Source organism: Streptomyces sp. NPDC045026, assembly GCF_056432625.1.
The window spans coordinates 340,774-570,687 of record NZ_JBWKIS010000001.1; the positions used below are offsets into that span (position 1 = coordinate 340,774).

At 71.0% G+C, this 229,914-nt stretch carries 193 protein-coding genes, 1 tRNA gene, 2 pseudogenes and 1 riboswitch (2 of these 197 cut by a window edge); of the genes and pseudogenes, 97 read left to right on the forward strand and 99 right to left on the reverse strand.

What is annotated here, in order from left to right; all coding sequences use genetic code 11:
• Positions 1-56 carry the final stretch of a GNAT family N-acetyltransferase gene (locus AC07EJ_RS01540; RefSeq protein ID WP_478883501.1) on the forward strand. It extends 472 nt beyond the left edge of the window, so only the last 56 of its 528 coding nucleotides appear in the window; its start codon lies beyond the left edge, outside the window; it ends in the stop codon at positions 54-56.
• Between the two features lie 57 nt (positions 57-113).
• On the opposite strand, the gene AC07EJ_RS01545 is transcribed toward AC07EJ_RS01540, so the two are convergent.
• The 4 genes from AC07EJ_RS01545 to AC07EJ_RS01560 all read right to left on the reverse strand — a co-directional run bounded on the left by AC07EJ_RS01545 (position 114) and on the right by AC07EJ_RS01560 (position 3,497).
• The gene (locus AC07EJ_RS01545; RefSeq protein ID WP_478883502.1) at positions 114-791 is read right to left on the reverse strand and encodes an AIM24 family protein; all 678 of its coding nucleotides are present in this window, start codon (positions 789-791) and stop codon (positions 114-116) included.
• A gap of 103 nt (positions 792-894) precedes the next feature.
• A complete protein-coding gene (locus AC07EJ_RS01550) occupies positions 895-1,479 on the reverse strand; it encodes a hydrolase (RefSeq protein WP_389478880.1) in 585 nt (194 codons plus the stop codon).
• Between the two features lie 59 nt (positions 1,480-1,538).
• On the reverse strand, positions 1,539-2,003 hold the full coding sequence (locus tag AC07EJ_RS01555) for a MarR family winged helix-turn-helix transcriptional regulator (protein WP_389478881.1): 465 nt from the start codon (positions 2,001-2,003) through the stop codon (positions 1,539-1,541).
• A 78-nt stretch (positions 2,004-2,081) separates the two neighbouring features.
• Positions 2,082-3,497, reverse strand: coding sequence for a S1 family peptidase (locus AC07EJ_RS01560; protein ID WP_478883503.1), 1,416 nt, complete (start codon positions 3,495-3,497; stop codon positions 2,082-2,084).
• A 259-nt stretch (positions 3,498-3,756) separates the two neighbouring features.
• Between AC07EJ_RS01560 and AC07EJ_RS01565 the strand changes: the two genes are divergently transcribed.
• On the forward strand, positions 3,757-4,254 hold the full coding sequence (locus AC07EJ_RS01565; RefSeq protein ID WP_389478884.1) for a peptidylprolyl isomerase: 498 nt from the start codon (positions 3,757-3,759) through the stop codon (positions 4,252-4,254).
• Positions 4,255-4,410: 156 nt separating this feature from the next.
• Here AC07EJ_RS01565 and AC07EJ_RS01570 read toward each other — a convergent pair whose 3' ends face one another.
• The 6 genes from AC07EJ_RS01570 to AC07EJ_RS01595 form a co-directional block, all read right to left on the reverse strand.
• Positions 4,411-6,585 (reverse strand): FUSC family protein, encoded by a 2,175-nt coding sequence (locus AC07EJ_RS01570; RefSeq protein ID WP_478883662.1) that lies wholly within the window; start codon positions 6,583-6,585, stop codon positions 4,411-4,413.
• A 233-nt stretch (positions 6,586-6,818) separates the two neighbouring features.
• A complete protein-coding gene (locus AC07EJ_RS01575) occupies positions 6,819-7,457 on the reverse strand; it encodes a hypothetical protein (RefSeq protein ID WP_478883504.1) in 639 nt (212 codons plus the stop codon).
• A gap of 41 nt (positions 7,458-7,498) precedes the next feature.
• Positions 7,499-8,062 (reverse strand): hypothetical protein, encoded by a 564-nt coding sequence (locus AC07EJ_RS01580; RefSeq protein ID WP_389478886.1) that lies wholly within the window; start codon positions 8,060-8,062, stop codon positions 7,499-7,501.
• Positions 8,063-8,220: 158 nt separating this feature from the next.
• Positions 8,221-9,336, reverse strand: coding sequence for a phosphate ABC transporter substrate-binding protein PstS (pstS, locus tag AC07EJ_RS01585; RefSeq protein ID WP_478883505.1), 1,116 nt, complete (start codon positions 9,334-9,336; stop codon positions 8,221-8,223).
• A gap of 234 nt (positions 9,337-9,570) precedes the next feature.
• A complete protein-coding gene (locus tag AC07EJ_RS01590) occupies positions 9,571-10,359 on the reverse strand; it encodes a class II aldolase/adducin family protein (protein WP_478883506.1) in 789 nt (262 codons plus the stop codon).
• The gene (locus tag AC07EJ_RS01595; RefSeq protein ID WP_389478889.1) at positions 10,356-11,336 is read right to left on the reverse strand and encodes a C-terminal binding protein; all 981 of its coding nucleotides are present in this window, start codon (positions 11,334-11,336) and stop codon (positions 10,356-10,358) included. Before AC07EJ_RS01595 ends, AC07EJ_RS01590 begins: the two co-directional genes overlap by 4 nt.
• Positions 11,337-11,618: 282 nt before the next feature.
• On the opposite strand from AC07EJ_RS01595, the gene AC07EJ_RS01600 reads away from it, so the two are divergent.
• From AC07EJ_RS01600 to AC07EJ_RS01610, 3 genes are all read left to right on the forward strand, one after another.
• Positions 11,619-12,515, forward strand: coding sequence for an Lrp/AsnC family transcriptional regulator (locus AC07EJ_RS01600; RefSeq protein ID WP_389478890.1), 897 nt, complete (start codon positions 11,619-11,621; stop codon positions 12,513-12,515).
• Between the two features lie 163 nt (positions 12,516-12,678).
• Complete coding sequence (locus AC07EJ_RS01605; RefSeq protein ID WP_478883507.1) at positions 12,679-14,334, forward strand: amidohydrolase; 1,656 nt, start codon at positions 12,679-12,681, stop codon at positions 14,332-14,334.
• Between the two features lie 66 nt (positions 14,335-14,400).
• Positions 14,401-15,744, forward strand: a complete 1,344-nt coding sequence (locus AC07EJ_RS01610; protein ID WP_389478892.1) for an MFS transporter — start codon at positions 14,401-14,403, stop codon at positions 15,742-15,744.
• A gap of 37 nt (positions 15,745-15,781) precedes the next feature.
• Here the strand turns inward: AC07EJ_RS01610 and AC07EJ_RS01615 are convergent, their stop codons facing one another.
• The 3 genes from AC07EJ_RS01615 to AC07EJ_RS01625 all read right to left on the reverse strand — a co-directional run bounded on the left by AC07EJ_RS01615 (position 15,782) and on the right by AC07EJ_RS01625 (position 19,111).
• Positions 15,782-16,237: a cyclic nucleotide-binding domain-containing protein gene (locus tag AC07EJ_RS01615; protein WP_389478893.1), complete on the reverse strand. Its 456-nt coding sequence runs from the start codon at positions 16,235-16,237 to the stop codon at positions 15,782-15,784.
• Positions 16,238-16,536: 299 nt separating this feature from the next.
• Positions 16,537-17,193 carry a DUF3105 domain-containing protein gene (locus tag AC07EJ_RS01620; RefSeq protein WP_389478894.1) on the reverse strand — a complete coding sequence of 219 codons (657 nt, stop codon included), beginning with the start codon at positions 17,191-17,193 and terminating at the stop codon, positions 16,537-16,539.
• An 844-nt stretch (positions 17,194-18,037) separates the two neighbouring features.
• Positions 18,038-19,111: a cation diffusion facilitator family transporter gene (locus AC07EJ_RS01625; RefSeq protein WP_478883508.1), complete on the reverse strand. Its 1,074-nt coding sequence runs from the start codon at positions 19,109-19,111 to the stop codon at positions 18,038-18,040.
• Between the two features lie 107 nt (positions 19,112-19,218).
• On the opposite strand from AC07EJ_RS01625, the gene AC07EJ_RS01630 reads away from it, so the two are divergent.
• On the forward strand, positions 19,219-19,560 hold the full coding sequence (locus tag AC07EJ_RS01630; protein WP_389478896.1) for an ArsR/SmtB family transcription factor: 342 nt from the start codon (positions 19,219-19,221) through the stop codon (positions 19,558-19,560).
• A gap of 238 nt (positions 19,561-19,798) precedes the next feature.
• Here the strand turns inward: AC07EJ_RS01630 and AC07EJ_RS01635 are convergent, their stop codons facing one another.
• From AC07EJ_RS01635 to AC07EJ_RS01645, 3 genes are all read right to left on the reverse strand, one after another.
• The gene (locus AC07EJ_RS01635) at positions 19,799-20,320 is read right to left on the reverse strand and encodes a cupin domain-containing protein (RefSeq protein ID WP_389478897.1); all 522 of its coding nucleotides are present in this window, start codon (positions 20,318-20,320) and stop codon (positions 19,799-19,801) included.
• 319 nt (positions 20,321-20,639) lie between these two features.
• Complete coding sequence (locus AC07EJ_RS01640; RefSeq protein ID WP_389478898.1) at positions 20,640-21,182, reverse strand: GNAT family N-acetyltransferase; 543 nt, start codon at positions 21,180-21,182, stop codon at positions 20,640-20,642.
• Positions 21,183-21,217: 35 nt separating this feature from the next.
• Positions 21,218-21,847 (reverse strand): alpha-ketoglutarate-dependent dioxygenase AlkB, encoded by a 630-nt coding sequence (locus AC07EJ_RS01645; RefSeq protein WP_389478899.1) that lies wholly within the window; start codon positions 21,845-21,847, stop codon positions 21,218-21,220.
• 80 nt (positions 21,848-21,927) lie between these two features.
• Between AC07EJ_RS01645 and AC07EJ_RS01650 the strand changes: the two genes are divergently transcribed.
• Positions 21,928-22,587, forward strand: a complete 660-nt coding sequence (locus tag AC07EJ_RS01650; RefSeq protein WP_389478900.1) for a TOPRIM nucleotidyl transferase/hydrolase domain-containing protein — start codon at positions 21,928-21,930, stop codon at positions 22,585-22,587.
• A 186-nt stretch (positions 22,588-22,773) separates the two neighbouring features.
• On the opposite strand, the gene AC07EJ_RS01655 is transcribed toward AC07EJ_RS01650, so the two are convergent.
• Positions 22,774-24,228 (reverse strand): VWA domain-containing protein, encoded by a 1,455-nt coding sequence (locus tag AC07EJ_RS01655; protein ID WP_478883509.1) that lies wholly within the window; start codon positions 24,226-24,228, stop codon positions 22,774-22,776.
• Positions 24,225-25,094 (reverse strand): AAA family ATPase, encoded by an 870-nt coding sequence (locus AC07EJ_RS01660; RefSeq protein WP_393581153.1) that lies wholly within the window; start codon positions 25,092-25,094, stop codon positions 24,225-24,227. Before AC07EJ_RS01660 ends, AC07EJ_RS01655 begins: the two co-directional genes overlap by 4 nt.
• 209 nt (positions 25,095-25,303) lie before the next feature.
• Here AC07EJ_RS01660 and AC07EJ_RS01665 point away from each other — a divergent pair, with 209 nt between their 5' ends.
• From AC07EJ_RS01665 to AC07EJ_RS01675, 3 genes are all read left to right on the forward strand, one after another.
• Entirely contained in the window at positions 25,304-25,801 is a 498-nt protein-coding gene (locus tag AC07EJ_RS01665; protein WP_389478903.1) for a winged helix-turn-helix transcriptional regulator, read from the forward strand.
• 127 nt (positions 25,802-25,928) lie between these two features.
• Complete coding sequence (locus tag AC07EJ_RS01670; RefSeq protein ID WP_389478904.1) at positions 25,929-26,465, forward strand: SRPBCC family protein; 537 nt, start codon at positions 25,929-25,931, stop codon at positions 26,463-26,465.
• On the forward strand, positions 26,465-27,523 hold the full coding sequence (locus tag AC07EJ_RS01675) for an LLM class flavin-dependent oxidoreductase (protein ID WP_478883510.1): 1,059 nt from the start codon (positions 26,465-26,467) through the stop codon (positions 27,521-27,523). Before AC07EJ_RS01670 ends, AC07EJ_RS01675 begins: the two co-directional genes overlap by 1 nt.
• A 97-nt stretch (positions 27,524-27,620) precedes the next feature.
• Here the strand turns inward: AC07EJ_RS01675 and AC07EJ_RS01680 are convergent, their stop codons facing one another.
• Positions 27,621-28,316 (reverse strand): alpha/beta hydrolase, encoded by a 696-nt coding sequence (locus AC07EJ_RS01680; RefSeq protein WP_393581148.1) that lies wholly within the window; start codon positions 28,314-28,316, stop codon positions 27,621-27,623.
• Positions 28,317-28,491: 175 nt separating this feature from the next.
• Between AC07EJ_RS01680 and AC07EJ_RS01685 the strand changes: the two genes are divergently transcribed.
• The gene (locus AC07EJ_RS01685; RefSeq protein ID WP_478883511.1) at positions 28,492-30,144 is read left to right on the forward strand and encodes an IS1182 family transposase; all 1,653 of its coding nucleotides are present in this window, start codon (positions 28,492-28,494) and stop codon (positions 30,142-30,144) included.
• A 327-nt stretch (positions 30,145-30,471) separates the two neighbouring features.
• On the opposite strand, the gene rocD is transcribed toward AC07EJ_RS01685, so the two are convergent.
• From rocD to AC07EJ_RS01705, 4 genes are all read right to left on the reverse strand, one after another.
• Complete coding sequence (gene rocD / locus AC07EJ_RS01690; protein ID WP_393584992.1) at positions 30,472-31,695, reverse strand: ornithine--oxo-acid transaminase; 1,224 nt, start codon at positions 31,693-31,695, stop codon at positions 30,472-30,474.
• Positions 31,692-32,531 (reverse strand): dimethylargininase, encoded by an 840-nt coding sequence (gene ddaH / locus AC07EJ_RS01695; protein WP_478883512.1) that lies wholly within the window; start codon positions 32,529-32,531, stop codon positions 31,692-31,694. Before ddaH ends, rocD begins: the two co-directional genes overlap by 4 nt.
• 96 nt (positions 32,532-32,627) lie before the next feature.
• Complete coding sequence (locus AC07EJ_RS01700) at positions 32,628-33,131, reverse strand: Lrp/AsnC family transcriptional regulator (RefSeq protein ID WP_362900200.1); 504 nt, start codon at positions 33,129-33,131, stop codon at positions 32,628-32,630.
• Positions 33,128-34,327, reverse strand: coding sequence for a PucR family transcriptional regulator (locus tag AC07EJ_RS01705; protein ID WP_389489689.1), 1,200 nt, complete (start codon positions 34,325-34,327; stop codon positions 33,128-33,130). Before AC07EJ_RS01705 ends, AC07EJ_RS01700 begins: the two co-directional genes overlap by 4 nt.
• A 129-nt stretch (positions 34,328-34,456) precedes the next feature.
• On the opposite strand from AC07EJ_RS01705, the gene ureA reads away from it, so the two are divergent.
• From ureA to AC07EJ_RS01735, 6 genes are all read left to right on the forward strand, one after another.
• Complete coding sequence (ureA, locus tag AC07EJ_RS01710; protein WP_478883513.1) at positions 34,457-35,044, forward strand: urease subunit gamma; 588 nt, start codon at positions 34,457-34,459, stop codon at positions 35,042-35,044.
• On the forward strand, positions 35,041-36,726 hold the full coding sequence (locus tag AC07EJ_RS01715; protein WP_478883514.1) for an urease subunit alpha: 1,686 nt from the start codon (positions 35,041-35,043) through the stop codon (positions 36,724-36,726). The genes ureA and AC07EJ_RS01715 overlap by 4 nt, the downstream gene beginning before the upstream one ends.
• Before the next feature lie 16 nt (positions 36,727-36,742).
• Positions 36,743-38,398: an amidohydrolase gene (locus AC07EJ_RS01720; protein WP_389489696.1), complete on the forward strand. Its 1,656-nt coding sequence runs from the start codon at positions 36,743-36,745 to the stop codon at positions 38,396-38,398.
• Positions 38,399-38,489: 91 nt separating this feature from the next.
• The gene (locus tag AC07EJ_RS01725; protein WP_389489699.1) at positions 38,490-39,851 is read left to right on the forward strand and encodes an MFS transporter; all 1,362 of its coding nucleotides are present in this window, start codon (positions 38,490-38,492) and stop codon (positions 39,849-39,851) included.
• Complete coding sequence (locus tag AC07EJ_RS01730) at positions 39,848-41,521, forward strand: thiamine pyrophosphate-dependent enzyme (RefSeq protein WP_478883515.1); 1,674 nt, start codon at positions 39,848-39,850, stop codon at positions 41,519-41,521. The genes AC07EJ_RS01725 and AC07EJ_RS01730 overlap by 4 nt, the downstream gene beginning before the upstream one ends.
• Complete coding sequence (locus AC07EJ_RS01735) at positions 41,514-42,941, forward strand: aminobutyraldehyde dehydrogenase (protein WP_478883516.1); 1,428 nt, start codon at positions 41,514-41,516, stop codon at positions 42,939-42,941. Before AC07EJ_RS01730 ends, AC07EJ_RS01735 begins: the two co-directional genes overlap by 8 nt.
• A 29-nt stretch (positions 42,942-42,970) precedes the next feature.
• Here the strand turns inward: AC07EJ_RS01735 and AC07EJ_RS01740 are convergent, their stop codons facing one another.
• Positions 42,971-43,501, reverse strand: a complete 531-nt coding sequence (locus AC07EJ_RS01740) for a hypothetical protein (RefSeq protein ID WP_478883517.1) — start codon at positions 43,499-43,501, stop codon at positions 42,971-42,973.
• A gap of 245 nt (positions 43,502-43,746) precedes the next feature.
• Here AC07EJ_RS01740 and AC07EJ_RS01745 point away from each other — a divergent pair, with 245 nt between their 5' ends.
• The 5 genes from AC07EJ_RS01745 (at position 43,747) to nhaA (ending at position 52,065) form a co-directional block, all read left to right on the forward strand.
• Positions 43,747-44,430, forward strand: a complete 684-nt coding sequence (locus tag AC07EJ_RS01745; RefSeq protein ID WP_478883518.1) for an HAD family hydrolase — start codon at positions 43,747-43,749, stop codon at positions 44,428-44,430.
• Positions 44,431-44,479: 49 nt separating this feature from the next.
• A complete protein-coding gene (locus tag AC07EJ_RS01750) occupies positions 44,480-45,703 on the forward strand; it encodes an acyl-CoA dehydrogenase family protein (RefSeq protein WP_389489711.1) in 1,224 nt (407 codons plus the stop codon).
• A gap of 211 nt (positions 45,704-45,914) precedes the next feature.
• Positions 45,915-46,592 (forward strand): TetR/AcrR family transcriptional regulator, encoded by a 678-nt coding sequence (locus AC07EJ_RS01755; RefSeq protein ID WP_389489714.1) that lies wholly within the window; start codon positions 45,915-45,917, stop codon positions 46,590-46,592.
• A gap of 255 nt (positions 46,593-46,847) precedes the next feature.
• Positions 46,848-49,997 (forward strand): GH92 family glycosyl hydrolase, encoded by a 3,150-nt coding sequence (locus tag AC07EJ_RS01760; protein WP_478883519.1) that lies wholly within the window; start codon positions 46,848-46,850, stop codon positions 49,995-49,997.
• A gap of 166 nt (positions 49,998-50,163) precedes the next feature.
• Entirely contained in the window at positions 50,164-52,065 is a 1,902-nt protein-coding gene (gene nhaA, locus AC07EJ_RS01765) for a Na+/H+ antiporter NhaA (RefSeq protein ID WP_389489719.1), read from the forward strand.
• On the opposite strand, the gene AC07EJ_RS01770 is transcribed toward nhaA, so the two are convergent.
• From AC07EJ_RS01770 to AC07EJ_RS01795, 6 genes are all read right to left on the reverse strand, one after another.
• Positions 52,059-53,222, reverse strand: a complete 1,164-nt coding sequence (locus AC07EJ_RS01770) for an ADP-ribosylglycohydrolase family protein (RefSeq protein WP_478883520.1) — start codon at positions 53,220-53,222, stop codon at positions 52,059-52,061. The two genes, nhaA and AC07EJ_RS01770, sit on opposite strands and share 7 nt — an antisense overlap.
• A 77-nt stretch (positions 53,223-53,299) precedes the next feature.
• On the reverse strand, positions 53,300-54,433 hold the full coding sequence (locus AC07EJ_RS01775; protein WP_478883521.1) for a serine/threonine-protein kinase: 1,134 nt from the start codon (positions 54,431-54,433) through the stop codon (positions 53,300-53,302).
• Between the two features lie 175 nt (positions 54,434-54,608).
• Positions 54,609-56,588 (reverse strand): potassium channel family protein, encoded by a 1,980-nt coding sequence (locus AC07EJ_RS01780; RefSeq protein WP_478883522.1) that lies wholly within the window; start codon positions 56,586-56,588, stop codon positions 54,609-54,611.
• 96 nt (positions 56,589-56,684) lie between these two features.
• Positions 56,685-57,527, reverse strand: a complete 843-nt coding sequence (gene thiD, locus AC07EJ_RS01785) for a bifunctional hydroxymethylpyrimidine kinase/phosphomethylpyrimidine kinase (protein WP_389489729.1) — start codon at positions 57,525-57,527, stop codon at positions 56,685-56,687.
• Positions 57,524-58,963 (reverse strand): purine-cytosine permease family protein, encoded by a 1,440-nt coding sequence (locus AC07EJ_RS01790; protein WP_393585010.1) that lies wholly within the window; start codon positions 58,961-58,963, stop codon positions 57,524-57,526. Before AC07EJ_RS01790 ends, thiD begins: the two co-directional genes overlap by 4 nt.
• A riboswitch (TPP riboswitch) is annotated at positions 58,956-59,050 on the reverse strand. Its footprint overlaps the gene before it by 8 nt.
• Positions 59,051-59,112: 62 nt before the next feature.
• Entirely contained in the window at positions 59,113-60,330 is a 1,218-nt protein-coding gene (locus AC07EJ_RS01795; protein WP_478883523.1) for a TetR/AcrR family transcriptional regulator, read from the reverse strand.
• A gap of 192 nt (positions 60,331-60,522) precedes the next feature.
• Between AC07EJ_RS01795 and AC07EJ_RS01800 the strand changes: the two genes are divergently transcribed.
• The 3 genes from AC07EJ_RS01800 to AC07EJ_RS01810 all read left to right on the forward strand — a co-directional run bounded on the left by AC07EJ_RS01800 (position 60,523) and on the right by AC07EJ_RS01810 (position 64,491).
• Complete coding sequence (locus AC07EJ_RS01800) at positions 60,523-61,845, forward strand: MFS transporter (protein WP_389489735.1); 1,323 nt, start codon at positions 60,523-60,525, stop codon at positions 61,843-61,845.
• A gap of 142 nt (positions 61,846-61,987) precedes the next feature.
• Entirely contained in the window at positions 61,988-63,145 is a 1,158-nt protein-coding gene (locus tag AC07EJ_RS01805) for an acyl-CoA dehydrogenase family protein (protein ID WP_389489737.1), read from the forward strand.
• 170 nt (positions 63,146-63,315) lie between these two features.
• Positions 63,316-64,491: a CaiB/BaiF CoA transferase family protein gene (locus AC07EJ_RS01810; RefSeq protein ID WP_389489740.1), complete on the forward strand. Its 1,176-nt coding sequence runs from the start codon at positions 63,316-63,318 to the stop codon at positions 64,489-64,491.
• A gap of 95 nt (positions 64,492-64,586) precedes the next feature.
• Here the strand turns inward: AC07EJ_RS01810 and AC07EJ_RS01815 are convergent, their stop codons facing one another.
• On the reverse strand, positions 64,587-65,762 hold the full coding sequence (locus AC07EJ_RS01815; protein ID WP_389489742.1) for a thiolase family protein: 1,176 nt from the start codon (positions 65,760-65,762) through the stop codon (positions 64,587-64,589).
• A gap of 190 nt (positions 65,763-65,952) precedes the next feature.
• Between AC07EJ_RS01815 and AC07EJ_RS01820 the strand changes: the two genes are divergently transcribed.
• The 8 genes from AC07EJ_RS01820 to AC07EJ_RS01855 are packed head-to-tail and all read left to right on the forward strand — an operon-like array spanning position 65,953 to position 75,187.
• A complete protein-coding gene (locus AC07EJ_RS01820) occupies positions 65,953-67,110 on the forward strand; it encodes an acyl-CoA dehydrogenase family protein (protein WP_389489745.1) in 1,158 nt (385 codons plus the stop codon).
• Between the two features lie 57 nt (positions 67,111-67,167).
• Positions 67,168-67,956, forward strand: coding sequence for an SDR family NAD(P)-dependent oxidoreductase (locus tag AC07EJ_RS01825; protein WP_389489747.1), 789 nt, complete (start codon positions 67,168-67,170; stop codon positions 67,954-67,956).
• 35 nt (positions 67,957-67,991) lie between these two features.
• The gene (gene fabG / locus AC07EJ_RS01830) at positions 67,992-68,759 is read left to right on the forward strand and encodes a 3-oxoacyl-ACP reductase FabG (protein WP_389489749.1); all 768 of its coding nucleotides are present in this window, start codon (positions 67,992-67,994) and stop codon (positions 68,757-68,759) included.
• Positions 68,760-68,792: 33 nt separating this feature from the next.
• Complete coding sequence (locus tag AC07EJ_RS01835) at positions 68,793-70,334, forward strand: long-chain-fatty-acid--CoA ligase (protein WP_478883524.1); 1,542 nt, start codon at positions 68,793-68,795, stop codon at positions 70,332-70,334.
• Between the two features lie 28 nt (positions 70,335-70,362).
• Positions 70,363-71,145: an enoyl-CoA hydratase/isomerase family protein gene (locus AC07EJ_RS01840; RefSeq protein WP_389489753.1), complete on the forward strand. Its 783-nt coding sequence runs from the start codon at positions 70,363-70,365 to the stop codon at positions 71,143-71,145.
• Positions 71,146-71,175: 30 nt separating this feature from the next.
• On the forward strand, positions 71,176-72,306 hold the full coding sequence (locus AC07EJ_RS01845) for an acyl-CoA dehydrogenase family protein (RefSeq protein WP_389489755.1): 1,131 nt from the start codon (positions 71,176-71,178) through the stop codon (positions 72,304-72,306).
• A complete protein-coding gene (locus tag AC07EJ_RS01850; protein ID WP_478883525.1) occupies positions 72,303-73,283 on the forward strand; it encodes an acyl-CoA dehydrogenase family protein in 981 nt (326 codons plus the stop codon). The genes AC07EJ_RS01845 and AC07EJ_RS01850 overlap by 4 nt, the downstream gene beginning before the upstream one ends.
• 35 nt (positions 73,284-73,318) lie before the next feature.
• Complete coding sequence (locus AC07EJ_RS01855; protein ID WP_478883526.1) at positions 73,319-75,187, forward strand: alkyl/aryl-sulfatase; 1,869 nt, start codon at positions 73,319-73,321, stop codon at positions 75,185-75,187.
• A gap of 133 nt (positions 75,188-75,320) precedes the next feature.
• Here the strand turns inward: AC07EJ_RS01855 and AC07EJ_RS01860 are convergent, their stop codons facing one another.
• From AC07EJ_RS01860 to AC07EJ_RS01880, 5 genes are all read right to left on the reverse strand, one after another.
• The gene (locus AC07EJ_RS01860; protein WP_478883527.1) at positions 75,321-77,021 is read right to left on the reverse strand and encodes a class I adenylate-forming enzyme family protein; all 1,701 of its coding nucleotides are present in this window, start codon (positions 77,019-77,021) and stop codon (positions 75,321-75,323) included.
• Positions 77,022-77,141: 120 nt separating this feature from the next.
• Positions 77,142-77,906 carry a crotonase/enoyl-CoA hydratase family protein gene (locus tag AC07EJ_RS01865; protein ID WP_389490142.1) on the reverse strand — a complete coding sequence of 255 codons (765 nt, stop codon included), beginning with the start codon at positions 77,904-77,906 and terminating at the stop codon, positions 77,142-77,144.
• Between the two features lie 42 nt (positions 77,907-77,948).
• A complete protein-coding gene (locus tag AC07EJ_RS01870) occupies positions 77,949-78,848 on the reverse strand; it encodes an acyl-CoA thioesterase (protein ID WP_478883528.1) in 900 nt (299 codons plus the stop codon).
• A 12-nt stretch (positions 78,849-78,860) separates the two neighbouring features.
• Complete coding sequence (locus AC07EJ_RS01875; RefSeq protein WP_389490146.1) at positions 78,861-80,027, reverse strand: thiolase family protein; 1,167 nt, start codon at positions 80,025-80,027, stop codon at positions 78,861-78,863.
• 45 nt (positions 80,028-80,072) lie between these two features.
• Positions 80,073-81,230, reverse strand: a complete 1,158-nt coding sequence (locus tag AC07EJ_RS01880) for an acyl-CoA dehydrogenase family protein (RefSeq protein ID WP_389490188.1) — start codon at positions 81,228-81,230, stop codon at positions 80,073-80,075.
• A 267-nt stretch (positions 81,231-81,497) separates the two neighbouring features.
• On the opposite strand from AC07EJ_RS01880, the gene AC07EJ_RS01885 reads away from it, so the two are divergent.
• The 3 genes from AC07EJ_RS01885 to AC07EJ_RS01895 all read left to right on the forward strand — a co-directional run bounded on the left by AC07EJ_RS01885 (position 81,498) and on the right by AC07EJ_RS01895 (position 85,414).
• Positions 81,498-82,967, forward strand: a complete 1,470-nt coding sequence (locus tag AC07EJ_RS01885) for an aldehyde dehydrogenase (protein WP_393585029.1) — start codon at positions 81,498-81,500, stop codon at positions 82,965-82,967.
• A 32-nt stretch (positions 82,968-82,999) separates the two neighbouring features.
• On the forward strand, positions 83,000-84,076 hold the full coding sequence (locus tag AC07EJ_RS01890; RefSeq protein ID WP_393585031.1) for a zinc-binding dehydrogenase: 1,077 nt from the start codon (positions 83,000-83,002) through the stop codon (positions 84,074-84,076).
• 192 nt (positions 84,077-84,268) lie between these two features.
• Complete coding sequence (locus AC07EJ_RS01895; protein ID WP_478883529.1) at positions 84,269-85,414, forward strand: serine hydrolase domain-containing protein; 1,146 nt, start codon at positions 84,269-84,271, stop codon at positions 85,412-85,414.
• Between the two features lie 42 nt (positions 85,415-85,456).
• On the opposite strand, the gene AC07EJ_RS01900 is transcribed toward AC07EJ_RS01895, so the two are convergent.
• Positions 85,457-86,779: an MFS transporter gene (locus AC07EJ_RS01900; protein WP_389490154.1), complete on the reverse strand. Its 1,323-nt coding sequence runs from the start codon at positions 86,777-86,779 to the stop codon at positions 85,457-85,459.
• A gap of 154 nt (positions 86,780-86,933) precedes the next feature.
• On the opposite strand from AC07EJ_RS01900, the gene AC07EJ_RS01905 reads away from it, so the two are divergent.
• The 3 genes from AC07EJ_RS01905 (at position 86,934) to AC07EJ_RS01915 (ending at position 90,483) form a co-directional block, all read left to right on the forward strand.
• Positions 86,934-88,685, forward strand: a complete 1,752-nt coding sequence (locus AC07EJ_RS01905; protein WP_389490156.1) for an IlvD/Edd family dehydratase — start codon at positions 86,934-86,936, stop codon at positions 88,683-88,685.
• A 9-nt stretch (positions 88,686-88,694) separates the two neighbouring features.
• On the forward strand, positions 88,695-89,651 hold the full coding sequence (locus AC07EJ_RS01910; RefSeq protein ID WP_389490158.1) for a dihydrodipicolinate synthase family protein: 957 nt from the start codon (positions 88,695-88,697) through the stop codon (positions 89,649-89,651).
• Between the two features lie 112 nt (positions 89,652-89,763).
• The gene (locus tag AC07EJ_RS01915) at positions 89,764-90,483 is read left to right on the forward strand and encodes a FadR/GntR family transcriptional regulator (protein WP_389490161.1); all 720 of its coding nucleotides are present in this window, start codon (positions 89,764-89,766) and stop codon (positions 90,481-90,483) included.
• 649 nt (positions 90,484-91,132) lie between these two features.
• Here the strand turns inward: AC07EJ_RS01915 and AC07EJ_RS01920 are convergent.
• Positions 91,133-92,098 carry a TauD/TfdA dioxygenase family protein gene (locus AC07EJ_RS01920; RefSeq protein ID WP_389490164.1) on the reverse strand — a complete coding sequence of 322 codons (966 nt, stop codon included), beginning with the start codon at positions 92,096-92,098 and terminating at the stop codon, positions 91,133-91,135.
• Positions 92,099-92,686: 588 nt separating this feature from the next.
• Here AC07EJ_RS01920 and AC07EJ_RS01925 point away from each other — a divergent pair.
• The 7 genes from AC07EJ_RS01925 to AC07EJ_RS01955 all read left to right on the forward strand — a co-directional run bounded on the left by AC07EJ_RS01925 (position 92,687) and on the right by AC07EJ_RS01955 (position 101,963).
• Positions 92,687-93,916, forward strand: a complete 1,230-nt coding sequence (locus AC07EJ_RS01925) for an ROK family protein (RefSeq protein ID WP_478883530.1) — start codon at positions 92,687-92,689, stop codon at positions 93,914-93,916.
• A gap of 76 nt (positions 93,917-93,992) precedes the next feature.
• On the forward strand, positions 93,993-94,064 hold the full coding sequence (locus AC07EJ_RS01930) for a putative leader peptide (RefSeq protein WP_389490190.1): 72 nt from the start codon (positions 93,993-93,995) through the stop codon (positions 94,062-94,064).
• Positions 94,065-94,376: 312 nt separating this feature from the next.
• Complete coding sequence (locus tag AC07EJ_RS01935) at positions 94,377-95,969, forward strand: ABC transporter substrate-binding protein (RefSeq protein WP_478883531.1); 1,593 nt, start codon at positions 94,377-94,379, stop codon at positions 95,967-95,969.
• A gap of 1 nt (position 95,970) precedes the next feature.
• Complete coding sequence (locus tag AC07EJ_RS01940) at positions 95,971-96,915, forward strand: ABC transporter permease (RefSeq protein ID WP_478883532.1); 945 nt, start codon at positions 95,971-95,973, stop codon at positions 96,913-96,915.
• A gap of 5 nt (positions 96,916-96,920) precedes the next feature.
• Positions 96,921-97,775, forward strand: a complete 855-nt coding sequence (locus AC07EJ_RS01945) for an ABC transporter permease (RefSeq protein WP_478883533.1) — start codon at positions 96,921-96,923, stop codon at positions 97,773-97,775.
• On the forward strand, positions 97,772-99,607 hold the full coding sequence (locus AC07EJ_RS01950; RefSeq protein WP_478883534.1) for an ABC transporter ATP-binding protein: 1,836 nt from the start codon (positions 97,772-97,774) through the stop codon (positions 99,605-99,607). Before AC07EJ_RS01945 ends, AC07EJ_RS01950 begins: the two co-directional genes overlap by 4 nt.
• Positions 99,608-99,653: 46 nt before the next feature.
• Positions 99,654-101,963: an arylsulfatase gene (locus AC07EJ_RS01955; RefSeq protein ID WP_389490176.1), complete on the forward strand. Its 2,310-nt coding sequence runs from the start codon at positions 99,654-99,656 to the stop codon at positions 101,961-101,963.
• Positions 101,964-101,979: 16 nt separating this feature from the next.
• On the opposite strand, the gene glgB is transcribed toward AC07EJ_RS01955, so the two are convergent.
• The 5 genes from glgB to AC07EJ_RS01980 form a co-directional block, all read right to left on the reverse strand.
• Positions 101,980-104,205 (reverse strand): 1,4-alpha-glucan branching enzyme, encoded by a 2,226-nt coding sequence (glgB, locus tag AC07EJ_RS01960; RefSeq protein ID WP_478883663.1) that lies wholly within the window; start codon positions 104,203-104,205, stop codon positions 101,980-101,982.
• Positions 104,206-104,309: 104 nt separating this feature from the next.
• Positions 104,310-105,680 (reverse strand): maltokinase N-terminal cap-like domain-containing protein, encoded by a 1,371-nt coding sequence (locus tag AC07EJ_RS01965; RefSeq protein WP_389490178.1) that lies wholly within the window; start codon positions 105,678-105,680, stop codon positions 104,310-104,312.
• 55 nt (positions 105,681-105,735) lie between these two features.
• Positions 105,736-107,448 carry a maltose alpha-D-glucosyltransferase gene (treS, locus tag AC07EJ_RS01970; protein ID WP_393585037.1) on the reverse strand — a complete coding sequence of 571 codons (1,713 nt, stop codon included), beginning with the start codon at positions 107,446-107,448 and terminating at the stop codon, positions 105,736-105,738.
• Positions 107,445-109,454: an alpha-1,4-glucan--maltose-1-phosphate maltosyltransferase gene (locus AC07EJ_RS01975; protein ID WP_478883535.1), complete on the reverse strand. Its 2,010-nt coding sequence runs from the start codon at positions 109,452-109,454 to the stop codon at positions 107,445-107,447. The genes treS and AC07EJ_RS01975 overlap by 4 nt, the downstream gene beginning before the upstream one ends.
• Before the next feature lie 249 nt (positions 109,455-109,703).
• Positions 109,704-109,976: a DUF5133 domain-containing protein gene (locus AC07EJ_RS01980; protein ID WP_389490194.1), complete on the reverse strand. Its 273-nt coding sequence runs from the start codon at positions 109,974-109,976 to the stop codon at positions 109,704-109,706.
• Between the two features lie 304 nt (positions 109,977-110,280).
• Between AC07EJ_RS01980 and AC07EJ_RS01985 the strand changes: the two genes are divergently transcribed.
• On the forward strand, positions 110,281-110,856 hold the full coding sequence (locus AC07EJ_RS01985; RefSeq protein ID WP_478883536.1) for a pep a2: 576 nt from the start codon (positions 110,281-110,283) through the stop codon (positions 110,854-110,856).
• A gap of 172 nt (positions 110,857-111,028) precedes the next feature.
• Positions 111,029-113,158: a glycogen debranching protein GlgX gene (gene glgX / locus AC07EJ_RS01990; protein WP_393585039.1), complete on the forward strand. Its 2,130-nt coding sequence runs from the start codon at positions 111,029-111,031 to the stop codon at positions 113,156-113,158.
• Positions 113,159-113,213: 55 nt separating this feature from the next.
• Here glgX and AC07EJ_RS01995 read toward each other — a convergent pair whose 3' ends face one another.
• The 5 genes and pseudogenes from AC07EJ_RS01995 to AC07EJ_RS02015 all read right to left on the reverse strand — a co-directional run bounded on the left by AC07EJ_RS01995 (position 113,214) and on the right by AC07EJ_RS02015 (position 120,879).
• Positions 113,214-116,228 (reverse strand): alpha-mannosidase, encoded by a 3,015-nt coding sequence (locus AC07EJ_RS01995; protein WP_478883537.1) that lies wholly within the window; start codon positions 116,226-116,228, stop codon positions 113,214-113,216.
• Positions 116,229-116,346: 118 nt separating this feature from the next.
• Positions 116,347-117,618, reverse strand: a complete 1,272-nt coding sequence (locus AC07EJ_RS02000) for a glycoside hydrolase 5 family protein (protein ID WP_389488910.1) — start codon at positions 117,616-117,618, stop codon at positions 116,347-116,349.
• A 62-nt stretch (positions 117,619-117,680) separates the two neighbouring features.
• Positions 117,681-118,601: a carbohydrate ABC transporter permease gene (locus AC07EJ_RS02005; protein ID WP_389488912.1), complete on the reverse strand. Its 921-nt coding sequence runs from the start codon at positions 118,599-118,601 to the stop codon at positions 117,681-117,683.
• Positions 118,598-119,568: pseudogene (locus AC07EJ_RS02010) on the reverse strand (carbohydrate ABC transporter permease). The gene AC07EJ_RS02005 and the pseudogene AC07EJ_RS02010 overlap by 4 nt, the downstream one beginning before the upstream one ends.
• Positions 119,569-119,586: 18 nt before the next feature.
• Entirely contained in the window at positions 119,587-120,879 is a 1,293-nt protein-coding gene (locus tag AC07EJ_RS02015; RefSeq protein ID WP_478883538.1) for an ABC transporter substrate-binding protein, read from the reverse strand.
• A gap of 256 nt (positions 120,880-121,135) precedes the next feature.
• Here AC07EJ_RS02015 and AC07EJ_RS02020 point away from each other — a divergent pair, with 256 nt between their 5' ends.
• Positions 121,136-122,206 carry a LacI family DNA-binding transcriptional regulator gene (locus tag AC07EJ_RS02020; protein ID WP_478883539.1) on the forward strand — a complete coding sequence of 357 codons (1,071 nt, stop codon included), beginning with the start codon at positions 121,136-121,138 and terminating at the stop codon, positions 122,204-122,206.
• A gap of 17 nt (positions 122,207-122,223) precedes the next feature.
• On the opposite strand, the gene AC07EJ_RS02025 is transcribed toward AC07EJ_RS02020, so the two are convergent.
• Positions 122,224-122,610 (reverse strand): luciferase domain-containing protein, encoded by a 387-nt coding sequence (locus AC07EJ_RS02025; RefSeq protein ID WP_478883540.1) that lies wholly within the window; start codon positions 122,608-122,610, stop codon positions 122,224-122,226.
• A gap of 438 nt (positions 122,611-123,048) precedes the next feature.
• Between AC07EJ_RS02025 and AC07EJ_RS02030 the strand changes: the two genes are divergently transcribed.
• On the forward strand, positions 123,049-123,594 hold the full coding sequence (locus AC07EJ_RS02030) for an HAD domain-containing protein (protein WP_389488924.1): 546 nt from the start codon (positions 123,049-123,051) through the stop codon (positions 123,592-123,594).
• 30 nt (positions 123,595-123,624) lie between these two features.
• Here the strand turns inward: AC07EJ_RS02030 and AC07EJ_RS02035 are convergent, their stop codons facing one another.
• Both AC07EJ_RS02035 and AC07EJ_RS02040 read right to left on the reverse strand, forming a co-directional pair.
• Complete coding sequence (locus AC07EJ_RS02035) at positions 123,625-124,524, reverse strand: aminoglycoside phosphotransferase family protein (protein ID WP_478883541.1); 900 nt, start codon at positions 124,522-124,524, stop codon at positions 123,625-123,627.
• A gap of 113 nt (positions 124,525-124,637) precedes the next feature.
• Entirely contained in the window at positions 124,638-125,567 is a 930-nt protein-coding gene (locus AC07EJ_RS02040; protein WP_389488928.1) for a helix-turn-helix domain-containing protein, read from the reverse strand.
• A gap of 96 nt (positions 125,568-125,663) precedes the next feature.
• Between AC07EJ_RS02040 and AC07EJ_RS02045 the strand changes: the two genes are divergently transcribed.
• Complete coding sequence (locus AC07EJ_RS02045) at positions 125,664-127,190, forward strand: alpha/beta hydrolase (protein ID WP_478883542.1); 1,527 nt, start codon at positions 125,664-125,666, stop codon at positions 127,188-127,190.
• Between the two features lie 487 nt (positions 127,191-127,677).
• Here AC07EJ_RS02045 and AC07EJ_RS02050 read toward each other — a convergent pair whose 3' ends face one another.
• Positions 127,678-128,652, reverse strand: coding sequence for an alpha/beta fold hydrolase (locus AC07EJ_RS02050; RefSeq protein ID WP_478883543.1), 975 nt, complete (start codon positions 128,650-128,652; stop codon positions 127,678-127,680).
• Between the two features lie 237 nt (positions 128,653-128,889).
• On the opposite strand from AC07EJ_RS02050, the gene AC07EJ_RS02055 reads away from it, so the two are divergent.
• Positions 128,890-129,618: a glucose 1-dehydrogenase gene (locus AC07EJ_RS02055; RefSeq protein WP_389488935.1), complete on the forward strand. Its 729-nt coding sequence runs from the start codon at positions 128,890-128,892 to the stop codon at positions 129,616-129,618.
• 101 nt (positions 129,619-129,719) lie between these two features.
• Here AC07EJ_RS02055 and AC07EJ_RS02060 read toward each other — a convergent pair whose 3' ends face one another.
• Positions 129,720-130,163 (reverse strand): MarR family winged helix-turn-helix transcriptional regulator, encoded by a 444-nt coding sequence (locus AC07EJ_RS02060; protein ID WP_389489017.1) that lies wholly within the window; start codon positions 130,161-130,163, stop codon positions 129,720-129,722.
• 54 nt (positions 130,164-130,217) lie between these two features.
• Between AC07EJ_RS02060 and AC07EJ_RS02065 the strand changes: the two genes are divergently transcribed.
• The gene (locus AC07EJ_RS02065; RefSeq protein WP_389488937.1) at positions 130,218-130,823 is read left to right on the forward strand and encodes a TIGR03086 family metal-binding protein; all 606 of its coding nucleotides are present in this window, start codon (positions 130,218-130,220) and stop codon (positions 130,821-130,823) included.
• A gap of 75 nt (positions 130,824-130,898) precedes the next feature.
• On the opposite strand, the gene AC07EJ_RS02070 is transcribed toward AC07EJ_RS02065, so the two are convergent.
• The 5 genes from AC07EJ_RS02070 to AC07EJ_RS02090 are packed head-to-tail and all read right to left on the reverse strand — an operon-like array spanning position 130,899 to position 136,204.
• Complete coding sequence (locus tag AC07EJ_RS02070) at positions 130,899-131,555, reverse strand: ABC transporter permease (protein WP_389488939.1); 657 nt, start codon at positions 131,553-131,555, stop codon at positions 130,899-130,901.
• Positions 131,555-132,289, reverse strand: coding sequence for an ABC transporter permease (locus tag AC07EJ_RS02075; protein ID WP_389488942.1), 735 nt, complete (start codon positions 132,287-132,289; stop codon positions 131,555-131,557). The genes AC07EJ_RS02070 and AC07EJ_RS02075 overlap by 1 nt, the downstream gene beginning before the upstream one ends.
• A complete protein-coding gene (locus AC07EJ_RS02080; protein WP_389488945.1) occupies positions 132,286-133,275 on the reverse strand; it encodes an ABC transporter ATP-binding protein in 990 nt (329 codons plus the stop codon). The genes AC07EJ_RS02075 and AC07EJ_RS02080 overlap by 4 nt, the downstream gene beginning before the upstream one ends.
• Before the next feature lie 17 nt (positions 133,276-133,292).
• Positions 133,293-134,189, reverse strand: coding sequence for an ABC transporter substrate-binding protein (locus AC07EJ_RS02085; RefSeq protein ID WP_389488947.1), 897 nt, complete (start codon positions 134,187-134,189; stop codon positions 133,293-133,295).
• A 2-nt stretch (positions 134,190-134,191) separates the two neighbouring features.
• Positions 134,192-136,204, reverse strand: a complete 2,013-nt coding sequence (locus tag AC07EJ_RS02090; protein ID WP_389488949.1) for a CocE/NonD family hydrolase — start codon at positions 136,202-136,204, stop codon at positions 134,192-134,194.
• 176 nt (positions 136,205-136,380) lie between these two features.
• On the opposite strand from AC07EJ_RS02090, the gene AC07EJ_RS02095 reads away from it, so the two are divergent.
• The 3 genes from AC07EJ_RS02095 to AC07EJ_RS02105 all read left to right on the forward strand — a co-directional run bounded on the left by AC07EJ_RS02095 (position 136,381) and on the right by AC07EJ_RS02105 (position 139,133).
• Complete coding sequence (locus tag AC07EJ_RS02095; protein ID WP_478883544.1) at positions 136,381-137,208, forward strand: N-formylglutamate amidohydrolase; 828 nt, start codon at positions 136,381-136,383, stop codon at positions 137,206-137,208.
• Between the two features lie 153 nt (positions 137,209-137,361).
• Complete coding sequence (locus AC07EJ_RS02100) at positions 137,362-138,345, forward strand: alpha/beta fold hydrolase (RefSeq protein ID WP_389488954.1); 984 nt, start codon at positions 137,362-137,364, stop codon at positions 138,343-138,345.
• Positions 138,346-138,485: 140 nt separating this feature from the next.
• Positions 138,486-139,133, forward strand: a complete 648-nt coding sequence (locus tag AC07EJ_RS02105; protein WP_478883545.1) for a dihydrofolate reductase family protein — start codon at positions 138,486-138,488, stop codon at positions 139,131-139,133.
• Between the two features lie 21 nt (positions 139,134-139,154).
• Here AC07EJ_RS02105 and AC07EJ_RS02110 read toward each other — a convergent pair whose 3' ends face one another.
• Positions 139,155-140,222, reverse strand: a complete 1,068-nt coding sequence (locus AC07EJ_RS02110) for a class I SAM-dependent methyltransferase (protein ID WP_389488958.1) — start codon at positions 140,220-140,222, stop codon at positions 139,155-139,157.
• Positions 140,223-140,472: 250 nt separating this feature from the next.
• Between AC07EJ_RS02110 and AC07EJ_RS02115 the strand changes: the two genes are divergently transcribed.
• Entirely contained in the window at positions 140,473-141,294 is an 822-nt protein-coding gene (locus tag AC07EJ_RS02115; protein WP_393585066.1) for a VOC family protein, read from the forward strand.
• A 10-nt stretch (positions 141,295-141,304) separates the two neighbouring features.
• Here the strand turns inward: AC07EJ_RS02115 and AC07EJ_RS02120 are convergent, their stop codons facing one another.
• Positions 141,305-142,072, reverse strand: a complete 768-nt coding sequence (locus AC07EJ_RS02120) for a sulfite exporter TauE/SafE family protein (protein ID WP_478883546.1) — start codon at positions 142,070-142,072, stop codon at positions 141,305-141,307.
• 180 nt (positions 142,073-142,252) lie between these two features.
• Here AC07EJ_RS02120 and AC07EJ_RS02125 point away from each other — a divergent pair, with 180 nt between their 5' ends.
• On the forward strand, positions 142,253-142,984 hold the full coding sequence (locus AC07EJ_RS02125) for a class I SAM-dependent methyltransferase (protein ID WP_389488964.1): 732 nt from the start codon (positions 142,253-142,255) through the stop codon (positions 142,982-142,984).
• On the opposite strand, the gene AC07EJ_RS02130 is transcribed toward AC07EJ_RS02125, so the two are convergent.
• The gene (locus AC07EJ_RS02130; RefSeq protein WP_478883547.1) at positions 142,981-143,787 is read right to left on the reverse strand and encodes an alpha/beta fold hydrolase; all 807 of its coding nucleotides are present in this window, start codon (positions 143,785-143,787) and stop codon (positions 142,981-142,983) included. The two genes, AC07EJ_RS02125 and AC07EJ_RS02130, sit on opposite strands and share 4 nt — an antisense overlap.
• Positions 143,788-143,911: 124 nt before the next feature.
• Positions 143,912-144,103 (reverse strand): hypothetical protein, encoded by a 192-nt coding sequence (locus AC07EJ_RS02135; protein ID WP_389488969.1) that lies wholly within the window; start codon positions 144,101-144,103, stop codon positions 143,912-143,914.
• A 437-nt stretch (positions 144,104-144,540) separates the two neighbouring features.
• Here AC07EJ_RS02135 and AC07EJ_RS02140 point away from each other — a divergent pair, with 437 nt between their 5' ends.
• Together AC07EJ_RS02140 and AC07EJ_RS02145 are read left to right on the forward strand one after the other, a co-directional pair.
• Positions 144,541-146,202, forward strand: coding sequence for an ABC-F family ATP-binding cassette domain-containing protein (locus AC07EJ_RS02140; RefSeq protein WP_393585070.1), 1,662 nt, complete (start codon positions 144,541-144,543; stop codon positions 146,200-146,202).
• Positions 146,203-146,325: 123 nt separating this feature from the next.
• Positions 146,326-147,963, forward strand: a complete 1,638-nt coding sequence (locus tag AC07EJ_RS02145; RefSeq protein WP_389488973.1) for an MFS transporter — start codon at positions 146,326-146,328, stop codon at positions 147,961-147,963.
• 3 nt (positions 147,964-147,966) lie between these two features.
• Here the strand turns inward: AC07EJ_RS02145 and AC07EJ_RS02150 are convergent, their stop codons facing one another.
• Positions 147,967-149,451, reverse strand: a complete 1,485-nt coding sequence (locus tag AC07EJ_RS02150) for an FG-GAP and VCBS repeat-containing protein (protein ID WP_393585073.1) — start codon at positions 149,449-149,451, stop codon at positions 147,967-147,969.
• A 143-nt stretch (positions 149,452-149,594) separates the two neighbouring features.
• Here AC07EJ_RS02150 and AC07EJ_RS02155 point away from each other — a divergent pair, with 143 nt between their 5' ends.
• Entirely contained in the window at positions 149,595-150,218 is a 624-nt protein-coding gene (locus tag AC07EJ_RS02155) for a class I SAM-dependent methyltransferase (RefSeq protein ID WP_389488979.1), read from the forward strand.
• A gap of 14 nt (positions 150,219-150,232) precedes the next feature.
• Here the strand turns inward: AC07EJ_RS02155 and AC07EJ_RS02160 are convergent, their stop codons facing one another.
• Entirely contained in the window at positions 150,233-150,871 is a 639-nt protein-coding gene (locus tag AC07EJ_RS02160) for a LysE family translocator (RefSeq protein WP_389488981.1), read from the reverse strand.
• 139 nt (positions 150,872-151,010) lie between these two features.
• Here AC07EJ_RS02160 and AC07EJ_RS02165 point away from each other — a divergent pair, with 139 nt between their 5' ends.
• Entirely contained in the window at positions 151,011-151,631 is a 621-nt protein-coding gene (locus AC07EJ_RS02165; protein WP_393585075.1) for an L-threonylcarbamoyladenylate synthase, read from the forward strand.
• A 16-nt stretch (positions 151,632-151,647) separates the two neighbouring features.
• Here AC07EJ_RS02165 and AC07EJ_RS02170 read toward each other — a convergent pair whose 3' ends face one another.
• From AC07EJ_RS02170 to AC07EJ_RS02180, 3 genes are read right to left on the reverse strand one after another with little or no spacing between them, the layout of a single operon-like run.
• Complete coding sequence (locus AC07EJ_RS02170) at positions 151,648-152,883, reverse strand: epoxide hydrolase family protein (RefSeq protein ID WP_478883548.1); 1,236 nt, start codon at positions 152,881-152,883, stop codon at positions 151,648-151,650.
• A 9-nt stretch (positions 152,884-152,892) separates the two neighbouring features.
• Entirely contained in the window at positions 152,893-154,299 is a 1,407-nt protein-coding gene (locus AC07EJ_RS02175; RefSeq protein ID WP_389488989.1) for a M1 family metallopeptidase, read from the reverse strand.
• 36 nt (positions 154,300-154,335) lie between these two features.
• A complete protein-coding gene (locus tag AC07EJ_RS02180; protein ID WP_478883549.1) occupies positions 154,336-158,337 on the reverse strand; it encodes a Pls/PosA family non-ribosomal peptide synthetase in 4,002 nt (1,333 codons plus the stop codon).
• Between the two features lie 325 nt (positions 158,338-158,662).
• Between AC07EJ_RS02180 and AC07EJ_RS02185 the strand changes: the two genes are divergently transcribed.
• Positions 158,663-160,306 carry a GMC oxidoreductase gene (locus AC07EJ_RS02185; protein ID WP_478883550.1) on the forward strand — a complete coding sequence of 548 codons (1,644 nt, stop codon included), beginning with the start codon at positions 158,663-158,665 and terminating at the stop codon, positions 160,304-160,306.
• A gap of 45 nt (positions 160,307-160,351) precedes the next feature.
• Here the strand turns inward: AC07EJ_RS02185 and AC07EJ_RS02190 are convergent, their stop codons facing one another.
• On the reverse strand, positions 160,352-160,831 hold the full coding sequence (locus tag AC07EJ_RS02190) for a carboxymuconolactone decarboxylase family protein (protein WP_389488995.1): 480 nt from the start codon (positions 160,829-160,831) through the stop codon (positions 160,352-160,354).
• Positions 160,831-161,916 carry an NAD(P)H-dependent amine dehydrogenase family protein gene (locus AC07EJ_RS02195; RefSeq protein ID WP_478883551.1) on the reverse strand — a complete coding sequence of 362 codons (1,086 nt, stop codon included), beginning with the start codon at positions 161,914-161,916 and terminating at the stop codon, positions 160,831-160,833. Before AC07EJ_RS02195 ends, AC07EJ_RS02190 begins: the two co-directional genes overlap by 1 nt.
• Positions 161,917-162,119: 203 nt before the next feature.
• Here AC07EJ_RS02195 and AC07EJ_RS02200 point away from each other — a divergent pair, with 203 nt between their 5' ends.
• A complete protein-coding gene (locus AC07EJ_RS02200; RefSeq protein WP_393585085.1) occupies positions 162,120-162,572 on the forward strand; it encodes a hypothetical protein in 453 nt (150 codons plus the stop codon).
• A 39-nt stretch (positions 162,573-162,611) separates the two neighbouring features.
• On the opposite strand, the gene AC07EJ_RS02205 is transcribed toward AC07EJ_RS02200, so the two are convergent.
• A complete protein-coding gene (locus AC07EJ_RS02205) occupies positions 162,612-162,917 on the reverse strand; it encodes a cupin domain-containing protein (RefSeq protein ID WP_478883552.1) in 306 nt (101 codons plus the stop codon).
• A 146-nt stretch (positions 162,918-163,063) separates the two neighbouring features.
• On the opposite strand from AC07EJ_RS02205, the gene AC07EJ_RS02210 reads away from it, so the two are divergent.
• Entirely contained in the window at positions 163,064-163,633 is a 570-nt protein-coding gene (locus AC07EJ_RS02210) for an isochorismatase family protein (protein ID WP_478883553.1), read from the forward strand.
• 27 nt (positions 163,634-163,660) lie between these two features.
• Here the strand turns inward: AC07EJ_RS02210 and AC07EJ_RS02215 are convergent, their stop codons facing one another.
• The 4 genes from AC07EJ_RS02215 to AC07EJ_RS02230 form a co-directional block, all read right to left on the reverse strand.
• The gene (locus tag AC07EJ_RS02215; RefSeq protein WP_389489007.1) at positions 163,661-164,011 is read right to left on the reverse strand and encodes a UBP-type zinc finger domain-containing protein; all 351 of its coding nucleotides are present in this window, start codon (positions 164,009-164,011) and stop codon (positions 163,661-163,663) included.
• Positions 164,008-165,477, reverse strand: coding sequence for an ATP-binding protein (locus AC07EJ_RS02220; RefSeq protein ID WP_478883554.1), 1,470 nt, complete (start codon positions 165,475-165,477; stop codon positions 164,008-164,010). Before AC07EJ_RS02220 ends, AC07EJ_RS02215 begins: the two co-directional genes overlap by 4 nt.
• Positions 165,474-167,150, reverse strand: coding sequence for an NAD(P)/FAD-dependent oxidoreductase (locus AC07EJ_RS02225; RefSeq protein WP_389489011.1), 1,677 nt, complete (start codon positions 167,148-167,150; stop codon positions 165,474-165,476). Before AC07EJ_RS02225 ends, AC07EJ_RS02220 begins: the two co-directional genes overlap by 4 nt.
• A gap of 153 nt (positions 167,151-167,303) precedes the next feature.
• Positions 167,304-168,266, reverse strand: a complete 963-nt coding sequence (locus tag AC07EJ_RS02230) for a threonine/serine dehydratase (protein ID WP_393585087.1) — start codon at positions 168,264-168,266, stop codon at positions 167,304-167,306.
• 156 nt (positions 168,267-168,422) lie between these two features.
• On the opposite strand from AC07EJ_RS02230, the gene AC07EJ_RS02235 reads away from it, so the two are divergent.
• Positions 168,423-169,223, forward strand: a complete 801-nt coding sequence (locus AC07EJ_RS02235) for an ABC transporter ATP-binding protein (RefSeq protein ID WP_389489016.1) — start codon at positions 168,423-168,425, stop codon at positions 169,221-169,223.
• Between the two features lie 44 nt (positions 169,224-169,267).
• Here the strand turns inward: AC07EJ_RS02235 and AC07EJ_RS02240 are convergent, their stop codons facing one another.
• On the reverse strand, positions 169,268-169,825 hold the full coding sequence (locus tag AC07EJ_RS02240) for a hypothetical protein (RefSeq protein ID WP_389481547.1): 558 nt from the start codon (positions 169,823-169,825) through the stop codon (positions 169,268-169,270).
• Positions 169,826-169,971: 146 nt separating this feature from the next.
• Here AC07EJ_RS02240 and AC07EJ_RS02245 point away from each other — a divergent pair, with 146 nt between their 5' ends.
• Positions 169,972-170,430 (forward strand): MarR family winged helix-turn-helix transcriptional regulator, encoded by a 459-nt coding sequence (locus tag AC07EJ_RS02245; RefSeq protein WP_389481549.1) that lies wholly within the window; start codon positions 169,972-169,974, stop codon positions 170,428-170,430.
• 169 nt (positions 170,431-170,599) lie between these two features.
• Positions 170,600-171,826, forward strand: a complete 1,227-nt coding sequence (locus AC07EJ_RS02250) for a SpoIIE family protein phosphatase (RefSeq protein ID WP_393585089.1) — start codon at positions 170,600-170,602, stop codon at positions 171,824-171,826.
• A gap of 11 nt (positions 171,827-171,837) precedes the next feature.
• Here AC07EJ_RS02250 and AC07EJ_RS02255 read toward each other — a convergent pair whose 3' ends face one another.
• Both AC07EJ_RS02255 and AC07EJ_RS02260 read right to left on the reverse strand, forming a co-directional pair.
• Positions 171,838-173,049: an FAD-dependent monooxygenase gene (locus tag AC07EJ_RS02255; protein ID WP_478883555.1), complete on the reverse strand. Its 1,212-nt coding sequence runs from the start codon at positions 173,047-173,049 to the stop codon at positions 171,838-171,840.
• A 100-nt stretch (positions 173,050-173,149) separates the two neighbouring features.
• Positions 173,150-173,962, reverse strand: a complete 813-nt coding sequence (locus AC07EJ_RS02260; protein WP_389481554.1) for a helix-turn-helix transcriptional regulator — start codon at positions 173,960-173,962, stop codon at positions 173,150-173,152.
• A gap of 85 nt (positions 173,963-174,047) precedes the next feature.
• Here AC07EJ_RS02260 and AC07EJ_RS02265 point away from each other — a divergent pair, with 85 nt between their 5' ends.
• A complete protein-coding gene (locus tag AC07EJ_RS02265; RefSeq protein WP_393585215.1) occupies positions 174,048-174,515 on the forward strand; it encodes a DUF2000 family protein in 468 nt (155 codons plus the stop codon).
• A gap of 339 nt (positions 174,516-174,854) precedes the next feature.
• Complete coding sequence (fusA, locus tag AC07EJ_RS02270; protein WP_478883556.1) at positions 174,855-176,954, forward strand: elongation factor G; 2,100 nt, start codon at positions 174,855-174,857, stop codon at positions 176,952-176,954.
• Positions 176,955-177,046: 92 nt separating this feature from the next.
• On the opposite strand, the gene AC07EJ_RS02275 is transcribed toward fusA, so the two are convergent.
• Positions 177,047-178,045, reverse strand: a complete 999-nt coding sequence (locus tag AC07EJ_RS02275) for a quinone oxidoreductase family protein (protein WP_393585095.1) — start codon at positions 178,043-178,045, stop codon at positions 177,047-177,049.
• A 213-nt stretch (positions 178,046-178,258) separates the two neighbouring features.
• Between AC07EJ_RS02275 and AC07EJ_RS02280 the strand changes: the two genes are divergently transcribed.
• Both AC07EJ_RS02280 and AC07EJ_RS02285 read left to right on the forward strand, forming a co-directional pair.
• Positions 178,259-179,230, forward strand: a complete 972-nt coding sequence (locus tag AC07EJ_RS02280; RefSeq protein ID WP_389481560.1) for a class I SAM-dependent methyltransferase — start codon at positions 178,259-178,261, stop codon at positions 179,228-179,230.
• Positions 179,227-179,730: a hypothetical protein gene (locus tag AC07EJ_RS02285; RefSeq protein ID WP_478883557.1), complete on the forward strand. Its 504-nt coding sequence runs from the start codon at positions 179,227-179,229 to the stop codon at positions 179,728-179,730. The genes AC07EJ_RS02280 and AC07EJ_RS02285 overlap by 4 nt, the downstream gene beginning before the upstream one ends.
• 25 nt (positions 179,731-179,755) lie before the next feature.
• Here AC07EJ_RS02285 and AC07EJ_RS02290 read toward each other — a convergent pair whose 3' ends face one another.
• The 4 genes from AC07EJ_RS02290 to AC07EJ_RS02305 all read right to left on the reverse strand — a co-directional run bounded on the left by AC07EJ_RS02290 (position 179,756) and on the right by AC07EJ_RS02305 (position 183,488).
• Positions 179,756-181,381 carry an amidohydrolase gene (locus AC07EJ_RS02290; RefSeq protein ID WP_478883558.1) on the reverse strand — a complete coding sequence of 542 codons (1,626 nt, stop codon included), beginning with the start codon at positions 181,379-181,381 and terminating at the stop codon, positions 179,756-179,758.
• A 10-nt stretch (positions 181,382-181,391) separates the two neighbouring features.
• The gene (locus tag AC07EJ_RS02295) at positions 181,392-182,078 is read right to left on the reverse strand and encodes a TetR family transcriptional regulator (protein ID WP_478883559.1); all 687 of its coding nucleotides are present in this window, start codon (positions 182,076-182,078) and stop codon (positions 181,392-181,394) included.
• A 141-nt stretch (positions 182,079-182,219) separates the two neighbouring features.
• Positions 182,220-182,549 carry a deoxyxylulose-5-phosphate synthase gene (locus AC07EJ_RS02300; protein WP_389481568.1) on the reverse strand — a complete coding sequence of 110 codons (330 nt, stop codon included), beginning with the start codon at positions 182,547-182,549 and terminating at the stop codon, positions 182,220-182,222.
• Positions 182,550-182,594: 45 nt separating this feature from the next.
• On the reverse strand, positions 182,595-183,488 hold the full coding sequence (locus AC07EJ_RS02305) for a LysR family transcriptional regulator (protein WP_389481570.1): 894 nt from the start codon (positions 183,486-183,488) through the stop codon (positions 182,595-182,597).
• A 118-nt stretch (positions 183,489-183,606) separates the two neighbouring features.
• Between AC07EJ_RS02305 and AC07EJ_RS02310 the strand changes: the two genes are divergently transcribed.
• On the forward strand, positions 183,607-184,005 hold the full coding sequence (locus AC07EJ_RS02310; protein ID WP_389481573.1) for a tautomerase family protein: 399 nt from the start codon (positions 183,607-183,609) through the stop codon (positions 184,003-184,005).
• A 13-nt stretch (positions 184,006-184,018) separates the two neighbouring features.
• On the opposite strand, the gene AC07EJ_RS02315 is transcribed toward AC07EJ_RS02310, so the two are convergent.
• Both AC07EJ_RS02315 and yczE read right to left on the reverse strand, forming a co-directional pair.
• Positions 184,019-185,749 carry an immunity 49 family protein gene (locus AC07EJ_RS02315; protein ID WP_478883560.1) on the reverse strand — a complete coding sequence of 577 codons (1,731 nt, stop codon included), beginning with the start codon at positions 185,747-185,749 and terminating at the stop codon, positions 184,019-184,021.
• 10 nt (positions 185,750-185,759) lie between these two features.
• Complete coding sequence (gene yczE / locus AC07EJ_RS02320) at positions 185,760-186,566, reverse strand: membrane protein YczE (protein ID WP_478883561.1); 807 nt, start codon at positions 186,564-186,566, stop codon at positions 185,760-185,762.
• 102 nt (positions 186,567-186,668) lie between these two features.
• Here yczE and yczR point away from each other — a divergent pair, with 102 nt between their 5' ends.
• On the forward strand, positions 186,669-188,156 hold the full coding sequence (yczR, locus tag AC07EJ_RS02325) for a MocR-like transcription factor YczR (protein ID WP_393585106.1): 1,488 nt from the start codon (positions 186,669-186,671) through the stop codon (positions 188,154-188,156).
• A 134-nt stretch (positions 188,157-188,290) separates the two neighbouring features.
• Here the strand turns inward: yczR and AC07EJ_RS02330 are convergent, their stop codons facing one another.
• The gene (locus AC07EJ_RS02330; RefSeq protein ID WP_478883562.1) at positions 188,291-189,217 is read right to left on the reverse strand and encodes a helix-turn-helix transcriptional regulator; all 927 of its coding nucleotides are present in this window, start codon (positions 189,215-189,217) and stop codon (positions 188,291-188,293) included.
• Between the two features lie 97 nt (positions 189,218-189,314).
• Here AC07EJ_RS02330 and AC07EJ_RS02335 point away from each other — a divergent pair, with 97 nt between their 5' ends.
• The gene (locus AC07EJ_RS02335; protein ID WP_478883563.1) at positions 189,315-190,109 is read left to right on the forward strand and encodes an NAD(P)H-dependent oxidoreductase; all 795 of its coding nucleotides are present in this window, start codon (positions 189,315-189,317) and stop codon (positions 190,107-190,109) included.
• Positions 190,110-190,195: 86 nt separating this feature from the next.
• Positions 190,196-191,173, forward strand: a complete 978-nt coding sequence (locus tag AC07EJ_RS02340; protein ID WP_478883564.1) for a TIGR01777 family oxidoreductase — start codon at positions 190,196-190,198, stop codon at positions 191,171-191,173.
• A 48-nt stretch (positions 191,174-191,221) separates the two neighbouring features.
• On the opposite strand, the gene AC07EJ_RS02345 is transcribed toward AC07EJ_RS02340, so the two are convergent.
• A complete protein-coding gene (locus AC07EJ_RS02345; protein WP_478883565.1) occupies positions 191,222-191,929 on the reverse strand; it encodes an SDR family NAD(P)-dependent oxidoreductase in 708 nt (235 codons plus the stop codon).
• Between the two features lie 310 nt (positions 191,930-192,239).
• Here AC07EJ_RS02345 and AC07EJ_RS02350 point away from each other — a divergent pair, with 310 nt between their 5' ends.
• Entirely contained in the window at positions 192,240-193,868 is a 1,629-nt protein-coding gene (locus tag AC07EJ_RS02350) for an alpha/beta hydrolase (RefSeq protein WP_478883566.1), read from the forward strand.
• Positions 193,869-194,339: 471 nt separating this feature from the next.
• Positions 194,340-195,563: a cytochrome P450 family protein gene (locus AC07EJ_RS02355; protein WP_478883567.1), complete on the forward strand. Its 1,224-nt coding sequence runs from the start codon at positions 194,340-194,342 to the stop codon at positions 195,561-195,563.
• Positions 195,564-195,691: 128 nt separating this feature from the next.
• Here the strand turns inward: AC07EJ_RS02355 and AC07EJ_RS02360 are convergent.
• Positions 195,692-196,258: pseudogene (locus tag AC07EJ_RS02360) on the reverse strand (cytochrome P450); the annotation flags it as partial.
• A gap of 339 nt (positions 196,259-196,597) precedes the next feature.
• Between AC07EJ_RS02360 and AC07EJ_RS02365 the strand changes: the two are divergent.
• The 4 genes from AC07EJ_RS02365 (at position 196,598) to AC07EJ_RS02380 (ending at position 201,309) form a co-directional block, all read left to right on the forward strand.
• Positions 196,598-197,161 (forward strand): winged helix-turn-helix domain-containing protein, encoded by a 564-nt coding sequence (locus AC07EJ_RS02365; RefSeq protein WP_389481594.1) that lies wholly within the window; start codon positions 196,598-196,600, stop codon positions 197,159-197,161.
• A gap of 114 nt (positions 197,162-197,275) precedes the next feature.
• Complete coding sequence (locus AC07EJ_RS02370) at positions 197,276-198,124, forward strand: oxidoreductase (protein ID WP_389481595.1); 849 nt, start codon at positions 197,276-197,278, stop codon at positions 198,122-198,124.
• A gap of 95 nt (positions 198,125-198,219) precedes the next feature.
• On the forward strand, positions 198,220-199,080 hold the full coding sequence (locus AC07EJ_RS02375; protein ID WP_389481597.1) for an aldo/keto reductase: 861 nt from the start codon (positions 198,220-198,222) through the stop codon (positions 199,078-199,080).
• 228 nt (positions 199,081-199,308) lie between these two features.
• Positions 199,309-201,309, forward strand: a complete 2,001-nt coding sequence (locus AC07EJ_RS02380) for a hypothetical protein (RefSeq protein ID WP_478883568.1) — start codon at positions 199,309-199,311, stop codon at positions 201,307-201,309.
• A gap of 162 nt (positions 201,310-201,471) precedes the next feature.
• Here AC07EJ_RS02380 and AC07EJ_RS02385 read toward each other — a convergent pair whose 3' ends face one another.
• Positions 201,472-201,627: a hypothetical protein gene (locus AC07EJ_RS02385; RefSeq protein WP_389481601.1), complete on the reverse strand. Its 156-nt coding sequence runs from the start codon at positions 201,625-201,627 to the stop codon at positions 201,472-201,474.
• A gap of 46 nt (positions 201,628-201,673) precedes the next feature.
• Between AC07EJ_RS02385 and AC07EJ_RS02390 the strand changes: the two genes are divergently transcribed.
• From AC07EJ_RS02390 to AC07EJ_RS02405, 4 genes are all read left to right on the forward strand, one after another.
• Positions 201,674-202,210 (forward strand): NUDIX hydrolase family protein, encoded by a 537-nt coding sequence (locus tag AC07EJ_RS02390; RefSeq protein ID WP_389481603.1) that lies wholly within the window; start codon positions 201,674-201,676, stop codon positions 202,208-202,210.
• Between the two features lie 142 nt (positions 202,211-202,352).
• A complete protein-coding gene (locus tag AC07EJ_RS02395) occupies positions 202,353-202,706 on the forward strand; it encodes a DUF1330 domain-containing protein (protein ID WP_389481605.1) in 354 nt (117 codons plus the stop codon).
• Positions 202,707-202,865: 159 nt separating this feature from the next.
• Entirely contained in the window at positions 202,866-203,297 is a 432-nt protein-coding gene (locus tag AC07EJ_RS02400) for a PPOX class F420-dependent oxidoreductase (protein WP_389481607.1), read from the forward strand.
• Between the two features lie 124 nt (positions 203,298-203,421).
• Entirely contained in the window at positions 203,422-206,208 is a 2,787-nt protein-coding gene (locus tag AC07EJ_RS02405) for a SpoIIE family protein phosphatase (RefSeq protein ID WP_478883569.1), read from the forward strand.
• Between the two features lie 7 nt (positions 206,209-206,215).
• Here AC07EJ_RS02405 and AC07EJ_RS02410 read toward each other — a convergent pair whose 3' ends face one another.
• From AC07EJ_RS02410 to AC07EJ_RS02420, 3 genes are all read right to left on the reverse strand, one after another.
• Entirely contained in the window at positions 206,216-207,322 is a 1,107-nt protein-coding gene (locus AC07EJ_RS02410) for a DUF6183 family protein (RefSeq protein WP_478883570.1), read from the reverse strand.
• A complete protein-coding gene (locus AC07EJ_RS02415) occupies positions 207,319-207,759 on the reverse strand; it encodes a hypothetical protein (protein WP_393585128.1) in 441 nt (146 codons plus the stop codon). Before AC07EJ_RS02415 ends, AC07EJ_RS02410 begins: the two co-directional genes overlap by 4 nt.
• An 81-nt stretch (positions 207,760-207,840) precedes the next feature.
• Positions 207,841-209,286 carry a hypothetical protein gene (locus tag AC07EJ_RS02420; protein ID WP_478883571.1) on the reverse strand — a complete coding sequence of 482 codons (1,446 nt, stop codon included), beginning with the start codon at positions 209,284-209,286 and terminating at the stop codon, positions 207,841-207,843.
• A 61-nt stretch (positions 209,287-209,347) separates the two neighbouring features.
• On the opposite strand from AC07EJ_RS02420, the gene AC07EJ_RS02425 reads away from it, so the two are divergent.
• Entirely contained in the window at positions 209,348-210,085 is a 738-nt protein-coding gene (locus AC07EJ_RS02425; protein ID WP_478883572.1) for a TetR/AcrR family transcriptional regulator, read from the forward strand.
• 80 nt (positions 210,086-210,165) lie between these two features.
• Entirely contained in the window at positions 210,166-211,224 is a 1,059-nt protein-coding gene (locus AC07EJ_RS02430; protein WP_393585132.1) for a PucR family transcriptional regulator, read from the forward strand.
• 61 nt (positions 211,225-211,285) lie between these two features.
• Here AC07EJ_RS02430 and AC07EJ_RS02435 read toward each other — a convergent pair whose 3' ends face one another.
• Positions 211,286-211,822, reverse strand: a complete 537-nt coding sequence (locus AC07EJ_RS02435; RefSeq protein ID WP_389481623.1) for an RNA polymerase sigma factor — start codon at positions 211,820-211,822, stop codon at positions 211,286-211,288.
• A 169-nt stretch (positions 211,823-211,991) separates the two neighbouring features.
• On the opposite strand from AC07EJ_RS02435, the gene AC07EJ_RS02440 reads away from it, so the two are divergent.
• A complete protein-coding gene (locus AC07EJ_RS02440; RefSeq protein WP_478883573.1) occupies positions 211,992-214,172 on the forward strand; it encodes an acyltransferase family protein in 2,181 nt (726 codons plus the stop codon).
• A gap of 50 nt (positions 214,173-214,222) precedes the next feature.
• On the opposite strand, the gene AC07EJ_RS02445 is transcribed toward AC07EJ_RS02440, so the two are convergent.
• Entirely contained in the window at positions 214,223-215,017 is a 795-nt protein-coding gene (locus AC07EJ_RS02445) for a phytanoyl-CoA dioxygenase family protein (protein WP_389481627.1), read from the reverse strand.
• 35 nt (positions 215,018-215,052) lie between these two features.
• Between AC07EJ_RS02445 and AC07EJ_RS02450 the strand changes: the two genes are divergently transcribed.
• Complete coding sequence (locus AC07EJ_RS02450; RefSeq protein WP_389481630.1) at positions 215,053-215,946, forward strand: helix-turn-helix domain-containing protein; 894 nt, start codon at positions 215,053-215,055, stop codon at positions 215,944-215,946.
• Between the two features lie 32 nt (positions 215,947-215,978).
• Here AC07EJ_RS02450 and AC07EJ_RS02455 read toward each other — a convergent pair whose 3' ends face one another.
• On the reverse strand, positions 215,979-216,833 hold the full coding sequence (locus tag AC07EJ_RS02455) for a helix-turn-helix transcriptional regulator (RefSeq protein ID WP_389481632.1): 855 nt from the start codon (positions 216,831-216,833) through the stop codon (positions 215,979-215,981).
• Positions 216,834-217,037: 204 nt separating this feature from the next.
• Here AC07EJ_RS02455 and AC07EJ_RS02460 point away from each other — a divergent pair, with 204 nt between their 5' ends.
• Positions 217,038-217,532 (forward strand): hypothetical protein, encoded by a 495-nt coding sequence (locus AC07EJ_RS02460; protein WP_389481634.1) that lies wholly within the window; start codon positions 217,038-217,040, stop codon positions 217,530-217,532.
• Here AC07EJ_RS02460 and rox read toward each other — a convergent pair.
• The 4 genes from rox to AC07EJ_RS02480 form a co-directional block, all read right to left on the reverse strand.
• Complete coding sequence (rox, locus tag AC07EJ_RS02465) at positions 217,496-218,923, reverse strand: rifampin monooxygenase (protein WP_478883574.1); 1,428 nt, start codon at positions 218,921-218,923, stop codon at positions 217,496-217,498. The genes AC07EJ_RS02460 and rox overlap by 37 nt on opposite strands.
• A 609-nt stretch (positions 218,924-219,532) precedes the next feature.
• On the reverse strand, positions 219,533-220,033 hold the full coding sequence (locus tag AC07EJ_RS02470; protein WP_389481638.1) for a hypothetical protein: 501 nt from the start codon (positions 220,031-220,033) through the stop codon (positions 219,533-219,535).
• Between the two features lie 234 nt (positions 220,034-220,267).
• Positions 220,268-221,191 carry a 5-dehydro-4-deoxyglucarate dehydratase gene (kdgD, locus tag AC07EJ_RS02475; protein WP_389481640.1) on the reverse strand — a complete coding sequence of 308 codons (924 nt, stop codon included), beginning with the start codon at positions 221,189-221,191 and terminating at the stop codon, positions 220,268-220,270.
• A gap of 199 nt (positions 221,192-221,390) precedes the next feature.
• Positions 221,391-222,572 (reverse strand): L-talarate/galactarate dehydratase, encoded by a 1,182-nt coding sequence (locus tag AC07EJ_RS02480; protein ID WP_478883575.1) that lies wholly within the window; start codon positions 222,570-222,572, stop codon positions 221,391-221,393.
• Positions 222,573-222,778: 206 nt separating this feature from the next.
• On the opposite strand from AC07EJ_RS02480, the gene AC07EJ_RS02485 reads away from it, so the two are divergent.
• Positions 222,779-223,654 carry a LysR family transcriptional regulator gene (locus tag AC07EJ_RS02485; protein ID WP_389481644.1) on the forward strand — a complete coding sequence of 292 codons (876 nt, stop codon included), beginning with the start codon at positions 222,779-222,781 and terminating at the stop codon, positions 223,652-223,654.
• A gap of 31 nt (positions 223,655-223,685) precedes the next feature.
• Here the strand turns inward: AC07EJ_RS02485 and AC07EJ_RS02490 are convergent, their stop codons facing one another.
• Positions 223,686-224,468 (reverse strand): IclR family transcriptional regulator, encoded by a 783-nt coding sequence (locus AC07EJ_RS02490; RefSeq protein WP_478883576.1) that lies wholly within the window; start codon positions 224,466-224,468, stop codon positions 223,686-223,688.
• Positions 224,469-224,597: 129 nt separating this feature from the next.
• Here AC07EJ_RS02490 and AC07EJ_RS02495 point away from each other — a divergent pair, with 129 nt between their 5' ends.
• The 5 genes from AC07EJ_RS02495 to AC07EJ_RS02515 all read left to right on the forward strand — a co-directional run.
• On the forward strand, positions 224,598-225,557 hold the full coding sequence (locus tag AC07EJ_RS02495; protein ID WP_478883577.1) for a 5-dehydro-4-deoxyglucarate dehydratase: 960 nt from the start codon (positions 224,598-224,600) through the stop codon (positions 225,555-225,557).
• Positions 225,558-225,650: 93 nt separating this feature from the next.
• Entirely contained in the window at positions 225,651-226,988 is a 1,338-nt protein-coding gene (locus AC07EJ_RS02500) for a gluconate:H+ symporter (RefSeq protein WP_389481652.1), read from the forward strand.
• 40 nt (positions 226,989-227,028) lie between these two features.
• The gene (locus AC07EJ_RS02505; RefSeq protein WP_389481654.1) at positions 227,029-228,366 is read left to right on the forward strand and encodes an enolase C-terminal domain-like protein; all 1,338 of its coding nucleotides are present in this window, start codon (positions 227,029-227,031) and stop codon (positions 228,364-228,366) included.
• 60 nt (positions 228,367-228,426) lie between these two features.
• Positions 228,427-228,500: transfer RNA gene (locus AC07EJ_RS02510), tRNA-Met, on the forward strand.
• 248 nt (positions 228,501-228,748) lie between these two features.
• A protein-coding gene (locus AC07EJ_RS02515) for a YhgE/Pip domain-containing protein (protein ID WP_478883578.1) crosses the window boundary here: on the forward strand, positions 228,749-229,914 show its 5' portion. It continues 124 nt past the right edge of the window; only the first 1,166 of its 1,290 coding nucleotides appear in the window; the start codon lies at positions 228,749-228,751; its stop codon lies beyond the right edge, outside the window.

The window sequence follows — 229,914 nt, forward strand, 5'->3', positions numbered from 1 at the left end:
CGCCGACGGACCGGATGCAGGACGGCGAAGTCAGGTGGCGGCGCACCGTGAGGTGACGGGCCACCGGATCCCGGGGCCGCCACCTCTCCGTGCGACGCGAGGACGGTACGGCGTCAGTGCTGCTGGGCCTTCTGCGGCGTCGCCTCGCTGGGACGCACGATGACGTACCCCTCGCCCTCCAGCTTCAGCTGGACGGCTTCGCCCGAACCGCCGCGGATCATCGACCCGATGGACTGCGACCGGTGCAGCGAGGTGTGCAGATGGGCGGTCCAGCCCACGAGCGCGTCGGTGTCGACGAACACCGGCTGCTGGGGCCCGACGGGGATGACCAGTGGGTTGCCCTCGCAGACGAGCCCCAGCCGGCCCTGCCCGGTGAAGACGCTGTTGAACAGCCCGCCGCCGGATATGCCCGCGCCCTTCACGGTCTTGATCTCGTACGAGAGCGTGGAGTCGAAGCACAGGACGTTGCGCCCGTTCACCGTGAGGGCCTCACCCGCTTCGACGTCGACGATGAAACAGTTCTGCGCCTCGTGCGCGAACCAGGCCTCGCCCTGTCCGCGCACCGTCATCAGCGGCAGGCCCTCGCCGGTGACCGCGCGCTTGAGCATGCCGCCCATGCCCTGGCCTTTGCGCTCGAACTGCAGGTTCCCGCGGTAGGCGACCATCGCGCCCTGGCGGGCCATCATGTCGCCGTCGACGACGTAGCGGATCGACTTGGCGTTCTGTGCGGTCATTCCCGGCGTGGAGGCGGGCTGTACGACGTGCTCGCTGGAAAAGAGATCACCCTTCATGCGGGCATCCTTTCCCGGACGGATCGGTTCCGCCAAGGTCGGGTGGCGTACCGGCCGGAATCCGACGGGCGGGCGGGGCGCCCGTCGGGGATCGACTCGCTTGTCAGGAGCGGGTCTTCGCCAGGAGTTCGGTGATCTCCTCGGTCGTGCCGCTCTCGCCGAGGCGCGGGAAGATCCGCTCGATGCTGTTGCGGTGGGCCTCGGCGTCCAGGTCCGTCATCGCGTCGGTGGCCAGGGTGACGTGGTAGCCGTGCTCGTGGGCGGCGCGGGCGGTGGACTCGACGCCGATGCTGGTGGCGACGCCGGTCAGCACGACCTGAGTGATGCCGCGCCGGCGCAACTGGAGGTCCAGGTCCGTGCCGAAGAAGGCGCCCCAGTTGCGCTTTGTCACGGTGATGTCCTCGGGGTGGCCCGACAGTTCGTCCGCGATGAGGTCCCAGCCCTCGGGCAGGGCGCCGGTGTATCCCGGAGTCTCGTTGCGCCCGGGTACGGCGTCCGCTCCGTCGGGGGCAACGCTGACGCGCACGAGGACGACCGGCAGGCCGTGAGAGCGGAAGGCATCCGCCAACTCGACCGAGCGGGCGACGACTTCGGGGCCGGTGTACGGGGTGGTGGGTGCGGCGACGATGCCGTTCTGGAGGTCGACGACGACGAGGGCGGTGCGGTCGTCGAGGGTGGTGAGAGCCATGGGGGGCCTTTCTCGGTGGATCGGTGGATCGGTTGTTTGGGTGGTGACGGGCGCTGCGGTCAGGCTTCCGTGAGCCGTTCCAGCAGGGTCAGCGCGTTGACGATGGTCAGGCGCTCCTCTTCCGAGAACTGGTCCTGGAGGGTGCGGGCCAGCCACTCCCCCCGGGCCTGCCGGGTGCCCTCCGCGCTCTCGCGGCCGGTGTCGGTGAGGGTGACCAGCTGGCGGCGGCCGTCCTCGGGGTCGGGCCGGCGCTCGATCAGTCCGCGCTGGTCGAGCGCGGCGAGCGTGGCGGCCATCGACTGCGGCCGGACCCCCTCGGAGGCGGCGAGACCGCTGGCCGTGGCGGCCCCCGCCTTGCTGAGCCGGTTGAGCGCGGAGACCTGGGACGGGGTGAGGTCCTGGCTGTCGGACACCTCCCTCAGACGGCGCCGGAGGCGGCTGAACATCACACGCAGTTCACGCGCGGCGCGGTCCGCGGATTCTGAGATGCCCTCGGCGTTGACGAAGCCCTCGGCGTTGTCCATGAGCCCACGCTAAAACCTTCAGCCCAAACTGTCCAGTCTAGGCTGAAGACCTGAGTCCACCTCAGGGCCCGCCTCACCTCAGACCCCCGAGGGCCAGGCCCCACGTCCCCGCCGTGACGAACGCATGGAGCGCGCCGCCACCAGGGCGATCAGGCTGCCTCCGATGACCAGCAGGCCCGGCCCGACGCTCCGGGTGTTCACGAACCTGGAGATCGCGGCGATCGGACCGGTGCCGGTGCCGGTGGGCCCGCCCATGTTCGTACCCGTACCCGTACCCGTTCCCACCCCCGTACCCGTACCCGTTCCCACCCCCGTACCCGTTCCCGTCCTGCCCCCACCCGGAGCGCCCGCCTCCGGCCCGTCGTCCCCGGACGTGCCGGTCAGGCGGACGCCGAGGGCCGTCATCGCCGCTCCGACGGGCTGGAAGAACGTCGTGCCCCCGGCATCGCAGTTCCCGTTGCCGCCCGACGTCAGGCCCAGCGCGAGCCCGTCCGCGAACAGAGGGCCGCCGCTGTCGCCGGGTTCGGCGCACACAGTCGTCTGGATGAGGCCCGTGACCGTGCCCTCGGGGTAGTTCACCGTCGCGTTCAAGCCGGTCACCCGGCCGGAGTGCAGCCCCGTCGTGCTGCCGCTGCGGAAGACCCGCTGGCCCACCACGGGGTCGGCCGCCCCTGTGATGCGTACGCTGCGGCCGCCGCCGATAGCGACCACGTCACCTTGAGTGCGCGGCGCCCCATCGTCGTAACGCACGAGAGAGAAGTCGTTGCCAGGGAACGTGCCGCTCACCGTGGTGCCCAGTGTCGTGGCGTCGCCCGGCCGCGCGAACCAGGTCGTGCCGGCCGGACCGCAGTGTCCGGCGGTCAGCAGGAACGCGTCCCGGCCGTCGGTCACGTCGAAGCCCGCGGAGCAGCGCCCGCCGCTCGCGAAGATCGGGGAGGCGCCGTCGGCGCGCGTGGTGAACGTGCCCGGGGTCCGCTCCATGCGGACGGACGCGCCGATGGTCTTGGCGACACCGGCCAGCCGCGACCAGGCGGCGGCGGAGACGGTCGCATCGGCGCGCACCACGACCTCGTTCGCGCCGTAGTCCACCGCCCACGCCGTACCGGACACGCGGGGGGCCGCCCGCAGTGTCGCGGCGGCCGAGCGCAGGTCCCGCATGCTGTGGCGCACGACCTCGGCCCGCGCCCCGGCACGGCGCACGTCCGCCGCGGCGTCCGGGTCGGTCACCGCGACCACCGTCCGCCCGTCCGCGCCGAGCCAGCTGCCGGCCGCACGGGAGGTGCCGAGCTGCGCCACCAGCCGGTCGGCCACCGGGACGGGTGGACCGGAAGCACCAAAAGTGCCGGAAGCGCCAAAGGTGCCGGAAGTGCCAAAGGTGCCGGAAGTGCCGGGTTCGCTCGCTATCGCGTGCGTGACCAGCAGGCTTCCGCAGAGCAGGCCGCCGACGGCAGCAAGGCGTGTGATCCGCCGGGCGGTGCGTCGCGCGTGCCTCATCCAGACTCCCCAACGTGCGAAACGGCGTGCGGGCAACAGGTCAACGTCCTTGAGGGGAAAGGGCGTTGAGAGCGCCGGCCGCCCCTTCCCCTCGCTTCACGTACGTACGGGAACGGCACCTCGTTCAGCGGGCGCACGGCCCGTAGCTGAGCGGTGGATGACCCGGAGGCGGGCCGATCGAGTGGACGCGCGGCCCGTGCGACCTGCGAAACCCCGGCCCGAGGGGCGGGCGGGCCATGGGGAGTGCAAGGATGTCGCCATGGCAATCAAGGCATATTTCGACATCACCATCGACGACAAGCCCGCCGGGCGCATCAACTTCAACCTCTTCGACGACGTCGTCCCGAAGACGGTGGAGAACTTCCGTGCCCTGGCCACGGGCGAGAAGGGCTTCGGCTACGCCGGGTCGTCGTTCCACCGGATCATCCCGCAGTTCATGCTCCAGGGCGGCGACTTCACCGCCGGCAACGGCACGGGCGGCAAGAGCATCTACGGCGAGAAGTTCGCCGACGAGAACTTCCAGCTCAAGCACACCAAGCCGGGCCTGCTCTCCATGGCCAACGCGGGCGCGAACACCAACGGCTCGCAGTTCTTCATCACCACCATCGTGACCGACTGGCTCGACGGCAAGCACGTCGTGTTCGGTGAGGTCGCCGACGAGGACAGCATGAAGCTCGTCAAGAAGATCGAGGCCCTCGGCTCCCGCAGTGGCACGCCCTCGGCGAAGGTCACCATCTCCGAGTCCGGCGTTCTCTAGCCTTCGGAACAACGCCTGACCGCCGGCTACTCGAAAGCCGGCGGACAGACACGGTCGAAGCGGGCCGGGGCAGCCGATCAGGCTGCCCCGGCCACCCGCTCCGTACCAGTCACCAGCCTTCTTGAATTACCAGCCCTCTTGAAACCCGTCAGCGGCTCAGCGCCGGCGCCCCGCGACCGGTACATCGAGCGGCCGGGCGAGACCGGCGACTCCCTCGTCGAGTCGCTGCAGATGCCGCAGCACGCGGAAGGTGACCGTTCCCGAGCGCAGCGCTCCCGTCCCGTCCGCCTCCAGCATCGAGGCGATGCTCGCCCCCGCCTCGACCTCCCCGCCGGTCTTCTCGTCCCGCACATGCGCGTCGATCACGCCGATGTTGTGCGCGATACGCACCCCGGCCCGCTCGAGCCGCGGATCCGCCGCGATGGTCTTGCTGTACGGCACCAGCTCGGCCGTCGCCGCCAGAGACCGGGCGTGATAGGCGCAGGTCTCCAGGAGCGCCACCAGATAGCGGGCCGTCTGCCGCCGCACTCGGAGCGGCGTGATCGGGTGCGTCAGCGGTTTTGTGGAGGCGCGCAGATCGTCCAGGGCCGTGTCCAGGTCCCGCGCCTTGTCGAGGAGATCGACCGCGGGCCCGCCGCTGAGCTGCTCCACTGCGGCCGACACGACGTCACCGAGCCTGACGAGGACCGTACTGAGGAGTTCGTCGGTACGGCGGTCCGTGTGCACCGGCAGCACGATCACCGCCGCGACGATGCCGCACGCGGCGCCGAGCGCCGTCTCCTCGATCCGCAGGACGAGCACGTCCAGGCTGTAGGTGTTCAGCAGCGTGTAGAGCAGGCCCAGCATCGCGGTGACGAAGAACGACATCAGGGCGTACGACAGCGGCGCCGTGAAGAACATCGCGAAGATGAAGACCAGGACGAGAGCGAAGGCCGTCCAGGTGTGGTTGCCGACGACGCCCGCGAGCGCGACACCGGCGACCACGCCGAACACGGTCCCGAGGAGCCGGCGGTAACCCTTGACCAGGATCTCGCCCGTGGACGCGGTGTTGAGGAAGACCACCCAGCACGTCAGGACGGCCCAGTACCAGCGCTGACTGGACAGGAACTCGCCGCCGACGATGGCCAGGGACGAGCCCACCGCGACCTGGAACGCGGCCCGCGTCGTGGGCCGCTGGAGCCCGGTGCGGTCGTCCTCTTCGTCCTCGTCCTGTTCGGAGCCGGTGATCGCGAGGTCCTCGGCGTCGAGTTCCTCGCGGGAGCGCGTCGTCGCCGGGGTGTCGTCGGACTCGTCCTGCGGCCCGTCGAGGGCGACCCGCAGGCCCATGACGGCGCGCGCCGCCTCACCGATCCCGCGGAAGACGTCCTGTACGGCGGCGGAGCCGCGCGGCAGGTTGTCCTCGTCGCGGTAGGCGAGCAGCCGGTTGCGTACGTGGGCGAGTGCCGTCCCGCGCTCGCCCGACACGGGGCGGGCGACGAGCAGGTGGAGTGCGCTGAGGTCGCGGCGCAGGGTCGAGGTCGCGTCGTCGTCGGCGTACAGGCGCTTCGACGGCGCAGGCACGGGCGCGTGCGGCAGGTGCATGGTGAGGGTGTCGGCGCGCTCCGCGCTGCGGGAGTTGAGCAGCAGGACGCCGAGCCGTTCGGCCGCGATCTCGGCGTCGGCGACCCTGCGTTGTACGAGGGAGGCCGTGGCCGAGTCCCGGGTGCCCTCCTCGAGCCGGCCCTGGATCATCAGCGCCGTCTCGTGCAGCCGGGCGGTCCCCCGTCGCAGGTCGTCCAGGACCTTCTCCAGCTGATCGGGTTCGGCGTCGAGCAGTTCCGCCTGTGTGTCGACCAGCTGCGCGAGCCGCGCCCTGAACGCGTCACGCAGCCGGCCGAGAACCCGCTCCGGTGTCTCCGGTACGACGGCGAAGCGCACGACCGCGCTGCACGCGAAAGCGATGCCCAGCGTCGCGAACAGCTGTGGCAGCGACGACACCGTCGCGCTCACGAACAGGGAGACGAAGTAGATCTGAAAGCCGATCAGGCCCAGCGCGGTGCCGCGGTCACCGAAGCGGCGGCTGTACACGGCGCCGAAGATCAGCGCGATGAAGAAGAGGTCCCCCGCGACGACCTGGCTGTGCAGCAGCGCGGCCAGCGACACCGCCGCGAGGGCCACGGGCAGGCCGAGGGCGAGGGTGACCGCCTGGCCGCGTACGTCCTTCTCCCTGATCGCGAAGGTGGCCACCATCGCGGCCATGGCGCCGGCGACCATGTGCGTCACATCGGTGTGCAACGCCGCGAGGACGGCAAGGGTGAGCGCGATCGCGCCGACCGTCCGCAGTCCCGCCATCAGCCGCAGCAGCCCCGGATCGGACGCCACGAACCGGTCCCAGGTGCCACCGATCCTCGTCAGCCGTGTCACTGCGCTCACTCCGCCGCACCCTCCTGATCCAGCCATGATCCGCGGACGCCTCAGCATCCCATGCGCGTCAACGGCGGTTCACGGCCGGTCGTAGGAGGTGGGAGGCGGTACAGGACGGTTATCTCGTGTCATCTCGTGTCGTTACGCGTCGTCACGTCTCGTCAGATCGGGAGGCCGATCAGGCCACGGCCGGTCCGGGACGCCTCGGTCACGACCTCGCCCCAGTCGCGGAGCAGCGTCGTGAACTCCTCGAAGTTCGCGATCCAGCGCCCCGGACGCTCCGCGTGAACCGCGTACGGCTCGCGGAGTCCTTCGAGGAGGGGCGCGGCAACGGCCCACGCGCGCGCCAGGTCCGGAACCTGCTCCGGCGTACGGGCGACGAGCAGCTGAGGGCGCCACGCGTCGGGTTCGGCGGGGAAGAGACCGACGACCGGCTCCTCCTCGGTCTCCGTGCCCGTGTCGGCGTCGTCGAGGCCCAGCCAGAACAGCCCTGCCAGGAACGCGTCGAGCGCGGCCCGCAGACCGGGATCGGCGACGTCTCGGACGTCCTCCCACGCCTGGCCGGCCCAGAAGTGCGGCTTGAACGAACCTAGGGTCTGGAAGAACTCGTACCGGGCGCACCACGGCGTATCGGGCCACCTCACCCACCCGTGCTCGACCCGCGCGTCCGCACAGCCACAGCCACCGTCGCAGTCGCAGTCCGGGTATGCGGAGTCCTCCAGCATCTTGAGGCGCTCAGCGGCAGGCGTCCGCCTGAGGTGGTCCCAGTCGACGACCAGAACGGTGATGTCCAGACCCATGGGGAGAGGCTACAGATCGCACATAGGGGAGGGGCAGGCGCTCACCTCAGCGGCCTGCGCGCCCACACCTGCCTGTCGCGCGCTCCGGGTGCGTCGCCGGGGCCCGACGTGCCGAGGTCCAGCCAGCCCCAGGAGCGCAGCAGCGTCGAGCCAGGCGCCTCGGGGCCTGCGGGGTCCGGCAGGTCCACCGCCGCGACGACGAGATCGGATTCGTGACGCGCGAGGAGCAGTGTCCGCAGGTCCGTCGCCACCCCGTGGCGCCGATGAGCGGGCAGCACCATCAGCTCGGCGAGGACGAAGGCCCGGCCGGACGCGGTGAGTTCCTCGAACTCGACCGGCAGGTCGCCCCGGAAGCCGGCCCACCAGTCACCGGTGCGGGCGGCCCGGTAACCGTAGACACAGCCGACGAGTCCGCCCGAGTCGGCCACCACCATGTCGAAGTCGGGACGCTGACCGTGTTTCTCGAACCGGCCCAAGAACCCCTGCCGGTCGCGGTACTCGGCCCCCGCGGCCCCGTGGTACGCCGAGACGTACACGTCGGCGACGGCGTCCCGCTGTTGCTCCGCCTGCCACCGAGACAGCCGCCGCAAGTACACCTGAGCCATACGAGCCTCCCGTCAGGCCGCGGGACATGCCCGGACTCCGCATGGTGACACTCACCGGCGACGAGGGGAACGGGGCATCACGCCCTGCCGCACGAACTCCCCGTGATCTCAGTGTATTTGGGGACCGAAGCGCTTGTTGAGGCGCGGCCCCGAGGCCGTCAGGACAGGGACTGCACGGTCTGCCGCACCTGAGTCGCGACCGTGTCCGGAAGCGGCGCGTAGTGGATGCGGGTCAGCGCCTGCTGCCCCTCGTCGCTCGCGGTGTAGGTGAGGAAGGACTTGAGCGCCGGGAGCGTGGCGGCCCGGTTGCCCTTGTCGCAGACGATCTCGTACGTGACCAGGACGATCGGGTACGCCCCGGGGGCCGAGTGACCGTAGCGGAACTTCAGCGACATGTCCTTGCCCTCGCCGGCGACGCGGGCCGCGGCGATCCCGGCGGACGCGGACTGTGGCGACGGGGCGACGGGCTCCGCCGTGCCCGTGTCGATGCGGACGGTCGGTACGTTGCCGGTCGCCGCGAAGGACAGCTCGAAGTAACCGATCGAACCGTAGGAGGAGTTGACCTCGGAGACGACGCCGCTGGAGCCGTTCGCCGAGCCGCCGCCCTTGCCCTGCCAGGACTTCTCCGCCGAGTAGGGCCAGGTGGCGGGGGCGGCTCCCGCGAGGTAGGCCTGAAGGTTCTGCGTCGTGCCCGAGTCGTCCGAGCGGTGCACCGGGCGGATGCGGGTCGACGGCAGTTCGGCGTCGGGGTTGAGGGCGCGGATCTGAGGGGCGTCCCAGGTGGTGATCCTGGTGTCGAAGATCCCGGCGAGGGTCGCGGCGTCGAGGACGAGGTCGTCGACGCCGCGCAGATTGTAGCCGACCGCGATGGGGCCGCCCGCCATGGGCAGGTTGATGGCCCGGCCGCCGGTGCACGTCTGCTTCGACAGCTCGACCTCTTCGGGCTTCAGCGCGCTGTCCGAGCCGCCGAACGCGGTCGCGCCGCGCAGGAACTGGGCGGCGCCGGCGCCCGATCCGAGCGGGTTGTAGGCGATCTGGACGCCGGGACAGGCGCGCTGGTACTGGTCGATCCAGAACTTCATGACGTTCTGCTGGGCGGTCGAACCCGAGCCGGGCACCTGGCTCTTGCTCGCACAGTCGATGTCGGCGACGGGGGACGCGCCGGCCGAGGGTGCCGAGTCGTCGGTGCCACCAGGGCCGCCCGTTCCGCACCCCGCGAGCAGGAGCGCGGCCGCGACGGATGCCGCGCCGACCGGAACGCTCCGCTTGATCACACGTCTGGCACGGGCGCTCTGCACTGTCGTTCCCCCTGATGAAACCGCGATCGGAAGCACAGATGTTTTCCGACCATGGCGGTCATGGGGTGACGCGAAGGTGAACTGCAGGCGAAGTGCCACCGTACGAAGGGCGAGCGGGGCCCGACGCGAGCCCTGCTGTCCACATCCGGTACCGCTCAGTACTCGTTCAGTCCTCGCTCAGTCCTCGCTCAGTCCTCGCTCAGTCCTCGTTCAGTCCTTGTAGTCCGGCGCGATCCGGTCCAGCAGGCGCAGCATCGCCGCCCACGCAAGGTCGTAGGCGTCCTCGTCCTGGAAGTCCGAGTCGGCCTCAGCCTCGCCCGCGAGCTGCCGGGCGGTGTACTCGCACACCTCAGGCGACGGCACAGTGAGCGGCACGCCGCCGGCCTGCGCGGTGACCTGGATCTCGCAGGCCTTCTCCAGGTAGTACATGCGCAGGAACGCCTGGGCCGCGCTGTCGCCGACCGTGAGCAGGCCGTGGTTGCGCAGGATCAGCGCGGGGTGGCCGCCGATGTCGTCGACGAGGCGCTTCTGCTCGTCCAGGTTGAGTGCCACGCCCTCGTAGTCGTGGTAGCCGACTCGGTTGTGGAATTCCATCGACATCTGGTTCAGCGGCAGCAGGCCGCCCTGCTGCGCGGCGACGGCGCAGCCCGCCTTGGTGTGCGTGTGCAGGACGCAGTGGGCGTCCTCACGTGCGGCGTGGATCGCGCTGTGGATGACGAACCCGGCCGGGTTGACCGGATACGGCGTCGGCTCGACCGGGTTCCCGGACAGGTCGATCTTGACCAGGTTGGAGGCGGTGATCTCCTCGAAGAGCAAGCCGTACGGGTTGATCAGGAAGTGGTGGTCCGGGCCCGGCAGGCGCAGCGAGATGTGCGTGAAGATCAGGTCGGTCATGCGGAAGTGGGCCACGAGCCGGTAGACGGCGGCGAGTTCGCGGCGTAGCCGCAGCTCCGTCGGTGCGGCGTCCTGATCGGCGGCGGGGGTCAGCAGGTCGGTCACGAGACGGCTCCTTCGAGGGTCGGGTCGACCACGGGTGTGAGCGGGCGGCCTGTGCGGTGCCAGGCGATGACGTTCTCGGCGGGCGCGCACACATACGCGCGCTGTGAGGCGTCGGACAGGAACGCGCTGTGGGGGGAGAGCTGGATGCGCGGATGGGTGCGCAACGGGTCGTCGGCGGGCGGCGGTTCGACCGGGAACACATCGAGTGCGGCCCCGGCGAGATGCCCGCTGTCCAGTGCCCGCAGCAGCGCGTCGGCGTCGACGAGTTCACCGCGCGAGACGTTGACGAGGAACGAGCCCGGCCGCATCCGGGCGAGCAGGGCCTCGTCCGCGAGACCGTGGGTCTGGGGGGTGAGCGGGGTGTGCAGGGACAGTACGTCGGCGCCGCTCACCAGCTCGTCGAGGCTGAGCCGGTCGACCTCGGGCGGCCAGCCGGCCGGGTCGGCGTGCGGGTCGAAGGCGGCCACGCGGCCGAAGACGGGCGCCGCCATCCGCGCCACGGCGCGTGCGATGCGGCCGAAGCCGACCAGGCCGAGCGTCAACTCGCTGGCCCTGCGCGGCAGTTCACCGAACTCCGTGTTCCAGCCGCCGGTCCGCACCGTGGTGTCGGCGTGCGGCAGGTGCCGTACGAGGGAGAGGGTGGCGGCGAGCGCGTGCACGGCGACGTCCTCGGTGGCCGCGTGCGGCAGGTTGCTCACCCACAGGCCGCGCCGGCGGGCCTCGGCGGTGTCCACCATGTCGTAGCCGGCGGACATCGTGGCCAGCATGCGCACGGTGGGCAGCCGGTCCAGGAGGCTCGCGTCCACGGGGGCGTAGCCGACGATCAGGGCCTCGGCGTCGTGCGCGGCCGACGCGATCCTGCCGGGGTCGCGGCTCCCCACGACGCGGACCTCGAAGCCTGCGTCGCGCAGCAGGCGCGCGCCCGGCTCGACATCCAGCTCCTCGGGGTCGGTGAAGACCACCACGGGCTGACCCATCCCAATTCTCCCCACACTTGGAGCGACGGACTCGGAGCGACGGACTCAGGGCGATGGACTCAGAGCGTCGAATCTCGGAGCAACGAACCCGGAGCGACGAATGATTCGTCGGTCGCTTCGGTGTTGAAGTTACGTTTCGTCTTCCATAATTGTCCAGTCCGCACGAGACGGGCGTCTGTGACGCGTGTCACGGGTGTCCGGCGCCCGTGTTCCCGTGGTCGACAATGGGCGCCGACCCCGGGTGCGGCCGCACCCGGGCAGCCGAGCTGAGGGGAAGCCCCGGTGGACCTGGACCACATCGACCTCGCCGTCGTCCGCGAGCTGCAGACGGACGGCCGTCTGACGTACGAGACGCTCGCGCAGCGGGTCGGCCTCTCCCGGCCCGCCACCCGGGCCCGCGTCCAGCGGCTGCTCGACGGCGGCGGTGTGCGTGTGGCGGCCGTCGTGCATCCCGCCCTCCGGGGTCTCACCGCATCGGCGCACCTGTCGATCGGTGTCCGCGGACCGGCCGGGCCCGTGGCGCGCGCCATCGCCGCCATGCCCGAGGCCCCGTTCGTCACGCTGACCGCCGGGGGCTACGCGGTCATGGCCGAGCTGCGCACGAAGGGGATCACCGATCTGGACCGGGCGATCGAACGCGTCCGCTCCCTGCCCGGGGTCGACGTGGTGGACCCGCTGATCTCCACCCGTCACCTCAAGGACCCGTATCTGCTCGCGGGGGAGCCGGCCGTCACGGAACTCGACGAGACCGACCAGCTCGTCCTGCGCGAGCTGGAGGCCGACGGCCGCCTCCCGTTCGCCGAGCTCGCCGAGCGGGTCGGTCTGTCGGCGGGGGCGGCCCGCGCGCGCACACTGCGGCTGCTCGACGGCGGCGCCGCGAAGGTCCTCGCGCTGGTGCGCCCCGAACTCCTCGGCCTCGGCATCCTGTGCGGCTTCGCGGTCCGCGTCGAGGCGGAGCGTGACGAGGTGGCCGGGCGCCTCGCGGAGCGCGAGCAGATCTCCTTCCTGTCGTCCTGCATGGGGCGTGCGGACCTGGTCGGCACGATCACGGTGGAATCCATCGCGGCGATCCGGACGGCCGTCGAGGACATGCGGGCCGTGAAGGGCGTGCGCGCGGTGGAGAGCTGGGTGCACCTGGAGCTCATCAAGGAGCGCTACGAGGATCCGTCGGCCGGATGATGCGTAGGCCGCGACCCACTTGCGCTTCCGAAAAATTTCTCAGCGGTACATCTAGTCAAGTCAACGTCGGTTGCTTATCGTCCATGCGAACGAATCAATTGCCGCGCCCTGTCTGTGCGCGGCGGTTCCCCTGGTCGTCCCACGGTCGAAAGCAGGCCCCCTCATGCACCACCCCCTCGATGACGCCGACCGCACGCTGCTGGTGACCGGCGCGGCGGTCGCCGCCGCGGGAACCCCCGTACGCGCCGAGGCCCTCGCCGTACGCGGCGGCCGCGTCGTCCACGTCGGCACCGCCGACGAGGCACGCGCCGCGCTCGGCGGCCGGATCGACGAGAGCCTCGAACTCGACGGCGGCCTCGTCCACCCCGGCTTCGTCGACGCCCACTGCCACCCCGTGATGTACGGACAGGCCCTGGCCTGGGTCGACTGCCGGCCCGAACGCGTCCCCGACATCGAGACCCTCGTCGCCGTCCTCACCGACGCCGCCCGCGAACTCCCCGCCGGAGTCCCCGTGCGCGGCTTCGGCTACGAGCACCGCAGGCTCGCCGAGCGCCGCCACCCCACCTGCCACGACCTCGACCGCGTCGCCACCGACCGCGAGGTGTACGTCATGAACGCCTCCGGCCACGGCGGCGTCGTCAACTCCCACACCCTGCGCACCTGTGGCGTCACCGCGGGCACCCCCGACCCCGAGGGCGGCAGCATCGGCCGTCTGCCCTCCGGCGAACCCGACGGACAGCTCTGGGACGCGGCCTGCGACCTGCTCACCGGGCCCGGTGGCGTGAAGATCGGCAACCACGGACCGAACTTCCACCTCTCCGAACCCGACGCGATCATGGCCGATCACCTGCTGCGCGCCCAGGAGGTCTTCCTCGCGTCGGGCGTCACCACCGTCGGCGACGCCCAGGCATCCCGCCGCGAGATGGAGACCTATCTGCGGGCACGCCAGGACGGCTCCCTCCGTCTGCGTGTCTCCGCCTACCTCACGTCCGCGCTCCTCGACACCGCGCTCGACCTCGGCGTCGTGAACGGTTTCGGAGACGACCACTTCCGCGTCCAGGGCGTGAAGTTCTACGCCGACGGCACTCTCGGCGGCTGGACCGCGTACTTCCCCGACGGATACGCGGCGGACTGCTGCCACCACGGACAGCTCTACCACTCGGCCGAGGAGTACGCCGAGCTCGTCGGCCGCGCCCACCGTGCGGGCCTGCAGACCGCCACCCACGCCCAGTCCCCGTTCGCCATCGGCATGGTGCTCGACGCCGTCGAGAAGGCGCAGGCCGACCGCGAGCGGCCCGGCATCCGCCACCGCATCGAGCACTCCGGTCTGCCCACCGACGAACAGATCGTCCGCATGGGCGAGTTGGGTGTCGTGCCCGTCATGCAGCCCCAGCACCACCTGCGGACCGGCGACGGCACGCTCACCGCCGTTGGCGACCTCGGCCACCGCTACAACCCGGCGGGCACCTGCCTCGCCGCGGGCGTGCCCGTCGTCTTCAGCTCGGACGCGCCCGTCGCGCCGCCCGCCCCGCTGGAGGCCGTCTCCGCGGCGGCCACCCGGCGCACCGTACTCGGCACCGTCCTCGGCGACGCGTCCCTGCGCATGCCCGTTGCGGACGGCCTGCACGCGCACACCGCGGCGGCGGCCGCCGCCCTGCACCGCGAACACGCGGTCGGCGCCTTGGCCCCCGGCATGCTCGCCGACTTCGTGGTCCTCGGCAGCGACCCGTTCACCGCGGACCCGGCCGAACTCGCCTCCATCGGCGTACGCGAGACCTGGATCGGCGGCGCCCGCGCCTGGGCCGCCCCCGGCCGCTGACCCTTCCGCTCCCTCCGCTCCTTCCGCTCTCTCCCCTTCTCCGCCTCTCCTGTCCCCGGAGGCTTCATGCCGACACAGTCCGCCACCACTCGCCAGAGCCCGTACAGAGCCGCCTTCGCGGCCCTCGCCGGCACCTCCATCGAGTGGTACGACTTCTACGCCTTCGCCACCGCGGCGGCGATCGTCTTCGACGACGTGTTCTTCCCACCGGACATGTCGCCCTACCTCAAGACCCTCTCGGCGTTCGCGACCTTCGCCGTCGGCTTCCTGCTGCGCCCGCTCGGCGGCATCGTCTTCGGTCACATAGGCGACCGCGTCGGCCGGAAGAAGACTCTCGTCATCACGCTCATGATGATGGGCGTCGCGTCGTTCGCGATCGGGCTGCTCCCCACCTACTCCCAGGTCGGCGCGCTGGCGCCGGTCCTCCTCATCACGCTGCGCCTCATCCAGGGCATCGCGATCGGCGGTGAGTGGGGAGGCGCCGTACTGATCGCGGTGGAGAACGCCCCGCCGGGAAAGGCCGCGTTCTTCGGCTCGTTCGCCCAACTGGGCTCATCCGTGGGCGCGTTGCTGTCGACCGGCGCCTTCAGCCTCATGAACCTCTTCGGCAACGACGCGTTCATGAGCTGGGGCTGGCGCGTGCCGTTCCTGGCGTCCGCGGTCCTGGTGATCGTCGGCCTCGTCGTACGGGTGAAGCTCGAGGAGTCGCCCGTCATGTCCGAGGTGCGCGAGGCGGAAGCCGCCACCGAACAGAAGCTGCCCGTCGTGGAGGTCTTCCAGAAGGCGTGGCGCACGGTCCTCATCGGCGTCTTCGCCCTGGCCACCGCGACCGGCGGCTACTACGTCGTGACCAGCTTCCTGCTCTCGTACGGTACCGGTGACCTCCACCTGTCCGAGTCGATGCTCCTCAACGGCCTTACCCTGGCCGCCTTCCTGGAACTCCTGGTCACGCCGTGTCTGTCCTGGCTGGCGGACCGGGTCGGCCCGCACAAGGTCGTCATCGCGGGCCTGGCCGGCGTGATCGTCCTGGCCGTTCCGCAGTTCATGGTCCTCGGCACCGGCAGCGTCGTCCTGATCTGGCTGATGATGCTGGCGATGCGTCTGGTGATGTCCGCGTTGTACGGGCCCATCGCCTCGATCCTCGCGGAGGGCTTCGCCCCGCACGTCCGCTACACCGGCATCTCGCTGTCCTACCAGATCTGCAACATGGTCTTCGGCGGCCTCGCACCGCTCGCGGCGATCTCGCTCGCCGCCGTGGCGGGCGGCCACTACTGGCCGACGGCGCTCATGCTCATGGTCATCTCGGCCATCGGCATCTGGTGCACGGCCCGGCTCCGGCGCCTGCGGGTGCCGCAGGCGGGGGAGGTCGCGGGCGCGGTGAAGGAACGGGAGGTGGCGAGCGGGGTCTGAGTGGCGCGGGCGGTGCGCGGTCCGGCTGCGGCCGGTGTCAGATCGGCTGCGTCCGGTGGATGGAGTATTGCTCCATGAGCTTGGCGCGTGTCGCTCCGAGCCGGTACGCGAGGATCTCGGCGACGGTGCGGATCAGGATCATGCCCAGCGCGGGATCGGCGTCGCAGAGCTCGCGCACCGCCTGCGCGTCGAATTCGTAGGCGCGTACGGGGCTGAACGCCACGGCCCCGAAGTCCCACTGGTGCGGCGGGAAAAGCCAGGACCAGCCGAGCAGGTCACCCGAGCCCAGCGAGGCGACGGTCACCCGCCTGTGCCCGGTGACCTGCTGGTCCAGCGAGACAGCGCCCGAGCGCACGACCCAGAAGCGGTCGGCGGTGTGGCCCTCCTCGAAGATCCGCTCGTCCTCGTCGAAGGACACCTCCTTGGCGAGCGTCATCAGCCGCTCGCGGTGCGCGTGAGGGAGGGCGGTCAGCAGTCGCGTCGCGTTCGTCATGGAACAGGCCTCCTCGCCGAGGTTCCCCGTCTTCCATTGGAGCCGCCATGGGCCGATTGAGCACCCCGGGGGCGGCCCCGAATCGCACGGATCACGCAGAGCCACACGCCGGCTTCGTAGCGACAGCGGAAAGCCCTCGACGACATCCGTGGCGCCCTGTTCGCGTTCGCGCGATGTCCAGGGGCAGTGACACAGAGGGGCCGTCCCGGGGTCGACGGGACGGCCCACTCCACGTCACCGCACGGGAGCGGAGCGCCCGGCCGTCTCGCCGGACCTGGCGGTGTCCGCCGATGCTGTCATCAGCTCCCCTCCAGGCCGTTAGTGCAAGCGGCGCCGGGCTCGGGTGTCTGCGCACCCTGCACGTACTTGGTGAAGAACTGCTCGACCCGCGGGTCCGAGGCCTTGTCGACGGTGAGCTGGTGGCCCCACGCGGACAGCATGACCGGACCGGCCTGGTCGTCGACCGGACTCATCAGTGAGTAGGGCGTCTTGGCGACCTTCTCGCCGAGCTTCGCGACATCGCTGTCACCGGCCTTGCCGTTGTACGTCACCCAGACCGCACCGTGTTCGAGGGAGTGCACGGCGTTCTCGTTCGGTATGGCCTTGGTGTAGACGGTGCCGTCGCACGTCATCCAGGCCTGGTTGTGGTCCCCGCCGACGGGCGGATTCATCTTGTACGTGACGGCTTCGGTGACATGGTTGCGGCCGAGCTTCTTCGCGTCCCAGCTCTTCACGCCCCGCACGGGCTTCTTCGCCGCTGCGGTCTGCTGGTCGTCCTTGTCGTTCGCACTGTCGATGGCGTACGCGCCGAAGCCGATGAGCCCGGCGACGATGACCGTGCTGAGCGTGATCGTGATGATGCGGTTGCGCCGGTCGCGGGCCTGCTGGGCGCGGCGCATCTCGTCGATCCGGGTCTTGCGCGCGGTGGCCGCGGCCTTCTTGCTGGTTCTGCTCATGGGTATGACTCCTCGCCGCCGTGCGGTGTCGCGGCGGTTCTGCGGGACGGGTGGGTGATGTCGTGGTGTGCGCGAGCGCGCGTGCGGCGCGGCGAGGCGGGTGACGCCGCGCCGGCCCGACATCGGCCTAGGGTCTTTCGTTTGGATCAGGCAGGGTCAGGGAGCGGGGTCTGGTGCGTGCAGCTGCAAGGCGGAGGAGGGAGTCGACGCGGAGCGTCGGCGAGTGACGACAACGCCGCAGATGTGCGCACCAGACCCCGCGAGCCCGGCATGATCCAAACGAGAGGCCCTAGGTCCGCTGGACTTGGAGCACGTGGAGATCAGGGGCGGTCCCGGAGGGCGGGAGACCCGCGGGGCTCGGAGGCGGCGCATCCGGCATCGCGGCGGCGGGCATCCGGGGCAGCACTGCCGAATGGGGCTGGGCGGGAGAGGAGAGCACCACGCGTACACCCCGGGACACCGGGTCGCAGCACGTGTCCCCGGCCGGGCAGTCGCCCCGGCGCGCGACGGTCTCGCCCACGTGAGGGCACGCGGACTGCACGTGATGCTGAGTCGAGGTGACAGCCGGGACAGAGGTGACCGTGGGAGTGGGAAGGGAGCCTTCCGTCATGCCGTCCGTGCCGTGGGCCGCGGGGCCCAGGCACATCACCAGCGCGGCGAGCAGCATGCTCAGGGCAGGGCAGAGTGCCGCGACCCGCGTGGCCCACCACGCGCCGCGCCTCGCACGCTGCGTCCTGCTTCCGGTCATCACCGGTGATGTTAAGCGGTGCCTGTGAGCGCCCAGTTGGCGAGGGGGCGAAGTACCGCGGTCTCCACGAGGTGTGGTGTCTGCGCCGTGTGGTGTCTACGAGGAGTGGTGGGCGAGTGCCGCGTGGGGATCGGGTACGCCGGGGTCGGGCGCCGGGTCGGCGTGCACCAGTGCGCCGGTGAGTTTGGGGACGGCGTGCAGCAGGGCGTGTTCCGCGGCGACCGCGACCTCGTGGGCGGCGCGCACGCTGAGCGTTCCGTCGACGACGATGGCGACCTCGGCGCGCAGCCGGTGCCCGATCCAGCGCATCCGCAGTTCGCCGACGGCCAGCACTCCGGGTACGTGGCTCAGGGCTTGCTCGGCGCGGTCCACGACGTCCGGGTCGACGGCGTCCATCACCCGGCGGAAGACCTCACGGCAGGCGTCGCGCAGCACGAGAAGGATGGCGGCGGTGATGGCAAGGCCCACGATCGGGTCTGCGAGCCGCCAGCCCAAGGAGGCGCCGCCCGCCCCGATGAGCACGGCGAGCGAGGTGAACCCGTCCGTACGCGCGTGCAGTCCGTCGGCGACCAGCGCCGCGGAACCGATGTCACGGCCGACGCGGATGCGGTAGCGGGCGACCCATTCGTTGCCGAGGAACCCGATCACGGCCGCCGCGGCCACGGCCGGCAGGTACGTGATGTCGCGCGGGTTGACGAGCCGGTCCACGGCCGTCCACGCGGCGAACGCCGCGGAGGCGGCGATGGTCAGGACGATGACGAGCCCGGCGATGTCCTCGGCGCGCCCGTATCCGTACGTGAAGCGGCGGTTGGCGGCCCGCCGGCCCAGGACGAAGGCGACGCCGAGGGGCAGTGCGGTGAGCGCGTCCGCCGCGTTGTGGACGGTGTCGCCGAGCAGCGCGACCGAGCCCGAGAGCACGACGACGACCGCCTGTGCCGCCGCGGTCACCCCCAGCACGGCCAGTGAGGTCCACAGGGCGCGCAGCCCCTGAGCCGAGGCTTCGAGTGCCCGGTCGGTCTTGTCGGCGGTTTCGTGGGAGTGCGGAGTGAGGACGTGCGCGAGCCGGTGCCGCCACCTAGCCGCTTCCGGCGCGGAGCCGTGGCTGTGGTCGTGGTCGCGGCCGTGGTGATGCGTACCGTCGTGGGGCGCGTGTCCGTGCTGAGGGCTCAAGAGTCGGGCCTTCCTGGACGGGGCGGAGGCTGGACGGATCGGATCGGATCCGACAGGAGCTGGACACCGGAAGGTGCCCCGTCCATTATGTGCGTATGAGCGCACGCATGCACCTATCACCTGCGCATGATGCGCACCCGCAAGATCCGAGCGATGAACAACTGACCTACGCCGCCGAACTCCTCGGCCTCCTCGCCGACCGCACGCGTCTCGTTCTGCTGCACACGCTCGGCACGGCCGAGGCCGACGTCACGACGCTCACCGAGGCGTGCGGTGCGGCCCGGCCCGCCGTCAGCCAGCACCTGGCGAAACTCCGCCTCGCGGGCCTCGTGACCGTGCGCAAGGAGGGGCGTCGCATGATCTACGCGCTGCCCGACGGGCATCTGCGACGCCTGGTGAGCGAGGCGCTCAACCTCGCGGACCACGGAAGGCGCGGCTCGGGCTCCTAGGATCCCCGGAGTCTTGTCGCAGCCGGTCACGCTCCGCAGTGCGCGGGCACTTCCACATCGTGCCCAGGCCGCCCGTTCTCCCGCAGGAGCACCGAGGGCCCGAGGGCTTCGCGATGCTTGGCCGACCGGAGAATGAGTGGGTGACGGACGACGAGACGGAGGGGATGGCGCGTGAACTACGGGCTCATCTGTGCCCCGGGCCACCCAGGTGACCGCGGTGGTGACGTGTGACGCGGTGTCAGTTCCCCGCCGGGGGATCCTGGTCGAGTACGTACAGCTCCGGCAGGTTGACGACGATCGCCTCCTGCGTGCTGCGCGCGATCACGACGACCGCCTCCTCGTCCGGGCTCGGGTTCTCCTCGCGGTGCGGGACGTAGGGCGGCACGAAGATGTAGTCGCCGGGTGCCGTGCGCAGCCTGACTTCCTCCGGGGTGCCGGTGGAGTCGTCCAGGAACACGAACTCCGGGTGGCCCTTCACGACGTGGATCGCCGTCTCCGAAGCGCCGTGGTGGTGGTTGGAGGAGGCAGTGCCGGGGGTCACGTGCGTCTGGCCCATCCAGATGCGCTCGGAGCCGACCGTGCTCCCGCTGATCGCCGCGAACCGCCTCATGCCGCCCGTCTGCGCGGTGTCGCCGTCGAGTTCGCCCGCGCGGATGTGGTGGAGCCGGGCGCGCAACGGCAGCGGCGCGTCGTGGTCCGGGAGGTCGGGGTGGAACGCGTCGCGCTCGGGGGAGTCGCCGGCGTGTGAAGGTGTGGCCATGGCAGTCCTGCTCGTCGTGGGCGGGCCGTCGCCGGTGGCTCGGCGCCGAGTGCGGCGGACGCGCGCCGGTGTGGGTGCCGATGACGACGGAGACCAGGGCGTTCCCGGTCCGGTCGGTGCCGTGCCGGAACGCTCAAGATCCACGGCCGACCGTAGAGAGCCGGTCGAACGGATGTCAAGGTTTGTCCGTTGCCGCCGGTTCGGCACCTGATCGCCGTTGGAACCGCGTCCGGCGAGGGTTCGGCGAGGGTTCGGCGAGGGGCAGGCTGGCGCGGTTGATGGCCGCCCCTGACGGTTCGCGCGGTGACCTGATGATTCGTCAGGAGTTCGCTGGATGCGAGCAGTTCATGGATGCCGGGGGCGCGACGTACGCGCGCATCCGGGCGAGTCGGCCGTCGGCGGTCGTCCAGTCGGCGGTGGACGTGCCGACGTGGCGCCAGCCCGCGCGCTCGTAGAGGCCGATGGCGGCGCTCGCGGCCGTCTCGACCTCCAGGACCGCTGTCTGCTCGCGTGCCGCGCCGGTCTCGATCGCCCGGTCGAGCAGGAGGGCGGCCACTCCGCGTCGCCGGGCGCGGGTGCTGACGAAGAGGCGCGCCACCGCCACCAGATGTGCCTCGGGCAGCCCGGCGGCCGATGCCAGGGCAGGCCCCGGCGGGGTGAGCGCCATGTGCCCGACGACGTCGGCGCCCGTCAGGACGACCCAGGCCTCGGTCATGTCGCGAGGAGTCAGCCAGCCCTCCGGATCGGCGGGCCAGTACACCGGATAGCGGTCGGCCGCCTGGACTCCGGCGAGTGCCTCGACGCAGCCGGGCAGGTCGGCGTCGGCGCGAGGGCGCACCGTGAGTTCGTTCGTGCCCGTCACGCCGCGGATTCTCGCATCCGGGCGGCCTCTTGGGATCACTGCACCCCGTGTGGCCGGAACTGGATGCTGATCCGTCCGCCCGCGGCCCGGGTCGTCTTCGGGATGGCGTGTTCCCACGTCCGCTGGCAGGAGCCGCCCATCACGATCAGGTCGCCGTGGCCCAGCGGCCGACGCACCACGTCGCCGCCGCGGCGTGGGCGCAGCAGCAGGTCGCGGGGTGCGCCCACGGACAGGATGGCGACCATCGTGTCCTCGCGGGCGCCGCGCCCGATGCGGTCGCCGTGCCATGCGACGCTGTCGCGCCCGTCGCGGTAGTGGCACAGCCCGGCCGTCGTGAAGGGTTCGCCGAGCTCGGCCGCGTAGTGCTCAGACAGTGTCTGCCGCGCCTCGTCGAGGACGGGGTGGGGGAGCGGCTCGCCCGCGCCGTAGAAGGCGAGCAGGCGCGGCACGTCGACGACCCGCTCGTACATCTGCCTGCGCTCGGCCTTCCACGGCACGTCGGTGGCCAGCCGCTCGAACAGGGAGTCGGCGCCGCTCAGCCAGCCCGGCAGGAGGTCGATCCAGGCCCCCTCGCCGAGCACGGTCCTGCGGACCCCGTCCAGTGGCCGCAGTCGCACGTCGTCGCTCTGGTCGAACAGGGACCCCTGGAGTTGGTGCGTTGCCATGAGGGCAGCGTACTCCTAAATTCGAACGCGTGAGCTAATTAACTGGACGTGTGCACCCCGCTCCCTGCGAAACTGGGCTTGTGGACGAGATGAGGCGGTTCCGTCGGGCGGCCGGAGCGTGGGCGGCGCGTGGAGGTGACGACGGGCCCGTCGCCGAAGCGGCCCGCGCGCTGGCCGTCGCCGCAGGCGTGCGCAAGGTCGTCCTGGTCGAGGGGGAGAGCGATCTGGTCGCCGTCGAGGCGCTCGCCCGGCGGCGCGGACGCAGGCTCGACGAGGAAGGCGTGGTGGTGCTGCCGCTCGGGGGCGCGATGAGCATCGGGAGATTCCTCGCCGTGTGCGGCCCGGACGGGCTCGACGTCACCGTCGCCGGGCTGTGTGACGCGGGGGAGGAGCACTACTTCCGGAGCGTCCTGGAGCGGACCGGACCGCGTCCGCACCTCACCCACGCGGACATGGAGGAGCTCGGCTTCTATGTGTGTGTCGCGGATCTGGAGGACGAGCTGATCCGCGGCCTCGGCGTGGACACCGTGCAGGAAGTCCTGGACGTGGAGGGCGACTTGAGGTCCTTCCGCACCTTCCAGAAGCAGCCGGCACAGCGGGAGCGGGGTGTGGAGCGGCAGTTGCGCCGCTTCATGGGGACGCACAGCGGCCGGAAGGCACAGTACGCGCGCTCACTCGTGGAACGGCTCGACCCCGACCGGGTGCCGCGGCCACTGGACCGGCTGCTCGCCCACCTCTGACTCGGATGCTCACCTCTGACTCCGATGCCCGCCTCTGACTCGGATGCGTGCGTCCGGCTCCGCCCGCACGCCTGGACATTGCCTGGCACGACTGGACCTTGACCGGCACGACTGACCCGGCGCACACTTCCGACCCCCGGCGCGCACGTCCGCCCCAAGAGTCGCGAACGGCTCGATCGGACAGCGTCAGACAGGCAGCAGTCGCGCGATCAGCGCGCTCAGCTGCTGGGCGTTGCGGCACTCGTACATCTCGACGATCTCCGCGTAGGTGTCGGTCGCCGAGTCGCCGGAGTCCCACAGCGCGCGCCGTTCGGGGTTGAGCCAGTACACCTTGCGGGCGCGCGACGCGACGTCCCGCAGCGCCCCCGTGTTCGGGTCGCTCATGTTGGTACGGGCGTCGCCCAGGACGAAGACGGTGCTGCGCGGGCCGACCGCGTCCGCGTACCGCTCGGCGAACTCGCCCAGCGAGGTGCCGTAGTCGCTGCTTCCGTGCCAGCCGGTCACGGCCGCCGCCGAGAGGATGCGGGCACCGAGTCCCTCGGGCCCGGCGGTGCCGCGGCCGATGAGGTCGGTCACCTCGTCGACGCGGTTGACGAAGGCGAACACCCGCACCTTGCTGAACTGGTCGTGCAGCGCCTGCACCAGCAGCATGGTGAAGTTGGCGAACCCCGAGACCGAGCCGGACACGTCGCACAGGAGGACGAGTTCGGGACGGGCGGGGCGGCGGCGACGCAGCACGGGACGCATCGGGACGCCACCCGTCGACAGGGAGCCACGGAGCGTGCGGCGCAGGTCGATCCGCCCGCGCGCCGCCCGGCGTCTGCGTGCGGCGAGGCGGGTCGCCAGCTTCCGGGCCAGCGGCTGAACCGCCCGGCGCAGCTCGTCGAGCTGGGCGCGGCCCGCGATGAGGAAGTCGACACGGTCGGCGGTCGGCGCGATGGCACGGCGGGCGATCTCGTCGGTGCCGCGACGCTCGGCGACCCGGCGCCGCGCCTCGGTGCCCACGCGCTCGCGGAACGCCTGGATGCGGCGGCGGATCTCGTCCGCCTGGAGCCGGTCGGTGAACTCGTCGCCGTCCGTGGCCCCGGCCCGGATCCCGGCGAGGATCCTGGCGAGCAGCGTCTCCGGGCGCAGCCGGGCGAGCGTCTGATGCGAGGACCAGCCGTCCGAGCGGCCCGACCCTCCTCCGGACCCACCCGGTCCGCCCGCCCCGTTCGCTCCTGCCGTGAGGCCGTAGCCGCCGAGGCCGTCCACCGCCTCGGCCGCCAACCGGTCCAGCATTTCCTGGTCGTTGGCGGCGAGTGCGGCGGCGAGCCGCTCGCGCAGGGCGGCCGTGTCGGACTCCTGCCACGGCCGTGCGCTCTCGGTGGCCGGCGCGTGCCGTGTGTCCAGCGGGGCGCCGACGCTCCGGGGAAAATACAGATCGAAGACGGGGTCGAAGACGGCCCGCTGGCCCTCGCTGTGCAGCAGCGCCGCCGCCAGACCCTCCCTCAGGTACTCGCGGTCGGTGAGTCCGAGGGCTTCGACGGCGAGCCCGGCGTCGACGGTCTCGCCGGTGCCGATCCGGACGCCGTGCGACCGCAGTGCCTGCACGAGCGCGGTGAGCCGCTCAGGGACACCGGTCGCCGTCGCCCCGGTCACACGGCGTCCAGATCCAGCTTGGCCGCGGCCTTCAGCACGTCCTCCTGGTGCTTGAGGACGACGCCGAGGGTGTCGCGTACTACGTCCTCGTCGAGTGTTCCGGCACCGAGGGCCAGGAGCGTGCGGGCCCAGTCGATGGTCTCCGCGACCGACGGCACCTTCCGCAGGTCCATCGCGCGGAGCGCGCCGACCACCCGCACCACGGCCTGCGCCAGCGCCTCGTCGAGCCCCGGCACCTTCAGCCGCAGGATCCGGCGCTCCAACTCCTCCTCGGGGAAGCCGATATGGAGGAACAGGCAGCGGCGGCGCAGCGCCTCGGACAGCTCGCGGCTCGCGTTGGACGTGAGGACGGTGAACGGGCGGCGCGTCGCGCTGATCGTGCCGAGCTCGGGCACCGTGACCTGGAAGTCGCTGAGCACCTCCAGGAGCAGGCCCTCCACCTCGACATCGGCCTTGTCGGTCTCGTCGATGAGCAGCACTTTCGGGTCGCTGCCGCGGATCGCCGTCAGCAGCGGGCGCGGGAGCAGGAACTCCTCGCTGAAGATGTCGGTGCGCGTCTCGTCCCACGACTCGTCGCGGCCCGCCGTGATGCGCAGGAGCTGCTTGGCGTGGTTCCACTCGTACAGGGCGCGCGACTCGTCTACGCCCTCGTAGCACTGGAGTCGCACGAGGGTGGCGCCGGCGACCTCGGCGACCGCCTTGGCCAGTTCGGTCTTGCCGACGCCCGCGGGGCCCTCGACCAGGAGCGGCTTGCCGAGGCGGTCGCCGAGGAAGACGGCGGTGGCCACCGCGGGGGACGCCAGGTAGCCCGTCGCGGCGAGCCGCGCGGACACATCGTCGACAGACGTGAAGTACCCGGTCGTCATGCGTGAGCCCCCTCCTCGTGCGGCGCCGCGCGCCGGCTGGTCTCCGGCCACTGGATCAGTTCCGCGACGGGCTCCACAACAGTGACGCGGACTTTGCGTCGTAGGTCACGTGCCACAGTCGTACGGAACGCCCGAACCGGTCGGCTACTGGAGTGTCCTCGCGGCCCGAACTGCTGGGTCTCAATCCGAGACCCTCGTATGCTGACGGCATGAGGCGGACCTCCTTTGCCAACTGGCCCTGCTCCATCGCCCGCACCATGGACCTGCTCGGCGACTGGTGGACGCCGCTGGTCCTGCGCGAGGCGTTCTACGGGATCAAGCGGTTCGACGTGTTCCAGGAGGAGCTCGGCATCGCGCGCAACACCCTGGCCGACCGGCTCAGGCGCCTCGTGGACGAGGGACTCATGGAGAAACGGGCCTATCAGCACGAGCCCGTCCGCTACGACTACGTCCTCACGGACATGGGGCGCGACTTCTTCGGCGTGCTCGCGGCCATGAACCGCTGGGGCGACCGCTGGCTGGCGGAGGAGGCCGGGCCGCCCGTCGTGTTCCACCACGACCGGTGCGGCCACGAGAGCCATGCCGAGGTCGTGTGCAGCGAGTGCAAGGAGCCGATGACGGCCGAGAACACGCGGCCCCGCCTCGGCCCCGGCTATCCGCCCCGCCTCGCGGAACGCCCCGACATCAAGGCCCGTTTCGCGGACTGACTCCCCGTCGTCCCACCCTTCGACGTTGCCTCTTGACGAGTGAGTCTATCTACGCAACTCTCGTGCTCAGGGTCGCTTTTCACGGACCCGCCCAGTGAAATTCCCGCAGACGGAGAGGCAACCGGCAATGGAGTGGACGGGCGCGCGTTACGCCGACAAACCGACGGTCGAGGTCCGCAGAAGGGTCCTGGCGTCGCCGGAGCGGGTGTGGGAGTTCGTCTCCGACATCGACCTGATGCCCACGCTCAGCGCCGAACTCCAGTCGGTCGCCTGGCTGGACGGGGCGGCGGGCCCCACGCTCGGCGGCCGGTTCCTCGGGCGCAGCAAGCACGAGTCGCTGGGGGAGTGGCAGACCACCTCGTACGTCGTCCGGTGCGAGCCGCCACGCGTGTTCGCCTGGGCGGTGGAGGACCCCGAACAGCCCAGCGCTCTGTGGAAGTTCACCCTGACGCACCTCGACGACGGCGGCACCGAGCTGGCCCAGTGGATGCAGCTCGGGCCCGGCCGCTCCGGGCTCTCGTACGCGATCGACGCGATGCCGGAGAAGGAGCAGAAGATCGTGTTCGTGCGGCTGCGGGAGTTCGAGCGGAGCATCACCGCCACGCTCGACGCGATCAAGGACCTGGCCGAGGGCGGCCCGGCTCCGGAAGGGCGGGGCGTGTGATGCGTACGTCTACGACGATCGAGGCCTCGGGCGGCAGCTGGCGTGAGACCGTCGATTTCGTGACCGAGGCCGAGCGGCTCGGGATGGACATCTGCTGGGTGGCCGAGGCGTGGGGCTCGGAGGCCCCCTCGCCGCTGGGGTATCTGGCGGCGCGCACGGAGAGGATGCTGCTCGGCTCCGGGATCATCCAGCTGGCCACCCGCACCCCGGCCGCGATCGCCCGCGCCGCGATCACCCTGTCCAACATCTCCGAAGGCCGCTTCCTGCTCGGACTCGGCCCGTCGGGGCCGCAGGTGATCGAGGGCCTGCACGGCGTCTCCTTCGCGCGGCCGCTGTCCCGTATGCGCGAGACCGTCGAGATCGTCCGGCAGGCCGCGGCAGGCGAGAAACTCAGCTACGAGGGACGGGAGTTCACCCTCCCGCTGCCGGGCGGCGAGGCGAAGCCGATGCGCCTGTCCATGCGGGCCGAGCACGACCTGCCCGTCTATCTGGCCACGCTCTCGCCCAAGATGCTGCGACTGACCGGCGAGATCGCGGACGGCTGGCTCGGCACGAGCTTCGTGCCGGAAGGTGCGCAGGGGGCCTACTTCGACCATCTGGACGCCGGACTCGCTGCGGCCGGGCGCAAGCGGTCCGACCTGGACATCTGTCAGGGCGCCGAGGTGGCGTTCGCCGACGACGAGGACGCGCTGCGCGCGATGGTCGCGGGCCGCAAGAAGGAACTGGCCTTCAGCCTGGGCGGCATGGGCTCCGAGAGCACCAACTACTACAACAACGCCTACAGCAGGCAGGGTTGGGCCGATACGGCGGTCGAGGTCCGTGCACGCTGGCAGTCGGGCGACCGGGAGGGCGCCGCGGACCTGGTCACCGACGAGATGGTCCTGGCCACCACCCTCATCGGCACCGAGCCCATGGTCCGCGAACGCCTGAGGGTCTGGAGCGCCGCGGGCGTCGACACGGTCCGCCTCTACCCGGCCGGCGACACCCTGGAGGCCCGCCTGACCACCCTGGGCAGGGCGCTGGATCTCGTACGGGACGTGGGGCGGGAGGAGCGCTAGGGCCCGTCGTTCGGATCATGCCGGGCTCGCGGGGTCTGGTCAGGCTGGGCTCTCGCGGGATCTGGCATGCGCTCCCCGCGGGGCGCCCGCCCCGCTACTAGCCGGAGAGTTCGTTCGCCGCTTTTTCGATCAGGTCGGCGACCGGGCCCGGCTGCGAGGCCAACGAAGCGTGGCTTGCGGCGAGTTCGACGACGGCGCGCGGGTTCATCCGCTCGGCCATGCGGCGTTCGTTGGCCGGATTGATCATGCGGTCGTCCGTCGACACCTGGTACCACGTCGGTTTGACCCGCCAGGCGGGAGCGGTCACGTTGTCCCCGAACGTCGAGGCCAGGGGTGCCTTTTGAGTGACGGCCATGACGAGGGCCTCGTCCGCGGGCAGGTCCTGGCAGAAGCTCTCGTGGAACTTGTCCTGCTTGATCCACAAGTAGCCGTCGGAGTCGGGTGCGAGGTTCTCGATCGCCGCGGGAGCCAGTTCCTGGCTGATCTGTCCAGGGCTCTCGCCCGCGTCGGGCGCGAACGCGGCGACGTAGACGAGGCCTGTCACGTTCGGCAGGTCGCCCGCCTCCGTGATGACGGCGCCGCCGTACGAGTGCCCCACCAGGAGCACGGGACCGTCCACCTGCTTGACCATCTTGCGGGTGCGTTCGGCGTCGTCCGCCAGGGAGGTCAGGGGGTTCTCCACCGCGTGCAGGGAGCGGAAGCCGCGGTTGTGCAGGTCCACGATGACCTTGGCCCAGTGGGCGGCGCCGCCCCAGAACCCGTGGACCAGAACGACAGTCGGCTTGTCGGCCATGACGACACACACCAATTTCGATCGGGGAGAGCGGCCCTTCCCACGCTAAGCCCGAGGTCACGGCCCGGCCACCGCAGACGGGATGCTGTTGGTTAATCGGCCTTGTGCGTGACGTCGGCCTTCAAGATCCGGTTGTGGTCTTGAAGGCCGACGTTTTCGTGTGGGGTGGGTGCGGATGTCGATGCAGCCGAAGGGGTCTGGGGAAATCCCGGCGGAGACCATGAGGGTGGCGCGAGCTGCGTTTCCGAAAGGATGCCTGGCGATCCGGCTGAGAGACGAGTTGGGGCAGTTGTTCAGCGACGAGCAGTTCGCCGGCCTGTTCCCGGTGCGTGGGAGGCCCGCCTGGTCGCCGGGCCGGCTGGCGATGGTGCTGGTGCTGCAGTTCGTGGAGTCACTGACCGACCGACAGGCCGCGGAGGCGGTCCGGGCTCGCATCGACTGGAAGTACGCACTGGGCTTGGAGCTGGCTGACTGCGGCTTCGACTTCTCGGTGCTCTCGGAGTTCCGTGACCGGCTTGTCGAGGCAGATGAGGGCCGCGGGATCCTGGACACCGTACTGATAGCAGCTCGAGACCGGGGGTTGGTCGCCGCGCGGGGCCGTGCTCGGACCGACTCCACGCATGTGCTGTTGGCGGTGCGCGAGCTGAACCAGCTGGGGCTGGTCGAGGAAACTCTGCGTGCAGCACTGAATGCCGTGGCCCTGGTCGAACCGGGCTGGTTGAGCGAGCACGCCAGGCCGGAGTGGTTCAAGCACTACGCGACCCGAGCAGACGATTCCCGTTTCCCCAGGGAACGCTCCCGTCGAGACCAGGTGTATCGGAGGATCGGCGGCGACGGCATGCACCTGCTGCGGATGATCTGGGCTCAGGAGGCGCCCTCGCTCTTGCGGACCCTGCCGGAGACGGAGGTGCTGCGGCAGGTGTGGGTGCAGCACTTCCACATGGTCGACGGGGAGGTGGCCCGCCGGGGCCCAAAAGACCGGCCACCGGGTGCAACGCGACTGGTGAGCCCCTACGAGCTGGAGGCCCGCAACAGCGTCAAGGGTGACATCCGTTGGGACGGATACAAGGTTCATGTCACGGAGACGTGCGACCCCGACGCTCCGCATCTGGTCACCAGCATGGTGACGACGGTCGCCAGCGTCTCCGACGACCGGATGGCGGCCCCGGTTCATGCAGAATTCGCCCGACGGGGGCTGCTGCCGCGCGAACATTGGGTGGACAGGGGCTATGCCAATGGTGGTGCCCTAGCCGCCGCCCGCCGTGACCACCACGTCGACCTGCACGGTCCGCTGAAGCAGGTGACCGTCCCGCATGCCCGCGGCGATGCCACCTTCGGCCAGGACGCGTTCACCATCGACTGGGACAACCAGCAGGTGACCTGCCCGAACGGCGCGGTCAGCACGCAATGGGCCCAGCGCCGTTCCGAGGAGGGCCTGCCGACCGTGCGAGTCCGGTTCTCCCCGGCCGACTGCCGGCCCTGTCCCCAGCTACGGGAATGCGTCAACTCGGCCAGGCCCCGGCAGCGGGAGATCAACCTAAGGCCCCGCGACGAATACGAGGTGCTCAAGCAGGCGCGCACGCTCCAGGCGACCGATGAGTGGAAGGACCGCTACAAGATCCGTGCTGGCGTCGAAGGCACTGTCTCCCAGGCCGTGCACGCCTGCGATCTCCGCAGATCCCGCTACCGCGGACTGGCCAAGACCAGCCTCCAGCATCAACTCACCGGCGCCGCACTGAACCTCATCCGCATCAACGCCTGGCTCACCGACACACCTCGAGCCCGCACCCGAACCAGCCCCCTGACAGCCCTTCGCCCCGCCGTATAGCGGCGGGGCGAAGGGCATACAACCAGGCCCGCGTTAACCAACAGCATCCCGCAGACGGTGGCCGGGCCGTGACCTGGCGTTCCATGGCTAGGGCCTCTCGTCTGGATCATGCCGGGCTCGCGGGGTCTGGCACCGCACCTCGCTGCGTCGTCGTCGGTCCCCGACTCCCCCAAGCTCTCGGCTTCGCTCGAGCAGGGGGGACCCCCATCGCGTCGACTCCCTCCTCCGCCTTGCGATGCACGCTCCCCCAAGCTCTCGACTGCGCTCGAGCAGGGGGCACCCCCATGCCCCCGCTCCCTGACCCGGCCTGATCCAAAACGAAAGACCCTAGCCCAGCACCCTCCCGAGCGCGTCGAGCGCCGACTCCAGTTCCTCGCGGGTGATGGTCAGGGGCGGGGCCAGCCGGATCGTGGAGCCATGGGTGTCCTTGACCAACACGCCCTCCTCCATGAGGAGTTCGCTGATCCGGCGGCCCGTTCCGATGGCCGGGTCGATGTCGACGCCCGCCCACAGCCCCCGGGCCCGGAAGCCGGTGACGCCCTTGCCGGTGAGTCCTTCGAGCCCGGCGCGCAGCACCTCGCCCAGATCCGCCGCACGGCGCTGGAATTCACCGGTGGCGAGCAGGTCGACGACGGCGGAGCCGACCGCGGCGGAGAGTGGGTTCCCGCCGAACGTGGAACCGTGCTCGCCCGGCCGCAGCACCCCCAGGACGTCCCGCCCCGCGACGACCGCCGACACCGGCACGATGCCGCCGCCGAGCGCCTTGCCCAGGAGCAGCATGTCGGGGCGTACGGCTTCGTGGTCGACGGCGAGGGTGCGGCCGGTGCGGCCGAGCCCCGACTGGATCTCGTCGGCGATGAACAGGCAGCCGGCCCGCCGCGTCAGATCGCGCACCCCGGTGAGATAGCCGTCGTCCGGGATGACCACCCCGGCCTCGCCCTGGATGGGTTCGAGTAGGACGGCCGCCGTCGTCTCGTCGACCGCGGCCTCCAGCGCGGCCAGGTCGTTGTAGGGGACCACGCGGAAGCCCGGCGTGAACGGCCCGAACCCGGCGCGGGCCGACTCGTCGGTGGAGAAGCTGACGATCGTGGTCGTGCGGCCGTGGAAGTTGCCGCCGGCCACGACGATCGTCGCCCGGTCCGCGGGGACGCCCTTGACCTCGTACGCCCACTTGCGGGCGACCTTGACGGCGCTCTCCACGGCCTCGGCGCCCGTGTTCATCGGAAGCACCATGTCGAGCCCGGTCAGCTCCGCGAGGCCCTCGGCGAAGCCTGCCAGCCGGTCGTTGTGGAAGGCGCGTGACGTCAGCGTGAGCTGGTCGAGCTGACGGTGGGCGGCCTCGATGAGGGCGGGGTGGCGGTGGCCGAAGTTGAGGGCCGAGTAACCCGCGAGGAGGTCGAGGTAGCGGCGGCCCTCGACGTCCTCGACCCAGGTGCCCTCGGCGCGGGCGACGACCACAGGCAGCGGGTGGTAGTTGTGCGCGAGCACCGGCGTCTCGGCGCTGATGAGCTCGGCCGACGAACGCGGGGCCTGGACGGGGGCGACGGTCATGAACGGATCTCCTGGGTGCAGCACTTGATGCCTCCGCCGGCCTTGTGGAACTCGGAGAGGTCGACGGGGACGGGGACGTATCCGCGGTGGGCGAGCTGCTCGATGAGCCCGGTGGCCCGCGGGGCGACGAAGACATGGCGGCCGTCGGAGACGGAGTTGAGGCCGAAGGCCATCGCGTCGTCGCGGGTGGCGAGCACGGCGCCCGGGAAGAGGCGCGCGAGCACCTCGCGGCTCCCGGCCGAGAAGGCCTCCGGGTAGTACGCGACGGTGCCGCCGCCGGGATCATCGGGATCGCCGAGGGCGAACAGCGCGGTGTCCAGGTGGTAGAAGTACGGGTCGACCAGGCGGAGCCCGATGACCGGTACGCCAAAGAACTCCTGTGCCTCGTCGTGCGCGGCACGCGTCGTACGGAATCCACTGCCCGCGAGGACATAGCGGCCCGCCGGGACGAGATCGCCCTCGCCCTCGCAGACCGACTCCGGGCGGTGGACGTCGTAGCCCGCCGCCTTGAACCACGTCTCGTACTCCGTGGACTCCGGGCGGCGTTGTTCCGCATGGAAGCGGGAACCGAGGACGCGGCCGGCCACGACGAGCGCCGAGTTCGCGGCGAACACCATGTCGGGCAGGCCCGGGACGGGCGGCACGGTTTCCACCGTGTGCCCGTGCGCGCGGTAGGTCTCGATGAGGTTCTGCCATTGCGCGATGGCGAGCGCGGTGTCGACCCGCACGTCGTCACGCATCCACGGGTTGATGGCGTACTGAACGTCGAAGTATCGAGGCTCGCACACCAGATAGCGCCTGGGCACAGACGGGTACCTCCGCTTCCAGCGGGACAACGATCAGAGGGTGTCTCCACGGTAGGAAGCGGCGGTCACGCTCGACAAGGTCAGTTGAATGCGTGTGACCGCAGTAATGCTGCGTAAAAGGGGATGTCAGCGCAGGTTCGCTGCGTCGTCGGGGGCCGGCTCGCGGGCGCCGGCCTCCGCACTGTCCGGCAGGAGATGGGAAAGGACCATGTAGCTGATGGTCTTACGGACGAACGGCTCGGCCCTGATGCGTTCGAGGACCTCCTCGAAGTGACCGACGTCCGTGGCCCTGACGTGCAGCAATGCGTCGGCGCCGCCCGTCACGGTCATCGCGGAGGTGATCTCCGGATGGTTGCGCACGACTTCGGCCAGGCGCCGCGGCGGGGCCGCGCCGTCGCAGTACACCTCGACGAACGCCTCGGTGCTCCAGCCGAGCGCGGCCGGCCGGACCGTGGCGGTGTACCCGGTGATGACGTCGTTCTCGCGCAGCCGGTCGGCGCGCCGCTTGACCGCGGTGGCGGACAGGCCGATGGCCGCGCCGATCTCCGCGAAGCTCGTCCTGGCGTTGGCGATCAGGGCGGCGACGATCTTGCGGTCGAGGTCGTCGAACGCGACGTGCTTGCTGTTCATGGCCGGTGGTCCTTCTCGTGCTGGTCACGGGCGCGCAGGGCGAGGGCCACCAAGGCGGCGTCCTCGGGGCGCCGCACATCGCGGCCGGTCAGCTCGGCGAACCGGTTGATCCGCTGCTGGATCGTGTTGCGATGGCAGTACAGGGCGGCCGCCGTGTCCGCGACGGACCCGGTCCCGGCCAGGTGCGACCGTACGGTATCGAGGAGGCGCTTCGTCTCGCCGGCGGGCACCGCTTCCGCGTGCAGCCCGCTGAGGACGTCGTCGGCGAGATCCCGCCCGAAGCCCTCCGCGCGCTGCACCAGAACATCGAGCCAGCTGTCCTCGAGCCGCCGTGGACCGGCGGCGTCCACCGGCAGCACGCGCGCCGTGGCCGTCGCAAGGACCACCGCCCGCGGTACGGAGGCAAGCCCCGCCGCGGCGGAGGCGACCCCGCACGGCGTCTCCTGAAGCAGCGCGAGCACGGTGTCCGCCGTGGTGCGCCGGCCCAGCTGCACGGCGAGCACCAGATCCGACGCGACCTCCTGCAACTGGACGGGAGCCTCCGCCGTGCGCAGCGCCGCCGCGGACCTGCGCAGCCCGGCCCCGTGCTGCGGCGGCGCCACCGCGCACAGGAACCGGTCGTCGGCCTGGAAGCCGAGAGCGAGCGCCGCGTCCCGTACCACCGTCGGATTGCGGCCCTCGCTGTCCAGGAGCCGGGCGAACCACATGCGCCGCTCGTCCGCCGCGCGGCGCCCCATGTCCAGGATGGTGCGCTGATACGCCGTCATGATCCCGGTGACGTGCTTCTCCACGGCCTCCCACACGTGGTACGCGGACGTCACCAGCTCGGCCTTGTCCTTCTCGCCCGCCTTGTCGACGAGAGCCGCCCAGACCACGCGGAAGTCGAGGCGCGCCGCCGCGAGGAGGGAGTCCAGGGGGACACCCTGCCGGGCGCGCCTCTCCCCGATCTCTTCGGAGACCGTGGCGAGGTGCGCGGGCAGAGGCAGACAGGCGACCTTGCGCAGCAGGTACTCGAACGCCTGCCAGGCCGTGGCGCGGAAGTCCTCCTCCGAGACGCGGTCCGCGTAGGAGGCACGGACCGGGCGTACGCACTCCACCCAGAGGCCGACGAGGCTGTCGATGTCTTCGAGGCAGCGCCGGGCCAGCTCGGTGACCCGGGGATCCGGAGGCGGGAAGAGGACGGGCTCACTGTTCATGTGCACAATCTTGGCCGTCCCATCGGCGCCAAATCAACGTTGGCTTCGCGCCACACCCCGTGAATTCTTGGAGTGTCCGGCAGGTCGTGGCCGGAATTCCACTGCTTGGAGGGCCGGGTAGCTGTGCATATGACCCCTCGCGAGCTGGAGCGGATCCAGCTGTTCACCGTCGCGGAACTGGCGCGCCGCCGCAGGGCGCGCGGGCGCCGGCTGAACGCGCCGGAGGCGATCGCCCTGATCTGCGACGAGGTTCTCGAAGCCGCCTGGGACGGCCTGAGTCTCGACGAAGTGATCGCGGCGGGCCGCAAGGTCCTCACGGAGGACGACGTCATGGAGGGGGTGCCGCAGATGGTCACCACGATCCAGGTCGAGGCCCTGTTCCCGAGCGGTACGTCCTTGGTGGCGATCGACCACCCGATCCCCACCACGGGCGGGAGTGGCGGCCCCGGGCCGGGAGCGGTCCGCACCGCACCCGACCCGGTCGTGATCAACACCGGCAGGCTCCGCTCCCGCCTGACCGTCCGCAACAACGGTGACCGCACCGTCTACCTGTCCTCGCACTACCCGCTCGCCGAGGCGAACGCGGCCCTGGACCTCGACCGCGAGGCCGCCGCGGGCATGCGGCTCGACATCCCGGCGGGCACCGCTCTGTCCTTCGAACCCGGCGCCGTACGAGAAGTCGACGTGGTGACGGCACACCATGAGGAGGCGTCATGACACAGGTCGACCGCCGCACGTACAACGCTCTCTACGGGCCCACGACCGGCGACCGGATCCGACTCGGCGACACCTGCCTGTGGGTCGAGGTGGAACAGGACGACGGCACACCGGGCGACGAGCTGCTCGGCGGCTGCGGCAAGACGGTGCGCGACGGACTGCTGGCGTCGCCGCGCTCCGCACGTGACTCCGCGCTCGACATGGTGGTCGCGGGAGTGGTCCTGATGGACCCGGTGCTGGGCGTCCGCAAGACCGACATCGGTATCAAGGACGGCCGGATCGTCGCCGTCGGCGGCGTCGGCAACCCGGATGTCATGGACGTCGACTTCGCCATCGACTCCCACACCTCGGTCATCCCGGGCGAGGGCCTGATCGCCACGCCAGGCATCGTGGACAGCCATGTCCACCTCTCCTCGCCCGAGGTGGCGCCCGCCGCGCTCTCCGCCGGAGTCACCACGCTCGTCGGCATGGGCCTCGGCGGCGTGTGGGAGATCGGCTGCAACCCGGCGCACAACCTGCACACCCTGATGGCGTCCTGGCGCGGCACCCCGCTCAACATCGCCTTCCTCGCCCGCGGTTCCTCCACCTCGCGCGCCCTGCTCGACGAATCCGTACTGGCAGGGGCCGGCGGCTTCAAGATCCATGAGGACTTCGGCGCCACCCCGCGCATCATCGAGACGTGCCTGGGCGCCGCGGAACAGGCGGACCTGCCCGTCGCCATGCACACCGACTCCATGAACGAGTCCGGCTATCTGCGCGACACCATCGGCGCCACCCGCGGCCGTACCGTGCACGCCTACCACGTGGAGGGCGGCGGCGGTCACCCCGACCTCCTGGAGATCCTCTCCGAACCCAACGTGCTTCCCTCGTCGACCACCCCGACGGTTCCGTACACCGGCAACACCGTCGGCGAGCTGTTCCCGATGACGATGACCGTCCACCGGCAGAACCACCACTCGCCCAGCGACATCGAGATCTCCAAGGGCCGTATCCGCGGCCACGCCATCGCCGCCGAGAACGCCCTGCACGACCTGGGCGCGATCAGCATCGTCAACTCCGACTCCATGGGCATGGGCCGGATGGCCGAGACCGTACGCAGGACCTGGCAGCTCGCGCATGTGCAGGCCCTCGCGAACGGCGGCGGGGGAGTGGAACACCCGGCCAACGCGCGGGCGTTGCGCTATCTGGCGAAGATCACCCTGAACCCGGCGATCGCGCACGGCCTGGCCCACGAGGTCGGCTCGCTCCAGCCGGGCCGCATGGCCGACCTCGTCCTGTGGCACCCCGCCTGGTTCGGCACCAAGCCCGAACTCGTCGTCAAGGGCGGCTTCGTGGCCTGGGGCAACACCGGATCGGGCTCCGGCTCCACCCGCCTCACCCAGCCCCGCACCTACCGCCCCTACTTCGGAGCACTCGGCGACGCCCCCGCACGCCTGTCCCGGATCTTCGTCGCGCAGGCCGCACTGGAGGACCGAGCCGCCCGCGCCGCGCTCCCGCAAGGTCTGCAGTACGCGCCGATCGCCGGCGCACGCGGCCTGACCCGGGCCGACATGCTGCACAACACCGCCACGCCGCGCGTCCACGTGCCGCGCGAGCCCGCTCCCGTCCTGGTCGACGACGTCCCCACCGGGACCGATGCCGTCACCGAACTGCCCCTCGCCCAACTGCACCACTTCGCCTGAGGGACGTACCCACCCCATGCTCCTCGATCTGCTGGTGCGCAACGCGCGCATCCTCACCCTCGACGACCACCGGCCCACCGCCCGTACCCTGGGCGTCCTGCACGGCAGGATCGCGGGACTCGACGAAGACGTCGAGGCCCTGCCCGCCCGGCGCGTCCTGGACGCGGGCGGCGCCACCCTCGTCCCCGGCTTCAACGACGCCCACTGCCACACCGCGTGGTTCGGCCTCACGCTCTCCCAACTCGACGTGTCCAAGGCCCGGTCGGTGGACGAGGTGTACGCCGCCGTCGCCGACCACGCGGAAGGGCTCGCGCGGGACGCATGGGTCATCGGCGCCGGGCTCGACCACCACAAACTCGGCGGCGTCCAGCCGCACCGCGACGCACTCGACCGCGCCGCGGGCGGCCGCCCGGTGTGGCTCAAGCACACCTCCGGACACGCCTGCGTCGTCAACTCACCTGTCCTGGAGAAGGCCGGAGCGCTGGCCGACGGGTTCGCCGACCCCACCGGCGGCGTCGTCGGCCGGGACGCGGACGGGCGGCCCGACGGACTCCTCGAAGAGACCGCGCAGCAGCTCGTCCAACGCCAGGTGCTGCCGTATCCCGTGGCCACCCTCGCCGACGCCATCGGCGCCGCCACCCGCCACTACCTCGCCGAGGGCATCACCAGCTTCACCGAGGCGGGCATCGGCGGCGGCTGGATCGGGCACAGCCCCGTGGAGCTCGCTGCATACCAACTCGCCCTCGACAGCGGCCAGTTGCACACCCGAGCCCAGGTGATGGCCGCCTCCGACGTGCTGCACCCGCTCACCGCCCACGCCGACGACGCCATCACCCTCGGCCTCGACCTCGGCATGCGCACCGGCTTCGGCGACGACCGGCTCTCGCTGGGCCCCGTAAAGATCTTCCTCGACGGTTCGCTGCTCGGCCGCACCGCCGCCGTCACCGAACCGTTCTGCGGCTGCCCCCACGACACGTCCGCCACCGGCTACTTCCAGGGCGACCCCGAGGCGATGGCCGACACCGTGGTGGCCGCCCACCGGGCCGGCTGGACCGTTGCGGCCCACGCCATCGGCGACCGGGCCGTCGACCTCGCACTCGACACCTTCGCCCGCGCCCAACGGGCCCACCCACGCCCCGACGTGCGGCACCGCATCGAGCACGCCGGAGTCGTACGCCCCGACCAGCTCGCCCGTTTCGCCGAACTGGGCGCCGTACCCGTGCCGCAGCACAACTTCCTGTACGCGTTCGGGGACGCCATGGCGGCGGCACTCGGTCCGCAGCGCACCGAGTGGTCGTACCGGCTGCGTTCCCTGCTCGACCTGGGCATCGTCGTGCCGGGCAGCTCCGACCGGCCGGTCGCTCCCGGCGCCCCGCTGCCCGCGATGCAGTCCATGGTGGAACGCCTCACCGAGACCGGCGCGGCCTATGGCGCGGACGAGAGCGTCACGGCGCTCGCCGCGCTGCGTGCCTGGACCGCCGGCTCCGCGCACGCCACGGGCCACGGCGATCGCAAGGGCGTCCTCCGTCCCGGTCACCTGGCCGACTTCACCGTCCTGGACGCCGACCCCACCCGCATCTCGCCGGACCGCATCGGCGCGATCCGGATCCTGGCCACCTCCGTCGGCGGCACCGCCGCCCACGACCCGCTCGGCATGACCGCCCCCGCCTGACTGCCACTCCGCCTGACCGCCTCCGCCTGAGGCACGCTCCCCGCTCCACCGTCCCCCGACCGCGCAGGCGGTCCCGTCCCCGGGAGATTCCGTGAGCTCCAACAGCACGACGCCACCAACAGGCCGCACCGTTGCCGGCACCGCCGACATCAAGCGCCTCCTGTCCGCCGCGTTCATCGGCACCGCCCTCGAGTGGTACGACTACTTCCTCTACGGCACCGCGGCCGCGCTCGTCTTCAACAAACTGTTCTTCCCCTCGCTCGACGCCACGACGGCGACCATCGCCTCCTTCGTGACCTTCGCCGTCGGCTTCGCGGCCCGGCCCATCGGCGCCGCGGTCTTCGGGCACATCGGCGACCGCTACGGACGCAAGGCCGCGCTGATCATCACGGTCGTCATGATGGGCGTCGCCACCGGCTGCATCGGCCTCCTCCCGTCGTACGACACCATCGGCATCTGGGCCCCGGTCCTGCTGGCCGTACTCCGCTTCGTGCAGGGCATCTCGGTCGGCGGGGAGTGGAGCGGCGCGATGCTCCTGACCCTGGAACACACGCCCAGGGAGAAGCACGGCACCTACTCGGCGGTGCCCCAACTCGGCTCACCCGTCGGCACCTTGCTCTCCAGCGGCGCGTTCGCCCTGGTCGGTCTGCTGCCCGACGACGCCTTCTACGCGTGGGGCTGGCGCATCCCGTTCCTCGCCGCCTTCGGCCTGCTCGTCTTCGCGCTCTACCTGCGCCTGCGCATCGAGGAGTCCCCGGTCTTCCGCGCCATGACCGAGGACGCCGAGAAGAACGGCCCCACGCCCGCACCCCTCATCGAGGCCTTCCGCAAGACCTGGGGCCGCATGATCATCAGCGTGCTCGCGGCCTTCCTCGGCATCGGCGGCTTCTTCCTGCTGACCACGTTCATGATCTCGTACGGCACCGAACAACTGGGCGTCGCGAAGTCCGTGATGCTGAACGCCACGCTCCTTGCCGCCGTGGCCGAGATGGTCGTGATCTACATCGGCGGCCGGATCGCGGACCGCGTCGGCCCGTGGAAGGTGTGCGCCGTCGGCGGTGTGCTGTCCGTCCTGGTCGCCTTCCCGGTCTTCCGGCTCGTCGACACGGGGCAGACCGCCCTCGTCATCCTCGGTGTGACGCTCGGCGTCGCCGTCATCTCCATCCCGTACGCCACCATCGGCGCCGTCGTCACGGGCCTGTTCCCGGAGACGTTCCGCTACAGCGCCGTCGCCATGTCGTACAACCTCTCCGGTGTCCTCGGCGGCTTCGTCCCGCTCATCGCCGCCTGGCTGACCGGCGTCACCGACGGCGCGTCCTGGGGCGTCGCCCTCCTCCTCGTCCTCATCGCCGCCTGCACCGCGGCCGGCTCCTTCCTGGCCGGCCCGCTGCTCGGCGGCCGGTCCGCCACCCCGTCCGAGAACACCTCCGCACCTCAGAAGGCCACCGCATGACCCAGTACCACCCCGCCCGACCCGGCGGACAGGTCCTCGTCGACCAGCTGTCCGCACACGGCGTCGAGACCGTCTACGGCGTGCCCGGCGAGAGCTACCTCGCCGCGCTCGACGCCCTGCACGACGCCCCCGTCCACATGGTCGTCTGCCGCCACGAAGGCGGCGCCGCCTACATGGCGGAGGCGCACGGAAAGCTCACCGGGCGCCCCGGGGTCTGCTTCACGACCCGGGGGCCCGGTGCCACCAACGCGCTGGTCGCCCTGCACACCGCGTACCAGGACGCCACGCCGATGCTCCTCTTCATCGGCCTGGTGCCGCGCGGGCACACCGACCGCGCCTCCTTCCAGGAACTCGACCTGCGCGGCACGTTCGGCGCGAGTGCCAAGCTCGTCGAGACCGTCGACGACGCCGCGCGCATCCCCGAGTACGTCGCCCGCGCCTTCGCCGTCGCGAGCAGCGGCCGGCCGGGCCCCGTGGTCCTCGGCCTGCCGGAGGACATGCTCACGGACGTCGTGCGCGTCGCCGACGCCACCCCGCTGCCCGTACCCGGCGGCGGCGTGACCCCGGCCGAACTCGCCTCCCTGGAAGGGTTGTTGACGGCCGCCGAACGACCCATCCTGCTCCTCGGCGGCGCCCGCTGGACCCCGGACGCCCGCGCCGCCGTACGCGACTGGGCCGAGACGTGGTCCTTGCCCGTGGCGGTGGACTTCCGCTGCCAGGACCTCATCGACAACGAGTCCGAGGTGTACGTCGGCCCGCTCGGCTACGGACGCGACGACGCGCTCGCGCAGCGGGTGCGCGAGGCCGACCTGCTGCTGGCCGTCGGGACCGCGCCGGGTGACGTCGCGACCGACGGATTCACGCTGCTCCCCGCCGACGGCACGGGACCGCGACTCGTCCAGGTGCTGCCCGAACCGCAGCCGCCGGGCGCCCTGTACCCGGCCGCACTCACCCTGCTCGCCGCCCCCGAGGCCTTCGCGGACGCGGTGCGCACCCTGCGCCCCCGCGGGCCCCTGTCCTGGGCCGTGCGGACCAAGCAGGACAGGGCCGCACATCTGGCGTTCCGCACCCCGGTCCCGGAGGAGGACCCGCTCGACCTCGCCACGGTCTTCGCCGCCCTCGACGACCGGCTCCCCGCGGACGCCGTCATCACCTTCGGCGCCGGCAACCACGCCATCTGGGCGCAGCGCTTCCTCACCTACCGCGACGGCAGACGCCAAATCGCCCCGCGCAACGGGTCCATGGGATACGGCGTCCCCGCGGCCGTGACCGCCGCGATCCACGATCCGGACCGCCGGGTCGTCTCCGTCGCGGGCGACGGCTGCTTCCTGATGAACGGTCAGGAACTCGCCACCGCCGTGGCCGAGGGCGCCAAGCCTCTGATCATCGTGCTGAACAACGCCACATACGGCACCATCCGCCAGCACCAGGAACAGACCTACCCGGGGCGGGTCAGCGGCACCGCCCTCGGCAACCCCGACTTCGCCGCGTACGCCCGCGCCTTCGGCGCCCACGGCGAAACCGTCACCGTCACGGACGAGTTCGGGCCCGCGCTCCAGCGGTCCCTCGACAGCGGCAGGGCCGCCCTCATCGAGCTGAAGGTGACCGACGGGCGTCTCGCCCCCGGTGTCACCGTCGCCTCCCTGCGCAAGGAGAGCTGCCATGTCTGACCTGACCTTGCACAACATCGTCGACGGCCGCATTACCGAGGTCGCGGACCGCATGGAGCTGACCGACCCCGCCACCGGAGAGGTCTACGGCACCGCGCCCCGCTCGTCCGCCGCGCACGTGGACGCGGCCGTGGCCGCCGCACGGCGCGCCCTGCCCGCCTGGCGCCGCAGCACCCCGGCGCAGCGGCAGGAGGCCCTCCTGCGCCTCGCCGACCTCGTGACCGCCCACGCGGACGAGCTGGTCGACGCGGAGGTGCGCAGCACCGGCAAGCCGCGCGAGGCGACCCGCACCCTCGAAGTCGGCCGCGGCGCGGACCAGTTGCGCTTCTTCGCGGGCGCTGCCCGTGTTCTGGAGGGCGTCGCCGCGGGCGAGTACGCGCAGGGCCATACCTCGTACGTCCGCCGCGAGGCCGTGGGCGTGGTCGCCCAGGTCACCCCGTGGAACTATCCGCTGATGATGGCCGTGTGGAAGCTCGGCCCCGCGCTCGCCGCGGGCAACACCGTGGTCCTCAAGCCGTCCGACACCACACCCTGGTCGACCGTCCTGCTCGGTGAACTCGCCGCGCGCGTCTTCCCGCCGGGCGTCGTCAACATCGTGTGCGGCGACCGGGACACCGGACGCGCGCTCGTCGCCCACGCGGGCGTGGACATGGTGGCCATCACCGGCAGCACCAGGGCCGGCTCCGAGGTCATGGCCGAGGCGTCCCGCGAGGTCAAGAACGTGCACCTGGAGCTGGGCGGCAAGGCCCCGGCCGTCGTCTTCGCCGACGTCGACCCCGTCCGCACGGCCCGCGCCCTCGCCGACGCAGCCTTCTTCAACGGCGGTCAGGACTGCACCGCTGTCACCCGGATCCTGGTCCAACGCGCGTCCCACGACGCCCTGTTGACGGCGCTCGTCGACGCAGCACGCGACACGGCGACCGGCGCGCCGGACGAGGACGCCTTCTACGGCCCCCTCAACAGCGCCGCCCACGCCGCACGCGTCGAGTCCGTCATCGCGGCGCTCCCCGAGCACGCCCACGTAGAGACAGGGGGCCGGCGCCTCGACCGCCCCGGCTACTTCTTCCCGCCCACCGTCGTCTCCGGCGTCCGGCAGGACGACGACGTGGTGCAGGGCGAGATCTTCGGCCCCGTGGTCACCGTCCAGCCCTTCGACACCGAGGAGGAGGCCGTCGCCCTGGCCAACGGCGTCGACTTCGGCCTCGCCTCCAGCGTCTGGACCGCCGATCTGGGCCGCGCCATGCGGCTGAGCACCGAACTCGACTTCGGCTGCGTCTGGCTCAACTGCCACCAGGTGGTCCTCGCCGAGATGCCCCACGGCGGATACAAGCAGTCGGGCATCGGCCGCGACCTGAGTCGCTACGGCTTCGACGACTACACGCGGATCAAGCACGTCATGGCCGCGCACGCCACGCCCTGACACACACGCCCCTTGCCGCGGCCGGCCGGCTACTTGATCAGCGCGTTGGCCACGACGACGATCAGGCCGAGCAGCGCATCGCCCACGCCGAGGTACAGCGACCGGGCCCATGTCCGGCCGCTGACGCGGGCCGCCGTCAGGCCCCAGGCGAAGAGCAGGGCGACATTGAAGCCGAGGGCGACGTACTCGATCCCCGAGTAGTTCCACCAGCCGAAGCCCGCTCCGAAGAGCATCACGAGCGTCGGCAGGGTGGCGAGGAGCAGCGGCCACTCCTCGGCGAGCGCCCGCACCGCCGTGAACGCCCCGTGGTGGGTCTCGTCCGCGCGCCGGGCGATGAGGTGCGCGTATCCGTGGGCCAGGGCCGAGGCGACCGCGGTGATCAGGAGCCACTTGGCGTCGTACATGCGGTCCGCACGCGACGTGCGCCCGTACTGGGCGAGCGCGGCGACCATGGAACTGGCGAGGACGGCTCCGTAGACGCCGCCGAACAGCACGTTGGGCCGGGCGGCGCCACGGCTGAGGGTGCGGCCGGAGCGGCGGAGGGTGTGGCGGGTGTTCATGACGGGATCCTCGGGGGTATCCGTGGGGCGCCTGTGCTGGGGGAAGGGGGCAAGAGCGAGGGGCGGGTGGTCGGCTGTCCGGTCACCTTCACCCGAGAGGGCCGGTGAGCCGGGGCGACACGCGTGGGATGTCCGGGTTTCGCGCATGCCCTGAGGTGGTCGGGCGCAGAGGGAGTCATTGAAGTTGAGTCCGGGTTCAGGTACGTTGCGCATGCTTCCCGAACCCGCGACCAGGAGGCTGTCTCTTGAGCACCCGAATCAGCGCCGTCCTCTTCGACTTCGGGGGAGTGCTGACCACCAGCGTGTACGAGGCGTTCGAGGCCTTCGGCCGCGCGCTCGGCGTCGATCCACGGCTTCCGCTCCGCCTGCTAGCGAAGGACGAGCGCTCCGGCGCCCTCCTCGTCGACCACGAAGAAGGCCGGATCGGCCAGCGTGACTTCGAGGACGGCTTCGCCGAGCGGCTGCGCGCACACGGAGCCGAAGTCCAGGGGCCTGGACTCCTGTCCCTGATGCAGACCGAACTGCGCCCCGACCGGGCGATGCTCGACCTCGTCGCCGAAGTACGGAACGCGGGACACCGCGTAGGCCTTCTCTCGAACTCTCTGGGCGACGACTGCTACGCGGGCTTCGACCTGGAGTCCATGTTCGACGCCGTGGTGATCTCCGGCGAGATCGGCGTACGCAAACCGTCCCGGCGGGCGTACGCCATCGCGTGCGAGCGACTTGGCACCGAGCCCGCCGAGACCGTCATGGTCGACGACCTCGAACACAACATCGTCGCGGCACGACGCGCCGGCCTCGCCGGCATCGTCCACCGCGAAGCGGCCGCGACCGCCCAGGAGTTGAGGTCGCTGCTGCGTCTCGGCGTGGCGGCACGAGCGACACAGGCAACGCGGTCGGACGCGCAGTCCGACGCCGGGTCCCGTTAGGCCTCGCCGTGCCGGTCCCCGAAATCCATCCCCCCGTAAGGAGCACCACGTGTTCGAGCTGACCGACAGGGCCAAGGAGTACCAGGAGAAGCTGCTCGCCTTCATGGACGAGCGGATCTACCCGGCGGAGTCCGTCTACGAGGCGCAGATGGCCGAGTCCGGCGATCCGCACTTCCACCCGCCCATCCTCGAAGAGCTCAAGGCGGACGCCAAGAAGCGCGGCCTGTGGAACCTCTTCCACCCGCACCCCGAGTGGGGCCCCGGCCTCACCAACCTCGAGTACGCCCCGCTCGCCGAAATCATGGGCCGCAGCGCGCACTTGGCCCCCGAGGCCACCAACTGCAACGCGCCGGACACCGGCAACATGGAGGTGCTCACCCTCTTCGGCACCGACGAGCACAAGGAGAAGTGGCTCAAGCCGCTCCTCGACGGCGAGATAGCCTCCGCCTTCGCGATGACCGAGCCCGCCGTGGCGAGCTCCGACGCCACCAACATCCAGCTCCGCATGGAGCGTGACGGCGACGACTACGTCCTCAACGGACGCAAGTGGTGGACCTCCAACGCCCTGCACAAGAACTGCAAGGTGCTCATCGTGATGGGCAAGACGGAGCCGGAAGCCGCGACGCACCGTCAGCAGAGCATGATGGTCGTGCCGATCGACACCCCCGGTGTCACGGTGCTGCGCAACCTCCCGGTCTTCGGATACAAGGACCGCGAAGGGCACGCCGAGGTCGTCTTCGAGAACGTCCGGGTGCCGGTGACCGCGCTGCTCGCCGGGGAGGGCGACGGCTTCATGATCAGCCAGGCGCGGCTCGGCCCCGGCCGCATCCACCACTGCATGCGCGCGGTCGGCATGGCCGAGCGTGCCCTCGACCTGATGATCGACCGGGCCCAGGCGCGTACGACCTTCGGCGAGCCCGTCGCGAACCGCGCCAACGTGCAGGACTGGATCGCCGAGTCCCGCATCGAGATCGACATGGTCCGGCTGCTCACGCTCAAGGCCGCCCACCTCATGGACACCGTGGGGAACCGGCACGCGCGCACCGAGATCGCCGCGATCAAGGTGGCCGCACCTGAGGTCGCCCTGAAGGTGGTCGACCGGGCCATCCAGGTGCACGGCGGGGGCGGCGTCTCCGACGACTTCCCGCTCGCCAGCATGTACGCGCACCTGCGCACCCTGCGCCTCGCCGACGGCCCCGACGAGGTCCACAAGCGCACCATCGCGATGCGGGAACTGCGCCGCCGGGAACCGCAGTGGGGCCGCACCCGCTGACCGCGCGGCACGGTGCGGCGCCCTGCCGGGCCCAAGGAGAGACGGAGGCGATCGGCGCACGCGGGTGTGCGAAGATCGCCTCGCTCCCGTACCGGCGGGCACCACGGGTGGGCACGCAGGTGTGCGCAGCCGGGCGAGCGGCGCCTGGTGTGCGGCGCCGGCGAGCACTCACGTGAGCAGCACGAGCCAGCACACAGGAAGGCCCCACGATATGACCACGCGTGGCCACGGACCCGACGGGGAGGACATCCCCTCGCTCGCGGACACCTCCGCCCTGCGCGAACCCCCCGCCACCGCGCGCGGCGCCCGGACCCGCGCCGCACTCGTGGCCGCGGCCCGCGTCGTGTTCGAACGGGACGGCTATCTGGACTCGCGCCTCACCGACATCACCGCCGAGGCCGCCTGCTCGACCGGCACCTTCTACACGTACTTCGCCGGCAAGGAGGAGATCTTCCAGGCGGTGCTCGAAGTCGCCCAGGACGACATGCTGCACCCGGGCATGCCGCGCCTCGACCCCGAGGACAGCTCACCCATCGGCGTGATCGAGGCCAGCAACCGGGCCTACTTCGAGGCGTACAAGCGCAACGCGAAGCTCATGCTGATCCTCGATCAGGTCGCGGCCGGCGACGCAGGGTTCCGGGAGGTGCGCCGGCGCCGGAGCCGCGCGTTCGCCGACCGCAACGCGCGCGCCATCAAGGACCTCCAGGACCGCGGGCTCGCGGACCGTGACCTCGACCCCCTCATGGCGGCGCGGGCGCTCTCGGGCATGGTGAGCCGCATGGCCTACTACGCGTACGGGCTCGGTGAGGACGACACCCTCGACGAGCTGGTCGAGACGTCCACCACGCTCTGGGCCAACGCCCTCAAGCTCGACAGGAACGCCAGGTAGCTCGACAGGAACGCCAGGTGGGAGGAGTTCCGGCGGCTCAAGAGGCAATCACCGCACGCCTCTTGACCGAACGGCACCCGCTCCCGGAGTGTGTGGTGGCTGAGCCGCTTTTACTCCACGGAGGCATGTGTGACACGTCCGAGAAGTCGTAGAGTCCGCAGCGCGGTGGCCGCCGCGCTGGCGGCCGGGTTGTTGATGGGGGCGTCGTCGGTGGCCTCGGCTGCTTCGACAACGTTGTCAGCAGCTAGGACAACGTTGTCCACGTCATCCAACTCCCTTGCCACCGCCGCGAAGCCGTCCCTGGTGGACGATCCTGCCTCTTATGTGGACCCGCTCATCGGCACGGGCCGCGGCGGCGAGAGCGTCGGTGAGATCAACAACTTCCCCGGCCCGTCCGCCCCGTTCGGCATGATGCAGTTCTCGCCGGACACGGCGGGCTCGTACGCCGGTTACCAGTACCACAGCGACAAGATCCGCGGCTTCAGCCTCGACCACGCCTCGGTCGGCTGCACCGCCTTCGGCGACGTGCCGATCCTGCCCGTGACCGGAGACGTCGGATCGGCTCCGTGGGACCGGACCGAGTCCTTCTCGCACGACGACGAGACGGCCGAACCCGGCTACTACGCGGTCACGCTGGGGGACTCGAAGGTGCGGGCCGAACTGGCCGCCACCACACGTACGGGACTGGCGCAGTTCACGTTCCCCGAAGGGGCGGACGCGGCCCAGGTGCTGGTGAAGGGCGGCGCCAGCCTCTCCGGCAACAAGCGCGCCGACCTGCGCGTCGTCGGCGACCGGCAGGTCACCGGGTCGGCGACGACCGGCAACTTCTGCGGCAAGGGCAACGAGTACACGGTCCACTACGCGATCACGTTCGACCGCCCCTTCACCGCCCACGGCACCTGGGACGGCAAGACCGTCTCCAAGGAAACCGACACGGTGGACGCCCCCAAGGCGGGCGCCTACCTCACCTTCGGGACGGCCGACTCGCGCACGGTGCGGGCCAAGATCTCCATGTCGTACGTGTCCGTGGACGGCGCCGAGGCCAACATGGCGGCCGAGGTGCCCGGCTGGAGCCTGGACGCCCTGCACAAGCAGACCCGCGACCAGTGGGCCGACACCCTCGGCAAGATCCGCGTCGCCGGACGCGACACCGGTGAACTGAAGACGTTCTACACCGCGCTGTACCACTCGCTGATGCACCCGAACACCTTCAACGACGCCGACGGACGCTACATCGGCTTCGACGACAAGGTGCGCACGCTGCCCGCGGGGCACAACCAGTACGCCAACTTCTCCGACTGGGACACCTACCGCTCGCTGGCACCCCTGCAGGCGATGCTGTGGCCGAAGCAGGCCAGTGACATGGCGCAGTCCCTCGTCAACGACGCGGAACAGGGCGGCTGGTGGCCGCGCTGGCCCCTTGCCAACGACTACACCGGCCAGATGACGGGCGACAACTCCGTCCCCCTCATCGCCAACCTGTACGCCTTCGGCGCCCGCGACTTCGACCTCAAGAAGGCGCTGAAGTACCTGGTCAAGGGCGCCACTTCGGTGGACGACACCCCGGGTGCGTACACGGAGCGGCCCGGGATCGGCGAGTACGTCGAGCGCGGCTACATGCCCAACAACGACGCCTCGCGCGGCGACCATCAGCGCGTGGGCGGCTCGGTCACCCTGGAGTGGGCGATCGACGACTTCGCCATCGCGCAGCTCGCGAAGGCCACGGGTGACAAGGACACCGCCGCCACCTTCACCCGCAGGGGCCAGAACTGGCAGAACATCCTCAACCCCGCCACCGGCTACCTCCAGCCGCGCGGCGAGGACGGCCGCTTCCCGGACGGCCCGGCCTACCAGCCGCCGCCCCCGGGCAAGTTCGGCCAGGACGGCTTCGACGAGGGCAACGCGGCACAGTACAACTGGCTCGTCCCGCAGAACACCGCGGGCCTCATCGCGGCCATGGGCGGGCGCGACGCCGCCGCCGAACGCCTCGACACCTTCTTCACGAAGCTGAACGCGGGTCCGAACGAGCCCTACATGTGGGCCGGCAACGAGGTCAACTTCGGTGTGCCGTGGGTGTACAACCACCTGGGCATGCCGTGGAAGACGCAGAAGGCCGTGCGGGACGTCGCCACCACCCTCTTCAGCCCGACTCCCGACGGCGAGCCCGGCAACGACGACCTCGGAGCCCAGTCCTCCTGGTACGTGTGGGCCGCGCTCGGCCTGTACCCGTCGACACCCGGCACCCCGGATCTCGCCGTGCACAGCCCGCTCTTCGAGCGCGCCGTCCTCGATCTTCCCGGCAAGGGACGGGATCTCGACATCCACGCTCCGCAGGCGTCCGCCGACGCGCCGTACGTGCACGGGCTCGCGCTCGACGGCCGCACCTGGGAGCGCACCTATCTCCCGCAGTCCGCGGTGAAGGACGGCGCGCGCCTCGACTTCACGCTGTCGAACACCCCGGACAAGACCTGGGCGACGTCAGCCAAGGCCGCGCCGCCCTCCTACCGTTCGGGCGAGCGTTCCTTCCTCGCGAGCGCGACGCCCAACGCGGCGTCGGCCGTCCCCGGCGGCGACGCGGCGAAGGTCACCGTCCATGGTCAGCGTCTGGCCGGCCACGACAAGGCGCTGACCGTCACCGCGAAGGCCCCCGAAGGACTGACCGTCTCGCCCGCGGGCGGGCAGCTCGGCCTCGACCCGAAGACCGGCGCGGGCGAGCTCGCCCTGTCCGTGAAGGCCACGGCCGGCACGGCCGAGGGCTACTACGAGATCCCGGTGACGGTCCGTGGGAAGGCGGCGGGGGACAAGCCCCTGCAGCTCTCCGTGTTCGTGCTCGTCGCTCCCGAGGGCGGCCTGGCCACCGCGTACGACAACACCGGTTCCTCCGACGACGCCGACCGAGGCCAGGGCGACTACGACGGCGACGGCAACACCTACTCCCGTCAGGGCCTTGCGGCCGCCGGTCTCAAGGGCGGCACGCGCGTCGAGGTGGCGGGCACGTCCTTCGTGTGGCCCGCCGCGCCCCAGGGGCGCCCCGACAACGTCGTCGCCGCGGGTCAGCGCATCGACCTGGCGGACCGGGCCGAGGACGCCGGGAAGCTGCTGTTCGTGGGCTCGGCGACACACAGCGACCAGCGCGGCAGCGCCACCGTGACCTTCACCGACGGCTCCACCGCCACCGCGGATCTGTCGTTCGGTGACTGGACCCTGCCGGGCGGCGGGACGGATCCCGTCTTCGGCAACACGACCGTGGCCCGCACCGACCACCGCAACCAGTCAGGAGGCACCGGGCCCGCCGCGTACGTCTTCGCCACCAAGCCCTTCGACGTACCGGAGGGGAAGCACATCAAGAGCGTGACGCTGCCCGACAACGGCAACCTGCACGTCTTCGCGGTCGGCCTCGGCTGAGGTCACCCGGACCGTTCGAGTGCCCGCCCTGCTGAGCGGGCACTCGAACATGGTCGCCGTGTCGAACCGCCCGTGCCGCCGCCCGTCCACTACCGTCTCACCGCGCTCGGGCGCTCGCCCGGGGAGCCGCCGGCCAGGTCCGCGCGCGGGCCATCGAGAGACGGGAATGCCGCCGATGAGCTCGGGGTTCGACGAGCAGACGACGAGCGGCGAGGACCTGCGCACGCCGCTGCGCGATTTTCTGCGCACCGAGACCGGCAGCGCCTCCGTGCTGCTCGTCGCGGCGCTCGCGGCACTGGCCTGGGTGAACATCGGCCCCGGCACGTACGAGGATTTCTGGGGGACGCACCTCTCCGTGCGGGTCGGTTCCGCCGGAGTGTCGCTGGAACTGCGGGAATGGGTCAACAGCGGCCTGATGACGATGTTCTTCTTCGTGGTCGGCCTGGAGGCGCGGCGCGAGTTCGACATGGGGGAGCTCCGCGAACGCCGGCGCGTCACCCTGCCCTTCATCGCGGGACTCAGCGGCATGCTCGTCCCCGTCGCCGTCTACCTGGCCGTCAACGCCGGACAGAGCACGGCCCACGGCTGGGGCGCGGCGATGTCGACCGACACGGCGTTCGCCCTCGGCATGCTGGCCCTGCTCGGCAACCGGCTGCCCGACGGGCTGCGCATCTTCATCCTGACCGTGGCCGTCGTCGACGACTTCGTGGCGCTGATCATCATCGCCGTCGCCTACAGCGGCGACATCGACGTCCCCGCCCTGCTGGTGGCACTCGGCCTGTTCGGTGTGATCCTGCTGGTCGGGGCCACCGGCACCCGGCGAGGCTGGGTCTACGCGGTCCTGGCCGTCGCGACCTGGGTGGCGCTGCTGGAGTCGGGGGTGGACCCCGTCGTGACCGGCCTCGCCATGGGGCTGCTGACCTCCGCGTACCCCGCGAGCCGTACCGCTCTGGAGCGGGCGAGCGGACTGTTCCGGCTCTTCCGCGAGCAGCCGACGCCCGATCTGGAGCGGTCGGTCCGTATCGGTCTCGCGTCGGCACTCTCCCCCAACGAGCGGCTGCAGCGCCTCTACCACCCGTGGACCAGCTATGTGATCGTGCCGGTGTTCGCCCTCGCCAACGCGGGCATCGAGATCAACGGCGGCGAACTGGCCCGCGCGTTCACCTCGCCGATCACCCTGGGCATCCTCATCGGCTACGTCCTGGGCAAGCCCCTCGGCATCGTCGGCGCCTCCTGGCTGACGACCCGGCTCAGCCACGGCCGGCTGCGCCCGCCCGTCGGCTGGGGCGCCACCGCGGCCGGGGGAGCCATCGCGGGCGTCGGGTTCACGGTGGCCCTGCTGATCTCCACCCTCGCCTTCGACGGCGACCAGCTGACCGAGGCGAAGATCGGCATCCTCAGCGCGGTGGCCGGCGCGTTCCTGTTGACCTGGCTGGTCTCCTGGGTCATCGCGATCCTGCCCCGCCCCACCCGGATGAGGGCACTCCTCGGAACGGCCGAGGGCGTCATCGATCTGGCCGTGCCGGTCGACCCGGACCGCGACCACGTGCGCGGACCACGCGATGCGCCCGTGACGGTCGTCGAGTACGGCGACTTCGAGTGCCCCTACTGCGGACAGGCCGAACCCGTCGTGCGTGAACTGCTCGCCGGGTTCGGCGACATCCGCTACGTGTGGCGGCACCTGCCCCTCAACGACGTGCACCCGCAGGCCCAGCTCGCCGCGGAGGCGGCCGAGGCGGCGGGAGAGCAGGGCGCGTACTGGGAGATGCACGACCTGCTGTTCACCCACCAGGAAGCCCTGCGGGCCGCCGACCTTCTGAGGTACGCGGGTGAACTCGGCCTGGACACCGACCGGTTCCACAAGGACCTGCGGGCGCACGCCGGAGTCGGGCGGGTAGCCGAGGACGTCGAGTCGGCCGACCTCAGCCAGGTCTCGGGAACACCCACGTTCTTCGTCAACGGACAGCGCCACCACGGGGCGTACGACATCGAAGGGCTGTCGGCCTCGGTGCGCGCGGCCAAGGAGCGGGCGGTGCTGGCCGGCAGGCGTGGGCCTCGGCGTCAGTAGTTCCAGGGACGCTTCTCGCCGGGCCGGATCTCGGCCGCGATGTCGTCGCCGAGCCGTGCGACGGCGGTGCGTCCCTCGATCTCGGTCAGCCAGTGGTGCGGGAGGTGTACGTCGCCGTGCAGCGCGCCGAGGACGTTGCCGCACACGGAGCCCGTGGAGTCGCTGTCGCCCGAGTGGTTGACCGAGAGCAGGAACGCAGCCTCGATGGGTGTGCGCGGCGGCTTCGGGTCGCACACCGTGCCCTCCTTGCCGACGTGGAAGGTCTGCGGCCGGGGGCGGGCCATCGCCGCGTACACCCCGATGGCGAGGGCCTCCTCCGCGACCCATCCGGCGCCGAGCGTCTCCACCCTCTCGGGGGTCGCCTCGCCGTCCTCCTCGGCGAGCGCGACGGCCCGGCTCAGCGCGGCCGTGGTCTCCTCGTGGCCCCGGTAGCCGGAGAGCAGACGCAGGGTCCGCAGCACCGCGCCCTCCAGGGACTCGCCGTCCACGATGTGGCTGATGAGGGCGGCGAACGCACCGGCGGCGAGATAGCCGGTGGGGTGGCCGTGCGTGATCTGGGCGCACTGGGCGGCGAGTTCGAAGGACCGGCGGGCACCGAGACCGGTCAGGCCGAAGGGCGCGGAGCGCATGACGGCGCCGCAGCCCTTGGAGTTCGGGTTCACCGGCCCCGGCTCGCCGGTGGGTGTGCCGTACGGGTCGGGGGTGAACCCCGCTCCGACGCCGCTCAGGCAGGCGTTGCCGGGCGCGCGGCGCGCGTACAGCCAGGGCTCGTGCCGCAGCCACCCGATGCGGTGGCGCAGGTCCTCTTCGGGCAGCGGCCCGGGATGGTTCTGCGTCTCCAGCCACCGCAGGTACGCGTCGTGCACGATGGCCGCCTCCGCGCCGCCGATGCCCCGGTCCCGGGTGCGGCAGTACCCCCGCAGATGCCCCTCGGCGGTGAACAGGGTCATCTGGGTGTCGTCGCTGACCCGGCCCCTCACACCGTCGGCGTCGGACACCAGGCCGGTGACTCCGGCAGCACCGTGCGTGGCGCGGATCGCGTCGAGGGAGAGGAACTCGACGGGGTACCCGAGCGCGTCACCGATCGCGCCGCCGAGGAGACAACCGCGTACGCGGCTGCGGTGGACGGCGAGTTCGGCCCAGGATCGGCTGTGCACGGGAGCTCCATGGTGGTCGGTCGAAGGGTGGCGCACCCCATCATCGTCGCAGCGCGCCCCGCGGTAACGGGCCCCCGTCAGGGCGCGGGCGCGGAGGGCGTGGAGGCGCCCGAAGGTGTGGTCGTGACGCTGTCGTCCGGGGCGAACCACGCCATGCCGATCAGGAGGGACGCGAAGAAGAGAGCGGCCGCGGCGATGGCCGCGATGATTCTCGGTCTGCGTCTCGCCGCCTCCATGACGCCACCGCTCCGGCCCCGCCCCGCCCCGCGGCGCGCCGCCCGCCCGGACGACGGGAGCTGGTAGGTCGTCGCCGTGGTCCGGATCTCCGGGGCGGCGTGAAGGTGCGGAGCGGGCGACGGCGCAGGGGCCACCGGCACCGGCTCCGGGAGGGGTTCGGGGCGGCCCTGCCAGGCCCCCGAACGGAACCAGTCCGCGACCTCCTGGGCCGTCGGCCGGTCCTCCGGCTGCTTGGCCAGCAGGCCGAGCAGATAGTTCTCGAACGACGGAGGCAGCTGGACGCCGAGCCGGCCCGGGGCCACCGGAGCCGCGTCCACATGCTGGTAGAGCAGGCCCGTCGCGGTGTCGGCCTGGAACGGCGGGTTCCCCGTGAGGAGTTGATAGAGCACGCAGCCCAGCGAGTACACGTCGGACGCCGGGCCCGCGTTCTTGCCGAGGGCACGCTCGGGCGCCAGATACAGGCCCGTGCCGACGATCTGCCCGGTGGTGGTGAGCCCGGCGGCGGGATCGTCGAGGAAGCGGGCGATGCCGAAGTCACCCAGCTTGACCGTGCCGTCGGGGGTGCGCAGCAGATTGCCCGGCTTGATGTCCCGGTGCACCACGCCCTGGCGGTGGGCGGCCGCGAGACCGCCTGCCGCGCCTGCCGCGATGTCCGCCACCCGCTCCGGCGTCAGCCGCGCGCCCCCCGCGGTCTCGTGGGCCAGGCTGCCGCCCTCGACGAGTTCCATGACGAGATAGAAACGGTGCTCCCAGGAACCGAAGTCGTAGACACCCACCACGTGCGGATGGCTGAGCGACGCCGAAGTCTGCGCCTCCATACGGAACCTGGCCGCCGCCGACGGATCCGAGTCCTGGGCGATGAGCAGCTTCACGGCCACGGGCCGGCCGAGCATCTCGTCGGTCGCCTGCCACACCTCACCCATGCCGCCGCGGCCTATCGTCTTGTGCAACCGGTACCGATCCGCCAGCAACAACCTGCGCACCACCCTTGAAAGACTGCCCCGTCAATTTGGTTGCCACGGAACGTACTTCGCCCCGCGCGAGCGCGAGGACGAGCGGGAGGGGTGTGGCGGGAACAAGGATAAGGCGCGCGGAGAGCCGATGATCACACTTGGCCGGGCAGCGCGCACGGAAGGCGCGAGGCGGTGATCACACCGAGCCGGACACCTCCTGGGAGCCGGCCCCGCGGGTGCGGGCCAGGGGGCCGTGCCGCAGGAGTTCCGCCAGGCCCTGGCGCGTGGCGGCCACCACCACGCGGTCCTCGGAACGCAGCACGTACCCGGGGTGAAGGTCCCAGACCAGGCCGGTGGGGCGGTCGGGGTCGTCGTCAGCGGGGGACGCGGCCAGATCGGGGCGCCGCTCGCCGGGCTCCGTGGCGTCGAGCGCGATCACCCGCCAGGAACCGGCCCGGAACGAGTCGGCGACGGTCCGGCCGTCCAGCCGCGGATGCCCCGCCACATCGAGGGCGGCGAAGAGCAGGACACTGCGCTCGACGGGGATGGCGCCGAGGATCTGGCGGCCCATCATGGCTCCGGCGAACGCGGGCGCGGCGAGGGTGGAGACGCTTCGGCTGCGGGTCAGGGCCAGGGGGTGCGCCGAGCGGAGCGTGCGGTAGACGGCCGTCGCGAACCCGTCGTCGAACAGGCGCAGCGCCACCCGCAGGTCGGGCTTGACCGAGCGCGCATGCAGCGCGGCTTCGAGGTTGGTGATGTCGCTGCTGGTGAGGGCGAGCAGGGCGTGGGCGCGGTGCACCTTGGCGGCTTCCAGTACGCCTTCCTGCGTGACGTCGCCGATGACGGTCGGTACGCGCAGGCGGCGGGCGAGGGCGACGCCGCGTGCCTCCGGGTCCTCCTCCACGCAGACGACCGGGATGCCGAGTTCACGCAGGCGGGCCAGGACACGGGTGCCGATCTTGCCCAGGCCGAGGAGCACGACGTGGCCGGACAGACCGCGGGGCGGCCGGCGCAGCGCCGACGCCGTGCGGAAGGTGCCGAGGGCTTCTAGGACGGCCGCGAGGAGCACGGGCAGGAGGAGCAGTCCGGCGAGCCCCGTGAGGAGTTGGAGGAGCTGGCGGGCGAGCGGCTCCCCGATCGCGGGGTCGTCGATGGCGAACAGGTCGAGGAGCGTGAGGTATCCGGCGTGCAGCGGATGGTCGCCGGTGGTGGCCCAGGACGCCACGGCCAGGCCGAGGACGCTCGAGACGAGACCGGCGAGGGACCAGCGCAGCCGGCGGGAGAAGAGCGAGCCGAGAGGCATACGGCGGCTGGTCGCACGGCCGTTGGGAGCGGCGACGGCGGGGGAGACGGCTTCCAGGACCACGGTGCCGCGCCCGGTGGCCGCGGCGACCGTACGCTCGTCGGGCAGCAGCAGCGGGCCCTCCGCGCCGCCCATGTCCGAACCCTCGGCGCCTGCCGGGTCGTTCGCGGTCGCGGACAGCAGGGCGAGGGTGCACAGGCCGGGGTCGGCGACCTCGCCCCGGCCCGGCGGGGTGCGCTCCACGGCGCGCAGCAGGAGTCCGTCGGCCTGGACGACCTTGCTGGTACCGGCGACGGCGGTGGCCGCGAGCGCGGGCGCGGCGGTGTCGGCGTCGGACAGGACGGTCGTGGTGGTGTCCAGTGCTTCGGGGTCGACGCCGGGTGCGGAGAGCGCGGCGGCCTGGTCGAGGAGGTGTTCCAGGTGCTGGCCGAGCTTGCGGTTGTAGAGCCGGATGACCAGGCGCAGTTGGGGGTTGAGACGGCGGGCGGCCAAGGCGGCCCGGATGTTCGTCTCGTCGTCGCCGTGTACGAGGGCCAGTGCGGCGGCGTCGGCCACGCCCGCGTCGGCCAGCGCCTGCTCGTCCAGTTCGGGTGCCTCCAGGACGCGCGGCGGCGGAACGCCGTCGTCGGCCACGGCGGACACCGTACGGTTCACGACCGCCTGCATCCGCGAGAGCAGGGCTGCCGCGCGCGCCCGTCCGGCCGGCCCTGATCCCTGTCTCGTGACGCGGACGGAGGGCACGACGACGGTGACCCGTTCGCCGTAGACAGCGCGCAGTTCGGCGGCGAGCCGCTCGGCGAGCGCGTCACCACCGCACACGATCATGTGGCCGGACGGCGGGGCCTGTTGAGGCTGGCGGGGCAGGGTGGTCATGGCAACAGTCAAGTGGACGGCAGGGCGGACACGCACGTCGGGCCCTGAATGTATGCAGGTGGGCGTGTTGCGCCCGGCACGTGGCCCCCGGCGGAGCTACTCCTGTCGCCCGACGTCGGACCGGTCGCCCGGCAGGCGCCACCCGTGGTCGACCGGGCCGATGCCCGACCCCAGCGCGAACCCGGCGGCGATCGCCCCCGTGACGTATTCCTTCGCCCGGCGGACCGACTCCGGCACGGGCAGGCCTTGGGCGAGGCCCACGGCGACGGCCGACGCCAGGGTGCAACCCGTGCCGTGCGTGTGCCGGTTGTCGTGGCGGGGAGCGCGCAGCCAGTGTTCCTGCGTGCCGTCGGTGAGCAGGTCCACGGCCGCCCCCGGCAGATGGCCGCCCTTGACGACCACCCAGCGCGGGCCGAACGACAGGAGCCGTGCCGCGGCCCGGCGCATGCCGGCGTCGTCCGTGACGGCGAGGCCGGTCAGCTGTGCCACCTCGTCCAGATTCGGCGTGGCCACCGTCGCGACCGGCAGCAGCTTCGTGCGTACGGCGTCCAGCGCGTCCTCGGCGAGCAGCGGATCACCGTGCTTGGACACGCTCACCGGGTCCACGACCACGGGGGCGTCCGTGCCGGCGAGCAGTTCGGCCACCGCCTCCACGAGCACCGGCGACGAGAGCATCCCGGTCTTGACCGCCTGGACGCCGATGTCGTCCACGACGCTGCGGTACTGCGCGCGCACCGCGTCGACGGGGAGCTCCCACGCGCCCTGGACCCCGAGGGAGTTCTGTGCGGTGACGGCCGTCAGGACGCTCATGCCGTGGGCGCCGAGCGCCAGCATCGTCTTGAGGTCGGCCTGGATCCCGGCGCCGCCGCCCGAGTCCGATCCGGCGACGGTCAGGACGCGCGGCGGCGCGACACGTCCGCTGCTCGCGGGCACGGTCATGTGCGGGCCTCCTCGTACGGTGCGGTGGGGGCGTCGGTGGCCGGGCGACGCAGCCTCAGGGGCGCGTACACGACGAGCGCGGCGACGAAGGCCACGTAGTACGCGAGGTCGGCGCCGTGCAGGGCCTTCGCGACCGGGCCCACGTACAGGCCGCTGTCCATGAACGGGACCGCCGCGGCGAAGGCGGCGACGAAGGCGAGGAGTCCGGGCCACCAGGGCTGCGGCCTGGCGCTCTCGGCGGCCAGGTCGACCGGCGCGCCGCCCCGGGCCCTGGCGCGGGCGAACCAGTCGACGGCGACGACCGCGACGAAGCCGGGGATCCAGTAGCCGACGAACAGCAGCACGTTCTGGAAGCGGGCCGCGGTGTCGGCGGCGTGCATCCACAGCACCAGCGGGAAGCCGAGCACCGCGGCGAGCGCCGCCGCGAGCGGCCGCGGGATCCGGACGCCGATCGTCTGCAGGGCCAGCGAGCCGCTGTAGTCGTTCATGGCGTTGCTGCACAGGGCCGCCAGCGCCACGGCGAGCAGCCCGAACGAGCCGAGAACGCCCCCGCCGAGGAGCTCGTCGACCCCGCGCGCGGTCTGGTCGGTGAACACGGAGGCGCCCCACAGCCCGAGCGCCTGGACGGCGACGAAGGAGACAGTGACGCCGAGGAGTGTGAACCAGAACATGCGATTACGGGACGTGGCCGCCGGAAGGTAGCGGCTGAAGTCGCTGGCGTAGGGGGCCCAGGACAGGGACAGGCTGAGCGCGATCGTGCTGGTGAGGACGAACGCGCCGGCCTGGTCGGCGCCGTGCGCGGCCCCGTTGGTGACCGGATGGACACCGTCGAGAAGCTTGACGGCGAGGACCACGAAGGCGGCGGCCAGGACGAAGGTCATCAGCTTCTGCAGCCGGTGGACGGCCTCGTAGCCGAGCACGCCCAGCGCGCCCTGCGCCAGCATCATCACGAGCACGCCGACCCAGAACGGCCAGCCGCACAGCCGGGCGAGCGCGTCACCGCCGAACAGGCCGATCAGCGCGTCCCAGGCGACCGACGACAGCCACTGCAGGACGCCGGGCACCGCGACGGCCCGGCCGAACGCGAGCCGCGCCAGCGGGAGCTGCCCCGCGCCGGTCGCGCTGCCCCACGTACCGAGATACGCGGTGGGCACGGCGCCGACGAGGGTGCCGATGACGACGGCGGCCAGCGCGGTGGCGAAGTCCAGGCCGAGTGCGATGCCGACCGTGCCGGTGAAGACGCCGGTCATGGTCAGGTTCGGGGCGAACCACACGGTGAACAGGCGCCCGGCGCCGCCGTAGCGGTGGCTCTCGGGGACCGGCGCGATACCGCGCGCCTCGACCCGCAGGTCACCGGGCGCCGCGGGCATCCGCCCGTCGAAGACGGAGCGCGGTCCGGTGGCCCGGGTGCTGCTCGGGGCATGGGGCAACGACATTGGCTGACATCCCTCCGCCAGTGCTAACTGGTTCAGGTTCGACGGGTGTGATCTCAGCCCTCGTTCGGGGCACCCCGTGTCCGGTACGTCGGCAAGAGTAGCTTCCCTGTCGCGGGAGGCAACCAGGGGGCGGTCTGCCGGCCACGAACCTATGCGGGCGGGTTCTCGCTCAGGAGCAGTGCCGTGCCGAGTTCGGCGAGGCGGTCGGCGAGGTCCGTGCGGTCGCCCGCGGAGCCCGTCCGGGCCGCGTTGTCGATGACTGTCAGCACCGCGGTGACGACGATCCTGGCCTCGGCGGTGTCGAGTCCGGGGCGCACCTCGTCGAGCAGCCGCACCCACAGCGCCAGGTACTCCCGCTGATTCTGCCGGGCCGCCTTGCGCTCCTTCTCGGGGAGCTGGTCCAGTTCGCCGATCAGCAGGCCGATCAAGTGGCTCTGACTCAGGGCGAATTCGATGTACGAGCGCAGCAGCCGGTCGAGGGTCTGACACGGGGTGCCGGGCTTGGCGAGTGCCTGTGCCGTGCCCGCGCGGCGCTGTTCGCCGCCGCGCAGCACGGCGGCCACGAGCAGGTCGGTCTTGGTGGGGAAGTGCTTGTAGATGCTGGGGCCGGTCGCTCCGGCGGCCTCGCCGATGTCGTCGGTGCTCACGGACTGGAAGCCCCGCTCGTCGAAGAGGCGGATCGCCTCGACGAGGATCTCCTCGCGCCGGGAGACCGCGAGGCCTGCGTATCCGCCCGCCGCAGTTCCCGCCTCGGCGCCGGTGTTCGTCCCGAGGGGGCAGTGCGCGGCGGCGTGGGCGAGCCGGTGGAGGAGTTCTTCGAAACGGCGGCGGGGCAGCGAGGTGCGGTGCCATGAGATGGAGCCGAAGACCGACAGGACGGACCAGGCGAGGAGTTGCCGGTCGGGCTCGTCGAGGTCCGGGCGCTCGGTGCCGATCAGGGTGGCGATCCGGTCGGCGACGTCCGTGAGGGCGCGGCGCTGTTCCTTGCGGCGGTCCTCCGGCAGGTGCCTGGCCTCGCGCTGCCACAGGACGGCCGAGCCGCGCCGGTCCATGGTCTCGTTCGCGGACGTGCGGAGATAGGTGTCCAGGTCCGGGGCCGCGGCGAGGGACACCGAGATCGCGCTGACCGTGGCGTCCACGACGTGGAGCAGCAGGTCGGGCTTGCCGCGGAAGTGCCGGTAGAGGGCCGGGGCGGTGATGCCGACCTCGGCCGCGACATCGGCCACCGAGACGTTGTGGTAGCCGCGCTCGCGGAAGAGACCGGACGCGGCGGCGACGATCCGGGCCTTGCGGTCCGGGGGTCTGCGCGCGGTCGTCCGTCCCGACGCTTCCGTCTGCATCCCGGTTCGCCCCTCGCCGTCGTCCATTTCGGCAAAGGTACAACATCCGGGCGACGCCGTGATCAACAAGTGGACCGGACGGTGGAGCGTTAGGCAGAACTTACTGCCGTTCCTCCTACCCCCTTGATGCCAGTGAATCTGCGCTCGATCCATTGCATGACATGGTTAGAGCTGTTTCACTTCCTGCTCACATCAGCCCGTGGATCAGGGAGGGCCGTCATGGCCGTCGATCGACAAGAAGTGCCCGGCCCGCCGTCGGTGACCGCGTCCGGGTCCCGTGCGCCCGCCGTGCAGCGCAGGGCGTGGTACGTCCTGGCCCTGCTCGTCTGCCTGATGCTCGTCAACTTCGCGGACAAGGTCGTCGTGGCCCTGTCCGGCGTGGGTATGAAGAAGGAACTGGGCCTGGACGGCTCCCAGTTCGGCGTTGTCCAGAGCAGCTTCTTCTGGCTCTTCGCCGTCGGTTCCGTGCTCGGCGGCTGGCTCGGGGGCAAGGTGCGGGCGCGCTGGCTGCTGGCCGGTATCGCCGCGGTGTGGGCGCTCAGCCTCGCGCCCATGACCGCCCAGGTCGGCTTCACCACGATCATCGCGTGCCGGGTGCTGCTCGGCTTCGCCGAGGGGCCGACCGTCGCGCTGGCGATGCAGGTGGCGCACTCGTGGTTCCCCGCGCACCGGCGGAGCGTGCCCAGCTCGCTCGTCATCGCCGGCGCCGGGGTCGGCCCGCTGATCGCGGCACCCCTGCTGACCTGGGTCATCGAGACGTACTCCTGGCACGCGGCCTTCGGGGTCCTTGCGGCGTTCGGCGCGGTCTTCGCGGTGCTGTGGCTGCTCGGCGGGGACTCCGGACCCGAGGGTGCGCGGGCCGCCGATCACCGGGCGGCGGCGACGGTGCTCCCCGAGCGGGTGCCGCTGCGACGCCTCTTCTCCACGGGAACGCTGATCGGCATGGCCCTCCTGTTCTTCGTCGCGTACGCCAACACGTCCGTCGGTGTCAGCTGGCTGCCGCTCTATCTGCGCGAGGGCCTCGGCTACGACGCGACCACCGCGGGCCGGCTCGTTGTGTTGCCCTATCTGGGATCCGCGGTCGCCGTCATCCTGGTCGGAGTGCTCTCCGGCGTGCTGACCAAGAGAGGGGTCGGGAACAGGGTCGCCCGCGGCATCCTTCCCGCCGCGATGGTCCTGATTTCCGGGGTGTGCACCGTCGCCTTCTCCTCGCTGGATCGTGGGGTACCGCAGATGACGCTGCTCGTGATCGGCGCGTGCCTGAACTCCGCCGGGTACGGCGTCGCCTTCGCGGGTCTCGCCGATGTCGCGCCGGCGAAACAGCGCTCCACCGTGTTCGGGATCATCGCCGCCGTCTACAGCCTCGGTGGGGTCGTGGCACCGCTGGTGATCGGCAGGCTGGTCGACGCCGGGAAGTCCGCAGCGGCGGGTTACGGGGACGGCTTCCTGGTCCTCGGGATCACGATGATCATCGGGGCCGTGGCCGCGCTCCTTCTCGTCCACCCCGATCGGGACGCGGCGAAGCTGGCCGCGGTGTCGTGACGGCCGACGGAGGCGACGGGGTAGATGGAGCAGGTGAGGCAAACGATACGCATCGAAAACCATCACTCGCACTCATACATACCTTGACATCAGGCAAGACTGGCAAGAAAGTGAATGAGCGATAACTTAGGAGTGACGACATATGAAGCGTACTGTCTACAACGAGGACCATGAGGCGTTCCGGTCCGTCGTCCGGGACTTCATCGCCAAGGAGGTGTCCCCGCACTACGAGGAGTGGGAGAAGGACAACCGCGTCCCGCGCGAGCTGTTCCACAAGCTCGGCGAACTCGGGGTGATGGGCTTCGGCATCCCCGAGGAGTACGACGGCCCGGGCGAGACCAGCTACAAGTACCAGACGGTGATCACCGAGGAGTGCGCGCGAGCCGCCGTCTCCTTCGGCCACTACACCGTCACCACCGGCATCGTCCTGCCGTACCTGCTCAACATCGCCGACGAGGAGCAGAAGAAGCGCTGGCTGCCGGGCATCGCCAGTGGCGCGATCACCCTGTGTATCGCCATGACCGAGCCCGGGACCGGATCCGACCTCGCGGGCATCCGCACGAGGGCCGAACTGTCCGACGACGGCACGCACTACGTCCTCAACGGCGCGAAGACCTTCATCACCGGAGCCCTCAACTCCGAGCTGTGCGTCGTCGTGGCCCGCACCTCCGCTCCTACGGCAGAGGACCGCCGCTCCGGTCTGACCCTGCTCGTCGTGCCGACGGACAGTGAGGGCTTCGCGTACGGCCGCAAGCTGGACAAGATCGGCCTGCGCGCCTCGGACACCTCCGAACTCTCCTTCACCGACGTCAAGGTGCCGGTGGCGAACGTCCTCGGAGAGGTCGGCAAGGGCTTCTCCTACCTGGGCAACAATCTCGCCCGCGAGCGCCTCTCCATCGGCGTCGGCGGCGTCGCCGCCGCGAGCGCCGCGATTCGGTTCGCCACGGCGTACGTCCAGGAACGGCAGGTCTTCGGCAAGCCGGTGGCCGCCTTCCAGAACACCAAGTTCGTGCTCGCCGAGTGCGCCGCCGAGGTCGAGGCCGCCCAGGCCATGGTCGACAAGGGCATCGAACTCGACGACCGGCACGAGCTGTCGCCCGCCGACGCCGCGAAGATCAAGCTGTTCTGCACCGAGGTCGCGGGCCGCGTCATCGACAAGTGCCTCCAGCTGCACGGTGGTTACGGCTACATGCTCGAGTACCCGATCGCCCGCCTGTACGCGGACACCCGCGTCTCCCGCATCTACGGCGGTACCAGCGAGGTCATGAAGACGATCATCGCGAAGGACCTGGGTCTCTAGGTCCGCCCAGACGTGCCCGGCCGCCCGATCACCCCCGGCGGGCCGGCCCGGCGCACTCCGGCCGCCCTGCCCCACCCCTGGCAGGGCGGCCGTGCCGCATCCGTGGTTCCCGATTCCCGATGCTCGCCGCCCGCGTTCCCCGTTCCCGCCGCCCGAGAGAGCCGCCCTCCATGACCATCGCACCCGCCTCCGCCACATCGACCACGTCCACCCCACCCTCCGCGGGCCCGCTGGCCGGTATCCGTGTCGTCGAGCTCGGCGGCATCGGCCCGGGACCCTTCGCCGGCATGCTCCTCGCCGACCAGGGCGCCGAGGTCATCCGCGTCGACCGCCCCGCCGAGGCCGGTGCCGCCTCCAAACACCCGATCCTGCACCGGGGCCGCCGCTCGGTCGCCCTCGACCTCAAGGACCCGGCGGGCGTCGAGGCCGTCCTCGCCGTCGTCGACAGCGCCGACGCGCTCATCGAGGGTTTCCGTCCCGGCGTCGCCGAGCGCCTGGGCCTCGGCCCGGAGGCCTGCCTGGCCCGTAACCCCAAGCTGGTCTACGGCCGCATGACCGGCTGGGGCCAGGACGGGCCGCTGGCCCAGGCCCCCGGTCACGACATCAACTACATCGCTGTGGCAGGGGCGTTGGGCGCGCTCGGCGCCGCCGATGAGAACCCGCCCGTCCCACTGAACCTCTTCGGCGACATGGGCGGCGGCGGGATGCTGCTCGCCCTGGGCATCACGACCGCCCTGGTCAGCGCGGCCCGCACCGGCGAGGGTCAGGTCGTCGACGCCGCCATGACCGACGGCACCGCCGTCCAGCTCGCCCTGATTCACGGCCTGTTGGCGGTCGGTCGCTGGGAGGACGCACGTGGCGTCAATCTCTTCGACGGGGGCGCGCCCTTCTACCGCACCTACCGCACCTCCGACGGCGGGTTCATGGCCGTCGGCAGCGTCGAGCCGCAGTTCTACGCGGTGCTCCGGGAGGTCCTGGGCCTCGCCGACGACCCTCTGTTCGCCGAGCAGCACGACCGGGCCGCCTGGCCCGCGATGGGGGAGCGGCTCGCCCGGGTCTTCGCGGAGCGCACCCGCGAGGAATGGACCAAGGCCTTCGACGGTACGCAGTCCTGCGTCACACCGGTGTGCGGCCTGACGGAGGCCGCGACCCATCCGCACAACGTGGCCCGCGGCACGTACTACACCGACAACGGCCTGCTCCAGCCGGCGCCCGCCCCTCGTTTCCAGGGCACTCCGGCGCCCATGCCGCAGCCCGCGCCGGTCGTCGGCGCACACACGCGTGACGTCCTGAAGGAGGTCGGCCTGGACGCGTCCACGATCGACGCCCTCGCCCCGAAGGGCTGACGGCGGGATCGAGGAAGGGGAGGAGCGGCCCGCAGGCCGCCCCTCCCCTTCCTCTCCTCCGGGTTGCTCTTCTCCGGGCTGAACTCCCGGACGGGTCAGAACAGTTCGAGAATCGTCGCGTTCGCCATGCCGCCCGCCTCGCACATCGCCTGGAGGCCGTAGCGGATGTTGTTGTCACGCATGTGGTGCACCAGCGTCGTCATCAGGCGGGCGCCGGAGCCGCCGAGCGGGTGGCCGATGGCCATGGCGCCGCCGAGCGGGTTCATGAGCGAGTAGTCGGCGCCGGTCTCCTTGAGCCAGGCCAGGGTGACCGGGGCGAACGCCTCGTTGATCTCGAACGCGCCGATGTCGCCGATGGAGAGGCCGGAGCGCTTGAGGGCCTTCGCGGTGGCAGGCGCGGGGCCGAGGGCCATGGTGACCGGGTCGGCGCCGGCGAGTACCGCCGTGTGCACGCGGGCGATGGGGGTCCAGCCGTTCTGCCGCGCGATCTCGCTCGTGGTGATCAGGAGCGCGGCGGCGCCGTCCGAAATCTGCGAGGAGTTGCCCGCGCTGACCACGCCGTCCGCCTTGAACGGCGTCTTGAGGCCCGCGAGCTTCTCCAGGGTCGAGCCGCGCCGGACGCCCTCGTCGGTGTCGAAGACGCGCGTGGTGCCGTCCTCGGCGGTGACCGTGACGGGCGTGATCTGCGTGGTGAAGCGGCCCTCGTCGACGGCGCGGGCGGCGCGCTCGTGCGAGTCCAGGGCGTGCTGGTCGAGCTGGGTCCGGGTGAAGCCGTACTGCTCGGCGATCAGTTCGGCGCCGACCCCCTGGTCGAACTCGCCGTCGCCGCCCGGGAAGTAGCGGTTGAGGACCAGCGGGCCGTACGCCTTGCCGGCCGCCGGGACGCTGCGGGCCGAGCCCATCGGCACCCGGCTCATCGACTCGACGCCACCGGCGACGGCGATGTCGTACTGGCCGGCCGTGACCAGGCCCGCGGCGAAGTGCACGGACTGCTGGGAGGAGCCGCAGGCGCGGGAGACGGAGACGCCGGGCACGGACTCGGGCCAGCCCGCGGCGAGCGCGGCGAACCTGCCGACGACGCCGGCCTGCTCGCCGACCTGGGAGACCGTGCCCCAGACGACGTCGTCGACGGTGGCGGGGTCGAGGCCGTTGCGTTCGGCCAGGGCCGTCAGGACATGGGCGGAGAGGTCGACGGCGTGGATGCCGGAGAGGGAACCGCCGCGCTTGCCGACGGGGGTACGCACGGCGTCGACGATGACTGCGTCACGCATGGGCTGCTCCTGGGGGAGGGGGAGGGGCGGAGAGGGAGGGGGTGGTCGCGAGCAGGCGCGATGTAGCAACAAGTTATTCCAAGCTAACCTCGCTGTCCAGGTGATCCTCACGATCGTCAGTGCCTTGACAGCAGCGGAAACGCGCGTGAAAGTGAAAACTGGCTAACCCGCGATCAAGGGAGAGGCAGTCATGCCGCGCACGGTTTTCAACGAGGAGCACGAGGCGTTCCGGCAGGTGGTCCGGGACTTCCTCGCCAAGGAGGCGGTTCCGCACCTGCAGGACTGGGTGGCCGCGAAGGCCGTGTCGCGCGACTTCTACCGCAAGCTCGGCGAGCTGGGCATCCTCGGCATCGAGGTGCCCGAGGAGTACGGCGGCGGCGCCGAGACCGGCCACCACTTCGGTGCCGTGTTCGCCGAGGAGGTCGCACGCGCCGGAGCCACCGTCGGCACCGCGATGACGCACGCCAACATCATCGTGCCGTACCTGCTGCACTTCGGGACCGAGGAGCAGAAGCGGCGGTGGGTCCCCGGCTGTGCATCCGGCGACATCATGCTGTCGATCGCGATGACCGAGCCCGGTACCGGCTCGGACCTGGCCGGCATCCAGACGAAGGCGGTGCTGTCGGAGGACGGCACGCACTACGTCCTCAATGGCGCCAAGACCTTCATCACCGGTGGCACCCAGTGCGACCTGGTCCTCGTGGTCTGCCGCACCTCACCCGCCCCCGCCGGCAACCGCCGCAAGGGCCTGTCGATCCTGGTCGTGGACGCCACGAGCGAGGGCTTCGCCGTCGGCCGCAGCCTCGACAAGATCGGCCTGCACGCCTCCGACACCGCGGAACTGTCCTTCACCGACGTCAAGGTGCCGGTCGAGAACCTGCTCGGCGAGGAGGGCGAGGGCTTCTCCTGCCTGGGCCGCAACCTGGCCCGCGAGCGCCTCGTCATCGCCGTACAGGCGGCCGCCGCGGCCGACGCCGCCGTGCGGTTCGCCAAGGAGTACACCCAAGGCCGCGAGGTCTTCGGCAAGCCGGTGGCGTCCTTCCAGAACACCAAGTTCGTCCTCGCCGAGTGCGCCACCGAGGTCGAGGCCGCCCGGCTCATGGCGTACGAGGCCCTGGAACGCGACGCGCGGGGCGAGCTGTCCGCGGACTACGCCGCCATGGCCAAGCTCCTGTGCACCGAGACCGCCGGCCGCGTCATCGACAAGTGTCTCCAGCTCCACGGCGGTTACGGCTACATGCTCGAGTACCCGATCGCCCGCCTCTACGCCGACACCCGCGTCATGCGCATCTACGGCGGCACCAGCGAGGTCATGAAGACCATCATCGCCAAGTCCATCGGCCTCTGAACCGCCAAGCCCCACCGAGCCCCTCTCTGCACCCCATCCAGGAACGGAATCCACACCATGCAGATCAACGGAGTCTCTGCCGTCGTCACCGGTGGCGCGTCGGGCCTCGGCCTCGCCACCGCCAAGCGCCTGGTCGAGCAGGGCGCCCACGTCGTCCTGCTCGACCTGCCCACCTCCAACGGCGAGCAGGTCGCCAAGGAGCTCGGCGAGCGCGTCCCCGGCGGCAGCGCCGCCTCATGTCACTTCGTGGCCGGTGACGTGCGCAGTGCCGACGACGCCGCCCGCGCCGTGGCCACCGCCGCCGCACAGGCCCCGCTGCGCATCACCGTCAACTGCGCGGGCCTCGGCAAGGGCGGCCGCACCGTCAAGCGCGACGGAACGCCGTACGCCCTCGAGGACTTCGAGTTCGTCGTCGGCGTCAACCTCATCGGCACGTTCAACGTGCTGCGCCTCGCCGCCGCCGAGATGGCGCGGACCGAGGAGGTCGAAGGGGAGCGCGGCGTCATCATCAACACCGCGTCCGCCGCCGCCTTCGAGGGCCAGATCGGCCAGTGCGCCTACTCCGCGTCCAAGGGCGGCATCGTCGGCATGACCCTGCCCATCGCCCGCGACCTGGCCGCCGCCAAGATCCGCGTGATGACGATCGCGCCGGGCCTCTTCTCCACCCCGCTCCTCAACAAGAAGCCGCAGGAGTTCCTGGACGCCCTCGGCGCTCAGGTGCCCCACCCCTCGCGCCTCGGAAACCCCGACGAGTACGCCCACCTGGCCACGTCCATCATCGAGAACCCCATGCTCAACGGCGAGACGATCCGCCTCGACGGCGCCATCCGCATGGCCCCGAAGTAGACCGTCCCCACCCGCTCTTGACCAGGGAGTCTCCCGTGTCCGCAAACAGCTCCGCCCAGAAGGCCGCCGTCGTCACCGGCGCCGCCCGGGGCATCGGTGCGGCGACCGCCGCACGACTGGCGCGCGACGGTTTCGCCGTCGCCGTGTTCGACCTGGACGAGGCCGCCTGCGCCCGTACCGTCGAAGAGATCGAGAAGGAGGGCGGACGCGCCCTGGCCGTCGGCTGCGACGTCTCGGACCCCGAACAGGTCGAGGCCGGTGTCGCCAGGGTCGCCGCCGAACTCGGCGCCCCCGCCGTGCTGGTGAACAACGCCGGCATCATCCGCGACAACCTCATCTTCCGGATGACCCCGCAGGACTTCGACTCCGTCGTCGGCGTCCACCTGCGCGGCGCCTTCCTGATGGCCAAGGCCTGCCAGACCCACATGGTCGACGCCAAGTGGGGCCGGATCGTCAACATGTCCTCCTCGGCCGCGCTCGGCAACCGCGGCCAGTCCAACTACTCCTCCGCCAAGGCCGGTCTCCAGGCGCTCACCAAGACCCTGGCCATCGAGCTAGGCCCGTTCGGCGTCACGGTCAACTGCGTGGCCCCCGGCTTCATCGCGACCGAGATGACCGAGGCGACCGCCGAGCGGATGGGCATCACCTTCGAGGAGTTCACCGACCGGTACGCCAAGAGCATCCCGGTCCGCAGGGGCGGCCGCCCCGAGGACATCGCCCAGGCGGTCTCCTTCTTCGTACGCGAGGAAGCCGGCTTCGTCTCCGGCCAGATCCTCTACGTCGCCGGCGGCCCCAAGGGCTGACGCACCACCCCAAGATGACGGAGGAACTCCTTCATGGGCCTGCATCTGCCCGACGCCATCCGCCTGCACGCCCGTGAGCGTGGCAGCTCCACAGCGCTCACGTGCGCGGGCGGCACCGTCTCCTACGCCGAACTCGACTCACGCAGCAACCGGATTGCGAGGGCCCTCCTCGCCGATGCCGAGGCCGGGTCCCGCATCGGCTTCCTCGCCCGCACCCGCAACGAAGCGGGCGAGATCCTGGTCGGTGCCGCCAAGGCCGGCCTGGTCGCCGTACCGCTCAACTGGCGCCTCGCCGAAGCCGAGTTGACCGCCGTCGCCCGTGACGCCGAGCTGCGCGTCCTGCTCGTCGAACCCGAGTTCCGGGCCGCGGCCGACGCGGTCAGCGCGGCCTTCCCCGGCCTGCGCGTCGTCGTCATCGGCCCCTCGGACGACCCGGCCGTACCCGCGTACGAGACCTGGTTCGCCGACCAACCCGACGACGACCCCGGCCGCGGCACCACCGCCGACGCGGACGAGGTGTTCCTGCAGATCTACACCTCCGGCACCACCGGCCTGCCCAAGGGCGTCCTGCTCACCCACGGCAACTTCTACGCCGACACGACCGAGCTGGAGGAGTATTTCTGGGAGGCCGGGTCGGTGGCGCTGAACGCCTTGCCGATGTTCCACATCGGTGGCCTCGGCTGGCTGCGCGTGGCCCTCACCGCCGGCGCCAACAGCCTGTTGCTCCCGGAGTTCGCCCCGGACGCGGCGGCAGAAGCCATCGAGCGCGAGGGCGTCACCCACGCCTTCCTCGTCCCCTCGGTGCTCCACATGCTCACGGAACTCCCGGGCGTCGAACGGCGCGACTTCTCCCGTCTCACCCTCATCACCTACGGCTCTGCCCCCATCACGCCCGCACTGCTGCGCCGCTCGATGACTCTCTTCGCCTGTCACTTCATGGGCAAGTACGGGCTGACCGAGGGCGGCGGCACGGTGACTCAGCTGCCGCCCGAGGACCACCAGGCCGACGGGCCGAAGCGGCACCTCCTCAAGTCGGTGGGCAGGCCGCGGCGCGGCGTCGACGTCGTCATCGCCGACACCGCGACCGGCAGGCCCGCCCCGGCGGGCACCGTGGGCGAGATCCGCATCCGCTCCCGCCACAACACACCCGGGTACTGGAACCGCCCCGATGAGACCGCGGCGCTGTACGACGCCGACGGCCTGCTGTGCACCGGCGACGGCGGCTACCTCGACCACGACGGCTACCTGTTCCTCACCGACCGCATCAAGGACATGATCGTCAGCGGCGGCGAGAACGTGTATCCGGCCGAGGTCGAGTCCGCCCTCGCGGACCACCCCGCCGTCTCCGAGGCCGCGGTCGTCGGACTCCCGCACGAGAAGTGGGGCGAGGCCGTCACCGCCGTCGTCGTCCTGCGCCGCGGCGCCGACGCCCCCGGCGAGCAGGAGCTCATCGACTTCACGCGGGAGCGCATCGCCTCGTACAAGAAGCCCCATCGCGTGCACTTCGTCGAGGCGCTGCCCCGCAACCCCAACGGCAAGGTCCTCAAGCGTGAGCTGCGGGCCCGCCTCAAGTAGCGAACATCCACTGAAGAAGGGGACGGCCATGGCCGATCTCGAGTACACGGTCCGCGACAGGATCGCGACCATCCTGCTCAACCGCCCCGAGCGCAAGAACGCCTTCACCATCGACATGGTGCACGCCTGGGCCGACGCCCTGATCGAGGCCCAGCGCGACCCCGAGGTGCGCGTCATCGTCCTCACCGGCGCCGGTGGTTCCTTCTGCTCCGGCGTCGACCTCTCCGCCTTCAAGGGCGAGGAGCGGCCGCCGCTGGGGGAGAAGGAACTGCTCACCCAGAACGTGCATCGCGTCGCGCTCGCCCTGGAGGACGTCGACAAGCCCGTGATCGCCGCCGTCGCCGGGCCCGCCGTGGGCGCCGGAATGGACATGGCGCTCCTGTGCGACCTGCGCTTCGCGGGGCGCGGGGCGCGCTTCTCCGAGGGCTACATCAAGGTCGGTCTTGTCCCCGGCGACGGCGGCTGCTGGCTCCTGCCCCGCGCCGTCGGCACCTCCACCGCGCTGCGGATGCTGTGGACCGGCGACTTCGTCGGCGCCGACGAGGCACTGCGCATCGGCCTGGTCGACGAGGTGCACGAGGACGAGGACCTGATGGACGCGGTGTACGCGTACGCGGCCCGGCTCGCCGAGCGCCCGCCGGTCGCGATCCGCACCATCAAGCGCGCCGTCCGCCAGGGCGCCCGGCATGACCTGCGCACCGCGCTCGACCTGATCTCGTCGCACATGGCCGTGATCACCTCGACCGAGGACTCGGCGGAGGCGTTCACCGCCTTCCAGGAGAAGCGCCCCGGCGTCTTCAACGGCCGCTGACCCCCACACCGTTACGCCCGAAAGGCCACCATGGACCACTCCGACCACTCCCCAGGAACGGACTCCTGCGCCGAACTACGCGCACAGGTGCGCGAGTTGACCGCCGAGTGGCGGGACGCGGGACGCTACGTCCCGCGCAGCGACTCCTGGCTGCGCTCCTTCGACCTGGAGTTCAGCAAGGAACTCGCCGCCCGCGGTCTCGTCGCGATGACGTACCCCGAGGAGTTCGGCGGCGCCGGGCGCACCAACGTCGAACGGCTCGCCGTCACCGAGGAGTTGCTCCGTGCGGGCGCCCCCGTCGCCGCGCACTGGATCGGTGACCGGCAGATCGGCCCCGCGGTCCTGCGGCACGGCACGCGCGAGCTCCGGGAGGAGATCGTGCCGCGGATCGCCTCGGGCGAGGCGGTCTTCTGCCTCGGCATGAGCGAGCCCGAGGCCGGTTCCGACCTCGCCTCGGTGCGCACGAAGGCCGAGCGGGTCGACGGCGGCTGGCTGGTGAACGGTCACAAGATCTGGACCACTCAGGCCCACCACGCGACGCACGCCTACCTCCTCGCCCGCACCTCGCGCGAGGAGCGCAAGCACGACGGGCTCAGCGAGTTCATCCTCGACATGGACACCGAGGGCGTGCAGGTCACCCCGATCGTCGACCTCGCGGGCGAACACCACTTCAACGAGGTGCGCTTCGAGAACGTCTTCGTGCCCGCCCGGCGCGTCATCGGCGAGGTCGGCAAGGGCTGGAAGCAGGTCGTCGAGCAGCTCTCCTTCGAGCGCGGCGGGGCCGAGCGCGCCCTGTCCAGCTACCCCGTCCTCGTCGAGCTGATCGCCGAGGCATCGCGGCAGCGGGACGACCGCGAACTGCACGCACTGCTCGGGTCGTTGGTGGCCCGTCTCGCCGTCCTGCGCCGCCTCTGCTTCGAGGTCGCGAGCGCCATGGACGCCGGCCAGGCCCCCGTCCAGCAGGCCGCCGCCCTCAAGTACCTGGGCAACGCCTTCGAGCACGACGTCATCGAGGCGCTGCGCCGCACCGACCTGTGCCAGGACCCCGCCTTCGACTCCACCTTCGGCCAGGCGCTGCTCGCCTCGCCTGCCTTCAGCCTGCGCGGCGGCGCGGCCGAGGTGCTGCTCTCCCTCATCGCCCGACAGGAGGCCCGTTCATGAGCAGGTTCGCGGACGAACTGCGGAGCCTGGTCGACGACCTGGCCGCGTCCGGCAGGCCCGATCTGTGGGGCAGCCTCTGCGACCTCGGCCTGCCCAGGGTCGGCATCGAGGAGGAGAGAGGCGGCTCCGGCGGCTCCCTCGACGACCTGCTCGTGGTCGTCGAATCCCTCGCGGGCCACGGTATCGGCGTACCTGTCGTCGAGGCGTCCACCGCCGACTGGGTGCTCAGCCACGCGAGGGAACTCGACGGGGAGCTGACCACCGTCCTGCTGCTCGACCGGGCGCCCGGGACGGTCTCCGGTGTCATCACCGCCGAACTGACCGCCGTGCCGTGGGCGCGCGACGCGGCCCGTCTCGTGCTGTGCGCGCCGGGCGCCGCGCCGCTCCTGGTGGACCTGCGGCACCCCTCGGTGACCGTGCGGGACGTCGACAACATCGCCGGGGAGCCCCGTGACACCGTGATCCTCGCGGACACCCCGGTCAGCGCCCTCGACGGCGCGCCCTCACACGAGGTCGTACGCGAGCGGCTGGCGCTCTTGTGGTCCGCGGCCGTGCTGGGCGCCGCCCGAGGCGCGTACCGCCTCACCAAGAGGTATGTCTCCGAGCGGGAGCAGTTCGGCGCACCGCTGCTCAAGATCCCGGCCGTCTCCGGCAACCTCGCCCGGATGCGGGTCCAACTCGTCCAGGCCGACGCCGCGTTGGCACTGGCGAGCGAGGCGGCCCCGCTGAGCGGCGCCGTCGAGATCGCACGGATCACCACAGCGGCGGCCGCGACCGAGATCGCCCAGATCGCCCACCAGCTGCACGGAGCCATGGGCATCACCGACGAGTACCCGCTGCACCGCCTGACCCGCCGCCTGTGGTCCTGGCGCGACGCCGTCGCCCCCGAGCGCCGCTGGGCCGAGAGTCTCGGGCGCCGCGCGGCCGAGGCCGGCGAGAACGGCGTATGGACCCGCATCACGGCCACCGGCCGATGACCGCCCACCCACCAACCGCGAGGAATGAGCAAGCGATGCCTTCCACTCCCGAACTCGACTGGGACGACACCACCGACCAGGCCAACGCCACCCGTGGCCTCGTCGACAAGCTGGAGCCCTGCGTCGTACGCAACGAAGCGGGCCGGGTCGTGTGGGACAACGACCGCTGGGACTTTCTGAACAAGGACGAGAGCCCCGACACCGTGCACCCGAGCCTGTGGCGGCAGAGCCGGCTCAACACGGCCCAGGGCCTCTTCGAGGTCGTGCCGGGCGTGTTCCAGGTCCGCGGCCTCGACGTGTCCAACATGACGATCATCGAGGGCGAGACCGGCCTGGTCGTCGTCGACCCCCTGATGTCCAAGGAGGTCTCCGCCGCGGGGATGGAGCTGTACCGCCGCAACCGCGGCGAGCGCCCTGTCCACGCGGTGATCTACACGCACAGCCACGGCGACCACTTCGGAGGCGTACTCGGCGTCACCACCAACGAAGCGGTGGGGACGGGCGCCTGCGTGATCATCGCGCCCGACGAGTTCATGCAGCACGCCGTCAGCGAGAACATCTTCGCCGGCCCCGCGATGCTCCGGCGCGCCGTCTACATGTACGGACGCTCCCTGCCGGCGGGACCCGAGGGCCTCGTCGGCTTCGGTATCGCGCAGTCCCTGTCCACCGGCACCGTGGGCCTGATCGCGCCGACCCTCGACGTCACCGAGACCGGCCAGGAAGTGGTCGTCGACGGCATACGTCTCGTCTTCCAGCTCACCCCGGACACCGAGGCGCCCGCGGAGCTGAACTTCTATCTGCCGGACCACCAGGTCCTGCTGATCGCCGAGAACGTCAACCACACCCTGCACAACCTCCTCACGCTGCGCGGCGCCCAGGTCCGCGACGCCCACGCCTGGGCGGCGTACATCACCGAGTCGATCCAGCTCTTCCAGGACGCCGACGTGCTGATCGGCTCCCACAACTGGCCGACGTGGGGCCGCGAACAGGTGATGCGCCTGCTCACCGAGCAGCGCGACGCGTACGCCTACCTCCACGACCAGACCGTCCGGCTGATGAACCAGGGCCTCACCGGGCCCGAGATCGCCGAGGAGATCCAGTCCTTCCCCGGCGACCTCGGCAAGGCCTGGAGCGCGCGCGGCTACTACGGCTCCATCAGCCACAACGTCAAGGCCGTGTACCAGCGTTACATGGGCTGGTACGACGGCAACCCGTCGCATTTGTGGCAGCACCCGCCGGTCGAGCAGGCCAAGCGGTACGTCGCCGCGATCGGCGGTGCGGACGCGACCGTCGCCTCGGCCCGTGAGGCCGTCAAAAGCGGAGACCTGCGCTGGGCCGCCGAACTCCTCAACCATGTGCTGTTCGCCGAGCCGGAGCACACTGCGGCCCGTGAGCTGCAGGCCGAGACGTACGAGCGGCTGGGCTTCGCCCAGGAGAACGGCACCTGGCGCAACATCTACCTCACCGGCGCCAAGGAACTGCGGGAAGCGGGCCAGGAGATCCGCACGGTCGGCGCCCCGGGCGCCGAGAGCGTCGACATGCTGTCCGGGCTCTCCACCGGGCAGATCTTCGAGTCGATGGCGGTCCGCCTCGACGGCCCGCGCGCGGCGGCCCACCGACTGCTGCTGCGCTGGGAGTTCACCGACACCGACGAGATCTGGACGCTGCTTGTCGGCAACGGTGTCCTCACCCCGATGCGCGGCGACGCGCCCGGTGCGGATGCCCCGCAGCTCACTCTGCGGCTGGAGCGCACCACACTCGACCAAGTCCTCGCTCAACGCACCTCCTTCACCAAGGCGATCGGGTCCGGTGCCGTGACCGTGGAGGGCGACATCACCGTGCTCGCCACCTTCTACGGCCTCCTCGAAAAGCCCCGGCGGAACTTCCCGATCGTCCTGCCGTAGCGACAGCTCAACAGAGAACAGGGGCCCGCACCCGCGGGCCCCTGTTCTTTCCGTTGTCTTTGATACGGCGGCGGGGCCGGGCGGAGTATGCGCACTCCGCCCGGCCCCGCTGTGCTGTACCGCCCGCCCCGCGTCAGGAACCCGCTGCCCGCCTGCGCAGCTCCGTCTTGAGGATCTTGCCCGTCGCCGAGAGCGGCAGCTCGTCCACGATCACCACGTCCCGGATCCGCTGGTACGGCGCGACGCGCTCGGCGACGTACGCCATCAGCTCCTCGGCAGTGGCCGCCGAATCCACGCCGCTCGCCTCGGACTTGAGGGAGACGAACGCGAGGGGGATCTCGCCGTGCTCGGGGTGCGGCCGCCCCACGACCGACGCCTGGGCGACCGCCGGGTGCTCACGCAGGATGTTCTCCAGCGGGCCGGGATACACGTTGTAGCCCTTGTAGATCAGCATGTCCTTCGCCCGGCCCACCAGCGAGAGCCAGCCCTGCTCGTCGTACGTGCCGAGGTCGCCGGTGCGCAGCCAGCCGTCGACGTACTGGCCCGCGGTGAGTTCCGGGTGGCCGAGGTAGCCGGCCGTGACCTGCGGGCCACGGACCCAGACCTCGCCCTTCTCACCTCGGGCCATGGGGGTGACGCCGTCCATGTCGCGGATCTCGATCTCGGTGTCGAACAGGGCGAGGCCGGTGCTCCCGGCGGGACGGGGCATCCTGCTGTCCAGCGGGCTGATGGAGACACCCATGGTGGCCTCCGTCAGGCCGTACCCGTCACTGACGATGGCGCGCGGGAAGACCTCGGCGAGCTCCGCGGTCGCGGCCGGGTTGATGGGCGCCGAGCCGCTGCTGACGAGGCGCACGCACGACAGGTCGCGCTCTCGCACCCCGGGCACCGCGAGAAGGGCGTGGCACAGGGCCGGGGAGCCGGTGATGGCGTGCACGCCGAGGCGCTCGACGGTGTCCAGGTAGCGGACCGGGTCGAAGCGGCCGAAGACCACCATGGTCAGTCCGGCGGCGGCGAACACGCTCTGGCTGACCATGCCCATGCCGTGGAAGAGCGGGGCGATGGAGATGCCGGTGGCGGAGCCGATGGGGATGTGGTGCTCGGTCCTCGCCTCCTCCACATGGTGCAGGGTGATGCGGCCCTCCTCGTCGGCGGCCGGGAAGGCGGCGCTGCGCCAGCACGCCACCTGGAGCACGTTCTTGACGAGGTTGCGGTGCAGGACCATGACGGCCTTCGGTACGCCCGTGGTGCCGCCGGTGAAGGCGAGGTGCGCGATGGCCTCCCCCTCCACCGCGGTCGGGGGCGCCGCCTCGGCCTTCATGAGGTCGTCGAACGCGACCGTGGGGACCGGGAAGGTGACGGGAGCCCGGTCTCCGCCCGGGGCGGCGGCCGTCGGCGGGGCCACGGACACGAGCCGGACCGCCTCCGAGCCGGCGATTCCCTCGGCCAGTTGAGCGGCGACGGACGGGTGGGTGAGGACGGCGACCGCGCCCGAGTCGTCGAGCTGACGGCGCAGCGCGAGCGGGGGCTGGGCGGGGTTGACCGGCACCACGGACGCCCCGGCGAACAGGATGCCGTAGTAGCCGACCGTGAACCAGATCGAGTTGGGCATGTGGACGGCCACCGCGTCACCCGGCGCGATGCCCTGGTCGCGCAGCCCCTGGGCGACGCGCAGGGCGCGCTCGTACAGTTCGGCGTAGGTGAGGCGTTCGTCGCCGTCGATGAGCGCGGTGCGGTCGGGGTAGGCATGGGCCGACCCGGCGAGCAGATCCGCGATCGTGCCGTCGGGGTAGTCGAGGGTGCGGGGCATCCCCTGGGGCCAGGTGGTGGTCATGGCGGAACTCCTTCGTCCAGTCATGCCCGAGCGCGTTGCCTCGGGACTGTAGCTGTGGATCACGCCGGTGCCGTGGAGCTCGACGATGCGTCGCACCGGCGTGCGGCGGCGGGGATGCCGTCAGCGGCCGCCCCAGACGGGGGCCCGCTTCTCGGCGAAGGCCCGCGCGCCCTCCTTGGCGTCCGCCGACGCGAAGACCGGGGCGCAGGCGGCGGTGTTGCGCTCCCACGCCTGGTCGGCCGTCCAGTCGGCCGACTCGACGACGATCTGCTTGCTGGCCCGCACGGCGAGGGGGCCGTTCGCGGCGATCTCCTTCGCGAGTGCGAGAGCATCCGTCAACGCCTCACCCTGCGCGGTCAGTTCGTTGACCAGGCCGAGGTCGCGGGCGCGCTCGGCATCGAGGAACGCGCCGGTGAGCGCGTACTGCATCGCGATGTTGTACGGGATCTTGCGGGGCAGGCGCACCAGCCCGCCGCCGGCCGCGATGAGGCCGCGCTTGGTCTCGGGGAGGCCGAACTTCGCGGTGCGGGCGGCGACGACCATGTCGCAGGCGAGAGCGAGTTCCGTGCCGCCGCCGAGAGCGTAGCCCTCGACCGCGGCGATCAGCGGCTTGGCGGGCGGGGTCTCGGTGATGCCGCAGAAGCCGCGGCCGGGGATCCCGGAACGCTCGCCCGCGGCAAGGGCCTTGAGGTCGGCGCCGGCGCAGAAGGTGCCGCCGGCACCCGTGATGACGCCGACGACGAGGTCGTCGCGGGCGTCGAGCTCGTCGATCGCCTCGGCGACGGCGTCCGCCACCGCCCGGTTCACGGCGTTACGGGCCTCGGGACGGTTGATCGTCACGACGGCGACCCCGTCGGCGAACGAGGTGAGGACCAGATCGGACATGAGGGTTCCTTCGGTGAGGTGTTGAGCTGGGGATCAGAGGGGTCAGCGGGCCGGGCGCACCACGGTCTCCTGCACCACGTGGGCGATGAGCTCGCCGTCGAGGCTCCACACGTCCGCGAAGGCGAGGCCGCGGCCATCACCCGCGGTGGGGCTGCGCTGGGCGAACAGCATCCACGCGTCGGCGCGGAACGGCCGGTGGAACCAGACGGCGTGGTCGAGGGAGGTGAGGAACATCGACGGCGGCTCGTCGCGCAGCATCCGGGGCAGTTCGGTCGACAGGACGGTCGCCGGGGCCAGAAACAGGTCGGAGGCGTACGCGAGCGCGCAGGCGTGCAACATCGGGTCGTCGGGCAGGGCTTCGACCGAGCGCATCCAGAGCTTCTGCTCCGTGAGGCCGGGCGTCGCCACGTCGGGCCCTTGGACGTAGCGCATCTCGAGAACGCGGCGGAACTCGGCCTGGGCGTAGTCCTCAGGGTTGTTCCGCGACCAGATCTCGTACAGGTCGGGCAGCGACCCGGGGTCGGGGGTGTCCGGCATGGTCGTCTGGCGGTCCTCGGCCGGCTCCCGCTTCTTGAACGAGGCGGAGAGTGTGAAGACGATCTCGCCGCCCTGGACGGCGGTGACCCGGCGCGACAGGTAGGACGACCCGTCCCGGACCCGCTCCACCGTGTAGACGAGGGGGCGTCCGGTGTCTCCCGCGCGCAGGAAGTACCCGTGCAGCGAGTGCACGGCCCGGTCGTCGGGCACGGTCCGGCCCGCGGCCGTGAGCGCCTGGGCCGCGACCTGTCCGCCGAAGGCACGCAGCGGGATGCCGGCGTGGCACCAGCCGCGGAACAGGTCGCGGTCCAGCTGCTCCAGGTTCAGGAAGCCTCCGAAATCGCCGGCCGGGCTCCGTCCCGTCGCGTTGCCCGGCGCTGTGGGTGTCGCGGACATGGCGGGCATCGCGGGCCGTCCTCAGAGGAGTTCGAGGACGGTGGCGTTGGCCATGCCGCCGCCCTCGCACATGGACTGGAGCCCGTAGCGGATGCCGTTGTCGCGCATGTGGTGGACGAGGGTGGTCATGATGCGGGCGCCGGAGCCGCCGATGGGGTGGCCGATGGCCATCGCGCCGCCGAGCGGGTTCATCCGCTCATAGTCGGCGCCGGTCTCGCGCAGCCAGGCCAGGGAGACGGAGGCGAACGCCTCGTTGATCTCGAAGGCGCCGATGTCGTCCAGCGACAGGCCGGCCTTCTTGAGGGCCTTGGCCGTCGCGGGGATCGGGCCCTTGAGCATGGTGACCGGGTCGGTGCCCGTGACCACGGCCGTGTGGATCCGCGCCATGGGCGTCCAGCCCTGCGCCTTCGCGAACTCGCCGGTCGTGACGAGGAGCGCGCCGGTGCCGTCGGAGACCTGCGAGGCGTTGCCCGCGGTGATGGTGCCGTCCTCCTTGAAGGCGGGCTTGAGACCGGCGAGCTTGTCGAGGGTGGAGCCGCGGCGGATGCCCTCGTCGGTGTCGAAGACGCGGGTGGTGCCGTCCTCGTCGGTGACGGTGATCGGGGCGATCTGGTCCTTGAAGCGGCCCTCGTCCACGGCCTTGGCGGCGCGCGCGTGGGAGTCGAGGCCGTGCTGGTCCATCTCGGTGCGGGTGATGCCGTACTCGTCCGCGATCATCTGGGCGCCCGTGCCCTGGTTGAAGCGGATGCCGTCGTAGCGGTCGAAGACGTCGGGGCCGAAGGGCTCGCCGAAGGAGCCGTCGCCGCGCGTGGTGCCGAGCGGCAGGCGGCTCATGATCTCGACACCGCCTGCCACGGCCACGTCGTACTGGCCGGAGATCACCCCGGCCGCAGCCTGGTGCACGGCCTGCTGCGAGGAGCCGCACTGACGGTCGACGGTGACGGCGGGGACGGACTCGGGCCAGCCCGCGGCCAGCACGGCGGCGCGGCCGACACAGCCGGCCTGCATGCCGACCGCGGAGGCGCAGCCCCAGATCACGTCGTCGACGAGGGCCGGGTCGAAACCGACGCGCTCGACAAGGGCGTTGAGCACATGGGCGGAGAGTGAGGCGGAGTGCAGCCGCGAGAGCGAGCCGCCGCGCCTGCCGACGGGGGTGCGTACGGCGTCGACGATCACTGCGTCGCGCATGGGGTCCTCCTGAGGGCCTGGGGGAGAGGATGGGGGAGCGCGGACTCAGAGCCCGAGGTCCTTGGCGATGATCGTCTTCATGACCTCGCTGGTCCCGGCGTAGATCCGGTTGACGCGGGTGTCCGCGTACAGGCGGGCGATCGGGTATTCGAGCATGTAGCCGTAGCCGCCGTGCAGTTGGAGGCACTTGTCGATGACTCGGCCCGCGACCTCGGTGCAGAACAGCTTGGCCCTGGCTGCGTCGGCGGGCGTGAGCTCACCCGCGGCGTGCTCCTCCAGAGCGCGGTCCACGAGGGCCTGGGCGGCGGCGACCTCGGTGGCGCACTCGGCGAGGACGAACTTGGTGTTCTGGAAGGCGGCGACCGGCTTCCCGAAGACCTGGCGTCCGCTCACGTACTCCTGGGCGAGGCCGATCGCGCCGGCGGCGTTGGCGTAGGCGCCGATGGCGGCGCCGAGGCGTTCCACGGCGAGGTTGTGGGTGAGGTAGGTGAAGGCCGCGCCCTCCTCGCCGAGGAGGTCGCGCACCGGCACCTTGACGTCGGTGAAGGACAGTTCGGCGGTGTCCTGGGCACGCAGGCCGATCTTGTCGAGTTTGCGGCCGACGGCGAAACCCTCGGACGTGGTGTCCACGCACAGGATCGAGAGTCCCCCGCGGCGGTCGGCGGGGTCGTGGGGCGAGGTCCGGCAGACGACCAGGATCAGGTCGGCCTGTGCGCCGCCGGTGATGAACGTCTTGGCGCCGTTGAGGACGTAGTACGTGCCGTCATCGGAGAGCCGGGCGCGCGTGGCGATGCCGGCGAGGTCGGAGCCGGTGCCGGGCTCCGTCATGGCGATCGCGGTCATCGTCTCGCCGGACAGGAAGCCGGGGAGCCAGCGCTCCTTCTGCTCCTCGCTGCCGAACTCGAGCAGGTACGGCAGGACGAGGCAGGTGTGCACGGACTCCGCGCCGAACCCGACGCCCGCGCGCCCGCACTCCTCGCGGATCACGGTCTGGTACGTGAAGTCGGTGACGCCCGCGCCGCCGTATTCCTCGGGCACGTTGATGCCGAAGACGCCGAGGTCGCCGAGCTTGCGGTACAGCTCGCGCGGCACGTGGCCCTGCCGCTCCCAGTCCGCGTAGTGGGGGACGACCTGCTCGGCGATGAAATCGCGGACGGTCGTCCGGAACGCCTCATGGTCCTTGGTGAACACCCTGCGACGCACGGTCACGGTCCTTCCTCGCATGCCCGGCACGCTCGCCGAACGGAGTCTAAGTTAATTCGCGATAACCACACTGTCCAGGGTTTCGATGTAGTCCACAAGTATGGACGTCCTCGTTAGTGTGGATTAACTTATGCGCTGTAGGGCCTGTGGTTCATGCCCTTGTGGCACATCAGCGGATCCCTAGAAATTCACTTCTGTCGGCTCCCCGGGGCGTCTCACGGCCCGGTCCTGAACCCCGGCATGCGCAACGAAGCGAGGACCAAGCACATGACCGACAGCAACGCCGTCGTGGAACACCGCACGCTCTTCATCGGCGGCCGCTGGGCCGAGCCGGCCGGCCGCGACACCATCGAGGTGATCTCGCCCGTGACCGAGCGCGTCGTCGGCCGAGTGCCCCACGCGACGCCCGAGGACGTGGACCTCGCGGTCGCCGCGGCACGTGAGGCGTTCGACCACGGCCCGTGGCCGCGGCTGCCGCTCAAGGAGCGCATCGAGGTCGTCACCCGCATCAAGGACGCCCTCGCCGCCCGCCACCAGGAGCTCGCCGAGCTGATCACCCTGCAGAACGGCTCGCCCATGCTGTTCTCGGTGCGAGGCCAGGCGCTGTCCGCCGTCGGCACCTTCGGAGTCGCCATCGCCGCCGCCGGGCGGTTCCAGGAGGAGGAAGAGCGCCAGGGCACCGGCGGCCCCGTCCTCGTACGCCGCGAACCCGTCGGAGTCGTCGCCGCGGTCACCCCGTGGAACGTGCCCCAGCTGACCATCGCGGGCAAGCTCGCCCCGGCCCTGCTCGCGGGGTGCGCCGTCATCCTCAAACCGTCGCCGGAGACCCCGCTCGACGCCCTGTGGCTGGCGCAGGTGTGCGCCGACGCGGGACTGCCCGAGGGCGTCCTCAGTGTGCTGCCCGCCGACCGTGAGACCAGCTCCTACCTGGTGTCTCACCCGGGCGTCGACAAGGTCGCCTTCACCGGCTCGGTCGGCGCCGGCAAGGCGATCGCGGCCGCAGCCGCCCAGAACCTCACCAGGGTCTCCCTCGAACTGGGCGGCAAATCCGCCGCGATCCTGCTCGACGACGCGGACCTCTCCGTCGCCGTGCCCGCGATCGTGGGCGGCACCTGCGCGGCGAACAGCGGCCAGGCGTGCGTCGCCCTGACGCGGGTCCTCGTACCTGCCGCCCGCTACGACGAGGTGGCCGCCGTCCTCGCCGGCGCCTTCGCCGGGCTCAAGGTCGGCGACCCGTCGGACCCCGGCACCGTGGTCGGCCCGATGGTGACGCGGAAGCAGCAGGAGCGGAACCTCGACTACATCCGCATCGGCCAGGAGGAAGGTGCCAAGGTCCTTACCGGCGGCGGCGTCCCCTCGGGCCTGACCACCGGCTGGTACGTCGAGCCGACCCTCTTCGGCGACGTCACCAACGACATGCGGATCGCCCGCGAGGAGATCTTCGGGCCGGTCGTCTGCCTCATCCGCTACGGGACCGAGGACGAGGCGGTCGCCCTCGCCAACGACTCCGAATTCGGCCTGTCCGGCGCAGTGTTCGGCGCCGACGAGGCGCGCGCCACCGAGATCGCCCGCAAGGTGCGCACAGGCACCGTCACCGTCAACGGCTTCCGGCTCGACCTGGCCGCCCCCTTCGGCGGCTACAAGAACTCAGGCATCGGCCGCGAGTTCGGCCCCGAGGGCCTCGCGGCCTACTTCGAGTACAAGACCGTCAACCTGCCGGCTCCGGCCAAGGCCTGACCGACCCCACGACCATCGAGGAGAAGAACCCCGTGCACGCAGCAATCCTGCACAACACCGGAGACGACAGCCTGGACGTGAGGGACGTCGAGACCGTGTCCTTCGGCCCCGGCCGCGTCCGCGTCAAGATGCACAAGGCCGGCCTGTGCCACTCCGACCTGTCGGCCATGAGCGGTGTGCTCGCGCACCCCGCGCCGTTCATCCCCGGCCACGAGGGCGCCGGCGAGGTGGTCGAGGTCGGCGAGGGCGTCACGCACGTCAAGCCCGGCGACCGCGTCATCGTCTGCTGGATGCCCCCGTGCGACAAGTGCCCCTCCTGCAAGGCGGGCGAGGGCCACATGTGCCGCAGTGGCTACCGCAACCTCGGCAACCCCAACTTCAAGGACGGCGAGACGATCGTCCCCGGCATGCTCGGCGCCGGCACGTTCGCCGAGGAGACGGTCATCGCGGCGTACGCGGCGATCCCGATCCCCGACGACGTGCCCTACGAGATCGCCGCCCTGATCGGCTGCGGCGTCACCACCGGCATAGGTGCCGCCCTCAACACGGCCGAGGTGAAGCCGGGTTCGTCGGTCGTCGTGATCGGCCTCGGCGGCGTCGGCATCAGCATCCTCCAGGGCGCCAAGGTGGCCGGCGCCGCGCGGATCATCGCCGTCGACCCGACCGCCGGCCGCCGTGAGATGGCGCTGAAGTTCGGCGCCACCGACGCCGTCGCCCCCGAGGACCTGGCACAGACCGTCAAGGGCATCACCGGCGGATTCGGCGTCGACTACGCCTTCGAGGCCGTCGGCAAGGCGGCCACGCTGCGCGCCGCGTACGACGTGACCCGCCTCGGCGGCACGGTCTGCCTGGTCGGTGCCGGCTCCCGTACGGAGATGACCGACATCAGCATGGGTGAACTGGTCATGAGCGAGAAGGCGATCCTGCCGTCGTTCTACGGAGGCGGCGACATCCGCCGCACCTACGCCACGATCATCGACCTGTGGCGCGCGGGCCGGATCGACCTCGACTCCATGATCACGCACCACGTCCCGCTGACGGACATCAACGAGGCGATCCGCCAGATGCACACGGGCGAGGCGCTGCGCACGATCATCGACATCGCGTAACGCATCACCAGGTGCCGGGGAGCCCAGCGACTGCGGCCCCGGCACCTTTCCGCGCCCGACGCCGCACGAGCCACCCGAAAATCGTTCGATGCCCGCGGCGCACCGCCGTACGGTGATCGTTTCGACGACCGCGGGTGTACGGGCAGCTTGTTCCGGAGTCCCCGCGCCACGGACACCCGGAGGACGGACATCATGGAGCAGTACCACGGCGGGGCCGACGAACGCTTCGGGGCCGTCGCCGAAGCGTTCGCGCGGAACTTCGACGAGTTCCCCGAACTCGGCGCCGCCGTCTCGGTGTTCGCAGGCGGACGCAAGGTCGTCGACCTGTGGGGCGGCGTCGCGGACGAGCGGACCGGGCGTGCCTGGGAACAGGACACCGCTGTCCCCGTCTTCTCGGTGGCCAAGGGCCTGGTGAGCCTCAGCGCGCATCTCCTCGCCCAGGACGGGCGGCTCGACCTCGACGCTCCGGTGAGCCGGTACTGGCCGGAGTTCGCACAGCACGGCAAGGAGACCGTCACCACCCGCATGGTGCTCGGGCACCGGGCGGGAGTCCCCGCCCTCGACCGCGTGCTGTCCTTCGAGGAGATCGCCGCGTGGACACCGGTGATCCGCGCGATCGAGGAACAGAAGCCGCTGTGGGAGCCGGGCACCGCGTACGAGTACCACGGCCACGTCTTCGGCTTCCTCGTCGGCGAGGTGATCCGGCGCATCACGGGCCGCACCCCGGGCGCCCGCTTCCGCCGTACGGTCGGTGACCCGCTCGGGCTGCGGGCCTGGATCGGCCTGCCCGCCGACGAGTCGGACCGGGTGGCCCGGCTCGTCGAGGCCGAGGGGCGGCCCGGGATGCCCGGACCCGACCATCTGCTCACGCGCATCGTGACGATGAACGGCGCGCTGGTCTTCCCCGGCCTCGAAGAGCCGCACGGCTGGAATGACCCCGAACTGCACGCCATGGAACTCCCGGGAGCCGGCGCCGTCGGCTCCGCGAGCGGCCTCGCTGGCCTCTACGCGGCGGCCGTCACCGGAATCGAGGGCCGCGAACGGCTGCTCACTGCGGACACGGTGACGGACGCGCTGCGCGAGGTGTCCTCCGGCGAGGGGTGGCTCGGCTTCGACGCCGGAGCGCGCTGGGGGTCGGGCTTCCTGCTCGACTCGCCGTCCTTCCGTCCGATGCTCGGCGCCCGCAGCTTCGGGAACGACGGCGCCGGAGGCCAATTCGCCTTCGGTGACGACGAGTTCGGGGTCGGATTCGCCTATGTGGCCAATCGCATGATCGGTCACGGCGACGCCCGCGCCAACCGCCTGATCGCGGCTGTACGCGAGTGCCTCGGCGCGTGATGCCGCAGGGGTGAGGGCGGCCCGTCGCCCTCACCCCCGGGCTCAGACCTTCGTCCGCCCCTCGGGCGCGGGCGTCGCGTCCGGCGCGTGGGCGACCACGGGCCCGCCCTCGACCAGCCGCCGGATCCCCGGCGTGGCGACGGCCGCGACGGCCATGGCGGCGACCAGGAACCACAGCCCGCCCACGGCCGACCCCGTACGGTCGACGACCACGCCGATCCCCATCGGCCCGAAGCCGCCGCCCAGGTTGCCCACGGCGTTGATCACGGCGATGCCGGACGCCGCCTGAATCCCCGTCAGGAAGCGTGAGGGGAGCGACCAGAGCACCGGCTGCCCCGCGAAGATGCACATCGCCGCCAGGCTGATGAAGGCCATCTGGAGCACGTGGTTGTCGGTCAGGGCGCTGGCCGCGAGGCCGAGGGCGCCGAGGGCGGCGGTGCCCGCGATCCACGGGTAGCGGGTGCCGCTGCGGTCCGCGAGCTTCGGTACGACGTACAGGCCGATGGCCACGAAGACGTACGGGATGGCGGTGATGAAGCCGGTGGCTGTCGTGGAGAGGCCGCCGAAGCCGTCGACGATCGTCGGCAGCCAGAAGCTCAGCCCGTAGGCGCCCAGCGGGAAGCACAGGTAGAAGAGCGACAGCAGGAGTACGCGCCGGTCGCGCAGCGCTCGCAGCGGACTGCCGTGTCCGCGCTCGCCCAACGCGTCGGCCTCGGCGGCGAGTTCACCCGCGATCCAGGCCCGCTCGTCGGCCGCCAGCCAGCGCACGCCCTCGGGCCCGTCGGGCAGGAGTCGCAGGGTGACGAAGCCGAGGACGATCGCCGGCAGGCCCGTCGCGATGAAGATCCACTGCCAGCCCTCGAGCCCGAACGTGCCGTCGAGGTCGTCGAGCGCGCCCATCACGGGGTTGCCGATGATGAAGGCGAGCGGTGCGGACATCATGAACCAGCCGGTCATGCGCGCCCGGTAGCGGTACGGGTACCACTTGGTGAGGTAGTAGAGGACTCCCGGGTAGAAACCGGCCTCGGCGACACCGAGCAGGAAACGCGCGGCGTAGAACTGCCAGTCGGTGGTGACCAGCGCCGTCAGCGCGGTCACCACGCCCCAGCTGAGCATGATGCGGGTGAACCAGCGGCGCGCGCCGAAGCGGTCGAGGTAGATGTTGCTGGGCACCTCGAAGATCGCGTACGCGATGAAGAACGCGACCTGGCCGAAGGTGAACGCGGCGTTCGACAGGCCCAGTTGGTCCTGGAGCGTCAGCTTGGCGAAGCCGACGTTCGACCGGTCTATGTACGCCACCAGATACAGCAGGACCAGGAACGGCATCAGCCGCGAGGTCACCGCCTTCATGACTGTCGATTCCACGGCTCTCCCACGTCGTTCGTGCCGGATCCGCGTCGATCCTCTGGACACGCCGGGACCGTATCGTGATTTGATAGCACCATTGAAGGGCTGTGTCGGACACGGCTTGATCACGGCCGCGGTCACGACCGCCGCCGCCGCACCGGAAGGACCACACATGGCCGCGCTCGAACCCAAGCCAGCCGACAGCGAGGCGGCGCCGCTGCGCTCCCGCGCCTGGTTCGGCGACGGCGGCAAGAACGGCTTCATCTCCCGCCACCATCTGCGCGCGACGGGCCGCGGCGGTCACAATTTCGACGGCCGCCCGGTCATCGGCATCTGCAACACCTTCTCCGAACTGACGCCCTGCAACGGCCACCTCCAGCTCATCGCGGACGCCGTCAAGCGAGGCGTCCTCCAGGCCGGCGGCTTCCCCCTCGAATTCCCCGCCATGTCGCTCGGCGAGCCGTTCCTGCGCCCCACCTCGATGCTCTACCGCAACCTCGCCGCGATGGAGATCGAAGAACAGATACGCGCCAACCCCCTGGACGCCGTCGTCCTGCTCACCGGCTGCGACAAGACCACCCCCGCCGCCCTCATGGGCGCCGCGAGCGCCGGCGTCCCGGCGATCGTCTTCACCGGCGGCCCGATGCTCAACGGCCGCTTCCAGGGCCGCAACGTCGGCTCCGGCACGGACATCTGGCGCATGACCGAGGAACTGCGGGCCGGGACCATCACCCAAGAGGAGTTCACCGAGTTCGAGAGCTCCCTCAACCGCAGCGCCGGTCACTGCATGACCATGGGCACCGCCTCCACCATGGCGTGCCTGACCGAGGCCCTCGGCATGATGCTCCCCGGCGGCTCGGGCCTGCCCGCCGTCGACGCACGCCGCGGCACCCTCGCCGAGGAGACCGGCGCCCGCGCCGTCGCACTCGCCGGCAGCGATCTCACCCCGGGGCGCATCATGACGCGCGCCGCCTTCGAGAACGCCGTCCGGATCAACGCGGCGATCGGCGGCTCCACGAACGCCGTCGTCCACCTCCTCGCCATCGCGGGCCGCCTCGGCGTGCCACTCGCCCTCGACGACTTCGACCGGCTCGGCGCCGAACTCCCGCTGCTCATCGACCTGATGCCCTCGGGCCGCTTCCTCATGGAGGAGTTCGCATACGCCGGCGGGCTGCCCGCACTCGTCAACGACCTGCGCGACCGGCTCCACCGCGACACGGTCACCGTCACCGGGCGAGGCCTCGTCGACAACTGCGAGGGCGCGCAGGTCCACGACCGCGAGGTGATCCGCCCGATGGACCGCCCCGTGCAGCCCGCCGGCACCGGCACCGCCGTCCTGCGCGGCAACCTCGCCCCGAACGGCGCCGTCATCAAGCAGTCGGCAGCCGACCCGAAACTGCTCAGCCACACCGGGCCGGCGCTCGTCTTCGACTCGCTCGAGGACTACCTCGCCGTCGCCGAGGACCCCGACCTGGACGTCACCGCCGACACCGTCCTCATCGTCCGCAACACCGGCCCCAAGGGCTATCCCGGCATGCCGGAGGTCGGAAACCTTCAGCTCCCGAAGAAGCTCCTGGACGCCGGTGTGCGCGACATGGTCCGCATCTCCGACGCCCGCATGTCCGGCACCGCCTTCGGCACCTGCGTCCTGCACGTCGCGCCCGAGGCCGCGGTCGGCGGCCCGCTCGCCCTCGTACGCACCGGGGACGACGTATGCCTCGACGTGCCCGCCCGACGCCTCGACGTACTGGTCGAGGAGGGCGAGCTGGAGCGGCGCCGCACCGAGTGGCAGCCGTCGGCACCCCCCGCCGACCGCGGCTGGACCTACCTCTACACCCAGCACGTCACCCAGGCCGACACCGGTGTGGACCTCGACTTCCTGGTCGGGGCCAGCGACTCCGCCCCGCCCCGCCAGGCCTTCTGAGAGCCCGCCATGAGCACTGAAAAGACACAGCAGCTGACGAAGGACATCGACGCCCTCGTGCGAGGTGTCTCACCCGTACTCGAAGTCCCCTTCCACGACGACGGCGCGCTCGACCCCGACGGCTTCGCCACGGTCGTCGACCGCGTCCTGGCCACCGGCGTCGGCTCCGTGATGTTCCCGGGCTTCGCGAGCGAGTTCCACAAGCTCGACGCGAGGGAGCGGGACCTGCTCACCGGCCTCCTCCTGGAGCGCACCCGCGGCCGGGCGGACACCGCCGCGATCGTGTCCGTCCCCGACCACGCCACCCGGCACGCCGTCGCCCAGGCCGTCAGCGCCGCCGAGCGCGGGGCCGACGCGGTCAACCTCCTGCCCCCACACTTCCTCGGCCCTTCGCGGGACGCCGTACTCACCCACGTACGGTCGGTGCTCGCCGCCGTCGACCCGCTCCCCGTCGTCGTCCAGTACGCACCCGCCCAGACCGGCACCGCACTGGACGCCCCGACCCTGCACACCCTCGCCGCCGAACACCCCAACCTGCGCTGGGTGAAGGTCGAATCGGCCCCGCCGGGACGCCTGATCGCCGCCCTCGCCCACGGGAAGCGCCCGCTGCCCGCCCTCGTCGGCTACGCCGGACTCCAGCTCCCCGACGCCCTCCGCCGCGGCGCGATCGGCGTCCAGCCGGGTTGTTCCTTCACGGAGTTGTACGTCGAGCTGTGGCGCCGCTGGGAAAGCGGCGACGAGAGGGGCGCCGTCGCCCTGCACACCCGCATGACGCCGTACCTCTCCTACTGGATGCAGGGCGTCGAGCTGATCGTCGCGGCCGAGAAGGAGATCTCCGTGCGCCGCGGCTGGTTCGGCTCCGCCCACTGCCGGGCACCGGGGCACATCCTGGACGCCGAGGAAATCGCCATGATCGACCGGTTCTGCGCCGAGTTCGCCGATATGGTGCCCGAGCTGGTGCGATGATGCCGCGAGCACACCACACCCGGTCCTCAGATTCCCACCGGAGGTGTGACAATCGACAACGCACCGGACGGGATCACCGGCACCCGATGCACACGACGACACAGGGAGTGGCGTGGAACTTCAGGGCCTGCACGGGCAGGTGGTCGACCGCATCGGCCTGTCCCTCGCGGCGGACGAGATCCGCGCCGGGGAGGTCCTGCGCCTGGAGGACGTCCAGGAGCGGTACGGCGTCTCGCGCACGGTCGCACGCGAGGCCGTCCGCGTGCTCGAGTCCAAGCGGGCGGTGACCAGCCGCCCGCGCGTCGGTATCACGGTCCGCCCGATGACCGAGTGGAACCTCTACGACCCTCAGGTCATCCGCTGGCGCCTCGCCTCACCCGGCCGCGAGATCCAGCTGCGCGAACTGGCGGAACTGCGCGCCGCCGTCGAGCCCTCCGCGGCGGCCCTTGCGGCGACGAGCTCCGACGTGGAGGCCCGCGACGCTCTTTCCGTGCACGCCCGGTCCATGGCGAGCGCGGCGCACGCGGGCGACAGGGCCGGCTTCGTCGACGCGGACGCGGCCTTCCACCGGGCGCTCCTCAAGGCATCGGGCAACCGGATGTTCGCCCAGCTCGCGGAGGTGACGCGGGAACTCCTCGTGGCCCGCCGCGAGCTGTCCCTCATGCCGCACGACATCGACATGGCCGCCGTGCAACGCCACCAGGAGGTGGCCGAAGCGGTAGCCGCAGGCCGCTCGGCCGAAGCGGCGCAAGCAGCAACGGCCATCGTCGACGCCGCCCACAGCGAGGTCGAGAACCTGCTGGCGAGCGGGTCCTGCGGGTACGGGGCCTGAGGGCGCAGCAGTGCCGACCAGCGGGCCGCGGACAGGGAAGCCAGCTGGATGGTGGCGCCGGCCAGGACTCCCGCAGTCGTGAGCAGGTGGTCCGGGGCATCGCTTGCCACCAGACACAGCAGCGCGGTCACAGCTGAGGCATGCGCGAGCAGCACGGGCGGGAGGACCCGGGTCTGCCCGAAGCGGTAGAACAGGCGGGCATATTGGGGTCCCGCGAGAGCCTCGGCGACGGCGAAGCCGCCGGTCACCAGGCCGGCCGTTGAGTAGGAATCGGTCCGGTCGTGCACCAGCCAGACGATGCCGAGGCTCGTCATCGCGATGCCGAGGCGTCCGACGGTGGCGGTCACGAAGAAGGCAGCAGCACCCGGTGTGCGGAGCAGGGTGCGACAGGTCGCCGACGGCACGGTGCGTCCCTTTCGCTGCCCGGCGGGGCGAACCACCCGGGGCCGTCGGCGTCCGAAGGGGCCGACCCGTGGTCATCGCCTGGAACCGTCCAGTGCCGGCGTGGAGAGGGGACGCACGCCCCACGCCGACTCCGTCACCGGGCAGAAGTCTCCCCTGCGGCCGACTGATGTGCGTCTGAAGGCGAGCGGGGAGCGGGGGCCTGCCGCGCATGCACCAGGACCCGCTCCCTGATCGGCCTCAGGCCTTACGCGGCCGAGTTCCCCGAAGCGATGCCGAAGGCCGGGTCCGGTACGGACTCCGGGGACAGCAGCACCGAGGAACGTCCGTCGACGCCCACCGGCACGTCGCCGTCGATCGTCACGCGGCGCAGCTTGCGCTCATGGTCGTCGGAGTCGTCCACGCCGTAGTGCTGCGTGGCGCGGTTGTCCCAGATGGCGACGTCCCCCTCCTGCCACTGCCAGCGCACCGTGTTCTCGGGCCGCTCGATGTGCGACTGGAACAGGTCGACGAGCGCGCGCGAGTCCCGGCCGGTCAGCCCGGCGATGCGCTGCACGAAGTTGCCGAGCAGCAGCACGCGCTCAGCTGTCTCCGGGTGCACGCGGACCACGGGGTGCTCGGTGAGGAACTTGATCGACGCGAACACCTCGCGGAACCGGGCGAGTTGCTCCGGAACGGCGTCGGGACGCAGCGCGGCGTAGTCGTAGTCGTTCGAGTGCACGGCGCGCAGACCGTCGGCCAGCGCCCGCAGCGGCTCCGGCAGATTCGCGTAGGCGGAGGCCGTGTTGGCCCAGATGGTGTTGCCTCCGTAGGGCGGCACGGTCACCGCGCGCAGGATGGAGAACGCCGGGTAGGCAGGCACGAAGGTGACGTCCGTGTGCCACTGGTTGGCGCGGCCGCCGTGGTCCGAGTCGATCGGGAACGAGTAACGGCCGTCCAGGGACGGGACGGTGGGGTGGGCGACCGGCGTGCCGAGGAGCCGGCCGAACGCCTCGTGGCTGTCCTCGTCCAGGTGGTCCTGGCCACGGAAGAAGACGACCTTGTGGCGCAGCAGCTCCGCACGGACGGCCGCGACCGTCGCGGGCGAGAGATCGCCGCCGAGGCGTACGCCGGAGATGACGGCGCCGAGTCGGCCGCCGACCTTCTCGACCGTGATGCCCGGGTCGGCGGATGCGGGAGCCGGGCGGGTATGGGTGGCGGGTGCGGAGGTCATGGGGGAAGTCCTTTCGGGAGGCGCTCGGGACGCGTCGGTGCCCAGGAGCCAATTGGGCTCTGAGCGGAAGTAATTGAGGCGGCAGGACGGCGCCTGCATGTCGGGAGGGACCGACGGCTGTGGCGGGTGCGGTGTGGGAGCCGCCGCCCGGCCGGAGTGGCCCTTTCACTCTGCGCGGACGGACGAAAGCAGATCGCCTGCGTTGCGCTTCAGATGCGGAAGGTCGCCTGACAGCGGCCCGTACACGCCACCGGCGCATCGCGCCGGGCTTCGACGGGCCGCGACGTGGGAGCGGTCGTCGCGGTCATGTCCCGGAGCGTCGCAGCGCCCGCGACGCACCGTCAAGCGCGGTCCGGCTCCCGCCGCGGCATCACCTGATGGTTGAATCGGCGCCTGCGCACAGGCCCGCACCGCATGCCTCGGCTGTCGTGAAACCGCTTGTGACCAGGGACGTTTCACCTGGATCGGCAGTTGGTCCGACCCGTCCTCGCGGGGCACACGGGACGCCACCGCACGCGCCTCGCAATTTCACGCCACCGCAATACAGCCGCCATCACCGCCGGTGGAACCCGCACCGAGAGGGACACGATGATGCTCGCCACCCCCGGCCCGCGCATGGCGGGCGACGGCCGGCGTGAGGCCAACGCCGCGACCGTTCTGCGCACCGTGCTCGACCACGGCCCCGTGGCCCGCAGCGGCATCGCCCGGCTCTGCGGCCTGAGCCCCGCCGCCGTGTCGCGACAGTGCACAGATCTGGCCAGGCTCGGCCTGGTCCGCGAACTGCCGGAACTGGCGGTGGGTGGCACGGTGGGCCGGCCGCAGATCCCCGTCGACCTGCACACGGGCGAGGCCGGAGGGCCCGTGGCGGGCGGGGTGCACCTGGGCGTTCCCATGTCCACCTTCGGCGTCGTGGACCTGCGCGGCCGGGTCCTGGCCCGGCACGTGTTCGCGCACGACGGAATCGATCCGAAGGACCTGCCAGGTCACGTCGCACGCGGGATGCGGGAGTTCCTGGACCGTGCCGTGCGGGGCCGGCCGCTGCTGGGGGTGGGCGCGGCCGTGGGCGGCTGGGTCGACCCGGGGGAGGGGACGGTCGTACGGCACGACGCGCTCGGCTGGCAGCGCAGGCCCCTGGCCGCCGAACTCGCCCGGGGGCTCGGCGGTCTCGACGTGCGGCTCGACAACCACGCCCGCGCCATCGCGCAGTCCGAGATCCTCTTCGGCAGGCCCGCCGCACGGCGCAGCCTCGTGCACCTGTTCGTGGGCAACGTCGTCGACGCGGCACTCGGCATCGCCGGGGTGGTGCACCAAGGGCCCGGTTCGGGCGCCGGTGATGTGGCGCATCTGCCGGTGCCGGACTCCACGGCACCCTGCCCGTGCGGGCGCACCGGATGCCTGGAGGCGACCGCGTCGAACACGGTCCTGGGCCGGGCGGCCGTGCGGCGCGGCATCGTCCCGGAACCCGACACGTCCCTGGTGGTGGACGCCGCCGCGACCGGTGACCGACGGGCCGACCGACTCCTGCGCGAGCGGGCCAGGGCGGTGGGGCGCGCGACGGCTCTGCTCCTCGACGTTCTCAATCCCGATCTCGTTGTGGTGACCGAGCAGTCGAGCCTCCTCGACCCGGACTACCTGGAGGAGATCCGGGGAGCCGCGGTCGACCTCTCCCACGTGTGCGACGACCCCGAACGCATCGTCAGTCCACATGCCGGACCGGGTGTCCTGCCGGTCGCGGCCGGGACGGTTCTCCTGAATCCCCTGTTCAGAGGCCCTCTTCAGGCATTGGAAAGTGGCCCGTCCGTGGCCGCGTGTGACTGACCCATGTCCGGGATACGGACATCGCCGGTTGACCGCTCCGGCGCGCCACTGTCATATTGCTCCCGTGAATCCGGACATGCGCCTCGTCTCCCGCAGGCACGTCGACCTCTGTCGACAGGCCAGCGCGGTCTGTGCCGTCCATCTCTGACGCGGGACCAACCCCCTTACACCTGGGCTGACTTCCGCTCTCCCCTCCGCGCCTCTCGACCGTGCCCGAGCACGGCCGGCCCCGCGCGCTCTCCCTGCACGTCACGGCTTCCCCGGCACACGCGGCCTCTGAAGCGCTGCGCCTCCCATTAATTCCTGCCGCAGCGAAAAGAATCAGGCGCGCTGTCGTGCCTGGCGCTTCGACGTGCCTGGTCGGAGCGGTGCGCCCGGCCGGGCCGCGCCCCTCGACGCCACTGCGTCCCCTCGCCGTCCCTCCCCTTCCACTGTCCCTCTCCTCAACAGGCAGGCCTCGATGACCGAGCGGTACCCGTTCACGCCCCCAGACGTCTCCCGCCGCGGCACCCTGCGGGCCGCCGGCGCCGGCGCCCTGTTGCTCGGGCTCGGCCTGACCGGTTGCCGCTCTGCGGTCTCCGATGCCAACTCGTCGGCCAAGGAGGCCAGTTCGAAGCCCAGACGCGGAGGCACCCTTACCGTCGCCATCAACAGCGACTTCACCCCCAGCCTGCTGTTCGCCCAGAGCTCGCAGTCGTACCAGCACCGGCTCCTCTACAACACGCTCACCCGCTACGACGACGACCTGAAGCCGCAGCCCGAACTCGCCACCTCCTGGGACTACGCCGCGGACGGGCGCAGCATCACCCTGAAACTTCGCGACGACGTGACGTACCACGACGGGCGGAAGTTCACCGCCGACGACGTGGTCTTCGCGGTGAAGAACCTTCAGAATCCGGTGCGGGCAGCACAGTTGAGGGCGACCGCGTTGGCCGTGAGCGCTTTCGAGAAGCGTGGCGACCACGAGGTGGTGCTCAAGCTGGCGCACCCCGTGGCCAACCTGTTCGACCTCTTCGAATTCATGATCATTACGGACCGGCACTCCGTCGAGGACGCGGTCAAGGGCAAGAAGCTCAACGGCACGGGACCGTTCCGGCTGAAGAAGTGGAGCCCCGGCTCGGGCCTCGCACTCGTACGCCACGACGCGTACTGGCAACCGGGCCGCCCCTACCTCGACGGCGTCGAACTGCGCGTGGCGGCCCAGGCGGACACGCTGGTCTCCTCGCTGCGATCGGGCCAGTCCCAGCTGTCCTATCAGGTCCCGGGGAAGAGCCTCGCCGCCGTCAAGGGCAATCCGGACCTCACGATCACGAATTACGACACCGGCGACGGCGCCACCTACGTGGGCGTCAACACCACTGTCGCGCCGCTCGACGACAAGACGGTCCGCCAGGCCGTCGCCTGGGCCGTCGACCGTGAACGCATCGTCGAGCAGGCGCTCGGCGGCTACGGTCTGGCCTCTGCCGCACCCTGGCCCAAGTCGTCGCCCGCCTACACCGAGGCGGGCCGTACCCACTACACGCACAACCCGGCCAAGGCCCGGGAGCTGCTGAGGTCCGCCGGTCTCAAGAAGCTCCGACTGCCCCTGCTGCACCTCAGCCTGCCGGGCGAGACCGCCATCGCGGAATCGGTCCAGTACGACCTGAAGCAGGTGGGCATCGAGGTCGAACTCCAGCCCACCGACCCCGCCACCGCCCAGAAGAAGCTCATCTCCCAGGACATGCCGGCCCTTTGGACCATGAGCCACGGCTTCGCCCAGGTACAGCCGTCCACCCTCGCTGTGAGCGCCTATCCGTTCAACGAGGCCAAGAACACCTCCAAGTACCGCTCCGCCGCCTACACCAAGGTGGTGCGCGAGGCGTGGACCACCAGGGACACGTCCGGCGCCGCGGCCAACGCGCAGTACCGGAAGATCTCCCGCACGCTGCTCGACGAGGCCTTCATCATCGACCTGGCCATCCGTGGCCGGGTGCAGGTGGCGAGCAGGAAGCTGCACGGCGTCACGCTCAACAAGTTCTCGTACCTCAACCTCGACGACGCGTACCTGGTCTGACATGCGCAGCTATTTCCTCAGGCGGCTGCCGTCCGCCCTCCTCGTCCTCGCGCTCGCCTCCTTCCTCATCTTCGCGATCCTTCGTCTGGTCCCTGGTGACCCGGCAAGCTCCCTCGCGGGGCCGGACGCGAGCGCCGAGACCGTCGCCGCCATCCGTCGCCAACTCGGTCTGAACGAACCGCTGTTCACCCAGTACGGCAGCTGGATCGCCGACCTCGTGCGCGGCGACCTCGGACCGTCGTACGCGATCGGCGGTGACACCGCCGACCTCATCCGTGACGGACTCGGCGCCACCGCCGAACTCACCGTGGGCGCCCTGCTGTTCGTGATCGTGCTCGGCGCGGGCTTCGGGATCCTCGGTGCCACCTCGCGCAGCCGCTGGGTCAAGGCCGCGGTGCGCGTCGCCACCACCGGGGCCCTGGCCGTACCGCCGTTCGTCACCGGCGTCCTGCTCGTGCTCGTCTTCGCCGTGCTTCTCGGCGTCCTCCCGCCGGGCGGCCGCGTGTCGGTCCTGACCGCTCCCGACCTCGGCGCCCAGTACCTCCTCCTGCCCTCGCTGTGCCTCGCCCTGCCGGGCGCCGCCGTACTGGGCCGCTACCTCAAGGACGGCATCGAGCGCACCCTCGCCGAGGACTACGTACGCACCGCCACCGCCGCGGGCATCGGGCCGCGCCGCCTGCTGTGGCGGCACGCCCTGCCCAACGCGCTGCCGCCCGTGGTCACCGTGCTCGGCATGCAGATCGGTCACCTCCTCGGCGGCGCCGTACTCGTCGAAGCGATCTTCGCCTGGCCGGGGCTCGGGCAGCTCGCGGAGCAGGGGCTCACCCGCCGCGACTATCCCGTCGTCCAGGACCTGCTGCTGCTCCTCGTCACCGTCTTCGTCCTCGTCCAGCTGCTCACCGACGCCGTGTACGCGTGGCTCGACCCCCGGATCAGGTGGGAGTAACCGCCATGACCACCACCGAACTCGCCGCGCGCCGCCCGCCGCGCGCCCGCAACCCCTACCTGGCCGCACTCGGCACCGTCCGGGGCCGCGCCGGCATCGCGCTCGTGGCCTTGGTCGTCCTCGCCGGACTGCTCGCACCGCTGCTGGCAGGCCAGGGCCCCACCGACCAGAGCGGTGACGGACTCCGGCCTCTCAGCAGCCCCGGCCACCCGCTCGGCACCGACGATCTCGGCCGCGACCTGCTCAGCCGGGTCCTCTACGGCATCCGTGCCGACCTGGGCATCATCGCCGTCGCCGTACCGCTCGGCGCCCTCATCGGCTGCGCTCTCGCTCTGCTCGCCGCCGCACACCCGGTCGTGGACACCGTCGTGCAGCGTTCCTTCGACCTGATCCTCGCCTTCCCCGGGCTGATCCTCGCCCTCGCGGTCACCGCCATCCTCGGCCCGGGACGGCTGCCCGTCGTCCTGGTGATCGCGCTCGCCGAGATTCCCGTGTTCGGACGGCTGCTGCGGGGCGGGATCCTCGTACAGAGGGAACGTGAATACGTGGTCGCGGCGCGGGTCGGCGGGACCTCACGCTCCCGCGTCCTCGTCCGCCACATCCTGCCGAACGCGGCCGACCCGATCGTAGTGCAGATCGCCGTGTCCCTCACGGTCGCCGTCTTCGTCGAAGGCGCCATGAGCTTCCTCGGCGTGGGAGTGCGGCCTCCGCAGCCCACCCTCGGCAGCGTCCTCAGCCAGTCGGTGCCCTATCTCGCGCAGGCCCCCCAGTTCGCGGCCGGCCCCCTGATCACCGTGACCGCTCTCGTCCTCGGCCTCTCCCTGACCGCCGAGGCCCTCAACCGGGAGATACGACGATGACGATGACCGTTCTGCTCGAAGTAAGAGACCTGGGCGTCGAGTTCACCGGCCCGGACGGGACTGCGCTGCCCGCGGTCCACGACGTGTCCTTCACCCTGCGCCGCGGCGAGACCCTCGCCGTCGTCGGCGAATCCGGATCCGGCAAGTCCACCACCGCGCTCGCCCTCACCCGGATGCTGCCCGGTACCGGGCGCGTCACCGGCGGGACCGTACTCCTCGACGGCCGTGACCTCGCCTCCGCGGGACCCGAGGAACTGCGCGCCGTCCGCGGCGCACGGATCGGCATGATCTTCCAGGACCCGATGACGGCCCTGAACCCGGTCCTCACGGCGGGGCAGCATCTGGACGAGGTGCTGCGCGCCCACGGTGCCGGAGACCGGACCGGGCGCCGTGCCCGCGCCGCCGAACTCCTCGACCTGGTCGGCATCCCCGAGTCACGCCGGCGTCTAGACGACCATCCGCACCAGTTCTCCGGCGGCCAGCGCCAGCGCATCCTCATCGCGATGGCCCTGGCCAACGAGCCCGACGTCCTCATCGCCGACGAGCCGACCACCGCCCTCGACGCCACCGTCCAGGACCAGATCCTGACCCTGCTCGCCACACTCAACAAGGAGACAGGAACAGCCCTCCTCCTCATCACGCACAACATGGGCGTGGTCGCCCGCGCCTGCGAACGCGTACTGGTGATGTACGGCGGCACCGTCGTCGAGGACGGACCGACCGCCGCGGTACTCACCCGGCCGCGGCACCCGTACACCGCCGGCCTTCTCGCCGCGGTGCCGCGACTCTCGGCCCCGTCCGGTGCCCGGCTGACCGGCATCCCCGGCAGCCCGCCCGACCTGGCGCTCCTGGGCGGCGGCTGCGCCTTCGCCGACCGGTGCGCCCTGGCCGAGGACCGCTGCCGCGTCAGCGCACCACCCCTGACCGAGGCCGTGGACGAGCGACGTGTCGCGTGCTGGCCCGCCGCCGAGAGCCCGCAGTCCCTGCCGGAGCCGGCTCGGCCCGAGCGCATCGAACGGCCCGCCCCCGGGGCGGTCGTCCTCGCAGCAGAGAACATCCGCAAGGTCTACCGGGGACGCGGCGGCCCCCGTGCCCGCAAACGCGATTTCACCGCACTCGACGGGGTCTCGCTCACGCTCGCCGCGGGGGAGACTCTCGGCGTCGTCGGCGAGTCGGGCTCGGGCAAGTCCACGCTCGCCCGCGTCCTGGCCCACGCCCACCCGGCCGACGGCGGGACGCTGCGGCTGCGCGGCGACGACATCACCCACCCCACGCGCAAGGCCCTGCACGCGGTGCGCCGCGAGGTGCAGATGGTCTTCCAGGACCCGTACGCCTCCCTCAACCCCCGCATGACGGTGGGGGAGATCATCGCCGAACCGCTCGTCGCGTTCGGTCTTGGCGACCGCGACGAGCGCCGGGGCCGCGTCGCGGACCTGCTGCGACAGGTCGGGCTCGACCCGTCGGTGGCCGGCCGTCACCCGCGTTCCTTCTCCGGAGGCCAGCGTCAACGCATCGGCATCGCAAGGGCGTTGGCGCCCGAACCGTCCGTCCTCATCTGTGACGAGCCCGTCTCCGCCCTCGACGTGTCGGTGCAGGCGCAGATCGTCAACCTGCTCTCCGACCTCCGGCGCGACCTCGGCCTCGCTCTGATCTTCATCGCCCACGACCTGGCGGTGGTCCGCCAGGTCAGCCACCGGATCGCCGTGATGCACAAGGGCCGGATCGTCGAGAGCGGGAGCGCGGACGACGTCTGCGAACGCCCCCGCGACCCCTACACCCGCTCCCTGCTCGCGGCCGCCCCCGACCCCGTACCCGTGGGTGCGCCCGTATGACCGCCACCCCGACGACGACCCGCCCGCCCCAGCCCACGGAGACACCATGACCACCCGCCGCGACCCCTACGACGGCTTCCCCGGACGTGTCGGGCGTACCTTCGCCGACTCGGAGCCGGCCTGGCCACCGCGCCGCACCGCGCCGGACCGGGCCCCGAACATCGTCGTCGTACTCGTCGACGACATGGGCTACAGCGACATCGGCCCCTTCGGCTCAGAGATCGGCACCCCGGTCCTGGACACGCTGGCCGGACAGGGCGTACGGCTCACCAACTACCACACGATGCCGCTCTGTTCGCCCGCCAGGGCCGCCCTGCTCACCGGTCTCAACCCGCACCGCGTGGGCTACGCCATGGTCGCCAACTCCGACCCGGGCTTCCCCGGTTACGGCATGGAGATCGCCGACGACATCCCCACCCTCGCCGAGCTGCTCCACGACTCCGGCTACGCGACGTACGCCGTCGGGAAATGGCACCTCGTCCGCGACTCGGCGTCCAACGCCGCCGACCACCGCGGCAACTGGCCGCTCCAGAAGGGATTCGACCAGTACTACGGCGTCCTCGAAGGGCTCACCAGCCTCTTCCACCCCCACCAGTTGGTCCGCGACAACAGCCCCCTCGACATCGACGAGCTGCCCGACGGCTACTACTACACCGACGACATCACCGACCAGGCCATCTCCATGGTGAAGTCACTGCGCGCCCACGACCCGGACAAGCCGTTCTTCCTCTACCTCGCGCACAACGCGGTCCACGGCCCGCTCCAGGCCAAGGAGGAGGACATCGCCCGCCACCGCGGTCGCTACGACGACGGGTGGGACGCGCTGCGCGAGGGGCGGTTCGCCGCCCAGGTCGCCGCAGGTCTCTTCCCGCCCGGCACCGAACTCCCCGAGCGCAACAGCGAGGCCGGACTGGACGTGCCCGCCTGGGACTCGCTCACCGAGTACCAACGGCGGCTGTACGCGCGGTACATGGAGGTCTACGCGGCGATGGTCGACAACATCGACCAGAACCTGGGCCGCCTCACCGACACCCTCGAAGCGCTCGGCGAACTCGACAACACCATCATCGTGTTCACCTCGGACAACGGCGGCACCGGCGAGGGAGGCCTCGAAGGAACCCGCTCCTACTTCAGCCGCTTCGTCCACCACCCCGAGCTCCCCTCCGACTGGACCCCGGACGTCGACCGCGACCCCGAACTCATCGGCGGCCCCCGCAGCCTCGTCCACTACCCGCGCGGCTGGGGCATGGCCTCCAACACACCGTTCCGCCTCTACAAGGGACACACCTACGCGGGCGGCGTCCGCGTGCCCTTCGTGCTGTCCTGGCCCGACGGAATCAGGGACGGCCGCCTCACCCAGGGCGTGCGCCCGCAGTACCAGTACGTCACCGACATCGCCCCCACCCTCCTCGAACTCGCGGGGATCCCGCGGCCCGACAGGCGCGGTGGGACCCCGCTCCAGGACCCGGACGGCGTCAGCTTCACCCCCGTCCTCGCCGACCCCACCCACGCCTCCACCCACCCCGAGCAGTACTGCGAGATGACCGGCAACCGCAGCTACTACCGCGACGGCCACAAACTCGTCACCCTGCACCGCCCCGGCGCCCCCTACGACGACGCCGAGTGGGCGCTCTACGACATCCGCGCCGACCCCACCGAGATCCACGACCTCGCCGCCCAACACCCGGGCGTGGTAAAGGAGTTGTCGGCCGCCTGGGAGAGTGCGGCGTGGCGCAACGGGGTCTTCCCGCTGCCCGACGGAAGCGGCGCCCTGGCCCGCCGCAACCCCGCCGAGGAGCGCCTGGCGCGCCCTCTCACCCTGCTGCCCGGTACCCCGGAGCTCGAGCGCTACCGCTCCTCGCGGCTCATCTCGTTCCGCTCCTTCGGCATAGCGGTCGCCGTGGACTCGCCGGGCGAGGGCGTCCTCGTCTCGCACGGCGACCAGGGCGGCGGCTACGTCCTGTACGCGGAGGACGGCCGGCTGCGCTTCGCGTACAACGAGTACGGCGTGCTGCACGAGACCGACGCGGGGCCGCTGCCGGCGGCGCCCCATGAGATCACCGTCGCCGCGACCGCCGAGAAGGGGCTGCGCTGGCGGTTCTCCATCGCCGTCGACGGTGTGGAGCGCGCCGCGCCGGACAGCGTGCACCAGCTCATCGGCATGGCGCCGTTCCAGGGCATCAGCGTCGGTGTCGACCGCAAGTCGCCGGTGTCATGGCCGGTGTACGAGCGCCACGGCAGCTTCCGCCACCAGGGGCGGCTCAGGTCCGTGACCTACCGTCCCGGAGCGGCCGCGCCGGACTCCCCGGCGGCCGTGGCCGCCGCCCTGCGCGAGGCGGCGGCGGCCTTCGAGTGACCTCTTCCCTGCGTCCTCAGGCCGGCCGCAGCCAAACCGTCGCGAGCGGCGGCAGTGTCAGGCGGAGTGAGACGGGTCGGCCGTGGCTCGGTTCCGGGTCCGGCTTGAGGACACCGGAGTTGACGACGTCGCCGCCGCCGTACTGTGCCGCGTCCGTGTTGAGGGCCTCGGACCAGCCCGGGACCGAGTCCGGCACGCCGAGCCGGTAGTTCTCGCGGACCGCCGGGGAGAAGTTGCACACGGCCAGCAGGGGTGTGCCGTCCGCCGCGAACCGCAGGAACGCGAGGACGTTGTCGTCGGCCGCGTCCGCGGTGATCCACGAGAATCCCGCGGGCGTGGTGTCCTGCTCCCACAGGGCAGGCGCGGCCGCGTACTCGTGGTTGAGGTCGCGCACCAGGTCGAGGACCCCGCGGTGGTCCGGCTCGGCGTCGTAGGCCGGGTCGAGGAGCCACCAGTCAGGCCCGTGCGCCTCCGACCACTCGGCTCCCTGTGCGAACTCCTGCCCCATGAACAGGAGTTGCTTGCCGGGGTGGGCCCACATGAAGCCCAGGTACGCGCGGTGGTCGGCGCGCCGCTGCCACCAGTCGCCGGGCATCTTCGACACGAGGGCGCGCTTGCCGTGGACCACCTCGTCGTGCGAGAGGGGAAGCAGGTAGTTCTCGCTGTAGGCGTACACCATCGAGAACGTCAGCTCGTTGTGGTGGTACTTGCGGTGCACGGGCTCGTGCACGATGTACGCGAGGGAGTCATGGCTCCAGCCCATGTTCCACTTCAGGCCGAAGCCGAGGCCCCCGAAGCCGCCGGGGCCGGTGTGGTGGGTCTGCCGCGTGACGCCGTCCCACGCCGTCGACTCCTCGGCGATCGTCACGACACCCGGGCAGCGGCGGTACACCGTCGCGTTCATCTCCTGGAGGAAGGCCACGGCGTCGAGGTTCTCCCGGCCGCCGTGCTCGTTGGGCGACCACTGGCCCTCCTCACGCGAGTAGTCGAGGTAGAGCATGGAGGCCACCGCGTCGACCCGCAGGCCGTCGATGTGGAACTCCTCGCACCAGTACACGGCGTTGGCGACCAGGAAGTTGCGGACCTCCTTGCGGCCGTAGTCGAACTCGAGGGTGCCCCAGTCCGGGTGCTCGGCGCGGCGCGGGTCCTGCGGCTCGTACAGGGCGGTGCCGTCGAAGCCCGCCAGCGCCCAGTCGTCCTTCGGGAAGTGGGCCGGTACCCAGTCCATGATCACGCCGATACCCGCCTGGTGCAGGGTGTCGACCAGGTGGCGGAAGTCGTCGGGGGAGCCCATGCGCGACGTCGGCGCGTAGAGACCCGTGACCTGGTAGCCCCACGACCCGCCGAAGGGATGCTCCGACACGGGCATGAACTCGACGTGCGTGAAGCCCAGGTCACTCACGTAGGCGGCGAGCTGGTCGGCGAGCTCGCGGTAGGTCAGGCCCGGGCGCCAGGAGGGCAGATGGACCTCGTACACCGAGAAGGGCGCCGCGTGCACCGGGTGCTGCCCGCGCTGCTTCATCCACGCGGCGTCCCCCCACTTGTGGGAGGACGCCGTCACCACGGACGCTGTCGCGGGCGGTACCTCGGTGCGCTGGGCCAGCGGGTCCGCACGGACGGTGTGGGAACCGTCGGGGCGCGTGATGTCGAACTTGTACAGCGCTCCCTCGCCGACGCCCGGCAGGAACAGCTCCCACACACCCGACGAACCGAGCGACCGCATCGGGAACGCGGTCCCGTCCCAGGCGCAGAAGTCCCCGCAGACGCGCACGCCCCGGGCGTTGGGCGCCCACACCGTGAACCGGGTACCCGCGACCCCTTCGTGGGTCATCGGCTGGGCGCCGAGAGCGGTCCACAGCTCCTCGTGCCGCCCCTCGCCGATCAGATGCAGGTCGAACTCCCCGAGCGCGGGCAGGAAGCGATAGGGGTCATGGACCTTCCGCTCGTCGCCGTCGTACGTCACGAGCAGTGTGTACGCGGGAATCGCGTCGAGCGGCAGCACCCCGGCGAAGAGGCCGTCACCCTCGTCGCGGAGCTCCACGCGCCTGCCCTTGACCGACACGGCGACGGCCTGGGCATAAGGCCGCAGCACCCGGAACGCGACGCCGCCGTCCACCGGGTGCGCGCCGAGCAGGGAGTGCGGGTCGTGATGCTCACCCCACAGGAGGCGTCCGCGGTCCGCGCCGTCCAGCGCGGGGGCGGGCAGGACGGTGCGGCGACGGGGGCCGGGTTCGTCGGACAGGCCGACAGCGGCGGGGACGGAGGTCTTGCGAGCTGCCACGGTTCTGTCTCCTCGGGTGGGGTGTGGAGTTCTGCAGGCGGACAGCGGGGTTGCCGCCGCCTGGTTCAACGTGGTTCGGCGAGGCGGCTGATCGCCGCCATCGGCACCGGCAGCCAGTCGGGCCGGTGCCGCGCCTCGTACAGCACTTCGTAAAGCGCCCGGTCCGTCTCGTAGGCGCGGAGCAGGTCGGGTTCTTCACGCGGGTCCGACTTCGACTCGGCCGCGTAGCCGGCGCAGTAGGCGTCCCGGCAGCGCAGCGACCACTCGGGCCGCCAGGGCAGACGGGTGCGGGCCGCGTAGTCGAAGGAGCGGAGCATGCCCGCGACATCGCGTACGGGGGACTGCGCGTGGCGCCGTTCGGCGAGCGGGCGGGCGGGCTCGCCCTCGAAGTCGATGACGAACCACTGCTGCCCCGACCACAGCACCTGCCCCAGATGGAGGTCGCCGTGGATCCGTTGCGCGGGCCGCTCCGAGTCGACGAGCGCGAACGCGTCGAACGCGGCCCGCAGACCCGACGCGTGCGGGAGCAGCGCGGGCACGGAACGGGCCGTGGAGCCGAGGCGTTCGGCCATCGCGGCGGCGAGGTGCCGATTGCGGTCGGGTACGGGCGCGTCGACCGGGAAGGCCGCGGTCAGCGCAAGATGGATCTCGGCGGTCGCCCGCCCCAGCTCGTACGCCTCGTCGGTGAAGTCCCTGCCGGAGGCGAGCGAGCGGAGCGCGAGGGTCCAGCCGTCGTCCGCGTCGGGCAGGAACGGCTGCAGGACGCCGAGTGTCGCCTGCTGGGGCTGCGAGGTGCGGAACCACGCCACGGGTCCCGGCACGCGGGTGCAGCCCTGGCGGGCGAGCGCCCGCGGCACTTCCAGATCCGGGTTGACGCCGGCCTGGACACGCCGGAAGACCTTCAGGATGAACGAATCCCCGTACACGAGGGACGTGTTGGACTGCTCGGCGTCGAGGACGCGAGGCGTGAGTCCGGCCGGGACGGTCACTTGCGGGTCGCGTTCGAAGCGCAGCGGCCCGGCCGCGCCCGGGTGGCGCAGCCGCTCCAGGAGCAGTCCGGCCGACCGGGGCTCCTGGAGGGCGTCGTACACCATGAGGCCGGTCAGCGGACCCTCGGTCGCGCGGCCGATGAAGGCCGGCGCGAGCGAGGGCGGCAGCATCTCCCGTACACCGAGCAGGAGTTGGTAGAGATTGTCGGCGGGGGGTGTGCCGGAGCCCGAGCGGATCGCCTGCGCGGCATGTTCCGCGCGCACCAGCAGGTGCAGGCAGCCCGGGTGCAGCTCGGTCATCGAGGCCAGGGTCAGCCCGGTGACGGGCCGGCCCTTCCCCGCGAACCAGCGCTGCCGCGGCAGCCATTCGTGCAGCAGACCGGCGAGTGAGTTCAGCAGCAGAGAGGGGCTGACGCCGGTCGGACTCTGCAGTGCGGCCTTGGGCATGGCGACGACTCCTTTCGAGGGCGGACAGACGGACCCAGGGGCGTGGGGCCGCCGGTCACCACGCGGTGCTGACGGCTTCCTTGCGGAGCCGGAACCAGTAGAAGCCGTGGCCCGCGAGGGTCAGCAGGTACGGGAGCCGGCCGATGGCGGGGAAGCGGACCCCACCGATGAGCTCGACCGGGTGGCGGCCGTCGAAGGCCTGGAGGTCGAGTTCGGTGGGCTGCGCGAAGCGCGAGAAGTTGTGCACGCACAGCACGAGGTCGTCCTTGTATTCGCGCAGGAACGCGATCACGGCCGGGTTGGACGACGGGAGTTCCGTGTACGAGCCGAGGCCGAACGCCTCGTTCTGCTTGCGGATCTCGATCATCCGGCGCGTCCAGTGCAGGAGCGACGACGGGGACGACATCGAGGCCTCGACGTTCGTGACCTGGTAGCCGTAGACCGGGTCCATGATCGTGGGCAGGGAGAGGCGGCCGGGGTCGCTGGAGGAGAAGCCGGCGTTGCGGTCGGGGGTCCACTGCATCGGTGTGCGGACGGCGTCGCGGTCGCCGAGCCAGATGTTGTCGCCCATGCCGATCTCGTCGCCGTAGTAGAGGATCGGTGAGCCCGGCAGGGAGAGCAGCAGGGCGGTGAAGAGTTCGATCTGGTTGCGGTCGTTGTCGAGGAGGGGTGCGAGGCGGCGGCGGATGCCGATGTTGGCCCGCATGCGCGGGTCCTTGGCGTACTCCGCGTACATGTAGTCGCGTTCTTCGTCGGTGACCATTTCGAGCGTGAGCTCGTCGTGGTTGCGCAGGAAGATGCCCCACTGGCAACTCGACGGAATGGCAGGGGTTTTGGCGAGGATTTCCGAGACCGGGTAGCGCGACTCGCGGCGTACCGCCATGAAGATGCGCGGCATGACCGGGAAGTGGAACGCCATGTGGCACTCGTCGCCGCCGGAGGCGTAGTCGCCGAAGTAGTCGACCACGTCTTCAGGCCACTGATTGGCCTCGGCGAGCAGCACCGTGTCCGGGTAGTGCGCGTCGACCTCGGCCCGTACGCGCTTGAGGAAGGCGTGGGACGCGGGGAGGTTCTCGCAGTTGGTCCCCTCCTCGGCGTAGAGGTAGGGCACGGCGTCGAGCCGGAAGCCGTCGATGCCGAGGTCCAGCCAGAAGCGCAGAGCGGCGAGAATCTCCTCCTGGACGCGCGGGTTCTCGTAGTTGAGATCCGGCTGGTGGGAGAAGAAGCGGTGCCAGTAGTACTGCTGGCGCACCGGATCGAAGGTCCAGTTGGACGCCTCGGTGTCGACAAAGATGATTCGAGCGTCCTCGTACTGCTTGTCGTCGTCGGCCCAGACGTAGTAGTCGCCGTACGGGCCGGTGGGGTCCTTGCGGGACTCCTGGAACCACGGATGCTGGTCGCTGGTGTGGTTCATGACGAAGTCGATGATCAGGCGCATCCCGCGCTGGTGCGCGGCGTCGACGAACTCCACGAAGTCCGCGAGGTTACCGAACTCGGGCAGGACCGCCGTGTAGTCGGACACGTCGTAACCGCCGTCCCGCAGTGGGGACTTGAAGAACGGTGGCAGCCAAAGGCAGTCGACGCCGAGCCACTGGAGGTAGTCCAGCCTGGACGTGATCCCCTTGAGGTCGCCGACCCCGTCGCCGTTGCTGTCCTGGAAGGAGCGGACGAGGACCTCGTAGAAGACGGCACGTTTGAACCAGTCGGGATCCCTGTCCTTGGTGGGGGTGTCCTCGAAGGTGTCCTGGACGGGCTTGTTGACGATCATGTGGTGGGTGACCCTCCGGTGGGCGGTGAGGACGGTCGCAGGACGGTGAGGATGTGCGCGGGCGCGCGGCCCGGTTCCAGGCGCACGAAGTTCGTCCTGCCCCATTGGTATGTCTCGCCGGTCAGCTCGTCGCGGACCGGAACGCTCGCGTGCGCGTCGAGTCCGAGCTGAGGCATGTCCAGAGAAACCGTGGCCTCTTGGGTGTGGTGGGGGTCGAGGTTGACGACCACCACGACCGTGTCGGGGCCCGAGCGCTTGCTGTACGCGATCAGCGAGTCGTTGTCGGTGTCGTGGAAGTGGAGGTTCCTGAGCCGGCGCAGGGCGCTGTGGCTGCGCCTGACGCGGTTCAGGGTGGTGATGAGCGGGGCGATGGAGCGCCCCCCGCGCTCGGCCGACTCCCAGTCGCGCGGGCGCAGTTCGTACTTCTCCGAGTGGAGGTACTCCTCGCTGCCCTCGCGGACCGGGGTGTTCTCGCAGAGCTCGTACCCGGCGTACATCCCCCAGGTCGGGGAGAGCGTGGCCGCGAGCACGGCGCGGACCTCGAAGGCGCGGCGGCCGCCCCTGCGGAGGTAGCCGGGCAGGATGTCGGGCGTGTTCACGAACAGGTTGGGACGCATGTAGGCGGCCGTGTCCCGGGAGAGCTCCGTGAGGTACTCGGTGAGCTCCTGCTTCGTGTCGCGCCACGTGAAGTACGTGTACGACTGCTGGAAACCGGCCTTGGCGAGCGCCTGCATGATGGCGGGCCGGGTGAAGGCCTCGGCCAGGAACACGACGTCCGGGTCGCTGCGGTTGATGTCGGAGATCACCCGCTCCCAGAACACGACCGGCTTCGTGTGCGGGTTGTCGACACGGAAGACGCGGACCCCGTGACGCATCCAGAAGCGCAGGATCCGGGCCGTCTCCTCGATCAGCCCCGGCATGTCCTGGTCGAAGGCGATCGGGTAGATGTCCTGATACTTCTTCGGCGGGTTCTCCGCGTACGCGATCGTGCCGTCGGGGCGGTGCTGGAACCACTCCGGGTGCTTCTCCACCCACGGGTGGTCCGGCGAGCACTGCAGCGCGAAGTCGAGCGCGATCTCCAGATCGAGGTCCTCGGCCCGGCGCACGAACGCGTCGAAGTCCTCCAGGGTGCCGAGGTCCGGGTGGATCGCGTCATGACCGCCCTCCGGCGAGCCGACCGCCCACGGCACCCCAACATCCCACCGGTCGGCCGACAGACTGTTGTTCGGCCCCTTGCGGAAGGTGGTGCCGATGGGGTGGATCGGCGGCAGGTAGACCACGTCGAAACCCATGGCGGCGATGGCGGGAAGGCGCTCCGCCGCGGTGCGGAAGGTGCCGCTCACCGGGCGCTCCCCGTCGCGGACCACGGCGCCCTCGGAGCGCGGGAACATCTCGTACCAGGCCCCGTACAGCGCCCGTTCGCGCTCCACGAGCAGCGGCAAGGGCGCCGAGCGGGAGACGTGTTCGCGCAGCGGGTGCGCCGCCAGTGCGGCGCTCACGTCCGGCGCGAGGGCCGCCGCGTGGCGGGTGGCGGGCGACCGGTCCTCGTCGCGGAGCGCGTCCGCGGCCGCGAGGACCGCGTCCCGGCCCGGACCTTCCGGAACGCGGGCGGCGGCCCGCTCGTGCAGCGCTGCGCCCTCCTCCAGGATCAGCTCCGTGTCGATCCCCGCCGGGACCTTGATGCCCGCGGACCGGCGCCACGAGGACACGGGATCGACCCATGCCTCCACCGAGTACGTCCAGTTGCCCACGGCCGTAGGGGTGACCTCGGCACCCCAGCGGTCGCTGCCGGGGGCGAGTTCGCGCATCGGGGTCCACGGGCCGGGCCGTCCGTCGGGGTCTCGGAGCACGACATTGGCGGCGACTGCGGCGTGGCCCTCGCCGAAGAGCGTGGCGGAGACCTCGAACGTCTCGCCCGGGACCGCCTTCGCCGGACGCCTGCCGCAGTCGACGGCCGGGAGTACGTCCACGATCGGGACGCGGCCCGTCACCGTGCCTGGGTTCATCAGTTGCACCTCCGCCGTGCTCGAGGCAGGCCAGCTCCAGGTCAGGGGCCCGCCGGGTTCACATGCGCCACGGGACGCGCTGTCATTCGCACACCAGTTGGCCCGGCGCGCAGCCGGGCACAGCAGGGTGTCATCGACGGCCTGCGTCCCTCCGGCGACACGGTACGGGAGCCGACCGGGCTCGGCCTGTCGGGAAATGTCCCGGTTCAGGCGTGTCGGCCGGCGTCCCACTTCTGCCGGAGGTCGACGTCACCGCCCGCTGAGGGCGGCGACGGCGACCGCGGGTGCCGCGAGCGGCGGGGCGGCCATGGGCGGATGCTCCACGGTGGGGCGGAGATAGCTCTCGGCCGCGTCGGCGGCCTCGCGGCCGCAGCGCTTCCCCATCAGCACGCACAGGGTGTAGGCCGCGTCCTCGAAGTGCTCCCGCACCTGGCGGTCGGCGGGCGCCGCGAGCCGCAGACGTTCCCATGCGCGGTACTGCGCCAGACGACTGGCGACTTGGGTTTTGGTAGGCAGCAACATGTGGCTGTTCACTTCCCACTCTTCATGCGCACGGTGCACCGGGTCGGTGCGCGGGGGCCGTGCACGGAGAGGCACCGAACCGCTACGCCGATCGGTACCCCGTTCCATGGTGCATTTGGCGGTACTTCCCGTCCTGTTGGAGCTTCAACGACGCCGCGGCCGACTCCTCGGGTTGCACGAATGGAGTAGCGCTCCCATCCTGAGGCTGACTCAGGAGCGATCAGTGCTCACGCTACGTGTTCGGGGTACGGCCCGTAGGGGGCGAACGACGAGCGGGAGCTTCGCCGGTGAGGAGCCGAAGACGATGAATACAGCAGTGCCCTGCTACTACCACCTCGACGTCGAGGTCAGTTCGGAGCGTGTCGGGCAGGTCAGGCGCATTCTGGCCGCCCACCTCCGGTACTGGAAGCTGGACCTTCTCGTCGAGCCCGTGTGCCGCGGCGTCGAGGTGTTGCTTCACACGATCGACGAGCACGCGAGGGACAAGAACACCACGGTCGAGATGTGGTGGAACGGACAGCACCTGATCACCGCGGTGTCGGACCACGAGCGCGACCTGCCGGGCCCGCACTACGCCCCGCAAGGGTGCCTCGCGGAGATCGCCGCGCTGAGCGATGGCTGGGGCGGCTGCGCCATGGCCACGGGAAAGATCATCTGGTTCTCGCGCCGTGCCCGCCTCGGCGAACGCGCCCCGCTGCTCCCGGTCGGACCCGCGCCGAGCATCGGCGAAGAGCTCGAGATGCCGCGCGAGGTGCAGGTCCCCGCGTTCGCGAGCTCGGTGGTCACGGATCCGCTCGTGTCCGCCGCCCCGACAGCCCGTGCGCGCGGGCCCGAACTGTCCGTCCCACGCAGGGTGGTGTGCCCGGCGCCGGCGATGTGACATCAGCACCGCGCTCCGTCAGGAGCGCATCGCACCGGGCCGCGGTCTGCTCCGGCAGTCGTGGCCCGGCGGCGTGCGGGGACGCCGGCACACCAGGGCCGGGCGCGCGGCAGACGAGGTGCGGGCGGCGCGGTGACGACGCCGACACCAAGATCATCCGTACGGTGGCCGAATGCTCACCTGGACCGGACGCCCCTATCCACTCGGCGCGGCATTCGACGGCGACGGAACGAACTTCGCCCTGTTCACGGAGGTCGCCGAACGCGTCGACCTCGTCCTCCTCCACGACGACGGCAGCCACGACACGATCACCATGACCGAGGTCGACGGCTTCGTATGGCACTGCTATCTGCCCGCCGTCGGCCCCGGCCAGCGCTACGGCTACCGCGTGCACGGCCCGTGGGACCCTGCGGCGGGCCACCGCTGCAACCCCGCGAAGCTGCTCCTCGACCCGTACGCCACCGCCGTCGACGGGCAGATGGACAACGACCCCTCACTGTTCGAGCGGACGGCCGCCGGGCCGTCCCCGGCCGACAGCGCGGAACACACCCTTGTGGCCGTGGTGACCGACGGCGCCTTCGACTGGGGCAACGACCGCCCGCCCCTGCACCCGTACGCCGACTCCGTCATCTACGAGGCCCACGTCCGCGGCCTGACCCGCACCCACCCGAAGGTCCCCGAGAAGCTGCGCGGCACCTACGCGGGCCTCGCGCATCCGGCGGTCATCGAGCACCTGACCTCGCTCGGCGTGACAGCGGTCGAGCTGATGCCGGTGCACCAGTTCGCGCAGGACGGCTTCCTGCGTGACCAGGGTCTGTCGAACTACTGGGGCTACAGCACGATCGGCTTCTTCGCGCCGCACAACGCGTACGCCGCGCAGGGCACCCGCGGCCGGCAGGTCACCGAGTTCAAGTCGATGGTGAAGGCGCTGCACGCGGCCGGCCTCGAAGTGATCCTCGACGTCGTCTACAACCACACCGCCGAAGGCAACGAGAACGGCCCCACGCTCTCCTTCCGCGGCATCGACAACGCCTCCTACTACCGGCTCGTCGACGGCGACCCGGCGCACTACTACGACACCACCGGCACCGGGAACAGCCTGCTGATGCGGCACCCCAACGTGCTCCAGCTCATCATGGACTCCCTGCGGTACTGGGTCACCGAGATGCACGTCGACGGTTTCCGGTTCGACCTGGCGGCGACGCTGGCCCGGCAGTTCCACGAGGTGGACCGGCTCTCCGCGTTCTTCGACCTGATCCAGCAGGACCCGGTGATCGGCCGCGTCAAGCTCATCGCCGAGCCGTGGGACGTCGGCGAGGGCGGCTACCAGGTCGGCAACTTCCCGCCCAGGTGGTCCGAATGGAACGGCAAGTACCGGGATTCCGTACGGGACTTCTGGCGCTCCGGTGAGAACACCCTCGCCGAGTTCGCCTCCCGGCTCACCGGCTCCTCCGACCTCTACCAGCACGACAGCCGCCGCCCGCGCGCCAGCGTCAACTTCGTCACCGCCCACGACGGTTTCACGCTGCGCGACCTGGTCTCGTACAACGACAAGCACAACGAGGCCAACGGCGAGAACAGCCAGGACGGCGAGAGCGCCAACCGGTCCTGGAACTGCGGCGCCGAGGGCCCGACCGACGACGAAGGCGTGCTCGAACTGCGCGGCCGCCAGCAGCGCAACTTCCTCGCCACCCTGCTGCTCTCCCAGGGCATCCCCATGCTCGCCCACGGCGACGAGCTGGGCCGCACCCAGCAGGGCAACAACAACGCCTACTGCCAGGACAACGAGATCTCCTGGATCGACTGGCGCCTGAGCGGCGAACAGCGCGAGCTGATGGAGTTCACCCGGCGCACCATCGCCCTGCGCGCCGCCCACCCGGTACTGCGCCGCCGCCGCTTCTTCCGCGGCGACACCGCCACACACCAGGGCCAGCCGCTGCCCGACCTCGTGTGGCTGCGCCCGGACGCGCGCGAGATGACGGACGACGACTGGCAGCGCGGCGACGCCCACTCGGTCGCCGTGTTCCTCAACGGCGACGCCATCGCCGAGCCCACTCCGTACGGCCGGCCGGTGGTCGACGACTCCTTCCTGCTGCTCCTCAACAGTTACTGGAAGCCGGTCCGCTTCCGCCTCCCGGACGCCACCTACGGCGAGCGGTGGACCACCCGGATCGACACCACCGACCCGCAAGGTGTCGCGGACGAGATGGAACACAAGCCGGGCACCGATGTGCTGGTCGAGGCCCGCAGCCTGATCCTGCTGTCCCGGGAGGCCAGGACAGCACCCGGCGCGGAGGACTGAACGCGCCGTCCGGTGGGCCGGTCCCGTGACCGGCCCACCGGACGACAACGCCGGCTCAGGCCCGCTTCAGCCGCAGCGTCACCAGCTCGAAGGGGCGCAGCGACAGCGTGATCCGGTCGCCTTCGCGCACCGGGTCCGCCGCGTCGGCGAGCGGACGCTCCAGGAGGTCCGTCGCCGTCGCGGCCGCGACCTCGAAGCCCGCCGTGAGCGCGGCGCGCACCCGGCCGCCGCGGGACTCGTGGAAGCGGACCACGACGTCGCCACTGCCGTCGTCGGCCAGCTTGACCGCGGTCACCACGACCGCGTCACTGTCGACGTCCACCAGCGGAGCGACCTCGCCGGAGCCGGTCACGTGGCGCTCGGGCAGGTTGATCCGGTAGCCCTCGCGGACCGCGTCCCCGATCTCCGCGCCCGGCACCAGCGCGTGCCGGAAGCGGTGCACACCCTGGTCGGTCTCGGGGTCGGGGAAGCGCGGCGCGCGCAGCAGCGAGACACGGACGGTGGTCGTCGTGCCCGAGTCGCTGTCCCGCACGGTCCGCGTCACGTCATGGCCGTACGTCGAGTCGTTCACGAGCGAGACTCCCCAGCCGGGCTCCTCGACGTGCACGAACCGGTGGTTACACGCCTCGAACTTGGCGGCTTCCCAGCTGGTGTTGGTGTGCGTGGGCCGGTAGAAGTGCCCGAACTGCGTCTCGGACGCGTACCGCTCGGCGTGGACGTCCAGCGGGAACGCCAGCTTCAGGAACTTCTCCGTCTCGTGCCAGTCGACCTCCGTGTCGATGCCGAGCCGCCGCTCGCCCGCCGTCAGCGAGAGGACCTGCGTGACGCGTGAGTCTCCGAAGCTGCGCACGACGCGCACCGACGTGCCCTCGCCGGGGGCCACCTCGTCGGCGTCCACAAGATCCGTGACGGTGTTGCGGTAGAACTCGTCGACGTCCCACGCGTCCCACATGTTCGGGAAGTCCGGGTGGATCTGGAGCAGGTTCGCGGCGCGCCCCGGCGCCACGGTCTCGCGACCCGCGACGAGGTCGTACGCGGACACGACCAGGCCCCGGTCGTCGATCTCGACCCGCAACAGCCCGTTGTCCAGGACGAATCCGCCCGCCGCGCGCGAAGCGATCGCGGCCTCGCCCTCGATGACGGGGTTACGGGCGCCGCCCGCGGGCACGCCGTCGCGGGTGTGCGGCGCCGAGTTGAAGACGAGCGTTCCCGAGCCCTCACCGGCCAGAGACCGCTGAGCCGCCCCGATGATGCCGTTCAGCTCCTCCGCGACCCGCTCGTACGTCCTGCGCGCCTCGCGGTGCACCCAGGCGATCGACGAGCCGGGCAGGATGTCGTGGAACTGGTGCAGCAGCACCGTCTTCCAGATCCGGTCCAACCCCTCGTACGGGTAAGGGAATCCGGCCCGCACCGCCGCGGTCGCCGCCCACAGCTCGGCCTCGCGCAGCAGGTGCTCGCTGCGCCGGTTGCCCTGCTTCGTCTTCGCCTGGGAGGTCAGTGTGGCGCGGTGCAGTTCGAGGTAGAGCTCGCCGACCCACACGGGCGGGTCCGGGTACTCCGCCTCGGCCTTCTTGAAGAACTCCTCCGGTGTCTCCCACACCACCGTCGCGGACCCTTCGAGATCACGGAGCCGGGCCGCCTTCGCGACCATCTCGCGCGTCGTGCCGCCGCCCCCGTCACCCCAGCCGGTCGGCGCGAGCGAGTGCCGGGCGACCCCCTTGTCCTTGAAGTTCTTCGCCGCGTGGGCGATTTCGCTGCCCTTCATGGAGCAGTTGTACGTGTCCACGGGCGGGAAGTGCGTGAAGATCCGGGTGCCGTCGATGCCCTCCCACTGGAACGTGTGGTGAGGGAACTTGTTGGTCTGCGACCACGAAATCTTCTGTGTGAGCAGCCACTTGGAGCCCGCGGCCTTGATGATCTGCGGCAGCCCCGCGGCGAATCCGAAGGTGTCGGGCAGCCACGCCTCGTCGTTCTCGATCCCGAACTCGTCGAGGAAGAACCGCTTGCCGTGCACGAACTGACGGGCCATCGCCTCCGAGCCCGGCATGTTGGTGTCCGACTCCACCCACATGCCGCCCGCCGGCACGAACCGGCCGTCGGCGACCGCCTTCTTCACCCGCGCCCACACCTCGGGCCGGTGCTCCTTGACCCAAGCCCACTGCTGGGCCTGCGACATGGCGAACACGAAGTCGGGCTCGTCCTCCAGGAGCGCCGTCATGTTGGACGTCGTCCGCGCCACCTTGCGCACCGTCTCGCGCAGCGGCCACAGCCACGCCGAGTCGATGTGCGCGTGACCGACGGCGCTGATGCGGTGCGCCGACGGGACCGCGGGCGCGGAGAGGACAGCCGTCAGCCGCTCTCGGGCGGCGGCCGCCGTGCCGTTCACGTCCTGGAGGTCGAGCGTGTCGAGCGCGCGCTCCACGGCGCGCAGGATGTCGTAGCGCCGCGCGGACTCCACCGGCAGCTCGGCCATCAGCTCGCCGAGCACTTCGAGATCCATGACGAGCTGCCACACGGTCTCGTCGAGGACCGCGAGATCCATCCGCGCCAGCGTGTACTGCGGCTCGCTGCCCGCGGTCTCCTTGTCGCCCAACTGCGTGGGCAGGAAGGGGTGATAGTCGAGGATGACCGGGTTGGACGCCGCCTCGATGTGCAGGCGGACCTCCTCGCCGCCCTCCACCGGGGCGCCGACGCGCACCCACTGGTTGCGCGGATTGAGCCCCTTCACGGGGGTGCCGTCCGGGCGGTAGACCAGGCCCTCGCACTGGAAGCCGGGCATGTTCTCGTCGAAGCCGAGGTCGAGGATCGCCTCGACGGTCCGGCCCGCCCAGGCCTCGGGCACCGTCCCGGTGACGCGGAACCAGCAGGTGGCCCACGGAGCGCCCCAGCGCGCGCCCACCGCGATCGGCTCGGGCGCCGCCGCGAGCCCTTCATCGACCGGAACCGGCTCACCCGGCGCGTTCCACACCGCGACGTCCAGCGGCACGGACTCCGGGTACACGGCGGGTCGGATGCGCTCGTCGAGGACGCGCTTGAGACGGGCTTCGACCAGGGTGCGGTCGTCATGCATGAGGGGTACTCCGTAAGGTCCGAGGTGCGGGTGATTACCAGGCGGGGCGGGTGGGACGCTGTACAACTCCCCGACGCGGCGCACCTCGAATCGTGCGGTCCGCATCGGGTTCGACCGGTTACGGAGCCGTGCCGACGGTCCGTGTGACGTGGTCCGGTGTGACCACTTCGGTGATGCCGCGCGCGGCCAGATGTTCCTTGTCGTGCGCTCGGCTCGCCAGGACAGTCGTGGGCCGGGCCCCGTCGGCAGTGAGCCGGGCGAACGCCTCGAAGACGGCGCCGCCGGGCGCGCACACCGAGCGGTGTGGGGCCGCCTCGTCGTCACCCGCGTCTACGACGAGCGCGGTGGTGCGGGGCGCAGGGGTACGCGGCTGCGCCCGCCGGTCCGCGACGATGCGGGCGAGGGCCCTCGCCGCGGGTTTCGGCTGCCGCTCGCTCGTCAACAGGCCCAGGCTGTACTCGAGTTCGGGAAAATCGGCGAGATCACGGCTGACGTCGTGCGAGCACCACCAGGTCACGCCCCACAGGTCGGGGCAGTCGAGGGCGTTCTCGACGGTGGCCTCGGTGAAGTGCGCGGCGTGCTCGGCCGGGACGAGCGGCGCGGGCGCGCCGACCTCCTGCAGCCAGACGGGCCGGTGCGGATCGCCGGCCCAGGCCTTGGACAGCTCGACGAGGTACGCGGCATGGTGCTCGGTCGCCGTCCCGGTGCGGCCGTGGCGCTGCGCCGTGCCGTTGAACACCCACGAATGCACCGCGGTCAGCGCGCCGATCCGAGCGGAGTGCGCGGGCGTGAACGGCTGGTCGTCCTGGTACCAGGCGGCGTCGTACGAGGCGTGCAGATGGGTCCGCCCCGGCGCGCCCTCCTCGCACGCGGCGAGCACTCGCCCGAGCCAACTCCCCGCCTGCTCCGGCGTGATGCGGTCCGGGTCGGGGTGCGGTCCGGCCGCGAACTGGTTGACCTCGTTGCCGATCGTCATGCCGATGAAGTTGGGCCGGTCGGCGAGCGCCCCCGCGAGGGTGCGCAGGTACGCCTCCTGGCCCTCGACCACGTCGGGGTCGGTGAAGAGGTTCCGCCGGTGCCAGGTCTGCGTCCATGCGGGCAGGAAGTCGAAGCTCGACAGATGCCCTTGCAGGCCGTCCACGTTGACATCGAGCTCCCGCTCGGCCGCCGCGTCGGCGAGCTGGACGAGCTGCTCGACGGCGCGGGGGCGGATGAGGGTGCGGTTGGGCTGGAAGTACGGCCACAGCGGGAACACCCGGATGTGGTCGAGTCCCAGCGCGGCGATCGAGTCGAGATCGGCGCGCACGGCGTCGAGGTCGAAGTCGAGCCAGTGGTGGAACCACCCCTGGCTGGGCGTGTAGTTGACGCCGAAGCGCACGGCAGAAGTCATGCGGAGTCCTGGTTCTTTGGTACGTGGGGGCCTCGGTGGAGAGGTGTCCGCCCGGTACGGGGTCAGCCCTTGACGGCTCCCTCGCCGACCCCGCGGAAGAAGTACCGCTGGAGGCAGGCGAAGAGGATGATCAGCGGCGCGACGGCGATGATCGTGCCGGCCGCGACGATCCGCTCGTCATTGGCGAAGGTGCCGTGCAGATAGTTCAGGCCGATGGTGAGAGTGAACTTCGCCGGGTCGCTGAGCACGATGAGTGGCCACAGGAAGTCGTCCCAGGCGCCCATGAAGGCGAAGATCGCCACGACCGCGAGGGTGCCCTTCACGGACGGCAGCGCGATCCGCAGGAACCTCTGCCAGGCGTTCGCCCCGTCGACGAAGGCGGCTTCCTCGATCTCGTACGGCAGGTTCAGGAACGCGTTGCGCATCAGCAGGACGTTCATGGCGGCGATGCAGCCCGGCAGGACCACCCCCACGAGGGTGTTGTTGAGGCCGAGTTCGCGCATCGTCGTGAACTGCGCGATGACGATGCTCTCGACGGGCACCAGCATGGCGAGAATGAACACGAGGGTGGCGATCTTCCGGCCGCGGTAGCGCAGCCGGGCCAGTGCGTAACCCGCGAGCGCGGAGCCGACGCAGTTGGTGACCACGTTGGCGGTGGCGACCTTCAGGGAGTTGAGCGCGTAGTCCCAGACGGGAATGGTGTCGGCGACGCGTTCGTAGTTGTGGAGCGTGGGATCGCCCGGCAGGAACTTCGGTGGGGAGCTGAAGATGTCCTCGTGCGTTCCCTTGAGCGAGGTGGACAGCTGCCAGAGGAAGGGGCCGACGGTGATCGCGAGCACGGCGAGCAGCAGCGCGTAGCGCAGTACGAGTTCCCAGAGGCGGATGCGCCGGCCGTTCTCGTCGGTGACGCGCGGTGCGCGGCGGCGCCGAACGGGCTTGTGCGCCTGGGCAGTTGTGGCGCGGACGTCCTCGGTGACGCTCACGCGTCCTCCTTGCGGTCGGCGCGGAGCACGAGCAGCATCAGCGCGACGGTGACGACGAACACGACGACGGAGATCGCCGAGGCGTATCCGACGCGGCCGGTCAGGCCCGTGCCGGTGCGCTGCACGAGCATCACGAGCGTGGTGTCCTCGCCCGCGGGGCCACCGTTCGGCCCCGCCATCAGATAGACCTCGGAGAACACCTTGAAGGCGGCGACCGAGGACAGCGCGGCGACCAGGACCATGGTGGAGCGCACCGCGGGCACGGTGACGGTGAAGAAGCGGCGCACCGCGCCCGCACCGTCCACCGAGGCGGCCTCATGCAGTTCCCGCGGCACGTTGGCCAGCGCCGCCAGGTAAATGATCATGTAGTAGCCGAGGCCCTTCCAGACCGTGACGGCCATGGCGCTCAGCAGGAGCAGCCACTGGTCGCTGAGGAAGCCGACCTTGCCGATCCCGACGGCTTCGAGCAGTGAGTTCACCAGACCGCGCTCGTCCAGCATCCACACCCAGATCAGGCCGACCACGACGATGGACGCGACCACCGGCGTGTAGAAGGCCGACCGGAAGAAGGTGATGCCCGGGATGTTCTTCTGGACGAGGAGTGCGAGCAGTAGCGGAAGGAGTACGAGGGCGGGACGACCCCGACCATGTACAGGACGCTGTTGCGCAGCCCCGTCCAGAACATGTCGTCGTGCAACAGCTCCCGGAAATTGGCCAGGCCCACGAACTCGCCGGGGATCAGGGTCCGCCGGTCGGTGAAGGCGTTGACCACGGTGGAGACGAACGGATACAGGATGAAGACGGCGACGACCAGCAGCCCGGGGGCGGCGAACAGCCAGGGGCTGGTGGGCAGATGGCGTCTGACGCGGGAGACGGGCCGCTCGCCCGAGGCCTTCGCGTGTGACGTCACATCGGCGTTCGCGGCGGTCTCGGCGGCGGTCTTCACGGTCGGAAGGGGACTCGTCATGATGTACGGCTCCGGGGCTCAGCCCTGCTGCTGGAGCAGCCGGTCGCAGGCCTTGACAGCGTTGTCAAGAGCGGTCTTGGGACTCTCCTTGCCCTGCAGCGCCTTGGCGACGGAGTTCCGCAGCTCGGTCTTCATCTGCTCGCTGAACAGGACCGGCGTGTAGTTGACCGCGGACTTCAGGGAGTCGGCCGCGGCGATCCGCACCCGCGTCTCGTCCGAGCCGTCCTGCTTCGTGAAGTACGGGTCGTCCAGGGATCCCGCGGTGCTCGGGAAGATGGCGACCTTCTTGGCGAACTCCATCTGGTGCTGCGCGTCGGTGACGTAGTGCGCGAACGCCACGGCCGCGGGCTTCTGCTTGGAGCGCGAGTTCACCATCACGCCCATCACGTACATGTTCACCTTGCCGGTGCTGGTGATCTGGTCCGTGATCCCGATGTTCTTGTAGAGGCTGGGCGCGTCCTTCTTGAACTTCTCCAGGTCGAGCGCGCTGCCCGGGTTCATCGCCACGGCCCCGGTCAGGAACTTCTTGCCGGTGGACTCGGGCGTCGCGGTCAGCGCCTGCGGGTCGAGCGCCTTCGCGTCGTACAACTCCTTGTACTTCGCGAGGAGTTCGACACCCTTGGCGTCGTTGAACGCGAAGCCGGTGCCCTCCTTGTTCATGAGCGGAGCGCCGTAGCGGCCGAAGTCCTCGATGGTGGGCACGTTGGCGAGCGTGGCCACCTTGCCCTTGCTTTTCTTCGCGAGTTGGAGCGCGTCGTCGAACAGCGCGTCGTACGTCTTCGGGGGCTTGGACGCGTCGAGCCCGGCCTTCCTGAACAGGCTCTTGTTGTAGAACAGCGGCCCGGTGTTGAGGTACCACGGGAAGGCGTACGTGCCGTCCATGCCCGGTATCTGATGGCTCGCCCACGCTCCCGGCAGGTACTCCTTCTTGTACTTGGGGGCCGCCTTGTCGAGGTCCAGGGCGAGGCCGGCCTTGGCGAGGGGGGCCACGAGGTCGGGGGAGACGTTGACGACGTCGGGCAGCGTGCCGCCGGCGGCGTCCGCGCTGATCTTGTCGGCGTAGCCCTCGCCCGGCTGGTCGATCCACTTCACATGGGTGCCGGGGTACTTCTTCTCGAAGTCCTTGACCAGACCGTCGAAGTACGGCTTGAAGTTGGCCCTGAGGTTCCACGTCTGGAACGTGATGCTGCCTTCGATCTTGCCCGAGGCGTCCGTCGAGCCGCCGTCGTCGCCCCCGGAGCCGCACGCGCTCAGTGGCAGGACGACAGCGATGACGGCGGCAGCGGCTAGTGCTCTGCGAGAGATGGGCACGGTGACACGGCTCCTTTGCGGCGGCGTCGAATGTTGCCGTGCAGACCCTGCATTGCGATCACGGAAAAAGTCAATGCATTCTCAGGAACTGCTGCGAGCCGGATGATATATGGCCAGGTCAGAGCAGTGGAGTAGACCTTTTGAAGTGAATGACTAATGCGCTTTAGGGTCTTGAACTCAAGCGCATTAGTGTGCGGCCGGGTGCGCTACGCTGGTCGCGGCAACCCAGTCGGGTTCCACGGGGAAAGGGGCAGCTGTGCCAGCCAAGCGGTCTCCCGCGCGCCGACCGACCATGAAGGACATCGCGCTCAGGGCGGGTGTCTCGGAGAGCGCCGTGTCCTTCGCGCTCAACGACCGGCCAGGGGTCTCCGAGGTCACCCGCGACCGCGTGCGGCGGGTGGCCGAGCAACTCGGCTGGCGGCCCAGCACGGCGGCCCGTGCCCTGTCCGGCGAGGGCGCGGCCACGGTCGGCCTGGTCGTGGCACGCCCGGCGGACACGCTGGGCGTGGACTCGTTCTTCCTCCAGCTCATCTCCGGCATACAGGAGGTCCTGGCGGAGCGTCACCTCGGCCTGCTGTTCCAGGTGGTGGAGGACGTCGAGGCGGAGTGCGCCGTCTACCGGCGCTGGTGGGCCGAGAACCGGGTGGACGGCGTGCTCGTCGTCGACCCCCGCACCGCCGACCCGCGCCCCGCCCTCCTCGACGAACTCGGACTGCCCGCCGTGGTGATCGGCGGAGTGCCCGACACGGAGCACCCGGGCCTGTCGACCGTTTGGGCGGACGACGCGGGCGCGATGGCGTCGGTCGTCGACGAGCTGTACGCGCTGGGGCACCGCCACATCGTCCACATCGCGGGGCTGCCGGGCCTCGCGCACACCGAGCGGCGCATCCGCACCCTGCGCGCCGAGGCCGAGCGCCGTGGCCTGACCGAGGTGCGCTCCGTGACCACGGACTACTCGGACGCCGAGGGCGCCGCGGTCACGCGCCGCGTCCTGGAGGGCGCCACACCGCCCACCGCGCTCGTCTACGACAACGACGTGATGGCCGTCGCCGGGGTGGCCGCCGCCGGTGAGCTGGGTTTCTCCGTCCCCGGCGACGTCTCGGTGGTGGCCTGGGAGGACTCTCCGCTGTGCCGCATGGTCAAGCCCTGGCTGTCGGCACTCTCCCGCGACACGGTCCAGTTCGGCCGGACGGCGGCCCAGGAACTGACCGCCCTCCTGGACGGCGGCCCGGCCCGGACGGTGCAGGTTCCGCTGCCGCGCCTGATCGAACGCGACAGCACGGGGGCGGCGCGGGGCGCGAAGGCCGGCGCGGGCGGCAGTAACTGACAAGCGTTGCACCACGGTCAGTGGCCGTGCGGCAGCATCCGTCCGACGGCCTTCCACGCGTCGTGGACGCGCCCGTGGTGAGCGGCGCCGGGCGCTGCCGCCTGCCCGGCCGCACGCGGTGAAGGGATCGCCTGTGGCTCCCAGTCGCAGGGCGGAGCCGAGCGGGCGGTGCGGGGACCGCCGTACTCCTCCTCGGGCCCGCTGACGGAGTCATGTTCCTTGAGCGCCACGCTGATGAGGGTCAGCAGGAGCGCCACGTCGTCGTCGCAGTCGAGCAGCACGGTGATCCACGAGGCCCCGGGGCGCACCCGGATCGCGGTGCTGTCGCGCAACTGCGGAAGGAGGCGATCGACCGCAGTGCGGGTCAGGTACAGATCTGCGGCATCGTTGGCATGGAAATGCACGATGTCGCACCCCGCTGTCCCGAAGGCGCGCCCAACGGCACACCGGGGAGAGCCACTTACCAGGTTCGGCCAGGACTCCAGCTGGGTCATGGCGCGATGGGCCGCGGTCATGTGCACATGGTTGCGCACTCTTCACCCCGCCAACCAGCCCTATTCACCACCCGCTTGATTAATCACCGGTTTCGGAGCCCGCACAAGGGCCGGAGCCCTCGCAGGGCCGAAAACCTCGCAAGGGTCGGAACCCTCACAAGGGGCGGAAGGGGACGGCGTGACCCGGCGCCGGCCGTTCGACCGGATCACCCCGCCGGACGACCGCGCCCGCATTCGCCATGCCGCCCGCCAGTTCGTCCCTGTCCGCAGGCCCCGCCGTCCCCCGTCATGCCCGTCACGGCTGCGGTGCGGGCGCGGGTGCGGCCCCCGAGTCGCTACTGTGCCGAAGTGACCGGATCCGTGCACCTTCCGCTGCTCTTCCTCGACGTCGACGGGCCGCTGATTCCGTTCGGCGGGCCGCCGGAGTGCCACCCGACGTATCCGATGCGCCGGCCCGGGTGCCCCGACCCCCTGGGCGCCGCCCTGAACCCCCTGCTGGCCAGGATCAACCCCGAGTACGGGCCCCGGCTCGCGGCGCTCCCGTGCGAGCTCGTCTGGGCGACGACCTGGATGGACGAAGCGAACGACTGCGTGGCCCCTCTTCTCGGGCTGCCGCCGTTGCCGGTCGTGGACTGGCCGGATCCGCCGGTGCGGGACGCGCGCGACGCAGGGCACGGAGTCCGGGGCCTGCACTGGAAGACCCGCGCCCTGGTCGGCCAGGCGCACGGCCGGCCCTTCGCTTGGGTCGACGACGAGATCACCGACATCGACCGCGCCTGGGTCTTCGAACATCACCCGGAACGCGCCCTGCTGCATCGCGTGGACCCGCGACTGGGCCTCACCGAGGTGGACTTCGTCCTCCTCGACGCGTGGTTGCGCGCCGCCGCCGGCTGACCCGGGGCGGTGCGCGTGCGGGACGGATCGTCAGGCCGCGGCCAGGTCGTCGGCAAGGAGTTCCGCGATGACATGGCGGGCGATGGCGGCCATCACCGGATTGCTCTCCCGGTAGTGCTGGAGTTCCGGAAGGGCGACGGACAGGGCCCAGCCACGGCCCCGCGCCCAGGCGTCGTCGTCCGCGCCCGAGCCGGTCCGGAACACCTCGCGCGCACCGGCGGGGAGCAGGTACCAGGCCGCGATGAGGTCGACCGCCGGGTCGCCCAGGCCCAGGCATCCGAAGTCGATGACGGCGCTGAGCCGTCCGTCCGTGACGAGCACGTTCCCGGGCTGCAGATCCGCGTGGATCCACACGGCGGGCCCGGCCCACCCGTGCGCGCGCAGGGCCGACTCCCAGACGGCGGTCGCCGCGTCCCCGTCCAGCTCCGCCCGCAGCTCGTGGATGGCCGCACGCGTCACCTCATCGCGCTCCGCCAGCGGCTCGCTGCGGTAGGAGGCGGGTCCGCCCGTGGGGTCGACACGCTGGAGCACGGAGACGAACTCCGCCAAGTCCTGTGCCAGCAAGGTGGGTTCGGGGGTGCGGCCAGGGGCCGGATTGGCGCCGTCGAGCCAGCGGTAGACGGACCAGGGCCACGGGTAGCCCTCGCCGGGCGCTCCCTTGCCCAGCGGCGTGGGGACGGCCACCGGGAGCGCTCCGGCCAGCAGTGGCAGCCACCGGTGCTCCTTCTCCACGTCCTGCGCCGACCCCGCGAGGCGGGGGAGACGTACGGCCATGTCCTCGCCGAGGCGGTACATGGCGTTGGACGTACCGGCGGAGACGACCTCCGTGAGCGGAAGACCGGCCCACGCCGGGAACTGTGCATCGACGAGCCGGCGCACCAACGAGGCGTCGATGTCCGCCTCTTCGGGCCGCAACTTACGAGCACACATGACAGCCTCAGGCCTTTCTCGCAGGGCCACAGAGCGTGGATTCCGATTGCGTCAAGATACGGAAGCCGGCGCAGTCGGCCCAGTGATTAAGCGGTGCCGGCTGCCTCCCCGCCTCACGCGGCCTGGCGTGCGACCTGGGCGTCGAGCGCGGCGCAGAGCCAGTCGTGGGCGGCGCCCGGCGTCGGTCGCGAAGGACCGGTCAGTTCGGCGACGAGCTGCCAGTAGTGGTCGATACGCGGATCCGCGGCCAGCACACCGCTGAGCACACGGCGGAACGCCGGGGTGTCGCGTACGCCCCGTGCGGCGGCGTAGGCGGAGACGAAGCAGTCCAGCGCCTCGCCCTCCTGCGGTGACCGTTGGTCGCACAGCTGGGGCGATGCCAGTGAATAGGCCTCGCTGAGTCCCTCGTAGAGCACCCCGGGGCGGAACCCCTCTTCGGTCCGGTGCGCCGCCGGCTGGCCGCGGTCGCCGCCGTCGCAGGAGCCCGAGGTGAACGCGTGCAGCCGGGCGAAGGCCAGCACGTGGGCCGGAGTCGGGTCCGCCGGAGGCTGCGGCACGGCCTGGTCGAGGACGGCTGAGACGACCCGGGCGGGCATCCGGGGCGGCAGCCACCGGCGCCAGAAACGGACCGGTGCGGCCGTACTGGGCGGCGCCGACACCGCACCGACGAGAAGCAGCCGCTCGGCCCGCTCGGCGGGGGTGCAGCCCTGGAGCAGCTGAAGGGCGGCCTCCCGCCAGCGCAGCGCGGCCAGTTGAGAGCCGATGTCCCGCAACTGGCCCGCGACGACGTCCTCAAGCGTGTCGTCGAGCGTGCCCTCCCCGCCCAGAACGCGGCTCACGTCCGGCACCGGCAGGTCGAGGGCGCGCAGGGAGCGGATGACGCGGAGCCGGTCGAGTGCCCCTGGCCCGTACCGGCGATGGCCGCCCGTACTGCGGGGCCCTTCGGGCAGCAGACCGCGGTCCGAGTAGAAGCGGACCGTCTTGACGGTGACGCCCGCGCGCTCGGCGAGCTCCCCGATGGACCACATGCTTTCGGCGGGCACGACTTGAACCTCCCTCAGGGGGAGTTCCTACGGTACCGGCGAGCGCGGACGGCCGGTGCGGCCGGTCCGCGGACCATGGCAGGGGAGGAGACGGACATGACGGCATTCATCCTGGTGGCGGGGGCCCACACCGGCGGCTGGGTATGGCGGGACGTGGCGGCGGCGCTGACGGACGCGGGGGCGCAGGCGTACGCCGTGACGCTCACCGGCATGGGCGGAGGGGACGGCGGGAACGGCGGAATCGGCGGGGACCGCCCCGTGGACCTGCAGACGCACATCGACGAGCTGGTCCGGCTGATCGACCAGGTCGAGGCGCGGGACGTGGTCCTCGTCGGTCACTGCTACGGCATCCACCCCGTGCGCGGTGCCGCGGACCGGCGCCCCGAAAGGATCGCCAGGATCGTCCACGTGGAGATCGGCATCCCCCAAGACGGCGACCCGGCACTCAAGTTGGTGCCCGACCAGACGGTCCGCGAGCGCGTGCTGAGCCTGTCCACGGAAGGCGGCGGGACGCTGCCCGCGCCGACGGTGGAGGAGTGGCAGCGCTGGGGCAGCGTCGCCGGCCTCCCGGCCGAGGCGCTGGCACGGCTGACCGAACACGCCGCTCCCCAGTCCCTGGCCACGTTCACCCAGCCGCTGCGGCTGTCCGGCGCAGCCGCCGGGCTGCCGACGACCGGCGTCCTGTGCACCGCCAACGGGTCGAGCATCGCCGTGGTCGAGTCCCTGGTGGGCATGGGCGATCCCGCGTTCCAGGCGCTCGCCGACCCGCGTGTCACCTTCTTCGAACTCGATACCGGCCACTGGCCGATGCTCTCTGCTCCCCGCGAGCTCGTGAACGTGCTGCTGCGGGCCGCCGCCGGGGAGGGGCACCGGGTGGCTGCCGGCGTACGCGAGCGGCCCGCGCACCTTCGGCCGTTCCTCATGGACGTCGAAGAGCGGCCACGGGAGCGGACGGGCCGCGTCGACCTGCACCTGCCCGACGCCGACGGTCCCCGGCCCGCCGTGGTGTTCGTGCACGGAGGGCCGGTACCGGCCGGCGCCCGCCCGACACCGCGTGACTGGCCCGCCTTCGTCGGCTACGCGCAGTACGTGGCGGGCCTGGGCGCCGTCGGGGTGACCGTGGACCACCGGCTCCACGAACTGACCGCGTACGGGCGGGCCGCCGACGACATCGCCGAGGCGATCGACCTCGTACGGGCCGATCCACGGGTCGACGGCGACCGCGTCGCACTGTGGTTCGTCTCCGCAGGGGGGCTTCTGTCGGCCGACTGGCTCGCGGCGCCGCCGTCCTGGCTGCGGTGCGTGGCGGCCTCGTATCCGATCCTCGCACCGCTGCCGGGCTGGGGGCTCGCCGACAGCCGGTTCCACCCGGCGGCGGCGGCGCGTGGTGCGGGGCGGCTGCCGATCGTGCTGACCCGGGTGGGGCTCGAACGCCCTGAAATCGCGGTGACGGTCGAGGAGTTCGTGTCCGCGGCCGCGGACTGCGGAGCCGCCGTCGAGGTGATCGACGTACCGCTCGGCCACCACGGCTTCGAGACGGTCGACCCCACGGACGCGTCACGCGCCGCGGTGGAACGGGCGGTGCGCTCGGTGCTCGGACACCTGGGAGCAGGGACCGACTGATCAGCAGGCTCGCTCTCCTCGGCTACGCATGCTGTCCCGGCTGATGCGGGAAGCGATGGACGAGCTCAAGGCCGTGACCGCGGGCGGCCAGGCCTCTTGACCTGGAGGGTCTGCCAGGTGGCCGTCACCGGCCGCGCAGCAGACCGCGGCCCTTTCCGGCAGGGCCCTGATCGGCGCGGAGTTGGGCTCTTTGCTCTCCGTCACCGATATCGACGGCAGCACGCCCCGGTCCATGCGTCATGTCCTGGGGGGACCGCCCGAACCTCACCCAAGCCTGCTGGGCTGACCGACCCGGGCAACGCCGATCCTCTCGCCGTCCTGATGTGGTGGATGACCCATGCTCATGGGGTGGCATGGTGAGCGCCGGAGGCGGACCGCTTCCTTGATGGATCCGGTTGTGTGTGCGGTGGAAGAGTGGATCGAAGCCGGTCGTACGTCTCCACGGTCGCCGGCAGCGCGCAGGAGGGAACGCCGTCCTGGGGTGCTGTCAGGCCGCCGGGCGCCTCAGCCGACGGCCCAGGAGGACGGCTCCTGCGCCGGCGATCAACGAGGTGGCGGCGATGCCGGTGAGTGCGGTCGCGGCCCGGACGCCATGGGTGGTTCCGGTGGCGGCCAGAGCAGGCCGGTCCGAATCGGCTGCCGTGGCGGCTTGGAGGACGAGGTCGGTGACCGCGTCGGGGTGGGAGATCATGGCCACGTGGGAGGAGTCGATCTCCACCGTGTGCGAACCTGCGCGTTTCGCCTCGAAGCGTTCCTGGTCGGGGTTGATGGTCTTGTCCTGCTTCGCGACGAGGAACCACGACGGGATGTTCTTCCAGGCGGCCACCTTGGCCGTCTCCGAGAACGCAGTCGTCGCTGCAGGTCGTTGGGTGACCGCCATGACCTTCGTGGTGCTTTCCGGCAGGTCGGCGGCGAAGACCGGATGGAGCCGGTCGGACTTGAGGTACAGGTCTGTCCCGCTGACGCCGCCGGCCCGGTAGGGAACGGACTTCGTGGCGGTGCCGAGTTCGCTGGGGAACTTGGCCCCCAGGGTCATTCCGCTCTCGCCCACGTCGGGCATCAGCGCCGATACGTACACCAGGGACTTCACCCGGGGGTTGCCCGCGGCGGCCGTGCTGATCAACGCGCCGCCGTACGAGTGACCCGCCAGCACGATCGGGCCCTTGATGCTGTCCAGCACGGAGGCGATGTAGGCGGAGTCGCTGTACAGCCCGCGCAGCGGGTTGGCGGGAGCGATGACGGTGTAGCCACGGCGTTCGAGCCGTTCGACCACCCCGTTCCAGCTGGAGGCGTCCGCGAACGCCCCGTGCACCAGCACGATGGTGGGTTTGGCCGTGGTCGTGCCGCCGTCCGCGGAGACAGGGGCCGCCAGGGCCGTACACAGGGCCGCGGCGCACCCGGCCGCCATGACGTGTGTGCGACGTATTCGGCGCCATGAGCCGGGGACCAGAAATGCTGCCATGTTGTTCTCGCCTTCCGTGAGAGCTGCGACATCTGAGTGTTCGCCCATCAGCACCGGCAGGCGCAGCCGCGCACTCCAACTGGGTGACAACAGTGGGCCATGGGGATGAATGCCGGAGTCAATGGGTTTCCCGGACCCGCGTCGTGAACTTCCCTCCGAACTGAGATGCTCGCGGGGCATCCGGGGTGAATTCGAACCATCCGCCAGTCATGATTGAGAAAGTCGGGAGTAGCGGCCATGGGCAAGTTGCAGGGCAAGGTGGCGGTCATCACCGGCGGTACCGCGGGGATCGGACTGGCCACAGCAAGGCTCTTCGCCAGAGAGGGGGCCTATGTCTTCATCACGGGCCGCCGCCAGAAAGAACTCGATGAAAGCGTGAAGGCAATCGGCAGCAACGTATCGGGCGTTCAGGGTGACGTCGCTGAACTGGCCGACCTTGACCGCCTCTACGAGACCGTCGAGGCGAAGGGGCGAATCGACATCGTTTTCGCCAACGCCGGGCTGGGTGAGTTCGCTTCACTGGAAGATGTCACGGAAGAACATTTCGACAAAATCTTCAACATCAACGTGAAGGGGGCGCTCTTCACGGTACAAAAGGCCCTGCCGCTATTGAACGACGGCGCCTCTGTCATTCTCGCGGGCTCCGTCGCGAGCGTGAAGGGAACCCCCGCGTTCTCGGTCTACGGTGCGAGCAAGGCCGCCGTCCGAAATTTCGTCCGAGGATGGACGGTGGAGCTGAAGGATCGTCGTATCCGGTGCAACGTCCTCAGCCCTGGCCCGATCGAAACGCCGCTTGTGGCCGCGCAACCGCAAGATGCCATCGCGAAGATTGCATCCACCATCCCGATGGGCCGCATGGGGGAGCCCGACGAAGTCGCCAAGGCGGCGCTCTTCCTGGCCTCGGATGACTCCAGCTTCGTCACCGGGATCGAACTGTTCGTTGATGGTGGCAGAGCGCAGATCTGATTGCGCGACGGTGCGTCTGACCGTGTCGTTCAGTTCGCGGGGCCCGTCGTGACCACATCCCTGCGCAGTGCTGCGGATTCAGGCCCACTCGGCACCAGGCGTCAGGACCTCTGAGGCGTGTCCGCATCCGGGGTGAGGGTGTGGACCGCGGTGAGGAAGACATGGCGGTCGGCCGCGGGAAGCCGGGCCAGGAGGCGGTCCTCGTGCGCGTGGATGCCGGCCTGCGCGGACCTGCGCACCCGCCGGCCGTCGTCGGTGATGGACAGGAGGCGGACCCGGCGGTCGTCCGGGTCCGGGGTGCGGGAGATCAGGCCGGACTCCTGCAACGTGTCCAGCGTGGAGATGATCCGGGTCTTGTCGGCGCCGATCGCCGTCGCGAGCGCGGCCTGGGTGCGGACGGGGCCGTCGTCCAGGGCGCTGAGGACGACGTATCCCCACATCGAGATCCCGTGCGACGCGAGCACCGGCAGTTCGGCGGCGATGAGGGAACGCACCAGGGGTTGCAGCATCGCGGCGAGGTCGCGCCGTCCTCCGCTCTTGGCCATCACGCGCCGATGATAGACGTTGACATGTGATAGGCGTGAGCAGATCATAAGCGTATGCCTACGAATAAGGATCTGGTCGCGCTCGACGCGGAAGCCGTGCGTACGAGCGTCGACATGGTGGCGCGGGCGACGGCCGGGGACCTGGACAGGCCGACGCCGTGCGCAGGGTGGACGCTGCGTGACCTGCTCGGCCACATGGCTGCGCAGCACTACGGATTCGCCGCGGCCTCGCGAGGGGAGGCGGACATCGCGGTGTGGCGGCCGCGTCCCCTCGGGCACGACCCCGTCGGGGCGTACCGCGAGGCTGCCCGGCACGCCCTGGAGGCCTTCGCCGTCGACGGGGTGGCACAGCGGGCGTTCCCGCTCCCGGAGATCCGCGACGGCGGACCGTTCCCGGGAGCGCAGGCCGTCAGCTTCCACTTCATCGACTACGTCGTGCACTCCTGGGACGTGGCGCGGACGTTGGGGCACTCGGTGACGTTCGACCCCGGACTCCTCGATGTGGCGCTCGCCGTGGCGCGGGCGGTGCCGGGAGGCGAGGCGCGCCGCGGCCCGGGTGCGGCCTTCGCGCCGGCGGTCACGCCCCACGGTGGGTCCCGGCTCGACGAGATCGTCGCGCTCCTGGGCCGCTCACCGGCATGGCGACCTGCCCCCGTCTAACCGTCACCTGTCTGTCGGTCTGCCTGTTTGCCTACCGACCCGTCCGGCGGGAGTGCGGTGACAGTGGTGTGACGGTCACGCACTCCGTCCCGCGATGACCCCGCGCGGGGTGAGCCGCTTGCGGAGCGCCCCGAACAGGGCGTCCGCGGCCAGTGCCAGGACCGCCACCCACAGAGCGGCGGCGATCACCCCCGACAGGCCGTACGACACCTGGTTCAGGATGATGTCGCCGAGACCGCCGCCACCGGCGACCGCGGCCAGGGTCGCGCTGGAGATGACGTACACCGCCGCGATCCTGATGCCGGTGAAGAGCACCGGCAGGGCCAGGGGCAGTTCGATGCGGGTGAGGATCTGCCACTCCGTCAGGCCCATGCCGCGTCCGGCGCGCACCAGATCCGGGTCCACCTGCTCCACCGAGAGGTACGCGTGGGTGAGAACCGGTGGGACCGCCATCACCACCAGGGCCGTGAGGACGTTGACGAAGCCGATGCCGAGCAGCCCGAGGAAGATCGCGATGAGTGCCAGCGACGGCAGCGCGCGGCCGATGTTGGAGATGCTGACGGTGAGGAAGGAGCCCTTGCCGCGGTGGCCGAGCCACACGCCGAGCGGGAGGGCGAGGACGAGCGCCACCGCGACGGCGGCGGCCGACAGCTTCAGGTGGTCCACCGTGCGGTCGGCCAGGAGTCCGAAGTGGTCGGCCATGAACGAGAAACTGGCGAAGAAGGTGTGCATCAGACGGTCCTCCGGGTCCGGGCCCACGGCGTGAGCAGCCGTCCCGCCAGCACGATCAGCCCGTCCGCCGCCAGCGCGAGCGCGACCGCCAGCAGCCCGGCGCCGATGAACTGGGTGTTGAAGGGCGACTGAAGGCCCTGGATGATCGGCGAGCCGAGCCCCTGGTCGATGATGAACGCGGCGACCTCCACCACGCTGATCGTGGTCACTGTCGCCACGCGCAGCCCGCTGATCACCGCGGGCAGGGCCAGGGGGAGTTCGATGCGCCAGAGGATCTCGCGCCGGGTGAGCCCCATGCCCTCGCCCGCCCTGCGCACCTCCTCGGGCACCTCACCGAGGCCCGTCAGCGACGACTTGAACAGCACCATCAGCGTGTACGACACCAGCGCGATCTCCGCGGTGAGGACGGAGAGGCCGAACACCGGCACCAGCAGGGTGAACAGGGCCATCGGCGGGATGGTGTAGAGGAACGAGGTCAGGCCGCCGAGCGGCTTCACCAGACGGCGCCGGAAGTGCGCGAGCAGCGCCAGCGGAAACGCGATGAGGAAGCCGACACCGACCGCGATCACCGTGAGCCGCACATGCTGGACGAGTGCGGGCCCGAACATGCTGGAGAAGTTGGCGGTGAACCAGTCGACGCAGAACAGGCCGTTGTCGCGGACGCAGGAACTGACCGTTCCGAAGTCGGGTATCACCGGCTGCGGACCGGCCGCCGCGAGCAGATCGGGACTCACGCCGCCTCCCTGATGAGGTCCACGGTCACGCTGCCGACGGTCTTCCCCGACTCGTCCGCGACCGGCAGCCGCTCGGCGCCTCCCGCGAGCAGCGCAGAGAGGGCCGTCCGCAGGGTGTCGCCGGTGCGGAGGATGTCCCGGGGGTGGAGGGTGTCACGGGTGTGGGGCTGTGCCTCGTCGTCGCCGGTCACCGGGTCGAGCTTCAGCTCGCCGAGACTGCGCAGCGTCAGCGCCTTGAGACCGCGGTCCGTCCCGACGAAACGCGCCACGTAGTCGTCGGTGGGCTCGCGCAGGATGCGTTTGGGGGAGTCGTACTGGAGGAGCCTGCCGCCCTTGGCGAGGATCGCGACGCGGTCGCCCATGCGGACGGCCTCGTCGATGTCGTGGCTCACGAACAGCGTGGTCTTGCGGACCTGCTCGTGCAGCCGCAGGAACTCGTCCTGCATGTGCTCGCGCGTCACCGGGTCGAGCGCGCCGAACGGCTCGTCCATCAGCATGATCGGCGGGTCCGCGGCCAACGCCCGTGCGATACCGACGCGTTGGCGCTGCCCGCCGGACAGCTGGGCGGGGTAGCGGTCCGCGTACTCCTTGTGCGGAAGGCCGACCAGTTCGAGCAGCTCGCGGACGCGGTCGGCGGTCCGTGACCGCTTCCAGCCGAGTACCTGCGGGACCGTCGCGATGTTCTCCTCGATCGTCATGTGCGGGAAGAGGCCCGCCTGTTGGATGACGTAGCCGATGGAGCGGCGCAGCTCGATGACGTCCTGGTCGCGGATGCTGCGCCCGTCGATGCGGATGTCGCCCGACGTCAGCTCGGTGAGCCGGTTGACGAGGGTGAGTGCGGTCGTCTTGCCGCAGCCGGACGCCCCGAGCAGGACGCAGATCTCTCCGGCAGGGACGGTCAGGGACAGTGCGTCCACGGCGGGTTCGGCGGAGCCCGCGTAGGTCTTGGTGGCCGCGTCGAAGACGATGTCGGCAGCGCTCTGCATGTTCGTGGGCTCCTCGGTCACTTCAGGTCGTTGGCGCGCAGGAATCGGTCGGCGACCTTCGCCGGGCTCAGCCGCATCATGGCGGCGGCCTCGTTCAGCGCCTGCATGGCCTTCTCGGTGAGCAGCGCGTTCACCGCGTCGAGCGGCTCGGTGAGCCGGCTGCCGTACCGCTCGACGAGCGAGCGCCGCACCACCGGCGACACGTTCTGGAAGCCGAAGATCGCCTGGTCGTCGTCCAGCACGGTGAAGTCGTAGCGCCGCAGCTGCGGGTCGGTGGTGAAGACGTCGGCGGCGTCCACGTCCCCGTTCTTGAGCGCCGGGTACTGCAGGCCGATGTTGAGCGGCCTGACCTTCATGCTCGACAGCCGGTACGCCTTGACGATCGCGTCGTAGCCGAGCGGGCCCGTGATGTTGTCGGGATACTCGGCATACGAGATCCGCCCCATCCGGCGCAGGTCGCCGACGGTCCGCAGCCCGTACTTGCGGGCGTCGGAGCTGCGCACGGCGACGGCGTTGCGGTTCTGGAACGGGGTGGGTCTCAGCAGCGTGAGACCGCGCCCCTCCTCGAACTTCTTCGCCGCCGCATACGTCCCGTGCGCCGTGACCGGCATCCGCTTCGGCATCGCGAACGTCTGGAGGATGACGCCCGTGTACTCGGGATAGAGGTCGATCTGGTGGCTGCGCAGCGCGCGGTCGATGATGTCGGCGCTGCCGATGTTGGACTTGAGGACGACCTGGAAGCCGCGGGCGGTGAGGATCTGCGCGTACAGCTCGCCCATCACCCAAGACTCGGTGAACTGTTTCGAGCCGACGGTGATCACGGGCCCGGTGCCCGCGACGGAGCCGGCCGCCGTGCTCACCCCGGCGGCGGCCGCGACGGCGAGGGTGCCGGTGAGCAGGGCGCGGCGGCGCATGCTCACACTCCCCGGCGAGGTATCACGGAATCGGTGGTGCGCTGGTACACCCGGTCGTCTCCCTCGTGGGCGGTGATGGTGTTGGTGACGGTGAACGCACCGGCATCCGCGCTCATGTGACTAACTGTCACGACCTTCCAGCTCCAGTCACCGCGGCCGCCCTCCTCGGTGCGTTCGCACTCGACGAGTGCGGAGTGCGGATCGCCTTCGGTGAGCGTGAAGCGGTCGACGCTGTCGGTGCGCCGCCAGGCCCCGTCCGCGAGGTCCGTGAACTCTCCGTCGTCGACGCGCAGGGTGACGACGCTCGTGCCGCTCACCGGGTCGTGCTCGACGCGGCGCCCGGTGACCCCGGGGGACTGGCGCAGCGGCGCGGGCAGATCCGGCAGGGGCTCCCCGTACGGGCGCAGCTTCTCGTCGCCGGCGCTCGCCGGGCGGACGGGCAGGTGCAGCGCGGTGGACGGGGCCGGGTGGACCGTGACCGTGACCGGCCGAGGCGAGGGCCAGGCCAGGGGCCAGTACGAGGACGAGACCGCGACGCGGATGCGGTGGCCGGACGCGAAGGAGTGTGCGGTGGCGAGCAGCGGCACGGTCACCTCGTAGGTGTGCCCCGGCTCCAGGGCCTGCGGCTCCTCGTGACCGTCGCGGTGGGTGAGGTTGAGCAGGCCGCGCGTGATGAGGCGTGAACTGCCGTCGGGTGCGACATCGTTGAGACGTACGGCGAGCTGTGCGTCCGGGCGGTCGGCGCTGACGCGCAGGGTCACGGTCGGCACGCCGAGGATCTCGGTGCTGTCGTCGAGCGGCACGGTCGTGAAGGTGTGCGAGAGGCCGTCGTCACCACCCTGCGGCCCGAACTGCCCCGCCGCGTCGCCGAATTGGAGCCAGCTGCCGCCCGCGGTGCCGATCAGCCGTGTGCTGTCGAGGTGCACGGCACGCTCGCGCAGCGGATCGCTCCCGGCTGCCGTCCCCGCCGACTCGCCGCCCAAGGCGTACGCGCGCCGCTCGATCCGCGGCGACGGCCAGCTCTCCTCGGCGACCCAGCGCCCCGGCCGGACGGCGCGGTCGCTGCCGGGCGCCGCCCACTCGGGCATCCACACCCGCAGCGCCGGATCGTCCAGGGCGCCGCTGTCCCGCCCGCGCAGAAACTGGTCGAACCAGCGCACGACCTCGGCGTGGAAGTCGATCGCGGGACCCGGCTCGGCCTGGTGCGGATAGGTGTGCGCCCACGGCCCCACCAGCCCCCGCACCGGCACTTCGAGCCCTTCGAGCAGACGCAGTACGGCCCCGCAGTACGGGTCGTACCAGCCGCCGACGGCAAGCACGGGAGCCTGGATCGCGCCGAAGTCCTCGCACACGGAGCCGTGCTTCCAGTACGCGTCGCGCGCCTGGTGCCGCAGCCACTCCTCCGCGTACACGGGGGTGTCCGCCATCCGCCGCAGCCACTGCTCGCGCCAGCCGTCGCCGACGACGGCCGGATCGGCGGGCCGGGCGTTGTAGGCCAGCATGGTCGACGCCCACGGCAGCATCTCGGAGGCGATCAGCGAGCCGCCGGTGTAGTGGACGTCGTCCGCGTACCGGTCGTCCGTCGAGCAGACCGTCACGACCGCCTTGAGCGCGGGCGGGCGCAGCGCGGCGATCTGGAGGCCGTTGAAACCGCCCCAGGACTTGCCGATCATGCCGACGTTCCCGTCGCACCACGGCTGCCGTGCCAGCCAGTCGATCACCTCGACGCCGTCGGCCAGTTCCTGCTGTGCGTACTCGTCGAGCATCAGCCCGTCCGAGTCGCCGCTGCCGCGCAGGTCGACGCGGACGGCGGCGTATCCGGCCTCGGCGAAGCGGGCGTGGAGGCTGTTGTCGCGGGCCGCGGTCGCGTCGTTCTTGCGGTACGGGATGTACTCGAGTACCGCGGGGGCGGGGCGGCTCCCGGCGGCGGGCAGCCATACGCGGGCGGCGAGCCGCGTGCCGTCCGCCAGGGGGATCCAGAGGTGGCGCAGCAGATGGGACGGTGTGTCGGGCAAGGTGAAGAACTCCTCGCGAAGGAAGGTCACATGCGTCGGTCCGGGCGGGACGGCAGGGCCCCGTCCACCACTACTCAACGGCCGTTCAGTAGCGGATGACTGGGCACCCTACCCGCGCACCCGGGCGCCGTAACCCCGTGTTCACCAGATGGGATCGGGCGGGGGAGAGTGGACAGATGGACACCACGGACAGTTCAGTACAGGACACCCGGCCGTCGTACCGGCTGATTCCGGGCAGCGCCGCGTCGCCCGTCATCCTCCACGTGCCGCACGGGTCGCGCGTCGTGCCGCCACACGTCCGCAGGGGCATCGTGCTCGACGACGTCTCCCTGGAACGGGAGTTGGACCTGATCACGGACGCCCACACGCAGGCCATCGCCGAACTCGCCGCACGTGACGCGGCGGTGACGCCCTGGCGATTCGTCAACGAACTGTCCCGCCTCGTCGTGGACCCCGAACGCTTTCCCGACGAGCGCGAGGAAATGAGCGCGGTCGGCATGGGCGCGGTGTACACCCGCACCACCCACCGCGAGGTCCTCAGGCCCGAACCTCCCACCGACGGGACCGATCTCCTCGACGCCTACTTCCACCCCTACGCCGCCGCGATGACGCACGCGGTCGAGGACCGGCTCGCCGCCACCGGGCGCGCAGTGATCGTCGACGTGCACTCGTACCCCAGCCGGGCCCTGCCCTACGAACTCCACGGCGCGGGTCCGCGCCCGCCCGTGTGCCTGGGCACCGACCCCTTCCACACCCCCGACGCCCTGCTCGCGCAGGCGCGCGCCGCCTTCGGCGGGCTCGGTGACATCGCCCTCGACACACCGTTCGCCGGGACATACGTGCCGCTGCGGCACTACGGCAAGGACCCGCGGGTCAGCGCCCTCATGATCGAACTCCGGCGGGTCGTGTACCTGGACGAACCGGTGACGCCCGCGCCTGGCCTGCCGAAGGCGGCGGCCGCGCTGGCCGAGCTGGTGGACATGATCGGCGGCACGGGCGACTGAGCCCAAGGCGCCGGACCGGATCGTTCCGGCCGGGCGGATCGTTTGCCGAAGCGGCAACAAGGGCCGGTGTCTTGCCGCGGCCTGTTGCATGATCGGGGTCGGCCATCGCCCATCGCACCCGGCGGGGCCGCACGGTGTCTACAAGGAGGTCGCATGTCGCAGCAGGCCGGGGAAGCCACACACCGACTGGTCGACGGGCCCGCGGGCCGGATCCACCTCATCGAGCAGGGCACCGGGCCGCTGGTCCTGCTCGTGCACGGGTTCCCCGAGACCTCGTACTCGTGGCGCCGCCAGCTGCCGGCGCTCGCTGCCGCCGGATACCGGGCCGTAGCGATGGACGTCCGCGGTTACGGCCGCTCCTCGAAGCCCGCGGACCCGGCCGCGTACCGAATGCTCGACCTGGTGGACGACAACGTCGCCGTCGTGCACGCCCTCGGCGAGCGTTCCGCGGTGCTCGTCGGACACGACTGGGGCGCGAACATCTCCGCCCACTCGGCGCTGCTCAGGCCGGACGTCTTCCGCGCGGTCGCCCTGCTGAGTGTTCCCTACACCCCGCCCGGCGGACCCCGGCCCAGCGACATCTTCGCGGGCATGGGCGGGGACGAGGAGATGTACGTCTCGTACTTCCAGGAACCCGGGAGGGCCGAGGCGGAGATCGAGACGGACGTGCGCGGCTGGCTCGCGGGCATCTACGCCGCGCTGTCGGCCGACACGATGGCCGCGCCCGGCGCACCCGACCCGCACTTCGTCGCCCCGGGCGGAGCGATGCGTGACCGCTTCCCCACGGACCGGCTCCCCGCCTGGCTCGACGAGGCCGAACTCGACGTGTACGCCGAGGAGTTCGAACGCACAGGCCTGACCGGAGGGCTCAACCGCTACCGGAACATGGACCGGGACTGGGAGGACCTCGCCGCCCACCGAGGCGCCCCCGTCACCCAGCCGTCCCTGTTCATCGGCGGCGCCCTGGACGCGTCCACCACATGGCTCTCCGACGCCATCGACGCCTACCCCACCACCCTGCCGGGCCTGTGCTCCTCGCATCTTCTCGACGGCTGCGGCCACTGGATCCAGCAGGAGCGCGGCGAGGACGTCAACCGCATCCTCATCGAGTGGCTGGCCGGTCTCCCCGACGCCTGAGGGCTCCCCTGCCCGGTGCGCGCTGCGGTGACGGGAGTCCTGGCAGAAAATCGGGTGGGGCTGTCGATCCGCCCCCGCTCCGTTCGACGCAAGGGTGAGAGCGGGAACGGTCCCGCCACGGTCGCCATCAAGGAGACGTCATGCCCAAGCTCCGCGTACACAACGTCACTGTCTCGCTCGACGGGTTCGCCGCCGGCACCGACCAGCGCATGGACGCGCCCTTCGGCGACGGGATCGACGACGGCCTGCACGACTGGATGTTCGCCGCGATGAAGGACCACGCCGACGGAAAGAAGGGCGTCGACGTCGACTTCGTCGCCCGCAGCGAGGACAACATCGGCGCCACGATCATGGGCCGCAACATGTTCGGCCCCTATCGCGGACCGTGGGAGAACCAGGCGTGGACCGGCTGGTGGGGCGACAACCCGCCGTTCCACCACCCGGTGTTCGTGCACACGCACTACCCGCGTCCGTCGGTGTCGATGAAGGGCGGAACGGACTTCCACTTCACCGACGAGCCCGTCGAGACGGTCCTCGCCAGGGCCTTCGAGGCCGCGGACGGCAAGGACGTACGCATCGGCGGGGGCCCGGCCACGATCCAGGAGTACCTGCGCGCCGGTCTCGTCGACGAACTGCACCTGGCCCTCGTGCCGCTCCTGGTCGGCAAGGGCGAGCGCCTGCTCGACAACCTGAGCGACGGCGTCGACGGCTACGAGGTCGTGGAGCTCGTCAGCTCCCCGGCGGCCACGCACGCACGTCTGGTCCGCCGCTCCCCGGCCGGTGCCTGACCCGGTGAGCCGGCGCGAGGGTCACTTACGGGCCACGTAGTACACGTTGAGGATGTCGCCCTCGACCTGCTCCACGTCGATGTCACCGAACCCGGCATCACCGAGCATCTGCAGCGCCCGCTGCCGCCCCCACACCGCGCCGAGCCCCGCGCCACCCTCACCCAGCGACACGGTCATGCAGTAGAAGACCGAGAAGGTGTAGAGGGCGGGGCCGAGGGGATGGCCGATGTTCTCCTCGAGGTTGCTGGAGGCGGAGATGTCTCCCATGAGGAACACGCCGTCCTCACGCAGCGCGGCGGCCACCGCGTCCAGGGTGCGCGCCGGGCGGGCCAGGTCGTGGATCACGTCGAACGCCGTGATCAGGTCGTACGTACCGCTCAGGTCGGCGGTGTCGACCACGTCGAACCGGACGTTGTCGAGGCCGAGCCGCTCCGCCTCGGCGCGTGCCGCCGCGATGCCCGTCCGGGAGATGTCGACCCCGCGGAACCGGCTGGCGGGGAAGGCCTGGGCCAGTAGGTTCACCGCGCGGCCCTGCCCGGTCCCGATGTCCAGAGCGTCGATCCCGGCGCAAAGCCGCTCCGGGAGGCCCGGCGCCAGCGGGATGATCACGTCGACCAGGGCCGCGTCGTAGACCCGCCCCGTCTCCTCCGCCTGTAGCTCCTGGAACCGCGGATACGAGGAGTAGGGGACCCCGCCGCCCTTGCGGAAGGCGTCGAGTACCTCGTCCTCGACGATGCCGAGAAGCGCGAGGTCCTGAAGGAGTGAGGCCAAGTTGTCCGGCCCTGCGGCCCGGGTGAGGGAAGCCGCGTGCTCCGGCGGAAGCCGGTAGGTGCCGTCGTCCGGCCGGTACTCGACGACACCGGCGACGGTCAGACCGCCGAGCCACTCCCGCACGTAGCGTTCGTCGAGATCCGCGGCCTTCGCGATCTGCACGCTCGTCGACGGCGGAAGAGGGGCCATCACGTCGAACAGCCCTGTCCGATGACCGAGGCTGCACAGATAGCCCAGGCATGCGTCATTGACCACCTGGACCATGCGCCCCGCGAACTTCTCCGCCCGCTCCGGATCGAGTCCCTGCCCGGTCGTCATCGCCGACTCCTTCCGGCGAGACCGCGGCTTCACCCACCCCGAATCCATGACGCCGACGCGGCACCGCCCACAGCGTGCCCGATCGGCACCTTTTATCCTGATTCTACGCTGGGCGTTTCAAGGTGTCCCCGGGTCCCTGGCCCCTCGCCCAGCGGCATTCGGCCAGGTGCGTGTCGCCCCACTGGGCGATGGCCGCACGAGGCCGTTCTTGCTGCAATGGGCGCACGCCGTGATTCAGGGATGGTGCACGATGACCGACAGACTGGCCACCGAGGCCGGTGACGAGGACGGCCCGCCGAGCGGCGCCGTGCTCGGGGCCCCTTGCTGGGTGAGCCTCGCGGCGCACGACCTGGCCGCCACCAGAGCGTTCTACGAGGCCGTGCTCGGCTGGGAATTCCGGCCGGGCCGCCTCGGCGACCGGTTCGCCGTCGCGACGGCGGACGGCAGACCGGTGGCGGGCATCGGCGCGGTGGCGCCCAGCCTGGGCGTGGCCACGGCCTGGCTGCCGTACTTCGCCGTGGGCGATCCGGACGAGACGGCGAGCCGGGTGCGCGAACGCAGCGGCACCGTCGGCGTGGGCCCGATCCCCTTCCCGCTGGGCCGCGCCGCGCTGGTGTCCGACAGCAGCGGCGCCTCGTTCGGGATCTGGTCCGGGCACCTCGTACGGGACTGGAGCGGGTGGCATCCGGAGGCGCGGGTCGGGCTCAGGCTCGTGACCAGGAACGCCTTCGACGCCGCCATCTTCTACGGCGAGGTCCTGGGCTGGACGGGGCCCGGCGGCTGCGACGTCCGCTACGAGAACGAAGAGGTCGTCCTGGTCTGCGGCGGCCTGTCCATGGCCCGGATCACCTCCGGTGCCGTGGAGGCGGCCCCCGATCCTGACGTCCGACCGCACTGGGAGGTCCAGTTCACCGTGGGCGACATTGCGGAGTGTGCCCGCGCGGCCGTCAAGCACGACGGCGCCGTGCCGGGCGAGTGGGAGGACGAGGCCGGACGCTGGGCCACGGTGCGGGATGCTCAGGGAGCGCAGTTCACGATGTTCGAACCGCATGCGGGCGCCCTGGCCGAGTGAGCACGCCCGGTCACCGGAGCACCAGCTGGACGACGCCGGCCGTCCCCACCGTCACGACCAGGGTGCGCAGGACGCCGGGGCTGAGGCGCCGGCCCGCCTTCGCGCCGAGCCGGCCGCCGAGTGCGGAGCCGGCCGCGATGAGCAGCACGGCCGTCCAGTCGAAGTCGGCGACGAAGAGGAAGAAGAGGGCCGCGACGGCGTTGACGACGGCGACCAGGACGTTCTTGACGGCGTTCAGGCGCTGCAGCGGCTCGTCCAGGAGCATCCCCATCAGCGCCACGTAGAGGATTCCCTGCGCGGCGGAGAAGTAGCCGCCGTAGACACCGGCCAGCATGAGGGACGTGAACAGGAGCGGCCCGACGTCGCCGCGCGGGCGGGCGCCGGACCGCTCGCGCCGCCGCCGCAGCCGGCCACTGATCAAGGGCTGGAACGCGACGAGGACGACGGCGAGACCGACGAGGACCGGCACGTGCGCCTCGAACGCCGCCGCCGGAAGGGTGAGCAGCAAAGTGGCGCCCGTGAACCCGCCGAGCACGGCACCGGCTCCCAGCTTCAGGATGCGCCGCCCCTGCCCGGCGAGTTCGGCGCGGTATCCGATGGCGCCGGTGACGGACCCCGGGATCAGTCCGAGCGCGTTCGAGACGGTGGCGGTGACGGGTGGCAGGCCGGTGGCGAGCAGAACCGGGAACGTGATCAGCGTCCCGGAGCCCACAGCGGTGTTGATGGCTCCGGCGCCCACCCCGGCCGCCCAAACGGCGACCATCTCCCACACCGTCATTGCGCCCCGCCCCTCGCCGATTCGTTCCGCAGGCCGCAGACGCTAGGCCGCGGACGGTTCGGCGCGTGCCGAAGCGTGTGCGGTGGCCGGTACTGCGGCGCCGAACTCTCCCGAATGACCTCGCGACTCTCCCGGAAGACCTCGCGAAATTAGGATCGCCGGACAGGGAAGGGGAGCCGGATGGACCGGAACATACGCAGTGTCGACGACGTACTCGCGCTCCTGGACGGGCTGTTCGCGCCGGAGGCGGACCGCTGGACCGGCGGCGCGGCCACCTGGTGGGACGGCTTCTACGCGGACCGCTCCAGGCCCGTGCCGTTCTTCGCGGACAAGCCCGACGAGAACCTCGTCTCCTACCTCCGGCGCGGGCTCGTCACCCCGGGCCGCGCCCTCGATCTGGGCTGCGGCCCCGGGCGCAACGCGATCCACCTCGCCTCGCAGGGCTTCGAGGTGGACGCCGTCGACCTGTCCCCGGAAGCCATCGCCTGGGCCGAGGAGCGGGCGGCAGAAGTGGGCGCCGCGATCGGCTTCCACTGCGGCGACGCCTTCTCCCTGGCCGGCGCCGAGCTCCGCGGCCCGTACGACCTGATCTACGACTCCGGCTGCTTCCACCATCTGCCGCCGCACCGCCGGATCAGCTACCTCGACCTCCTCGACCGCACCCTCGCCCCCGGCGGCCACCTCGCCCTCACCTGCTTCGCGTCCGGCGCGATGGGTTCGGAGGTGGCCGACGCGGATCTCTACCGCGGGTCCGGCCTGCACGGCGGTCTCGCCTACACGCCGGAGTCACTGCGGTGGATCTTCTCCGAACTGACCGAGGTCGAACAGCGGCGCATGCGCGACGAGGCGCCCGGTTCGCCGAGCTTCGGCGAACCCTTCCTCTGGACGGCCCTGTTCCGGCAAGTCCCCTAGTCCGGCAGGGAGTTGAGGAAGCAGACCAGTGAGGTGTTGAAGGCCTCGGGCTGTTCCAGGTTCGGCAGGTGCCCGGCGCGGTCGACGACGGTCAGGGTCGCGTGCGGCATCAGCCGCTGGATGCCCTGGGCGTCCTCGGGAGGGGTGTACACGTCGTCCGCGCCCACCACGACGAGGGTGGGAGCGGTCGTGGCCGCCAACGTCGCGCGGTAGTCCGCGCGTTCGGCGCGCCCGCGCAGTGCCGCGGCGGCGCCCGCCGGGTCGGTGGTCCGCATCATCTCCTGTACGTGCGCGGCGACTTGGGGCATCGCGGTGACGTTGTAGCCGGCCAGCATCTTGTCGATGACCTCACCCGCGTATCCGTCCATGCCCTCCGCGAGGAGCCGGTCGGCGAGGCGGTTGCGGAAGGCCTTGCCCTCGTCGGTCTCGGCCACCGGTGAGGTGTCGGCGAGCACCAGGGCCCGCACGCGCCGCGGGTGGCTGCGCTGGAACTCCATGGCGATCTGGCCGCCCATGGACACTCCGCCGACGACCGCGCGCTCGAGCTCCAGGTGGTCGAGGAGGGCGGCGATGTCGTCCGCGAACGCGGGGAACGAGGTGGTGCCCGCCACCGTGTCGCTGTCTCCGTAGCCGCGCAGGTCAGGAGTGATGAGGCGGTATCCGGCGGCGGTGAGTGCGGCGGCCTGGGGGCGCCACATGGAGCGGTTGAAGGGGTGGCCGTGGATCAGGACGACGGGCGTGCCGTCCGCCGGGCCCAGGTCGTCGAAGTGGATCGTGGCACCGTTGGAAGTGATGCGGCTCATGCGGGCACTCTAGGGCCGCGATCATGACCGGCCGTCGGCGGGAGGGCGCGACCGACCGGCGCGGGGGCGTGTGCTCGGTGACCCCGCGTCGCGGGATGTGACGGTGTGTGGGGCGAACCCGGCGTCAGTTGTGGCCGAACTTCCGCGGCTGCTTGTGCGAGTGGTGCTCCGAGATCCGGCGTGCGGGCTCCTCGGACGGGTCGGTCGCCTTCGGTGTCGGCTCCGGCGTCGCCTTCTTCTCGGCGGGGGTACTGCGGTCATGGCCGTGGCCGCCCGAGCGGGCGCCGCGGTTCTGGCGGCTCTGTTTCTTGCTCATGATCATTCCTCCAGCCGGAGTGAGCCGGAGTGCCCGACGGCAAGCCGGCCACTCCCAGACTTGCACGTTGCGGCAAGGGGTGCATTTCGGGCGGCGTCGCGCTCGCGACCTGGGGATCTTGCCTTCCGATCACCCGGTCGCTAAGGTTTTCGACGTCTCTGTTGTCTCCGATTGAGGTGGACGTTGCGCATCTGAGGATCGCGATCACCGCGCCGTACGGCCTTCGCCGCCGTACGCCCGTCACGCCGTAGCGGCCGTTCCGTGCCGCCCGTGACCCTGCGTGGATGCGACCTCGGTGCATGAGCCGTCCCCCGATGATCTCTCGGACAGCCGCACCCCCTGCCGGGTTATCGGAATTCCGCTTTCCCGGTTCGGTCGCCGCGTGGTGCTCGCATACGTAGCCCCCTCCCACCGCGCTTGCGAATGCGAGAAACACCATGGCGACACCCACCGCGCCCAGCGCCTCCCTGACCTGCTCCGCCCTGTCCTTCCAGTGGCAGGACGGCACCCCTGTCTTCGACGGGCTCTCCCTCGCCGTAGGCCGGGGCCGCACCGGACTCGTCGGCACGAACGGCACCGGCAAGTCCACCCTGCTGCGCCTGCTCGCCGGTCAACTCACCCCCTCTCAGGGGTCGGTGACCGTCGGCGGCAGCCTCGCCTACCTCCCGCAGAACATCACCCTCGACACCGCGCTGCGCGTCGACCAGGCCCTCGGAATCGCCGAGCGCCGCGCCGCGCTGCGCGCCATCGAGAACGGCGACGTGAGCGAGGAACACTTCGACACCGTCGGCGACGACTGGGACGTCGAGGAGCGCGCCCTGGCGACCCTGGGCTCCCTCGGCCTCGCCGACGTCGAACTCGACCGCACCGTCGGCCAGTTGTCCGGCGGCGAGACCATCCTCCTGCGCCTGGCCGCCCTGCTCCTGGAACGCCCCGACGTCCTCCTGCTGGACGAGCCGACCAACAACCTGGACGTCTTCGCGCGCCGCAGGCTCTACGAGGCGGTCGACTCCTGGCGCTCCGGCATCCTCGTCGTGGTCAGTCACGACCGCGAACTCCTCGAACGGGTCGACCGCATCGCCGAACTGCGCTCCGGCTCGGTGAACTGGTACGGCGGCGGCTGGTCCGCGTACGAGGAGGCGCTCGCCACCCAGCAGGAAGCGGCCGGACGGATGCTGCGGGCCGCCGAGGCCGATGTGCGCCGGCAGAAGCGCGAACTGGAGGAGACCCAGATCAAGGTGGCCCGCCGCGCCCGGCACAACAAGAAGCTGGATGCCCAGCGCAAGGCCCCGAGAATCGTCGCGGGGGAGAAGAAGAGGTCCGCGCAGGAGTCCGGCGACAAACTGCGCGGGCTGCACGAGGACCGGCTCAGCGAGGCGCACGAGCGGCGCGAGGAGGCCTCGGAGGCCATCCGTAACGACGCCGAGATCCGCGTGAGCCTGCCCCACACCGCCGTACCCACGGGCCGTACGGTCCTGAGTCTCGACGAACTGAGCCTCCCGCACGGCAAGTTGCGCGACGGCAGCCTCCACATCCACGGCCCCGAACGGATCGCGCTGGTGGGGCGCAACGGAGCCGGGAAGACCACGCTCCTGCGCACCCTCACCGGTGAGCTGGAACCGCTGTCGGGCGAGGCGAAGACGTTCGTACCGCTGCGGTTCCTGCCGCAGCGCCTCGACGTTCTGGACGACGAGCTGAGCGTCGCGGCGAACGTGGCGCGCCGGGCTCCTGGCGTCACCGACAACCACATCCGCTCACAGCTCGCGCGGTTCCTGTTCAAGGGAGCCCGTGCGGAACAGCCCGCGGGCACCCTCTCCGGCGGCGAACGCTTCCGCGCGGCACTCGCGGCGACGATGCTCGCGGCACCGGCCCCCCAGCTCCTGATGCTCGACGAGCCGACCAACAGCCTGGACATGGCCAGCGTGCGGCAGTTGACGAGCGCGCTGGAGTCGTACGAGGGCGCCCTGCTGATCGCCAGCCACGACCTGCCGTTCCTCGAATCGATCGGCATCACCCGCTGGCTGCTGCTCGGCGAGGACCTTCAGGAGACGACCGCGGAGGAGGTGCGCGTCCTGCTGGAAGCGCCGGAGGCCGGGTGAGACGAGGGCCGTGGTCGGGGCGGCCCCGGGATCGGTGATCGATTCGCGGGGCCCCGAGGCCAGGATTAACGTCGGTGTAGTGAACGAGAACGTTCACTGCAGCTCTGAGGCGCGCACCTCCCCATGTCGGGTACCCAGTCGACACCCTCGAAGCCTGCCGACGCCCCGGAGCGAGGCCACGGCAGAGGGATCGCACTACTCGTCATCTGCTCATGCCAGCTGATGGTGGTCCTCGACATCACCATCGTGAACATCGCTCTCCCGCACATCCAGACGTCGCTCGGTTTCTCGACCGAGAACCTCGCCTGGGTGATCAACGCGTACACGCTGACCTTCGGCGGTCTGCTGCTGCTCGGCGGACGCCTCGGTGACGTCCTCGGCCGGCGCCGCGTCTTCATGTCCGGCGTCCTGCTCTTCGTACTCGCGTCATTCCTCGGCGGCCTCTCCCAGGAGACGTGGCAACTGCTCGCGGCACGCTCGCTGCAGGGCGTCGGCGGCGCCATCGCGTCCCCCACCGCACTCTCACTGATCACGACGACCTTCCACGAAGGGCCCGATCGGAACAGGGCGTTCGGCGTGTTCGCCGCCGTCTCCGCGGCCGGCAGCGCGACCGGACTGATCGCGGGCGGTGTGCTCGTCGAGTGGCTCGACTGGCGCTGGGTCCTCTTCGTCAACGTGCCCATCGGCATCCTGATCGCACTCGCCGCACCCCGCTTCATCAGGGAGTCGGAACGCCACCCGGGCCACTTCGACATCGCCGGAGCACTCACCTCCACCGTCGGCATGGTGCTGCTCGTCTACGGCTTCATCCGCGCCTCGAAGGACGGCTGGAGCGACAGCCTGACCCTCGGCGCGTTCGGCGCCGCCCTCGTGTTCCTCGCCGTGTTCAGCGCCATCGAGACCCGTTCGAAACAGCCCGTCATCCCGCTGTGGCTGTTCCGCGACCGCAACCGCGCCGGCGTCTACGGGATGATGCTGTGCCTGGCGGCGGCGATGTTCGGCATGTTCTTCTTCCTGACCCTCTTCGTGCAGAACATCCTGGGCTTCAGCCCGCTGCGGGCCGGCTTCGCCTTCCTGCCGGTGAGCGTGATCATCGCGTTGGGTGCGGGTTTCGCCTCGCAGTTCCTGCCCAGGTGGGGGCCCAAGCCCTTCATGGTGGTGGGCGCGACCCTGGCCACCCTCGGCCTCAGCTGGCTGACCATGACCGACGTCAACAGCACCTATGCGGGCGGCATCCTCGGCCCCACCCTGGTGTTCGGCTTCGGAATGGGCCTGCAGTTCGTGTCGATGACGCTCGTGGCTCTCTCCGGCGTGGCGCCGAAGGACTCGGGAGCGGCCTCCGGAGTGCTCAACGCCACCCAGCAGGTCGGCGGCTCGCTCGGCCTGTCCATCCTCGTCACGGTCTTCGGTACGGCCGGCCGCAACGAGGCCACCGACCAGGTGCCGAAGTTCCTGTCGCAGGCGACCTCGGCCCAGCGGCTCGAATTCCGCAGGACCGGACAACTCCCGCCCCCCTGGGGTGACCAGGTCCTGGCGTCGGGCATCTCCAGTGCGTTCGTCGTCGCCGCCATTTTCGCTGTCGTCGCCGCGCTGATCGCCCTCGTCGTCATTCAGGTCCGCGCCTCCGACCTGGAGCGCCTCCGGGGCGCCACCATGCCTCTCGTCCCCGCCGAGCAGAGCGCGACGGACGCGGGCGGCGCCGCGCCCAGTGCCGCGACGACGAACCGGGCCGCCCGTGAGGGGCCGCCCCCGGACGGCTGAGCCCTACGCGGTGCGGGGCGGGAGCCCGAGGCCGGACGGGTCCACGAACTGGATCCGCCCGGCCGTGCCAAGTCCCTTTGGGGTACCCGGGAAGAGCCAGAAGCCACCCTTGCCGCGCAGATAGCCCGGGGCGTTCGCCACCACGTCGGAGCGGCCGTCGCCGTTGACGTCGAGGAGCGGGAACGTGGCGGCGAACCCGTCACCGCCCGACGGATCGTGCTTGCCGGGCACACCAGGGGTGTCGAGGTCGAAGGCGGACGCGTTCGCGCCTGTCGGGGAACCGTCGGGACCGCCCGGCAGCAGCGTGAAGCGGCCGTTGCCCTGGTCCTCTCCCGGCGTGTCCACGAGCAGATCCGGATGCCCGTCACCATTCACATCGCCGGTGCCCGCGCCCCTCCCGAAACCGTCCTTGCCCTGCGAGTCGCCCGGAACACCGGGTGTCTCCTGGTCGAAGACGACGTTCGGCCGCCCGCCGCCCACACCCGACTTCGACCCGTACGCCACGGTGAGCCGCCCCGAGGCGGGGCCCTCCGCGACACCCACCTCGCGGTAGCCGGGCGCGAGGACGTCCTCGATCCCGTCGCCGTCGACGTCACCGCTGCACGGCACCAGGACTCCGTCGTACGTGTCGTTGCCGAGGTTCCCGGGCGGCCGGGCCGGCGTCAGCCCGCGGGGGCTGCCCCGGAAGTACGTCACGTACGGGCCGGTGTCCACCGGCGGATCCGTGTCCGCCTCGTCCGGGACGGGGTCGGTGAACATGACATCGCCGTAGCCGTCGCTGTCGAAGTCCCCGCTGATCGCCTGGCTGGGGCTCGCCGTGTTCTCGAGTTCGGCGGTGCGGGCGGGCGCGCCGTCCTTGCCGAAGGGGCCGTAGGCCACCAGGCCCTGCCGGTCCGGCAGTTCGGTGTCGTTCCCGTGGGGGTGGTACCCCGCGTAGACCAGGTCGACGGCCCCGTCGCCGTCGACGTCGGTGACCGCGCTCGCGGAGACGAGACCGGCGGCCTTGACCGCAACGGGGGCGCCCAGCCCCTTTCTGCCGCCGGGCAGGATCACGGCGGTCCCGGGGCTGTCGCGCTGCACCGGATCCGTGGCGTCATGGTCGGTCCGCGTCGCGACCAGGTCCGTGTAGCCGTCACCGTTGAGGTCGGCACGGAGCAGCGGACCGTAGAAGAAGTCGCGGTAGGTCCTGCGGCGCCCGGGGTCCAGGCCCTTCGCGGAGCCGGGGAGGACGAGCAAGTGATAGCCGGTCGGCTGCCGGAACTTGTTCCATGTGGTCATGGACGTCACGAAGTCGTCGTAGCCGTCCCGGTCGAAGTCCCCGAGCCCGCGCTCGCCCGTACCCCGGCCCGTGGGCACCCGCGGCGCGGGGTCGGCGGTGCGGTCCTCACGGGCGTCGCCCTCCGAACAGCCGGCGAGCAGCGTCACCGCGCATCCGCAGGCGATCAGGGCCTGCGACAGCCGACGGCGATTACGGGGCGCACGGGACAAGACGTTCCTCCTGGGTCTCCTGTTGAGCTACGGATAGGACCGCTCAGGAGCAGCCATGGTTGCGGTCCCGGAGATCGCGGTTCCGCAACGTCGCACCGGGGCCGCCACGGTGCCATCCTGGAAGGGAGACATGGAGGGCCGTGATGGGGTTCTATGCCGAGCAGGTGGTGCCCCGGATCATCGATGTCGCCTGTGGCGTGAAGATGACCGCACCGCTGAGACGGCGGGTCTGCGAGGGGCTGCGGGGCCAGGTCGTGGAGATCGGGTTCGGCACGGGACACAACGTCCCCCACTACCCGTCGACCGTCGAGGGCGTCGTCGCGATCGAACCCTCGGACGTCGGATGGAGACTCGCCGCCGAGCGGGTCGGGGCGGCGTCCGTCCCGGTGCGCCGCGCGGGCCCGGACGGCCAGTCGCTGCCCTTCGAGGACGCCAGCTTCGACACCGCGCTGTCGACGTGGACCCTGTGCACCATCCCCGACGCCGGCGCCGCGCTGCGCGAGGTGCGCCGCGTGCTGCGGCCCGGCGGAACACTGCACTTCCTGGAGCACGGGCTCGCGCCGCGACAGGACGAGAACGTACGCCGCTGGCAGCGACGCCTGGAACCGGTGAACAAGCGGCTCTTCGGCGGCTGCCACCTCACGCGCCCGATCACCGACCTGCTGACGGAGGCCGGATTCACGATCACGGCCCTGGACGTCTTCTACGAGCAGGGCGCACCGAAGCCCATCGGCGCCGCCTCCCTGGGCGTCGCGCTCGCGCCGTAGACGGGCGAACACCGCTAGTCGGTACGGCCCGTCGCCGCGACGGTGACGCCCAGGCCGATCATCGTGAGCCCCCCGACGCCGCCGACCATGCCGAGCCGCCGCGGCGAGCGGGCGAACCAGCTCCGCGTCGTCGCCGCGACCAGGCCCCACACGCTGTCGGAAGCCACCGCGATGACGTTGAAGACCAGGCCGAGCAGCAGCATCTGAACGGTGACGTGCCCCTGGCTGCGGTCCACGAACTGCGGCAGCACGGCGGCGAAGAACACGATGGTCTTGGGGTTGGCCACGCCGACGGCGAACCCCTCCCACAACGTACGCAGGCTGCCGTGCGCGACCCCGTCACCCGTGAACGCGGCGTACAGCGAACGCCGTTGACGCACCGCCTTGACGCCGAGGTACACCAGATACGCGGCGCCGACGAGCTTCAGCGCGGTGAAGACGAGGACCGAGCGCTCCACGACGGCGCCGACCCCGAGCGCCACGGCCACGACGAGCACGTAGGCGCCGAGCGTGTTGCCCACGACCGTGGTCAGCGCGGCACGGCGCCCCTGGCTCAGCGCCCGTCCGATCACGAACAGCACGCTGGGGCCCGGAATCACGATCAGCAGGAACGACATGGCCGCGAAGGCCAGCAGTCGGTCGGAAGACACCATGAGGGCCATACAACACGTTGGCGTGTCGCCACCGCATTTCCTTTTTGCTGTCAGGGGACTGATTTCAAGGGACTGCTTTCGGGGGAGAGCCGCGCCCGTTCGGAGATCGATTCACGCCTGTGGCCACTAGACTCGGCGAATGGCGAAGTACTTCGACGTACACCCCGAGAATCCCCAGCGGCGCACGATCAGCGGTGTGGCCGACAGCATCCGCGCCGACGAACTCGTCGCGTATCCGACCGACTCCTGCTACGCGCTGGGGTGCCGGCTCGGCAGCCGGGACGGCATCGGCCGGATCCGCGCGATCCGCCACCTCGACGACCGTCACCACTTCACGCTCATGTGCCAGAACTTCGCCCAGCTCGGGCAGTTCGTGCAGATCGACAACGACGTGTTCCGCGCGATCAAGGCGGCGACGCCCGGCAGTTACACCTTCATCCTGCCCGCGACGAAGGAAGTGCCGCGCCAGCTGCTGCACCCGAAGAAGAAGACGGTCGGTGTCCGGATCCCCGACCACGCCGTCGTACAGGCCCTGCTGGCCGAACTCGGCGAGCCGATCCTGTCCAGCACACTGCTCCTGCCCGACGAGGACGAGCCGCTGACGCAGGGCTGGGAGATCAAGGAGCGGCTCGACCACGAGGTCGACGTCGTGCTCGACTCCGGCGACTGCGGCACCGAACCGACCACCGTCATCGACTTCTCCGGCGGCGAGACGGAGATCGTACGGCGCGGGGCGGGCGACCCTTCGCGGTTCGAGTAGCGGTCGGAGCTGCGGCTCAGCGCCGCCCGCGGAACGTGCGGCGCAGATCGTCGACCCAGGCGCCCGGCACCTCCCACGGGATGAAGTGCCCGCCCTCGTCATGGGCGTTGACGTTGACGTGGTGGTACCAGTCGGCTCGGTCGCTCGCGAGCCAGTTGTCGACGCGCTCCTGCCCCGTCGTGACGCCGGGCGGGTTCTCGTATCCGACGAAAGTGAGTCCTGTGGGGGCCTCGACCGCGGGCGTGCGGGTGTGGGCGGGCGTCCACGGGTAGCGGTTGGCATTCGCGTAGTACCGCGTCGAGGTACCGATCGTGTTGCCGGCCCAGAAGATCGTGGCGTGGGTGAGGAGTTCGTCCTTCGTGAAAACGGTCTCGATGTCGCCGTGGTGGTCGCTCCAGCTGACCCAGCGCTCCAGGATCCAGGCGAGCAGCCCGACGGGCGAGTCGCTCAGGCCGTAGGCGAGGGTGCTGGGGTCGAGGACGTGCACGGCCAGGTGGGAGGCGAAGCGGCGGTCGAGGGCCAGGATCCCGGCCCGGATGTCGTCGGGCAGTCCGTCGGGGATGGGCCGGCCGCCACTGAAGTCCCAGGCGCGGTCGCCGGTGAAGAAGTCCAGTCTCAGGCCTGATCCGATGTGGATGCCCAGGAGTTCGTCCGCGTACTTGTGGCCGAGCTGACCGGTGACGAGGGCGCCGATGTCGCAGCCGCCGGCGGCGTACCGGGTGTGGCCGAGCGTGTCGGTCATCAGGCTGTGCCAGAGGTCGGCGACCTTCCAGAAGTTCATGTCGGGGTGCTCGCGCAGCGGCGCCGAGAAGCCGAAGCCGGGCAGGGACGGGACGATGACGTCGAACGCGTCGGCCGGGTCCCCGCCGAACGCCGCGGGGTCGGCGAGCGGGTCGACGACCTTGGACCAGTGCCAGAACGTCCAGGGCCAGCCGTGGGTGAGGATCAGCGGGGTCGGGTTCGGGCCGGCTCCGGGCCTGCGCATGAAGTGGACCGGAACACCGTCCACGCGCACCTGGTAGTGCTCGTAGGCGTTGATCGCGGCCTCGGCCCTGCGCCAGTCGTAGCTGTGGAGCCAGTGATCGGCCAGCTCCTGGAGGTAGGAGCGGTCGACGCCGTAGAACCAGTCGCCGTTGCCGACGTCGTCCGGCCAGCGCGTCATTTCGAGGCGCCGGCGCAGATCCTTCAGGACGGCGTCGGGCACGTGGACGGGCGTGGGATCCAGGGGGAAGCGCGGTGTTCCGTCTGCCACGGGAAATCCTTACCTGTACGGGACGAGAGGTGCGGGCAGCGGCGGGAGCGGCCTGCGACGCAGCCACGCCGTCAAGAGGTCACCGACCGGCGCCGCCGCGTACCGGGCGACGTGCGCCGTGAACGCCTCCGTCGTGACCACGCCGTGCCGGTGCGCCGCGACCCAGTCGCGCACCATGCGGAAGAACGGCTCGTCGCCCAGCGCGCACCGGATCGCGTGCACGGTGAGCCCGCCGCGCTCGTAGACCTGGTCGTCGAACAGCGACTTGCGGCCGGGGTCGGCAAGCAACAGGTCCTGCGGCAGTGTGGACAGCTCGCGGTGCGCCGCGGCGGCCAGCTCCTGCGTGGTGCGGCCGCCGGAGCGTTCCGACCACAGCCACTCGGCGTACTTGGCGAATCCCTCGTTCAGCCAGATGTCCCGCCAGTCGGCGATGGTGAGGCTGTTGCCGAACCACTGGTGGGCGAGCTCGTGCGCGACGAGCCGCTCCCAGCCCCGCGCGCCGTCCACGTGGTTCGCGCCGAACAGGGAGAGCCCCTGCGCCTCGACCGGGACGTCGAAGTCCTCGTCGGCCACCACGACGGCGTACTCACCGAAGGGGTACGGCCCGAAGAGGTCCTCGAAGAGCCGCATCATCTCGGGCTGCCGGGCGAAGTCCCGTGAGAACTCAGGCAGCAGCCGCACAGGCACGTACGCGCTCTGCGGCACGCCGCCGAGCCCCGGCTCGCCCAGCAGGACCGTCTGGTACATGCCGATGGAGAGGCCGACCAGATAGCTCGGCGTCGGTGCCTGCTGCTCGTACACCCACGTCGTCGTCGACGACTTCGTCGTGCGCGTGAGCAGGCGCCCGCCGACGACCACCGTGTACGGAGAGGGGACCGTGAGGGAGATCTGGTACGCGGCCTTGTCGTCGGGCCGGTCGTTGCACGGGAACCAGGACGGCGCTCCGACGGGCTGGCTCGCCACGAGGGCGCCGTCCGTCAGCTCCTCCCAGCCGAGCCCGCCCCAGGGGCTGTTCACCGGACTGGGGTTGCCCGACCAGTGCACCTCCACCGTGAACGCGGCGCCGGCCCGCAGCGGCTTGACGGGCCGGATCCGGAGCTTGCCGCCCCGGTGCGTGTAGCGCGGCTGCCGGCCGTCGACGAGCACTTTGCCGAGCCTGAAGGCCTCGAGGTTCAGATGGAACTCGGTGAGCGGGGCCCGGCCCGCTATGGCGCTGATACGGGCGTGACCTGCGAGGCGGTTGGGGCCGGGGCGGTAGTCCAGCGACAGCTCGTAGCGGTGCACCCGGTAGCGGGGGTCGCCGTGGCCGGGGAAGTACGGCTCCGAAGCCGGTGTCTGGCCGCTCACTGAAGTGTCCACTCCCTGCGCCGTACTCAACGTGTCTGTGTCGTGCCCCCCACCCCGTGCCGTACGCATCGAAGCCCTGACCGACCTTAAGGTGTGTCCGCCCTTCTAGGACCGCCAGGCCTCGATCGGATTGCCCAGCCAGCGCGTGTCGTCCGGTACGGACTCCGCGGCCATGACCAGGGACGCGGGCCCCAGAGTGGCGCGAGCGCCGACCGTACTGCCCGGCAGGACGATTCCGCCAGGGCCCACCGTCGAACCCCCGCCGAGCGTCACCTTGTCCATCCGCAGGATCCGGTCGTGGAAGAGGTGCGTCTGCAGCACGCAGCCGCGGTTCACGCTGACCGCGCTGCCCAGCGTCACCAGGTCCGTCTCCGGCAGCCAGTAGCTCTCGCACCACACGCCCCGGCCGACGCGTGCGCCCAGGCCGCGCAGCCACAGCGTCATGAGCGGGGTGCCCGGCACCGCGCCGATCAGCCAAGGCACGGCAACCACCTCGACGAACGTGTCGGCCAGCTCGTCGCGCCAGACGAAGCCGCTCCACAACGGGTGCTCACCGGCCCGGTGCCGGCCCACGAGAAGCCACTTGGCGGCGACCGCCGTCAACGCGCCCACACCGCCCGTGCCGAGGAGCACCGCCCCGGACAGCGCGGCGGTCGCCCACCAGCCCACGCCGGCCGCCGAGGCGAGCGCACACAGGGCCCCGCCCGTAAGGACGGCGAGCGCCGCCGAGCAGAAGACGGGCACGAGCCGGCACAGTTCCACCGCGCCGCGCGCCCACAGCAGCCGCGTCGGCGGGTCGTACGTACGGGAGTGGTCGCCGCCCTCGGGAGCGCGCGGCAGTTTCATCGGCGGCAGACCCAGATACGACGTGCCCTTCTTGGCCTTCTTCGGAGTGGCCGACAGGACACCCACCAGACCTCCGTCGGGGACGCTCCGTCCCGGCCCGGTCATGCCGGAGTTGCCGAGGAACGCCCGCCGGCCGATCGCGGCCCGCCCGATCCGCACCCAGCCGCCGCCGAGTTCGTACGGCGCGGTCAGGGTGTCGTCGGCGAGGAACGCCCCGTCACCGACCGTGGTGAGGCTCGGCAGAGCGAGGACCGTGGACACCTCCGCGCGACGGCCGATCTTCATGCCCAGCAGCCGCAGCCACACCGGCGTGACGAGGCCCGCGTACAGCGGGAACAGCGTCTGGCGGGCCGCGTCCATCAGCTGGGTGATCGTCCAGGACTGCCAGCCGATGCGGCTGTGCGTCGGGTGCAGCCCCGGCCGCAGCCCCAGGCTCAGCAGTCGCACGGCGCCCACCAGCGCCAGCGCGTACGCGCATCCGAAGGCCAGTGCGGCGGGAACCACCGCGAGCAGCGCGCCGCGCAGCGCCTCGGCGAGGGCGGCCTGCGCGGGCACGAAGCGGAGCGCCACCGCGAGCGCGGGCACGGCCGCGAGCACCGGCAGCGCGGACAGGGCGACGCCCGACGCCCCGTACATCAGCCGCCACCCGTACGACCGCTTCGGCCGCTGCTTCGGCCAGTCCCGCTTGGCCTTGCCCAGCTTCACGGCGGGGGAGCCCGACCAGCGCTGGCCGGTCGGGATCTGCCCCGTCACCGCGGATCCGGGGGCCACCTCGGCCTTCTTGCCGACGCGCGCACCGGGGAAGAGCAGGCTGCGGGTGCCGACGACAGCGCCGCCGCCGACCTTGACGGCACCGATCACCAGACGGTCGCCGTCCAGCCAGTGCCCGGAGAGGTCCACGTCGGCCTCGACGGCGCAGCCGCGGCCGAGCTTGAGCATGCCGGTCACCGGCGGCAGCGAGTGCAGGTCCACGTCGGCGCCGATCCGGGCGCCCAGGGCGCGCGCGTACCGCAGCAGCCACGAGCCGGTCAGCGAGGTCGCGCCGCTGTACTCGGCGAGCCGCTCCGCCGTCCACAGCCGCAGATGGACCTGGCCGCCGCGCGGATACGTGCCCGGCCCGACGCCCCGCAGCAGCAGCCGCGCGCCTCCCGCGGCGAGCGCGAGCCGCCCCGCCGGGCTGAAGAGCACCGCCGCGCCCGCGGCCACCCACCACCAGGACACGGCCGGAGCCCACGCGTAGGACCCGAACCAGTGCAGGACGTTGCCGAGCGCGGCCAGAGCCACGCACCAGCGCAGCCCGACGAGCGTGAACAGCGGGAGCAGGAGCAGGAGTTGAAGGAACTGGGCCCGCACCGGAACCGGCCCGACGTCACGGTGCGCCTCGGTCTCCTGCGCGGACTCCTCCAGATGACGGGCGAGCTTGCGCAGCGTCGGGTGCAGGTAGATGTCGAGGACGGCCGCGCTGGGGTAGCGGGTGCGCAACCGGGTGGTCAACTGGGCGGCGGCCAGGCTGGACCCGCCGATCGCGAAGAAGTCGTCCTTGGCGCCGGTCACGGACACCCCGAGCGTGTGCGCCCACTGTTCGGCGAGCCACGCCTCAGTGCCGTACAGCTGCTCGGCGGGACCGGTGGAGGTCTCCAGGTCGGGCAGCGGCCAGGGCAGTGCGGCCCGGTCGACCTTCCCGGAGGTGCGGGTGGGCAGACTCTCGACGGGGGCGAGGAGCGGCACCAGGGCGGCGGGCAGCGCGGACCGCAGGCGCTCGACGGCTTCGGCGCGGTCCCAGCCGTCCTGCGTGACGACATAGCCGACGAGCAGTTGGTTGCCGCTGCGCGCCGTGCGCACGGCGGCGGCCGCCCCGGCGACGCCGGGAAGCGCCTGCAGAGCCGCATCGACCTCCCCGAGCTCGATACGGCGCCCGCCGAGCTTGATCTGCTCGTCCCCGCGCCCCAGGAAGACGAGACCTTCCGGATCGGCCCTGACCAGGTCGCCGCTGCGGTAGGCGCGCTCCCAGCCGAGGGAGGGCAGCGGCGCGTACTTCTCGGCGTCCTTGGCGGGGTCGAGATAGCGGGCGAGTCCCACGCCGCCGATGACGAGCTCGCCGGTGGCGCCGAGGGCGACGGGGTCGCCGGCCTCGTCGACGACGGCCAACTCCCAGCCGTCCAGCGGCAGTCCGATCCTGACCGGCTCCTCGCCGGTCATGAGGCACGCGCAGGCGACGACCGTGGCCTCGGTGGGCCCGTACGTGTTCCACACCTCGCGGCCCTCGGTGACCAGGCGCTGTGCCAGCTCGGGCGGGCACGCCTCACCGCCGAAAATGAGAAGGCGTACGTCGTCCAGGACGTGGGGCTCCCACAGCGCGGCGAGCGTGGGCACCGTCGACACGACGCTGATGTCCTGCTCGACGAGCCAGGGCCCGAGGTCGGCGCCGCTGCGGACGCGGGAGCGCGGAACCGGCACCAGGCAGGCGCCGTTGCGCCAGGCCAGCCACATCTCCTCGCACGAGGCGTCGAAGGCGACGGACAGGCCGGCAAGTACGCGGTCGCCGGGGCCGATCGGTTCGTCGGCGAGGAACAGCGCGGCCTCGGCGTCGACGAACGCGGCGGCGCTGCGGTGCGAGACCGCGACGCCCTTGGGTTTCCCGGTGGAGCCGGACGTGAAGATGATCCAGGCGTCGTCCTCGGTTCCGGGCAGGCACGCCGCGGACCCCGGGGGTGTGCGGACTCCGTCCTCCTTCGCGCCCTCCGGTCCCCATGCGGTGAGGTCGTGGCCGGCGCCGACGACGGCGCGGACCCCGGCCTCGCCGAACACCAACTCGGCGCGCTCGTCCGGGTCTTCGGCGTCCACCGGTACGTAGGCCGCACCGACGGCGAGCACCGCGAGAATCGCGATGTAGAGATCATTGGTCCCGGACGGGACGCGGACCCCGACCCGGTCGCCCCTGCGGACCCCGGCCAACGCGAGCCGCACCCGCAGGTTCTCCACCTCGTCGGCGAGCGCCCGGTATGTGAGCTGCTTCGCGCCGTCGTCCAGGGCCACCTCGTCACGGTGGTCGCGCACGGACGCCCCGAAGATGTTCATGAGGGTGCGGGCGGGTGCGGCGGGGCACGCGGTGAACAGGGCCCGCCCACCGCGTGCCGCCACCGTGCTGTCCTCGAAGGACTCCGCGTCGGCGGGCGTGGTGAGCGCCAGGTCCAGGGGTTCGACCAGGTCCAAGGGTCCGTCCGGCTGGGGGACGTCGCTGCCGTTGTCTGAGCTCGTCATGGGTTCCTTGCGTGTCGCCGCCGGAGCCGGATCAACGGTGATCCCGCATGAAAGCCGTGCTGCCGGTCCGGCCGGGCGCCGAACAACCTGACGAAGTGTAGTAACCCGCTCGATTGTTTACATGCAGGGACTTGCCTGGATCTGTGTGACAGTGCTGACTCCGCCACGTCTGTCGACGGCCGCTCCGGGACCAGCGGTGCACCCGGTGAGGAGTGGACGCGAGTTACCTATTCGGCGCACATGAATTACCTGTTCTTGTGTAGTGACTTGATGCGCCATCGGCAGTAGAACTCGTTTCGATTCCATCGAAAGTGAGGAACGTGCCATGAGTGGTTCCACCACGCGTGCAAACAGTTCCAAGAACGTCTCGCGACGCACTTTTATCGCTGGAACTGGTTCTATTCTGAGCGCCGCGGCGCTGTCGGTTCACGCCACCGCGGCCCATGCGGCCACCGCCTCCGTCGCAGCTCCCATCGACCCCGGCGCGCACGTCCGCGTCCTCGTCGTCGGCACCGGATACGGCGGCTCCGTGGCCGCGCTGAGACTCGCCCAGGCAGGCGTCGACGTCCACATGATCGAAATGGGGATGGCCTGGGACACCCCCGGACCGGACGGCAAGATATTCGCCAACACGACCAGCCCGGACGCCCGTTCCTACTGGCTCAGGACCAAGACCAAACAGCCCCTGAGCAACTTCCTCGGCTTCCCGCTCGACAAAGACGTCCCCCGCTACACCGGAATTCTGGACGCCGAGGAAATGGGCGGGATCATCGTCTACCAGGGCCGCGGCGTCGGCGGCGGCTCCCTGGTCAACGGCGGCATGGCGGTCACGCCCAAGCGCGAGAACTTCGGCGCCATCCTCCCGTCGGTCGACGCGGCCGAGATGTATGCGACCTACTACCCGCGCGCCAACGCCGCTCTCGGTGTCGGCACCGTGGACCCGGCCTGGTTCGAGAGCGCCGAGTGCTACCAGTTCGCGCGCGTCGGCCGCAAGCACGCCCAGCGCTCCGGCTTCCCCTTCGTCTTCGTGCCCGACGTGTACGACTGGGACTACATGAAGCAGGAGGCGGCCGGCACCGCCCCCAAGTCGGCGCTCGCCGGCGAGATCCTCTACGGTAACAACTACGGCAAGAAGTCACTCCAGAAGACCTACCTGGCGCAGGCCAAGGCCACGGGCAAGGTCTCCATCTCGCCGCTGCACAAGGTGACTTCGGTCGCGCCCGCGTCCGGCGGCGGATACACGGTCGTCATCGACCAGATCGACACCACTGGCACCACCATCGCCACCAAGACCGTGACGGCGGACCGGGTGTTCTTCGCGGCCGGCAGCGTCGGCACCAGCAAGCTCCTGGTCAAGCTCAAGGCCACCGGTGCCCTGCCCGCGCTGAACGGCGAGGTCGGCAAGGGCTGGGGCGACAACGGCAACGTCATGTGCGGCCGCGCGAATCATCTGTGGGACCCGACCGGCAAGGTCCAGGCGTCGATCCCCTGCGGCGGCATCGACAACTGGGCGGCAGGGGGAGCGTTTGCCGAGGTCGCGCCGCTGCCGACCGGGATCGAGACCTACGCCTCGTTCTACCTGTCGATCACCAACACCCCGCACCGCGCGGAGTTCTCGTGGAACGCGCAGGCGGGCAAGGCCGATCTGAACTGGCAGACGGCCTGGAAACAGACCTCCATCGACATGGCCAAGACGATCTTCGACAAGATCAACGCGAAGGAGGGCACGATCTACCGCACCGACCTGTTCGGTACGTACAAGATCTGGGGCGACCACCTCACGTACCACCCGCTCGGTGGCGCGGTCCTGAACAAGGCCACCGACAACTACGGCCGCCTGTACGGCTATGCGGGCCTCTACGTGATCGACGGCTCGCTCATCCCGGGGAACACGAGCGTCAACCCGTTCGTCACGATCACGGCGCTCGCCGAGCGGAACATCGAGAAGATCATCGCGACGGATCTGTAGAGGGAAGGTGCGGAACGCGGGGGCCGCGCGCCCGGCCCCCGCGTCTCAGGCCGTGGGCAGTGCGCACACGGTGTCGAGGCCCAGTACGTGGTTGAGCCGGCCGAACGCGAGCCAGGAGCCGATGCTCATGCTCAGCTCCACGATCTCGACCTGGCTGTAGTGGGCCGTCATCCGGGCCCAGAACTCCTCGTCCAGACCGTGGTGATCGAGTGCGTACCGCTCGGCGTACTCGGCCGCGAGGCGGGTCCGGTCGTCGAAGATGTCGGTGGTGCGCCACTCGGTCACCGCATCGGCGAAGGACTCCTCGACCTTCTCCCCCTCCCGGTCGGTACGCCAGTCCAGGCAGAACTGGCACCCGTTGATCTGCGCGATCCGCAGCCGGGCCGCCTCGAACTCCCGCAGCCCCAGCGTCGTATGGGCGTACACGGAAAGGGAGAAGTTGGCGGCCGCCATGCCGATGCCGGGGACCATGTCCCCCCAGACGTAACCGATCGGTTCCTGTCCCTCGGGGATGTCGATGATCATCATTGCTTCCTTCCGCGATGGCCGAGTTTTCCGACTGCGGGGCGCAGTGGGACGTCGAGCGCGTCGTAGAGGCCCGGGGCCTGGTCCACGAGCCAGTCGATGGCGTTCACGAGGCGGCCGACGGCGGTGGCGTTGCCGCCGGCCGACCTGTTCTCGCCCTCGTCCGCGGCCTCGACGGTGACCTCGATGCGCGGACGGCCCTCGATGATCACCCGGTGTGCCCCGGTGCCGTCGGGCGGCGTCGGCCAGTCCGGGGCACAGGACGGGTGGATGCGGGTGACGTGTTCGATGACGATGAGGGGTTCGCCCCCGACGACGCCCTGCACCTCGAACCGTACGGCGCCCTGCGTACCGGCCTCGAAGTCGCCCATCGTGCGCGTGCTCACCGTGGCATCGAGCGGGCGGCGGTCCAACGTCTCGCGGATCTCGTCGAGTTCGACCTCGAGCGCCCGCGCCATCAGTCGTATCTGCCCGCCCCACACCATGGTGGGGACGGTGTGCCACAGCATGGGCGGGTCGTAGTCCATCGGCTGGCCCATGCCGACCAGGAGCCGTACCGAGTCGGGCTGGTCGTACGTCGAGTAGTCGAAGATCTCCTGGCAGCGGATCGCGTCGACGGTGCTGCCGAGCCCGCTGACCAGGAGCGGCAGGACGTCGTTGCCCCAGCCCGGGTCGACTCCGGAGGCGAACAGTGAGCCGCCGCCGTCCGCGATGGCGGCCACCACCGGATCCCGGAACTCCGGCGGGGCGCTTCGGTGGTCGTAGAGCGGATAGAGGGCGGGGGAGACGACGACGGCGCCGGACCCGATGGCCCGGGTGATGTCGGCCAGGGCGTCGTCGGGGCGGATGTCGCCGGAGGCCGCGTAGACGACGGCGCGAGGGCGGGCGGCCAGCACCGCGCCGATGTCGTCACTTGCCCTGACCTCCAACTCGCGGTCCAGGCCTGCGAGTTCACCGGCGTCGCGGCCGACCTTCGCGGGGTCGTGGACCAGCACGGCGACGAGCTCCAGCCCCGGGTGGGCCTCGACGGCACGGATCGCCGCGCGCCCGACATTTCCGGTACCCCAGACAACGGTCGAAATCATGCGCGGAGGGTAGCGCCGGGGCCCGAACCTTCCTAGAGCCATGACGAGTCGAGGAGATTCGAGGAGAGCGGAGGAGATGCGGACGGACGGCCTACGCTCCGCGTGACCGTCCCGGGCGCCCCAGTATGCTCGGCAGTTCGGCCCGCGCGAGATGTGCACGGGCCGACATGCCGAGTTGGTTGTACGGGGATCACGGAGGAATCGTGCGCAGGACGGTAACCGGCATTGCTCTGGTCGCGGCGACAGCCGCTCTGCTGACCGGATGCGGCAGCGGCGGGGACGACAGCAAGGAGGCCGGGGCGAAGCAGGACACGTCGAAGGCCCCCTCGCACGCCGCCTCGAAGCCGGCCGGGGGTCAGGAGGCCACCCGCGAGGTGACCTTCGAGGTGCAGGGCCAGGGCAGTACGCAGGTCTTCTGGACGGCCGGCGAGAGCAAGACGGAACAGGTGAAACTGCCCTGGACGAAGACGACCCAACTCACCATCAAGGGCGCCGAGTTGAAGGTCGGCAGCCTGGTGTCGATCGTCCCCGGCTCGGCGACCGCCTCGGACGGACAGCTCGAGCCGGCATCCTGCGTCATCAAGGTCGACGGCAAGCAGGTCGCGGACAACAAGGGCGGTAAGTCGATCGCGGGCTGCAAGTACCTCGTCAAGTGACCGCCGTCAGATGACCGCCGTCAGATGACAGACAGAGCGCTACGCCACGGCCGCCGACGTCCCCTTGAGCTCGATCTCGACGAACGCCAGCCGCGTGCCGCCCGTGTTGACGACATCGTGCTCGCTGCCCGCGGAGCGCGCGTAGGACTCGCCCGCGCGCAGCTGTGACTCGGTCACGGTGCCGTCGGCGGCGAACGCGCTGATCCGGCCGTTCACCACGGGCACGACCACATAGTCGTGCTCGTGGACGTGACGGCCGGTACGCGTGTCGGGCTCGAAGTCCCAGCGGGTCACCCGCACCTGCTCGTCCTCGTGCTGCACGCTCGGCTTCGCGGTCGTCGTCATCGCACTTCTCCCTGCTCTCGATCATTGGGCGCCGGGTCCAACGCCCACGTCAGAGGCCTGATCGGCATCCGACGTCAGTGGAACACAGACGCGGGGGCGGGCAAAACCTCGTGGAGGCACCCGGCCGCGACGGTCATGATGGCCGCATGACTCATCGCGTGGAGGCCCTGATAGTCGTGGACGTCCAGTCGGAGTTCGTCGTCGGCGACGGGGCGGTACCCGACGCGGACCGTCTCGTGGAGCGGACCACCGACCTGATCGCACGCGCCCGCAGCGGCGGGGCGCTCGTCGTGCACCTCCAGAACGACGGGGCGCCCGGGGCGGACGACGAACCGCACACGCCGGGCTGGGAGCTCCACCACCCGGTCGAGCCGGGCCCCGCCGAGGTCGTGATCCGCAAGCCCAAGGACGACGGCTTCGACGGAACCACGCTGGGCGGCGTGCTCGCGGGCGCGGGGGTCGAGGCGGTCGCGGTCTGCGGCGTCATGTCAGAGATGTGCGTCCAGGCGACGGCCCGCACCGCTCTCGCGCGGGGTTACCGGGTGGTTCTGCCGTACGACGCCCACGCGACGCAGAACGTCCCGGCGGCCCCTGGTATCAGTGAGGAGGTCCCGGCGGCCACGGTGTCGAGGGTTGCGGCCTGGGCCCTCGGCGGCGACGCGGACACGACGACGCACTCGGCGGACGTGATCTTCACGGCCTCGGGGTCGGCCTGATCCGGAGCCCGGCTCGCCAGGCCCCCGTCAGCCCAGCAACTCGGCCCAGTTGGAGGGGACTCGGTCCGCGGGGCCGGGGGTCGACTGGGACGTCGGGTGACTGACCGGGGGCGCGAGGTCCGGGCCCGATTCGATGAGCGAGGACGTGTTGTAGTCCCAGAACCAGCTCTCGTCCGGCTCGAAGCTGCGGATCACCGGGTGGCCCGTGGTCTTGGCGTGCTCCGTCGCGTGCTTGCCCTGTGAGTCGTCGCAGCAGCCGATGTGGCCGCACTGCGCGCAGCGCCGCAGATGGAACCACCAGCCGCCGAGCGCGTCGCACTCGACACATCCATCGCCGCTCGGCGGGACCGAAGGGTCGATTCCGTTCGGGGTGCTCATGAAGGCTCCTGAGGGGGTTCGGGTACGGGCTCGGGGTCCGGGGAGGTGAGGGGGAGAAACACCTGGAAGCGCGTGTCTCCGGGCGTGGAGTGCACTTCGAGATGGCCGTGGTGCTTGTTGACGACGATGCGCCAGGAGATGTCGAGGCCGAGCCCGGTTCCCTCGCCCACCGGCTTGGTGGTGAAGAACGGGTCGAAGATGCGGCCACGGATCTCTGCCGGGATCCCCGGCCCCGTGTCGCGGAACTCCACGAGCAGATGGTCACGGTCGAGCGCGGTGCGCACGGTCAACGTGCCCTCGCCGTCCGTGCTGTTCATCGCCGCGACCGCGTTGTCGATCAGGTTCGTCCACACCTGGTTGAGTTCGCCGGGGTAGGCGGGGACCTCGGGAAGCGTGCGGTCGTAGTCCTTGACGACCTTGATGCCGTCGCCGAACTTGCCGGAGAGCATCATCAGCGTGCTGTCGAGCAGTTCGTGCACGTCGGCGAACCGGGAAGGGGCCCGGTCGATCTGGGAGTACTGCTTGGCCGCGTCGACGAGGTGGGAGATCCGCGCGGTGGAGTCCTCGATCTCGTTCATGAGGAGTTCGGTCTCGACCGTGTAGTTCAGCCACCGCATCGCGCCTTCGAGGGTCTCCTCGCCGACGGCCGACGCGACCTGGTCGAGCCAGTCGACGTCGAGGCCCGCCTGGACGAAGTTCGGCGCCAGCTGCCAGCCGGCCGTGATCCCGTGGTCGTCCAGCCAGTCCGTGAGGACGTCCTCGCGGTCGGAGGTTTCGAGGGGGGTCAGCACAGGAGCCTTGGACACCTGCTCGGCCGTCCGCTCCTGGATCTCGATGAGCGTCTCCAACGTGGCCCGCCGGTACGGGCCCGCGGCGATCGCGCCCAGCTTGTGCCGCATGCCCGCGACCCGCTCCCGCAGCGACGACGTGGCCCGCGCGGCCGCAGCGGCCGGATTGTTGAGTTCGTGGGTGAGCCCGGCCGACAGTGAGCCGAGCGCGAGGAGCCGCTCCCGCTGCCCGATCCTCTGCTGCGCGCTCTGGACACCGAAGAAGACCCCTTCCAGCAGGTGGACGGCCATGGGGAACCATTCCCGCACGACGGCCGCGAAGGTGTCGGCCGGCAGGACGAAGAACCGCGAAGGCTCCGTGACCCGCATCGAGCTGTTGTATGTCTGCGGGGCGCGATCGCCGAGATAGGACTGGAAGGCGCCGGAGTACACACCGCGGCTGGAACTCCGGTTCACCTCGACGTCGTCGGCGCCGACGCGGCGCGACAGAACGAGCTCGCCCTCGAGGAGTACGTAGAAGCAGGTCGCCGGATCGCTCTCCCCGTATACGGGCCCGGGCTCGAAGGCCTCCACGCGGCCCTCGCGGCAGAGCCGGTCGAGCTGGTCCGCGTCGAGCTTCTCGAACAGGAACAGGGACCCCAGCTCCTCGCGGCTGCACGGAACCCGCCGCCCGTTCACGACTGCTCCAGGTACCGGTGTACGAGCATGACGGCCATGGCTCCCTCTCCGACGGCGGACGCGACGCGCTTGGCGGACTCGGAGCGCGCGTCCCCGGCCACGAACACGCCGGGCACATTGGTCTCCAGGTGGTACGGCGGCCGGTCGAGATCCCAGTCCGCGGGGGGCCGTCCGTCCGGGGTCAGGTCGGGACCCGCCATGATGAATCCCCGCCCGTCCCGCAGCACCGTCCCCTCCAGCCAGCTCGTCAGCGGGGCCGCCCCGATGAACACGAACAGCCATTGCGCGTCGACGAGTTCGGTGTGCCCGCTCGCCACGTCGCGCAGGGTCAGCTGTTCCAGATGGTCGGATCCGTGCGCGGCGTCGAGGACGGTGCCGGTGCGTACGGAGATGTGGGGCGCGTCCTCGATCTGCTGGACGAGATAGTGCGACATCGAGGCGGACAGCGACGGGCCCCGCACGAGTAGCGTGACGGACTTGGCGCCCCTGGCCAGGAACATGGCGGCCTGTCCCGCCGAATTCGCGCCGCCGATGATGTACACGTCGTGTCCCTGGCAGGCGCTCGCCTCCGTCAGCGCGGAACCGTAGAAGACCCCGCACCCCGTGAGTCCCGAGAGGCCGGGGGCGTCGAGCTGCCGGTAGGACACACCGGTCGCAAGGATCACGCTGTGCGCGGAGACCGCGGAGCCGTCCGAGAACAGCACGGTACGTGCGGCGCCGTTCACCTCCAGGCCCGTCACCTCTCGAGCGGTGAGGATCTCGGCGCCGAACTTCGTGGCCTGCCGGCGGGCCCGCTCGGTGAGCTGCGACCCGGACACGCCGTCCGGGAATCCGAGGTAGTTCTCGATCCGTGAGCTCTGGCCCGCCTGCCCGCCGGTCGCCGAGCGTTCCACGAGCACGGTCCGCAGCCCCTCGGACGCCCCGTAGACGGCCGCGCCGAGCCCCGCGGGGCCGCCGCCCACGACGACCAGGTCGTAGAAGTCGGCCGTCGGCGTCGTCGCCAGGCCCACCCGCGCCGCCAGCTCCGCGTCCTCGGGTTCGACCAGGGCCGTGCCGTCCGGGGTGATCACGAGCGGGAGCCGCGAGCCGTCCTGCCCGGCGGCGGCCAGCAGACACCTGGCCTCCGGATCCTCCGACGAGTACCACCGGTAAGGCACCTGGTTACGGGCGAGGAACTCCCGCACGTCCGACGACCGCGCCGACCACCGGTGTCCGACGACCTTCGTGGTCGGCACAGGCTTGCGGTCGGTGGCCCGCCAGGTCTCCAGCAGGTCCTCCACGACGGGATAGAGCTTCTCCTCCGGCGGGTCCCAGGGCTTGAGGAGGTAGTGGTCGAGATCGACCACGTTGATCGCGTCGATGGCCGCGCTCGTGTCGGCGTACGCGGTCAGCAGGACCCGGCGCGCGCCGGGATAGATGTCGATGGCCTGCTCGAGGAACTCGATGCCGTTCATCTCGGGCATCCGGTAGTCGGCCAGGATCACCGCCACGAGGTCGCCGCGCAGCTTGAGCTCGCGCAGCGCATCCAGGGCGGACGCCCCGGACTCCGCGCGGACGATCCGGTACGACTCGCCGTAGCGCCGCCGCAGGTCCCGGGCGACGGCGCGGGAGACCCCCGGGTCGTCGTCCACGGTCAGGATGACGGTGCGCGCTGGGCCTGCGGCCTGTGCCATGCGTCTTCCACCCCGAACTCATCGGCGTCTCGCCCCGGCGCCGGTCTCCGCGGGCGTGCGCGGGGGAGCTACCGGAGAACCCCATCGTAAGTTCGATCGCCCGGGTTCGCGCTGGAACGCCCGCGGGGTGCGTGACCGCGGGGATGCGCTGCGTCAGACCGGGAGGCGTGTGCCCCGCGTGAGGTCGCCGGGGTCCGTGTTCGCGCCGCAGAGGATCACGGCGACCTGCTCGCCGGGTGCGGGCGTGTAGACGCCGGAGGTCACCGCCGCGAGCGCCGTGGCCGCCGCGTGCTCCACCGCGAGCCGACGCTCGTCCCACAGGGCCTTGCGGGCCGACACGATCGCCTCGTCCGGCACGAGAACGGACCGTACGTGGTCGTGGCCCGCCCATTCGAGCGCCATGTCGGAGGTACGGCGCGCGCCGAGGGAGTCCGCCGCGACGGAGTCGACCGGTACGTCGACCACCGCGCCCGCCTCCAGAGCGGAGTGCAGGGCGCAGCAGCGCTCCGGCTCCACGGCCACGACGCGCACGCCGTGCTCCCGCGCCGACACGGCGATGCCCGTGAACAGTCCGCCGCCGCCCACCGCGACCAGGACGGTGTCGATGCCGGGCCACGCCTGAACGAGCTCCTCCATGACCGTGCCGGCACCGGCCGCGATCAGCGGGTGGTCGTACGCGTGGGACTCCAGGGCGCCGCTCTCGGCCGCGTACTTCTGCGAGGCGTCCAGCGCCTGTGCGTACTCCGTGCCGACCTGCCGGACCGTGGCGCCCAGCCGCCTCAGCTTGTCGACCTTCACCGCCGGAGCCGTCTCGGGGACGAAGACGGTGGCCTGGACGGAGTGCCGGGCCGCGGCCCAGGCACAGGCGAGCCCGGCGTTGCCCCCTGAAGCGATGACGACACCCGCGTCCGGCATCAGGCCGGCCTCTACGTGACTCCTGACGAAGTTGAAGGCGCCGCGCGCCTTGAACGAGCCGGTGTGCTGCATGAACTCCAGCGCCAGCCACCCTTGGGCCTCACCGAACGCCCCGTCGTCCATGGGCGCCACGACGAGCGGCCTCGTGTGCCCCGCGATGCGGTCGGCTGCGGCCCGTACGTCGTTGAAGGCAATGGTCACGAGCTTCTCCTCGGGTGAGCGGTGATGACGACCCTACGAGAAGGGGCCGAGGTCAAGCGCCCGTAGCGGCCCGCCGAGGTCCATGAACTGGACATCTCCGCGTTTGAATGCCGTGTGCAGCTAACCTGTGCCGGTCCATTCGACAGGAGGCGTCAAGTGAGCAACGGACGGATCGTCGCCGCCCTCGACGGGGCCTGCGTGCGCAGGTTCACGACGGGCCAGGTCATCCTCGACGACATCAACTGGACGGTGCGGTCCGGTGAACACTGGGCCCTGCTCGGCGCCAACGGCGCAGGCAAGACCAGCGTGCTCCGCCTCATCGGCGCCCTGATGCACCCCACCACCGGCACCGTCGAGGTCCTCGGCCACCGCCTCGGCAAGGTCGACGTACGGGAATTGCGCGCGCACATCGGCCTGGTGTCGAGCGCGCAGCGCGTGCCGCAGGACCTCACCGGGCACACCGTCGTCCTGACCGGGCACACCGGCACCGTGCAGCCGCTGTGGCGCAAGTACGACGCCGACGTGCGCGAGCGCGCGCACACGCTCCTGGCCGAACTCGACATCAAGGAGCTCGCCGACCGGCCGTACGGTGTCTGCTCCGGCGGCCAGCGGGCCCGCATTCTCATCGCCCGTGCGCTGATGGCGGACCCGTCCCTGCTCCTGCTCGACGAGCCGTTCAACGCACTCGACCTGCCCTCGCGTGAGGACCTCATCGACACGATGCGTCAACTCGCGGAAGGGCGCCGCGAGTTGGCGACCATCACCGTCACCCACCACCTGGAGGAGCTGTCGCCGGCGATCGGCCACGCCCTGCTCCTGCGTGACGGTCGCGTGCTGGCGCAGGGCCGGGCCGACGAGGTGCTCACGGCCGCCCGGATGACGACCTGCTTCGGCCGCCCCATCGAGGTGTCACGCCACGGGGGCCGCTGGCTGGCCCGCTCGGGAACAGCCGGCTAGGGCCCTAGGCGTCGCGGGGCGGACGGGGTGTTGCGGGCACGGCCCTAGGCCCACCCTGATACGGGAGGCCGGTCGGCCCAGCCCGTCGCGGCCAGCACCTCGCCGGCGATGTCCGCGACCGTCCGCCCGTCGGTCGCCACCCGGACCGTGTCCGCGGGTGCCCGCTCGTCCAGGAGGCGTGCCTTGCGGGCGCTGCCCTGCAGCTCCTTCTCCAGCTCCGAGCCGAGCTCGCGGGCGGTCAGCCGCACGCCGGCGGTGGCGTCGGAGGCGGTGAGCAGGACCCGTACGATCCGCACGCCCGTTCCCATTGCGCGCTCGAACATGCCGGCCGCCTCGGGCAGGACACTCACCGTGTTCGTGTAGATGAGGCGGCGGCAGCCGCGGCGGGCGAAGTTGCCCCACACGGCCGTCAGGTTGTCCTCGGTGATCCCGGCCCGGTGCGGGTCGCCCTGAGGCGCCGGATGTACCTGCCCCATGAAGTCGCCCTCGATCACCGCGTGCGACACCTCCATGGCGCACAGGAGGGCAGACACCTCCCAGCCCACCGTCGTCTTGCCGACACCGGCCCGCCCGCCGAGGAGCAGCACTTCCGCATCACTCATGACAGCAGGGTGCCAGCGCGCGGCCGCCGCGCGCGATCCGAAATCGCGCGATCTTTCCCGCCGCAAGCCCTGGACCTCAACCATGGTTCAGCTTCTAGGCTCGAAGGTACCGAAGGACCTCGCGCACCGGACGGAGTGAATGAGCCATGGAGTTCTCGCACAACGACGTGGAACTGATCGAGCAGCCCATCGGCTACTGGGCCTGGGCCGCCTACAAGGCGGTCGTCACCCGCACGCGGGGCGCCCTCGCGGAGAAGGGCACCACCCAGCCGCAGTGGTGGGTCCTCGCGCAGGTCGCACGGGCCGATCACGTCCAGACCCGGGGCGAGGTGACCGAGACCCTCGGCGGCTACCTCGACGTGGGCGCGGCCGGTCTGGCGGAGGAGATCGACGCGACCATCGCCCACGGCTGGATCACCGAGGACACGGGGGAGCGGCTCTCGCTCACGGCGACCGGCAAGGACTTCTTCGACGAAGTGGCCGCGCTCCAGCGGGAGTTGTGGGCCGAGCGGCATGCGGGCGTCTCGGACGAGGAGTACCTCACCACCTTGAAGGTGCTGCAGCGCTTCATCCACAACACGGGCGGCCACGCCTGGCATCACTGACCGCGGCCGGGCGGACGACGGGACTTCGCGGACACGACCTGGGACACGCCACCGATGACGTAATTGGAGCTCCGGCCTCTGCGGCTGGGACACCCTGTGGTCGTTCGACCGCGAGCGCCCCGGCACCCGTCGTCGCGCGCGCGGCACAGGCAAGGAGGCGGGACGCGTCGTGAGGGATTCCGGAATCGACTACGAGCAGGTGTTCCAGGCGCTGCCCGGATCGGTCGCACTGCTCAGGCCCGACCTCGTGTACGCGGATGCGAACGAGGCGTTCTGCCAGATGTCGGGACGCACCCGCGAACAGCTCGTCGGCCGGTATCTGTTCGACGTGTTCCCCGACAACCCCAACGACGACGGTGCGACCGGCATGCGCAACCTGGAGCGGTCACTGCGGAGGGTGGCGGCCACCGGGGAACGCGATGCCATGGCGCTCCAGCGGTACGACGTCGAGTACCCCGACCGGCCCGGCCAGTGGGACGAGCGGTACTGGAGCCCGGTCAACGCCCCGATCCTCGGTCCGGACGGCAGCGTCGTGCTGCTGCTGCACCGGGTGGAGGAGGTCACCGAGCTGATCCGCGCCAAGGGCGGCCGCGACGGTGACCGGGCCCGGGTGCTGGAGGCGGAGCTGTACACCCGCGCCAGGGAACTTCAGGAGGTCAACGAGAGGCTGCGCCAGGCCCACGCCCGCGAGCGCGAGGTCGCCCTGACCCTCCAGGCCGCGATGCTGCCGATGCCGGAATCCGTCGGCAGCGGCCGGGCTGCCGTGCGCTACCGGCCGGCCGTGGGCACCCTGAACGTGTGCGGTGACTGGTACGACCTGGTCGAACTGCCCCGCGACCGGCTCGCGGTGGCCGTGGGTGACGTCGTCGGCCACGGACTGCACGCGGCCGGCGTCATGGGCCAGCTCCGCAGCGCCCTGAGCGCCGCCGTGCGCGTCGCCGACGGTCCCGCGGCCGCGCTCGACGCACTCGGCCTCTACGCCCGCTCGGTCGAAGGCGCCGAGTCCACCACCGCCGCACTGGCAGTCATCGACCACGACCGCCACACCGTCACCTACAGCAGCGCCGGCCACCTTCCGCCCGCGCTGCTCCACGCCGACGCCACCGTGGAATTCCTCGACGACGCGACCGACCCACCGCTCGGCGCCCGCCTCGTACACACCCCCAGACCGCAGGCCGAGACCGCCTTCGAGGACGGGGCCGCCCTCGTCCTCTACACCGACGGCCTGGTCGAACGGCGCAGTGAGGACATCGACACGGGCCTGACGCGGCTTGCCGACTGCCTGACCCGCAACGCGTCGGCGGGCGCGGAACGCCTCGCCGACGCCGTCCTCGCCGAGTTGATCCCGCGCGGCGGCAACTCCGACGACACGGCCTTCGTCATCATCCGGCTCTGAGCCGACGCGCCTCACCCGCGCGCGGAGTTACGGCTCTGGAGCGTCCGGGCGAGGCGCGGTCCCAGCCACTGCTTGAGCCTGCGCAGCGACTGCATCTGATCGGCGGCCCGGTCGATCCGGTAGTAGAGCTGCGGCGGGACGTGGGGGAGCAGCGGCGAGTGCCGCTGGCCGAGCAGGGCGAACATATGGGCCGGCGGGAGGTGGATGTAACGGGGGAGGTTCTCGTACCACTGGGCACTGTGCCGGGCCGCGCTCTGGACGGACAGCAGCTCGCTCTTGCGGATGCGTTCGTAGTGGGCGAGCGCCGGCCGGATCGCCTTCGCGTCGGCGAGGGAGCTCGCCAGGACCATCGCGTCCTGCATCGCGAGGGTCGTGCCCGCGCCGATGGAGTAGTGCGTGGTGTGCGCGGCGTCGCCGAGCAGTACCAGATTGCCGTGCGACCAGGTCCGGTTGGTGAGGGTGCGGAAGGTCTGCCAGGGGGCCGGGCCGCCGAGGTCGCTTCGTCCGACGAGGGGGTGGCCGTCGAGGAGCGAGGAGAAGATTCCCTCCAGGCGGCGCAGGGCCTCCGGCTGGGGCAGTCGGTCGAGTTCCAGGCCCTGCCAGGTCGTCCGGGAGCACTCGACGACGCAGGTGCTGTGCTCGCCGCTGTACCCGTAGGCGTAGCACCAGATCCAGCCGTGGGCCGTCTCGGCGAAGGCGAAGGTGAAGGAGCGGAACACCTTGGTCGTGCCGAGCCAGAGGTAGGGGTTGCGGCCCAGGGTGGTGTGCGTGCCGAAGTGGCCCGCATGGCGGTCGCGCATACGGCTGTTGGCGCCGTCACCGGCCACGACCAGGTCGGCCTCGGGCAGCTGCGCGCGGTCGGGGACCTCGTGGCCGTACTCGATGCAGACGCCGAGGGACTCCGCCCGCCGGGCGAGGATGCCGAGGAGCTTGTGCCGGCCGATGGCGAAGCCTTCGTCGCCCTGGTGGGTCGTGGTGCGCTCTCCGACGTGGGCGACGCCGTCACGCCAGCGCAGCGACCCCTCGCTGATCTCGGCCGCGGAGTGCGGGTCGTGGCGCCTGAGCCGCTCCAGCATGTCCGGCCAGTACGTGACCCCCCAGCCGTAGGTGGATCCGGCCGGGTTCCGTTCGAAGACGGTGATGTCGTGCGAAGGGGCCTGAAGTTTCAGCAGGATCGAGAGGTACAGGGTGGCGGGACCTCCACCGACACAGACAACCTTCACGCACACTCCCTGGGTCTCGTCGCGGCCCGGCCTCGGAGCCCGGCGGCATCCGTGCAACGACGGTAGGGGGAAGTGGGTGCGTGAACGTGTACAACACCCGCTAAAAGCACCCGAAGCGCTCAGGGTGCGATGCGGCGTAGCGGCCCGGGGTGGTGCCGAGGACCCGCTTGAAGTGCCGGGTCAGGTGGGACTGGTCGTAGAAGCCGGCGGAGGTCGCCACCTCGCCGGGCGGCTGCCCGGCGAGGAGCAGGCGGCGCGCCAGGTCGATGCGGCGGGACATCACGTACTGATGCGGCGGGATGCCGAAGGCGCCACTGAAGGCGCGTACGAGATGGGTCGGATGGGCGTGGACGAGACGTGCCGCCTCTTCGAGAGAGATGCCGTCGAGGAGCCGTGCGTCCAGAAGGTCCCGCAGGTCGTGGGCCACGCCCCGGCCGGGCCGCTCGGGAGCGGGGACCCCGGGGCGCAGGTGGGTGCGCAGCCGTTCGGCGATCAGGGCGAGGCGGCTCTGTGCCTCGAACTCGTCGCCCGGGTGCGCGAGGGCGCGGTGGAGCCGGCCGACGCGGGTGCGCAGGACGGGGTCGGTGAGGTCGGGCCCGTCCACCGCCGCTCCGATGAAGGTCTCGTCGAGCTGCGTCATGTCGAGGTACAGGACGCGCTTGCGGAAACCGTGGGCGGTGGCGGGCGCCCCGTCGTGCGGGACACGCGGCGGAAGCAGGCTGACCGTGTCGTCCGGGGTGCCGCGCTCATGGCGGTCCAGGTGGTAGCGGACCGCGCCGTCGTCGACGATCAGCAGGGTCCACACGTCGTGGACGTGCATGGGGTACGCGTGCTCCGTGAAGTGGGCGTGGAAGACCTCGACGACACCCGCGACCTGCGGGCGCCAGGCGGAGATCTCGGGCCGGGGCACCATGCAAGGAACGTACAAGACCGGACCGGCGTGGACAGAGCAGTCTCGAGGCATGAGAACGATGGACGAGACCCTCACCGACATTGCGATGCGGACGCCGACGTCGACCCCGGCCGGGGCGGGTGCCCCTTCCGGCCCCGCGCCCGTCCGTTTCGACACCAAGATCGCCGTCCTGCTGCGCGACGACCTGGAGCCCTGGCAGCGGCTCAACGTGACCGCGTTCCTCGTCAGCGGGCTCGGTACGGCGGCTCCCGAGGTGGTCGGAGCCCCGTACGAGGACGCCGACGCGACCGCGTACCTGCCGATGTTCCGCCAGCCGGTGCTGGTCTTCGAGGGGTCCAAGCAGACGTTGACCACGGCGCACGGACGGGCCCTGTCCCGCTCGCTGCCGACGGCCGTGTTCACGGCGGAGCTGTTCGGCACGGGCAACGACCGGGACAACCGCGCGGCCGTGCGGGCCGTGGCAGCGGACCAGCTGGACCTGGTGGGCATGGCTGTGTACGGCCCGCGCAACGCCGTCGACAAGGTTCTCAAGGGGGCACGGATGCATCCCTGAGCCCGCCGTTTAATCGGGTGCCCGGCACGGGCCCGGTTCCCTACACTCGCCACGTATTCACGCCGCTGCCCCACGTCGCAGCGCGCGCCGTGACAAGTGAGGGGAGCCGGGCCGTGCGTCATCGCATCGCTGTCGTCGTTCCCCGGTCACGGTTCGAGGTGATCCTGGTGTCTCGGTGCGCCCGGCACCGGCTGCGCGGCCGGTACCGGACACCCGCGACGGACATCTGACACCTCACGTGTCCGCACGACCCTGAACCGCCCTTTCGGCGGGGCCCGTTGTGTGGTCCGTCCGGTCATCGCGCTGCCTCTGTGTGGAACCACCTGAAAGGCCACAGGCGTGCGTACCAACCTGCACCGTCATGACACCGACCCCCTGACCGCCGTCCGTAACGTGGGCATCCTCGCCCACGTCGACGCCGGGAAGACCACCGTCACCGAACGGATCCTCTACACCACCGGCGCCACCTACAAACGCGGCGAGGTCCACGACGGCACCACCGTCACCGACTTCGACATCCAGGAACGCGAACGGGGCATCACCATCTCCGCCGCGGCAGTCAGTTGTGCGTGGGACGGGCACCGGATCAACCTGATCGACACCCCGGGCCATGTCGACTTCGCCGACGAGGTGGAGCGCTCCCTGCGCGTCCTGGACGGCGCGATCGCGGTGTTCGACGCCGTCGCGGGCGTCGAGCCACAGAGCGAGTCGGTCTGGCGGCAGGCCGACCGCCACGGCGTGCCGCGCATCGCCTTCGTGAACAAGCTCGACCGCGCCGGTGCCGACCTCGACATGGCAGTCGAGTCGATGCGCCGGCGCCTGGAGACGGTCCCGATGGTGGTCCAGCTGCCGGTCGGCCGCGAGGACGCGTTCGCCGGTGTCGTCGACCTGATCCGCATGCGCCTTCTCACGTGGCGAGAGGGCGGCGACACGTACGAGGAGGGGCCGGTGCCGGAAGGGCTGCGCGAGGAGGCGTGGCGGCGCAGACGGCTCCTTGAGGAGACGGTGGCGCAGTTGCATCCCGGCGCGCTGGAGGAGTTCTGCGACGGATCGGCGTTGTCCGCCGGGACGTTGACAGCGGCGCTGCGGGATCTGACGCGCAGTGGTGAGGGCGTCGTCGTGCTGTGCGGATCGGCGTACCGCAACCGCGGTGTCGAGCCGCTCCTGGACGCGGTCGTCGCCTATCTGCCGTCACCGCTCGACGTTCCCGCGGTGCGCGGTGCCGTTGGCGACGACGAGCAGGAGCGTACCTGCGATCCGGCGGCACCGCTGGCCGCGCTGGTGTTCAAGGTGCAGGCGACTCCTCGTGGGCGTCTGACCTATCTGCGGGTGTACTCGGGAACGGTTCACAGGGGAGAGGCGGTGTGGGACGCGGGCGCACGGCGTACGGAGCGGATCGGCCGGATCCTGCGCGTCCAGGCCGACCGGCACACCGAGGTGGAGCGCGCGGTGGCCGGGGACATCGTCGCGGTGGCCGGCGTGAAGTCCGCCCGCAGCGGCGCCACCCTGTGCGCACCCGACGCGCCTGTCGTCCTGGAACCGCCCACGGTGGCCGAGCCGGTCGTCTCCGTGGCGGTCGAGGCACGCAGGAACGCCGACAGCGCCCGGCTGGTGTCGGCGCTCGCACGACTCGTCGAGGAGGATCCCTCACTCGTCGTCAGGACCGACCGCGAGAGCGGCCAGACGGTCCTTTCGGGCATGGGCGAGCTGCATCTGGAGGTGGCGGTGGAGAAGATCCGCCGGGCCCACGGCCTGGAGGTCGGCGTCGGCAGGCCGCAGGTGGCCTACCGGGAGACGGTCTCGCGCGGGGTGTCCGGGCTTGTGTACCGGCATGTCAAACAGGAGGGAGGAGCAGGCCAGTTCGCGCACGTCGTCATCGACGTGCAGCCCATGGCGATCGCTCAGGACGGTACGGGCGAGGGCGCGGCGGAGTTCGAGTTCCGGTCGGTCGTCACCGGCGGACGGCTGCCGCGGGACTACGTCCAGGCCGTGGAGGCCGGGTGCAGGGACGCCCTGAGCGAGGGCCCCCTCGGCGGCCATCGGGTCACCGGGGTGCGGGTCACGCTCACCGACGGGTCCACGCACCCCAAGGACTCCTCGCCGATGGCGTTCCGCACGGCCGGCCGCTTCGCACTCAGGGCGGCCTTCCGGGCGAGCGTCATGGCGCTCCTCGAACCGGTGGTCGAGGTCACGGCCACCGTGCCCGAGGACGCCGTGGGCGGGGTGCTCGGGGACCTGGCGGCGCGCCGCGGTCAGATCTCCGCCTCCGCGATGCGCGCGGGCACCGCGGTCGTCACGGCGACGGTGCCCCTGGCCGAACTCTTCGGCTACGCGTCCCAGTTGCGCGGCCGGACCCAGGGCCGGGGCACATTCACCAGCCGGGCGACCGGCTACGCCCGGGTGCCGGGTGCCGTGTCCGATCAGGTCGTATCGCGGTAGCAACGGGAGCGATGGCCCCGTCCGCCCGAGGGCGGGCGGGGCCGTCCGGCCGCTGAGCGGGCCGGAGTTCACACAGCCACCGACAGCGGAGTTCAAACAGTCAGCGACAGCACCGTCTTCGCCGGGGCCGTCCGGTTCTCCAGGGCCTCGTGCACCTTGCCGGCGTTCTCCAGCGGCTCGACCGCCGGGAGCGGCTCGTCCAGGATTCCGCGCGCCACCAAGGAGATGACGGCGGTGAGGGCCTTGGTGCAGGTGGCAGGGCGCAGATGGGCGACACCGCCGATGCTCAGGCCCGACACCGTGCGCGTCGCTAGCCACGTCTCGTCACCGGAGAAGGGGCGATCGTCGCGGCCGGCGTTGCCGAGGACGACGTGGCGTCCGAAGGGGGCGAGGTGCTGGAACGCCGTGGCGCGCAGCGGGCCGCCCACCGGATCGATGACGACGTCCACCGAACCGTCCGGCGTGAGCCGGTCGAGCGCGTCGGCCAGCGTGTCCGCGACGACCACGTCCGTGCACTCGGCCGGGGCCCGGTCCGGGTCGCGGCCGACGACCCCGATCACCTGCCGGGCCGGGAAGAGCGCCGCCATCCGCGCCGTGGTGGCGCCCAGGCCGCCGGTCACGCCGAGGACCAGGACCCGGTCCCGGGAGTCGAGCCGCGCGACATCGTGCAGGGCCACCCACGCCGTGACGCCGTTGACGACGGCCGCGGTGACGCGGCGCAGGTCGACGCCGTCCGGCACCGGAGCGGCCATCGAGTGGTGTGCGACGGCGACCTGCGCGTAGCCGCCCGCGCGCTGTCCGCGCCCGAAGTCGTTGAGCAGCGCGGCGACACTCTGGCCGACGTCGAAGCCCTGGACGTCGCGGCCCACGGCACGGACCCGGCCGGTGACCTCGATCCCGGGAACCATCGGCGTCCACAGCGGAAACGCCCCGGAGCGCAGCAGCGTATCGACGAACCCGACACCGGCGTACGTGACGTCGATGCCGATCTCCCCAGGACCCGGCTCCGGGACGGGACGGCGCGACACGGTGAGAGTGGAGGCGGGCCCGAACTCGTCGACCCCGGCAGCGAGCATGGTCTCGTCATTCATCAGCGGATCTCCAGACAGCCCGGCATTACGTGTCGTCGGGCTCCGGCCGCATGCCTCGGTGGCGCTCGGGACCACGACCGCAACCCCACGGACCGACCTTGCCACCGTGACGGGCGGACCGGGGGATCACACGCGCGAACGCGACGGGCAATGGTGGGTCCCGGCTTCCCGGGCGCGGCACCGGCGGCCTCCCCGGCCACGTACCTTCTCCCTGTGCAGCTCATCGAGATATCCGATCTGGTCGTGGACCACGACCCCGGCACGCGCGAACGCCTGCCGGTGCGGCGGGCCGACGTCGTCGCGCGGCTCGCCGCCGCGGGTGACCGCCGTGGCGCCCGTATCGCCGCCGGGCTGGCGTGCGACGACGACGGGAACCTCGATCCGCTCGCCGTGGACCGCCGGCTCGTCGCCGTCCACACCGAGCTCCAGCGGCTCAGCGAGGAACTGCGCCTCGGCGACCGCATCGCCGAACTCCTGCGTCCACTGCTCGCCGTGATCCGCGCCGCCGGACGGAGCGACGGCCCGCTCCGGGTGGTCGACGTCGGCTGCGGCCTCGGCTACCTCGTGCGGTGGCTGGCCGCGTCCGGCGTCCTCGGCCCGGACGTCGACCTGGTGGGCGTGGACTTCAACGCGGCCCTGGTCACCGAGGCCGGACGGCTCGCCCGCGCCGAGAAACTGCCCTGCCGTTTCGTACGAGGTGATGCGTTCGCCCTCGACGAGCCCGCGACCGTCTACGTGTCGACGGGCGTCCTGCACCACTTCCGGGGCGCTGACCTCGACGCCTTCTTCGCGGCCCAGGCCACGCCGGGTACCGTCGCGTTCTGCCACTTCGACATCGCCGCGACCGGTCTCGCCCCGATCGGCGCGTGGGTGTTCCACCGCGCGCGGATGCGCGATCCGCTGGGCCGCCACGACGGAGTGATGTCGGCCCGCCGCGCCCATGACGACGAGACGCTGCTGACGGCCGCCGCGCACGCCGACGGCCTGACCCCGCTCGTGTACGAACCGCGAGGCCGCAGCAACCCGTTCTGCACCACGCTGCGTCCCGTCATCGGCGTACGCCCGGACCTGCTGCCGCCGCTGAGGGCCGAGTTGGGACCCGGTCCGTCGGGGCGCCTGGTGGGGCGTGCCGTCACCGGGGGCGGGGCGCGCCAGGGGGCTTCGGCGGGGGAGGGCGCCGGGTGAACGCCTTCCTGCTCGCCGCTCTGGCGCTCGTCGACGCGGCGTTCGCCGGATTCCGTGGCTACACCGGGCGGGACGGACGCATCCGTAAGTCGCGACGGGCGCTGCTCGCGGCCCGCCGCGGTCTCGCGGTCGGCGCCCCGGCACTGCTGCTGAGCACGGCGCTCGCCGTGACGCTGCTCGCCTCGGCGGCGGACCGGGCCGCGCGCTACGCCGAACTCGACGCCGCCGCCCACCGGATGCTCCTGTGCTACGCGCCCTACGCGGTGATCGTCGCCCTGAGTCTGGCCTGCTACCTGTGGGGACCGTTCCGGGCAGGCACCCTCGCCGTGGTCGTCGGCCTCGGGCCGCTGACCCTGGTGCGCCCGCTGATGGTACTGGCCGGGGCCGTCGCGGCCGCGGGGGGTTCGCTGCCGGCGGCATCGGTGGCGGCGGTCGCGGCGGTGGGCGTGCTCCTCGTGGAGCCGGTCGTCCACCGCCGCTGGTACCGGGAGCCGGTGTGAGCGCTCCCCGAACCCCCGATCCTTCCTACAGGCCCGCGTCGCGGTGCGTCGGGCGGCCGTCGAGGACCGTGAGCAGCACCGGCAGGTTCGGCAGCGCCGTGTCGGCCGTGGTGAGCGGGTTGTCGGCGAACACGGTGAGGTCGGCGCGGTAGCCGACGGCGATCCGCCCCGCCTCGTGGTCCTCGCCCGCCGCGTAGGCCGCGTCGACCGTAAGCCCCTGGAGCGCTTCCAGCGGCGTGAGCGCCTGCCCGGGTCCGTGCGGGGCCTGGGTGAGGTCGCGGCTGGGGCGGCGGTGGCGCGCGCCCGCCATGACGCCGAGCGGCGCATACGGGGCGATCGGCCAGTCGGAGCCGAGGACCACGGTGGCCCCCGAGTCCCGCAGATCGCGGCAGCGCCAGGCGCGGGATGCGCGCTCCTCACCGAGGCGGCGCGACCAGTTGTCGGTGTGGTCGGCCCGGGTGAAGTCGCAGCAGTGGGTGGGCTGCATGGATGCGATGACGCCGAGTTCGGCGAACCGGCCCAGGGTGTCGTCGGGCACGGTCTCGATGTGCTCGACCCGGTGGCGCGCTCCGCGCCCGCCGGTGGCCTGTGCCTTCTCGACGGCGTCGAGGACATGGCGTACGGCGGCGTCACCGATCGCGTGGGTGGCGGTCGGCACTCCGGCGCGGTGCAGCTCGCCGATGATCCGCGTGTAGACCTCGGGGTCCGGCCAGAACGCGTGGGTGGACTCTCCATGGCAGTCCGGGCGCTCCAGCCAGGCCGTGCCGTTGTCGATGGTGCCGTCCATGAAGATCTTGACGCCGTCCGTGCGCCACAGCGCACCCCCGGCGCCCTGCTGCTCGATGAGCGCCCGTACCCCTTCGGCGTCCGTGCCGGGCTGGCACCACGGTGCGACCCGCAGCCGCAGCGCGAGTTCACCCGCGGTGTCCAGCGCGTCGAAGAGGGCGAGGCTGTCGCCGTTCGCGTCCATGACGTGACCGCCCGTGAGCCCCGAGGCGGCCATGGCGCGCAACGCGGCGGCGAGCCGGTCGCGGCGCTCCTCCCTCGTGGCCTGCGGAGCGACGCGCTCGACGAGTTCGCAGGCGGCGTCCTCCTGGAGCAGACCGGTGGGACGGCCCTGCTCGTCGCAGACCACTTCGGCGGAGGCCTGGTCGAAGGTGCGCGGGCCGTCCACACCGGCCAGCTCCAGCGCGCGCCGGCTGGCCAGCATGGAGTGGGCGTCGAACAGCAGAAGAAGGGCCGGTACGCCGTCGAGGACGGAGTCGAAGGGGGCGATCCCGACAGGCCGGTCACCGAAGACGTTCGGGTCGAGCCCCCAGCCGTGCAGCCACGTCCCCCGCGCCAGGTTCCGCACCTCGGCGGCGAGCGCCGCGCGCACGCCTTCCACGTCGGTGCAGCCCGACAGGTCGAGACCGTGCGTCAGCTCGGCGCCCGAAACGGGGTGGAGATGCCCGTCGACCAGGCCCGGTGTCACCACGGCGCCCTTGAGGTCGATCACCGTGGTCGAGGAGTCGACGTGTTCACGTATGCCGTGGTCGTCGCCCAGGGCACAGATCCGGCCGCCGGACACGGCGAGGGCGGTCTGCGGCAGGAACGTGCCGGTGACCGGGTCGAGCAGACGGGCGGAGAGCAGGACGAGAGGGGTGGGCACAGCGGCTCCTTCAAGGACGGGAATGTGACGACACGACCTGGCCTGTGAGTGGCGCCGCGAGCGGCGCGTCGGTTCGGGTGAATGCCCCCTCCGGAAGGCCGAGTTCGCGTTCCGCAGTGCTGGCGGCCATGCGTGACACCGCGGCGGGGCGGTTGAGGGTGTCGCTGTTGGCCTGCGCTTCGAGGCCGTCGAGTACGACCAGGATCTGAAGGCTCGTCATATACGGGTCGTCCGTGCGGAATTCGTGCCGGTCGACGCCCGCCCGGATCAGGCCGGTGAGCCGCTCGCGCCAGGCCGCCTCTTGCTCGGCGACCCGGTCGCGCAGGACGGTCCGGTCGCGGCTGAGGTGGCGCGCGTTGATCCAGAGGCGGCTGATGTTGTCGTAGGACTCGCCCGATGCCCGCGCGAAGAACCATCCCAGGTGCAGCGTGGGCGTCCCCTGGGCCCGCTCGGCGGGCAGCAGGCTGTCGAGTTCGGCGCCGGCGGCACTGCCGAAGGCCTCCGCCATGAGGTCGTCCGCCGAGGGGAAGTAGTGACTGATCAGCCCTGGGCGGACGCCGAGCTCCTCGCCGATCCGCCGCAGGGTGACGCACTCCAGCCCTTCCGCGAGGGCGACCGCGGCTGCCGTGCCGACGATTTCCGCACGTCGGGCGGCCGGCGTGCGCCGAATTCGCTTGCGCTGGACGCTGGGCGGCATACCCGGAATGTTATTGAGTGTGCGACCAATAGGCAAGGCCGGTCAACGGACCATGGCGCGGGGCAGGGGAATCGTCATGATGCGGCGAGCGGGCCCCGAGCCCGACACGACCGGGCACGGCGACCGACCGCACCCCGCGGCCTACGGCACGTCATACCGCTGGAGCGCGCGGGCGACGGGCTCACCGGACCGCTCGGCGTACGCAAGGCGCTCGCGCACCTCACGCAGACCGCGGGGGCGGAACCCCGGGCCGCCGCAGCAGCTCTTGTGGAAACCCACGCCCGCGTTCAGCAGAACCGTGAGCGTCCGCCATGCGGCGGTGTCCCGGTGGCGCGGCGCGGCGAAGGCCGACCCTGCGTGGATCATCGGCTCGGCGCAGCGCGGACAGATCCGCTCCCTGTTCCGGTCGTGGGGCTGCTTGAACGAGACCCGGCAGGGCAGGCATACGTAGGAAGTCTTCCCATGGGTCATGCCGCCACAGTAACCAGACGCCGTCCGCGGTTTCGACGGAATTCTTCAGCCCACCGGTGCGGCCGGCGTGGCACCGGCCGCGGCGAGATGGTCCAGGGCGGAGTCCGCCAAGGCGCGGACGGCCGGATGCCAGGGGCGGGACCGGGGCCCGGTCAGTACGAGGCGCCGTGAGGTCTGGGGGTGCAGCGGCAGCAGTGCCAGGTCGGGCGGGATCAGGGAGCGGGACACCTCCGACAGGACGGTCACGCCGATACCGGCCTGCACCATGCTGATCAGGGTCGCCAGATCCCGCACCCGGTGCGTGGGGGTGAACCGCAGCCCGGCGAGACGATGGATGGTCCGGATGCGGTCCTCGCAGCCGTTGGGCGAGATCAGGAACGGATCGTCCTCCAGGTCGCGGATGTCGACGACCGGCTCGCCCGCGAGGGGATGGTCCAGGGGCAGCACAGCCCGGTAGCTGTCGGCGGCCAACTGGATGCCCGGGCCCGGGGGAGGGTCGATCAGGATGGCGGCATCGGCCGTCCCGTTCTCCAGCCAGGCGGCGATCTCGGCGCTGTCTCCCTCGAAGACCCTGACCGTGATGCGGGGCTGGTCCTCGCCCCAGTGCCGCAGCAGCCCGGGGACCAGGCCCTGGCAGACCGTCGGGGTCGCGGCGAGACGCACCGTGCCCGTCATGGTGGCCGCGTCCGAGGCGAGTTGCTCAACAGCCCGGGCGGCTGCCACGGCGGTCCGGGCGTGCGGCACGACCCGCTCGCCGAGTGCCGTGGTGCGCACCGGGGCGGCACGGACCAGCAGCGGAGCGGTCAACTCGCGCTCCAGCGAGGCGACCGCGTGCGACACCGCCGACTGGCTGAGGCCGAGATCGGCAGCCGCCGCGCTGAAGCCGCCCGCGTCGACGACGGCGAGGAACGCCCTCAACTGGGAAAGGTTCACGGTCATGCACGGGCCTCATATACCTATGACACGTATGCGTTGGATCAATGGTGCCAGGTCGGTGACGCTTGGTCCGTGCCGCCGCCTCCGGCGGGCGCACCCCCTCACCTGCACAGGAGAAGCGATGCCTTTCATCCGCGTCACCGTCACGGACACCGCACTTCCCGCCGACGCGCAGCGCACCCTCGCCGAGGGGCTGACCGGCCTGGCCGTGTCGGCCCTTCGCAAGTCCGGCGCGAGGACCATCGTGCACGTGGACCTGGTGCCGGCCGGGCGCTACTACGTGGACGGCCGGCCGCTGACGGGTGGCCTCGACGCCCATGTCGAGGCCACCGTCACCGTCGGCACGAACAGCGCCGCGGAGAAGGCCGCGTTCATCGCCCAGGCGGGCGAACTGATGGCCAGGACTCTTGGCCCGCTCGCCCGTTCCGGTGTCGCGCTGCACGAACTGCACCCCGAGAGCTATGGCTACGACGGAGTGACCCAGTTCGACTTCTACCGCCGGGAAGCCGCTCGGCGGTAGCTGCGGCCGGCTCTCACGTGTCGAACTCGCCGTACCAGGCACGGTCGAGCAGACACTTGGGCAGATACGGCGACGAGCTGTCGACCGGGAACTCCGAGTCGAAGGCGAGGCACGCCAGCGCGAGCGGGCCGAGGGCCACCCGGCTGTGCGGCTCCGTCGAGTCGCCCCAGTAGCGCTCGTGATGGGTCAGGGCCTCCGTGAGCGCTTCCGCGAAAGCCTCATGGTCGCCGGTCACGAGACGGTGGAAGAGCGCGACGGGCTGGTAGTCGACCAGGTTCAGGAAGTCCGCAGATGTACGGGTGGCCACGTCGGGGTGGGACGTGTTCATGGTGGCGAGCAGCTTCTGGACCACATCGTCCATCGGGTGCTGGAGCCAGTACGTCTGCAGCGTGTCGATCCAGTGGAAGACGTACTCGTCCATGGGGGCGGCCCGGCGCAGATCGTCCAGCGGGACGTGGCACAACCAGGTCATGCGGTCCCGCTCACGGCAGACGACCGCGAGATAGAAGGCGTTGAGCCAGGCGCGGCCGTCCGCGTACGGAGCGGGGCCTGTGACCGGAAGCGTCACGACGTCGTGCCCGATACGGCAGTCGACGGCGCTCTCCCGGGAGGCCGTGGTGGCGAACAGTGCCGAGCCGACCTGCATGGCCCCGACCCACGCCTCCCAGGTCTCCAGTGCGCCCCCGTCGGGGTCGGACGCGCAGCGCACGTGGCTCAGGGCGAGTGCCGCGCCGAACGCGTCGCCGAAGGATGCGGGGGACTGAGGCAGCCGTGCCGTCAACTCGGCTGAAGTCTGGGTGAGTTGGTCGGCGGTCTGCGTTTGGGGGGCCGAGGTGGCAGCGGCGGAGTCCTGGCCGCGCAAGGACCTCATGACATCCATCAACTCCTGCGGCGGCACCACGGAGAACGACCGGGCCTCGTGGTCGAACACCGTGAGCGACACCAGCCGCCCCTGGTGCCACCAGTACAGCCGCGGTGAGAGCGCGCCCGGCCCGTCCTCGTAGGCGCCCATGGCGTAGGTGCCCAGGTCGTTGACGGCGTCCACCACGCTGCCGTCCACGATCGGGTGGAAGGCCAGCAGATGCCTGGTCGGCAGCACGACGAGCGCCCCGGCGTCCGGCAGCTCCCGGCCGGTCAACTCCCTTACGAGTTCCGGGAGTACGAGCGCCTTGCTGGACACGAAGAACGAGTCTCCGTACACGGAGTGCAGCAACGCGCCCTGCGGACCGCGGAATTCGTCGTGCTCGACCGGCTGGCGGAGCAGATTCGTCCGGCCCGCCGCCCACAACCGCTCAGGGCCGACGCGTGTCACGTCCTGGTCGTCGAGGATCCGTACGGAGGTGGGTGCGTCCAGGGCGAGGGCCGCGAGGAGCCCCTCGGCGACCGGCCGCGCATAGCGGAAACCGTCGGCTGTGTCGCCGGTGAAGGCGTCGTCGGGCAGAAGCCGCCAGCAGGTCCGCTCCAGGAGTTCCGTGCCGCTCTCGCCGCCCTGGGAGGCGTTCTCCAGGCCGTCGAAGTGCTGCTCCACGATCCCCGGCCAGTCGTTCTCGGCCGACTGGCGACACCGCTGCGCCAGGTTCGACAGCGGGCTGAGCCGGCCCTCCAGGTGCACCGAGTCCCCCGTCACGGTCGGCGATATGCCGTGACGGGCGAGGAAGTGATGGACCGTCAGGCTCCGCAGGCGCTCGGCCTGAGGGACGTTCAGCATCGGCAGGTGCGGATCGGGTGCGTGGTGAAGGTTCACCGCACAGACTCTACGAAGCGATGCGGGACCCGGTGACACGCGGGTCCGGACGCGTGGCCTTGGTCGGGCTCGTGTAGGCGAACCAGGGCAGGAAGAACTGCGTCATGGGCCCGACGGCCAGGGCGTACAGCACGGTGCCGAGCCCCACTCCGCCGCCGAGCAGCCACCCCACGGCGAGTACGGCGATCTCGATGGAGGTGCGGACCACGCGGATGGAGCGACCCGTCAGCGCGGCCGCGCCGGTCATGAGTCCGTCCCGGGGCCCCGGCCCGAAGCGTGCACCTACGTAGACGGCGACGGACAGCGCGTTGGCGAGGATCCCGGCGAGGAGGAGTCCGACGCGCTCGGGGAGCCCCAGGCCCTCGGGGACGAGCGCGAGGCCGAGGTCGGAGGAGAAGGCGATGACGACGATGTTGGCGGCGGTCCCGAAAGCGGGCCGCTGCCGCAGGGGGATCCACAGCAGCAGGACGGACGCACCCACGACCGCGGTGAGCGTGCCGAAGCTCAGCGAAGTGTGCTTCTCCAGGCCCTCGTTGAGGACGCTCCAGGGGCTCAGCCCCAGCCCGGCGCGGACCATGACGGCCATGCTGAACCCGTACAGGGCGAGGCCGATGAACAACTGCGGCAGGCGGAGGAGCGGGCGTTCGCCGAAGCGTACGTAGGTGAGCGGGGGAGTCGTACGGGTGCCGCCGCCGCGCCTGCCGGGTGCGGTCGTCGGGTTCCCTCCGGGCCCCGGAGCCGGGGTCGTCGGGTTCCCGTCGTCACTCCGTGGTGTCGCCTGTTCGGGGTGGTCCGTCATGTCCGTGTCCTGCCGCATGTGTGCTTGTCTCCGTCGTCGGTACCGAGTGCCTTCAAGGCCATTGCGGCAACTCTGTAGAGTGATTGGCCCGGATGACATGGCCAATCTGGGGAGAATGGTTTGACTGACGCGAAGACCTTCCTGCCGATGGACAGGGCGGGCCGAGCGGACCGGACCCTGGGCAGCCGTCAGCTCGCCGCGATGCTTCCCGGCGCCTCGGGCACGAGGCCCGCCTACCGCCACCTCGCCCAGGCGATCAGCGCGCTCATCCTGGACGGACGCATCGCCCTGCACGTCAGACTCCCCGCCGAGCGCGAACTGGCCGCCGCCGTCGGCACCAGCAGAACCACCGTCACCGCCGTGTACGACCTGCTGCGCGAGAGCGGCTACGCGCACAGCCGCCAGGGATCGGGCACGTGGACCGCCCTGCCCGAAGGCCGCACCCCCAACGGCGTCGCGCGCCTCCTCGGCCCCGAGGACACCGCGATCGACCTGGCCAGAGCCTCACCCGGGCTGCCCCCGCAGGTACTCGTCGACGCGCTGGCGCACATCGCCCCGCAACTGGCCGAGCAGGCGCACACCCCCGGCTACCACCCCTACGGCCTGCCCGACCTGCGCGCCGCCGTCGCCGAGCGCTACACCCGACGGGGCCTCGCCACCCTGCCCGAACAGATCCTGGTGACGTCCGGCGCGCAACACGCGCTGACACTCGTCCTGGGACTGCTGAGCAGCCCCGGCGACCGGGTCATGGTCGAGAACCCGTCCTACCCGAACGCCCTGGAGGCGCTACGGCGCGCCCGGCTGCGTACCGTGTCCGTCCCCGTGACCGACACCGGCTGGGACATCGAGATCACCGAATCGACGCTCCGCCAGGTGGTGCCCCAACTGGCCTACCTGATCCCCGACTTCCACAATCCGACCGGCTGCCTCATGCCCGAACACGAGCGGGTGCGCGTCCTGCGCGCGGCGGAGCGCTCCGGTACGTGGCTGGTCATCGACGAGACGCTGGCCGACCTCGCGCTCGACGTCCCGGCCCCGTCTCCCTTCGCCTCCCACACCGCGCCCGGTGGCACCGGCCAGGTCATCACCATCGGCTCGATGAGCAAGACCCATTGGGGCGGCCTGCGCATCGGCTGGCTGCGCGCGCCCGCACGGCTCGTCACCGAACTCGCGGGCCAGCGCGTGGCCACCGACATGGGCGGATCGGTCGTCGACCAGCTCCTGGCCCTCGCCCTCCTGGACCGGGCCGACGAGCTCCTGCCGCCCCGGCTCGAGCAACTACGGCTGCAGCGCGCCGCGTTGGCCACCGCACTGAGCGAGCACATGCCGCACTGGACCTGGCAACTACCGCCCGGCGGGCTGTCGTTGTGGGTCGACCTGGGCGAACCGGTGGCCTCCGCGCTCTCCGAGCGAGCCCTCGACAACGGCGTCCGGATCGAGAGCGGCGCCTGCTTCGCCACCGACCCGGGCATCTTCGAGCAGCGGATGCGCATCCCCTACACGACCCCGGCGGACACTCTGCGCGAAGCCGTCCAGCGCATGGCGACCACGCTCGCCGCCGGCCTCCCGTCGGCATCGACCGCGCGCCGCCCGCACTGGGTCGCCTGAGCACCGAAGTACGAAGGAGATCGGTGCATGCCGTACGGGGTGAGCGTCCCGGGACCGGTCCGCCCTCACGATGCCTGCGATGTGGAGTGCGGTGAGTCAGGCCGCTCCCCGGTGGTACTCCACCCCAGCGCCCGTCACGACCTGTGCGTCGCTGTAACCGCTGGGGTCATCCGTGCGAGAGCCACAGCCTCCTCGCTGCCCTCCTCGGCGCTGAACACGTGCACGACGAGACCCGTCTCGCCCGGCGCGGCCGGTACGTGCAGCGTCTCGAAGTCCAGCGTCAGCAGCCCGGCCACCGGGTGCCTCAGCCGCTTTCGGCCCGCCGCGCACATCACGACCTCGCCGCTGTCCCAGATCTGCCTGAACTCCGCGCTGTGTGCGGTGAGTTCGGCGATGAGCGCGGCCAGTTCCGTATCGCCGGGGTAACGGCCCGACCAGACCCGAAGCTGGCCCACGGCCTCCGCCGCCCGGTCCTTCCACTCGGGGTGGACGACGCGGGAGGCGGGGTCGAGGAAGAGGTACCGCGCGTTGTTCCGGTCGCGGCGGGCGGGGTCGGCCAGGCCGCCGAACAGCTCGGCGCCCGGGGCGTTCCACGCCACCACGTCCAGACGATGGTTCGTGGCGAAGGCCGGGAAACCGGCCATGGAGTCGAGCAGGCGCCGCAGCACGGGGCTGACCCTGGCCTCGGGCGCGGGGCCCTGCCGGGCGCCGGCCAGGGTCGCGAGATGCCCGCGCTCCGCTGTGTCGAGGCCGAGCGCGCCGGCGAGCGCTTCGACGACCTCGGGGGAGGGCTGGGTGGCGCGGCCCTGTTCCAGGCGTACGTAATAGTCCATGCTGATCCCGGCGAGCTGTGCCAGCTCCTCACGGCGCAGTCCGCGTACCCGTCGGCGACGACTGCCCGAGAGCCCGACGTGCTCCGGCGTGACGCGCGCACGACGGGCGCGGAGAAACTCTCCGAGGCCACGCTGCGAGCCGCCGATGGGCGAGCCCCCGATGGGTGCCCCCCCGATGGTGAGGGTCGTTCCCGCGTCTGTGTGCCCGATGTGGTTCACGCCGTCCATGGGCCCAAGTATGCGTGGCCCTCGCAGTACCAGGATGAGCGTTCCGCCGTTGACCAGGGTGCTGGCTGCCCGGACGCGCCTGGGCGAGCGTGGGGGCATGAACGACACGACGTCTCAGCAGCCCAAAAGGATCCTCGTGGTCAGCGCCCACCCGGAACCCCGTTCGCTCAACGCCGCGTTGACCGGCTTCGCGGTCGAGCACCTGCGTACGGCAGGACACGAGGTGAGGGTGTCCGACCTCTATGCGATGAAGTGGAAGGCGACGGTGGACGCCGACGACTTCCCCGAGCACGCCGAAGCAGGCCGGCTGCACGTCATGGCCGACTCCGAGCGGGCGACCCTGGGGGATGGCCTGTCGCCCGACATCGCGGCGGAACAGGAGAAGGTGCGCTGGTCGGACGCGGTGGTCCTGCAGTTCCCGATGTGGTGGTTCTCGGCGCCCGCGATCCTCAAGGGCTGGATCGACCGGGTCTTCACGAGCGGGTTCGCGTACGGCCCGGCGGTCCCGCCGCCGTACGGCGAAGGCTCCCTGGGGCAGAGGCGGGCGCTCGTGTCGGTGACCGTCGGCGCGCGCGAGTCGGCCTTCTCCGATCGAGGCATCCACGGAAGCCTCGCGGACGTCCTCCACCCCATCCAGCACGGGCTGTTCTGGTTCACCGGCATGACTCCGCTGGAGCCGTTCGCGGTGTACAGCTCGAACGACCTGCCCGACGACCGATTCGCCACGGCGCGGCAGGAGTACGCCCGACGGCTCGACACGCTCTTCACGGCCGAACCGGTCCCCTTCCGACCCCTCGCCGGCGGGGACTACGACCACGACATGCGGCTCCTGCCGGGGGTGGAGACACCGGGCACGAGCGGACTCGGCCTGCACGTCCGCACGCGGGCCTGAGGGCCTCGGGCCTCCACACCCTCTTCCTTAATTGAACGTGTTCAAATATTTGCGCTAAGGTGGTGGCGACACGATGAGGGGGCCCAATGAAGATCGTGATACCCGGCGGCACCGGGCAGGTAGGGACGATCCTGAAGCGTGAACTGACCGGTGCGGGACACGAAGTCGTGGTCCTCACGCGGCACCCGACCCGCACCGGGGAAGTCCGTTGGGACGGCGAGACCCTGGGCCCTTGGACCGAGGCCGTGGACGGCTGTGATGTCGTGATCAACCTCGCGGGACGCAGCGTCAGTTGCCGCTACACGCCGGCCAACCTCAAGGCCATGATGGATTCCCGCGTGCGGTCGGCCGAGGTCGTCGGTGAGGCCATCGCCACCGCCGCGCGACCCCCGGGGGTGTGGCTGCAGATGAGTACGGCCACCGTCTACGCCCACAGCCTCGCCGCACCGAACGACGAGGCGACCGGCGTGCTCGGCGGTGACGAGGCTGGGGTGCCGGGCTACTGGGCGTACAGCGTCGAGATCGCCAAGGCGTGGGAGCGGGCCCAGGAACGGGCCGACGCCCCGCACACCCGCAAGGTCGCCCTGCGCTCAGCGATGGTCATGAGCCCCGATCGCGGTGGCGTCTTCGACGTCCTCCTGCGCCTGACCCGGCTCGGCCTCGGCGGTCCGGTCGCGGGCGGTGGCCAGTACGTGTCCTGGATCTACGACCGTGACTTCGCCCGCGCGGTCCGGTTCCTGATCGAACGCGACGACCTGGACGGGCCCGTGAACCTCGCCGCCCCCGAGCCGCTGCCGCAGCGTGACTTCATGCGTGCGCTGCGCGCGGCATGGGGTGTTCCGGTGGGCCTGCCCGCGACGAAGTGGATGGCTGAACTGGGTGCGTTCGCGCTCCGGTCGGACACCGAACTTCTCTTGAAGAGCCGCCGCGTCGTCCCGGGACGGCTCCTCGAAGCGGGCTTCTCCTTCGACCACGCCGGGTGGCCGGAGGCCGCCGCCAACCTCGCGCGACGCGTACGAGGCGGACGAGATGTCACGCGGGCCATGGCGGACGGGCCGGTGTGAGGCGGGGAGCCGGTGGATCGCCTCCGTCGGCTGGCCCGCGTCGCCGCGTCACCAGGGGAGCGGGCCCTCGGCGTCGACGTACGTGCCGGTCGGGCCTTCGGGGCCCAGCTGTGCCATGCGCACGATGATCTCGGCGCCTTCCTCGACGGTCTGGGTGCCGGTGTGAGCGTTCAGGTCCGTCGCGGTGTAGCCGGGCTCCACCGCGTTGATCCGCATCCCGGGGAACGCCTTCGCGTACTGCACGGTGATCATGTTGACCGCGGCCTTCGACGCCGGGTAGGCGACTCCGGGATACGCGTGAGCCGGGGTACCCGCGTCGGCAACCCGCGCCAGTGAGGCCAGGCCGCTGCTCACGTTGACCACGACCGGCGCGTCGGACTTCTGCAGCAGCGGCAGGAACGCGTGGGTCACGCGTACGACGCCGAAGACGTTCGTCTCGAACGTCGACCGCATCTCGTCGGCGGTCACGTCCGCGGCACCGATCACACCTCCGTCCGGTGTCCGGCCCTCGATACCGGCGTTGTTGATCAGCACGTCGAGGCCGCCGTCGGCCTCGATCGCCTTCGCGGCGGCAGCGACGGACGCGTCGTCCGTGACGTCGAGCCGGACCCAGCGTGCGCCGAGCCGCTCGGCGGCGCGGCGTCCGCGCTCGGCGTCACGGCTGCCCACGTAGACGGTGTGGCCCGCGGCGGTGAGCCGGCGGGCGGTCTCGAAGCCGAGACCCTTGTTCGCTCCGGTGATGAGTGTTTTCGTCATGCCTCCAGGGTGCGGTGGCGCGGTGCCCTCAGCCAGGCGTCCCGTCTTCCTGGGACTGGCGGTACCAGGAAGGTCCCAGGCGCGCTCCCAGAGGGTCCCTGGCGTGGTCTCGTCGAGTGGCACCTCGACCTCAGCTTTAGGGTGAGACTTTGGTGATCTTGCCTCGTCGCCGACGGCACGGTGACGGTGGTTCGCCCAATTGGTCGCGGTCGGCGCGCGCGTCTTACCGGGCCGCGGTGCCGTTGGCACAGATGCGTGCCGACGTCCCGCGCCGAAGGGCGTTCGGCCCTCAGCCGTGGAAGGACTACGCATGCACATATCCGGACCGACGGCGGGCCGTCGGGTCTGTGCCGCGGTCATCGCCGCGTTGGTGACCTGCTCGACCGTTCTGACCGGGCAGATCATCGCCCAGGCCGGTGGATCGCCCACACCTTCGGTGCCGGCCCCGAAGCTGGACTGGAGACCCTGCGTTCCAGGCAGCCCGTTCGACTGCGCGACCGCGAAGGTGCCGCTGGACTACGACGACCCAGGCCGCCGCACCATCGAACTGGCAGTCGTCAAACGGAAGGCGACCGGCCCCGGCCGACGCATCGGCACCCTGCTCTTCAACCCCGGCGGACCCGGCGGGCCGGGAACGGTCCAGATGCCGCAGAACTACGAGGCCTTCCCGCGCGAGGTGCGGGAGCGGTTCGACATCGTCAGCTGGGACACCCGCGGCATCGGCAGCAGCACCGCGGTGAACTGCTTCGCGACTCCCGGGGAGGCCGCCGCGTGGAACGCGGGCAAACCGGCCGGCGTCCCCGTGGGCGCGCAGCAGCGAGCGGCCGTGTTCGCCGCGTACAAGGACCTGGCCCGGCGCTGTCAGCGGCGTGACCCCGAACTGCTGCGCCATGTGTCGACCGCCGACACCGCGCGCGACCTCGACGGGCTGCGCCGGGCGGTGGGCGACGCACAACTCACCTATCTCGGAATCTCCTACGGCACGATCCTGGGCGCCACGTACGCCAACTTGTTCCCCGGCAGGGTCCGCGCGATGGTCCTCGACAGCGACATCGATCCGCAGGCCTGGACGAACCACGCCTCCGACGCGGACCCCCGGCTCACCACGTTCCTGCGCATGGGCTCGGACCGCTCCGCGGCAGCGGTCCTGGACCGGTTCCTCACCCTGTGCGGATCCACGGACACCGCGGGCTGCGCGTTCTCGGCCGGCAGCCCGAAAGCGACCCGGGACAGGTTCGACCAGCTGATGCGGCGGCTGCGGGCGCAACCCGTGGGTGAGTGGACCTACGGCCGTACGGTCGCCGACGTGGTGAGCGGCCTCTACATCGTCCACCCGGGCTGGCCGGACCTCGCCGGCAGGCTGCGGGACCTCTGGCAGGGTCGCGTCCCCAAGGCGTCCCCACTCCCGCCCCCGCCACTTGTCCCGCATCCGGATCCGTACCTCGGCGAGGAACAGGCGAGTGCGGTGGCCTGCGGGGAGAGCCCCAATCCGCGTGACCCCGCCGCCTACCACGCCATGGAAGAGGCCGCCGCCGCCCGCGCGGGAGACGCCGGACGCTTCTGGACCTGGGCCACCGTGGCGTGTGTCTCCTGGCCGGCCGTCGCGGCCGACCGCTACCGCGGCCCGTGGAACAGGCCGACGGCACACCCGGTCCTGCTGGTCGGCACCAGGTACGACCCCGCTACTCCTTACGCGGACGCGCAGGCGCTGGCCGGGGAAATGGCCGACGCCCGCTTGCTCACCCACGAGGGATACGGTCACACCGCACTGATCAACCCCAGCAGCTGCGTGAAGACGTACGAGAGCCGGTACCTGGTCGACGGCACGCTCCCGCCGGCCGGAACGTCCTGCCGGCAGGACGAGCCCCCCTTCCCCGCGCCCAAGACGGTCGGCGGCGTCGCCACCGGCGGCGGTGGGATGGCCGGCCCCGCCCATTGAGTCGGCCACAACGCACGGCTTCACGAACTGAACAGAACGGCCGACTGGAGCGTCGGACGACGACACCGTCGAGCGGATCGCGGCACGGACCGCCATGAGGACCTCCGGCACTGTTTCGCACGGGACGGCGTGCGAGGAGTGGGGCGGGAGTGCCATGAGTCGTCTGCGGGCGGTGGCTCCGGACTGCCGACCGGGCCAACTCGGCAGTATTGAAAGGTCTGTTGACTGTCCGTTGGGAAGTTGACTTTCGGTCAAGACGGGACCCGTAGAAGACCGGTCCACTCGGCGGCGTCACGCGCGTCCGCCCCGCCGAAACTGCCTTCGGGTGACCGGCCGCCCTGGCCGGACCGCATCGATCCGGCCATCTCTGCCTGATGCCCGTAATGATCTTGGATAGGTTCGTCAGGGCTCTCGCGCCGCGGGGCGCGTCACTGTCCGGCCCTACGATCCCGACCAGGCAGGAGCCACATCATGGGACCGCAACCCGTCGCACTCGACCCGGCCGGTGCCGACGTCCACGCCGAGGCCGCCCGGCTGCGTGCCTCGGGCCCGGCGACGCTCGTCCGACTCCCGGACGGCCCCGAGGCGTGGGCCATCACCAGCCACAGCCTGCTCAAGGACCTGCTGACCGACCCACGCGTGTCCAAGGACGCCCGCCGGCACTGGCCCGCGTGGCAGCGCGGCGAGTACCACGAGTCCTGGCTGGCCACCTGGGTCGGCGTGAACAACATGTTCACGGCGTACGGGAGCGATCACCGACGGCTGCGCAAGCTCATCGCACCGGCGTTCACGGCCCGGCGCACCGACGCCATGCTGCCCTCGGTCGAGCGCATCACCACCGCTCTCCTCGACGAACTCGGCACGGTGCCACCGGGATCTGTGGTCGACCTCCGGGAGACCTTCACGCACCAGCTGCCGATGCAGGTCATCTGCGAGCTGTTCGGTATCCCCGAGGGCGACACCCGCGCCGAACTGGCCCGGCTCTCCGAGATCATCATGACCTCCGTCGACCCGGAGGAGGCGGGCGCCGCGTACGTCGACGTCCAGGCACTGCTGACAGGGCTGGCCGGCCTCAAGCGCGAGGAACCCGGGTCGGACCTGACCAGCGTGCTGGTCGCCGCGCGGGACGAGGAAGGCCACAGGATGACCGAACAGGAGCTGATAGACACGCTCCTGCTCGTCCTCGTCGCCGGCCACGAGACCACGGTCAACCTCATAGGCAACGCCGTTCACGCCCTGCTCACGCACCCGGAGCAGCTCGACCTGGTCCGTGCGGGCGAGCTCTCCTGGAACGACGTGATCGAGGAGACCCTCCGCTGGGCCCCCAGTGTCGCCAACCTTCCGCTCCGGTTCGCCGTCGAGGACATCGAGATCCCGGACGGCCCCACCATCCGCAAGGGCGAGGCGATCCTGGCGTCGTTCGCGGGCACCGGGCGCGATCCGCAGCAACACGGGGCCACCGCCGACCAGTACGACGCACGGCGCCCGAGCGCCGAACACCTCAGCTTCGGATACGGAGTCCACCGCTGCCTGGGCGCACCCCTGGCCCGGATGGAAGCGGCGATCGCCCTCCCGGCCCTCTTCGACCGCTTCCCCGACCTGGAACTCGCCCTGCCCACCGAGTCGTTGGAGCCGGCCGGCGGCTTCATCGTGGGAGGCCTGAAGGCGATTCCCATGAGGCTGACGAAGGCCTGACCCCGGATTCGGGCCCGCGCGGCGGCCGGCGCTCCGCAAGCCCAGCCGGCCACCGCGCGCACCGGGACCGATGACCAGCCGCGCAGAGTGTTGTGCACGAACGGGGTCTGCGGACCGGCGGGTTCCAGGTGCTCGATGCGGCGGACCAGCGCGCGGAGGAGTACCTCCATCTCGAGCCGGGAGATCGGCTGCCCCACACATTGGTGGATCCCCATCCCGAACGCCGGATGGCCACTCGCCGCCCGTGTGACCCGGAACGCGTCGGCGTCAGGCCCGCATCGCCTCGGGCCGCGGTCGGCCGCGCCGACGAACAGCAGGACCTTCGCCCCGCCCGGCACTGGACCCCCGCCCGGACGGGCGTCGCGTGCGGCCGTCCGGTAGAAGGCATGGAAGGGCGACTCGTGGCGGAACGACTCGTCCACGGCGAACCGGATGCTGCCCGGATCCTCGCGCGGCAGGGCCCACTGCCCGGGGTCGTGGGCCAGGGCCCGCAGCGGGTTGCCGATGGCGATCACCGTGGTGTCCAGACCGGCCGACAGCATCGCGCGCATCAGGAGCGTCGCCTGTTCGCCGCTCAGGCGCCCCGCCCCGGCGTGCTCCCAGATCCGGGCGCCCAGCCCGTCGTCGGACAGGGACTCGCGGGCGCAGTTGCGCTCGCCCGCCCCGGGCTGCGCCTGGCGGTACGCGGCCCGCATCACACCGCTCGGATATGTGTCCTGGGAAAGATCCCCCGCCAATGGCGTGGCCAGGAGCGGACGCGGTCGTTGGGCAGCGCATGAACGACCAGCGCAAAAGCGTTCCTGCGCCCCGACCCCGTCACGCTGCCCCGCTGGGCACGGGCGGGGCCGCCTCGCCGACGCCCATCTACGACGCGCTCGTGCATCAATGGCGCGCCCTGCACCGGGAGGTCCCGCGCCCGCCCTCCACGCGGCAGGGCTGGGTGCGCGTCGATCCGCAGGACCTGTTCCACCGTGGTTGAGGAAGTTCCACAAGAATCATTGCACAAGAACTCTTGTGTAAGTAGTGTCGCCCGTATGGCCCCTCCGATCACCGATTCCCGGGTGCTGGCCGCGATGGCCCACCCGGTCCGTCGCCGCTTGCTCGACCTGCTCAAGCTCGACGGCCCTTCCACCGCCAGCGCGTTGTCGCAGGCGACGGGCGAAGCCGTCGGCAATGTGAGTCACCACCTGAAGGCGCTGGCCGCCGCGGGGCTGATCGAGGAGGCCCCTGAACTCGCCCGCGACCGTCGCGAACGGTGGTGGCGGCGCACCACGCCGAAGCTCCTGTGGTCCTCCGTCGACTTCGCCGACGACGCGGCGGGGGAGGCCGTCGCGCACGCCGCCGAGTCCCTCAACCTCGAGCGGCAGATCAACCAGGTGCGCCGCTGGGCGGATCGGCCCCAGTCCGAGCAGCAGCGCTGGCCGCTCGGCCCCTTCGTCGCCGAGGTGTGGCTGCGGATGACCGATGCCGAACTCGCCCAGTTCAAGGACGAGATCGTGGAAGTCATGGACCGATGGGCCGACCGGGAACTCCCCGACGACGGCCAGGAGCGGGAAACCGTCTTCACCTTCGCCCGTGCCGTACCGGGGCACCCGTAAGCCCGTAAGCCCGTAAGCCCGTAAGCCCGTAAGCCCGTAGGCCCGTACAGCGCGCATGGCACGTACGGACCCCTGCGGCACATGCCGTCAGTCACGCTCACGAAAGCAGGAGACATGTCTATTTGGTTCATCACCGGCGCCTCGCGTGGACTGGGTGCGGAGATCGTGCGGGAGGCGTTGGCGCGAGGGCATGAGGTCGTCGCCACGGCGCGCGATGCCGAGGCCGTTCGCCGTGCGTTCCCGGACGCGTCCGACGCCCTGCTCGCCGTGGACCTGGACGTCACCGAGGAGGCGACGATACGCACCGCGGTCGACGCCGCTCTCGCGCGCTACGGCCGCATCGACGTCCTGGTGAACAACGCGGGGCGCGGCCTCCTCGGGGCGGTGGAAGAGGTCTCGGACGAGGCCGTCCGTGCCGCGTTCGACATCAACGTCTTCGGAGTGCTCAGCACCCTGCGGGCCGTGCTGCCCACGCTCCGGGCCCAGCGGTCCGGACACGTGATCAACATCGGCTCGGTCGGTGGCTTCGCCACCGCTCCCGGCGTCGGCCTGTACGGCGCGACGAAGTTCGCCGTCGAAGGCATCACCGAGGCACTGCACGGCGAACTCGCCCCCTTGGGCGTCCACGTCACCGTCGTCGAACCCGGCGGCTTCCGCACCGACTTCCTCGACGCGTCGAGCCTCTACACCGAACGCCACGTGATCGACGACTATGCCCCCACCGCGGGCGCCACCCGCAAGGCCCTCGCGGACGTCAACCACCGACAGCCCGGAGACCCCGCCAAGGCGGCTGCCGCCGTCGTCGGCCTGACCGACGCCCCCGAACCCCCGCTCCGCCTCGTTCTCGGCCCCGACGCCGTGGCCCGGGTCGAGGTCAAACTCGACGGCGTCCAGCGCGAACTCGACCGGCACCGCGCCCTGGCCATGTCGACGGACCTGGCGCCGTCGGGCGGCCCGGCGTGACGTAGCCGCAGCAGCGTCGAACACCGGCCCGCAGGACCGCGTGAGCATAGAGTCGCGGGCGTCGCGTCGCTTCACTCTCATGGGGAGGCATGGTCATGCAGTACCGCAGCATCGGCAGTGTGACGGTCAGCGCCATCGGGCTCGGCGGGATGCCGCTGTCCATCGAAGGGCGGCCGGACGAGGCGCAGGCGGTCGCGACCGTCCACGCGGCCCTCGATGCGGGGGTCTCGTTCATCGACACGGCCATGGCGTACTGCTTGGACTCCTCCGAGACCGGGCACAACGAGTCGCTGATCGCGCGGGCGCTCGCGTCGTACGGCGGCGACACCTCGGGGGTGCTCGTCGGCACGAAGGGCGGGGCGGCGCGCGGAGCCGACGGGGCGTGGTTGTTCAATGGCGACCCGGCGATCCTGAGGGAGGCGTGCGAGGGATCGCTCGAACGCCTCGGAGTGGACGCCATCGGGCTCTACCAGCTGCACGTCCCCGACCCGAACGTGCCGTACGCGGAATCGGTGGGCGCGATGGGGGATCTGTACGACGCGGGCAAGATCCGCGCGATCGGCATCTCGAACGTGAATTCCGGTCAACTCCTTGAGGCCCACGGCATTCTCGGCGAGCGGCTGGTGTCCGTCCAGAACAACTTCTCGCCGGCGTCCCGCGAGAGCGAACCGCAACTGCGCCTGTGCGACGAGCTCGGCATCGCGTTCCTTCCTTACAGCCCGCTGGGCGGCATCTCCCGTGCGGGTGCCCTGGGTTCGGCGCACGCGGCGTTCGCGAGCATTGCCGAGGCGCGCGGCGTCAGTCCCCAACAGGTCTGTCTGGCCTGGGAGTTGGCCAAGTCCCCGGTCGTCGTGCCGATCCCTGGATCGTCCCGTCCGTCCACCATCGAGGACTCGGCAGCGGCGGCGGAACTCGAACTCACGGCCGCGGAGCTCGCCGAGCTCGACGCGGACTAGGACTTCTCGCCCGGCCGGCCCCAGCCGCCGCACCTCCCCCTAGTGTGCTCGAAACTGCTCGAAAGTTTCATTGACCGAGCAATTTCAAGCAGATAGCTTTCCTTCGTCCTCAGATCGTCGGTTCCTCGCGTCCGCTCCCCTCGTCACGTCTCGGAGCTGCGCGGGCGAACAGGGCGGTGGGCCGGCGGAGCCACCGGCCGCGCCCGCCCTCGTACAAGGAGAGTCACGTTGTCGGCGCGCTACCACCTGCGATTCCAGCTTCCTCCCCGCAAGGACCCGGCCGACGTGGTCTCGCACGCGACCGCCCTGGCTCGGGCCTGCCAGGAAGCCGGAGTCGACGAAGTCGTCCTCCTGCTGGCCGCCGAGGAGGTGTTCGACGGCTATCTCTCCGGTGAGGCCGAAGACCGCTGGTACGAGACCACGGCCGCTGTCAGCGGCATTCTGCGCGACGCCGGACTCGACGTCAGCCTCAACCCCTGGGTGACGACCGGCCACGCGGACCGCGGCCGCAAGGACGGTCACGGCTTCCGGCCGATGGTGTCGCCCACCGGGCGGACCGCCGCCGCGCAGGCCTCGTTCGCCTGCCCCCGCTGGCGCGATTGGCTGTACGCCCACTACGGACGCTTCGCCGGACTCGGCCTCCGCGTGCTGTGGCTGGAGGACGACTTCCGCTACCACAATCATGCCCCGCTGGACTGGGGCGGCGGCTTCGAGACCCCCGTCCTGGACCGGCTGGCCGATCTCGTCGGCCGACCTGTGACCCGCGACGAGGTCGCACGGGTGATCGCCGAGCCCGGCCCGCCGCACCCGTGGCGCGCCCTCCTCCAGCAAGTCTGGCGCACCCTCCAGACGGAGATCGCCGAGCGGCTGAGCGAGGTCGTGGAGGAGCGTTCGGCGGGGCGGTCCCGACTCGGTCTCATGAGCTCGTTGCCCGACGTCCACTCCGTCGAGGGCCGCGACTGGCCGGCGCTGTTCCAGGCACTGGCCGTACAGGGCCGCGCCACGCACCGCCCGCACTTCGCCCCGTACAGCGACAGCGCCCCGCGCTCACTCAGCAGCCAGATGTGGCTCCTGGAAACCCAGCGCGCGCTGCGGCCCGCCTGGGTCGAGTCCGAGCCGGAGATCGAGAACTGGCCGCACACCACCTGGTCGAAGTCGGACGTGCAGACCTGGTCCGAGATGACCACGGCTCAACTGTCCGGCGCGGACGCGCTGTTCCTCAACGTCCACCCGATGCAGGCCGGCCGCCCCGACCGCTTCCCCGGCACCACTCGGCTGCTGCGCCGCTCGCGCCCGGCCCTCGACTGGATCGCGGGACGCCACACCAAGCACGCCCGGACACTCGGTGTCGGGCTGCCGTACCGGCAGGACGCGGCGGCTCACGTCCGCACCCGGTCCGGCAGCCTGGACGAGCTGCGCACCGGCCCGCGAGGCGCAGCCGACTTCCTGCTGCGGTACGGCATCCCGGTCACCGCCTCAAAGGCACCGGTGCAGGCTGTCTTCGGCACCCTGGCCTGGGCGTTCGACGACGACGAGATCCGGGAGATGCTGGCGGGCGGGCTGCTGCTCGACGGGGTCGCGGCCGACGTGCTGACCCAGCGCGGATTCGGCGGCCTCCTCGGTGTCCAGGTCGCCGAGGTCGTCGACCGCGAGGACGCGCAGGCGGCGGACCCCTTCAGCTTCGAACAGATCACCCACCACCCCGACCCCGACATCGTCGGCACGCTGCTGAGCGTCAACACACAGCCGGCGCTGGCCCGTCTGAGCCCGCATCCGGACGCCGTGGTGTGGACGCACATCCTCACGCCGGGAGAGGACGCCTGGGGTGCCGGAAGCTGCGGATACGTCAACGAGCTCGGGGGCCGCGTCGCCGTACTCGCCGCCACGGACCCCGCCGACCTGCCCCGGGACGACTTCGGGCAGCGCGTCATCCACGCCGTCATCCGGTTCCTCGAAGGACCGGACCCGGCGCTGCCCCTGGTCAGCGGCGGACCGCACCTGATCCCGCACCTGTCGCACCAGGACGGGGTGACCCGACTCGCCATAGCCAACGGCAGTTTCGACCCCGCCCTGCCCCACGTGGACGTCCCCACGCCACCCGACGCGGTCTCGTCGGTCCGCCTCGACCCCCTGAAGACCCCGGAACCGGCGAGTGTGCTCCACGGCGCGGAAGGCATCACGGCCGAGACGGAACTGCCGCATCGCGCTTGGCTGATGCTGGCCTGGTGACGCCCCGGACCCACGTCTACCTGGGGCTCGGATGGTCTCCGTCGCCCCGGGTGTCCGTCCGTTCGCGAGGCGTGGTTCCGATCAAGTCCGGAGTCTGTGAAGCTTGAACAGTCACGCTCGTCGTGGCAGCCCCCGCCGTCCCATCCCCGTGACGGCGGGGCGCTACGCCGCCACGTCGCCGGCGAGGGCGGCCCGAGCCGCGACGGCCGGTTCCAGCATGAGGAGTTCGCCGCCGAGGCGGCGCGGCACCCGGTGTTCCGGCTCGTGCCGTTTGCCTGAATCGCGTACGACCGTCCGTCCCCGATCGGGGCGTTGCATGGAGCGGCGTGCGTGACCCGGGAGACGTGGAAAGTACGATCGCCCAATGTCTGATACGACCGAAACCACGCCCGGCTGGCTCACCTCCGAGGAACTTGAACTGGCGCGCGCACGCATGCCGATCCTGTACGTCGAAGCCGTACCGGTGCGAGTCGACAACAATGGTGAAGTCACCCACATCGGACTGCTGTTGCGCATCGGGCGGGACGGGACGGTCAGCCGTTCCTTCGTCTCCGGCCGGGTGCTGCACCACGAACGCGTCCGTGACGCGCTGCTGCGTCATCTGGAGAAGGACCTCGGCCCCGTGGCACTGCCTCGCGTGCCGGCGTCCTTGCAGCCGTTCACTGTCGCCGAATATTTCCCGACGCTCGGAGTCACGCCGTTCCACGACCCGCGTCAGCATGCCGTGTCCCTCGCGTACATCGTCCCGGTGACCGGTGACTGCCGGCCCCGGCAGGACGCGCTCGACCTGGTCTGGTTCACCCCGGAGGAGGCTTCGTCGCATGTGGTCCAGAACGAGATGCCGAGCGGGCACGGCGTCCTCCTGAAGCAGGCCCTCGCGTACGTGGGGGCCCTTTCCTGAGCAAGGGGCCGGGCGGCTGCCCCATGAACGCCTCGGCGCCCCCCTGGCAGTTACCTCAGAGGTAATCGACCCCCAAATGCCCGCGGGCTACGTTCAGGTTCTCGTCTTCGCACCGCGAGGACCTGAACGAGGGAGCCCGACCATGCCTGCCTATGGCTTCGCGCATCTCCGCAGCCGCCGGCATCACGCCGACATCATCGAGTACCTGGAGCGCATCCAGGCCACGCTCGATCCCTTCGACGGCCGCTTCGTCATCCATGGTCCGCCCGCCGAAGTGGTCGAGGGGAGCTGGCCCGGCAGCATGGTGCTGATCGAGTTCCCCGGTCTCGCCGAGGCTCGTGCCTGGTACAACTCGCCCCCGTACCAGGCCATTCTGCGGCTTCGGGCCGACCACATCGAGGGTGATCTGCTGCTGATCGAGGGCGTCGGACCGGACTACGACCCGGCCGACCGGGCCGCGAAACTGCATGCGGAGGCGGTGCGTCCGGGCGAGTAGGGCAGGCCGGAGAGTGACGACGAGCGTGACCGGAGTCGTGGGACGTTGCCGTGGAGGGGCCGCGGGAGCCCGGTCCTGCGATGGGGTGATCGGGTGTCATCGGGAGTCTTCGGGCGGCCAAGGGGAATAGCGGCGTCGGATCGGGACTTGGTGGTGAATATGACCGACACTTCGTTCAGCCCGCGCACGCTGCTCGCCCAGAGCCGACTCGGTGTCCTCGCCACGATCAAGTCGGACGGTCTGCCTCAGCTTTCCCCCGTCATGCCCTTCTACGACGAGGAGGCCGGTCTGCTCTACGTCTCGATGACCGAGGGACGCGCCAAGACGGCGAATCTGCGCCGTGACCCGCGCGCCGCACTGGAGGTCACCAGCTCCGACGGCTGGTCATGGGCCACGGCCGAGGGCCCGGTCACGCTCGTCGGACCGGGAACCGACCCGAATGGCCCCGAGGTCGAGGCCCTCGTGGGCTACTACCGCGCCGCTTCCGGCGAGCATCCCGACTGGGACGAGTACCGGTCGGTGATGGTGTCGGACCGCAGAGTGCTCATGACGATGACGGTCGAGCGCGTGTACGGGTCCCAGGCAGGCTGACGCGTTCGCCGGGTCACCTCTCGAGTGAACCCGCCCGGGAGAATGCCGTCCGCCACGGCCGCGCGGCGATCAGGGGACCGGCGTGCCCTTCGCCCCTGTTCACGCAGGGTGTTACAAAGGGGATATGACGCAGTCCCTCGGGCGGCCTGCCGCCCGACAGGAGGGCGCCGTTCTCGGGGAGCCGCGGCCCTCCTGGGGACAGAGCCTCCGCTCCCTCGTCAGCGTGCACAGCGTCGCAGGCCAGGTGTTTCTGCTGCAGCTGACACTGACCGTGCTGCTCGTCGTCGCGGCCGGTACGGCACTCGTGCTCCAGACCAGGGACTTCGCCATGAAGGAGGCCGCGCAGCGCTCGGTCGCGACCGCGGAGGCGTTCGCCCACTCCCCAGGGACGCTGAGCGCCATGAAGTCCACCGACCCCGGCGCCGTGCTCCAGCCCAGCTCGGAGGCGGCCCGCAAGGCGGCCGGCGTCGACTACGTCGTGACGTTCAACCGGGCGGGCATCCGCTGGTCCCACCCCGACCCGAGCCTGATCGGCAAGCACGTGATCGGCTCGTTCGCGCCTGCGCTCGCGGGTCACACCATGACCGCCACCTTCCGTACCTCCGTCGGCCCCGCCGTGAACACGACCGTCCCGGTCATCGACACCGACGGTTCCGTCGTGGGCCTCGTGAGCGTCGGGATCACCGTGGAGAACGTGAACGCCGGGGTGTCGGACAGGCTGCCTCTGCTGCTGGGGTCCGCCGCAGGGGCGCTACTGATCGTGACGGCCGGCTCGGTTCTCGTGAGCAGGAGGGTGCGGCGCCAGACCCATGGCCTGGATCCCACCGAGCTCTCGCGGATGTACGAGCACCACGACGCGGTCCTGCACGCCGTGAAGGAGGGCGTGCTCATCACCAGCGGGGACGGCCGCCTGCTGCTCGCAAACGACGAGGCGAAACGGCTCCTGGACCTGCCCCCGGGCGCGGAAGGGCGGAGCATCGCGGACCTCGGTCTCGCCCCGCACCTGGCCGAACTCCTCGTCGCCGAACGGGTCGTGACCGACGAGGTGCACCGTGCGGGCGACCGCCTGCTCGCGGTGAACGTGCGGTCGACCGCCCTGTACGGCGGGCCGGCCGGAAACGCGGTGACGCTGCGGGACTCCACCGAGCTGCGGGCCCTCGCGGGCAGGGCCCAGTCGGCCCGGGAACGCCTGCAGCTCCTCTACGACGCGGGCGTACGCATCGGTACGACCCTGGACGTCGTACACACCGCGGAGGAACTGGCCGATGTCGCCGTTCCCCGCTTCGCGGACGTTGTCACCGTCGAGCTCCTGGACGACGTCATCAGGGGCGGCGAGCCCAGCGGAGACACCACCGAAATGCGCCGCATGGTAGTCAGGGGCATTTCGCGCAAGGACGTGTTCTATCCGGTGGGTGAACTGATCCGGTTCGCCCCGTTGACGCCGATGGCGCAGTCGATGGGCAACGGCCACGCGGTGCTCGAGGAAGACCTGAGCGAGGTCGGCGGCTGGCGAACCCAGAACCCCGAGCGGGCCCAGCTGATTCTGGAACACGACATCCGCTCCCTGATCAGCGTGCCCCTGAGCGCGCGCGGCGTCGTGCTGGGCCTCGCCGACTTCTGGCGCCTGGAGAGCACGGGGCCCTTCGAGCCGGAGGACCTGTCCACCGCCGAGGAGCTGGCGGCCCGCGCCGCCGTGGCGATCGACAACGCCCGCCGCTTCACCCGCGAACACTCCATGGCCGTCACGCTGCAGCGCAGCCTGCTGCCCGGAGCGCTCCCCGAGCAGTCCGCGCTCCAGGTCGCCCACCGGTACCTCCCGGCCGAAGCGGGGGTCGGCGGCGACTGGTTCGACCTCATCCCGCTGCCCGGCGCCCGTGTCGCGCTGGTCGTCGGCGATGTCGTGGGGCACGGCGTACGCGCGGCGGCCACCATGGGACAGCTGCGTACCGCCGTCCACAACTTCTCGTCCCTCGACCTGACCCCCGACGAACTCCTGAGCCACCTCGACGAACAGGTCGCCCGCATCGACGCCGACGTCGCACGCGACGGCGACGGCGACGGCGCGGGCATCGCCGGGGCGACCTGCCTGTACGCGATCTACGACGCGGTCACCGGACGCGTGACGATGGCCTCGTCGGGCCACCCCGGACCGGCAGTGGTCCGCCCCGACGGCACCGTCACCTTCCTCGACGTTCCCGTGTCCCCGCCCCTCGGGCTCGGCGCCAGCATGCCGATGGAGACCCTCGAACTGCTCCTGCCCGAAGGCTCCCGGCTCGTGCTGTACACCGACGGCCTGATCGAGGACCGCCACCGCGACTTCGACACCGGCACCGAGCTGCTGCGCGCCGCCCTGACCAGCAAGGTGGACCGTACACCCGAGGAGACCTGCGCGGACGTCCTCGACGCGGTGCTGCCGGGACGGCCCGACGACGACGTCGCCCTGATGGTGGCCCGCACCCGGCTCCTCGACCCCGGCCGGGTCGCCGAGTGGGCTGTGCCCTCCGATCCGGCGGCCGTGGCCACCGTACGCTCCGGGTGCCTGCGCCAGCTCGACGCGTGGGGCCTCGACGGGATCGCGTTCACCACCGAGCTCCTCCTCAGCGAACTGATCACCAACGCCATCCGCTACGGCACCCAGCCCATCAAGGTCCGCATGCTGTACGACCGCAACCTCATCTGCGAGGTCTCCGACGGCAGCAGCACAGCACCCCATCTGCGCCGGGCCGCCACCACCGACGAGGGCGGACGAGGGCTGTTCCTCGTCGCCCACTACGCGGAACGCTGGGGGACGCGCTATCCGCCGCGCGGCAAGGTGATCTGGGCCGAGCTGTCCCCGCACGCAGGAGAGCAGGAGCTTGTCCCCGACCTCGGCGACGACTTCCTGGACCAGTGGGTGGAACCAGAGATCTGATGGAGCGTCAGTCGGTGTCCGTGGCGGCGAGGACGGCGAGCCGGCGACGGTCGGGCGAGAGCGCGGCGATGCCGTAGTCGGAGCAGCAGTCGTTGTGGAACCACTCCGCGTCGGCCTCGAAGTGGAACCACGTGCTCTGGCTCGCGTGGCGCTCGACCTCCTCGGCGCTCGCGCCCGCGGCGGCTCCGCTGAGGCCCGCCAGCGAGCGCCACGCCCAGAGCCGCCCGTAGGCACCCTGGACGCCCGTGCCGTACATGCCGCCCATCGACGCCGTGGCGAAGAGCAGCCGCCATATCTCGTCCACCGGGCGGATCGCGATCTCGAAGCGCCCCGTGGGGCCGAGTCCGTCGACGCAGGGCATGGGAAGCGTCGGAAGCAGAGTCGGCACCTGCTCCGGTGCGATCGCCTCGTCGAGCCTGAAGACCCACGCCCCTTGGTCACCCCACTCTCCCGCCTCCGGTGCGGCGACGATGCTCTCGTACACGTCCCTGGTGGCGACGTCCTGAAGGGCGCTGCGGTCGGTCGCACGCGGCGTGGGCGGATCCATCCGGCCCTCGGTGGGCAGGACCGACCCGCTGCCGCCGGCGGAGCCGCGCAGTGAGCGGCTGGGGAAGTCGACGACGGCCTCCATGGCGCGACGCTCCACCGGCAGCCACGTGAGGGCATGCCAGCCCGGCCGGACGATCGTCCAGGTGCGCAGCGGCCAGAAGGCGTTGATGTCCACGCCGCGAAGGAGCAACTCGTGGAAGAGGCAGCCGCGCAGATCGTCAAGGCGGTCCGCGTGGGGACGGTCGAACGCGGTGGCCGCCAGATCGGCGGGGTCCTGGTGCTCGGCGACGAGCGAGGCGACGAAGCCCGGGTGGACGGGGCCCACGGACTCTTCGTCGAGGAGCCGCAGCAGATGCGTCAGGCTGTCACGCCCGGGGGTGAGGGCAAGTACCCGTACGACATGGGCCAGATGGCGTCCGTACTCCCTTGCCTGCTCGGCGGCGGCTTCACGCCGGTCGGCGAGGCGCCCTCCCAACTCCCGCAGATACGAACTGTCACCGCGCGCCGCGCGCTGCTCGACCTGGTCCCAGTCGAGAGGGCGGAGGTCATCCATGGCGTCTGTCACGGTCGGTCACCTACAGGGCGGGGACGGCGGAGGGGTTGCGGTGTCACGACCACGATCTGGACCTCGTCCTCGTAGATGACCTGGCCCGGGTCGGCGGACCGGACCATGCGGCATTCGACGCCGTGCGCCGCGAGGATTTCCAGGTAGCCGCCGACGCGGTCTATGAGGTGCGTCGCCGTCGGCTTGAACCAGGCCGTGGCGGTGGGGTTGACCGCCGGGTCGTAGACCGACGGATCCGTCTTCGAGGGGTCGGGGTACGCGAGGTCGTACCAGGCGTTGTTCTCGCGCCGGAAGCGTTCCTGCTCCTCGCTGAGCCTGCCCGCCCGGCCGAGGCGGTTGACCAGCCCGAACACGCCCGTGAAGTGTCCCCGTTCGTTCGGCGTGACTGCCTGGAAACGTACGAACTCGGCGGGATCGCCGCTGCCTGGAGTTGTCATCGGGTGATCCTCGCAGGCCCGATCCGGACGGTCTTCGCGCGTCCCGGATACAGGGTGGCGCTTCTGCCGGCCCTCCCCGACTCAGTGCTCCGCCATACCGCCTGCGGGCGACAGATCCTCCAGGAACACCGGGGTCACGGACACGGGGAAGCGGACGATCGACCCGTCACGCGTCACGGGTACGGGGACCCCGAAGGCATCCACGGCGTGAACCTCCGCATGCGGCCACGGGCGCTCGATCCACGTGGGCGGCTCGTCCTCGCCGGCGAACACGTCCCCTGCCGTCCACACGACCTCCAGGGGGCCGCGGCCGGGCCGCGACACCTCGAAGACGTACAGGTCCGGACGTTCCCCGGCCTCGATGCGGCGCACCTCGTCGGTACCGTCCAGATGTCCGGCCAGGCGGGCGAACGCGTCGGCCGAGGGGTGTCGTACGGTCAGGTCCGGTCCGTCGTAGTCGAGCAGGGCCAGCTTGCCGAACAGGAAGCCCATCATGTTGAGCCGGTCGCGGTAGCCGGGGATCTCGGGCGCCAGGTTCCAGCAGACGGTGCGGGTCACGCCGGCGGCCAGGGCGAGAACGTTGCGGGTCACGACCTGGCGGCAGTTGATCCGGTCCCTGCGCGCGGCGAGTTCCGCAGGGCAGTCCTCCAGGAACATCCGCAGTGAGTCGGGGAGTTCGGCCTCCCGGGCGTACAGCGCCCGCATGGTGCTGCGGTCCGGTGGCTCCGCCTCCGCACCGGTGGTGGGGGATGTGAACGCCGCCATCATCTCCCCCTGGAACGCAGCCTGGGCCTCGGGGAACTCGAACAGGGTCGGCCCGTTGTACTCGCCGGCTACCACAGGCCGTTCGTAGCCGTGCCGGCGCATCATCGCGCGCACGGACTCCACGTGTTCGGGGATGTCGTGCGGGTCGCCGTACAGGTGCACGGAGAAGAGGTCGAACGCGTCGCGGCCGTGCTCCACCACGTGCTCGAAGAAGGCGCGCTCCTCGCTTTCGGGCGGGCTCGACAGCACGTCGTAGCCGCAGCTGCCGAGGACGATCCGGGCGTCGGGGTCGGCGTCGCGCACCGCGCGATGGAAGGCCGTCAGCTGCTCGACGTACTCGGGCGCGGTGCCGTCCCAGAGAAGGCCCGTATTGCTCGGCTCGTTGTTGCACTGCCAGTAGTCGATACGGCCCCTGCAGCGGGTCACGAGGCTGCTCACGAAGCGCGCGTACCTCGCATTGTCCTGCGCCGGCGACGACGGCAGGAAGGCTGACGGGTTCCGGGTGGCCCAGGGCGAGCTCGAACAGACCGTGATCCATGCCTCGTCGGCCGGGTCCAGTTGGTCGAGGATCGCGTCCACCACGGTCCAGTCGTAGCGGCCGGGCTCCGGCTCGACCTGTCCCCAGTAGACATAGACACGCACCAGCGTGCCGCCCAGCGCCCGGATCTGCGGGACGAAGGGATCCGGCTTGCCGAACATGCCGTAGCTGATTCCCCGGACGATGCCGAGCCGGATCCCGCTGGGTGCGGCGATCGGGTCCATGACGCTCTCCTCACGCTTACGTTTATGTCATAAACTCTAGCTGATGGCATAAACTACAGCCATGAAGGACGAGCGGACAGCGGCCGGAGACTTCGGTACGCCCTTGATCTGGACCCGAGCGGAGCCGTCGAAGCGCCGGCAGAGCCCGCTGGAGCGGGACGACATCGTCCGCGCCGCGACGGCCGTCGCCGACGAGGGCGGAGCGGAGGCCCTGACCATGGCCGCTGTCGCCCGGCGCCTCGGGCCGTACACACCGATGGCGCTGTACCGCCACGTGATGAGCAAGGACGGACTCGTCGACCTGATGCTCGACGCCGCCACCGCGGAGATTCCCGTGCCCGCGGAGCCTGGGCCCGACTGGCGCGCCGACCTGCGGGGGATCGCGACGGAGAGCTGGGTGATGGCGAAGCGGCACCTGTGGTTCGCGCAGCTCGTCCCGACCCGCCCCCCGCTGGGTCCCCACATGCTGCGCCGCACCGAGTTCCAGCTGCGTGTGCTCGTGGGGCGCGGCGCCGCACTGGGGGAGGCCGTCGCGTACGCCGCCCTGCTCGACCGCCACGTCTTCGGCGGCGCACAGCAGGAGGCCGAGGAACACGCCATGCGCCGCCGGTTGGGAATCGACACTCCGGAGCGGCTGGCCGCGGCGGTCACCGCGGTCAGAGGAGTGGCGGAACGGGGCGGGCACGAACTGCTGGCGCGATGGATGGAGGAACCGTCCGGGCCCGACATGGACGAGCAGTTCGCCCTCAGTCTGACGTTCCTGCTCGACGGCATCGAGGCGCGCCTGTCAGGGACGTGATGGTCGGACCCCCGAGATACAACAACCCCGGACCTGCGCTAAAAAGGCGACAGCAACTCATCAAGATTCCAGGGGCGAACGTGGCAGACCAGGGCATACCCGACGCATTTCTCGACGGATACGCCCGCATCCTCGCCGGGGCCGCCGCCACCGGAAGGCGTCTGACCCGCGACGAACTCGAATCGCGCCGCGCCTTGGGCGAGCGCGCCGCCGAAGCGGGCCACGGCCTGCGCGCCCTGGTCGGCGCACACCTGGACGCGACGCGCACGCACTGGCCGGCCACCGTGGCGTCGCACGACAGGGTGCTCGCCACCGTCGCACAAGCAGTCGACGCCTTCGCCGAGGGCTACGAGAGAGCACAGCGTCTCGCCGTACGCCAGGAGGAGGCCGCACGCCGGGAGTTCATCGACGACCTGCTGTACGGGCGCAGTGACCTCGGCCTGATCGCCCAGCGCGCCGAACGCTTCGGGCTGCGCCTGTCGTTCGAGCACGCGGTCGCCGTCGCGCAGGGGACCGTCGCCTACGACGAGTCGGACGCCGTCCTGCGAGAGGTGGAGCGCGCGCTCATCGGCCGCTTCGGAGACCGCAGCATTCTGCTGACCACCAAGGACGGCCGTCTCGTCTGTGTCGCCCCGGGCGACCAGGACGAGGTCCTCGCGTTCTTCGCCAAGCAGGCCTACGCCGCCACCGACGGGTGCCAGGTGGCCATCGGCCGCCCGCAGCCGGGCGCCGGTGGTGTCGTCCAGTCGTACGAGGAGGCGCTCAACGCCCTGGACCTCGCCGAACGTCTGGAGCTCGACGCCCCGCTTCTGCGCGCCGCCGACCTCCTCGTCTACCCGGTCCTCACCCGCGACCGTCAGGCGATGGCCGACCTCGTGCACAGCGTGCTCGGCCCGATGAGAGACGCCCGCGGGGGAGCGCGGCCTCTCCTCGACACGCTCACCGCCTACTTCGACGCGGGGTGCGTCAGCGCCGAAGCGGCCCGGAGGCTGTCGCTGAGCGTGCGCGCACTCACGTACCGGCTGGAACGTGTTCACCAGCTGACCGGCGCCGACCCGTCGGACCCGGTCCACCGCTACACACTGCAGACCGCGGTGATCGGAGCGCGCCTCCTCGACTGGCCGTCCGTCGACTTCTGACCTGCTTCTGACCTGCTTGTGACCACCTTCTTCGAGCCCGGCATGATCCGAACGAGAGGCCCTAGGCGTCGACGGACGCCCGCAGCCGGGCCCTCGCCCGCGACAGGCGTGAGCGGACCGTGCCCGGAGCCACGCCCAGAATCCGTGCGGCGGCCTCGGAGTTGAGCTCCGACCAGCCGCACAGCAGAACGACATCGCGCTCCGCTCGGTTCAGCCGGTCCAGCGCCGTGCGGGCGGCCGCGACCTGTTCGGCGTCCGCGATGCGGTCGACCACCTCGTCCGCGAAGTCCGGCAGGTGCTCGCGGGCGGGCAGCAGGGCCAGGGCCGCGCGGTGGCGGCGGGCCGAGCGGGTCTGGTTGCGCAGGACGTTCAGGCCTACACCCAGGACGAACGGCCGCAGCGGGGCATCCTCGCGGCGCACCGTCTGCCGCAGCCGCCATATCTCCAGAAAGGTGAGCGAGACGACGTCCTCGGCCTGCGCCCAGTCGCCCGTCACCCGCAAGGCCATGCGGTGCACCTCGGGAGAGGTGTCGTCGAAGAGCTCCGCGAAGGCGTCGGCGTCGCCCGCCCTGATCCGGGCGCGCAGTGAGTCCTCCATGACCGCATGTCTCCGTTCCGCGGCAGCCGTTGCGTGAGCCACGCCATGGTGCCGGGCGCCGGCGCAACACCGAACGACGCAAAGGCGCTCTTCGGGTGAACACCTGGTTGAGCGCTCAAAAGAAGGGCCCGCGGCCGCAACACGAAGGGCTGACCGGACAGTCCCAGACGTGACCAGGACTCCATACGCCGGAATTCGCGCAAGAACGAACGCCGGACAGACAGCAACCGATCCCGCCGCGCAGTCGACGAGGACGGTGGAACAGCAGCCCGCACCCGACACCGGCCGCACCCCAGCCCCGTCCGGCGCGACCCACACCGGGCCTGCGCAGCGTCCGGACATCCAGGGACTCCGGGCCCTCGCCGTCACGCTGGTCGTCCTGGGCCACGCCGGAGTCGCACGGTTCAGCGGCGGCTACGTCGGGGTCGACGTCTTCTTCGTGATCTCGGGATTCCTCATCACGTCCTCGCTCCTGCGTGAACTGGCCGCGTCCGACGGCATATCGATCCGCGCGTTCTACGCCCGCAGGGCGCTGCGCCTGCTCCCCGCCTCGGCCCTCGTCGTCCTGGTGACCCTCGCCGGATCGTGGCTGTTCCTGTCGAAGATCCGCTTCGCCGAGTACATGAGCGACGCGTTCGCCAGCACCCTGTACGCGGTCAACTTCCGCCTCGCCGCGACGGGCACCGACTACCTCGCCGAAGGCAGCCCTCCGTCCCCGTTCCAGCACTTCTGGTCGCTGGCCGTCGAGGAGCAGTTCTACCTGCTGTGGCCGCTGCTCCTGCTCCTGGGCCGGCGACTGTCCCGGCGTCGCCGCCCGCTCCTGGCGATACCCCTGGTGGCGCTGTGCGTGGTGTCGTTCGGGCTCGGCGTCTACGTGACCGGGCGGTCGGCGCCCTGGGCCTACTTCGGTTCGCACACCCGCGCCTGGGATCTGGGCGCCGGTGCGCTGGTCGCGCTCGCCCTGCTCCGGCCGCCGCGGCTGCCGGCCGGCGTGGCCGTCGCGATGACGTGGGCCGGTCTCGCCTGCGTGATCGCCGCCGCTGTGGGCTTCGACGCCGACACGCCGTTCCCGGGAACGGCCGCGGCGGTACCGGTCATCGGCGCCGCGCTCGTCATCGCCGGCGGCACCTCGCCCGCGTGGCCGGGAGCGCGCCGCATGCTCACCGCACGGCCGGTGACCTGGCTGGGCGGCCTGTCGTACAGCTGGTACCTGTGGCACTGGCCGTTCCTGGTCATCGGGCCGAAGGCGCTGGACAGGCCGGCCGGCACACACCTGGAGCTCGCCCTCGGCGTGGCCGCGCTGCTCCCGGCCTGGCTCACCCTGCGCCTGGTCGAGAACCCGGTGCGCTTCCACCGCGCCCTGCGCGGCCGTCCGGGCCGAGGGCTGCGGCTCGGCCTCGCCCTGACCGCCGTCACGGCGTCCACCGCGCTGGTCGCGGCGGCCTTCCCGCCGTCGATCAGCTCCGGCCGGCCCGCGCCCGCACTCAAGAACGCCCTCGCCGCCGCCCCGGACCCCGGCGCGCGCCTCACGCAGGCCCTCGGCACGACCGGCACCCGCCTGCCGGCCAACCTCACACCGCCGCTGACGGGGATCACGGACGTACGGTCGGCCGTGTACCGGGACGGGTGCCATCAGAACTACGCCAGCACGAGCACGCCCACGTGTGTGTACGGAGACCGCTCCTCGAAGGACGTCGTCGTACTCTTCGGCGACTCCCACGCGGCCCAGTGGTTCCCGGCACTCAACCTCCATGCCCTGCAGCACCATTGGAAACTGATTTCGATGACCAAGGCCTCCTGCAAGGCGGCGGCGGTCACCACGCTCAACGCCCACCGCCCCTACACGACATGTGACCGCTGGCGCGCCGTCGCGCTCGCGCAGATCGAGAAGCTCCGCCCCTCCCTCGTACTCGTGTCCTCCTCCGACGCGGGCACTCCGGCGAAGACGATGCGCGACCCGCTCGCGGGATGGACCGACGGCTACGTCCGGACGTTCCGGAAGCTCTCGCGGTCCGGCGCCCGGGTCGTCGCGCTTCTCGACACGCCATGGCCCCGCGAGGACGTGCTCGACTGCGCGGCCACCCGCCCCTTGAACCTCCGGGACTGCTCGGTCCGCGTCCCCGAGGCGTTGCACGACGTGACCCGCAGGAACGCCACGAAGGCAGCGGCACGCTCGACCGGCGTCTTCGTGATCGACCCGCAGCCCTGGCTGTGCACCTCGCACGGCGACTGCCCGGTCGCGGTGTACGACACCCTCGTCTACCGGGACGAGAGCCATATGGCCGAGGGCTACGCCGAGGCCCTGGCGCCCGTCCTGGGAAGGGCGTTGGAGACCAGGCACGCAGGCTGACCACCTGTCCGGCCGGGTCCGCGACAAGATCCGCCGGACAGGCCCTGGTCCTAGTGCGCCGACGCGACCGGGAACTCCGTACCGCAGGGGCCGCCGCCCTCCGCCTCGGCGAGGAAGACCTCCTGGCCCTCCAACGTGAACGTGCGGTAGTGGCGGGCGATGCGGCGGGCCGAACGCGGTGCGTAGTGGCACACGAAGCTGCGGCGGAAGCGGTCCGTGGTCGTGTTGGGCTCGGAGCCGTGGACCAGGCTGCCGTTGAAGAAGAGGACGTCGCCCGGCTCCATGTCGACGGGCACGCGCGCAAGTCCTGCCGGCGGCGGCACGTACTCCCTCGTGAAGTAGGTGTCCGGGTCGGCCTCTTCAGGACAGAAGAGGTCCATGAGGTGCGTGCCGGGGACGACTTCGAGCCCTCCGTTGTCGCGGTCCACGTGGTCGAGCGCCACCCACGCCGCGACACACGTGCCCGGCTCGACCCGCAGATAGAAGTTGTCCTGGTGGAGCGCCTGCCCGCGCGCGCCGGGCGGCTTGAAGTACAGCATGCTCTGCGCTGCTATCGGCTCCTCGTCGATCAGCTCGGCGACGATCGCGGTGATCCTCGGGTCGAGGAGGTAGCGCATGGCTGTGTCGTCGATCAGATGGGGGTGCATGATGCGCGGGTACTCGCGCAGCGGATCGTGCGGGCCGTCGGGATCCTGCGCCGACGGCCGGAAGTGTCCTGGTACGGCTCCTCGCCGGGGGTAGTCCATGAAACCGTCGGTGAGGGCGGCCACTTCTTCGCGTGACAGGAGCTGGCGCGCGATCGCGTAGCCCGAGGTCCGGAAGGTCGAGATGTCGACTGTGTTCATGGGACGACCGTAGAACCGTCCTGGTGTGCCAGGCTATGCGCGTGTCCGCCACAGACCTTCGTGAAACTGCTGCGCCGCCTCCGGGTGTCCTGATCGTCGGCCGGTACGACGGGCAGCCCGACTACGCGGTCCGCAGGACGGCCGGCGCCGCGAGCTGGCTGCTGCTGTGGACGGAGTCCGGTGCCGGTCACGTCAGCCAGGGCGGCGCAGGCACGGTTGCGGGACCCGGGAGCCTGGTGCTGCTCGCGCCGGGCGTGCGGCACACCTACCGGACCGCGCCGGAGGTGGAGCACTGGGGACTGTGGTGGGCCCATTTCCTGCTGCGCCCCGGGTGGGAACAGCGCCTGCGCTCGTACGACCTCGGCAGCGGCTGCCACGTGGTGCCCGACGTCCACCCGGGAGCCCGTACCGGCGTCGCCGCCGCGCTGCGGCAAGCGCACGCGGACAGCCGCTGGACCGGCGCCGGCGCTCCGCCCCGTCCGGTGAGCGCCACGCGCCGCACCGTCCCGGCCTCGGTGGCGACGGGACCGGACGCCGCCGCGCTGGCCCTGGGCTCCGTCGAACGCGCCCTGCTGCTCGCCACCTCCCCGTCCGGCGGCACCGGCCCCGGCGATGCACGCGTCCGCCGCGCCCAGGCCCTGATCGACGCCGACCCTGCGGCCGCACACACCGTCGACTCCCTTGCCGGGGCGGTGGCCCTGTCACCCTCGCGGTTCGCCCACCTGTTCGTCGAGGAGACCGGCTCCACGCCGATGCGCGCCCTGCGGGAGGCGCGGCTGCGCCATGCGGCGTGCCTGCTGACGAGTACCGAACTCACCGTGGCCCAGGTGGCCGCGGCCTCCGGCTTCGCGGGCCCCTTCCACTTCAGCCACGCCTTCCGCGGCAGGTACGGCTCGCCTCCGACGGCGTACCGATCCGCCGCGGGGTGAGGGCCCGCCCACCGGGCGGACGCGGTGCCGCCCTACGGCCACTGAGCGCCGGACTGCTGACCCGCGAGTGTCTGGGTGCCGATGACCCCGAGGAGCGCGAGGCGTTCGGCGTCCTGGGTGCCGGGCTCGGCGGTGTAGATGATGATGCGCAGGCCGGTGCCCGCGACGCTGAGGATGTCGCAGTCCAGCGTCAGGGCGCCCACCTCGGGATGATCGACGGTCTTGCGCGACGCCTCGGCCTGGCCGACTGCTCCGGAGTCCCACAGCTCGGCGAACCGGTCGCTGGTCGCACGCAACTCCGCGATCAGCCGCCGCAGTCGCTGGTCCTGCGGGTAGCGGCCCGCCGCCGCACGCAAGTCGGAGACCTGAGCGGTCTCGAGCGCGCGCAGGGAATCCGGGGTGTGGCGGACGCGTCCGGGCGCGCCGAGGAAGTTGCGCCACACCGCGTTGCGCTCGTCGCCGTGCCGCTCACCCATCAACGCCGTGTACAGGGGATTGGCGAGCAGCAGCGTCCATGTGGCATCGGAGACCGCGACGGGCGTCCCGGTCAGCCGGTCCAGCATCCGCTGGACGCTCGGCGTGATGAAGGCGGGCACTGTGCCCTGCCCCGGAGGTACGAGCCCGGCCAGGTGGAACAGGTGCTCGCGCTCGGTGCCCGACACGCGCAGCGCCCGGCCCAGCGCCTCGACGACCTGTTCGGAAGGGTTGGTCGCACGCCCTTGTTCGAGGCGCGTGACGTAGTCGACGGAGATACCGGCCAGCATGGCGAGCTCCTCGCGGCGCAGGCCGGGCGCCCGCCGGCCACCGCCGACGGGCAGCCCGGCAGCCTCCGGCGAGACCCGGTCGCGCCAGCGCCGCACCGTGTGCCCGAACTCCGTGGTCGCCATGACTCCACTGTGCACCGCGCGCCGCGGATCTACCTGGTACTGGGAGTCCCACCCGGTGAGCAGCCCCGCAGCCCCATGACGATCAGGTGACGACCACGACGACCACAACCTGTTGAAGTGTTCGAAGGTCTACTCCGGTCAAGGCGGCCGAGCTGCGTTCCATGAACTCGCCCGCGCCGAACGCCTGTGAAGGGTGCCTGGCTCGTGTTCGTCATCCTGATAATGCCCGCTCTGCTCGCGCTCCCTGTCTGGATCGTCGTGGTGGTCATCAAGCTCATCTCCGTCGCCCTTCCCGGCCGCCGGGTGGACTGGAAGATGGATCTGCTGCGGTGGGGTGCAGCGATGGCGGCGGCAGCGGCAGTCGTGTTGTACGTGCTGGGGCTCGGCGGTGTCCAGCTGTCCGAGCACCAGTCAGAGAGCGGCGCCGACTCGTCTCCGGCGCCCGCGTGCCGCGACGCCGACGTCGACGGCAGCACCCTCCGGCACCTGGTCGGGCACCGGGCTTCCTATGTGCCGCTGGCGTTCGACTGCGTTCTGGACGATGGACGCACCTACTCCAGCAGCAGTGGCTACTACGCGTGGCTGAACGGCCTCACCGCCACGTTCGGCGTCGGCGCCGGCGCACTGGTGGTGACGGCCGGGTTCGTCAGCGAACGCAGGGCTCAACTGGCAGGCGTACCGAACCACTTGGGCAGGTGACCGAGAAGACCCTGCTGATTGTCACCGACCCACGCCACGTGGCCGTCGGGCCGCAGCAGCACCGCGGGCACGTCCAGTTCCTCGCTCACGTCGACGACGTGGTCGACCCGGTCCGCCCAGCCCTCCACCGAGAGCCGGCCTGTCTGGTCGAGGAGCAGACCGCGCCCTTCGTGCATCAGCTCGTAGAGGCGCCCCCGCTTCAGCCCCACGTCCCGCATCCGGCGGCCGAGCAGTTCGTGGCCCTCGCCGAAGTCGTAGCTGACCCCGACCGCGGTGATCATCTCGGTCACGTACCGGTTCACCTCCTCGAAGTCCATCAGCTTCGAGAACAGCTCCCGGAGCGCGGTCGCGCCGGCATCGGTCCCCAACAGGGTGATCTGCGCACGGGTGTTGTCCAGCACGCGGGCGCCCACCGGGTGCCGCTCGACGTGGTAGCTGTCCAACAGGCCCTGCGGCGCCCAGCCGTTGACCGCGGCGGCCAGCTTCCAGCCGAGGTTGAAGGCGTCCTGGGCGCCGAGGTTGAGCCCCTGCCCGCCGGTCGGCGGATGGATGTGTGCCGCGTCCCCGGCCAGGAACACCCGGCCGACCCGGTAATGCTCGGCCTGTCGGGTGGCGTCGCCGAATCGGGACAGCCAGCGCGGCGAGTGCACGCCGAAGTCCGTGCCGGCGGTCGCCCGCAACTGCTGTTTGAAGTCATCGAGGGTCGGCGCTGCCGCACGGTCCTCGGCAACTTCCGCTGCGGGCACGACGATGCGGTACATGCCGTCCCCCTGGGGGGTGAGGCCGAACCGCAGGTGGGTCTTGCGGGCTTCCTCGACGACGGCGGCGATCGTCGCCGGATCCTCCGTGGCCCGCATTTCGCCCAACAGCGTCTCGACCGTGGCCGGCTCACCGGTGAAGCCGACCCCGAGCTGCTTGCGCACGAGGCTGCGGCCGCCGTCGCAACCGACGAGGTAGCGCGACCGCAGCTGCGTGCCGTCTGCCAGCTCGACGGTCACTCCGGCCTCGTCCTGGCTGACCGCGGCCACCTCGCACCCGCGCCGGATCTCGGCCCCGAGTTCGAGCGCACGCTCGTTGAGCAGCCGCTCAGTGACCGGCTGCGAGGCGGCGACACCGAACGGGTGCGCGGTGTCCAACCGGTCCGGCCACGGCTTCATGATGCCGCCGAAGAGACCGCCGGCGCTGAACTTCTCGCTGACCGCGAGGAACCGGTCCAGCAGGCCTCGCTGGTCCATGATCTCGACACTGCGCGCGTGCAGACCCTGCCCGCGGGACTCCTTGGTCGGCGCGGTCAGCTTCTCCAGCACGACCACGTTCACGCCGTGCAGCCGCAGCTCACCGGCGAGCATCAAGCCGGTCGGTCCGCTGCCCGCGATGATGACATCGATCATGAAATCCCCTACGTGACGAGTTGACTGTCGGCCGGGCGCTGCGCGAAGTCCGATGAAGACGACGACCATCAGGCATGTCCCGTACATGAACCGAGCGCACGTACTCCCCGCATCCCTGATGTCCGCAGGCCCTGGCTTAGGCCGGTCATTCTGCGCCACGCCCCGGGCCTTGCCGCAAGGCCCCCTGTGCGCTATAAGTTGGAGAGGGCAAGGGAGCGGACACTCTCTTGCCCTTTGTCGTCCGCCGGACCGACGGATGTGGCGCGAGGGGTTGGGCGCCACGGTCACATGCGGGGTTCTTGGGGCCGTTGTCTTCGGCGTCGAGGCACGAGGGCGGCCGTCCCGAATTTCCTGCATCTTCTGAGAGCCTCAAGCCGAGAACGCATTCCGAGGAACCGAATGCCTTCGTAGCTGAAGAGTGCGTAGTGGCCAGTCGGAAAGTGATTCGCCGGTAGCCGGTAGCCGGTAGCCGGTAGCCGGTAGCCGGTACGGAGGCGCGATGGCATTCCCGGACCGATAAAGCGCGCCCTTTTGATGAGTCCCTTGAAGTGGAGACGCACGTGGCCCGTACCGGTTGGTCCGGTACGGGCCACCGCTCGGTGCTGCGGACTACTCGGCGGGCGCCAGGTCGGTGATCTTGCGGGTCTGGAGGTCCGACTGGACCTTGATCTTGGTGACCTCGGGGTTCGCGCCGTCGCTCCAGGTGAGCGTGACCAGCGCGGTCGCGTGGCCCGCACCGGAACCGGTGTAGTCGACCTTCCACTTCACGGGCACGTTCTGGGCGAACAGGATGCCGTCGGCGTGCTCCTTCGCCTCGAAGGCGGCGACCTTCTTCTGAGCCGCGGCCGACAGGTAGAAGGAGCGCAGCGCCTTGGCGTTGGCGCCGGCGGCCGGGTCCTCGTTGTCCCAGATCGAGTCGATGTACGCGCCGTAGAAGTCGGCGACGCGGTTGACGGTGCTGCGCGGGTCGCCCTGGGACGGCGCGGGGGCGGAGGCGACGGCCGTGGTGTGGGTGGAAGTGCCGGCCAGGGCCGGGGTGATCGCGGTGAGGGACAGCGTGGCCGCGATTGCGGCGGAGGCGAAGAGAGCGGTGCGGGTGCGAGCGTGCATGGTCGGTGAAACCTTCCCCGTCATTTGGTGCCGCAGTGAATCCTGCGGGTTCCTGGTCACGGGATAAGACTGCACTTGTGGCCCGCCAGTTCCCCCATTCTTCGAATTCTTTTTGCGTGCGTGGCGTGAATGGCATTCATGAAATGGTTGTGCGGTCGGATGGAAAAATGACGGCAAAATCGCGCCTGAGCGGTGGTCGGGTATCCGTACTCAGGCCGGCGTCCCGATGGGGCGTCAGGCCGTGGGGAGGCCGTTGATCAGCGCGCTGAGCTCGGCCAGTTCGTCCGGCGTCAGGTCGGTCAGTGGCGGGCGGACCGGGCCCGCGCCGTGCCCGACCACAGTCATGCCTGCCTTCACGATGCTCACCCCGTAGCCGGGACGCCGGTCGCGGATCTCGGTGTACGGCAGGACGAAGCCGTCGAGGAGCTTGGTGACGGTGTCGTGCTTGCGCTCGCGGACGGCGCCGTAGAACTCGAGAGCGAACTCGGGCAGGAAGTTGAAGAGGGCCGACGAGTAGGTGGTGACGCCGAGTTCGAGGTAGGGGAGGGCGAACGTCTCCGCGGTGGGCAGGCCCCCGATGTAGGTGAGGCGCTCGCCTAGGCGCGTGGAGATCCGCGTCATGGCGTCGATGTCGCCGACGCCGTCCTTGTAACCGATGAGGTTGGGGCAGCGGTCGGCGATCCGGGCGAGCGTCGGGGCGGTGTAGACGGCGTTGGCGCGGCTGTAGACGATGACGCCGAGCGAGGTGGATCGGCACACGGCCTCGACGTGGTCGGCCAGGCCCTCCTGTCCGGCCTCGGTGAGGTACGGCGGGAAGAGCAGGATGCCGTCGGCGCCCGCACGTTCCGCGGCCTGCGCGTACTCGACGGCCGTGCGCGTGCCGTATCCGGCCGGGGCCAGGATGGGCGTTCCCTCGGGGGCGCTCTGTACGGCTGCGGCGACGACGCGCTCGACCTCGGCGCCGGTCAGGGAGAAGAACTCGCCGGTGCCGCCTGCGGCGAACAGGCCACCCACCTCGTACGCGGCCAGGCGCGTGATGTTGTCCCGGTAGGCACCCTCGTCGAAGGAGAGGCCGTCGGCCGTGAAGTGGGTGACGGGGAAGGACAGCAGGCCGGAGCCGATGCGCCGACCGAGTTCTGACGGGGTGTAGGACGACATCTGCGTTCTGCTCCTGGAGTCGAGGTGGGGCGTGATGGGTGCCCCTGGTGACGACGCTACGAGCAATGAGTCATGCCGGTCCAACACTGATTTCGCATCCAGTGATACCGGATCGGTATGGCGGCAGGGGAGCCGTCCAGACATGGCTCGTCCGCGCCCCAAGAGGAGCGCGGACGAGAGGGCGTTGTGTGAAGTGGCGTCAGTGGCGCTTGCCGGCTTCGTGGGTGGCCTGGGTCCATGCGCGGGCCTGGTCCGTGAGGGTGATTCCGAGGCCGGGGCGGGACGGGACGTGCATGCGGCCGTCGCTGATGGTGAGGCGCTCGTTGAACAGCGGCTCCAGCCAGTCGAAGTGCTCCACCCACGGCTCGATCGGGTAAGCGGCCGCCAGGTGGAGGTGGATCTCCATGGCGAAGTGCGGTGCGAGCTGGAGGTTGTGGTGCTCGGCGAGCGCCGCGAGCTTGAGGAACTGCGTGATGCCGCCGATGCGGGGGGCGTCGGGCTGGATGATGTCCGCGGCGTTGTTGCGGATCAGTTCCCAGTGCTCGGCGACGCTGGCGAGCATCTCGCCGGTGGCGATGGGGGTGTCGAGCGACGCGGCGAGCGCGGCGTGCCCCTGCGCGTCATAGGCGTCGAGCGGCTCCTCGATCCAGATGAGGTCGAACTCCTCCATGGCCCGGCCCATCCGCTGGGCGGTCGGCCGGTCCCACTGCTGGTTCGCGTCGACCATCAGCGGGGCGTCGTCGCCGATGTGCTCGCGTACGGCGGTCAGGCGGCGCAGGTCCTGCTTGCGGTCGGGGTTGCCGACCTTGATCTTTATGCCGCCGATGCCGCTCGCAAGGGAGGCGTCGGCATTGTCGAGCACCTGCTCGGTCGGGGTGTGCAGGAAGCCGCCGGAGGTGTTGTAGCAGCGTACGGAGTCGCGGTGGGCGCCCAGGAGTTTGGCCAGCGGCAGGCCCGCGCGCTTGGCCTTGAGGTCCCACAGGGCCACGTCGTACGCGGCGATGGCCTGCGTGGCCAGACCGCTGCGGCCCACCGAGGCGCCGGACCAGGCCAGCTTCGTCCAGATCTTGCCGATGTCGCTGGGGTCCTCGCCGAGCAGATTGTCGGCGATCTCCCTGGCGTGAGCGAACTGGCCGGGCCCGCCGGCCCGCTTGGAGTAGCTGAAGCCGATGCCCTCGTGCCCCTGCTCGGTCTCCAGTTCCACGAAGAGGAAGGCCACTTCGGTCATGGGCTTCTGACGCCCGGTGAGGACCTTGGCGTCGCTGATCGGCGTGGCCAGCGGCAGGGTGACCGAGGAGAGCCTGATCCAGGAGATCCTGTCGAGCGTCGCCTCGCCTGCTGCGTGCGCGGCGTTGGTGGTCGTACGGGTCTTGGTCACCACTGCGTGTCCCTGGGGTGTGAGGCGGCTGCGACCGGCGGGCATGCTGCACGCGCGTGGCGGTGCCGGTGGGCGGGTGCGGGCCGCTGCCGGCGCGGGCGGCTGCCGGTCTGCGGCCGACGGAGGCGTTGACTCCCCCTGAAGCTAGAGTCGGCGATTGATCCACGTCCAAGACCAATTTTGCATGCGCTGATACCCGGAGAGAATCATTGTTCACGCTGGCACAGCTCGTGAGCTTCGTGGCGGTGGCCGAGGAGCTGCACTTCACCCGCGCCGCGGAGCGGCTTCAGATGACGCAGCCCCCGCTGAGCCGGCAGATCCAACTCCTCGAGCACGACCTGGGCGTACAGCTGCTCGACCGCACCAACCGGTCCGTGCGGCTCACCCCGGCAGGCCGCACTTTCCTCAACGAGGCGCGCCACATCCTGCGCCAGTCCGAGCACGCGGCACTCGCCGTACGGCAGGTCTCAGCCGGTGAGGCCGGGGCCATCGCCATCGGGTTCACGGCGGCCAGCGCGAACTCGGCCCTCGGCACACTGCTCGAAGTGGCCCGCTCGGCCCTGCCCCGCGTGGAGGTGGTGCTGCGTGAAATGGTCACCCGCGACCAGTTGGAGGCCATCACCGAAGGCTCCCTGGACCTGGGCATGATCCGCCCCGCGAACACCGGGCCCGACCTGGAGACCCGGCCCGCCGTCAGGGAAGGCCTGCTCGCCGCCCTGCCCACCGGCCATCCGCTCGCCGTGCGCGAGGGCGACCTGCGCGTGGAGGACTTCGACGGGGAGCAGTTGCTGATGTACTCGCCCGTCGAGGCCCGCTACTTCCACGAGCTGCTCGTCAGCATCTTCCGCGCCGCCAAGGTCGCGCCCGTCTTCACCCAGTACCTCAGCCAGGTGCACAGCATTCTGGCGATGGTGAACGCCGGCTGGGGCATCGCTCTCGTCCCGGAGGCGGCGGCCCAGATGAGGTTCAGCGGGATCACCTTCAAGCCGCTGTCTCTCAGGGAGCCCAAGCCAGTCGAGCTGAATCTGGTGTGGCGCAAGAACAACGACAATCCGGCATTGGAGGCCCTGCTCCGGCACCTGTGACGAAGCTCAGGGCTCACCCCGACGCAGCGCCTCACCGCCAGTCGGGCGCCCCCGAGTGAGGCGACAACACCGCCTCGATCTTCGTCTGTACGTCCCGCATCACGGCGACGACGTGTTCCTGGCGCTCCCCGGTGAGGCGGGCGACCGGAACCGAGCAGCTGATGGCGTCGGCCGCCGGGGACTCGTACCGCAGAGCGAAGCCGAAGCCCGCGATGCCGGTCACCGTCTCCTCGTGGTCGATGGCGTAGCCGCGCTCGCGGACGCCCGCCAGGTCGGCGAGCAACGCGGCGCGGTCGGTGTGCGTGTTCTCCGTCAGGGCGGCCAACGGGCCGTCACTGAGCGGTAGTTCGCTGTCCGCACGCTCGGCGAGCAGTGCCTTTCCGAGGGCTCCGGCGTGCGCGGGGACCCGGCGGCCGACGCGGCTGATGGTGCGCAGGTATTCGTGGGACTCGCGGGTCGCGAGATAGACGACGTGCGGACCGTCGAGTCGCGCCAGGTGGATCGTCTCGCCGAGCGCGTCCGACGCCTCGTCGAGGTACGGGCGCACGGCGCGCACGCGGGGATCGCTGTCGAGGTAGCTCGTACCCGTGAGAAGGGTGCGGATCCCGATCCCGTACAGCGAGCCGGTGGTGTCCGTGCGCGCCCAGCCGCAGTCGACGAGGGTCCGCAGCAGTTGGTACATGCTGCTGCGCGGCACGTCCAGTTCCTCGGCGAGTTCGTCCAGGCGTGCGGGCCGGTCGCCCCGCGCCGCGAGCAGTTCCAGCAGCGCGACGGTGCGCAGCGCCGACTTCACCCCGCGGACCCCTGATGCCATGTGCGTTCCCCCTGCTTCCCGGTGCCGGTCATCGTAAATCCGCGGTGCCTCCCCCATTGACCCGGCCAGTTCACCGACTTAGCCTCCATTCTCATACATGGACGCCATCTGCATATGGGGATCAGATCTATGAACGAGGTCGGTACGCAACCCGAGGACGTCGCACAGAAGCTGCGTGACGGGATGGCGCGGGGGGTGCTGTCCTTCCCGCTCACGAGTCTTCGGGGCGACGGCAGCCTCGACCTGGACGCCTACCGGACCTATCTGACCGCCCAGTTGGCCAACGCGCCGGGTGTGGTCTTCCCCGCCTGCGGTACCGGGGAGTTCTTCTCGCTGGACGAGGAGGAGTACCGGGCGGTCGTCAGAGTCACGGTCGAGGTCGCCGACGGGCGGCTGCCGGTCGTCGCGGGCATCGGCTACGGCTGGTCGCAGGCGCTGCGGTTCGCCCGGATCGCGCAGGACGAAGGCGCGGACGCCCTGCTCGTGCTGCCGCACTACCTGGTCGGCGCTCCGCAGGACGGACTGGTGGAGCAGCTGCGGCGGATCTCCGCCGGCACCCCGCTGCCGCTGATCGCGTACCAGCGCGACCAGGTCACGTTCGACGCCGATGCCCTGCGCCGGATCGCCGAGATCCCCACCGTCATCGGTCTCAAGGACGGGCACTCGGACCTCGACCGGCTCCAGCGCCTGACACTCGCCGCACCCGACGGCTTCCTCTTCTTCAACGGCGCCGCCACCGCCGAGATGCAGGCCCGCGCCTACGCAACCGTCGGCGTGCCCGCCTACTCCTCCGCGGTCCACGCCTTCGCGCCCGAGATCGCGAACGCCTTCTTCACCGCACTGCGCGCGGGCGACGACGAGGCGGTGAACAAGCTGCTGCGCGACTTCTACGTTCCCCTGGTGGAGCTGCGCGACCGCGTCCCGGGTTACGCCGTCTCCCTGGTCAAGGCCGCTGCCCGGCTGCGCGGCCTCCCGGTCGGTCCCGTACGCGCTCCGCTCACCGACCCCTCCGCCGCCGACCTCGCGGATCTCGAGAAGGTCCTCGACGCCGGGCTGAACCTGGTCGGAGCGGTGCGGCGCGTCAACTGACCGCCACCAGCGCGTAGTTGAAGCCCCGCCGCTTCGACGCGCTTACCCCCGTACCTGCCTGACCCGCAATCCACAGTTCAAAGGGGAACTGACTTGCCTCTCGTCGTAGTGGGAATCAGCGTTCTGATTCTGCTCTTCCTCATGACCAGGCTGCGAATGAACGGGTTCGCCGCACTCCTCCTCGTGGCGATCGGCGTCGCGCTGGTCCAGGGGATTCCGGCGGCGACGATCCCGGACGTCCTCTCGGAGGGCATCGGCGGACAGATCGGCGACACGATGCTGACCATCGGCCTCGGCGCCATGGTCGGCCGCGTCATGGGGGACTCCGGAGCGGCGCAGCGAATAGCCAACCGGCTGCTCGACGCCTTCGGGCCGCGCTGGGTCCAGGTGGCCATGGTGGTCACGTCCATGCTCATCGGCGTCACCATGTTCTACGAGGTCGCCTTCATCATCATCGTGCCCATCGCGTTCACCCTCGTGCGGGTCACCGGCGCGAAGCTGCTGTGGGTCGGGCTGCCGATGTCGATCGCCCTGTCCACCATGCACAGCTTCCTCCCGCCGCACCCCGGCCCCACCGCCGTCGCCGCGACCTTCCACGCCTCCGTCGGACACACCCTGTTCTACGGCCTCTTCATCGCAGTGCCGGCCGGAGCGCTCATCGCCCTCGCATGGCCGCGCCTGCCGTTCGTGCAGGCGATGAACCCGTCCATCCCCAAGGGCCTTGTCAGTGACCGCGAGTTCACCGACGAAGAGATGCCCGGCATGGGCTGGTCGCTGCTCGTGGCCCTCTTCCCGGTGGTCCTGATCGCGGGCGCCGCGGTGATCGACATGGTCACGTCCGGCGAGAGCCCGCTCCTGCACGCGGTCGCGTTCATCGGCTCGGCCCCGATCGCGCTCATGCTGACGCTGCTCCTGGCGATCTGGGCCTTCGGGCCGCGCATCGGACGCAGCCTTACGGACGTCAGTGCCTCCTGCGCCTCGGCGGCCCAGGCGATGGCGATGATCCTCCTGGTCATCGGCGCCGGCGGCGCCTTCAAGAACGTCCTCGTGGAGGGCGGAATCTCCGACTACATCAAGGACGTCACGGACAGCTGGGCCATCTCGCCCCTCATCCTGGCGTGGCTCATCGCGGTCATCCTCCGCGTCGCACTCGGCTCGGCGACCGTCGCCGTCGTCACGGCGTCCGGTGTGGTGCTTCCGCTGCTCGCGGGCAGCGGGATCCACCCCGAAATCATGGTGCTCGCCGTCTCCTGCGGGTCGATCGCGTTCTCCCATGTGAACGATCCCGGATTCTGGCTCTTCAAGGAGTACTTCAACCTTTCGGTCATCGAGGCGATCAAGGTCAGGACCACGTACACGACCGTGCTCGCGGTACTGGGCCTGGGTGGCGTACTTGCCATGGAATGGGCCTTGGACGTCCTGAGCCTGTGACCCACATCAACCCCCACACCTTCCGACCACAGGAACCGCAATGACCTTGAGCAAGCAGCCGACCGTCACCGCGTTCGCCGTCTACCCGGTCGCCGGCCGGGACTGCATGGAACTGAACCTCTCCGGTGCGCACGGCCCCTACTTCACCCGCAACATCGTCGTCCTCCAGGACTCCGAGGGCCGCACCGGCCTGGGCGAGGTGCCGGGCGGCGAGAAGATCAGCCAGACCCTGCGCGACGCCGAGTCCCTCGTGGTCGGCGCCAAGGTGGGCGACTACAAGCGCGTCCTGCGCGAGATCGGAGCCAGGTTCGCCGACCGCGACGCAGGCGGACGAGGCGCCCAGACCTTCGACCTGCGCACCACCGTCCACGCCGTCACCGCCGTCGAATCGGCGATGCTCGACCTCCTGGGCCAACACCTCGAAGTCCCCGTCGCGGCCCTCCTCGGCGACGGCCAACAGCGCAACTCCGTACGGGTGTTGGGCTACCTCTTCTACGTCGGCGACCCCGGCCGCACCGACCTGGAATACGTCCGTGAACCCGACTCGGCAGTCGACTGGCACCGCGTCCGGCACGAAGAGGCCCTCACACCCGAAGCGATCGTCCGCCAGGCCGAGTCCGCGTACGACCGCTACGGATTCCGCGACTTCAAGCTCAAGGGCGGCGTCCTGGAAGGCGCCGAGGAGGTCAAGGCCGTAACTGCGCTGAAAGACCGCTTCCCCGAGGCCAGGATCACCCTCGACCCCAACGGCGCGTGGACGCTGCGCGAGGCGATCGAACTGTGCACGCCCCTGTCCGGCATCCTCGCCTACGCCGAGGACCCCTGCGGAGCCGAAGGCGGCTACTCCGGCCGGGAGATCCTCGCCGAGTTCCGCCGCGCCACGGGCCTGCCCACGGCGACCAACATGATCGCCACGGACTGGCGTCAGCTCACCCACGCCCTGGCGCTCCAGTCGGTCTCCATCCCCCTGGCCGACCCGCACTTCTGGACCATGCAGGGCTCGGTCCGTGTGGCCCAGCTCTGCAACGCGATGGGCCTGACCTGGGGCTGCCACTCCAACAACCACTTCGACATCTCCCTCGCCATGGTGACCCACTGCGGGGCCGCCGCCCCCGGCGAGTACAACGCCCTGGACACGCACTGGATCTGGCAGGAAGGCCTGGAGCGACTCACCACCGCCCCGCCCCGGATCGTCGACGGTGAGATCGCCGTCCCCGATGCCCCGGGCCTGGGCGTCCAGCTCGACATGGACCGGCTCCTCGCGGCCCACGACCTCTACAGGACGAAGGCCCTCGGCGCGCGCGACGACGCCGTCGGGATGCGGTACCTCGTCCCGGACTGGCAGTTCGACAGCAAGCGCCCTTGCCTCGTCCGCTAGCCCTCCGCGAGCACGTGGTCATGGGGACCGGCTGCGATGGCGTACGGTGGTGTCTACCGACGCGGGGTGGAGCAGCTCGGTAGCTCGCTGGGCTCATAACCCAGAGGTCGCAGGTTCAAATCCTGTCCCCGCTACTGACGGCCAAGGCCCGGATCCTTCTGGATCCGGGCCTTGCTGCGTCTGTGAGGGCCTTCCGGCCGTATCGCCGAACCGGCCACTCGCGGCCGGAGCGTGACGCCCCCGGGCCGTACGTCCTCGGCCGTGTTGGTCGTCGTGGACGGCCGCCGCGGCAGAGAAGGTGACAACTGCACCTCAATCCTGCTTTTCCGGCCGCGGGTCGAGGCGCGATCACCGGGCCCGACGCCGCGAACAGAGGAGAACCATGGACGACGACAGCGCAACCCGCCATGCCGCAGCCACGGCGCGCGCCTGCGCACTCCTGCGTCGCCCGAAGCTGTGGCTGGTGCCCACTGTTCTGACCGGGCTGCTGGCACTGCTGCTGTCCCTGCTCTACATGGGCGGCATCGTCAACCCCAACCGGGACCTCCAGAACCTGCCCATCGCGCTCGTCAACTCGGACCGGGGCAGACCCTTGCCAGGGCAGAGCCAGAACCTGGGGACGCAGGTCGCACAGGCCGCCCTCGCCGACACCTCCGGCGGCACGGTCGACTGGCATCCGCTCACTCGCGGCAAGGCCCAGGACGAGCTGGGATCAGGCAAGATCTACGGCGCGCTCGTCATCCCACCCGACTTCACCGACTCCATTGCCGCGCTCACCACCAGCAAGGCCACGCAGCGGCCGACGATGACCGTGCTGACCAACCCCGGCATGGGCAGCCTCGGCTCCTCCCTTGCCGGCCGGATCAGCACGACGGCAGCCGAGCAGGCCTCCCGGACCATCGGCAAACAGCTGACGGCGGCCAACGCCGACCGTCAAGTCACCCCCACCGCACGTCTGTTGTTGGCGGACCCGATCAGTGTCACCACTCAGGTGGGGCACCCGATCGGAAGCCACAGCGGCCTTGGCCTGAGCGCCTTCTACTACACCCTGCTGCTCGTCCTGACCGGTTTCCTGGGCGCCAACCTCACCAGCGCGGGCGTCGACACCGCTCTCGGCTACGCCGACAGTGAGGTCGGCCCCTGGCACGCCCGCCGCCCCACCGTGCCGATCAGCCGTACGCAGACGCTGCTGCTGAAGATGGCCATGACCGCCGGCATCACGCTGCTCACCACCACACTGATCATGCTGGCCACCGTCGGGATCCTCGGCATGGACGCCTCCCACCTGCCGCTGCTGTGGGTCTTCTCCTACTGCGCCACCCTGGCGGTCGGCCTGGGCGTCCAGGCCATCAACGCGGCCTTCGGCGGGATCGGCCAGCTCGTGTCCATGTTCGTGTTCATCGTCCTCGGCCTGCCGTCATCCGGAGCGACCATTCCGCTGGAGGCGGTCCCCGGCTTCTATCGCTTCCTCGCCGTTTTCGAACCGATGAGGCAGCTCAGCGGCGGAGTCCGAGCCATCCTCTTCTTCGAAGCGCGGGCCGATGCCGG

Bases quoted from the DNA above. Each gene is read 5' to 3' on its own strand.
- AC07EJ_RS01545 (WP_478883502.1), bottom strand. From the start codon at position 791: ATGAAGGGTGATCTCTTTTCCAGCGAGCACGTCGTACAGCCCGCCTCC.
- AC07EJ_RS01550 (WP_389478880.1), bottom strand. From the start codon at position 1,479: ATGGCTCTCACCACCCTCGACGACCGCACCGCCCTCGTCGTCGTCGAC.
- AC07EJ_RS01555 (WP_389478881.1), bottom strand. From the start codon at position 2,003: ATGGACAACGCCGAGGGCTTCGTCAACGCCGAGGGCATCTCAGAATCC.
- AC07EJ_RS01560 (WP_478883503.1), bottom strand. From the start codon at position 3,497: ATGAGGCACGCGCGACGCACCGCCCGGCGGATCACACGCCTTGCTGCC.
- AC07EJ_RS01565 (WP_389478884.1), top strand. From the start codon at position 3,757: ATGGCAATCAAGGCATATTTCGACATCACCATCGACGACAAGCCCGCC.
- AC07EJ_RS01570 (WP_478883662.1), bottom strand. From the start codon at position 6,585: ATGGCGGGACTGCGGACGGTCGGCGCGATCGCGCTCACCCTTGCCGTC.
- AC07EJ_RS01575 (WP_478883504.1), bottom strand. From the start codon at position 7,457: ATGGGTCTGGACATCACCGTTCTGGTCGTCGACTGGGACCACCTCAGG.
- AC07EJ_RS01580 (WP_389478886.1), bottom strand. From the start codon at position 8,062: ATGGCTCAGGTGTACTTGCGGCGGCTGTCTCGGTGGCAGGCGGAGCAA.
- AC07EJ_RS01595 (WP_389478889.1), bottom strand. From the start codon at position 11,336: ATGGGTCAGCCCGTGGTGGTCTTCACCGACCCCGAGGAGCTGGATGTC.
- AC07EJ_RS01605 (WP_478883507.1), top strand. From the start codon at position 12,679: ATGCACCACCCCCTCGATGACGCCGACCGCACGCTGCTGGTGACCGGC.
- AC07EJ_RS01610 (WP_389478892.1), top strand. From the start codon at position 14,401: ATGCCGACACAGTCCGCCACCACTCGCCAGAGCCCGTACAGAGCCGCC.
- AC07EJ_RS01615 (WP_389478893.1), bottom strand. From the start codon at position 16,237: ATGACGAACGCGACGCGACTGCTGACCGCCCTCCCTCACGCGCACCGC.
- AC07EJ_RS01620 (WP_389478894.1), bottom strand. From the start codon at position 17,193: ATGAGCAGAACCAGCAAGAAGGCCGCGGCCACCGCGCGCAAGACCCGG.
- AC07EJ_RS01630 (WP_389478896.1), top strand. From the start codon at position 19,219: ATGCACCTATCACCTGCGCATGATGCGCACCCGCAAGATCCGAGCGAT.
- AC07EJ_RS01635 (WP_389478897.1), bottom strand. From the start codon at position 20,320: ATGGCCACACCTTCACACGCCGGCGACTCCCCCGAGCGCGACGCGTTC.
- AC07EJ_RS01645 (WP_389478899.1), bottom strand. From the start codon at position 21,847: ATGGCAACGCACCAACTCCAGGGGTCCCTGTTCGACCAGAGCGACGAC.
- AC07EJ_RS01660 (WP_393581153.1), bottom strand. From the start codon at position 25,094: ATGACGACCGGGTACTTCACGTCTGTCGACGATGTGTCCGCGCGGCTC.
- AC07EJ_RS01665 (WP_389478903.1), top strand. From the start codon at position 25,304: ATGAGGCGGACCTCCTTTGCCAACTGGCCCTGCTCCATCGCCCGCACC.
- AC07EJ_RS01670 (WP_389478904.1), top strand. From the start codon at position 25,929: ATGGAGTGGACGGGCGCGCGTTACGCCGACAAACCGACGGTCGAGGTC.
- AC07EJ_RS01675 (WP_478883510.1), top strand. From the start codon at position 26,465: ATGCGTACGTCTACGACGATCGAGGCCTCGGGCGGCAGCTGGCGTGAG.
- AC07EJ_RS01680 (WP_393581148.1), bottom strand. From the start codon at position 28,316: ATGGCCGACAAGCCGACTGTCGTTCTGGTCCACGGGTTCTGGGGCGGC.
- AC07EJ_RS01685 (WP_478883511.1), top strand. From the start codon at position 28,492: ATGTCGATGCAGCCGAAGGGGTCTGGGGAAATCCCGGCGGAGACCATG.
- rocD (WP_393584992.1), bottom strand. From the start codon at position 31,695: ATGACCGTCGCCCCCGTCCAGGCCCCGCGTTCGTCGGCCGAGCTCATC.
- AC07EJ_RS01700 (WP_362900200.1), bottom strand. From the start codon at position 33,131: ATGAACAGCAAGCACGTCGCGTTCGACGACCTCGACCGCAAGATCGTC.
- AC07EJ_RS01705 (WP_389489689.1), bottom strand. From the start codon at position 34,327: ATGAACAGTGAGCCCGTCCTCTTCCCGCCTCCGGATCCCCGGGTCACC.
- ureA (WP_478883513.1), top strand. From the start codon at position 34,457: ATGACCCCTCGCGAGCTGGAGCGGATCCAGCTGTTCACCGTCGCGGAA.
- AC07EJ_RS01715 (WP_478883514.1), top strand. From the start codon at position 35,041: ATGACACAGGTCGACCGCCGCACGTACAACGCTCTCTACGGGCCCACG.
- AC07EJ_RS01720 (WP_389489696.1), top strand. From the start codon at position 36,743: ATGCTCCTCGATCTGCTGGTGCGCAACGCGCGCATCCTCACCCTCGAC.
- AC07EJ_RS01730 (WP_478883515.1), top strand. From the start codon at position 39,848: ATGACCCAGTACCACCCCGCCCGACCCGGCGGACAGGTCCTCGTCGAC.
- AC07EJ_RS01735 (WP_478883516.1), top strand. From the start codon at position 41,514: ATGTCTGACCTGACCTTGCACAACATCGTCGACGGCCGCATTACCGAG.
- AC07EJ_RS01740 (WP_478883517.1), bottom strand. From the start codon at position 43,501: ATGAACACCCGCCACACCCTCCGCCGCTCCGGCCGCACCCTCAGCCGT.
- AC07EJ_RS01755 (WP_389489714.1), top strand. From the start codon at position 45,915: ATGACCACGCGTGGCCACGGACCCGACGGGGAGGACATCCCCTCGCTC.
- nhaA (WP_389489719.1), top strand. From the start codon at position 50,164: ATGCCGCCGATGAGCTCGGGGTTCGACGAGCAGACGACGAGCGGCGAG.
- AC07EJ_RS01780 (WP_478883522.1), bottom strand. From the start codon at position 56,588: ATGACCACCCTGCCCCGCCAGCCTCAACAGGCCCCGCCGTCCGGCCAC.
- thiD (WP_389489729.1), bottom strand. From the start codon at position 57,527: ATGACCGTGCCCGCGAGCAGCGGACGTGTCGCGCCGCCGCGCGTCCTG.
- AC07EJ_RS01790 (WP_393585010.1), bottom strand. From the start codon at position 58,963: ATGTCGTTGCCCCATGCCCCGAGCAGCACCCGGGCCACCGGACCGCGC.
- AC07EJ_RS01795 (WP_478883523.1), bottom strand. From the start codon at position 60,330: ATGGACGACGGCGAGGGGCGAACCGGGATGCAGACGGAAGCGTCGGGA.
- AC07EJ_RS01800 (WP_389489735.1), top strand. From the start codon at position 60,523: ATGGCCGTCGATCGACAAGAAGTGCCCGGCCCGCCGTCGGTGACCGCG.
- AC07EJ_RS01805 (WP_389489737.1), top strand. From the start codon at position 61,988: ATGAAGCGTACTGTCTACAACGAGGACCATGAGGCGTTCCGGTCCGTC.
- AC07EJ_RS01810 (WP_389489740.1), top strand. From the start codon at position 63,316: ATGACCATCGCACCCGCCTCCGCCACATCGACCACGTCCACCCCACCC.
- AC07EJ_RS01815 (WP_389489742.1), bottom strand. From the start codon at position 65,762: ATGCGTGACGCAGTCATCGTCGACGCCGTGCGTACCCCCGTCGGCAAG.
- AC07EJ_RS01820 (WP_389489745.1), top strand. From the start codon at position 65,953: ATGCCGCGCACGGTTTTCAACGAGGAGCACGAGGCGTTCCGGCAGGTG.
- AC07EJ_RS01825 (WP_389489747.1), top strand. From the start codon at position 67,168: ATGCAGATCAACGGAGTCTCTGCCGTCGTCACCGGTGGCGCGTCGGGC.
- AC07EJ_RS01835 (WP_478883524.1), top strand. From the start codon at position 68,793: ATGGGCCTGCATCTGCCCGACGCCATCCGCCTGCACGCCCGTGAGCGT.
- AC07EJ_RS01840 (WP_389489753.1), top strand. From the start codon at position 70,363: ATGGCCGATCTCGAGTACACGGTCCGCGACAGGATCGCGACCATCCTG.
- AC07EJ_RS01845 (WP_389489755.1), top strand. From the start codon at position 71,176: ATGGACCACTCCGACCACTCCCCAGGAACGGACTCCTGCGCCGAACTA.
- AC07EJ_RS01850 (WP_478883525.1), top strand. From the start codon at position 72,303: ATGAGCAGGTTCGCGGACGAACTGCGGAGCCTGGTCGACGACCTGGCC.
- AC07EJ_RS01855 (WP_478883526.1), top strand. From the start codon at position 73,319: ATGCCTTCCACTCCCGAACTCGACTGGGACGACACCACCGACCAGGCC.
- AC07EJ_RS01860 (WP_478883527.1), bottom strand. From the start codon at position 77,021: ATGACCACCACCTGGCCCCAGGGGATGCCCCGCACCCTCGACTACCCC.
- AC07EJ_RS01865 (WP_389490142.1), bottom strand. From the start codon at position 77,906: ATGTCCGATCTGGTCCTCACCTCGTTCGCCGACGGGGTCGCCGTCGTG.
- AC07EJ_RS01870 (WP_478883528.1), bottom strand. From the start codon at position 78,848: ATGCCCGCCATGTCCGCGACACCCACAGCGCCGGGCAACGCGACGGGA.
- AC07EJ_RS01875 (WP_389490146.1), bottom strand. From the start codon at position 80,027: ATGCGCGACGCAGTGATCGTCGACGCCGTACGCACCCCCGTCGGCAGG.
- AC07EJ_RS01885 (WP_393585029.1), top strand. From the start codon at position 81,498: ATGACCGACAGCAACGCCGTCGTGGAACACCGCACGCTCTTCATCGGC.
- AC07EJ_RS01895 (WP_478883529.1), top strand. From the start codon at position 84,269: ATGGAGCAGTACCACGGCGGGGCCGACGAACGCTTCGGGGCCGTCGCC.
- AC07EJ_RS01905 (WP_389490156.1), top strand. From the start codon at position 86,934: ATGGCCGCGCTCGAACCCAAGCCAGCCGACAGCGAGGCGGCGCCGCTG.
- AC07EJ_RS01910 (WP_389490158.1), top strand. From the start codon at position 88,695: ATGAGCACTGAAAAGACACAGCAGCTGACGAAGGACATCGACGCCCTC.
- AC07EJ_RS01920 (WP_389490164.1), bottom strand. From the start codon at position 92,098: ATGACCTCCGCACCCGCCACCCATACCCGCCCGGCTCCCGCATCCGCC.
- AC07EJ_RS01925 (WP_478883530.1), top strand. From the start codon at position 92,687: ATGATGCTCGCCACCCCCGGCCCGCGCATGGCGGGCGACGGCCGGCGT.
- AC07EJ_RS01935 (WP_478883531.1), top strand. From the start codon at position 94,377: ATGACCGAGCGGTACCCGTTCACGCCCCCAGACGTCTCCCGCCGCGGC.
- AC07EJ_RS01940 (WP_478883532.1), top strand. From the start codon at position 95,971: ATGCGCAGCTATTTCCTCAGGCGGCTGCCGTCCGCCCTCCTCGTCCTC.
- AC07EJ_RS01945 (WP_478883533.1), top strand. From the start codon at position 96,921: ATGACCACCACCGAACTCGCCGCGCGCCGCCCGCCGCGCGCCCGCAAC.
- AC07EJ_RS01950 (WP_478883534.1), top strand. From the start codon at position 97,772: ATGACGATGACCGTTCTGCTCGAAGTAAGAGACCTGGGCGTCGAGTTC.
- AC07EJ_RS01955 (WP_389490176.1), top strand. From the start codon at position 99,654: ATGACCACCCGCCGCGACCCCTACGACGGCTTCCCCGGACGTGTCGGG.
- AC07EJ_RS01965 (WP_389490178.1), bottom strand. From the start codon at position 105,680: ATGCCCAAGGCCGCACTGCAGAGTCCGACCGGCGTCAGCCCCTCTCTG.
- treS (WP_393585037.1), bottom strand. From the start codon at position 107,448: ATGATCGTCAACAAGCCCGTCCAGGACACCTTCGAGGACACCCCCACC.
- AC07EJ_RS01975 (WP_478883535.1), bottom strand. From the start codon at position 109,454: ATGAACCCAGGCACGGTGACGGGCCGCGTCCCGATCGTGGACGTACTC.
- AC07EJ_RS01980 (WP_389490194.1), bottom strand. From the start codon at position 109,976: ATGTTGCTGCCTACCAAAACCCAAGTCGCCAGTCGTCTGGCGCAGTAC.
- AC07EJ_RS01985 (WP_478883536.1), top strand. From the start codon at position 110,281: ATGAATACAGCAGTGCCCTGCTACTACCACCTCGACGTCGAGGTCAGT.
- glgX (WP_393585039.1), top strand. From the start codon at position 111,029: ATGCTCACCTGGACCGGACGCCCCTATCCACTCGGCGCGGCATTCGAC.
- AC07EJ_RS01995 (WP_478883537.1), bottom strand. From the start codon at position 116,228: ATGCATGACGACCGCACCCTGGTCGAAGCCCGTCTCAAGCGCGTCCTC.
- AC07EJ_RS02000 (WP_389488910.1), bottom strand. From the start codon at position 117,618: ATGACTTCTGCCGTGCGCTTCGGCGTCAACTACACGCCCAGCCAGGGG.
- AC07EJ_RS02035 (WP_478883541.1), bottom strand. From the start codon at position 124,524: ATGTGTGCTCGTAAGTTGCGGCCCGAAGAGGCGGACATCGACGCCTCG.
- AC07EJ_RS02045 (WP_478883542.1), top strand. From the start codon at position 125,664: ATGACGGCATTCATCCTGGTGGCGGGGGCCCACACCGGCGGCTGGGTA.
- AC07EJ_RS02050 (WP_478883543.1), bottom strand. From the start codon at position 128,652: ATGGCAGCATTTCTGGTCCCCGGCTCATGGCGCCGAATACGTCGCACA.
- AC07EJ_RS02055 (WP_389488935.1), top strand. From the start codon at position 128,890: ATGGGCAAGTTGCAGGGCAAGGTGGCGGTCATCACCGGCGGTACCGCG.
- AC07EJ_RS02060 (WP_389489017.1), bottom strand. From the start codon at position 130,163: ATGGCCAAGAGCGGAGGACGGCGCGACCTCGCCGCGATGCTGCAACCC.
- AC07EJ_RS02065 (WP_389488937.1), top strand. From the start codon at position 130,218: ATGCCTACGAATAAGGATCTGGTCGCGCTCGACGCGGAAGCCGTGCGT.
- AC07EJ_RS02070 (WP_389488939.1), bottom strand. From the start codon at position 131,555: ATGCACACCTTCTTCGCCAGTTTCTCGTTCATGGCCGACCACTTCGGA.
- AC07EJ_RS02080 (WP_389488945.1), bottom strand. From the start codon at position 133,275: ATGCAGAGCGCTGCCGACATCGTCTTCGACGCGGCCACCAAGACCTAC.
- AC07EJ_RS02085 (WP_389488947.1), bottom strand. From the start codon at position 134,189: ATGCGCCGCCGCGCCCTGCTCACCGGCACCCTCGCCGTCGCGGCCGCC.
- AC07EJ_RS02095 (WP_478883544.1), top strand. From the start codon at position 136,381: ATGGACACCACGGACAGTTCAGTACAGGACACCCGGCCGTCGTACCGG.
- AC07EJ_RS02100 (WP_389488954.1), top strand. From the start codon at position 137,362: ATGTCGCAGCAGGCCGGGGAAGCCACACACCGACTGGTCGACGGGCCC.
- AC07EJ_RS02105 (WP_478883545.1), top strand. From the start codon at position 138,486: ATGCCCAAGCTCCGCGTACACAACGTCACTGTCTCGCTCGACGGGTTC.
- AC07EJ_RS02110 (WP_389488958.1), bottom strand. From the start codon at position 140,222: ATGACGACCGGGCAGGGACTCGATCCGGAGCGGGCGGAGAAGTTCGCG.
- AC07EJ_RS02115 (WP_393585066.1), top strand. From the start codon at position 140,473: ATGACCGACAGACTGGCCACCGAGGCCGGTGACGAGGACGGCCCGCCG.
- AC07EJ_RS02120 (WP_478883546.1), bottom strand. From the start codon at position 142,072: ATGACGGTGTGGGAGATGGTCGCCGTTTGGGCGGCCGGGGTGGGCGCC.
- AC07EJ_RS02125 (WP_389488964.1), top strand. From the start codon at position 142,253: ATGGACCGGAACATACGCAGTGTCGACGACGTACTCGCGCTCCTGGAC.
- AC07EJ_RS02130 (WP_478883547.1), bottom strand. From the start codon at position 143,787: ATGAGCCGCATCACTTCCAACGGTGCCACGATCCACTTCGACGACCTG.
- AC07EJ_RS02135 (WP_389488969.1), bottom strand. From the start codon at position 144,103: ATGAGCAAGAAACAGAGCCGCCAGAACCGCGGCGCCCGCTCGGGCGGC.
- AC07EJ_RS02140 (WP_393585070.1), top strand. From the start codon at position 144,541: ATGGCGACACCCACCGCGCCCAGCGCCTCCCTGACCTGCTCCGCCCTG.
- AC07EJ_RS02145 (WP_389488973.1), top strand. From the start codon at position 146,326: ATGTCGGGTACCCAGTCGACACCCTCGAAGCCTGCCGACGCCCCGGAG.
- AC07EJ_RS02155 (WP_389488979.1), top strand. From the start codon at position 149,595: ATGGGGTTCTATGCCGAGCAGGTGGTGCCCCGGATCATCGATGTCGCC.
- AC07EJ_RS02160 (WP_389488981.1), bottom strand. From the start codon at position 150,871: ATGGTGTCTTCCGACCGACTGCTGGCCTTCGCGGCCATGTCGTTCCTG.
- AC07EJ_RS02165 (WP_393585075.1), top strand. From the start codon at position 151,011: ATGGCGAAGTACTTCGACGTACACCCCGAGAATCCCCAGCGGCGCACG.
- AC07EJ_RS02175 (WP_389488989.1), bottom strand. From the start codon at position 154,299: ATGCGTACGGCACGGGGTGGGGGGCACGACACAGACACGTTGAGTACG.
- AC07EJ_RS02180 (WP_478883549.1), bottom strand. From the start codon at position 158,337: ATGACGAGCTCAGACAACGGCAGCGACGTCCCCCAGCCGGACGGACCC.
- AC07EJ_RS02185 (WP_478883550.1), top strand. From the start codon at position 158,663: ATGAGTGGTTCCACCACGCGTGCAAACAGTTCCAAGAACGTCTCGCGA.
- AC07EJ_RS02190 (WP_389488995.1), bottom strand. From the start codon at position 160,831: ATGATCATCGACATCCCCGAGGGACAGGAACCGATCGGTTACGTCTGG.
- AC07EJ_RS02195 (WP_478883551.1), bottom strand. From the start codon at position 161,916: ATGATTTCGACCGTTGTCTGGGGTACCGGAAATGTCGGGCGCGCGGCG.
- AC07EJ_RS02205 (WP_478883552.1), bottom strand. From the start codon at position 162,917: ATGACGACGACCGCGAAGCCGAGCGTGCAGCACGAGGACGAGCAGGTG.
- AC07EJ_RS02210 (WP_478883553.1), top strand. From the start codon at position 163,064: ATGACTCATCGCGTGGAGGCCCTGATAGTCGTGGACGTCCAGTCGGAG.
- AC07EJ_RS02215 (WP_389489007.1), bottom strand. From the start codon at position 164,011: ATGAGCACCCCGAACGGAATCGACCCTTCGGTCCCGCCGAGCGGCGAT.
- AC07EJ_RS02225 (WP_389489011.1), bottom strand. From the start codon at position 167,150: ATGGCACAGGCCGCAGGCCCAGCGCGCACCGTCATCCTGACCGTGGAC.
- AC07EJ_RS02240 (WP_389481547.1), bottom strand. From the start codon at position 169,825: ATGAGTGATGCGGAAGTGCTGCTCCTCGGCGGGCGGGCCGGTGTCGGC.
- AC07EJ_RS02245 (WP_389481549.1), top strand. From the start codon at position 169,972: ATGGAGTTCTCGCACAACGACGTGGAACTGATCGAGCAGCCCATCGGC.
- AC07EJ_RS02260 (WP_389481554.1), bottom strand. From the start codon at position 173,962: ATGGTGCCCCGGCCCGAGATCTCCGCCTGGCGCCCGCAGGTCGCGGGT.
- AC07EJ_RS02265 (WP_393585215.1), top strand. From the start codon at position 174,048: ATGCGGACGCCGACGTCGACCCCGGCCGGGGCGGGTGCCCCTTCCGGC.
- AC07EJ_RS02275 (WP_393585095.1), bottom strand. From the start codon at position 178,045: ATGAATGACGAGACCATGCTCGCTGCCGGGGTCGACGAGTTCGGGCCC.
- AC07EJ_RS02295 (WP_478883559.1), bottom strand. From the start codon at position 182,078: ATGCCGCCCAGCGTCCAGCGCAAGCGAATTCGGCGCACGCCGGCCGCC.
- AC07EJ_RS02300 (WP_389481568.1), bottom strand. From the start codon at position 182,549: ATGACCCATGGGAAGACTTCCTACGTATGCCTGCCCTGCCGGGTCTCG.
- AC07EJ_RS02305 (WP_389481570.1), bottom strand. From the start codon at position 183,488: ATGACCGTGAACCTTTCCCAGTTGAGGGCGTTCCTCGCCGTCGTCGAC.
- AC07EJ_RS02310 (WP_389481573.1), top strand. From the start codon at position 183,607: ATGCCTTTCATCCGCGTCACCGTCACGGACACCGCACTTCCCGCCGAC.
- yczE (WP_478883561.1), bottom strand. From the start codon at position 186,566: ATGCGGCAGGACACGGACATGACGGACCACCCCGAACAGGCGACACCA.
- AC07EJ_RS02330 (WP_478883562.1), bottom strand. From the start codon at position 189,217: ATGGACGGCGTGAACCACATCGGGCACACAGACGCGGGAACGACCCTC.
- AC07EJ_RS02335 (WP_478883563.1), top strand. From the start codon at position 189,315: ATGAACGACACGACGTCTCAGCAGCCCAAAAGGATCCTCGTGGTCAGC.
- AC07EJ_RS02340 (WP_478883564.1), top strand. From the start codon at position 190,196: ATGAAGATCGTGATACCCGGCGGCACCGGGCAGGTAGGGACGATCCTG.
- AC07EJ_RS02345 (WP_478883565.1), bottom strand. From the start codon at position 191,929: ATGACGAAAACACTCATCACCGGAGCGAACAAGGGTCTCGGCTTCGAG.
- AC07EJ_RS02350 (WP_478883566.1), top strand. From the start codon at position 192,240: ATGCACATATCCGGACCGACGGCGGGCCGTCGGGTCTGTGCCGCGGTC.
- AC07EJ_RS02355 (WP_478883567.1), top strand. From the start codon at position 194,340: ATGGGACCGCAACCCGTCGCACTCGACCCGGCCGGTGCCGACGTCCAC.
- AC07EJ_RS02365 (WP_389481594.1), top strand. From the start codon at position 196,598: ATGGCCCCTCCGATCACCGATTCCCGGGTGCTGGCCGCGATGGCCCAC.
- AC07EJ_RS02370 (WP_389481595.1), top strand. From the start codon at position 197,276: ATGTCTATTTGGTTCATCACCGGCGCCTCGCGTGGACTGGGTGCGGAG.
- AC07EJ_RS02375 (WP_389481597.1), top strand. From the start codon at position 198,220: ATGCAGTACCGCAGCATCGGCAGTGTGACGGTCAGCGCCATCGGGCTC.
- AC07EJ_RS02385 (WP_389481601.1), bottom strand. From the start codon at position 201,627: ATGCAACGCCCCGATCGGGGACGGACGGTCGTACGCGATTCAGGCAAA.
- AC07EJ_RS02390 (WP_389481603.1), top strand. From the start codon at position 201,674: ATGTCTGATACGACCGAAACCACGCCCGGCTGGCTCACCTCCGAGGAA.
- AC07EJ_RS02395 (WP_389481605.1), top strand. From the start codon at position 202,353: ATGCCTGCCTATGGCTTCGCGCATCTCCGCAGCCGCCGGCATCACGCC.
- AC07EJ_RS02400 (WP_389481607.1), top strand. From the start codon at position 202,866: ATGACCGACACTTCGTTCAGCCCGCGCACGCTGCTCGCCCAGAGCCGA.
- AC07EJ_RS02405 (WP_478883569.1), top strand. From the start codon at position 203,422: ATGACGCAGTCCCTCGGGCGGCCTGCCGCCCGACAGGAGGGCGCCGTT.
- AC07EJ_RS02415 (WP_393585128.1), bottom strand. From the start codon at position 207,759: ATGACAACTCCAGGCAGCGGCGATCCCGCCGAGTTCGTACGTTTCCAG.
- AC07EJ_RS02420 (WP_478883571.1), bottom strand. From the start codon at position 209,286: ATGGACCCGATCGCCGCACCCAGCGGGATCCGGCTCGGCATCGTCCGG.
- AC07EJ_RS02425 (WP_478883572.1), top strand. From the start codon at position 209,348: ATGAAGGACGAGCGGACAGCGGCCGGAGACTTCGGTACGCCCTTGATC.
- AC07EJ_RS02435 (WP_389481623.1), bottom strand. From the start codon at position 211,822: ATGGAGGACTCACTGCGCGCCCGGATCAGGGCGGGCGACGCCGACGCC.
- AC07EJ_RS02445 (WP_389481627.1), bottom strand. From the start codon at position 215,017: ATGAACACAGTCGACATCTCGACCTTCCGGACCTCGGGCTACGCGATC.
- AC07EJ_RS02450 (WP_389481630.1), top strand. From the start codon at position 215,053: ATGCGCGTGTCCGCCACAGACCTTCGTGAAACTGCTGCGCCGCCTCCG.
- AC07EJ_RS02455 (WP_389481632.1), bottom strand. From the start codon at position 216,833: ATGGCGACCACGGAGTTCGGGCACACGGTGCGGCGCTGGCGCGACCGG.
- rox (WP_478883574.1), bottom strand. From the start codon at position 218,923: ATGATCGATGTCATCATCGCGGGCAGCGGACCGACCGGCTTGATGCTC.
- AC07EJ_RS02470 (WP_389481638.1), bottom strand. From the start codon at position 220,033: ATGCACGCTCGCACCCGCACCGCTCTCTTCGCCTCCGCCGCAATCGCG.
- kdgD (WP_389481640.1), bottom strand. From the start codon at position 221,191: ATGTCGTCCTACACCCCGTCAGAACTCGGTCGGCGCATCGGCTCCGGC.
- AC07EJ_RS02490 (WP_478883576.1), bottom strand. From the start codon at position 224,468: ATGGCATCAGGGGTCCGCGGGGTGAAGTCGGCGCTGCGCACCGTCGCG.
- AC07EJ_RS02495 (WP_478883577.1), top strand. From the start codon at position 224,598: ATGAACGAGGTCGGTACGCAACCCGAGGACGTCGCACAGAAGCTGCGT.
- AC07EJ_RS02505 (WP_389481654.1), top strand. From the start codon at position 227,029: ATGACCTTGAGCAAGCAGCCGACCGTCACCGCGTTCGCCGTCTACCCG.